Raw genomic sequence first — 230686 nt, 5'->3', positions numbered from 1 at the left:
GGAAACCATGCAGTATTCCCTAAACAACCCGTTCAAAGAATCCAAGGCTCCGGATACCAAAACCGGAATATATGATGATGCACTCAAACTCGGAAAAGAATTAATCGAAAAACCGTTTCTTGGTGGTGGTGAAGACAGAATTCGTGTCCAACACTCCAAAAGTAGGATGACGGTTTGGGAACGTATCAAAGTTCTCACAGACGAAGAACCGAACATCACTTACCAAAACTGGGGCCCCAATTTAGATGGAGCCTCCATCGTTACAGGAATTTTAAACATCAAGGGTCGCGATGTAGCAGTCTACGGACATGATTTTACCCTACGTGCTGGTTCCATGGATGCAACAAACGGTAGTAAACTTGCTCGCCTCATCCAAATGGCTGGAACTCATGGAATCCCACTCATCGGGATGAATGACTCTGCAGGTGCCTATGTGCCAGCGGGTGTGGGTGGTCTCGACGGATACTCCGAAGCTTTCACGGCACTTCGTAAAATCAGTGGTGTAGTTCCTTCTGTCATGCTGATGTTTGGGTTTAACGCTGGTGGTGGTGCTTACCTCCCTCGCCAAGGATCATTTATGATCCAATGTGATGGTACTTTTTTTGGTCTGACTGGACCTGGTGTGGTGAAGTCAGTCCTTGGGGAGGATATCTCTGCAGAAGACTTAGGGGGACCAAAAGTACACGGGCAATCTGGTGTGGTTGACCTTGTCACTGGTGACGAGTTGGGTTCTCTACGCACAGCCATCCGTCTTCTTTCTTATTTGCCAGACAATAACCATAGTTTTGCGCCATTTTATCCAACGTCTGACCCTGTAGACAGATTCATTTATGAGGAAGACATTCTTTTCCGTAAAACATTCAATTCTCCAACAGGAATGAACACTCCGTTTGACATCACTCTGTACTTACAACAGATCTGTGATCATGGTGAGTTCTTTGAATTACAACCACAAAGAGCAAGAAACATCGTCACTGCTTTTGGTCGAATTGGTGGTCACGTAGTTGGTTTTCTTGCCAATAACTCTGCTGTTTCTTCTGGTCAGATTGACATTGGAGCTTCTCGTAAAGGAACTCGTTTTGTTCGATTCTGTAACTTGTACAATATCCCAATGGTGTTTGTAGAAGACACAACTGGATTTTTACCAGGTCGCGACCAAGAACATAATGGTATCGTTCTCGAAGGAAGAAAACTCCTCGATTCCATCATTGACCTTCGTACACCAAGACTCACACTCATCATTCGTAATGCGTTTGGTGGTGCTTATGCTACATTTAACTCCTATTTTACGGGAGCATCGATGGTATTTGCTCTCCCTACTGCAAGGATTGCCGTTATGGGTCCTGCTGGAAAAGAGTATGTATACAAAGATGAAATCACTGGGGTTCAAAAAGAATACCTTGCCAACGTAAAAAAGGGAATGAGTGAAAAAGAAGCAATTTCCATTCGCGATGGAAAACTTTTTGAAATTGGCCAACGATACGAAAAAGAACTCATGAATCCAAAAGAAGCACTTTCTCTTGGTTCAGTTTCTTCTATCATCCTTCCAGGTTACACTCGTAATGTTTTATCCAAAAACTTAAGTTTCCTGATGTCGAAATACAAACCGGCGGAAATGTCCGGACCTCAAAGGGAGTTTGAATAATTTCCATGTTAGATAAGAATTTAAAACGCATTCAGTTCCAAGAATCAGAATCCGCATGGATTCGTTCCTTCAGTGTGGAATCAATCAAATGTCTCATCGTTTGCCGTGGTCCTGTTCGTAAGGAAACGATGGATGTATTTGATGCCATTGGTGTGAAAGAATATGGAATTTTACTTTCTGAAAAAGATTCTATCGTCTATCCAAAAGCATTAGCCCCAGAACTTCGTAACTTCCGTTTCCCAGAAAACATCCACCGTGTTCCCGATTATATGGGAGCAGGTAAGGAAGAAAAAGAAGAACGTATCCACCAAATCATAGGAATCGCCAAAGACAATGGATACACACATATCTTTGCTGGTTATGGATTTATGGCAGAAGATGCTGAGTTCATTGAAGCCATTGAAAAAGCAGGCATCATCTTTATGGGACCAAGTTCCCATGTCGCAAAAGGTGCAGGGGCAAAAGACGAAGCAAAAAAACTCGCACGTAGTCTCAATGTATCGGTAACCCCAGGTGTGGACAATATCACAGCCCTCGCGTTACTTCGCAAAACTGGGAATTCCAAAGATGGTCTCCTAAAAGTTGCCAAAGAAAATAATTTAAACTTCTCCTTTGATGAGAAAAAATCTTTGGAAGACAATGCGGAAAATTTACTCCAATTGTCTTACGAAAAAACAATCGATATCACGTCGATCCCTGACCTACAAAAAGAATCAGAAATTCTATGTGAAGACATTTGGAAGAAGTATCCTGGCAAACGAATCCGATTCAAATACATCGGTGGTGGTGGTGGAAAAGGCCAACGTGTAATCTCTTCTAAAGGAGAAATTGAATCTGCTGTGATGGAAATCTTAGCGGAGTCAAAAGTGACTGCTGTTGGTTCCAACCGAAACTTCCTCATTGAGTTAAACATCGAAAACACTCGTCACAATGAAATCCAGCTCATTGGTAACGGAGAATGGTCCTTGTCTCTTGGAGGACGTGATTGTTCCCTTCAGATGCACGAACAAAAACTCCTAGAGATTTCACAAACTGTAGAACTCTTACAAAAAGAAGCAGAACTTGTTCGTTCTTCCAATCCCAAAAAAGCAGCCATCCTCGACAAAGATGTGCAAACCCTCAAAGATATGGAACACCAAGCAGAAGTGTTTGGAAAGGCAATTCGCCTTAACTCCGTATCTACATTTGAATGTATCGTAGAAGGAAATAGTTTTTTCTTTATGGAAGTTAACACTCGGATCCAGGTGGAACACCGTGTGACTGAGATGGTTTACAAGATGAAGTTTACCAATCCGAACGATCCAAATGACTTCTTCTACATTGATTCCCTAGTGGAAGCGATGGCAGTACTCTCCATCCACGGACCACGAGTTCCAAAACCAGAGCGAATTGTTCGTAATGTTTCTGGAGCAGAAGTTCGTATCAATGCGACTAACCGTGCCTTACAACCACACGCAGGTGGAATCATCCAAAACTGGTCAAATCCACTTCCAGAAGAGATTCGAGATGACCAAGGGATTTGTACACGGAACCCTGATACAGGTGCCTTTGTGCATTACAACTTGGCTGGTGCTTACGACTCCAACGTAGCTCTCATCGTTTCGTATGGAACTAGCCGTTCCGAAAACTTAGAAGTTTTAGGAAATATCCTTCGCAAAACAGAACTTAGAGGCCAAAACCTTGAAACGAACTTACTTGTCCACTATGGTCTCATCCAATGGATTTTAGGTAAGGATGCAATGTTCAAACCATCCACTGCTTTTATGATCTCCTACTTAGCAGGGATAGGTGCGTTACAATCCATCATCAATGATTTGGATTTGGAATACCTTTGGTCAGAAAAAACGAAAGCCGCTGAAGCCGACTTAAAAAAAGTTCTTAGCAAAAAGATGACACTAGTGATCCGACCAATGGAACGACTCCTTGCAAACCCACATTTACTTGGCGGTTTTTTAGGATACTTTGACGGAAAACTATGGTCACGAACAGGAAACCAAGTTTCCTTCAATGAAAATCCAATCCAATTCTTAGATTCATTGTATTACTACTTAAATCTAGATGCGACGGAACAAAAAGCTAGTTCAGAAAAAATTTGGGACCATGACGAAAAGTTACTCATGGAAGCAAAAGAGTTTTATTCTGAATTCTCTAAACGCACAGGTCTCAAAAGTTGGAAAGAAATTGTGGATGTGTTTGCGAAAGGGAAAAACCCATCCAAAGAAATTTCCGATGAACTTTGGGAAAAAGTAAAAGCAAGTCATAACGGTTTCCAAGCGGGACTCGAAACGTTACTCCTTCTTCCTAAAATCGGAATCAAATCGAATTTTTTTGGTTTGGATGTGAATGCTGATTTGGACGGAGTGGTTCCAGATGAATTCAAAAACAAAGACACACGCGATGCGTTTATCAAAACACTAAACCCTCCACCAAAGATGTCTGGTGATGAAATTGTAGCTCCTATGGGTGGAATGTTCTACTCCAAAGAAGCTCCAAACCTTCCTCCGCTCATCAATGAGGGAGACCATTTCCAAGCAGGACAACCTCTCTTTATCATTGAAGTGATGAAAATGTTTAATAAAATCCTCGCACCAGTGAGTGGGACAATCGTGAAAAATTTAATGGTGGATTCTGATGGAAAGATTGTGACAAAAGCACAACCCATCTTCAAAATCAAACCAGATGAAATTTTGAAGGAAGAATCACCCGAAGACATTCGAAAAAGAAAAGTAATGGTAACAAAGGAATTGGGGCTCGGTTGATTTAACCGTAGCCTACAATGGTTTTGTGAATTTCACTTAAAGGGAGGATGTGGTCTACACATCCTCTTTTAATTGCCTCTTTTGGCATCCCAAAAACCACAGAAGTTTCTTCGTTCTGTGCAATTGTTTCCGCTCCAGCCTCTTTCATTTCCACAAGACCTGATGCCCCATCGTCACCCATTCCCGTCATGATGATACCTCTCGCATTTTTCCCTGCAGATTTTGCCACGGAGCGAAATAAAACATCTACAGATGGTTTGTGTCGGTTGACGAGGGGGCCATCCACGACTTCTACAAAGTACTGAGCTCCAGAACGTTTGAGGGTCATATGTTTGTTCCCTGGGGCAATGAGGGCAAGTCCTTTGACGACTCGATCGCCATGTTTTGCTTCCCTAACGACAATTTCACAGATCGAATCCAAACGTTTAGCAAAAGCCTCTGTGAATTTTTCTGGCATATGTTGGACAATGACAATTCCAGGGGTTTTATCTTTTGGTAATTTGGTTAACACGTGTTCCAGTGCGATTGTTCCACCAGTTGATGTTCCAATCGCTACAATTTTTTCTGTAGCTTGTAAGGATGAGAGTTCTTGTTTTTTATCCAATTGGATTTTGAATTCATTTGAATGGCTTGGTTTTGGTAAATGTTTGATGGTGGCAGAGGCAGCAGCAATCACTGCATCTGTGAGTGCAATTGTACTTTCGTTTAAAAAATCTTTGAGTCCAATTTTTGGTTTGGTGATGATATCACAGGCACCTAAGTTCATCGCGAGGATAGCAGTTTCCGAACCTTCTTTTGTTAATGTAGAACAAATGACAACAGGTGTTGGTCTCTCCATCATAATTTTTTTAAGAAAAGATAAACCATCCATTCTTGGCATCTCAATATCGAGAACAATTACGTCAGGCCAATCATTATTCATTTTGTCTAAAGCAAAGATAGGGTCAGAAGCACTGCCTAAAAATTGGAAATTTGAATCTTCTTTGAATATTTCGGTTAACACTTGTCTTACGACAGCAGAGTCATCGATTACAAATACTTTGATCTTTTTCATCATTATTTTTTTTCCACCCAAACTTCTCCGTCCCAAATCGAAAAATAAATTTTTCTCGATAGGTTTCCACCAGTATCTTCTGAGATAATTTTAATTTGGTTTTCCAATAAAATTTTTTTCGCAAACTCCGCATTCCTAGTTCCAATTAAGTTGGTAATATCATTGCGAAAAATTTCCCTTTCTTCTCCGAGAAACATATTCGAACCGCCGAAAATTTTAGCCGAATACTGGTTTGGTTTTGTATGTTTTTTTTTGATCTCAGATAAAAAATACTGAAATGCATCGATTCCGTATTTGTAAGTTTTTTCCAATTTGATGTCAGCAGGGTAGGGAAGTAAAAAATGGCACATCCCTCCAATATGAAGGGTTGGATGCCATAAAACGATCGAAACACAGGAACCAAGAAGAGTACGCACCCGATAGTTGCTATCGCCGAAGAAAATTTCTCCAGGATTTAAAAATCGGTCTATCACTTCAACAGGAGGTTCCATTTAACTCACTTGAGATGATGTTTCTTGGATGGTTTGGATTTCTGTTAAATCAAGGATTTGGTTGATTTTCAAAATGATCACAAATTGATTTTCTAATTTTCCGATTCCCTGTATAAAATCTAAACGAATTTTAGAACCAAAACTGGGTGCATCTTCGATTTGGTTTTCAGGAATGTCTACCACCTCGTTGACTTCATCAACGAGTAGACCCACATCAATTGTTTCTTTTTCTAATTTGATCTCAGTGATGATGATACAGGTTTTCCGATTGGTTTCCGTTTTCTTTTTATAAAACCGCATGTTTAAATCAATCACGGGAACAACATTGCCACGTAAATTGATCACCCCTGGGATGTATTCAGGCATCATGGGTACATGAGTCACCGAATCAAATTCGATGATTTCTTTTATGTACAAAATTCCTAAACCAAATAATTCATTGGAGAGTAAAAAGGTTAGGTATTGAATTTCCTGCATTTTGTTTCTCCCCCTTAGTATTTTTGGAATTTATCATGATCATAGGAAGTATCAATTTTACTGTTTCCAATCTCTTTTTTACCAGTTGGTTGTTTTGAGAGTGAAAGCCTGCTAGATTTGTTCTCCACTTGGCTTGTGACAGTTGATAATTTCCCTAATTTGAAAAAACTAATCGAAGACATGAGTCTTTCCGATTGGGCTTGTAACTCCTCTGCAATTGCCGCTAGTTCTTCCGATGCACTGGCTGATTGTTGTGATACTTGGTCAAGTTGTCCCATGGCTTTGTTCACTTCATTGACACCAGAAGACTGTTCTTGGCTTGCTGCCGTGATTTCCTGCACAAGGTCAGCAGTTTTATTGATCGCAGGGACAATCTCTTCGATCAACTTCCCTGCTGATTCTGCAATTTGAACGGAACTTCCAGCAAGGGTACCAATTTCATTGGCTGACTTTTGTGAACGTTCTGCAAGTTTTCTCACTTCAGAGGCAACTACAGCAAAACCCTTTCCATGTTCTCCAGCCCTTGCTGCTTCAATTGCGGCATTTAACGCGAGTAAGTTTGTTTGGTAGGCAATGTCTTCAATGATGGAAATTTTATCAGCAATTTCTTTCATAGCTTTGACTGTGTTTTTTACTGCTTCACCACCTTGTTTTGCATCTTTAGCAGACTTGGTTGCAATTGTGTCTGTTTGTTTTGCATTCTCTGCATTTTGGTCAATGGAAGCTCCCATCTCTTCTAGAGAGGCAGAAGTTTCTTCGACTGATGCTGCTTGTTCACTTGCACCTTGTGATAACGTGCTTGCTGTGGATGCAACTTCATCTGCAGCCGAAACAAGTGCATCGGTGTTTGTTCGAACATCATTGATGATCTCAACTAGTTTTTTTGCCGTATTATTGAAGGAGTCTCTTAGCTTTGCGAAGCCACCTTCATAATGGTTTGTGATCAGTTGAGTTAAATCTCCATTTTCAAGTGCGGCAAGTCCAACCACCAAATCATCAACAATCCTTGCTGTTTCGATTGCCAATTTTTTTTGTTCCGTGATGTCGGTTGCAAATTTGATGACTTTGTATGGTTTTCCATTCAAATCCAAAATAGGGTTATAAGTTGCTTGTAACCAAACTTCTTTTCCACCTTTCCCAATCCGCTTGTATTCTGCCGTTTGGAATTCCCCACGTGCCAAAGATGCCCAAAAATGTTTGTATTCTTCTGAATTCACATAGGTTGTTTCAACAAAAATTCGATGGTGTTTTCCTTCTATTTCTGACAATGAATAACCCATTGTATTCAAAAAGATTTCGTTTGCAGTTAAAATGGTTCCATCAACTAAGAATTCAATGGTTGCTTGTGCCCGATTGATAGCTTCAATTTGGCTTGTAAATTCTTGTGTACGTTTTTTATTTTCAGTGATATCGGTTGCAAATTTAATTACTTTCGTGGCAACTCCATTTGCATCGAGGATAGGAGTATAAGTTGCTTGTAACCAAACTTCTTTTCCATTTTTTCCAATTCGTTTGTATTCCGCAGTTTGGAACTCTCCTCTGTTTAAAGCAGCCCAAAATTGTTTATAAGCTTCGGAAGTATATTCCTTTGATTCTACAAACATCCTATGGTGTTGTCCTCTGATCTCAGGCAAATTGTAACCCATTAAGTTTAAAAAGTTTTCATTTGCTGTGATGATAGTTCCATCCATTTGGAATTCGATAGTCGCTTGGGACCTGTCAACAGCTCGTGAAGTCGCATTGATTTCTGTGACATCGGCCCATTCTACGACACTTCCCAATCTTTCTCCTGTTTCCGTAAGTATCGGGTTGGCAATTAAACTAAATTCTCGATTTCCAATTTTGATATTTGATTTGTGTTCAGAAGTGAAGGTTCCAAGTAACTTTCTTTGGTGGCTTGGGTCCTTGTGGTAGGTATCAATATTGCTACCCATCAGATTCTTTAGTGAAAAATTTCGAATTTGTTTTTGAATCTCTGATTCTGAATTCGAAAACATTTTTTGAATCGATTTGTTCATATAAACAACATCTAAATTCAAGTCAGCAATCATCACATTCGTAGAAACAGAATCAAGAGCTGTTTTAATTTGTGTTGATTCTTTGAATGGTTTGGTGATTTGTTTGATGAGTAAAAGTAATAAAATAAAAGAGATAACAAGAAACACAATACTTGCGGATGGAATCGAGTAGTCTTGTTTTGATTGGTTCGATAAAGTTGCATTTACTTCTTTTAAATTTGCTTCAAAAAAGAATTTTAGTAACTCTTGTAAACTATTTGAATAATTTTTCCACTTACTAGAGAGTTCTGGATTTAAAATGTCTTTTTGTTTTTTGTTGGATTGTCCTTCCAGTTGGTTTAAACTGAAACGTACTGATTCCGTATAAATGTTTTTCTCATTGATGGAAGATTGAAATTTTTTCTTCTCATCTTCTTTTGTGAAAAGTTTTGTTACTAACTCGAACGTTTTGTCTAATTTATCAATATCATATTTAATTTTTGCAATCTGTGATTCTTGTGGTTCTGACGACAGAATTAAGTTTGTGACTTCTTCCTGAATGGACATACTCAGTTGGATTAAATGAGTGATGGAGTCAGATTTTTGGATTTTTTCTTCTGTATTAATGCTTGGAATATCTTGTTTTGAAAACAATCCAAATTGGTACAAATTGATCAAGATGGTAAACAAGAATCCGATTAAAAAATAACCGACTAACTTTGTGTTTGTGCTAATTGACTTCATATTAACCCCTGTGGCTATAAAATTTCTGGTTTTCTACTGTGATTGTTCTTTCAAATAAGGAAGGAACATCGATAATTAATGCAACATTTCCATCACCAAGGATACTTGATCCACTGACACCTTTGACATGGCGAAAAACAGAACCCATTGGTTTAATCACTGTTTGGTATTCACCTAATAATTTTTCGACTACTATGCCTGCTTTTTTGTCACCGTTTCTAACGATCACAATATTTTCCCTTGGTTGTTCTGAATCAACATCACATGGATAATAGTCTCTCAGTCGGAGGAATGGAATTAAATTTCCACGTAAGGCGAAAAATTGATTCGAGTCTGTTTTGTGGTCATCTGAAAAGTGTAAACATTCCAAAACCATTTCCATCGGTATGATAAAGTGACTTTTTCCTACTGCTACCAAAAATCCTTCAATGATAGCAAGTGTAAGAGGTAATCTCAAGATAAAACGGCTTCCTTGGTTTGGAGTCGATTTAATGGATATGGATCCTCGTAATGATTCTATATTTTTATACACTACATCTAGACCAACACCTCGACCTGAAACATTAGTGATTTGAGATGCAGTCGAAAATCCTGGATGGAATAGTAGTTTGTAAACTTCTTCGTCGGAGTCAGGCATCTCACCAAAAACAATCCCTTTTTCTATTCCTTTTTTCCAGACCTTTTCTTTTGAGATTCCGTTCCCATCATCACTGACTTCTATGATGACATTCCCTGCTTCATGATATGCAGTGAGTTTTACAGTTCCTTGTTGGTCCTTGCCGTTTCTTTTTCTTTCCTCAGGTAACTCTAATCCATGATCACATGCATTGCGAACCAAATGGGTGAGGGGATCACTTAATTTTTCTACTATATTGCGATCAAGTTCTGTTTCGTCACCTTCTGTAATGAGGCGAATGTCTTTTTTCAATTCTTTGCCTAAGTCACGAACAATTCGAGAATACTTTTGAAAACTCTCCCCAATGGGAACCATTCTGAGTTTTAATGAAATTTCCCTGACTTCGTTTAATAATCTCATTACAATGAGAGATGATTCTTGTAAATTTGAGTCGTCTGAGTCTCCAATGAGTTGGTTCATATTGGCGCAAGATACTACAAGTTCACCAACTCGATTGATTAAATTATCAATTCGTTTAGAATCAACTTTGATTGTGGAAGATTTATGTGATTCTTTGCTTTGGTCTGAATTTTGATTTTTTTCTATCGAGCTTGGTTCCTCTTTGTGAATGCCTTGGGAAACTACGGAAGAGTTGGAAGGAATACCTGTTTTTCTTGATTTGATCTCTTCCAGATACGTTAGAAAATTGTTGTCATCGAGGATTTGGATTTCTTTCCAAACATTGCCTAAATATATTTCTTCTTCTGGGAGTTGGTTTGATAAATCAACTAAATCCTCAACGGAAAACCCGGGTGGGTAAATGTGCAAAAAGCAATCAGATTCAATGAAGTTAAAAACTTTTTGAACTGTTTCCAAATTTTCTTTGGAACTAAAATTGATTTCAAATCCTAAATAACAATTTTCAGGATCAAATTCGATAGGTTTAGGCAAAAATTGGTCAATGGTTTTCAAAGAAATAATGGTACCAATTTTTTTTAAGTATCCAATAAAGGAAATCGGATCAAGACCTTGTGAAAATACATTTTGATTGGGACGAAAGGAAATGAGGTAACTTGTTGTATTTTCTGATTTTATGCTCTCAATGTTAGTAGAAGGTTCATTCTGCCGTTCGTTTGAGTTCGAATCATGATGAGTAACCATTTGAATTCCATCATTTTGATGAGACGTTTTTGGTGGTGCAGCAGACGACTGAAGGTATGGTTTCATCTCATCCAAAATCAATTGGCCAAATGATATTTTTTCATTTGAAATTTTACCTTTTGTTTCTTCAGAAACTAAAAAGGATAAATGGTCTTTTGCTTTGAGTAATATTTCCGTCAGAGTGGGTTGGAATGGAATCAGATGGGAACGAAGTTCATCCAATAAATTTTCGACAACATGTGTAAAAGAAACAGTAGATTCATACCCAAACATACCGGCAGTACCTTTGATGGTATGGACTGCTCTAAAGATAGCATTGAGGTCTTCGTCATTTGGTAATGATGATTCCGTTCGGAGTAAGATTGCCTCCATCTCTCGTAAAAGTTCATCGGATTCAACTAAATAAGCGTCTATGACTTCCGATAAGTCCATCAGGATACTTTCCTTGTTCCATAACGAAATTCGACTTCATTTGCATGTTCTTTTTTCACTTTGATACGATCTCCGAAAAAAGAAACCAAACCAAGTAAATCCATGACCTTTAACACCGGTAAGGAGTGGTTTGTTAATGATAAGATCTGTTGGTTGGACTGGCATCGTTTTTTTAAATACACCAATAATTGAATGCCAGAAGAATCGATTCTTTCAATTCCATTCAAATGTAAAATGATCTTTTTCCCTTTTATGTTTTCCCATTGGATTGAGTAAGTAGACCATTCTTTGATAAAAGGTACGGTGAGGTATCCGTTCCAATGGATCTCCATTCCCTCCTTCGTATGTTGAATGGTTTGATTTGGTTCCATCGTTAAGGTAATAATTTCGTAATGGTATCTAACAATTCTTCAGGGGAAAAAGGTTTTGTTAACCAAGCTTTTGCACCAGCATCGATACCTTGTTGTTTTTTTTCAGGTTGTGATTCTGTAGTCAACATGATGATAGGAGTAAATTTAAACTTAGAATTCTCTTTTACTTTTTTGATAAAAGAAATCCCATCCATGTTTGGCATATTCATATCAGAGACAATTAAATCGACAGGATTTGACTCTAATTGTTTTAGACCTTCTAATCCATCTCCAGCTTCAATAAGATCAAAATTTGCATTTTTTAAGTGCACAGAGATGATCTTTCGAAACACTGCTGAGTCATCAATAATTAAGATTTTTCTATTCATTTTGTTTTCCTTTTAAGATTGGATAGGGAGAAAAATTTCTGCGATCACACAGGATGCTTTTGTTTCAGTCGTGTGATCAATTGCATTTCGTATAAAAAACATTCCATTATGTTTATGTAATAAAAAATCTACCATCGTTAAACCAAGGCCTAGGCTAAATTTTTCTTTGTGGTGAAAGCTTTCAACTGGTGGATGAATTCTGTAAAAAGGTTCCACCAATTTTTTTTCTGAAACTGTAAGTTGTTTTGCATAATCATCTTCGATTAGGTTGTTTTTTGCTGATAAACAAAAATAACCATCAACGAAAGTGACAAAGATATCAAAATTTGACTTGGGTTTGGAATACTTTAATCCATTTGTAAAAATTTCATGGATGATGGTTCGAATTGCATTCAAATTGACTTCTAATTTTACTGTTTGTTTGACAACAGGAAGATTGATTTTGATTTCTTTGGATTCAGTTTCCTTTTGAAACTCTTTTACAATCTCAGGAAGGATCTGTAACAACTCATCACTTGTAATTTTAGACAATTGTAAGTGGGTTTGAATTGTTTCAACGGCCATATCAAGGCCTTTTAACATTGTTTTGTTATGTTCTTGGTTTTCAGAAAGTAAATCCCAAAAATCCTTTGGAATGATATAGTTTCCATTCTCAACTGTTTTCATTTTTTCGATTGAATCGATAATGGTAGTCATCGCGCCGAGTCCAGAACCTTGCATGAGAGTGGTTTTTAAATTCAAGATAGAATTTAGTTCCGAATTTACTTCATTGGTTTTGCGATGAGACTCCTTATAATTGAGCCATTCCAATTGGCTTTTTAATTCTTTGGATTCTTCATCAATGAGAACTGCTTCCATCCGTTTTAAGTAGACGTATTCTAATGCTTTTTCCAGACGATCGGCAACAATTTCTACATGGAGAGGTTTGATTAGGTAGTCATAAACTCCCATTTTCATAATTTCGATGATTTCTTCCGTTTGGTCGATAGCAGTTTGTACCATAAAAACTGATCTCGGATCGAATTTTCTTTGTTCTGCGATAAATGTTTTTCCATCCATCACAGGCATCATCAAATCCACCAAATAGAGGCTATACGACTTGTTTTTTGCCATTTCCAAGGCAATTTTACCGTTTTCAGCAACTTCGTATGATACACCAATTCGTTTACAGATCCCTTCGAGGAGAACCTGATTTTCTTTTTTATCTTCAATGATCAGGATAGGTTCTTTTGGCCTACGTTGGTGTTCTGTTTTAGAAACAGAAGTATATGTCGTATCGATTAGTTCCACCATATAGAATATCGGAAATTCTATTCGAGTTTCCTAATTCGTTCAATACCTTTATTTAATATTTTCGGGTATATTGAGTATAAAAGTGGAACCTTCTTCTGGGTTGGATAAGAGGGTGATATTCCCACCCAATTTTTCTGCTAGTCCTTGGGAAATGGAAAGACCAAGTCCTGTGCCTTCAATTTTTCCATCGTCGTTAAGTCTTGTGAAACTATGAAAGATCCGTTTTTGGTCTTCTTGTGAAATGCCTGGTCCAAAATCGCGAATTGAAAAATTCACCCCAAAATCGGACCATTCACAATGTAATTCGACATAAGAATGATCACCATACTTAATCGCATTCGAAAGTAAATTTAAGAGGATTTGTTGGATTTTTCCACTATCCGATCGAACCAGTTTCGACTGGATGGGAGGGAAAAAACGGATTTCAATGCCTTTGGCATTTGCTTGTGGTTGGATTAATTCTAAACTTTGTCTGCAGATTTCTTCTGGTTTGAATTCAGAGTACACAATGTTAAGTTGACCTGATTCAATTTTCATCAAACTGAGAATTTCATTGATCATCTTGAGAAGTCTCGTTCCACCTGAGTAAATGTACTGTAGGTATTCTTTCCCCGTTACATCTTCTTCTGGTAACTGGATCAATTTTGAAAATCCTATGATGGAATTGAGAGGGGTACGAAGTTCATGGCTGACATGGGCTAAAAATTCTGTTTTTGCTTTGTATGCTCGTTCTAATTCTTCTTTGGTTCTCGATAAATCCAAAGTTCTTTCTAAAATTAAAGATTCTAATGTGGATTTGTAACGGTTGAGTTCGGTTAAATCGGAATCTCTTTGTACAAATAAACCCATCCACCGACTCACAGTTTGGTAAATGAGTAAATTCTCGTGGTGGATCACGAAATTGGGAACATATTTTTGGAATCCCATAATACCCAAGAATTTGTTTTCGAATTTGACTGGAATGAATAAAATCGATTTTGCTTTTGATTCTTCAAAATACCATTGTTCTTTTGGTAATGCTTTTTCTTTTGTTAAGTAAATAATCTTTCCATTTTTTAATTTGTGCAGCCACCTGTTTATCCCTTCTTTTTTCCAATCTAACGTTTGAAATTTATTAGGTAGTAACGGGTATTCGGTGGACTTTCTTTCGTTTACCCAAATTTCAAATTTTTGTGTTTCATCAGTACTGGTATTTTTCAAAAAGAATATCGAATCCATCTCCGTGAAATACAAAAGTTGGTAAAGAGCTTGAGGTAAACTTTCACGGATGGAAGGTTTTTGGATGAGGATTTGGATGGAGGAAGCAACTCCCAATTCAAACCGAAGCCTCCAAGCAATTTCCTCTTCTTGCTTTTGTTTGATTGTGATATCTCGGATCACAAACTTTGTAAATTGGATTTCTTTTGAGGCAGACGGATAATCAAAATGCCCAAAGGATGTTTCTAATACTTTTCCATCTGTTTTATAAATGATTTCTGTATTAAAATCATAATGAGAGATTTTGTTTTTTAAAAAATTAGGTAAGTCGAACTCTTTCTCTAATTGTGAGAAGATAGAGTTTTTTAACAAAACATCATAGTTTTTTTCTTCTAAATTGATCTGTAAAATGGCAGTTCCCCAATCATTTCCCTCTAAAGAGGCTTTAAATAATGATAAGGGATCTTGGATCATTTTTAAAATTGTTTTAGGAGTTCCTTTGGAAGTTTGAAACTCATAGTATCTTCACGACTTTCAGGGTATAAAGAAACTTTTGCATTGGGAAAATGTTTTAGTATTTCTTCTACAATTTCATCAACCAACACTTGTGGGCTTGAAGCACCGGCCGTGATTCCTAATGTTTTGATTCCTTGGTTTATGATGTAATTTGGATTTACGTCTTCTTTTTTCGAAATTTGAAAACTAGATGGTCGAGTTTTTTTTGCCAACTGGCAAAGCCGAACTGAATTAGAAGAGTTTTCGGCACCGATCACTAACATGGCATCAACGGACTCTAACATTTTTTGTACGGCATCTTGTCTTTCCGTTGTCGCATAACAAATATCATCTTTTTGTGGGTGTTCCACAAAAGGGAAAACTTCTTCAATTTTTTTGACAATGTTTTTTGTGTCTGCTACGGAAAGGGTAGTTTGCATCAAGTAGGTAAGCGGTTTGTCTAAAGAGATTTTTTCTTTTAAACTCTCCACATCTTCTGGAGATTCCACAAGGAACATCTTTGCTTCTCCCATGGTGCCAATGGCTTCGTCATGGCCTCTGTGTCCGATATAAATGATTTGGTGGCTGTCTTTGATATTTCGTGCTTTTTTATGAACCCTTGTAACGAGAGGGCAGGTGGCATCGCCAATTTTCATTTTTCGATCAGTGGCTTCTTTTACGACTTCGGGGGAAACTCCATGTGCAGAGAATACCACAGTTGCACCATCAGGAACTTCGCTTAGTTCGCTAATGAATTGGATTCCTTTTTTTTTCATTTCTTCCACAACTCGTTGGTTGTGAACGATTTCTTTTCTCACATAGAGAGGTTCACCTGAATTTTCTTCAAAAGCCTGTTCCACATAAGAAATTGCATATTTGACACCTGCACAAAAACCTCGTGGGTTTGCTAAATAAACCGTTTCTAACACGAAAAACCTACCTTTTCACTCAAGTCCATTTCCATAGAATTCCTAGGACATATTTTCGAAAAGGGGAAGTTCTGTTTTTATTCAAATTTTATTTCATTTTCCCTATTATCCTCCCTCCCAGAATGACCGATCCTTATCTTGAAAAGGCCAAGGATGGCCATTTCGAAAATTCATCAATTTCTTGGGTTCAAGGTGAAAACCTTGAGCGGTGAGAGAACGGATTCAAGGAGGAACCCGGATGATTATCAACCACAACGTAAGTGCGATCTTTGCACACAGAACTTTGAAGTCTAACGACGCGAACCTGAGCAAAGATATCGAAAAGTTGTCTTCTGGTATGCGTATTAACAAAGCCGGAGATGACGCATCTGGACTTGCAGTGTCTGAGAAAATGAGAACTCAGATTGCTGGTCTTCGACGTGCAGAACAGAATACTGAAGATGGTATGTCCCTCATTCAAACGGCGGAAGGATATCTTCAAGAAACACACGAAATCGTTCAACGTGTTCGTGTACTCGCGGTGCAAGCTGCGAACGGTATCTACTCGGAAGAAGATAGACAACAGATCCAAGTCGAGGTTTCACAGCTAGTGGACGAGATCGATCGTATTGCTTCTCAAGCAGAATTCAACAAAATGAAACTGCTTACAGGAGCTTTTGCTCGACTCAACCCAACTGCTAGTATGTGGTTCCATATTGGAGCTAACATGCACCAAAGAGAGCGCGTGTACATTGAAACAATGAACACTGCGGCATTGGGATTAAGAAACCCTACGGTTCTTACTTTCATCTCTCTTTCGACTGCAGGTAAAGCTAACTCCGTAATCGGACTTTGTGATGATGCCCTAAGAGTGATCTCTAAACAAAGAGCTGACCTTGGTGCTTATTACAACCGTATGGAGCATGCTGCGAAAGGACTTATGAATGCTTATGAAAACACACAAGCTTCTGAGTCTCGTATCCGTGATACTGACATGGCTGAACAAATGACCAGCTTCACGAGATACCAAATCTTAACTCAGGCTGCTACATCAATGCTTGCGCAAGCAAACATGAAGTCTCAGTCAGTGATGAGATTGCTCCAGTAATAGGATAAGAGAAACTAAAGTCCCGGGCAGGGTGGTTGGGGCCCCGGCTTTGGTTTCTCGATTTTCTTTTTTAATGTTTTAATTCTACACCAAATTCTTTCACCAATTTCTAATTTTCCACCTCGACTCTTTCCATTCCTTTTTGATTTGACAAAATCGAAATTAATCTATTTTTTATCATATGAAAAAAGAGTGGTTTCTATTTTTACTTCTACTTTCCGTTAGTTGCAAAACAATTCCAAAATTTCAAGTCATCGATAACGCCAAACCAAATCCGAATTGTAAGATAACTTGGCTTACTGTTGTCGAACCAGATTTTTTTATTACGAATGGAACGACTACTTTAGCTGGTTGTATTGAAAAAATTGATTCAAATGATGCTGTAATTGCATTTTCTTTTGGTCGCACAATACATAGAATCAATGCAAGTGTTAACCTAAAAACGGGTGAATCACGAAGGTCGGATTCATATTCGAGTGAAAACGCGAGTGCCAAAGCAACTGTTCATAAAGATAAAAAAGCATCTTTAGAAATTCCCACTAGTGACAAAAAGGGATCTTTTATGTATAGTATCTTATATACATTAAAAAACAAACAACCTTCGATTGAAATTTATGATGTAACTCGTGAGGAATCATACGGGCCAAGACTCGCTTTTATAGCAATTACCAAAAATGACTTACCAAAATTGAGAGAACTTTTTTCAAACAGTAGTATCCAAAATGATACCCACATCATTTTGGTTGATGAGAATAGTGCCTATGAATTGAATCTTTTCCAACATGCATTAAATGTGCGCGCGAATTGGGAGATATATGAGTATTTGTTAGAAAAAAAAGTAGATTATCAATTTAAAGATAAAAATGGATTTAATGCACTTATTCAAGCAGTTTATTTGAATGACTCGGGATTGGTAAAATACATAGACTCTCTTAAAAAATGGAATTTGAATGAGAAAACAAACCATGGTGATACTGCTCTCCATTGGGCTGCTGCAAATCAAAATAAAGAAATTGTTGAGTATTTATTAAAAAAAGGCACGGATAAGAATATAAAAAACAACCAAGGACTTACAGCATTCGATATCGCAAAAACAAAGTCATCAAGTGAAATATTAGAGATCTTACAATAACCGATGGCATTAGAAATTGACTCCGCATATCAGATATTAAAACCCATCATCAATCACACTCCCTTACAATTTCATTCTCGATTGTCGGAGTTGTATGGTGCCCAGGTGTATATCAAACGGGAAGATTTACAAGTTGTTCGTTCCTATAAAATTAGAGGGGCTTACAATATGATCCAAAGTTTAACTTTGGAGGAACGAAAAAATGGAGTTGTCTGTGCAAGTGCTGGCAATCATGCACAAGGAGTAGCATATTCGTGTAAATTACTTCAAATTTTTGGAGTCATTTATATGCCAGAAGTTACTCCTAAACAAAAAATAAACCAAGTACGTATGTTTGGTGGTGATTTTATTGAGATCAAACTTATAGGTGATACATTTGATGAATGCCAAAAGGAAGCAATTGGATTTGCAAATGAAAGGAAAATGTCGTTTATCCCGCCGTTTGATCATACGAAAATCATGGAAGGGCAAGGTACTGTCGGAATAGAAATTTTAGCTGAGCTTTCAAATATAGATTATTTGTTTTTGCCAATCGGTGGAGGAGGATTATGTGCTGGTGTCGGTTCTTATTTTAAAAATCATTCACCACTCACAAAGATAATTGGAACAGAACCAAAGGGTGCACCATCAATGAAAGAAGCATTGAAAGTGGGAAAACCAATCTCTTTGGAGAAAATTGATAAATTTGTCGATGGAGCAGCTGTTAAAAAAGTAGGGGAACTTACGTTTCCAATTTGCCAATCTGTTTTGAGTGATTTGGTCTTAATACCGGAAGGAAAAGTTTGTACGACAATTTTAAATCTTTATAATTTAGATGCCATTGTGAGTGAACCTGCCGGTGCTCTTAGTATTGCTGCTTTAGATGAATACAAAGAAGTCATTAATGGGAAAACAATCGTTTGCATCTTAAGTGGTGGAAACAATGATATAGATCGGATGCAAGAAATCAAAGAAAGGTCCTTACTCTTTGAGGGTTTGAAACAGTATTTCATAGTTCGATTTGCACAGAAACCAGGAGCACTCAAACAATTCGTAAATGAAATTTTAGGACCGAATGATGATATTGTACGTTTTGAGTTTATCCAAAAAAACAATAAAGAGTCAGGTCCGGCACTCATTGGTATTGAGTTAAAATCAAAAGATGATTTCCAGAGTTTATTAATGCGGATGAAAGAATACAAATTGAATTTTACTGTTATCAACGAAGATGAAAATCTGTTTGAATATTTAATTTAATCTAGAAAATCGATGTTTTTAAATTTTGGAATCGTGAATCTTACCAAATCATTTTTCCTATTTCGAATGAATTTCCTAAAGGAATTTCCGAAAAGATCGATATATGAAATGATCCTTTGATCGCCGTACAGCTAAGAAACCCGGAGTGATTGCCGGGTTTTTTTGTATAAACATGAACTTTTCTTCTAGAAAATTTCAGTGAACCAAGTTGTTGTTTTATTTTTTGTGAATGATGATAGGTAGGTCGTATTGGGTGGCGGGTGGATAACCCCACCCAGTTCGAATAGGGCGGGGATGGTATACCTACCGAGTCAAGGAAGCTATTTCCCTAAGCAACGAATCCTGTTTTACTATTTTGTTCGATTGTAAATTACTTTCGATTAAGCTCGAATGACAAATAGAGCAAGCGTCGCAAATAGGTTGGGAAATAACTTAATCTGACGAGTGCGATTGAAAAATGCCTTGTGTAAGATTTTGATACGTTCGAATTCACAAAAGTCTTCAAAGTCCTTTCCTGAAAGATAATGTAAGTTTGGGGTGTCATACCAATGGAATGGCATTAAATCTGTTACGGGTGTTTTTCCACTTAGCAAAATCGAAGTTCTGATTTGCCAATGCGAAAAATTGGGAAACACAATGATCACTTGTTTACCGATACGCAAACATTCTTTAATGATGTCTCCTGGATTTAATGTTTGTTGTATGGTTTGGTTTAAGATGACAAAATCAAAACTATGGTCTAAGTGATGTTTTAATCCATCATCAATGTCGCCGTGGTGGACATATAAACTTTTTTTTACACATTGGATGATACACTTATCATCTTTTTCAATGCCTTGTACCCGAACTCCTTTGGTTTTTAAAATCAACATGAGTTCACCATACCCACATCCTAAATCTAAAACTCTTTCACCAGGTTTGATGAGATTTGCAATGTAGGATATATCGGGTCTATTTTTTAAATCTAAACCAAGTGCTTCATTTGTATGGATATTCAAAAGAATCCTCCTTCATCTGTTGCACTTAAAAAATCTCTCAAAATAGAATCTTGTTCTTCACTAGGCAGTAAAAAACTATCATGCCCAGCAGGATTATTTAGCTCAATGAAACTCACAGGCACTGCATTCACTTCTAAAGATTTTACAATTTCTTCTGATTGGTAAGGAGGATACAACCAATCAGAAGTATAGGCAATGACTAGAAAACGGCATCTAACTTTCGATAGAACCTTCGTGAGTTCTTTTCCTGTACCTAAACTGAAATGGTCCAATGCTTTGGTTACATAAATATAAGAATTTGCATCAAATCGATCAACGAAGGATTCCCCTTGGTAAATCAAATAACTTCCAACTGCAAAATCAGTAGATTGGATATTGCCTTTCGGAGGTTTACGACCAAATTTTTCGCGCATCATCTCATCACTGAGGTAAGTGATATGACCCATCATACGAGCTAGGGCGAGTCCTTTGGCTGGGCGTTTTTCTTGCGTATACAAACCTTGGTTCCAATTAGGATCAGATAAGATAGCTTGTCTTCCTACTTCATTAAACGCAATTTGTTGGGCAGAGTGTTCGGAAGAAGAGGCCATGACGATACAGTTTTTTAAACGATCTGGATAAGCAACTGACCATTGTAAGGCTTGCATGCCACCCATTGATCCACCTGCGACTGCAAATAATTTATGAATTCCAAAATGGCGGACTAATTTTTCCTGTGCATTGACCATATCACCTATGGAAACAAAAGGAAATGTGGATTGAAATGGTTTGCCTGTTTTGCCATTGAGACTAAGTGGTCCACTGGATCCTTTACAGCCACCTATGACATTAGAAGAGATAATAAAATAACGATTGGTATCAAAGGCTTTGCCAGGTCCGATATAATAATCCCACCAACCAGGTCGTTTGTCACCTTCGTGAAAGCCTGCCGCGTGTGCATCCCCAGAAAGAGCATGGCATACTAAAATTGCATTGTCTTTTTTTTCATTGAGAGTGCCGTAAGTTTCATAAGCAATCTCAAGAGGAGTGATGGTTTCACCCCCCTCAAGAGTTAGTGACTCAAATGTGACAATGTTTGTCTGTACGACACCTACGGATCCGTGAAAAAATTCATTTGTTTCGGAGGTAGGCATAGTATTATCAGATATTTTTTAATGCCTCTTCTAAGTCTACTAGAATGTCATCCAAGTTTTCTAATCCAACACTGAGTCGGACAAAACCTGGAGTCACACCGGCAGAAATTTGTTCTTCACTGGTTAACTGTTGGTGTGTTGTTGAGGCTGGGTGAATCGCTAATGATTTCGCATCACCGATGTTAGCAAGTAAACTAAAGAGTTCGAGTCCATCAATGAATTTTTTAGCTTTTTCCACACCACCTTTGATTTCAAATCCTACAATTGCTCCAAATAATCCACGTTCATGGTACTTTTTCGCAGTCGCGTAGTTTTTGTCAGAAGGAAGGCCTGGATAATTCACCCACTCAACTTTTGGATGTTTTTGTAAAAATTCAGCCACTTTGAGTGCATTATGGGAATGACGTTCCATTCGAAGTGGGAGAGTTTCCACCCCTTGTAAAATTTGCCAAGCATTGAATGGAGAAATGGCAGGACCTAAGTCACGTAAACCTTGGACACGTGCTTTTAAGATAAATGCAATGTTGACACCACCGAACGGTTCAAATTTTCCAAACACATCCCAAAATTTCAATCCATGGTAAGATGGATCTGGCTCAGTGAAATTTTTAAATTTTCCATTTCCCCAGTTAAAACTTCCACCATCAATGATGATACCACCAATGGATGTTCCATGGCCACCTAAGAATTTTGTTAGGGAGTGAACTACGATATCTGCACCATGTTTCAGTGGGTTCACCAGATATGGTGAAGGCATTGTGTTATCAATGACAAGTGGAACTCCCACTTCTTTTGCTACTTTACTAACAGCTGCAATATCAAGTGTATCTAATTTTGGATTTCCTAAAGTTTCCGCATAAAAAGCACGAGTTTTGTCATTGGATGCTTTTTTGAAATTTTCAGGATTGGAAGGATCTACAAAATGAACTTTGATTCCCAATTTTGGAAAAGTATAATGGAGTAGGTTATAGGTTCCGCCATATAACGAAGAAGAGGCGACAATTTCTTGTCCAGCTTCCACAATATTAAGAAGCGCTAACATCTCAGCACTTTGACCAGAAGCGGTTGCAAGAGCAGCAACACCACCTTCCAATGCAGCAACACGTTTTTCCAACACATCAGTTGTTGGATTCATGAGTCGTGTGTAAATATTTCCAAACTCTTGGAGACCAAATAATCTCGCTGCATGGTCAGTGTCTTTGAAAACATAGGATGTTGTTTGGTATAAAGGCACAGCACGAGACGTTGTGGTTGGGTCCGGCTCTTGGCCTCCGTGGAGTGCGATAGTTTCTGGTTTGTATTGGCGTGGCATAGATTCCCCCGATGGTATCGCCTAGTTTTCTCGTGCATTCTCATTTGTCAATAAAATCTCCAATAAAATAGAATTTATTTCTGTTTTATTGGATTCTGCCAGCAGAGATTATTTCTTATTTTCGATAGGAGATCATACGATAATGAACGTATCGTGGGTAAGTTGTGTCGTTATCTTTGTTTAGGACTGGTTACGCAAATTCTTGTAACACAGACTCTCATCGCCCAAGTGTGGGTTCCCACTGGTACAGAGGGAAGAAGAGCCTCTGCTGTCCAATTTGATGCTGGTGGATCTAGTTTTCAGAAAGATTATTACGGATACATCTCTCCTAATTTTACATTCAATCATGGTAGCCAATTTGGTTATTCCTTTTCACTTCCCATCAATGTTCTCGCAGTTGATAAAGAACCTCTTCAGTTAGAGAGTAAAACTGGTAAAATTCGTGAAATGGATTACAATAGCCGTAACGATTATGCTAGGGTTCTCAATTATATATCGTATGGAACATATAACCAACAAGTTCCAGGAAAGGTAACATATTCTGCTTATACGGGAAAGATGGTAGATGGTTATATCGGACATGGAACGATTGTTAACAAATACCAAAGTTCTTCTCGTTTTGATTCCTATAACCCTGGTGTGATGGCAGATTTGAATACTGATTATGGTGGTGTTCAATATTTCGCAAATTCCGTTGTAAATTTTGAAGTGAATGCCGCAAGGGTATATATCAAACCACTTGCGATTGGAAGATCACTCTATTCTTTATTTGATAAATCAGCAGATCTAGTTTATCTAATGGACTTAAGAGGAAATGTTCTGGATGAATCGGGGCGACTCAGTGTAGAAGAAGAAGCTGGTGCTGAAGAAATTCAAAAGAAAAAGGCAGAAGAACTTCGCAAAAAAGAAATCCGTCCAGTCAGTAAAGATTCACGTATGGAACTTGTAGACAATGACCCATGGTATAACCGATTGACTATCGGTTATACACAAGCTTGGGATAGGCAAGCACCTGTTCAAATGGCTTACAACACAAATGGTTCGCCTGTTACGGAAAAAAAATTAGACAACCCAAAAACAACAGAAGTTACGAGAGCTTCCATTGAGGGAATGGACATTGAATATAGATTGCTGAATCTACCGTTCGTTGAATTTACACCTTATGTAGATTTTAATAAAATCAAAGGATTGGATGGTGCACAAGGTGCCCATTATGGTTCTATCTTTCGATTGGGGACAAAGGATCTGAATGTCATTTTGAAACCTGAGTTTCGCCAAATGACTGCCAATTATGCTCCCATGTACTTTGATAGTTTTTATGAAGTGGAACGATTTCAAAAATTTCCAGTATCTGCTCCTATCCGACCTAAATATGAATATTTAGAAAACCAATCCAATGCAAAGGTTACTGGTTATTATCATACAATTTATGTAAATTTTTATCATCTTGGATTTGAATTTGCTGTGGAAGATTATGGAATCAAAGGAAACAAACGTGTGTTTGCTGCAGCCTATATACCACTAGGTTCTTCCTTTCTCATGTCTTTTTACTATACAAAGAAGGGGTTTGATTCGCAAGGGAAAGCGTTTGAAATGGATAATAATACACAAGCTGCAGCTGAAATCTCTAAAGCATTTGGTCCCATTGTCCTAAGGCTTCAAAATTATCGTAAGTATTATCTGGACTCGAGTGAGAAAACTTTCCTGAGTATCGATGAGATTCGTTTTCTTGTATCTGGTGGAATTAGTTTCTAAACAAAAGATACAATAAAGAAGAGAATGCAAATTCTGTTCGTAGATTGATATTCCCTAAAGTGATTGTTTTAAATGTTAACTGGTCAAAATATTTCATATCGTTTTCATTCCAACCCGATTCTGGACCAAAAACAAAGAGAGTGTTTTGCCTTTGATCTAATGGTTCCTTGTAGGTTTTGAGATCAAATTCACCCATTCGATCCAACACAATGACGTTTCCTTCCCAAGTTTCTAGAAACTCTTTCCAATTTTTCTTTTGTCCAAACTGAACCATTGGGAAATGTACATTGCCAGTTTGGCTCATACCTGTATGAACCCACTGGTTCCAATCCTTTGTGTAAACAGGCGAAGTCCAATATTCTTTGTTTTTTGTTTCCGTTGCAAAAAAATGAAGTGAGTTAATTCCGTATGCGCCCGCTAGGTGAAGGATTTTTTTCGCGGTCTGTGGTCTAGGTAACGAAAAAAAACAGTGAATCGGTAAAGGGTTTAATATTAGCGAAAGGGATTCTTTTTTGATAAGGATTGATTCGGTTTCCGTGATTTGAAGGACTCGGAACATAAAATTCCCTTCATTTTGAATCACAACCTGTACCTCATCATCAGGCCTTTTTTTTAAGATAGTTCTGATATGGATATGGCGATCGTCTGTTAGGGTGACTGATTCATCAAAATGTATTTCTCCCTTTTGAATCAGTATCCAATTCAAAATTTAAATCTCGATACTTGGTTTTTTGGGTTCTGAAGGTAATATTTCTTCTTCCTCAGATTCGACAGGTGGTCCTTCAAAATCAGGAGAGAAATCTTTTGGTGATTCTTCTTGGAAAAATGGTTCTTGTTGATTGCTTTTTCTTTCCAGATTAGCTTCTGAATTGGACCATTTCCATACATACAAAAACAGAATGGAAAAAAGGAGAATTGGTATCCATGGAAATTCTTTTTTCTGATTCCCACGTTTTGATTTTAGATAATCAATCGGTGCATATAGTAAATCAAAAATCAGATCTTTATAATTCTGGAATGTTGGTTTAAATTGAAAAGAGGGAATTTCGACTTCACTTACGCTGAAACTATCTTCTAATTCGATTTCAGGATCAAATGTAAATCGGTGAGAGCAGACGGGACATTGAACCAAAATGGTTCCCTGCGTAACAGGGAACCGTAACATCGTGGAACAATTCGGACATTGTTTTACGCGATTCAATTAAGAACCTGTATGTTCTTAGTATTTCAAAGAACTTTTCAATGCTTCCACGTTTTTCTTATAATGTTTGTTTGAATCACGATCATTATAATCAAAGATTTTTGTGAATAGTTTATCAAAATAATCTAGGTTTTTGAAATAAAATTGTTTTTTAAAGTTATTTCGGATTGGGTTTGATTTTGTGTTTTCCACGTTAGAAAGAATGTATTTACCAACTCCTTTTTCAGAAGGTGTTTCTGGAGTTCCCCAAACTGGATAATCATCGTGTTGGTAAAACAATTCAATTTTATCATTATGTGCTGGATCACCATTAGGAGCAACGTCAGCAATCACAGAAATTATCTTATCTTCTAAAACAAAATTGTTTTGGTAAATGTAAGTTCTCACCTTTGTAAGGTTACGTGGTTGTTCTTTTCTTGGATCTGGATCTGCGTTGTTAGATCCTTCAAAAAAGAGTTCCATTTTTTTGAATTTTGCACCTAAGTTTTTAGAAGATTTTCCATCTTCACTTCCAACAAAATCAAATACTTCAAGGTGCAAACAAGTGTTATCTTGAGCTTCTTGTTTATCAGCTACTTCACAACGTTCTCCGTCTGCACTTGGTTTTCCTTTGTACAATACAGTTTTGTGTGGAAGAGTTCTTACTTTCATTTTGAAAAGAACAGTATGAAGGCGAAGGCGTTTGTTCACTTCAGAGATATTATCATCGAGTTCTTTTTCTGTATCAGCCATCGATTTCCCTGATTGAGAAGGATCGATTCCTGCAGAAGTAGAGCCTGTTTCTGAGCTACCAGTTTGAGCGAAAACCCCAATGCTAAGTAGTAAAATGGGGAGAATTAATTTTATTTTCATGTCCGAATCTTCCTAAAAGGTTAATTTGAGGATACCAAGGAACGTCCCATGGGCGTAAACAAATATCCTGTAAATAGTATCGGTAAAATCCTGAATAAGATTGAAGCCGAATCTCTCTCTTTTTAGAGTTTCCATCCAAAATCTGGAAAGGATTCCAAATAAAATGGCAAACCTGGGGCGGTCAACTGTTCCAATTGTTTCCAATTTTTGGTGATCCAACGCCTTTCCACATAATCGCAGAAGTCTTTCAAATTCCTCCCGGAAGCACCTGTTAACAAATCTGCAATCTGTTCCCTTTCCTTTTTGTCCAATTGTTTGGCATATCCTTCGAGGATTTTGGTCCTTTCCTCCCGGTTGGGTAGGGGAAATTTGATTTTTCTGTCAAATCGGGACAAAAGGGCAGAATCAAGGTCTTCTTTTCGATTGGTTGCCCCAATGGTGATGGTGCCTGTTTTTTCTGCGAAACCGTCCAGTTTTCTAAGTAATACACTCAGTAAATTCCTAGTGGCTTCAAAAAGTCCGTCTTCTCGAGAAGTCGCAAGGGAATCAATTTCATCTAAGAACAAAATACATTTTGGAAACAAAGCGGATGCATCAAATACCATCGCTAAGTTTTGAGAGGATTCTCCATAGTACTTACTCAATATGGATTCGATGGGAACATAGACCATGGGCACACCACAAAGATGGGAAACTATTTTTGCCATACTGGTTTTACCGACTCCAGGTTCCCCTTCAAATAAAACCGCTCTCGGTAGGTTTCCTGTAGGTTTCATTCGTGTGAGTTTTGTGATTTCAAGGAAAGGTTCTGGTTGCCTGAGCGGGAAAACCAAACTTTCCAAGATTTGTTCTTTTACAGAATCATACCCAAAAACTGAATCAAAACCTAAATCATTCCCTTTTGCTTTTTCTAATATAGGGTCATACACTTCCACACCGAGAGGTTCCAAAATAGACCTAGGATCTTTTGTTGTACCTCCTTCCAATTTCAAAAATTGAAATAGATGGATGATGGTTTGTATTTCTTTTGTGGATAAATCACCTAACTTCGAACATTCCACTTTGAGATCCGATTTAAACGAAAAACGAATGCGAAATCTCGCCGATAAATTTTTTTGTGGTTCGAATAAGTTGTCACCTAATGTCTGTAAACTTAAGTATCCTTCTTCAAAATTATAAATGCGGAAATTTTCAATGTAGTTCCTAACGATTCCTAGGCAATCTAGGATTTTTTCCTTTCCCACTGCATTTTGGCGAAACCGAAAGATGGTTTCTTCTTTTTCTTGTACAAATTGGTAATTTGCCTGTTTTAGCTCAGTGGCAAATAGGTCTTTGGCCTTAAAAAAATCCAAGGCAGGGGTGGAATTGGACATAAGGAACAAAATAGGGAAGATTGGCTTTTTTTTCAAGGAAGGATTTTGATTTCCTCCGACGAATACATTGTAGAGGTTGTAGGATTATGGGTGAAGGTTCACTATCACAAGAAGACATAGACGCGCTACTCGGTGGATTTAGCGGCGGAAGCACACCTGCGGGTGGTGGTTCTGGCGGAGGTGGAGGTGGACTCGACGACCTGGATGCATTGGTGGGAGGTGGCGGAGGGGATGACAATGGACCTTCTTTTGCCGACATTGCAGCTGCCCTTGGACCAAGCGCAACTCCAGCACCTACAAGGGCCCAGTCAAAAGCCCAATCCAGCTCAGGTAATAATACTGCAAACCTCAACCTTCTTCTGGATGTAACCTTACAACTGACCATTGAGCTTGGTAGAACCACAATGTTCATCAAAGATGTATTACAACTCACAGAAGGAACTGTTGTTGAACTCGACAAAAACATTGGAGAAGAACTCGATATCCTTGCCAATGGAAAACTTGTAGGGCGAGGGAAACTCATCGTGCTTGATGATTATTATGGAATCCAAATTACCCAAATTGTGGATCCAATGGAACGATTGGGTGGTCCTGCCTTTTTATAAACCTATTGGCTTGATTTTAGATTAAGAAGGATGTTTCAAACTTGGAAACAAATAAGTTCGAATACAAAATCGAAAGGATTACCAATCCTTCTGAATCTTTACAGGAAGACCTTTGGAAACGTTTGCATGATTACAGCATCTCCAAGTTAGGGGATGAGTCACTTGCTTCAAAAGAATTTTTTGCCATTTTAGTCAAAGAAGGGGACACACTCATCGCAGCTTCTCTTTGTTATCTCTTTTTCAAAGGATTAAATCTACAATTACTTTGGGTTGCTGAAGAAAAACGGGGACAGGATTTAGGAACTAAACTCCTGCAAGAGATTGAATCGGAAGCCATACGATTGGGAGCAAATTTAGTATTCGGATATTCCTTTGGGTTCCAAGCTCCCAAATTTTATACCAAACTCGGTTATGAAGAAGTAGGCATGATTCCCAATTACCCAGAAGGCCAGAATTGTTATTTCCTTTGTAAAAAATTGACAAAGGATTCTCCTTGACGAAAATTCTAAAACATAACAGTTTGTAAATCTATGTTAACTCTAGCCATTGTGTAGACCGCCAAAACGGTGATCTTGTTATGGATACCCCGCCTAAATTACATTAGGAGGCGGCTATCTTTGCGCAGGCGGTTTATTCCCTCTCATCCACTGTTTTGGTGTCCCTTTTTGTTTTGCCGCAAAAACTGGGTATGTCACGTAATATTGACCAAACGAATTTCCAAAAAATTTCTAAGAAAAAACGTTTTGAAGACGAAGACGAGGAAACCTCATTTTCTCATGTCAAAAAAAAATCTCACCGGTTTCGTTCGGATACGGAAGAATTCAGATGTGTGGAATGCAAACAAATGGTATTCCCTCCAGGGTTTGGAACCGAGCAGCGAAACCATTGTCCCAATTGCCTAACTAGCCTTCACTTGGACAACACACCTGGTGACAGAGCGGCAATCTGTGGGAGTAAAATGGAAGCAATTTCCATTTGGGTAAGAAAGGGAGAATGGGTGATTTTACACCGTTGTAAAGGGTGTGGAGTGATCCATGCGAATCGAATTGGACCTGATGACAATGAAGCTTTACTTGTGTCACTTGCCGCACAGGCCATGGCCAAACCAAGTTTTCGATTGTTTTCTGAAAGTCCGGTGGATGACCCACCGGATTTCTTAAGTTAGGCGCTATAATTATGCCTTTGGTTTTTTGGCTTCTGTTAAGTTGGCAATGAGAGTTGGTAAATTCATCACATCTGCTGGGATGAGAATTTCCGTACTTTCTTTTGCAACGTGTAAGAAGTTTTGGATAAAGGCTTTGGTGATTTGCAGTTTGATTGCCGAAGCACCACCTTGGTCGGAAATGGCACCGGCAATGGCTTCAATCCCTTTCGCTGTAGCGACAGCAAGAGCCTCAATCTCAGTTGCCTTTCCTTCAGCTGAGTTGATCCTTCTTTGTTTTTCCCCTTCCGATTTGTTCACTGCTTCCTCTTTAAATCCAAGGGAACGGTTGATACGAGCATCTCTTTCCCCTTCTGACAAAAGCACTTGGGAACGTTTTGCAATTTGTGCTTTTTTCTCTTTCTCCATGGCATCTAACACAGATTTAGGTGGAACAATGTTTAAGATTTCGTATCGATTCACTTTGATCCCCCAAGGTTCTGATGCTTGGTCAATCGCTGCAACTATGGTCGAGTTAATTAAATCTTTTTCCCCGATGGTTTTATCAAGTTCCATGGTTCCAATCACAGAACGCATTGTTGTTTGTGCGAGTTGGATGGCAGCAAATTGAAAGTCTTCAATTCCATAAGACGCACGCACTGGATCGATGATTTTTAAATAAATCACACCATCTACTTTTACTTGTACGTTATCATGTGTGATACAAATCTGTGGTTGGACATCAATCGATTGTTCTTTCAGAGTGTGGTAATACGCATCTCTGTCAATGAACGGGATGAGGATATGAAACCCTGCTCGTAAGGAACGAGAATACTTTCCAAGCCTTTCCACGATGAGAACATCTTGTGCAGGAATGATACGAATGCATCGGAAGATTTTATAAATCAGATAGATGGCAACAACGGCCCAAAATGCTAAATAAACGAATTCCATCTTATTCTCCTACCTGTGGGATTTTGGTTGTGATTTTGGAAAGCCCTTCAAAGACTCCACCGATATTGGCCAAGGTTTCGGGAACCACAGTTGTTTTGGATGTTTTTAAGATATGACCGAGGGCATCCAAATACTCTTGTGTGATTTGCAAACTCACTGCTTCTTTTCCACCTTTTTTACTAATGGCTTCTGAGATGAGTTGAAGTCCTTTTGCAGTTGCATTGGAGATGAGAGTGATTTCCTGTGCACGTCCGTCAGCTTCATTCACCAATCGAATTTTTTCCCCTTCGGAGATATTGATGGATTCCTGTCTTTCTCCAACGGAATGATTGACTCGGGATTCTTTTTCTCCTTGTGAAATGGTAATCTCAGCTCGGCGTTCCCGTTCTGATTTCATTTGGTTTTCCATCTCAATCAAAATTTGTTTTGGTGGAGTGATATTTCGGATCTCATAACGAGTGACTTTGATACCCCAAGGGTCTGTGGCTCTATCAATATTAGAAACAACACGACCATTGATTTCATCTCTTTCGGAAAGTAAGTTATCAAAAATTAACTTACCAATTTCAGAGCGAAGTGTGGTTTGTGCAAGTTGGGTGGTTGCTAACATAAAGTTATCAATTCCGTAAGAAGCCTTTTCACCATCGATGACTTTTAAATACAAAACTCCATCCACTTCTACGGAGACGTTGTCTTTTGTGATACAAACTTGTGGATCGATATCAATGGTTTGTTCTTTCAGGTTTTGTCTGTACCGAATTTGGTCGACAAATGGGATCATAAAATAAAACCCCGATTTTAAAACTCCATTCAAAACACCTAATCTTTCTTTAATAAAAACACTTTGTTCTGGTACGATGATGATTGTTTTTTTGATGATATAAACTACTACCAAAAAGACAACGATGACGGTTGCGCCCATTGTTTCCTCCTTTGTGACTTGGAGACGGTACATGGACTTTCGAAAGAGAAAAGGGTTTTTTTGAATACCCTTAAAAAAAATGAACGGTAGGCTTTATGATTCTACTTTTTCGACAGTGAAAGTCAAATTTTCACGGGAGAGAATCTTTACATATTCGCCCTTTGGAATTTTTGAATCTTTCGAAATTGCATCCCAAACAGTTCCTTGGAAACGGATTTTTCCGCCATGGCGGTTCACTAAAATATCAGTTTCAACAGGTACAATTTGGTTTAGATAATCATCTTGGATAAATGGATCCGCACTTGATTCTGATTTAAAAAACTTTTTAATGAGGGATCCTCCAAGCAGGATCGAAATCAAACTAGAAACCACCCAAATAATGACTTCGGTATAAAACTCCATGGGAACCAAACGGGAAAGGATCCCGGTAAAAATGGCACCAACTCCTAAAAACATCACAAAGGTTCCAGGCAAAAGGAATTCAGAAAAGAGGAGAACGATTCCCATTAAAATCCATAAGTAAGCTGTGTTTGCCAAAATCAAATCCAATGTGTGATCCTCTAAGGAAGTAGACAGTTCCAATCAGTTCATGGCAAGAAAAATAATACTTTGATTCATGAGATAGGGCAAAGAACCTGTCTAGTGTGAAACGAATATTGTACCTTCTTTTATCTGTTTTCCTATTTTTCCAACTGTTTCCTGTACCCAGAGAAAATCCACCAGTGACATCTGAAATTGTTGTTTCTGATGAAGTGAAACAAATTCTAAAACGAAGTTGTTATGATTGCCATTCGAATGAAACCACTTGGCCTTTTTATTCCTATGTGTTTCCAGTTTCCTATTTGGTCTCAAACCATGTGACCGAAGGTAGAGAAGAATTGAATTTTTCTGAATTTGGGAAATTGCCAGAACGAAAACAAAACAAAAAAATATATGAAGTTTGGGAACAAGTGGATGAGGGTGAAATGCCACCTATCGATTACCGATTGATGCACCCAAGTGCCAAATTATCCGAGAAAGACAAAGAGGTTTTAAAAAACTGGGCAAACCAATTCAGTGAGGAATCCGAATGAAGGAAAAAAAATTATGGGGTGGTCGATTTGATGCCCCACCTTCTTCTCTTATGATTCGAATTGGTGAATCTATTAGTTTTGATAAAGAACTCTACCAACATGATATTGTTGGTTCCATATCCCATTCTCGTATGTTAAAACGAATCGGAATCCTTACCGAGTCGGAACAAAGAAAGATCGAAACTGGACTCAATCAAATCTTGAAGGAAATTGATTCAGGTAAATTTGAATTTAAAATGGAAAATGAAGACATTCATATGTCCATTGAGTCTCGCCTAACGGAACTTCTTGGAGACTTGGGGAAAAAACTCCATACAGGTAGAAGTCGTAATGACCAAGTGTCACAAGATGTTCGTTTGTATATCAAATCAGAAATTCAATCCATTTTGGTTCTCGTATTCGATTTGTTACAAGTTTGGGTGAAAAAAGCAGAATCTCATGTAAAAACAATTATCCCTGGGTACACTCATTTACAGATTGCACAACCCATCCGAGCCTCTCATTATTTTTTAGCTCATTTTTGGGCCAACGTACGAGACTTCGAAGATTTTTTATCAGCTTACGAAAGAGCAGATGAACTCGTGTTAGGCTCAGGTGCTTTGGCGGGAGTCAATTATGAAACCGATCGAGAATTTTTAAGAAAAGATTTACATTTGAACCGATTGTCTGAGAACTCAATGGATGCAGTAAGCCAAAGAGACCATATTTTTAAATTTTTATTTGCCTCTTCCCAATTTATGATCCATGTTTCCCGGTTCTGTGAAGAAATCATTTTATACACTTCACAAGAATTTAGTTATTTTAAATTGCCTGACCACCTAACGACAGGTTCATCGATTATGCCTCAGAAAAAGAATCCAGATGTGGCAGAACTCATTCGCGGGAAAGCAGGGCGAGTGATCGGTAATCTAAACCACCTATTGGTTATGTTAAAGGGAACTCCCTTATCCTATAACCGAGACTTCCAAGAAGATAAACTCCCTCTTTTTGACACCGTTAAACAAATCAAAATTTGTACGGAAGGGATTCGGGATATGGTGGAAGGGATTCAAATTTTCCCTGAGAATGCCACTCGGAGTTTGCGGAATGGATTTGCCACTGCCACAGACCTAGCTGATTGGCTTGTGAGTAGCAAGGGAATTCCTTTCCGTTCTGCCCATGAGATTGTGGGAGAACTTGTGAAACATTGTTCTGCAAAAGGAGTGGATTTATTCACAATCCCTAGTGGGGAAAGGGGGCAAATCCATGCAGTCCTCACTGACCCTGGTTATGAAGCTGCCATTTCACTTGAGACCTCTTGTGATAAAAAAGATGTTTATGGAGGCACAGCTCTCCCTCGTCAAAAAGAACAGATCAAAAAGGCCAAAGCCAAGTTAAACGAATTGACCAAAAAATTAAAGGCGATAGAATCCAAAGGTAAAAAATAATTATGAATCGAGTTTCCATTTCTCATCTAAAATCCCTTTCCGTTTTATTCCTACTTATGAGCCAAACTGCTTTTTGTAGTGACCAGACGTTTAAAAAAATCACATACGAACCTTTGGCATACTCACCAACCAAAGTTTTAGTCAAACGAGCCGACCAAACTACCGTTAAACTTCCAGAAAAACCTGCCATTTACGCCGTGGTCCAAACAACACAAGGTGACTTAGTCATTGAGCTTTACGACCAAGCGGCTCCTAAAACAGTTCAAAATTTCATCGATCTTGCCCAAGGGGAAAAAGATTTTAAAACGGAAAAAGGTTCCGAAAGACGCCCGTTTTACGATGGTTTAAAGTTCCACCGAGTGATCGAAAATTTTATGGCCCAAGGGGGATGCCCGAGAGGGGATGGAACGGGTGGACCTGGATTTCAATTTGAAGATGAAATCAATGGGAAGGCTCTCGGGTTAGACAAACTCAAAATCAAAGATGCACCTGAATACCAATCACAATTACAAAGGGTAGTGTTGTCCGAATTTAATATCAAATCACGCCAAGAATTCGAAGAAAAAAGAACTGAGGTTGAAAAAGCATACCAGGAAGCAATGGAACTCCCTGTGTTAGAAGTTTTATACCGAGTTGGCTATCGATTCAATGAAGTGTTACCGAGTAAAAAAGCAACTCGGGGAGCACTTGCTATGGCCAATGCGGGACCCAATACAAACGGTTCTCAGTTTTTTATCAACCAAGTAGATACTCCTCACCTAAATGGACTCCATACGGTGTTTGGATTTTTGGTCACTGGTTATGATGTCCTGGATCGAATCATTGAAAAAGGGAATCTCCAAACCACAATTCGTAAGGTTCTCGTCATAGACAAAAGACAATGAACTACTTAGAAGGCATAGAGGTAATCCAAAAGTATACATCAGGTTCTTCCGTGGAACCTGTGTTAAAATTTATTATGACTGTTCCTCATAATGAGGAAGCCTTTGCCAATGCCTTGGACGAAATAGGTGGGATCAATAAATACCCAGATACGTTTGTTGGTTTGCTTAGTTTTATCAGTTTCATTTTAGGACAAAAGTCCAAGATGAACCATTTATATGAAACGGCTCTTGAAAAATACGAATCCCTAAACCAGATCACTTCAAAAAAAAGACCAACAGAAGAAGAAGCAAAAATCAAACGAACACTTACTGATTTTATTTTAAAAATCGAAAAGGTTTTTGAAATACAAGACTTAACGGATGAAAGTTTGGTGAAAGAACTCAATCGATTTGTTTCGGAAGCAAATCTTTATGGAGTGACTGATAATGAAATCAAAAACTTAAAATTGGCCTCAAAGACGGTTGCCCTTGTCGAACCTCATTTGGATAAACAAAGGGAAAACTATTACCAATACAAAAAACTGGGTTCCGTCATGGTCCGTCTGATTCGAATCGCAGATTATATCCTAGATGAAGCAAAAATGGGAACCAGTTAAGCACTCCTTGGGGGTTGAAAATCCACTAAATTTTCTTTCGGAAAATTCCTCCTTTGCCGAAATTGAATAGTGAATGCGCTCTTTCCAAACCTTCATTTTATTAGGATTCTTGGTTTCCGAGACCCTTTTTGCATTCCCTGACAGAGATGCGAGGGGGGAAAGGGTTGATAATTTTGTCGCTCTCCAATCCAAGATAAGCTTGACTCTCACCAAAAGAAGTTATGAAGCAGGGGAGAGAATTCCACTTACCTTTACGGTTACAAATACAGGTAAGGAAGTTGTAAGGATTTTCCCATCCTTTGATTTTCGTTATTCCTTCCAAATCATCGTGAAGGATGAAAACGATCGAATCCTCACACCGATTGAGGACCCTGATTTTCCAGACCCAATTTTAAAAAGACGAACTACGATTGTAAACTTGGTTGGTGATGAAAATAAAGAGATTAGTCTCCACAGAAATGAGTCCTTTTCCAAAACCATTTATCTGGATGAGTACTACCAATTTTTGCCTGACCAAAAATTCTACATCACCGGGTATTTTTATCCCAATTATACGGAAGATAAATCCGCATTTTTAAGGTCACAAAATACAGTTGGATTTTTGTTCCAAAATTCCAAACAAATCAAAAAGGAATCGGTAAACCGTCAAATCACAGAAAACGGTGGCCTTTCTCCTGAAGAAATTATATTTTTATTCCTCGGTGCTGAGATGAAAAAACGTTGGGAATACCATTTTAAATGGATCGATTTTTCGGAATACATCTTAGCGTATGACAGGTATAGCAGTGCATATGCAGAAGCGAGTGTTGGCGAGAGAGAAACGATCATTGAAGATTTTAAAGAATATTTGACGGAATCACCATCAGGTGTGTTAAAATACTTTAAAGTCATGAGTGTTGACTTCCCTTCCAAACGAGATGCTCGTGTGCAAGTGTATGTAGAGAGAATGATGGGTCGGTTCAAAACAAGGTACGAATATATATACACCTTGCGACAAGAAGAAGGAAACCGTGTTGGATTTTGGCAGATTAAAAACTTACTCGTAAAGGTAAAAAAATGACGGAAATCCTTTCCCAAGATGAAATTGATGCCCTGTTAAATGCCATCTCCTCCGGCGAAGTTTCGGAAGATGAATACTCATCTGTTGGGGAACAAAAAAAAGTCAAAATTTACGACTTCAAACGTCCGGATAAATTTTCAAAAGACCAGATTCGTACATTACAGATGATGCATGAGACCTTTGCCCGTTTGGCAACCACAGGTCTTTCTGCACAGTTACGTGCCTTAGTTGTTGTCCACGTAGCTTCGGTTGACCAGTTAACATACGAAGAATTCATTCGTTCCATTCCGAATCCCACTACACTTGCTGTGATCAATATGGATCCACTCCGAGGGTCTGCCATCCTAGAAATTGACCCTTCGATTTCCTTTACAATCATTGATCGTCTGTTTGGTGGTAAGGGTGAGTCTTCTAAAGTCAATCGGGAACTTTCTGATATCGAGTTATCGGTTATGGAAGGTATTATTGTTAGGATCCTTGGAAACTTACGAGAGTCTTGGTCAACGGTAATTGACTTACGCCCAAGGCTTGGAAACATCGAAACAAACCCACAGTTCGCACAGGTAGTTCCTCCTAATGACATGGTGGTATTAATTACTCTCGAAACAAAAGTAGGGGAAGTAGAAGGGATGACAAACCTTTGTATTCCTTATATCACGATTGAACCCATCATCAATAAACTTTCAGCCCAGTACTGGTATTCCTCAATTCGTAAAGGGGAAGTAGACGAAAACCGCGCTGTCATCCAAGAGCGACTCGACCAAGTGAAAATCCCTCTGATTTCGGAAGTAGGGAGTGTTGACATTTCATTAAATGATCTCATGAACCTACATGTGGGTGATGTGATCAAACTCGAAAACACACCTATCAAAACTGATTTAATGGTAAAAGTTGGGGATCGGAGTAAATTCAAAGCAACTCCCGGACGAGTTGGAAATCGCCTCGCGATCCAAATTGGAGACAGCATCGAGGACATTCCAGATGAACTTCTCGGTTCCACTCGTTCAGAACAAGAATATTAATCATTTTCGCTAAACACGTATCATGCGAATTACTAAACTTTTGAATCACAACAATGGATTGTATTCATTGGTTTGGAAGTTCGTGTTGAGACATTCGTTTAGGAATAGTTTGATTTTAGTTTTTTTGATTCTTCTACTTTTCAGTATAGGTGAAGTTAATTCTTTAGATGCAAGGCCGAAAAAACATCAGAAAATAGATTCAAATGCCAGACAAATCCGTTCCGTTCGCCAAACGATTGTGATTTCAATCGATGGGTTTCCTTCTTATTATTTGACAAATCCAAAATACCATTCCTATTTTCCCCATTTAGTCGAACTTTTCCAAAAGTACGGAGTTTCGGAAATAGAAACAGTCAATCCTTCTGTCACGTATCCCGCGCATACCTCAATGGTGACAGGGAAGGATCCAGGGGAACATGGAATTTTGAACAATACATTGTCTGATCCTTTTGAAAAAAATGATGGGGGATGGATGTGGTATGCAGAGGACATTGTAGTTCCAACTCTTTGGGATCTGGCAAAACAAAATCAAAAAACAACTGCGAATGTATTCTGGCCTGTTACCGTTGGGGCAAAGATCAATTGGAACCTTCCCCAGTATTGGAGGAAAAAAATACCTGAGGATGATAAACTTCTCCGTGTAATTTCTACATCGGGGTTACATAAGGAAGCCGAGGTTGCCGTTGGTTCTCCGTTAAACGATGTAGCAAAAGATGAAGTGAAGTTAAAAACAGCTACTTGGCTTTTCCAATCCAAAAAACCACATTTAATGTTTGTGTATACGACTGATTTGGATACCATGCACCATGGTTTTGGACCCGGTTCCGAAAGAGCCTTGGCACGATTGGCAGAACTTGACACAGCCATTTTTACTTTCTTAGAAAGTGTAGGTGTTTTTACCAAAAACGGTCCGAGTATTGTGATTGTATCTGACCATGGGTTTCATTCCGCTGAGTCAGTCTGTGCACCCAATGTTCTCTTAAAACAAAAAGGATACATCAATGAGGAAACTGGCACCTACACTCTGACGTTTAAAAGTTCCGGTGGAATCTCGATTCTTTTGCCAGGAGCAGATATAAATCTTCCAAATGAAACCATCACAAATCTTGTGACGGAAATTACGAACTCTTGTCCAGGTGCCGAATGGTTGGATTTTGCAAGTTTGCCTAAGAGCGAAACATTTCCTATCAGCGAAAGTACCATGCAAAGAATGAGGTCACAAATCCATCCACGTGCTTTGGGAATCCTCCGAACCAAACAAAACTTGTTTTTTAGTGGGACAAGAAAAGGGGATCTGTTCCAATCATCAACTAGTAAAATCCATGGACATGGGTATTGGAATGAGAATCCAGAAATGAAAACCATTGGATTTGTCTATGATCCAACGGGAAAAAAACACCAGTTTCACTCTGTAAAAGATGTATTTTTTATCGTAAAAGAAATGTTAGGTTTAAAAGAAAGGAAATCCAAAGGGCCAAGTGTTCCCACAAAACCCTAATTTAAAAATGGTTACGTGATTTGGTTAGTGTTTTTTCCAGTGGATACATTCCCCTGGGCATTCATCCATTTCCTTTTGGACTTTTTTTTCGTCTTCATCAGGGATCATCGCATCGTTGATCGTTTCTCCACCAATATGGGTTTGGGACAAATCATCATCATCCATCATAAAATACTTAGGTAAATTATCTGCACATTGGTTACAGGAAGTACAATTGTCCTTGTCTACATAAGCCTTTCTCATGTTTCTTTCCCTTCATTGATTTTATAGTATAGAATGATTGTTACAAAAAATAAAGTGACAACATTTGCGAGGATAATCGGAAAATCTGATTTTAAAATTCCATAAACAAACCATAACACCACACCGAAAAAGAACATGATGTACATATTCCGGCTAATGTCCCTAGTTTGTTTGGTCATGACAACACGAAGCACTTGTGGTAAAAAAGAGACCGTAGTCAAAAAAGCAGCTACATACCCAATTAAGTTTTCCATTTATGCTTTGTACTCTCGTTTTACGACGGTTTTTACACCACCTCGAACATTATAATCGCCTATCACTTTGACATAAATGGGGTCCACAGCCTTCACAAAATCTTCCAAGATTTTATTCACCACATTTTCATGAAAAATGCCTACATTCCGGTAGGACATCATGTATTCCTTGAGGGATTTTAGTTCGGCACATTTTTCTCTGGGGATGTATTCGATGAAAATGGTTCCAAAATCAGGAAGTCCTGTTTTTGGGCAAACGGCCGTAAATTCAGGGATCGTAAATTCGATATTGTATTCTCTGCCTGCATAAACATTGGCAAACCACTCAATGGGAGGGGTGGTCCAAGACGGGATATGGTCCTGTTTGTCCTCGTAAGAAGATTCTGATTTTTTTTCCGACATTTGTTTACCCCGACATTAACAAAAATATTTTGGAACCATCCCATGAAAAGTGATAAAAAAATCGCAGTCGTCGATTTCGGCGGCCAGTATGCTCACCTCATTGCTTCCCGTATTCGCAGGCTTGGAGCTTATACAGAAATCCTTTCCAACGAAGAACCCTTGTCTGTTTACGAATCCTATGCCGGGATCATTCTTTCTGGCGGACCCAGTAGTGTGTATGAAGCAGGTGCACCCCAATTACCCTCTGGTTTTTTTAACACCTCTGTTCCAGTTTTAGGAATTTGTTATGGCCATCAACTTATGATGCGTGTGCTTGGAGGAGAGGTTGTTTCCGCCAACACGAAAGAATATGGACCTGCCATTCTAGAGATCGAAAATGCCAATTCAGAATTATCAAAATCGTTATCGTTAAAGACTAAAGTATGGATGAGCCATGGAGATGAGGTAATTCGGCTTCCAAATGATTTCCAAGTGATCGCACAATCGGATCACTGCCGTTATGCGTTTGTTTCCCATACTTCCAAAAAATTGTATGGGATCCAATTCCACCCAGAAGTTACCCATTCAGAAGAAGGGGAAATTTTACTCAAAAACTTTGTAGAGTTATGCGGTGTTTCTGCTACCTGGAGTATATCGCAGTTCTTAGAAGAACAAATCCAAACCTTACAAAAAAAAGTCCCATCTGGGAAAAATGTATTTTTACTCGTTTCTGGGGGAGTGGATTCTTCTGTTGCCTATTTACTCCTTGCCAAAGCTCTAGGAAAAGACCGTGTTAAGGGACTCCTTGTTGATACCGGGTTTATGCGGAAAAATGAAGTTAAAGATCTGATGGACAATTTACACCAAGTGGGTTTTGACCTTACCATTTGGGATGAAAGTGCCGTTTTTTACAAACACTTACAAAACGAATTTGAACCTGAGAAAAAACGAAGGATCGTTGGAGATTTATTCTTAGAAGCACAAGGTAAGGCGACAACCTCTCTTGGACTCGATGCCGAACATTGGTTACTTGGCCAAGGGACAATCTACCCAGATACGATCGAGTCTGGCGGAACCAAACATTCTCATAAAATCAAAACCCACCACAACCGTGTTCCCCAAATCGAAGCTCTGATCCGCGAGGGAAAAATTGTAGAACCAATTGCGGACCTTTATAAAGACGAAGTTAGGGATTTAGGTAGAAAACTTGGCCTACCAGAACGATGGATCGAACGCCACCCTTTCCCAGGGCCTGGCCTTGTGGTACGTATGATCGCAAGTCCGAAAACAAATCCGCCCCAAATCGATTTTGGTGCCTGGATGGATAAATTTCCAAAAGCAGAGATTCAAATTTTACCGATTCTATCTGTTGGTGTTCAGGGAGACCAAAGGAGTTATGCTCACTGTGCGGTCCTCAATGATTTTACTTCCGATTGGAAGGAACTCGACCAATTGTCTGTTGAAATCACCAATACCAAAAAAGAAATCAATCGTGTGGTATTTGCCCCAGGTATCACTCATTTTGATAGAGAATTCTTTTACACAAAACTTTCGTTAGACAAAGATCATGCAGATATTTTGCGAGAAGCAGATGCGATTGTGAACCAAATCCTTTATGAAGAATCGATCCACAACGAAATTTGGCAGATGCCAGTTGTGCTTGTTCCTGTTGGATTAAGTGAAAATTCCTATGGAGTGGTTTTACGACCTGTTGAATCTACAGAAGCGATGACTGCCAATTTTTACCAAATGAACCGAAACATTTTGTCTCAGATCACAAACAAATTGTTAAACCTACCCAGTATCTCTCTTGTGATGTATGATCTTACCCACAAACCTCCAGGTACCATTGAATGGGAATAGGAAGTTTGTCTTAAAATTTTGGTTTGACGTTGAGTTTTAGCAGAAAGGAATTTTCTACTTTCGTTTAAGGGAGTAGGATCCAAAGTAAAGCCATCCCACCCATTGCGAGCTCAGGAAGACGTTTGGAGAAGATACTTTCGTTTTCTTTCCCTTCTTTGGATGTTTCTTGGTTTCCTTCTGCTTTTTGCTCCGCTGATTTTTGTTCTTCTGAATTCCCTTTGGAGGCAAATAATCCTGAAAAAAATCCAGGTTTTTCTTCATCCTTTGGTTGTTCCCAAACAACAGGAAGTGCTGTGACTTCAACTGCATTTTTCTTAAACGCTTGTTTGGTGCCATCTTGCGATTCCACTAAAACATAATTAGCAGTTGGAGAAGAAGTCTTTACATTTTCTAATACTTCTTTAGTCGCTTTTACTTTTACTGTGTCTGCAAGAAGTGGGTGAAGGAAAAATGATAAAATGGTTACAAAAACAAATCTTTGGAGCTTCATATTTGCATTGCACCTCGCAAAAATTGGGGGAGCAATTTGAATTTTGGAAGAAATGTTACAATCCGATGAAAAGTGAATTCAGTTTCCATTTGACACCTAGGTCTCCTATTTTAGCCTATCCAAAGTCACGATTGGCGTCGTGGCCAAGTGGTAAGGCATGGCTCTGCAAAAGCTTGACCGCCGGTTCGAATCCGGCCGACGCCTAGTCTTACAACAAACGCCTGGATGGTGGAACTGGTAGACACACAGGACTTAAAATCCTGTGGGAGTAATCCCGTGCGGGTTCGATTCCCGCTCCAGGTATGATTCGAACGACTACATGCAAATAAAATGGTAGCCAACCCGCGTAGGGAGCGTGGAACCATTTTTCTTTAGGACAGGATGTTCGAAGTCGCGAGTCGGACGGGCTGAAAACGAAAGGCCAGGATGGCCGAAGTTTGAAGTGATACCCTCAAATTAATTCAACCTAACTATCGACAATTATGATTTACTCACAATTCCCTGTGATTTGGATCCTCGGCAAATAAGGTTCGTTTCCCTCCCACTCATACCAAAACCCAAAATCCACAAACTCTGGTGTTCCCTGTAGCATATCACTTGGATCTACGGAGACCAGATGATCATTTCCTGTGATTGGAAGTGAGCTCGTTTTGAGTATGCGCTCTCCTTGAACTCTATATTCCTTGTCTTGGTCAAAACTCTCTCGTTTTCGAATTTCAACAAGAATGGAATTGGGTAAGTGTTTCTCAAATTCCTTGTCCCAGAGAATTTTCACTTGGATTGGCTTTTTTCTAACGACTGGTTCGGTTCTAAAATTCAATTCTTTGTCCAAACAGCCTGAAAGTTTGAAATACCATTCTTTGGGAGAACCTGGTAACGGAATTGGAGTTTCTGCACCGATTGACATTTGTGAGAATGGACTTGGAAAGTTATCTTTGGTCCTTGTTCGGTGAATAACCAAATCCTTATCTTCCGTTTGGCTCCACAGATAGGTGACAGTCAGAGAGGAAAAGAGCCAAAGTAAAATCATTCCGAAGGAAACGGGAATGAAATTTCGATTAAGAAAAAAAGTTTTAGAACTTTTCTCAAGTTGATCCTTAATTGTGGATTGGAAATCAAATTTGTTTTTTCTCAATTGTGGGAGAATCGATAATAAACCCATAAAAGGTAATAAAACTTCATCATCTAACAAATAACACTGAAAACTTCCCGCTAAGAGAACTACAAAAATTCCGATCGAAAACAGAAATTGATTTTGAGTGGATTCGATTTGTTTACAAATCACCCACAAAAAACTCAAAAAGAAAATAAAGGCAAAACTTCCTCCAAGTAGGATGTCATGGAAAAAATCAAAATGTGCATGTGATTTGGGCGTTATGAACAAATCATAATAGAGTTCTGGAAATTGATCGATGATGGGAATGGCAGAATCAATAAATCGTTCTCCATAGTTCCCTGCACCAATTCCAAAAAGAAAATTTTCTCTAACCAAAATGAAATTGATCTTATGGATCCAAATCCTTTGATTCTCTAGCGAACGTTTGGTGAAGATGTCATCAATGGCCCTTTGGAATATCCAATTGGTATGATAAAAGCTGATAAAGATTGCCAGAATCAAAAATATTCCAAATACGAGCCAAGGTAGGATTTTTTTTAAAGATGGTTTTTTATTTTGATACAGAAGGATGGAACTAAACAAAAAACCAATCCAAATTGACCGGCTTTGGTTTAAAAATAGAAGTAAAATCCCTAACAAAGAGAAACTAAAAAACAACAAAGAAACTTTCCACAAATGGATTCGGATTTTTTTCTTTTGGAAGAGAACAAATGTTTTTTCCAAAACCGAAGGAAGGTATAAAGCAAGTAGGCCACCATAGGTTAAATGGGTGCTTTGGAAACCGATTGGTAAATAAATTGAAATTCCATGTAGAATTGCGAGTAAATGAGGAAGTCGTTTTCCCTCGATATAACGAAAACCATCCATTACATAGGGAGCAAGTCTGTAGTGGAAAAAACAAGATACAAGTCCTGAAAGGATCAGGAAAATCGCTCCCAAAAGAACCGCTTTTTGTAATTTTTTTTTCTGTAAGTTTGTAAGTGATGTTTGGTGGAGGAGTAAAAAAGCCATCCATAGATCACCAAATTCAGATTTTACGATGTCTTTTTTCCAATGGATCTCTTGGAATTCGATGAGGGGAAAAATTAAGAAACTAACATAGAGTCCGATCCAAAAAAGAAGTGCATTGGGGAACTTGGGCAGTTCTTTGTTTTTGATTTGGTGTAAGAATAAAAAGAATAGGGATAGCCCCGCGAAGATTTGGCTAAGGCTAATGGAAAAAGGGGAGAAAGCCAAAAAAAGCCAGAGAAAAACATAGGAAACTTTATGAAATGTTTCTTTCCCAATCATATTTGGTTCTAAGAATAGGTTTTAACTCCTATGGATGGCAAGAGAAAAAGAAAATTGTCAGTGGCAATCATCACCTTCAATGAAGAAAAAAATATTGGTGATTGCATTCGATCCGTAATCACCTTTGCAGACGAAATCATCGTACTTGATTCATTAAGCACAGACAAAACAAAAGAAATCGCAACATCGTTCCCCACCGTTCGATTTTTTGAAGCTCCCTTTCCGGGCCATGTCGAACAAAAAAACAAAGCCATTTCCTATTGTCAAAATGATTGGATCCTATCTTTAGATGCAGATGAAAGAGTAAACGAAACACTCCAAAAATCAATCATCACGTTCCTAGAAGCGGATGAAATCCATTGTGAAGGATTTAAAATCGCAAGGCTTACGTTCCATTTAGGTAAGTGGATCCGTTACAGTGGATGGTATCCCCAACGCCGTTACCGATTGTTTCAGAAAGAAAGTGCAAATTGGGTAGGTGAAAACCCTCACGACTATATAGAATTAAAAATGGGATCTCGAGGAAAGGTAATGAAAGGTGATATCTTACATTATAGTTTTACCGATTTTAGCCACCAAATCAATACGATCAATCAATTCTCAAGTATTGTTGCTTACACTCGTTATGCGAAAGGAGAAAGGTTTTCTCTTCTAAAAACAATTTTTAAACCCTTTGGAAAATTCTTTGAAATTTATGTATTTAAATTTGGTTTTTTAGATGGAATCCCAGGACTTTGGATTGCTCTTGCATCTTCCTTTTCTACCTTTCTGAAATATGCGAAATTATATGAATTGGACAATTTGAAGTTGGAACGACCTTCTAATGTAAGAAAAGACTATGGCAAAAAATAGTTCACCAAAGAAAAGGGGATTTTGGAAAAAATTCCTCTCCCTATTCCAATCAGACCAAAGTTCCAAAGGAAAGGATTCTGAAAAACGGAAAAAAGAGCCAAAATCGTTTCTTATGGAATGGGTTACAGCAAGTGAATCTTGGAAAAAGAAACTCCCCACAAAACAGGTAAGCTCAGGCCTCGTTACCGAAACAAAAAAGTTTCGCTTAACAAAAACAAATGAAAAACTATTTCGAATCGAAGGTGAAGATTATTCGATCATCTTAGTTACCGATAACCATTTGTATAAAAATAAGGATGGGAAATGGGCAGGTGTGTTATTTGTTGATGAGGGTGATTTGAACCAAAATCTAACCAAAGAGATTGGGAATTTAGATGACTTTCTGAATCAATTTGCCATACCAAAAGCAGATCTATTTTTAGAGACCGATGCTCCCAAAGATGATTGGCGGGTTGTTCTTGGTTGGGAAAGATTTTGGCAGGAACAATTGTTGTTACAAATGTCACCGAATTCAATGGCACTTGTTATGTTGGCCATCGGAGAAGAGTGTAAAGATTTTTTTGTTAAAATCGCAACGGAAAGGCAAAAACGCCTCGTTAGGGACGAGTTATTCTATTTGAATTTAGGTGTTAGTAACCAAAACAATCCACACTCCAAAACAAAAAATCTTTATGGTTTTGGTTCTGCATTAAAAGAATTTGGTAATAAAATCAATCTGATACAAGAAAGAAGAGAAAAGGAATTAGAACATGGAGCATAGTACAATCATCCAATCCCAAATTGAAGAATCCATACGAGTCAAAGAACAACTCCTTCCTTCTTTATTACCAAATATATCCGCTGCAGGAAAACTGTTAGTGGACTCATTACGAAATGATGGAACTTTGTTTTTTTGTGGTAACGGTGGATCTAGTTGTGATGCATCTCATATTGCAGCAGAATTGGTTGTACGTTATAAATCAGGGAATGAAAGGAAAGCAATTCCTGCCATTGCTCTGAACAGTGACCAAGCAGTGTTAACAGCTTGTTCCAATGATTATGGATATGAATTTTTGTTCCAAAGACAAATCCAAGCGTTTGGAAAACCGAAAGATGTATTTGTTGGCTTAACAACTTCCGGAAATTCGCAAAACATCATTTTGGCGGTAGAAGAAGCTAAAAAAATTGGAATGAAAGTTGTATTACTACTTGGTGGAGACGGTGGAAAGTTAAAAGGAAAAGCAGATGCGGAAATGATAGTTCCTTCTAAAGTCACTGCAAGGATTCAAGAATCCCACATTTTAATTGGACATATACTTTGTAGTATCATAGAGAAGGAATTGTTTGGACTCGACTAATCGTAACGTCATCCAAATTAAAAATGCCTCGTTAATCACTAAAGAAGGCCATTCCATTTGGAGATCCATTGGAATGGAAATCAAAGCCGGAACCATCCATGGAATTATCGGCGAATCTGGATCCGGAAAATCGACTCTTGCACTAGCTTTATTTTCCATTTTACCTGACGACAGCAAAATCAGTTATGATTTATTTTCTGTGTTAGGTTGTGATGTTTTCTCCAATGAGTTTCCAGAGAAAAAGAATGTTTTCCTCGTCCCTCAGAATCCCAATTTAGCCTTCCATCCCTACCGAACGATTGGGAGCCAAGTTTTAGATTTTTTAAAACTCTCTAAAGTAAACCATGTCACTGAAGAAATCGTTTTATCTTATTTTGATCAATTGTCCATCCCTCGTGGGCATTGGAATCGAGTGGCAAAAAACCTTTCAGGAGGTGAAAAACAACGGATCTTACTCACGTTAGCCTTCCTTCGTTTTCCAAAAATTCTAGTTTTGGATGAGCCAACAACGGGGCTTGATGCTTTTTCTGAAAAAATTGTATTGGAAACTGTTCAAAATTTTGCAAAATCAGGGATGACAGTTGTTTTTATTACACATGAACTTAGGATCATCGAAAGTCTAGCATCCCAAGTTACGATAATGAAAGAAGGGGAAGTGATTGAGACTCTTCCCATAAACAACCACCAATTGGAGCCAAATTCGGAATATGGGAAACAACTCAAGGAAGCATCTGTTTTATTTCAATAGGATTGTTTTCCTTTTCTTTTTTCTTTTGCCCTTGTCTCTATTTCCGGAGGGCCAAGTCTCCTTTCGTTCCATTGACCTTAGATCCTATCCAGATGTAAAACTCCGTTTGCATGTAAATGGAAATTTAAATACTGGTGGTTATACCCTCCAAGAACAATTGGGGAATACGGTAAGGCTCACTGAAGACATCCACTTATCCCAACTTGAAACTAAAAACCCAATCTATCTGAATATTTCCATTCCCAGTTACACAAATGCGGAAGACAGAAGGTGGTTACTCCACCTTGTCCAACAACTTGTCAAATTATCGGAACAAAGTGGTGGCCATTCTAAACTCCATATCCAGTCGGACCAAACATTTCATGTGTTTGAACGGATTCGTTCCCAAGTTTTGGATGTATCATTTCCCTTCCCAAAGGAAAATAACTTACAGTTTCCGATTCGTAATTGGGAACGATTTGTTGATTCGATTCCAACGAATGAAACCAAAGAAGATCATATCTTATTGCTCGTGAGTTTTGCAAAGGAATGGCCTGATCGTTTTGAAATTCCAGAGTTTGCAAGGCGTATCAATGACAAGGACTTACGTTTGATTGTGCTCTCCCCCAATTCATTGGAAGCCAATAAACTTGTGAGTTATACAAAGGGAAATTTTTATCCAATTTCAAAGTCGGAGAGTTTTGAATTTTTATTTTCTGATCTTAAAGCAACGATGAGTCCTGATTGGTTGATTTCTTATCCTTCTCCATGGAATTTATCTTTGTGGAAAGAAAATGAAATTTATGGGACTCTAACATCTGTTACAAATGGTGTCAGGTTTGAATACCAATATGAAATTTCTCCATTCCAAACTTTATATCTCAAAATTTCAGATCCTTTTGTTTTTTTCCCCGTGAGTCTATTTCTCATTTTACTATGCATTGCATCCCTTTATTATTTAAGAGGATTTGAACCCATTCAGAATGAACGAAGGAATGGAATCGAAAAAACTGCTATCCTCGTCCCTGAAGGTGAGAACTTGGAACGAAAAGAGGAACTTGCCGTTTATGATCGTATGTATGGAGAAACCTTAGAGAAGGCGGCAAAGGATAGAGAAATCGCTCTTGTGACCAAAGAAAAGGAGATTTTGCCAGGAGTTTCCTATACCTATGCTGTCATCCAAGTACGACAAGGGAGCCAAATGTATGAACCTATTCCTTTACAGTGGGATGAGATGACAATTGGCAATTTTGAATCCAACCATATTGTCTTACATGATCCAAATGTTTCTGGTTTCCATGCAAAGATAAAAAACCGAAGGGGAAAATATATATTGTTTGATTGTCTTTCCCATTCGGGTGTATACTTAAACGGCAAAAAATTATTACGTCCAAAAGTTTTGCACAATTTGGATGAAATTCAATTGGGTAAAACCATCCTTACGTTTCGAGGGAGATACTAAAATGGAAGCAGTTGGAAAATTGAGAAAGGTAACGCGTTTCGCTGTTTGTTCTGTTTCCCTATTTGTATTTTTATTTTGTTCTGGCGAAACGAACAAAAATGATACGGCTACTTCTCTTTATCTCGCGAAAGAATCGGGAGCCAGCGGTTGCACTGTGGCCGGACTTGGTTCTCAACTAAAAGCAGGTTATACAGGGATCACAACGAGTTCCCAGTCGGTTTCTTTTTTACTTGCTGGGGATACCTATTATTCCGTGATGCAAATCAAAGGTGCTCAAATTGGGACAAGGGTAGTTTTGTCTAGGGTGACAAAAGTGGCAGTGTATTCGTCCACAAGTTGCCCTTTGGAATTGAATGTTGCTCCACTTGCCAAAGAAGGTACAGAATACACCAAAACAGACTCGACCCAAACCATCATTAGTTTCACAAAATCAGGAAGTTACCTCCTTTACGTGTACCAAAAAGAAAGTGGCACTGCCAATCCCTTGTCCGTGTTAACGGATGGGACTGCGGTACAAACTGTTTCCGATTCAGACCTCACTGATTTATTGAATGGTGGTTCCACCAAAACCTACAAATTTGCTTGTGCCATAGGTGGTGGGGTTTGCCAAAATTATTATGGGTATTTGACAAGTTGCCTCTCGGGTACAAAACAAACAGCTAAGTGCACAGAGACAGGTGTGGTCGGATCCTGCAAGGTGACCCAATCCAGTGTCGGGTACATCATCAGTGTGTACACAGCGCCTCTTACTGGTGGGGCTGGCACGGCAGCCGCCCATTGTTCCAGTATCTCAGGGACGTATGTAGACGGCTCTACTGTCCAAACACCTTAAGAATCAATCTATTTTTTCAAATTCCCTGGACACAGACCCCCATGTCCGAGTTATGACTGGAAGTGAGGGAGTCTAGTTATGAAAACCATGTTTGAGAAGATTTGGAATGACCATTTGGTTCACGAGGAAGATGGGACCTGCCTAATCTATATTGATAGACACCTGGTGCATGAGGTAACAAGCCCACAGGCCTTCGAAAGTTTAAAATTGACCAACCGAAGGGTGAGACGTCCCGATGCAACTTTTGCAACGATGGACCACAACGTATCCACAAGGACTAGAGATTGGAAATCCGTGGATCCCATTTCTGTTTTGCAAATGCAAACATTGATGGATAATTGTAAAGAAAACGGCATTACTTTATTTGATATCAACCATCCTGATAATGGAATTGTTCACGTAGTCGCACCAGAACTTGGTCTTACCCATCCTGGTATGACAATTGTTTGTGGGGATTCTCACACAGCAACACACGGAGCTTTTGGAGCTCTTGCTTTTGGGATTGGTACATCAGAAGTGGAACATGTGTTAGCAACACAAACCCTTGTCCAAAAAAAACCTAAAACCTTAGAAATCAGAGTGGATGGAAAACTTTCTCCACTTGTATCCGCAAAAGACATCGTACTTGCGATCATTGGAAAAATTGGTACAGATGGTGCGACTGGCTATGTGATTGAATTTACGGGTGAGGCCATTCGTTCCCTCAGTATGGAAGGCCGTATGACCATTTGTAATATGGCAATTGAAGCTGGTGCAAGAGCAGGTCTCATCTCACCAGATGAAACTACCATCAACTACATCAAAGGTCGGGACTTTGCTCCAAAAGGAGAACAGTTTGAAATTGCGGTTGCTAAGTGGAAAGCCTATGCCACAGACCCTGGGGCTAAATTTGATAAAACTGTCATCCTCAATGCAAATGAAATTGCACCTATGGTGTCTTGGGGAACATCCCCTGGCCAAGTGATTCCAGTCACGGCAACAGTACCAAGTCCGAATGATTTTACTGACCCAGTCCAACGTAAATCCGCAGAATCAGCACTTGCGTATATGGATTTAAAACCAGGGCAAAAACTTTCCGATGTGAAAGTGAATAAAGTATTCATTGGATCTTGTACCAATTCAAGGATTGAAGACCTGCGTGTTGTTGCAAACACGGTCAAAGGGAAAAAAGTAAGTAAAGACGTGGAGGCCATCATTGTTCCAGGTTCTGGCCGAGTGAAACGCCAAGCAGAAAGTGAAGGTCTTGATAAGATCTTTTTAGAAGCTGGTTTCCAATGGCGTAACCCAGGTTGTTCGATGTGCCTTGCTATGAATGACGATGTATTGTCTCCAGGAGATCGTTGTGCTTCCACTTCCAACAGGAACTTTGAAGGAAGACAAGGAAAAGGTGGAAGGACACATTTAGTGGGACCCGCAATGGCAGCAGCAGTTGCTGTAGAAGGTCATTTTGTAGACATTCGGGAGTGGAAATAAGATGAAAGCATTTACGAAATTAAAAGGGATCGCAGCCTTACTTGACAAAGCAAACGTAGACACAGACCAAATCATCCCCAAACAATTCCTTCGTAAAATCGAAAGATCAGGGTTTGGACAACATTTATTCCATGATTGGAGATTTCTGGATGATGCAGGACAAAAACCAAATCCTGATTTTGTTCTCAATGCACCTAGATACCAAGGGGCAACCATTCTTGTCACTCGTGACAATTTTGGATGTGGTTCTTCTCGTGAACACGCACCTTGGGCATTAGAAGATTACGGGTTTCGTGCCATCCTTTCTCCATCCTACGCGGATATTTTTTACAATAACTGCTTTAAGAACGGAATGTTACCGATCGTTTTACCAGAAGGACAAATCGAAGAAATATTCCAAACGATCGATAAAAAACCTGGTGCCAATTTGGAAATTGATTTGGAAAACCAAGTTGTGATCACAGAAGAAGGGAAAAAATACCCTTTTGAAGTCGATGCCTTCCGTAAACATTGCTTACTCAATGGTTTGGACGACATTGGTCTTACCCTCCAAAAAGCAGATTTTATTCAAAAATTTGAAGAAAAGAACCAAAAAGATGTTCCCTGGTTGTACAGAAAGAGTGTATAATTAGCCACATGAAACAGTTATTTTTAACTCTCAGTTTATTTCTATTTGTGACAGGACTTTCTGCAGACGAACTTCTCATCCAAGACACCAAACAAGGGTTAGGGAAAGAAGCGATCCGTGGAACGACAGTTGTGGTTCATTATACGGGAAAACTTACCAATGGAAAGGTATTTGATTCATCTGTCGACAGAGGGGAACCGTTTAGTTTCCAATTGGGACAAGGCCAAGTGATCCAAGGTTGGGAACGAGGGATTGTCGGTATGAAGGAAGGTGGAAAACGCAAACTAACCATTCCACCAAAGTTTGGATATGGTGACAGAGCTGTGGGTCCAATTCCTGCTAACTCTACACTTGTGTTTGATGTTGAGTTAATCAAAGTTAAATAAATGATAGATCCAATTTCCAAAGGGATTGATGACTTTGGCAACAGTTTGTTGCAAGCGCTTAACAATGTACAAGGTATCTTTGGAAAGGAACTTTCCGTTGCCAAACCGATCAAAGACAATGTCTTACAATTGATTGGCAACACCCCGCTGATCCGATTGAATCGAATTGGTTCCGAGTATTCGGGAGTTCAATTTTATTTAAAAGCAGAGTTTTTAAATCCCACTGGTTCTGCGAAGGATCGGACTGCCATTGCGATGGTATTAGATGCCGAAAAACGTGGAAAATTAAAAAAAGGAATGCCCATTATCCTTTCAGGTGCTGGTTCTTCCTCTGTTAGTTTCACATGGATTGGAAAGGTAAAAGGTTACCCTGTTTATTGCCTTGTTCCACTCACAACTTCCCCAGAACGAGTCCAACTCCTCAGGAGTTATGGTGCAGAAGTGACCGTGACAAATGAATCTGATCCTTTGAAGTTATTGGAACTTGCGGAAGAAAAATCCAAAAAAATGGGTGGTTACTTGCCTGATGAATTAGAAAATCCAGCCAATCCCAATTTCCATTTTAAGACGACGGGTCCTGAAATTTGGCGCGATTTACAAGGGAAGGTAGGTGCTGTGATCTCAGCACCAGGTTCAGGTGGGGCTATTACAGGAATTGGTCGTTACCTAAAGTCACAAGACAGAAGGGTTAAGGTCATCATCGCTGGAAAACAAAACTCTCCTTTTATGGAGTATGGAAAAACAGACAATCCAAAAGAAAGAGAAAGGATCCGTCTTCCTGCAGTGTATGATCCAAAACTCATTGATCATTATTTCCATGTGACAAAAGACGAAGCCTTACACCTGCAAGCTGACTTATATGAAAAAGAAGGTATTTTTGCTGGTCTTACTACTGGTACTGTGATTACAGGTGCCCTTCGATTTTCTGAAACACTTTCGGAATCAGAAAAAAATGAAAGAAACCCTTTTAACATTGTGATTTTATCCCCTGATCGGGATTAATTTTTTTCGCTAAACAGTTGTTTGATTTCTTCGAGTGAACTTTTTGTCACTGTTTCTCCTAGTTCAATAAACTCCTTACTCCTCCAAAATTCAAACCAATTTGAATTGGGGAGGATTGGATTTAAATACACATCTGCTTCCTGAGCGCTATATTTACCGATTCGATATTGTAACGAATACAAACTGTTCACAATGATATCGAGTACATTTAAGTTGAGGAGTTTGTTTGTTTTCATTTCATCTTTGGAACTCGGCATGGAGTTAATCGCGATGATTTTTTGGATTCCTTCTTGGGTGAGTGCAGAAACAGGGAGTGGGTTTACAATTCCCCCATCTACATAGGTTTTTCCATTTTCTTGTGGTTGGGGTACAAAGACTCCAGGGATGGAGATACTTGCCATGACAGCATCCAATACCTTTCCTTCCGATAGAACAATCTCTTGTCGAGTTGAAATATCACAACTAATGAGCCTTAGTTTGATCGGCAAATCATCAAAGTACAAATCACCTAAGTATTTTTCGAGGAGTGTTCGAACATGTTTTCCATGGAGTAAACCTTGTCCTGGAAAGGATAAGTCTACCAGTTTGAACATTTTAAATAGACTATCAATTTCACCGAGTAAGGGAAGGATTCCTTTGTAACCCAGGCCACTCGCCCAAAATGCGCCGATGATCGCACCAATACTGGTTCCAGCGATCATGTCTGGAATGATGCCTTCTTCTTCCATCACCTTCATGATCCCAACTTGTGCAAGGCCAAGAGCAGCTCCTCCACCGAGGGCAACTCCCATTTCAACCCCTGAAAGTTCTCTTGCTTTCCTACGAATGAAAATTTCCCACTTACCGTGGTCTAGGATATCCCTGATATTGGTTTCGTGGTAGAGGATTTGATTTTCCTTTGCATCTTTTGTGATCGAATCACAAAGATTTGATTCTACATCTTTGGAAACAAAATTTTCAATATGGTCAGCTTCATCGAGTAACAGTTGTTTGAGCTCTGATTCTGTGTCAGGAAATACTTCTAAAAAAATAAAAGAATGGCTCGCATAATGTTTGCCTAAGGTTTCTTTGATGCGGTCTGCATCTTTGAATTTGTAAGATTTCGCATGAGGAATGGGCAGATTGCTATTTTGGCCAAAATGCAGGATGACTGCTTTTTTACCAGATTCTCTTTCAATACTCGTTACCAGTTCTTCGGAAAACTTTTCTTTTGCGATCGGATCGGAATGGACAAGGCAAACAACAGAATTTCGAAAGTATTCCTTTCCACCTAACAGTTCCCCACGTAAGGATTTTGTCAGCATTTTGGAAAATGTGATGGAAAGGTACGGGATTTTTTGAATTAATTTTTGGAATTCTGACTGCGACAAAACCAAAAATCTTGATTCAGTGACGGTAACAGCCGTATGGTTGTGTTTTTCGCCCGTTAATAGAGCTTGGATTCCAAAATATTCTCCTTTTTTTAAGTATTGAACTTCTTCTTCTCGTTTGCCTTCTCCTTTTTTGGGGAGAAACAATTTAATCCCACCAGAAAGAATTAAAAATAAACTCCGATCACTATCACCAGCAGTGAAAAGGATTTCGTCTCTTTCTCTTTCTACAATGTGAACTGACTCAGCCACCCAAGTTTTTTCTTTTTTCGAAAGACTGCGGAATAGGGGTAAACTTGAAACGAGGTGGATTTTGCCTTCAAGATCTTTCATAGGGTGCCTTTTCCACCAGAGTTTCAAAAAGGAAGGGAAGAGAAATTGAGAATTTTTAAGTTTTTCAAAAAATTTCGTTGACTACTTATATGTTAAGTAGTAACTGTTTGTATAGCAAACAGGAGTCTATATGATCACACATTTGAAAATTAAGGATTTTGCCCTTTTTGAATCTCTTGAACTTTCCCTCTCGGATGGTTTGTCCGTCTTCACTGGAGAATCTGGTGCTGGAAAATCTTTAATTTTCGATGCATTGGCTTCGCTTTTTGGTGGAAGGTGTTCCACTGCCAATATTCGGCAAGGAAAGGATCGTTATTCCTTACAAGCCGTTTTATCCCTCACTGGCCAAAACCAAACAAAAGATTATCTGATGGAACAAGGGTTTCGTTATACGGGTGATGAAATTGTCATCACAAAGGAACTAATGAAAGATGGAAAGGCAAGAGTGAAAATCGGTGAGAGTCTTGCTTCCACCACTCATTTACGAGAACTCGGCAAAACAATGGCGGAGATCCATTGCCAGAACGAACAACTTTTTCTTTTAGAAAAATCTAACCAATTGGAATTCCTTGATCGGTTTGGAAATTTGGAGTCACTAAAATTTAAATTCAAATCTGCCTTACAACAATACCGTCATTGGAAACAAAAACTTTCTGACTTTGAAGAAACTCGGAAAACCATGTTAAAACGAAAGGAAATTTTGGAATATGAGGTGGAAGAAATCGAAACAATTGCACCGAAAGATGGAGAAGAAGAGAGTTTAAGTTCCGAAGAAAGTTTACTCGCCAATGGAGAAAAATTAGCAGAAAACTACCGTTTGGTGTTAGAAGAACTTTCGGAAAAAGAAAATTCCATCCTCAAAGTATTCCCAAGCCTCATCCATGCCATCCAAAAAGTTACCATTCTTATCCCTGAAAAAAGAGACATGTTAGAAGAATGGGAAGAGGTGTATGACAGGCTTAAGTCATTGAAGTCAGTCATCCGTGAAGAAGAGGAAGAATTATTTTTCAGTCCGGAACGTTTGGACATGGTGCAGGCAAGGCTCCAAGACCTTAAAAAATTGAAGAAAAAATACAATGGAAGCATCGGAGAAATCAACCAACTCTTAGAAGAGAAAAAATCGGAACTCGAACGTTGGAAGGAACAAGCTGGTGATGAAGATTTTTTACGCATCAAAAAGGACCAATGTTTGTCGGAACTCAAAGAATTAGGATTCCAACTTTCAAAGTTAAGAAGGAATGCCATTTCCCAATTCGAAGAAGAGGTACAAAAAGAAATGGTGGATTTAGGTCTCGAGGGAGGGAAACTCCAAGTGGTACTTCGATGGGAGGAAAATCCTGAAGGTGAAGTTGAGGAAGGATCCAAGTCCTATTTTCTTTCAGAATCAGGGCTTGACCAAATCGAATTCTATTTTAGCGCCAACCCGGGGGAAAAACCTCGACCTCTCCGCAAAGTAGCTTCTGGAGGGGAACTGTCTCGGGTGATGCTTGCACTTCGAAGTGTCCTTGGCAAACAAGCACCTTCGCCCCAAATGTTGGTTCTGGACGAAGTGGATACGGGACTTGGTGGTGAAGCGGCAGAGGCCATGGCCATAAAGCTTAAAAAACTAGCACGAAATTCACAAATCCTGCTCATCACTCACACCCAACAAGTGGCAGCGGCGGGAGACCACCAAATTAAGATCGAAAAACGGCAAGAAGGTGGTCGAACTGTCTCGGAAGCATCAGTTTTGGATTTTGAAGAGAGGAAACGGGAGCTGGCACGGATGATCGGAGGAAAACAGGTGACTTCTGCTGTCCTCAAAGCGGCAACTGACCTTTTGATGAAAAAAGCTGGTTAGTCCTTTAAAAATAGTATTTGGCGAAAAAGGGAAGACTGAAAACTCTATTCGTAATCCTTCAATGGGGTCTCATTCATGTCTTTTCCTTTCGCTAAATCAGATTCAATCATTTCATCGGTTCCTCCACAAACCATTCCCATCTTGATCATTTTTGTATCCATCGTTGGTTTTACCATCATCGTGGAACGACTTGTATATTATTGGAGATTAAAAAGTATCCCACAAGATCACTTTCGTCGGGTAAGAGAACTTGCCAGAGAAGGTAAGTGGGACGATGCAAAAGATGTCCTCACTCAAGACGTACAATCCCCAGCGGCAATCTTACTTCGAATGGCCTTTGACTTAAAACGCCGTGGTGTTTCGTTTTGGGAAGAAGATATCAAACAAGAAGGATTCCGACAAATTTATTTGATGGAACGTTACCTCACTGGACTTGGGACCATTGCAACCATTGCACCATTGTTAGGAGTTCTTGGAACTGTGATTGGTATCGTAAGATCCTTTGCCGAAGGTGCGGGAACACAAGGTGCCGAAGTGGGTATTTCGGAAGCACTCATCACAACAGCGATGGGACTTGGAATAGCGATTCCAGCTTATATTTTTTATAATGTTTTTTCTAGAATGAAGGAAGAGAAAATTACGGAAATGGAAAACGTAACAGATTTAGTTCTTCCTCATTTGAACAAACGATAACAAAAAATGAAATTTCGTAAAACAACAAAGTCATTTAACAATATCGAACTTGCACCGCTTATCGATGTAATTTCTTTTATTGTAATTTACTTTCTAATGAATGCAACATTGGAAAAAAATACCGCTTTAAAAGTGGAATTGCCAAGATCTTCAAGTGTTGCAAAAGAAAAACAAAAAGATGAACTAGTCATCACTGTTGATAAACAGGGTAAAATTTATTTGGATCAAAATTCCGAACCAGTTCCTTTAGAAGGACTAACAGAAAAAATCAATGGTTTTTTAGGACCTGAAAAAGAGAGAGATCCAAAGAAAAACAAAGTGATCATTCGCGGAGATGGTGGTGCGTCCTACCAAGTTGTTGTTAAAGTGATTGATGCAGTGAATGCTGCAGGTGTTAGTCGCTTTAATCTTGCAATGGTAAAAGGCACTACTAAGTAATTTTTGAAACTTCGTAAAAATTTAAAATACCTTAGCCTATTTGTATTGTCTTTGCTTTTGATTACATCTGCAGAGTGGGTATCCTTATGGTCTAACCGCTCTGTATTCATCGATAAAGTCATAACGAAAATAGAATTTAAGGGAAACATAAATACATCTTCGGATGATATTTTGGAATTAATGGATATGAGACCCGGGATCCAACTTTCCCAAGGTTTACTCAATGCTGACATGCGCGCATTGTTTGTTTCAGGTTTTTTCTACCACATCGACATCCAAGGGGAAGCAGATGGTGATGGAGTTAAAATCTTAGTCCTAGTAAAAGAACGACCTAGGGTTAAAGATATTGATTTTATCGGCGCTGATGAAGTTTTCCCTTCTGACCTAAGAGATAAAATTCCATTGAAGGAAAATGAAGTCATAACTCCAAAGAAAGTGACTCTTTCAAAAGAAGTGATTTTGAAAAAATACCGAGACGAAGGATTTTTTCTAGCCTATGTTCGTTTTGAAACGGAACCAGTGAATCCGGAAACAAACACAGTTAAGGTGAAGTTTATTATTGATGAGGGAGAAGAAATTCCAGTCAGTAAAATCAATATCTTTGGTAATAATGAAATCGATACATACGATATCCAAGGAATCATGGATTTAAAGGAAAGTGGTATCATTGAATCAGGAGTATTCAAAGAGTCTGCTTTTGAATCAGATAAACAAAAAGTTGCTGCGTATTTAAAATCTAGGGGATATGTAGACGCAGAAATAAGTAATGAAGGCACAAATTGGGAAATCCGTTGGGAAAATCCCAAGAAAAAAGACAAAAGGGTTGTTATCGTTAATTTTAAAATTATTGAAGGTGAACAATACTTTTATAACGGTTATACAACGAATCATGACCTAACCATTGCTCCCAATGGGATGCCACAGTTTTTAAATAAAGAAAACAATCCTATTGGAACTCCAAAAGAGGAATGGTCTCCTGTTTACCCAGTCAAGTTTTTAGAAGATCAGTTTGAGTTTGCACCTGCCGACGTGGGAGAAGTTTTTGATGAGACAAAATTTCAAAAGGATAGATCTTCAATTAACGAAGCTTATTCGGCAAAAGGATACTTGTTTGCTCAGGTAATTCCAAGAAGAAAAGTTATCGAACTTAGCGATGGATCATTGTCACGTTACGAGAATTGTGATAAAAGAGGAAATCCGGATGCAATCGCTGATTGTAATGAAGAATACAATCGATTGAATGTGGCAAGGCTCAGAAAAATATATGAAGAAGATCCTAAGTTACGTGGTAAAAAATTCATCCATGTCGATTTTACGATCCGTGAAAATAACTTAGCATTCATTGAAAATATCATCATTAAGGGAAATAAAAAAACCCAAGACCGAGTCATTCGGCGCGAATTATTATTTAAGCCTGGTGATTTATTTAACTCAACTCTCGTGAACCGATCTAGGGAAAGGATCTTTAACTTAGGTTATTTCAAAGAAGTAAACTTCAACATGAGACCAGGTTCAGATGAGACAAAGATGAACCTAATCATCGAACTTGTAGAACAACCAACCGGAACTGTTTCGATGGGGGGTGGATACGGAACTATTACTGGATTTTCCATCTTTACACAGTTAGGTGAGAATAACTTAAATGGATCAGGGCAACAAATTACCGGAAGGGTGGAATTTGGTCCCATTCGTAGATACTTACAAATCTCTTGGACAGAACCATGGTTTATGGACAAACCTTGGTCCTTAACTCTTTCTGCCTTTTATTCTTCACGTACTTTGTTTGTGGGAGCTACTTCCATTACAGAAAACAACAACCAAGGGATCAAAGAAGTTGCTTCTTATGAAAGATCGGGAGTGGGTGTCAGTGCAGGTATTGGACACAGGTTTCTCATTAACTGGACACATTTCCATCGTTATTCCCCATCCTTTTTTGCCTCAACTAGGCCTACGTCTCTTGTATCTGACCAGGTACTTGCCGAAGTGGATCGTGGGTGGCAATTTCGGTCACAGTTAACGAATGGTCTTGCTTACGATAGCCGTGATAACATTTTTAACTCAACACAAGGATTTCACTTAATTTTTTCAGTTGATAATGTGGGTCAATTTTTAGGTGGAGAAAGCCATTTTGATCAATTTAGCCCTATATTAGAATATTATCATACATGGTTCGATTATACTTTTTTTGGTTTAATCCGAAAAAATGCTCTGAGAAGATGGAGAGTTGTCCAACAATTTAGAACGTCTTCTGTCTTTACGTTTGAAAGGACTCCTAAATATAGAAACCAGGACAAAGAAAGGATACCATATATCCAAGTACAAGACCGGCTATTTTTAGGTGGTTATGAGTCCTTACGTGGATGGTTTTTTGACGATAAATACTATCCTGATGAATGGAAAGATGGTGCTTCTAGTCGGGTTTTGTTTACGTCTGAATTAAGGTTTCCAATTGAACCAACCTTATTGTGGTTTGTTATCTTTTTTGATGCAGGTTCGATGTATGAGCAGATCAATCGTGCTGTCGGGGAACGAAAGGAATTTTTTAAGAACTATGATAGTTTGGTTGCATCTCAAAGGTCAACGGAACCGGTCGAAACATACTTATTCGAAAACTATAATTCTTTTGGTAAAAAAATCTACGATTCTCCACTTGTTGTGAATGATCCAGGAAATTTGGTGCTTTCGAGTAAAAACCTATCCATGTCTAATTTTCGATTTTCTTGGGGTTTTGGTCTAAGGATCCAAATTCCTGTACTTCCACTTCGCTTGTATTTTGCACAAAAGATACGTTATACTGGAGTGGAGGATAGGCCATTTGGATTGTATCCTGATAATAATAGTTTCCAGTTTGTATTTGGAATTGGGGACATGCGATTCTAAGTGGAGTTAGTTGGTCTAAATGCAGAACAAAAACTAGCTGTTGAAACTGTCGATGGACCACTTTTGATTTTGGCTGGTGCGGGTTCTGGCAAAACAAGAGTTATCACCTACAGAATTGCAAATTTAATCCTCAATCACAAAATTTATCCAAACCAGATTTTAGCTGTTACATTTACCAATAAAGCTGCAGAGGAAATGCGATCCAGATGCAGAAGTTTATTACCAGATGGAACCTATGAACCTTTTGTTCGTACCTTCCATTCCCTTTGTTTGTATCTATTGAGGAGAGAAGGTAAGGTATTAGGACTTGGGAGTAATTTCACTGTGTATGACAGTGATATGCAAGAGTCACTGATCAAAGAAATTTTAAAGTCAAAGGAAATGGATACAAAGGAATTTCGTCCATCAAGTCTTGCGAATCAATTTTCCCAAGCCAAAGATTCCTTTTTAACAGCCGAAGAATTTGCTAAAAAAAAGGCAGATGATGCTTATACAAAATCAATTGCTTCCGTATTTTTGGAATATGAAAAAAGGAAATCATTACGTAACGCATTGGATTTTGGTGATTTAATTCTAAAGACTGTGATTCTATTTCGTGATTTTCCAGTCATTTTGGAGAAATACCAGAGATTATGGAAATACATCATGGTAGACGAATACCAAGATACGAATAAAATACAATACCATTTGGTTCAGTCACTTTCTTCCTTTCATAAAAACTTATGTGTGGTTGGTGATGATGATCAGTCCATTTATTCTTGGCGCGGTGCTGATATATCGAATATATTAAATTTTAAAAAAGATTATCCTGATGCAGTTGTTGTCAAATTAGAAGAAAATTACCGGTCCACAAAAACCATCATCGAATCTGCGGCTGCCTTAATTGCGAATAACAAACAAAGAACCAATAAAACCTTACGCACTGAAAATCCGTTAGGTGATAAAATCAAACTCACTGCATACCAGAACGAGATGGAAGAGTCGGAAGGAATTGTTCAAAAAATAGTAACCGGATTCCGAAGAGGAAAAAAATATTCAAACTTTGCTATCTTTTATAGAACCAATTCACAATCCAGATACTTTGAAGAAGCACTTCGGAAAAAAGCAATCCCATATAAAATTTTTGGCGGGTTTCGTTTTTTTGACAGAAAAGAAGTAAAAGATCTAATTGCCTATTTGTCAGTTGTAGTGAATCCAGTGGATTCAACATCTTTACTTCGTATCATCAACTCTCCTCCCAGAGGAATTGGAGATACTACCGTCAATCGGCTTCTGACCCATTCTGTAAAAGAAGGATTATCTTTATTTGAGTGTTTAGGCCAACCAATTCCTGAAATCAAAAAAGGAACCTCACAAAAATTACATTCGTTGTATCGTATGTTTGAATCAGCAATGGAAGATTTAAGAAAAAAAACTCCTTCCGAAATTGCTTACGATGTTTTAGAACATTCTGGTTATCGTGAATTTTTAGAAAATGAAGCGACTGAGGATTCGTTTTCGAGACTATCAAATTTAAATGAATTTGTGAATGCACTGAAAGAATTTGAAGAAACTAACTCTGAAGCAACCTTAGAAGAATATTTAAGTAATATTTCGTTGATTACAAGTGAAGAAAATTCAAAAGATCTTCCAGATTACGTAATCCTTATGACAGTTCACAATGCGAAGGGATTAGAATTCCCTCATGTATTTATGGCTGGTATGGAAGAGGGAACGTTTCCTCATTTTCTTTCGATTGATTCACCAGAGGGAATCGAAGAAGAAAGAAGGCTTGCATACGTTGCGATCACTCGAGCACGCGAACATTTAGAGATTAGTTTTAGTCGGTTTACTCGAAAATTTGGAGAAGTAGATGCTCGTTTACCATCCCAATTTTTGGAGGAGATTCCAAAAGAATTTTTGGAAGGGGAATTTACAGAAAATCGATATGGTGTTAGAAGGCCAGATGTTGCTCCGCGTGCGGAAAGGTTTCAAAAATCAGAAGAAAAATTTGAATCAGTTCTTGCGAAAACAGGAGACAGTGATTTCCAAATCGGAATGAAAGTTAGACATAAAGTATACGGAGAAGGACGTATTTTGAGTTTGTCTGGTTCTGGGGACAACCGAAAGGTAGAAGTGAGATTTGGATCCCATTTGGATAAAAAATTCTTATTGGCATATACACCATTAGAGATAATATCATGAGGAATCAGGGGTAAACTTATGAAGTTTTTGATGAAAGTATTGGTAATTGTGAGTTGCAGTGTAACAGTTTTATATTCACAACAAAGCACTGGTTTGGCGGAAGAGTTTACCAAATTAGAGGACCATCTAAGAAACCCAAAACTCACTGAAGAACAAAAGAAAAAAAACTTTGAAGCCAATATGGTAAGTTCCGTTCGCAGTACATTATCAAAACGGTTTGCAAATCCTAAAAAAGAATTAAAAGATTTAAAATTCCAAGACCTACAAACGGAACGTCCAGAAGGGACAAATACTTTTTATGTAAAGTATAAGAACTATTATTTTCAATACCAGTTCCCAGTGGATCCAGAAACATATGTGACTTCACCTGTAGAAGAAATTGTATTAGAGAAACCAGAAGGATTGGATTTAAGTTCTGGTGCACATAAAGAAGAAAAAAAGAATTAATTAGGTCCAGAAAAAAGGACGGAATGGAAGAACAAGAGTTTCAGGAAGTATGGAAGTGGGTTCTATCAGTTGGGGATTCCATTTTAAGCATTTATAAAACTGATTTTCAGATTCGTGATAAAGGTGGTAATGATCCTGTTACCGAAGCGGATTTGTATGCGAGTGAATTTTTGTATGAAAAAATTTCCAATCGATTCCCTGGACATGGATTTTTGTCTGAGGAAAGAGCAGATACCGTTTCTCGTTTGGATAAAGAATGGGTATGGATTTTAGATCCCATCGACGGTACACGTGAATTTGTCAAAAAAAATGACCAATTTGCACTCAGTTTGGGACTTGTTCGGAACGGTGAGGCAATTTGGGGGATCATCTTTAACCCTGCCACAGGTGAATTTTTCTCGAAAGGAAAAAATAGTTTTTTTGCAAAACTGCAAGCGCCGTACGCTACGGAAGATAATTTTAGAACCTTACTTGTTGAAAGTGGCTCCGTATTACATCCGTTACAAGAATTAAAGGGACAAAACAAAAAACCGGTATTAATTGTTTCGGCTTCAGAAATGCGAGAGGGACTTTTTGATGATACTTTTTGGCATGAAGATTTTGAAATTCGATCCATGGGAAGTATTGCTTATAAACTTGGTTTATTATCCGCAGGATTTATCGATTTAATTGTGTCCTTAAAACCAAAAAATGAATGGGATATCTGTGGTGGGATTGCTTTATTAGATGAGGAAAATTTTACATTTTTTCCTTTAAAAGATAAACCTTATTCCTTTAACCAAAAAACAACATTATCTTTTGGGCTGGTTGCCGGAAAAAGAAAAGCTGTAGAATATTTGGAAAGCAAAATTGATTTCCACCAACTTTCACTTAAGGTGAAGGAACGATGGTGAAAACTTTTAAAATCGGTTTGGATGCACGTCCTTTATCCACTAGAGTTTCTGGTGTAGGACGTCTCATTGCAGAAACCTTAAAAGCTTTTCCCAATCAAGAAAAATATGAGTTTTTGCTATTTTCACATTTGCCGATTCATCCTGATCATAAAGCTGTCCTTGAATTAAAAAATGTTAGGTGGGTAGAGGGTGGAGGTTTTCTAAAATGGAAAGGTGGCTTGTATTATAATCTCTACATCCCTTTTTATTTAATGACCCATCGATTGGATTTGTTTTGGGGTTCACAACAGGTGTTACCACCTTTTTTGCCAAGAGAACTTAAGGCAGTACTCACGTATTGTGATTTGGTTTTGTATTTATATCCAAATACAATGCGTTGGATTGCGAGATTACAACAAAGATTATTCCAAAGTTATTCCGTTAGGCGATCGAGTTTTATACTATCCATATCCAAACAAACAAGTGATGATATGTGTAAAAAATTTGATTATCCAGTTGAAAAAACTGGAGTTGCTTATCCTGGAGTGAATCCAGTGGAAATGACAAAGTTATTAGACACACCCATGTCAAACCGAGTGAAAGACTTGGGGAATGGTTATCTATTGTCTGTTTCCACTATCGAACCAAGGAAAAATTACCCCTTTTTATTAGAAGTATATCGAGAATACAGAAAAAAAAATCCCCACCACTACAGACCATGGGTGATTGTTGGAAAAATCGGATGGGAATCTCCCGAATTCATTGAAGAGTTAATCCAGGAACGAACACTCTACAAAGATATTTTTATTTTGGATTCAGTTTCCGATTCAGAATTACAACATGTGTACAAACGAGCAGGACTTTTTGTTTTTGCGAGTAAATATGAAGGATTTGGAATTCCGATGGTGGAAGCTTTATTCCATAAGGTTCCGTGTATCGTATCTGATATTCCTACCTTCCATGAAATTGGGAAAGAAGAAGTATGTTATTTACCAATTAGTTCCAATGAAGATGCTAAACATTGGGCAGAAGCCATTGATTCATTCTTTCAGAATCCAACTCCTGTGAATGTTTCCATAGATGAATTTCGTTGGGAAAATGCTGCCAAAATCACAGAATCTGTGTTTCGATCTGTTTTAGAAGAAGGATAAAAACCCTTTCTTTTTTGTCACGACACCAGAAAATAAAATTTTAGTTTTATCTTGTTTGGGAACCACATGTAAATGGAATCGTTCCTTTGTCATGGCTTGGATTTCGCATTCCCAATCTTCAGCATTGGCGAATAGTTTGATCCGGTCACAGAGAATGGAACCTTCCACTGACCAATTGAGGTGGTATTTTGTTTTCCCGCGAGAAAAAACGGATTTGATTTGGTTTTCTTGAAACTTCCACATAACGAGGGTTTCATCACCAGATTCATAAGGTTCTGTGAAGGAAGGAATCATCGAAATTCCTTTTCCTTTCCAGTTTCCCTTTACGTAATCATTCCATTCGTCTAAGTTGGAGAAGTAGTTATAAATCAATGATTCCAAAAAGTAAAACCGTATTCTCCCAATTGATATCTTCCAGATTTTATCTTCTCGTTTTCCTTACTTTCTTTTTTTGTAAACCAGAAGCAGGAAAAGTAGATTTTTATCCAGATCCTTTGCCAACCATCACGGGAACCACAGAGGCATTGTCAGATTGGAAAGGCAAAGTGATTGTATTGGATTTTTGGGCAACATGGTGTGAACCATGTGCAAAGGCAGTACCTACGATCAATGAATGGAAACATTCTGTGTCCGAGTCAGATTTTGTTTTTCGAGGGATCAATACAGACACAACGGAACCGCTAGAAAAAATTAAAGAAGATATGATTCGATTGAAGATGAGTTATCCCACCTTACTTGATAAAGACTGGAAAATGACAGATTTTTTCAAAGTGGAAGGGATACCATGTGTTCTTGTTTTTGATCGCTCCGGAAAGATTGTGTACCGACAGTACGGCTTGGAAAAAGAAGACCTAACAGGGCTTGTCATCCGTTCTCATGTTTGGTCCAAGTCTGATCTGCCATAATTGTGCAATGCCAAACAAATATTTGCAGGTTCCTTGATTTCAATGGCAAGAATGAAAATGTCTTGACTCATGTTCGTTAAAAAAGTCCCTTAAAGATACCTTTTACCGTTTTCTTTTCAGAAAGGAGTCAGAATCATGCCAGCCAATTTGCCCGAACTCTTCCAGCAGAGTGCTGAAAAATTTGGGAACCGCCCCGCGTTCGTTAGTAAAGACGAATCGAAGTCCTATAAACCAGTCACCTTCAAAGAAGTGTATGATCTTGGTATCAACTTAGCAGAAGCTCTTATTGATTTAGGTGTGAATGCGAAAGAAAATGTAGCATTGCTTGCCGATAACCGATTGGAATGGATTGTTTCCGATTATGGAATCCTCATGGCAGGTGCTGCCGATGTTCCACGCGGAACCGATATTACCGATTCCGAAATTGTTTATATTCTCAATCACTGTGAAGCAAAAGTTGTTTTCTTAGAAAATGATAAAATGTTGGAAAAGTTCCAAAAGAACCGTTCCCAACTCGAATTTGCAAAAACACTCATTGTGATGGATAAAAAATCCACAGCAACTGGTGTCTTAAAAATGTATGACCTCATTGAGAAAGGGAAAGAACTGAGAGCCAAAGGTTCCAAAAAAGCAGAAGAAAGAATGAAATCCATTCTTCCGGATGACCTTTTCACAATCATTTATACTTCAGGAACAACAGGAATGCCTAAAGGAGTTATGTTAAAACACAGTAACATGCTCCACCAAACAAGAGTCATTCTTGGTAGTATGATCGAAATCAAAGCCGACGAACGAATGTTATCCATTCTACCAGTATGGCACGTATTTGAACGAGTTTTCGAATACCTTGCGATTGCTGCAGGTTGTGCAACCTATTATACGAATGTTCGCGATCTACGGGATGATATGAAAAAAGCAAAACCAACGTTTATGGCATCTGCGCCTAGACTTTGGGAAAGTATCTATAATGGTATTTATACCAGAATCAATGATCCAAAACAAACTCCTGCAATCCGCAGAGGTTTATTCAATTTGGCATATTTTTTCTCAAAACACTTCAATGCAGCGACTCGTTTTTTGAAAGGAAACCAAGTTGATTACGTTGGACGAAATCCAATTGTTTCTCTTTTTAAAGGTGTTTATTACCTAACAGTTGCTATCGTTTTGGCGATTCCATACTTTTTACTCGATTTAGTGGTCCTTTCGAAAATCCGTGAGGCAACTGGTGGTGAGTTAAAAGCATCTGTTTCTGGTGGTGGTGCTTTACAAAGGCACGTCGATGCATTCTTCAATGATATTGGAATCAACGTATTGGAAGGATATGGAATGACGGAAACTTCTCCAGTGATTTCAGTTCGTACATTCAAACGATTGGTACAAGGTTCCGTGGGGGTGATCACTCCTGAAACGGAATTACAAATCCGCGATGATTTGGGTAAAGTTCTCACTCACATTGATGCCAACCAAAAATTGGTTTCTGGATCTTATGGCAAACGTGGTGTCATCCACATCCGTGGACCACAAGTGATGAAAGGTTACTACAAAAACCCAGAAACCACAGCAAAAGTTCTCAAAGATGGTTGGATGGACACAGGTGACATTGGGATGTTCAATTTCAAAAAAACCCTTACCATTACAGGCCGTGCAAAAGACACAGTGGTTCTTCTTGGTGGTGAAAACGTTGAGCCAGTTCCGATTGAAGACAAACTCACGGAGTCTCCTTTTATCTCGCAGTGTATGGTGATTGGCCAAGACCAAAAGAATTTGGGTGCCATCGTGGTTCCTGATTTTGAACAGTTGACTGCATGGGCAAAGGAAAATGGAATCGGTGAAACTGATAAACAGAAACTCATTGAAAACCCAAAAGTCCTCGATTTCTACAAAAAAGAAATCAAAGCTCTGAACAATACCAAAACTGGATTTAAGTCCTTTGAACAAGTGACTCCATTCATCCTCATCACAAAACCATTTGAAGTGGGTGATGAATTGACAAACCTGTTCAAAATGAAACGCCACTTGATCACAGAGAAATACAAAGACAAAATCACTGCCCTTTACGCAGGAGATTAATTTCTCGTTTTCTAAGTAATGAGTTCCGCCTCGATGAAGGGGCGGAATTTACTCTTCTCTTTTCCAAAGTCCGTCGATACTTTTTATGTGAATCGTTTAGATGGATCAGTCTTTTCTTCCCAATCAGGGGTATTTTACCCTTACCAACACCAAGATTTTTATGCTATGGATTCCTTGTTTTTATCTCCTTTCAAAGAAGAAGAAATTTGGGATTTCCAATCCATTCCGCAAGTTCAGATGGGATTTCTTGGATTTTTAACCCTTCGTGGTTTCATTCGAGAAGATCTAGAATTACCAAAACTCCAAGTACGAGGTCTTTCGAAACACTGGCGTTCTTTCCTTGCAAAGGAAAATTTTTTAGGGAAACAAATACCTTGGGAAACTTCTGATTTTATTCCGAATTTGGTTGGAGAAAATCCAACACCTGAATCTGGTTTTGGAAAAAAAGGACATTGGTCAAACGAGTTCCATTTTGAGAAACAAGAAGGAAATTCCACTTCTTTGTTTTTCATCGCAACGAACAAACAAAGTGAAACTGATGTTGCCATCAGTGATTTAATGAAAGATTTTTTATTGTATTCCCAAACCAATCATTATTTGGAAAGAGCTTACATCCGCAAAGAAAACTCTAGTTATTTGTATCTAAACGCAAAAGAAACAAATCCAAGAGTATTTTACCGAGAAAATATTTCAGAATTTCCATCCTTTTTGTTTTTGGTGGCAGAGTTAAAAAATAAAACAGTTATTCTCCCAAATTAAGACCCATTAACACTTGTTTTAGTAAATTTGCCTTAGTGTCTAAATTGGTTGTTTCCAGAATGGTTTGTTTTGTTTTAAAATCAAAATAAATCAGTGAAGCAATAAAATCCACAGGAAATGGGTGAACTAAAATTTGGTTCATTTTTAAAATTAGGTCTTCCTCAGCACCTTCAGCAAGTAAGATTCGTTTGGTGAGCACTAACAATTCTTCTATTTTTTCTTTTAGTTCTTCGGAGACATTTTTATTCCGTTGGTGTTCTCGTTTGGATACTTGTGCGATATAAAATGGTTCGGTGGAAGTTAAACTGATAATCTCTGCCGTTCCTAATCCCTCTAAAATAATATTGGATCTTCCATCAGGCAAAGATTCCTTTTGGATGATATGTCCAAACCCTACAACCTCAGGAATGGGAGGTAATCCATTTCCCAAATACCCTTTCGGATAAGGTGCCATTCCCATTTCTCCTCCATTTTCTAAACAAAAATCCAGTAACTTTCTATACCTTGGCTCAAAGATATGTAAGGGTAAAAACATCCCAGGAAACAGAAATACATCTGGTAAGGGAAATAGAGGTAAGGGGAAGGTTGACACAGAGAAAGGTTTTAGATTCCATGTTTAGTTGTAAACCAATTCAAGGATTCGGCTTTGTTGAAAATCAAAAAATCTTTGCTACACCAAACCTTTGCCAAACTTTCCCAAATCAAAGTTCTCGTCATAGGAGATTTGATTTTAGATGAATACTTAATTGGATCAGTGGAAAGAATCTCTCCCGAAGCGCCTGTTCCCGTTGTTTGGGTTAGAAGCGAAAAACAAACTTTAGGTGGATCTGGAAATGTTGTTCAAAACTTATCATCCATTGGAGTCAGAGGGATTGTTTTTGGAAGGATCGGGGAAGACAAAGCAGGTGAAAATTTAGAATCAATTTTACTTTCGAATTCAGTAGCAAAGGAAGACTTAGCCTTACTAAAATCCAAACAAATTCCTACGATTCTAAAAACGAGAATCATTGCCTCCCACCAACAAGTTTGCCGTGTGGACAGAGAAGAAATTGTCCCACTTACAAATGAAGAAGAAAAACAAATTCTAGAGCGATTAAAAGATAAAATCAAAGAGGCTTCTGCTGTGATCCTCTCAGATTACGATAAGGGTTACTTAACACCTTCTTTGATCCAATCTGTGATTTCTCTTTGTAATGCAGAAAATAAAATTGTGACTGTAGATCCGCAAGTTAGTCATTTTTTCTTATACAAAAACATTCATATCATGACACCAAACCATCATGAGGCGGGTAAGGCATTGGGTAAAAAACTATCCAGTGATTCTGAAATTGAACTCGCTTGTCGTGAGATTTCAGAACGTATTACACCCGATGCGATGATGATTACCAGAGGGGAAAAGGGAATGTCAATTTATGAAAGAACATCCAATCGTTTTTACCATATCCCAACTGTCGCCAAAGAAGTATTTGATGTAACAGGGGCAGGGGATACGGTAATCACCACCTACACTGCATTTGTAGCAAGTGGGATGAGTATTGGAGAAGCAGCCCTAGTCTCCAATGTAAGTGCGGGGATTGTCGTTGGAAAATTGGGTGCGGCAACGGTGACACAATCTGAGATTGAAGAGGCTCTTCGGACTTTAGGTTATCTTGAGGAATCAAAATGAGTTTTTACGAGTCACTACAAAGTAAAATCATCGCACAAGACACGATCGAAACAAAACGTAAGTCCCTCGAAGGCAAAAAAATCGTATTTACGAATGGTTGTTTTGATATTTTACACCCAGGTCATGTGAGTTACTTAGCACAGGCTCGTGATTTAGGAGATTACCTTTGGATAGGTGTGAATTCAGATGAGAGTGTGAGAAGGTTAAAAGGGGAATCTAGGCCTATCAATTCCTGTGAAGACCGAATGATGGTACTTGCGGCTTTATCTTCCGTTGATTTTGTTTCTAGTTTTCCTGAAGACACTCCCTTAGAAATTTTAAAAAAAGTAAGACCTTCCATCCATTCTAAAGGTGGGGATTACCAAATTGAGACCCTCCCAGAATACAAAATTTTAAAGGAGATGGGTGCGGATATTCAAATTTTACCATTTGTTTCCGGAAAATCCACTACCAAGATTTTAGAAAAAGCCAAATCACCTTCCTAAACGTATTGATTTTGGACCCAAATCCCAACAGTCTGTAAAAAACATTCTTTTTTGAGGTCCAGTTTGTCCAAGACCAGATATATATTCATTACCGGTGGTGTTTCCTCTTCTTTGGGAAAAGGGGTCACTGTCGCCGCTCTCGGTTGTTTGTTAGAAGCCAGAGGTTATACCGTCTCTTTACAAAAAATGGATCCTTATATCAATATTGACCCAGGCACAATGAGTCCCTACCAACATGGGGAAGTGTATGTGACCGAAGATGGAGCCGAGACGGATTTAGATTTAGGTTATTATGAACGGTTCACCAAGTCAAAATTTTCCCGTAAAAATTCTGTATCAACCGGGCAAATTTACCATGCTGTCATCGAACGGGAACGGAAAGGGGATTACCTTGGAAGAACCGTACAAGTTGTACCACATATTACAAATGAGATTCGAAATCGTATATATAACCTAACACGTGACCAAGAAACAGATTTTGTAATTGTGGAAATTGGAGGGACAGTTGGAGATATTGAATCCATTCCATTTTTGGAAGCAATTCGCCAAATGCGATATGAACATGGTAGTAACCAGGTATTATTCCTCCACCTAACGCTTGTCCCAACAATTACAGCAGCTGGTGAAGCCAAGACAAAACCAACCCAACACTCAGTAAAAGAGTTATTAGCACTAGGGATCCAACCAGATGTATTAATCTGCAGGATCAATAAACCAATGTCAAAGGAGATGAAAAATAAGATCTCTCTCTTTTGTAATGTGAAAGAACAAAATGTAATTTCAGCTGTCGATATCACAACATCCATTTATGAAATTCCTCTGATGTATCGAGAAGATAAATTGGATGAGGTTGTACTGAATGCACTTGGTATGGATTTAAGAAAACTGAATTTTTCCCAGTGGGAAAACATGGTTAAGAAAATTCGTAATACAAAAAAGACCGTAAAAGTGGCGTTAATTGGAAAATACATTTCCTTACAAGATGCGTATCGATCTGTTTACGAATCCTTGGCTCATGGTGGAATTGCCAATGATGTAGAAGTAGAAGTTGTCAAAATTAATCCTGAAGATATTGATTCTAAGAATACTAAAGAACTCTTAAAAGGTGTTCATGGAATTCTCGTTCCAGGTGGGTTTGGAGAACGTGGGATCGAAGGAAAAATTGCTGCCATTCAATATGCGAGAACCAAACAGATTCCATTTTTTGGAATTTGTTTAGGAATGCAATGTGCAGTGATTGAATTTGCGCGCCATGTTTTAGGATTCAAAGATGCCAATTCAACTGAATTCAAACCAAATGTTGAATACCCTGTGATTTCAATGATAGAAGAACAAAAAGAAATCGAACGTATGGGTGGAACTATGCGCCTTGGTGCTTATCCATGTGTTGTCAAAAAGGGAACACTTGCTTATAGTGAATACAAAGCTGATCGAATTTCAGAACGTCACAGACACCGCTTTGAATTTACACTTCGATTTAAGGATGATTTTGAGAAAAAAGGAATGAATTTATCTGGTTTTTCACCTGATGGTAGTTTGGTGGAAATTGTCGAAATTCCAAATCATCCTTGGTTCATTGGAGTTCAATTCCATCCAGAATTCCAATCGAAACCAACAGATCCACATCCACTCTTTGCAGGTTTTATTAAGGCTGCATCGAAATTAGCGAAAAAATCGGAGGATTAAGATGTACGATTTAATTGAAGAAAGAGAATTTTTTGGAAAAAAAATCGGAGGACGTCAGCCGTTTTTTTTAATCTCCGGGCCTTGTGTGATGGAGAACAAAGACTTACTTGATCGTGTTTGTGGTGAAATGAAAGCCATCTGTGATGAGTTAGGGATTGTTTATATTTTTAAATCTTCTTTTGACAAAGCCAATCGTTCTTCCATCAATTCCTATCGAGGTCCAGGATTGGAAGAAGGACGCAAACTCCTCGAGTTCATCAAACATAAATACAATGTACCTGTATTAACAGACATCCATGAAACCATACAAGTAGATCCTTTAAAGGACACAGTGGATATCTTTCAAATTCCGGCTTTTCTTAGCCGCCAAACAGACCTTATTGCCAAAGCTGCCGAAACTGGAAAGTGGGTGAATGTGAAAAAAGGTCAGTTTATGGCACCTGATGACACAAGGCATATCAAAACCAAAATCCAAGAGTCTGGATCTGAAAAGTACATGGTCACCGAACGTGGTGCGAGTTTCGGGTATGGAAACCTAGTGTTTGATTTACGAGGCATTCCCATGATGCATAAACATGGAATTCCCATTGTATTTGATGGTACCCATTCCGCACAGTTACCTGGTGCTGCTGGAAACATAACAGGTGGTTTACGAGAGTTCATCCCTCATATGATGCGTGGTGCGGTTTCTGTTGGTGTGGAGGGACTTTTTATGGAAGTACACCCTGATCCTGAAAAAGCTTTATCGGATGCAACAACCCAATTTCCTTTGGCAAAAGCAAAGGTTTTACTCACTCAATTGTTAGAATTGGATCGTTTGGTAAAAACGAAATTCTTAGAGGTCTAGTCTCTTTCCAATGAAAACGAAGGTATGGACATTGTGTTTCCTCTTGGTTTTTACAACATGTAAAGACAAGGAATACCTTCGCATCGAAGTTGAAAAGGAATCTGGATCCATGGTTTCGATGAGAAACTTTAGCCGTGCTTCCTACAAAGAATCTGGCGAATTGGAATGGAAACTAAAGGGAGCGGAATCGTATATTTTTCCTAAAGAAAACAAAACCATCGTGTATGGATTTGAATTCAATCAGTTTGAAAAAGGAAAAGTTACGTCTCTGATGACTGGGAATCGAGGTGAGATCAACCACCAAACTAAAACTGTTGTTTTAGAAGGAAAGGTTCGCCTAAGAACGAATGATGGAAAATTTATCGAATCAGAATCTCTTACCTATAATTTAGAAGAAAAAACTCTCGCTTCTGAAGCGGATGTCCTTGTTTATTCTGACGGAACAACCATTCGTGGAAAAGGATTACGGGCTGATAAAAGTTTAAATAAATTCACAATCATCCAACCAAAGGCAGTTACTGTCGGTGGATCCAATCCACTGAAGGAAAAACCATGAGGCAATTGGTTGTCCTATCTATATTCTTTGGATTTGTTTTACAATTAAAAACATCACCGATTCCTATTTTGTATGGGAACGATGATTTTTTTAAAGCAGATGAGACAATTCTAAAGAACGAAGATAAAAAATCGAAAAAAGACAAAATCCCGATCATTTGGGGAGGAAGTAGTCTCACTCAAGAAGAAAGGGTTTTGAATGGGTTTCCAGTCAAAGTATTTATCTTAGGTGGTGGTGCTTATATCATGCATAAGTCCATCAAACTCAGTGCCAAGGAAATTGAAATCATTGGAGAAGAGGCGCTCATAGGAAACCTAAAAGGCCAAGTGATCGTAGAAGACTTTCAGAATGGAGTGACACTTACTGCAACTAAAGGTGTTTATGATAAAGTTGCAGGTACTGTTAGTTTAGAAAACCATCCAATTTTAACTCAGAAAAAAGATGGAAAAGTAGTTAGGATTAAATGCCAATCCATCCTTCGCAATTTGGAAGAAGCAAAAACAACTCTCGCAGGGAAAGTAGTCGTTACCTCGGAAGAATTCCAAGTGTTCGGCGAGGATGCAGTTTTTTCTGAAAAGGAAGATCGTATCGATTTAAAAGGGGAGCCGTTTTTGTTCTCAGAAAATCGTTTTCTCATTGGACAAACTCTTTCTTATTTTGTGAAAGAGGGAAGTATCCAATTAGATGGTGATGCAACCATCTACCAAGTGAGTTATGAAAATAAAAAAGACAAAGAAACAGATACTGTCACAAAAGAGAGAGTCCTGACTTTGTTTTCAGGCAAAACTTTGACTCACTTAAATAAAGGCAAAGAAACCGTTACCTCTATGAACGGTGATGCATTTATGTACAGAAAAAATTCTGAATTTAAAGCTGATTTATTAGAGAGTAAAAAAAGTAATAAGGAAATTAAAGCTACAGGTAACGTAAGTTATTTGGATAAAGAAAATGGTTATCGAATGGAAGGGGGAATCCTTTTTTATGATAAAGAAAAGAGTTATTCTTATTTAACCGAAACTCCCAAAATTGTTTTTTTAAATAAAAAAGATTTAGTAGAACGTGGACAATTAACATCTGTCTTTATTGAAAGATTTGATGATAAAAATGAAACTGTTGCCAGAGGTGATGTGCAAGTAGAAACACAATCCGCAAAAGCCACTGGTGAGTTTGCCACATATTATGAAAAAAAAGATGAGCTAGTATTGGAAGGAAATCCAACCCTTGTAAGAGACTCAACCAAGGTATCTGCTGGGAAAATCATCTTGTTTCCAAAATCGGACAAAGCCCTGTTAACTGATGGGCTAAAGGTAATCCCGAATGGTGAAAAAAAGTAAAGTAGCGGATAAAAAGAAAGAAATCGATCCAAATGTAAAAACATTTAGGATGGAAAATCTGGTAAAGATCTATAACAAACGTAAGGTTGTAGATGGAGTCAGCTTTTATATCCGAAAAGGTGAAATTGTAGGACTTCTTGGACCAAATGGGGCTGGAAAAACTACAAGTTTTTATATGAGTGTCGGTTTTGTTACTCCTGATGAAGGTCATGTATTTATCGATAACGAAGACTTAACGAAAGCACCAATGCACATCCGTGCTCGTATGGGTGTTGGTTATCTTGCCCAAGAAGCAAGTATTTTTCGTAAACTGACAGTTGCTGAAAATTTGGAAGCAATTTTGGAAACGATGAATTTACCTGGTGATGAAATTATCCGTCGTCGGGACGAACTTCTCATGGAACTTCAAATCATGCGAGTAGCAAATCAAAAAGGATATACACTTTCTGGTGGAGAACGAAGGAGATGTGAAATTGCCAGGGCATTAGTCACTAATCCCGACTTTATTTTGTTAGATGAACCTTTTGCAGGTGTTGACCCGATCGCAGTGAAAGATATTCAAAATGTAATCCAATCCTTAAAAGAAAGAGGGCTTGGGATTTTAATTACAGACCATAACGTTAGGGAAACTTTAAAGATTACTGATAGAGCTTATATTATGTATAGTGGAAGGATTCTGATATCTGGAACTGCGGATGATCTCATCAACGATCCTGAAACACGTCGAATTTATTTAGGTGAGGATTTTAAACTTTAGATGAAACTCGGGGCTTCACTTTCACAACGCCAAACGCAAAAACTGGTGATGACCCAGGACTTACGTCAGTCCATTGAACTATTATCTTTATCAACTCTAGAATTATCAGACAAAATTCAAAACGAATTATTGGAAAACCCACTCCTTGACGAAGTGGGAGTAGACGAAAAATCGAAAATGCCGGAGCTTTTTTCCATTGATGAAGTAAAACGATTGGAAAAACTCAATCACGAAAAAAGTACAGATGTTAATTGGCAAGATAGTTATTCGTTAGAAGGCCCACGAACCTATGATACCGAAGCAAGTGATCGAAATCAGAAATACATCGAATCTTCCACACGTGGAGAAACATTAGAAGAACATTTGCTGAACCAACTGCGACTCATCAAACTCACAAAATTGGAATTTGAAATTGGTGAAGTGTTAATCAGTATGATAGATGAAAAAGGTTTCATCACTGATGATTTGACACTTGTATCCAAGGAAATGGGTTATCCTGAGGCCAAAGTTCGTAGGGTATTGCAAGTGATCAATGAGTTGGACCCAATTGGAATTGGAGCCAAGGATATGCAAGAAACCCTTCTCATCCAAGGAAGGATTTTGTTTCCTGATAATATCGTATTGCACCAACTGATAGGGGAATTTCTTTCTGATTTAGAAAAGGTTGATTATAAAAAAATTGCAAAAAATTTAAAAATCACTGAAGAAGATATTCTAAGTTTGGCTAGGTTGATTAAAAAATTAGAACCATACCCTGCTACAACTTACCAAGGAAGAAAAATTGATTATGTAGTTGCCGATGTTGTTGTGAAACAAGTGGGAAACGAGTTTAATATTTTTATCAATGACGAATGGTTACCAAAACTCACAATCCAAGAAGAATACAAAGAATTATTAAACCATAAGCTCCCTCCAAAAGAGAAAGAATACTTTCAGACAAAGTATAGTTCCGCGCAGTGGCTCATCAGGTCCATCCAACAAAGAAGGCAAACCTTACAGAGAGTTGTTAGTTGTATTATCGATTTCCAGGTTGATTTTTTTAGAGGTGGAATTGGTTTTATCAAACCTCTCACACTCAAAGAAGTTGCTGAAAAATTAAATTTACATGAATCAACAATCTCTCGTATCACCACCAATAAATACATCCAAACCACTTGGGGAATTTTTGAATTAAAGTGGTTTTTTTCCTCTGGTGTAAAATCAGCGGAAGGTGGAAAAGAGAGTTCTAAAAAAATACATGAAATCATTCGGAATTTGGTCAAAGAAGAAGATGAAAACAATCCTCTTTCCGACCAAGATATCGTGGAACTGATGGAGAAAAAAGGTATTGAAATTGCGCGTAGGACTGTGGCAAAATACCGTAAGGTCTTACGCATCCTTCCATCCAACGAAAGAAAGCGAATCAGTTCACTCAAGGGGTAATCGATGCCAGTTCCAGGAATTACAGTGGAAACCATTCTTCGAGACCATGAAGACTTACAACTTGTATTGGTTACTGGAGAGGTTGGACTATCGAATCGAATTAATAGTGCAGAAATCAATCGACCTGGTCTTTCCCTTACAGGTTTTTTTGATTTTTTTGCCAATGACAGAATCCAAATTTTAGGTAAAGGGGAATGGGCATATCTCAATTCATTATCACAAGAGAAACTAAACGAAATCACTGATAAGTTTTTTGAGTTCCATCTCAATTGCATCATCTACACACATGGGAATGAACCACAAATTCCTTTTGTGGAAAGAGCAAAAGAAAAAGGAATTCCGTTATTCAAAACAGAAATTGCCACCCATCGATTCATTACCTTGATTTCGCAAATTTTAGATCGAGCCCTCGCACCAAGGACCATGCGCCATGGAGTACTCATTGAAGTGTTTGGGATTGGAACCTTACTGACTGGTCGATCGGGTGTGGGAAAAAGTGAAACAGCACTTGAACTCATTGAAAGAGGCCACCGTTTGGTTGCTGACGATATGGTTGAGATTAGACGTCTCAGTGAAAGTTATTTGATAGGTTCGTGTTCCGATTTACTCCGCCACCATATGGAAATTAGGGGACTTGGTATCCTTAACATCAAAGATTTGTTTGGTGTTGGATCTGTTAGGGATCATAAACTCATAGAACTTATCATCAATTTAAAAGAATGGGAAGAACAAACATCTGGAGATTACGAAAGAACAGGTATTGAACAGAGTATGGAAGAAATACTTGGTGTATCAGTTCCTTATATCGAAATCCCAGTTAAACCTGGTAGAAATATTCCTATTATTGTGGAAACCGCAGCTATGAACCAAAGGTTACGTAAGATGGGGAAAAATAGCGCAAAAGAATTTTCTAATAAACTCAATACCTATATCCAGCAGAGCACCATTGAAACAAATCCAATTAAAGATTAGAGAAGATAGTACAGGACTCCATGCAAGACCAGCATCTTTATTTGTAAAAGTAGCTGCTAGTTTTCCTTGTGAAATTTTTGTTATGAAAGATGACATCGAAGTAAATGGGAAATCAATCATGGGTCTTATGATGCTCGCGTTAGGACCAGGAACTGTGTTTTCCGTAAAAGCTGATGGAAACAAGGAAGAGGAGGCATTACAAGCTTTAGAAACTCTTGTGACTCAAAATTTTGAAACAAATGCCAAGTAAATTCTCTCGTTTCTTGCCATCTCTTTCTGACGAAAATCGTTATTATGTCCGTGATATTTTTATCTTTTTTTTGACGTTAGCCATCTCCGTTGGTTTTTCCGAACTTGTATTCTTTCGGGAAGAAGAAGATATATCTTTCTACTCAAAATTAGATACTTACGTATTCATCCTCATTCCGTTTTTTATCCTTTCTTTAATTTTGAGTTATATCTATAGGAACCGTAGGAATCGTGAAACTGGTAAAATTCGAAGTTCCATTCGGTACAGGCTCACACTTGCTTTTTTATTTGTAGCTCTTGTGCCTTCTTTACCTATCTTTATATTGTCATCGAACCTGACGGGAAGGCTCATTGAAGGTTTTTATCGAGTTGATATATCGAATGCGTTACGTTCCGCAAATTTACTTGTCCACCAAGTAGAGAGAGAAAATCAAAATTCTTTTTTGGAACTAGTCTCTAAGTTTCGTTCGGCACTACTCCGTGAAAAATCCGAAGGATTTACGATTTTTCAGAATGGAATCAAAGATGGACTGATTGAAAAAAATGAATACTATTTAGGTTACCGTGAAAAAAATAAAGTTCAGTTTGAGTCCAAAAATTTATTCCGCCAATTTTCTGCTTTGGAGTTTGTAGAATCTGAAAAAAGTGGAATCTACTTAAGTCGTTATTATGATCATGAAAAATCCTATTTAGTTGCAAAATTTGATTTAGACAATGACCGAACTGTCATGATAGCAGAGCGAATCCATAAAGGAATGGAGTCAGATGTATTAAATATCATCAATGCAACTTCAACCTATGAAAAGGTAAGTTTGTGGAAAGAAAAAATTCCGTTCAGTGTTCGCATTACAATCGCTAGTTTTTCTTTTTCCATGTTTTTAATTGCAATCTTGTTTTCTTTTTTATTTGCGAGGCGAATTTCAAAACCCATTATCAATTTGGCAAATGCTACAAAAAAAGTTTCTCTTGGTGAATCTGATGTCAGATTAGAAAAAACCGAGGAAGGAGAAATGGGTATTTTGATTGATAGTTTCAATCAAATGGTTAGTGATTTAAAAGCAAAATCCGATGAGCTCATGCACACACAACGGATAGCCGCCTGGAAAGAAGTGGCACAACGGATGGCACACGAAATCAAAAATCCACTCACTCCCATTCAACTCTCGGCACAAAGGATCCAACGAAAATTCCAAAATCCGAAGAAGGAAAATTTAGAATCAGTGATCTTTGATGCAACGGAAACTATCATTGGACAAGTACGTGTTCTGGAACATTTGGTGAAGGAATTTAGCGAATTTGCTAGAATGCCAGTTCCTGTCCTCATCAACCAACACATCAATCCTATCTTGGAAGAAGCAGTAGCCCTTTTTCGAGATACATCTGATATAGAATTTGAACTAAAGCTTGCGGAAAATTTACCAGAAATATTCCTCGATAAACGATTGTTTCTTGGTGTGATCAATAATCTTATCAAAAATGCTGTGGAAGCAATATTGTCGCATGACAATTCAAAAGAAGAGATGGACATATTAGAAACAAAACGTAAAAAAATTCGTGTCATGTCTAAATTGCAAAAAAAAGCACTTAGGAAAAGTGTCATCGTTGAAATTGACGATTCTGGTCCTGGTCTTAAGGAAGAATGGAGGGAAAAAATATTTGAACCCTATTTTTCAACGAAGGAAAAACATGGATCAGGAATTGGACTAACCATTGTCCAAAAAACAATCATAGATCACCATGGTCACATCTCGGTTGAAAACTCAAAGTTAGGTGGGTGTAAGTTTCGAATCGAACTTCCCTTGGAACTTTCCTGATGCAGAAATTGATTTATATATTAGATGATGAGAAAGAAATTCGTAAATCATTACGAGTCATTTTAGAAGACGAAGATTATGTAGTTGAAGATTTTTCAAATGGAAAAACTTTAATGAAAGCTTTGTCCAAGGAAAGACCTTCCCTATTATTATTGGATGTTTGGGTTGGAAAGGAAGATGGTTTAGTCATATTAGATGAATGCAAAAAACTTTTCCCCAGTCTTCCCGTCGTGATGATTTCCGGTCATGGAACGATTGAACTTGCCGTAAATGCTACAAAAAAAGGCGCAATCGATTTTTTGGAAAAACCATTGTCCATTGAAAAGGTGATCCAAACAATCGAAACTTCAATTGAAAAAACAAAAGATTCTGGACTGCCAGATTTTCAGCTTGAGGTAGATCAAATTTTAGGTGAATCACCTTCCATCACTCGTGTTAAGTTTTCTGTTTTCCAAGCTGCAGAAACAAATGCCCGTGTTTTTATTTTTGGTGAAAATGGAACAGGAAAAGAATTAACAGCTAGGTCAATCCATCAAAATTCAAAACGGAAAAATGAACCTTACATTGAATTTAATTGTGCTTCCTTACCGGAAGATACAACTGAACAGGAGTTATTTGGATCTGAATTTGTCCAAGGGGAACCAAACGAGATAAAAATTGGGAAATGGGAACTTGCCCAACATGGCACTCTTTTTTTGGATGAAGTATGTGATTTGAGTTTATCCTTACAATCGAAAGTATTAAAAGTCATTCTTGACCAAAAATTGGAAAGAGTCGGTGGTAAGGAAACCATCCCTGTAGATGTCCGTATCATTGCGGCTACCAATTCAAATGTAGAGGAAGCAATCCGTGAAGGTAAATTTCGAGAAGATTTGTATTATGCACTCAATGTAATACCTATCGAATTACCGCCGTTACGTGAAAGAAACCAAGATATTCCTCTCCTTGCAGAATTTTATTTAAAAAAATCCATATCAAAAAACAATTTATCTGCTAAAACCATTGATCGAGAAGGTCTCGATGCTCTTTCTTCCCATTTCTGGCCAGGAAATGTAAGGGAACTTGCTAATATCATTGAACGATTGAGCATCTTAGTTCCAGGTGAAACCATCCGAGCTAAAGATGTCAAAGAAGCTTTACACGGATTCAAAAAAGCAAATGAAATGGTGGCAAGGGGAGACTTAAAACATGCAAAAGAAGAGTTTGAGCGCCAATACATCATCAAAACCTTACAAATTTGTGAAGGGAATGTGACCCGCACTTCAAAGGCACTTGGGATCGAACGAACACATTTATACAGAAAATTACGTTCCCTCAATATTTCCGTGGAACAATTGATAGAGGGATAATATGAACCAAAAAACAATTTTAGAAACATTTTCCGATATTTTAAAAGAATCAAAATTCCTGATCCAAAACCAATCTGTTTCCGTGTTTCGTTTCCAAAATGAAAAAGATCCTAATGATTTTGTATTTCCCTGGAAATCAAAGGTTCCAGAATCTTTGGAAATTCAGAAAAAACAACAGAAGGAAAGCCAAAGGAAAAATAGAGAACTTATCAATTTCTCTTGTACATTATGCCAAGGAAAACTAAGTGGAGTTAGGCAGTTTTTACACAAAGGAAGAAAACCAATTTTAGTATTACATTATTCAGGTGCTACCACAGCAAAAGAGAAACCTTTTACAAAAACAAGGCCCAATCAGATCTTTAAAGACAAACTAACGGAAATCAGTTGGGATGGAATTGTTAAAAAAGTATTTGGATTTTCGTATGAAGAATTTTATTATGAAGAGTATCCAGCTTGTACATTTTCTCATACAGATTCAAAAGATTCGGATTGGAACACTCGTTTGGATAACTGTAAGTTTCATGTAAAAGAAACCGTTGAGGAATTTGGAATCAAAGCAATCGTAATCTTAGGATCTTCTGCTAGGTTACTTTTTGGTGCAGAAAAAGCAAAGGAACAATTGGGGAAAGTGATGGAATGGGAGTTAGGTGGAATGAAAATTCCATTATTAACAACTAGGTCACCAGAAGCACTTGTTTTCCTTGGAGAAAAAGCGAAAAAAGCAGATTCTGAAACCAATCTTTTCCAGTATGGTAAAGAAAAACAAGACTTGGAAGATAGTTTTATCTCTCACTTATCCATTTTAATACCTTATTTATAAAATGATCCAATATGCGGAAATTGCTCTTAATTTATCTTGGGAAAGTAAAACTTTAACTTATATAGTCCCAATTGAGATGACAGGTCTTAAACCAGGGATGAGAGTCCTTGTTCCACTCAATGGAAAGGAATGGGATGGAGTTGTCATTGAACTCCACAAGAACGAACCAAATTACGAAACCTTAACCATTCTCAAACAAATTGACAATGAACCCGTTCTTACTAGCGAACAATTAGATTTAGCCACTTGGATGGCTGACCATTACCTTTCTTCCCTTGGAGAAGCATTGTTTTTAATGGTACCGAAAGGCAAAAAAAGGAAAATTGAGAAAGGAACAGATTTTGTCATCCAATCTGATCTTTTACATCCGTTAAATGACTCACAACAATTAGCATTCCAAGAGATTAAAACTAATAAGGCTTCCAACACACATTTGTTATATGGAATTACGGGGAGTGGAAAAACAGAAGTATACCTTCATTTGATATTGGAGATATTGAAAGAACCTAAAGGGACAGTCATTTTCCTTGTACCTGAAATTTCACTCACCTTTCCAACCATATCTAGGATCGAAACCATTTTTCCTGGCCAAGTGGCTGTTTTACATTCTCACTTACGGATCTCCGAAAAATTTCAAAATTATTTGGATTTAAAGGAAGGGAAAAAACGAATTTGTATTGGTACAAGATCCGCCATTTTTGCCCCTGTTTCTGACCTGAGGCTTGTCATTATGGATGAGGAACATGATGGTTCCTATAAAGAAAACGGATCCCCTCGTTACCATGCCCGCCAAGTCGCATTACAACGAATCCAAAAATCAGGTGGCAAACTTTTACTCGGATCGGCAACACCAAGTGTTGAATTGTATTACCTTGCTAAGTCAGGGCAAATTGGGTTTTCGAAATTGGAAAAACGTGCGAATCCTTTGGCAAAACTTCCACAGGTAGAAATGGCGGAAAAACATGAGGACAAAAATCTCATCGTAGGTGATTTACAATTTAAGATCGCAGACAGACTGAAAAAAAAAGAACAAATCATCTTACTTCTGAATCGGCGTGGTTATAATCCGTTTATATTTTCACCTAACACAAAAGAGTTTGTCCATTGTCCCAAATGTACAGCAACTCTTTGTTACCACTCCGACCAAACAGTACGTTGCCATTTGTGTGGGTATAAATCTAGTTTTCGTAATTTAAAACAAATGATGGGTGAAGATTTGGAACTTTTTGGTGCTGGGACACAGAAATTAGAAGAGTATTTACTTTCTTTATACCCACAAGCAAGGATTGAACGCCTTGATCAGGACAGTTCCAAAAACAAAGATGTGACTCGTTCCGTATTAGAAAAATTAGGAGAAGGGGAACTTGATATTTTGACAGGAACCCAAATGATTGCCAAGGGTTTAGATTATGCGAATGTGACCTTGGTTGGAATTCTTAACGCCAATCATGGATTAGGTGTCCCTGATTTTCGTAGTAGCGAAAGAACGTATGCTCTTGTCTCTCAGGTGGCTGGTCGTGCCGGACGAGGGGAAAAACCAGGAGAGGTCATCATCCAATCGAACGATCCCGAACACCCTGTACTCAAGATGGCAATGGAACAAAATTACCCTGCTTTTTTTGAATGGGAATTACAATTTAGAAAAGATTTATTTTACCCACCATTTGCTAGGCTTGCAAGACTAGTCTTTCGTTCCAAATACGAAGAGGTAGCAAACAAACAATCTGTGCTTTATAGCGAATTGATCAAAGAGATGAAAGACGATTCCGTTATCATGTTAGGACCAAGCCAATGCCCATTTTATAAAATTGATAATAACTTCCGATATCATATTTTGCTAAAAAGCAAATCAATTTCAACACTCCGCAATTTATTAAAAGAAACAAAACAAAACTTCAAAATGGATTCTAAATGTTATATTGAATATGACTTGGATCCGTTGGAACTTGTATAAGGAAAACACATGAAACTCTCCATTGGATATTTTGGTTCCCCAGAACACTCTAAAGAATTACTTCGGATGATTCTCGATGCGGGGATACAGGTGGATTTTGTAGTAACCAATGTGGATAAACCTGTAGGCAGAAAACAAATCATCACTCCCACGCCAGTGAAAATGTTTGCAGAAGAAAAAGGAATTCCTGTGATCCAATCACCTCGCCTTCGCACTGATGAAGAAGCACAGAAACAAATTCTTTCTTACCAGTCTCCCGTGCATGTGGTCTATGCCTATGGATCCATTGTGCCTGACCTTGTGTTTTTAGATCCCAAATGGGGGAGTATCAATTTACATGGAAGTCTCCTTCCCAAATACAGAGGTGCCTCTCCTGTACAAAGTGCTCTTCTAAACGGGGATGAGGTTACTGGGTTTACGATCCAATACCTTGCAAAAGCTGTGGATTCAGGGGATATCATTTCCCAAAAGTCTTGGAAGATCCCGATGGAAGAGACAACAGGATCTCTTTTGCAAACCATCACAAAACTGGGGGGAGAAGAAATCATCCAGCTCTTAAAAACTGTAGAATCGACTGGAGAACGATTGATCGGTACTCCGCAAAAGGAAGAAGAAGCCACTCATTGCCAAAAGATTACGGCAAACCATAGGCCAGTTCTCTGGACAAAATCGGCAAAGGAGATCCACAACCAAATCCGAGCGTTATCCCCAGACCCGCTCGCTACGACGGAATTCCGAGAGAAAAAACTAATCCTTATCTCTTCTTATTTACCTCTGGAACAAGCTGAACAGATCCCGATCCCGGAGGGAACAAAACCGGGTTCCTTTTTTCTCTACCAGAAAAAAAGGCTTTTCTGTCTCTGTGGAGACGGAAACCTGCTTGGTATAGATACCTTACAACCCGAAGGGAAAAAACCCATGAAAGGTTTTGAATTTTTTAATGGGGCGCGGGTTTTGGCCGGAGAATCATTTACGTGAAAGAAAAGTTTCTTAAAATTTTACCTTACAGTGGTTATGTTCTATTTGTTTCCTTAGGACTTTTAGTATTTTTTGTCGCTGCCTTCCTTGTTGTTGTGGTTCGTACCAAAGAAGAACAAAAGGTGATGATGCCTTATGTGATTGGGAAAAACTACATTGAAGTGCATAACGAATTGCAACGTTTGCAACTCAAAGTACGATTGGAATCGGAACGGATTCCGGAAAAAACAGATGGGATCATTTTAAGCCAATCCATTGATGCGGGAAAAGAAGTAGAGGCCGGATCTAAATTGTACTTAACAGTCAACATTGGGTTTGACCGAGTGACAATCCCCGATGTGAAAGGACAAGATCTCAAACGGGCAAAAGCCATTTTGGAAAAAGTATTATCTGGTGAAGTTTATGTTCCCTTACAAATTGGTGGGATCACTTATGTTCCTGCCGTGGGAGATGAACCAGCTGATACCATCATCGACCAAATCCCTGCACCAGGAAAAGAAACCCATTCTGGTGAAAAAATTTACCTGCTTGTGACGGAAGCGAATCCAGATAAAAAAACCAACCAAACTTTAAAAGATGGTTCCGATGAATCCAAGTTAGTTGGCATTCCAGTGCCTTTTGCCGTGGATTATTTACAAAGGAAAAAAATTCCCTACCGCATCAAAGAAGCCACAAAACCTGAGTTTCGTGAAGGGCATGGACTTGTTTCTTCCTTAGATTTAAAACCAACAGGTGCCGAAATTGGAGCATTTTATCTAAAACCTTCTACCTCGCTTGTACAAGATTACGAATTTTTAGAATACGAAATTGATGATGATGATATTTATTCTGCTAAGGTAAGTTACACGAAACCTGGTGAAGACGTAGAAATCGAAAAAGAAATTCTAACAAGCCAAAGCCTAAAAGAAGATGAAATTGTACGTTTGGTTGTCCATCGTTTCGCCAATACAAAAGTCACCCTTTTGGGAAAAGAAACGGGTGTTGCCAAAGTTTGGAAATTAAAAGGAAAATACTAAGATGAAAATATCTGCATCCATTCTTGCCGCAAAACTCACTGGTCTTTCCCAGGAACTTCCTACATACAAACAGGAAAATATTGATCTCATCCACATTGATGTGATGGATGGGAATTTTGTACCACAAATTTCTTTTGGGGAAGCTTTCACAAAGGAAGTGAAGTCTCACACAGACATTCCCCTCGACGTTCACCTCATGGTGAGTAATCCAGAACTCCATGTTCCGAAATACTTTGACCTAAAACCGTATTGTATTACTTTCCATATTGAAACGACAAACTTCTCGGTTCGTCTTGCGGAAGAGATCAAAAAACAAGGGATCAAAGTAGGTGTTTCCTTAAACCCACAAACCCCTCCTGATTCCATCTCACAAATTTTACCGTATTTGGACCTGGTACTTCTCATGACAGTGGACCCTGGGTTTTATGGACAATCCTTTGTGAAATCGGGTTTTGAAAAAATCGCCGCGGTTCGCAAACTCACAAAACCATACAATATTGAATTGGAAGTGGATGGGGGAGTGAACGAATCCAATATGGAAGAACTTGCAAAACTGGGTGTGGACATCACTGTTGTGGGCTCTGGGCTCTACAAAACAGGTGATCCTAACGCTCAGGGTAAAAAATTAAAGGAACTTGCTGCAAGTGCCAGAACTCGCTCTTGACAGAACGTCCCTATTTAAAAAACTCGCTAGAAAAGGGGTATTTTTCCTTGGTTAAATTAAGATTACAAAGAACGGGAACAAAAGCAGACCCGCATTATCGCATTGTTGCAGCAGACATTCGTGCACCACGAGATGGAAAATTCATCGAAGCGATTGGTCACTTTCACCCAACTGCTTCTGCTGTTAAAAAAGCGACTTTCAACGAAGAAAAAACTCTTTCTTGGTTAAAAAAAGGCGCACAACCAACTGAGACTGTACTCGCTCTTTTGAAAAAAGACGACGTTTGGTCAAAATTCAAAGGTTAGTCTGTACATGGATTCCTTAGTTCGTTATATCGTGACATCTCTCGTTGACCAACCAGACCAGGTAGCGGTCAACCAAGTACCCGGAGAGGAAGAAACTGTGATCGAACTTCGGGTGGCTCCAAAAGACCTCGGGAAGGTGATCGGAAAAAACGGACGGATTGCAAAATCTCTTCGTACGGTGTTACAAGCCGCGGGAACCAAACAAGGCAAAAACTATACTTTAGAAATTGTCGACTAAACCAAGTTTAGTGAAAGTGGGGGTCTTTGGATCCTCACATGGAATCAAAGGGTCCATCAAAGTTTTCACAGAAGGGGAAACACTGAGTTCTCTGAAAGCTCCTACCACCTGCACTGTCCAAGACACTCTAGGCAAAACTTCAACGATTGAAATTGAATTGATCAAACCCAATGGGAATCATTATCTCGTAAAGATCAAAGGGTATGACACTCCAGAAACGGTGGTGAAGTATCGAGGATTCTCCTTGCTTTGGAAAAAGGAAGACCTTCCGAAACCAAACGATGGGGAAATTTATACAGAAGACTTAATTGGTCTCGAAACCATCTCCAAAGATACCAAAACACCACTCGGTTACAAAGTCACTGACGTCATCGATAACCCAGCTCATCCTATCTTAGAATGTAAACCCATCTCAGGCGAAGGGGAAACCATCCTAGTTCCCTTTCTCAATCGATTTGTGGGGGATTGGAATTTAGATACAAAAACACTTGAAATGATCCAATGGGAGCAGTGGTTTGAGGTTTAATTTCATCACCCTTTTCCCAGAAAAAATCACTTCTTATTTTGATACAGGGATCCCTGGTAAAGCCGTCAAACAAGGGGTTGTGGAAATCAACACCGTGCACTTACGAGACTTTGCCGACAACAAACACCAGAAGGTAGACGATACCATTTACGGTGGTGGTCCAGGCATGTTATTGCAGGTGGGACCCATTTACCGCGCTCTCGAATCATTGGGTGAGAAAAAAGGGAAGGTCATTTTGCTTAGCCCTTCGGGGGAACTATTCAACCAAACCTTGGCTCGTGAAATTTTTGAATCATCTGATACCTTTACCTTGATTTCGGGGTATTATGAAGGGGTCGACCATCGTGTCACGGAGCATTTAATTGACAGGGAAGTGGCCATTGGAAACTATGTTATTTCATCGGGGGATTTAGCTGCTCTCGTTGTGGCAGATTGCCTGTCTCGGTTTGTACCGGGGTTTTTGGGGAAGGAAGAAAGCCTTCTCGAAGAATCACACAACGAAACGGAAGAATTAGAATACCCCCAGTATACAAAACCCTATGATTTTATGGGTTGGACTGTTCCTGACGTGCTCCTCGGTGGACATCATGAAGAGATCCGGAAATGGCGGCAAAAAAACCGCAAAACAAGAAATCATTCTTAGAGGAAGCCATGAATCAGATTCTAGAAACAGCACTCGCAGGCGAAGCAAAGAACGAACTTAATTTCGAAATTGGTGATACTGTAAAAGTTCACTACAAAATCGTTGAATCTGGAAAAGAACGTGTTCAGGTTTACGAAGGTGTTGTGATCTCCATTGCGAACAAATCGCAAAGCAAAACTTTCACTGTAAGACGTGTTTCTTACGATATCGGAGTGGAACGAATTTTCCCACTCCATAGCCCAAGAATTGCAAAAATTGAACTCGTTCGGAAAGGATCTGTTCGTCGTGCAAAACTCTTTTATCTCCGTGATAAAAAAGGAAAAGCAGGACGTATCAAAGAAAGAAAAGGCGGACAAGCAATTGTTGCCAAAGACAAAAAGAGACAGGACGAAGCTTCTAAGGCAGCGAAAGCAGCCACAGCAGAAGCACCTAGCGCATAATTTCTTTCGATCTAACGGCCATCAAACGGCCGTTTTTTCCTGAATTCCAAATCCCCGAATTAGTCACTTTTTCTTTTGATGAAGCTGGCCGTGGCACACTTGCAGGTCCAGTATCTGTTGGTTGTGTTTCCTTCGAAATTGATACGCTAAAAAAAATTCAGTCAGGTGAGATCTTAAAAGGCCTCCGCGACTCCAAAAAAATCCCCGAACCCAAACGACTCGAACTCCGAAAGGATATCTTACAATACGTCCGATATTGGCATGTTTCCTTTGTCAGTGCGAAATTCATCGATAAGTTTAATATCAACCAAGCCATCTTTTACGGGATAGGCCGTGCATTGCCGAAGGATAATTCACTGAAGAGGCAGACGTATCCCAATGGAATTCTAAGTCTTCCTTCCCAAAACCTAAATGAAGGAAATCTATCCTCATCCGATCTCAAGTCCCCAGCCGAACAAAAAGATCCCAATTCAAATCCGGAACGAAGCCCCTTTCTTTTTTTGGATGGGAATTACAAACTAAAACTCTCAAGCCCCATCGAAGGGTATCTCTCCATTCCTAAGGGAGATGATTTAGTACCATCGATTTCTGCGGCTTCTATCCTTGCGAAAACCTACCGAGATGAATACATGGAACAGATGGATCGGAAATACCCTGGGTATGGTTTTGCCAAACACAAAGGGTATGGCACAGAAGAGCATAGGGAGGCACTCAGGAAACTCGGAATTTCTCCCATCCATCGGTTGAGTTTTTGTGATTTTCTCCGAAGGGAAGGGAGTGAGCCCTCTCTTTTCTCCCGTTAATGTTTCTGGTACTGCCCTTTCCCAACTCCTACGTTCGATCGGAAAACCACTCCCACAAGATTTAGAAACAAACGGAAGTTTGGTCAAAAAACCAATCCACCCAATCCAAAAACAGACAAGGAATCCTGCCCTTGGGAAGATTCTTGGAAATGAAAAACCCATACCAAAAGAGAAACTTACTGTTTCCCATCATTATACAAATAGCAAGGCCAAGGAATTATCGCGTTGGGAAACCTTTACAAAATATAGCGGAAGTGACTCTCGGACCAGTGAACCCACTTCCTTAAAAGGCATTTGGAATTTTTTCCTCGGAGAATCGAAGGGAACAGATTTTCTATCCGTTCATAAACGTGAAAGAAAAGAAAACCTAGAGATGGTCGTGGAACCCAATGAAAAAGGATGTACACTCTATGTGTTTTGGAAGGCGGAGGGGTTTGGTCCATTGGGGATTCTTTTTTATTATGAACCAGAAAACCAAAATCCTGTGAACATCGAGTTTGTGAGTCATGGAATGGAAAATGATGAAACTCAGTCGGTTTCACCAGACCTCAAACAGAAGTTACAGGATTTAATACGGGACTTCCCTCAAATTGGAAGTATCAGTTTTGAGGAATGGAACCAATCTTCCTTTAACGGGGATTATAGATGAAAAAGAAAATGGTAGCCCTTGCCTACAACCCTAAAGAACAGATGGCACCAAAAGTTGTCGCCAAAGCAGAAGGGAATTTGGCAAATCATTTAGTTCGAATTGCAGAAGAGGCAGGCGTCTTCATTGTGAGGGATGAAGTGATGGTAAGTACACTAGAACATCTCCCCAATGGGAAAGAAATTCCGAGAGAATTGTATGAAGTGGTCGCAACTGTCTTTCGAATCCTGGTTTTAGAAAGAGAAAAGAAAAACAATTGATGTTTCTACGCTTCCTACTAAGATTTACGCAATTATGCGGAAAATCTCCATACGTGACTTAGAAGCTGGTTCTAAGTTTACCAAGTCTCTTTACCTGGATAAGGATACTGTTTTTGTTGGAGCCGACCAACCTATCACACAACAAGACTTAGACCGCCTCGTGCAATTTGGAATCACGTTTATCCTAACTGATGGAGAAAAAGTCACAGCGGATCAAAATGACAAATCCTCTGCTACGAGTGGGCCTGGTTATTTTGATACCAACCTTCCATTTTACCAAGATGATGAAAACTCCACTCGGTATAAATACCTTTTAGAAAAGGCTAATTCATCCAAGGTTGAATTTAATGCAGTATTCAAAGATTGTTTTGACTTAGTTCAAAAAACTTATAAATCAGCATCGGAAGGTCGTTATACGGAAATCCGAGAGTTCAGAGAAATTGCAGAACGAATAGCCGATCACACTAAAACTAACGCACAGATTCCGATTTTACTTTTATCGCATTCCCACTCGGGGTATTACCTGTATACTCATATTTGTTATGCGACGTTTTTTTCAGTGATGTTAGGAAACTTCTTAGAGTTCTCAAGACCCAAACTCATTGATTTGGCCCTTGCTTCTCTTTTTGCTGACATCGGAATGGTCACTGTCCCTGAAGAAGTTTCTGAAAAAAAAGGCAATCTTACAGAACTAGATTTAAAGACCATCAAACGCCACCCAGTCACAGGATACCAAATCCTTACCCAAAGGTTAAAATTAAAGAACTCACTGGCGATTGTTGCTTTGCAACACCATGAAGCACTGGATGGATCAGGTTACCCACAACGGATCCTTGCCAACCAAATTGAAGAACTCACAAAGGTTTTTATGATTGCCGACCAATTTGCGGCTATGATCCACCCAAGGCCCTACCGTGCCGCCATCCTTCCTTATGAAGCGATGAAGATCATGATCAGTGAAAATGTGAACCGTTTTGATTTAAAAATGGTAAGGCTCTTTTTAAATAAACTTTCTATGTTCCCAGTGGGTTCCGGGGTTGTACTTTCTGACCTCAGAATGGGTATGGTGATTGAATCCAATAAAGACAAACCGCTAAGACCTGTTATCCGAGTCACAAAGGATGCAGATGGCAAACGACTCAAACATCTGGAATTTGTAGATTTAATGAAAGATTTAAATTTATACATCCAACAAGCCATTCCATTCTCTCAGATCTATTAGAGATTCGTGAATCGATCATTTTTCCTTTTCAAGAAAATGAGAAGGAGATAAGATGAAAAGGTTTTTAATTTGAATAAAACAACGATTGGAAAACTCGGGGAAACGTTTGCTCGTGATTTTTTAGAATCCCAAGGCCATACGATTCTCTTCCTAAATTACCGAAAACGGATCGGTGAAATTGACATAATTAGTCTTACGAACGAAACCCTTCATTGTTCGGAAGTCAAAACTTGGAATGAAAAAAATGGGTTTCATCCAAAGGAATGCCTTCATGTGACAAAACGTGATCGAATGCGGAAGGTGTATTTTCATTTATTACAGGAAATTCCTGCTTTTTACCACCTAACACCTAGTTTTAATTTGCTCCATATCACCGAAAAAAAGGAAGTGCGTTTTTATTCGTCAATCTTCTAAATACTTCATCAAGGGAATTTTGTACCGAACCGATTGGTTTTGTATCCCACAAGGGAAACGCTCTCAAGGATGAGAGTTTGATTGTTACAAGGAAGTAACCACATGAGTCAATTTAGTGTATTTGGGAATTTAGCAGAAACCGATGAATTTGGACCAGATCCTGTACTCCTTCGCAAAAGGGGAATGGCATCTACGATCCAAAAAAAATTTGATACCTATAAGAAAAAAATCGATGATCCTGCCTATATGGATTATGCAATCAACAAGATTGCAATGGAAATATCACATTTTATTTCCAAATAATCATCCTAGGCTATAAATCCACTGGTATCCCAAAGTATAATCCAAAGCCTCTTGAATATGTACTTCCTTTGTTCTAGGGGAGAGGTTCCAATCTGCAATCGTCCTTGCGAGAGAAACAATTTGTTTTTTCTTTCGTAAGGATAAATGTTTTGTATCTTTACCTATTTCCAATTGTTTCAATATAGAAAGTGGTTCTTCGGAAGGAATGGATTTTTCCTTTTGAAAACTGAATTTTTCTTTTACGATTTGTTTTAATCGAATTTCTTCCAATCGTATATTACGTTCATCAGAAGTTTCAAAGAGTGTTTGGAATATAGTGATACGATCGATAAAAGCTCCGCTAATTTTTTGAAGGTACAATCGAATTTTTTGTAAGGAACAATGGCAATGGTTTTGGCTTTGGTAATTTCCACAAGGGCAAGGATTCGAAGAAAGTAGGAGAGTGAAATCTGTTTTGATTTTTGTCACTTCATTCATCCTCGTGATTTCAAGATAAGAATCTTCCATGGGCATTCGTAAACTCTCTAAGATTCGGTCTTTAAATTCGAGAGCTTCATCTAAGAATAATATTCCTCCTTCTGCTTTTGTGATTTCGCCAGGTTGGTAGGGAAGTCCACCACCAATTAACCCCACTTCGGTGGTAGAATGGTGAGGTGAACGAAAGGAAGGTTTGTTTGTGGGAACCTCAAATTCACCTTTTGATGTCCAACTTCCAGTGTTCTTGTAGAAAGAAGGGATCCGAGGTGGAAGGAGCGGTTCGAGTAACCTGTGTAACATGGTTTTGCCCACACCAGGACTACCAAGTAAAATGCTATGGTGGTTACCGAGAATGGCATATAACAAACCTTGGAAGACTTTCATCTGATAAGGATTTAAGAGTACTTCCTCCCAATCTAGTGTGTGATTTGTATCGAATGTTTGGTTTCGAATTTCCGGTTTTTGGTTTCCGATCGATTCTAAATCTTGTAAGTGGGAAAGGAAATAATACTCACCTTCTGGTAACGGAAAGAGTTGTAAACTCGTCGGAATACAAAGGATTTTTTTTTCTTCTTTTGCCCTTTGCCAAAGGAATGGGAGAAGTTCTTTTCCTCCGACGAGGCTACCATCAAGGCCCAAGTTTCCCAAATAGAGGATGTTTGGGTCTGGAATTGGGATTTGGCCAGTTGCTTGTAAGATTCCAACCGCAACTGCCAAATCCAGGGAAATCTTCCTCTTTTGGATGTGTGTGGGTTTTACATTGATGATGATGGTTTCGATAGGAAAATCATAGGAAGAGGCCTCTATGGCCAAACGGATGCGGTCTCTGGCTTCCTTTGCCTCTTGTGGGACATTGCCCAAGATTTGAAACTGGGGGAAACCCCTCCTAATCCCGACTTCGACTTGGATTTCTTTTGTTCCATTCCATTCATATAACAAACTTCCAACTTCTGCTCGTTTGGGGCTCACATGGAAAAGAGGTGGAATGAATCGCTTTTGGTCCAAAAAATAAAAAAGACTTTTCATAATTAAGGCATCATGGTGACTTTTCCTGAGAGTTTGCTTTGGTTTGTAGTATCATTCGTGTATTTCCCCTCGTTCTTGTCCTTGTGTTCAGCCACTGTTCACAACGACTGATCAAAAAAGAAAAGTTAAGGGAGATCAATGAATTCTATGATGGAAAAACATACGCGCTGCGTGATGAGATCAAATTTTCCCAAACGGAAGTTTGGAAAAAAGGTACCCTCGTTAAGATCTACATCGAATCAACTCCCTCTCTTTTAAAACTTAAGGTCTACCCAATCCAAGAGTCTCGTGAGTCTTCGGTGGGAAAACTTGCAGACTATATCATCAATGATGATGTGAAAAAAAGAGAATATGACTTGGCGGATGTGGAAGAGTGGGTGAACCAGAAATTCACACTCGTAGAACAAAACGCCAAAAAAACAAAGAAATAAAGGTTTGGGATGCTCTCATTGTTCGATTATTTTGATTTTCCAGCTTTCTTTCTTTCTCATTCAAGAATCTTCGGTTTAGTTCCCGATAGGATATCTGTGAAGGTTCTTCGGTTGGTAACATTCGTTTTGTTGTTCGTAGGGGGGACTGGTCTTTCTGCCAATCCATTCCAAAAAATCCACCAAGAAATTAATGATAGCCTTCCTTCTGGGGATGGAACTGTATTTCGCCTTTTTAGTAACCAATCCCAAGAATCGGAAGTTCACAAATTATTCGCAGTTGGTGTGAACCAAACATCGGAAGAAGAAGAAGTGGAACTTGCTTCTCTTGACCTTCCCAAATACATTGATGTTTCCCCTGTTGTCAGTAACACAGTCGTTCATGAATCAGGGATTGTTGTGAAAAAATACACCGTCCAAAAAAAGGACAATCTTTCGAAAATTGCCCGTTCCTTTTCCATCGATGTTGCGAAATTGAAGAAAGCAAATTCCCTTACGAATGACCAACTAAAAGTAGGGCAAGTACTAGAAGTGCCTGTCCAAGTCAAAAATGCTTCTTCTTCCAGAGTTGTTTTAAAAAAGATTTTCATTTTACCTGTGCCACAAAGCCGAGTTACATCTCGTTTTGGACGCCGTGTGGACCCGTTTAACAAATACAACCGGGTGTACCACTCTGGACTTGATCTTGCTGCGAAAGTGGGGGCACCCGTCCTTTCAGCTGCCGATGGTGAAGTTGTATTTACGGGCCGAAATGGTGGGTATGGAAATTCCGTGACCATCCAACACAAAAATGGGTATAAAACAGTTTACGCCCATTGTTCTCAGATTTTAGTTGAGGTTGGGGAAACGGTGAAGATGGGCAGGGTAGTAGCACTTGTCGGTAGGACAGGAACAGCTACTGGGGCACATTTGCATTTTGAAGTGTTCCGAAACGGGAAAATTATGAATCCTGAATCAGCTCTTGGCATGACAGAAAAACATGTCACAAAACTTCCCAAATCTGAAGTAGCTGGAATGTAATCGGAGTATTCCTCCGATTTGTGGGGAGCATGAATTTAATCCTTCAAAGAATCCAATCGAGTCAGTTTTTAACATTGATTCCGGTGGTTTTGTTATTTTCGTTTTCCCTTGCGTACTTATTAAAACTTGTCCTTCTCCTTTTATTTTCTACTGAAACTGGGATGAATGTAGGAAGCCAAGTCCGTCCCAAACAAACAAGACAAGAAGTGATCCTTGCTGTTAGTACCTATGAAGATATGGTGACTGGGAACCTCATACGAGGTCAGGTGTTTGATCCAAACGATGCCACAAAACGGGGTGCGGACGGAAGTCCCCTTGACCCTGAAATCGCCCAAGACAATGGAGATGATGACCAGATGCTTGTCACAGGTACTTTGTCTGGCCACTGGTCCTTTGCACGGGTCACCATTCGGGAAAAACAAAACAACGATTCGGAAGAATATGGTGTAGGTGAAATGGTAGGTGGTTACAAAGTCCAAACCATTGAACAACACTACGTGGTGCTTAAAAAAGGAGGCCTTAGTCTTCGAGTCAATATCGGGGAAACTCCAGCGCAAGCTAAAGAGAGAATCCGGCCAAAAGATGCGGCGGCTGTCTCCAATTTGGGTCCTTCGAGCCAAACCATTCAAAAAGTTCTATCCAGAGAAGATGTCAATCGTAAGCTAAAAGACCCGAACACTATTTACAAAAATGCAAGGTTTGGTCCTCATTTGGTAGACGGAAAGATCGAGGGTTACAAAATCTATCAGGTGGCAAAAGACCATGTCTTTTATTCACTTGGCGCGCGTGGTGGTGATATCATCAAACGAGTTAATGGAATGCCACTCAATGAAACAGAGAAAATGTTGGAAATTTGGGGTTCAATCAAACAGGCTCCGAAAATTACAGTGGATTTAGAACGACAAGGCAAAATTATCACATATGAATTTATCATTCGGAATTAAAATGAGAAATCGTCTCCCAATCGTTATACTATGCATTTGCCTTTATTTAATCGTGACACCCAATTTCTCACAGGAGAAAGGGAAACCAAAAGCAAAAACTTCCCAAGAACCAGCAAGTTTTACAGCAGATTGGCGAGACACGGAACTCAAAGACTTCCTTATGGGAATGAGTGCCATCATCAAAAAGAACATCTTAATTGATGATGCAGTGAAAGGTAAAAAAATCACAATCATCTCTCAGAAACGTGTGCGAATTGAAGATGCGTTTGGATTTATGAAGTCCGTTTTAGAAACACAGGGTTTTGGTCTCATAGAAGAAAACGATTTGATCAAAGTTGTTAAAATTAAAGATGCACTTGCGAAATCTCAAATTGTTAGGATTGGAAAAGAACCTGTTTCTGAATCAGAAGTTGCATTAAACAAAACTATTACTCAAATTGTTCCATTAGAATTTTCAAATGCGATCGAACTTGAGCCCATTCTCAAACGAGTGACAAGCCCTGATACTGATATTATCATTCCTAAAAACCAAAACACTCTTATCTTTTCTGGATCAACTGCTGACATTAACAAGTTACTAAAGTTAGTTGATAATTTAGATGTAAGAGCTGATGGACCAGGGTCCATTTCTTCTGCGGGTGACATCCATATTTATACATTGGAATACAATGAAGCAGAAAAACTTGCAGCCATTCTTGTCAAATTGGATATGCCAGATGCACCTGTGGCTCCAACACAAGGGCCACCTGGAGAAGCGGGTCAAGAAGCAAAACAAACTCCTCCTCCACAACAAAATCCCCAAGCACAAAGAGTGCCTGGTAAACAAGATAAAATCAAAGCGGTTGCCCATAAAGAATCAAACTCTCTCATAGTAACGGCAACCCCACAAGAATGGGAAGAAATCAAAAAGATCATAAAAATATTAGATACCCCAAGAAAACAGGTGTTACTCGAGGTACTCATTGTGGAACTCAGTTCCACAGATCTAAATGATTTTGGTATCGATTGGCGTTACCAAGAACTTGCCTATGGACAGTTTAACACTGGTCTTGCGGCACAAGGTGGTGTGATCGATAAAAACGGTAGACCAACAAACGTAAACACTCTTTCTGGATTTTCACTTGGGTTTATCAGACGGGGTGGACAACAAATCATTGGTATCTTAAACGCAAACTCAACGAATGAAAACTTCAATGTATTGTCTGCTCCGCAAATTTTGACCTTGGACAACCAAGAAGCAGAAATTAATGTGGGTCAGGACGTTCCAGTACGAACCCAAAATAGAAATGCGGGACTTGGGGGTGACAACGCGGTTACAGTGGCAAACTTTGAATACCGCCCAACAGGGATTAAACTCAAATTCACTCCTCACATCAATAAAAACAACCGAATCACTCTTGATTTGTACCAAGAAATCAAAAACGTAGCAGGGATTTCTTCAGAAGCAACTGGAGGAAACCCAACCTTCAATAAACGTGATATCAAAACTACCATTGTTGTGGACAATATCCAAACCATTGTGATTGGAGGACTTCTTTCCAATGACAAACAGAAAAAAGTACAAAAAATCCCAATTTTAGGTGAGATCCCACTCCTTGGAACTTTGTTTCGCCGCACTACCAATCAAAATCGAAAAACCAATTTGATGGTATTTTTAACTCCGCATATTCTAGATGATCGAGATAAATCGGATCGTATGACCATCCAAAAGAAAAATGAACAAGAAAGGATGGTGGATGAACGAGAAAAGAAACTGAGATGAGAAAAAGTTTAGGTCAGATTCTTTTAGAAGATGGAATCCTTACGATTAAGGATTTAGAAGACATTTCCAAACAACAGGAAAAAACAAATCTTCCCATCACTCACATCATCCAAAAAAAAGGTCTCGCTTCTGAAACCGATATTCTAAAGGCACTCGCAAAACTCCATAAAATGGAGTTCTACGACAAACTTGAGTTTGTTGCCAGTGACGAAATTTTTAGCAAAATTCCTCTCAAACTTGTGCAACGTTCCAAAATTGTTCCCTTCCTTGTGAAAGGAAAGAAAGTTTTTGTTGCGACAAGTGATCCAACAGATCTCCACCCAATGGATGATATGCGTTCTTTCTTAAAAGGATACGAAATCCAATTCGTTCTCGCCACAGAAAACGAAATCATGCGCATCGTCCATTCTCAGTTTGACAAAACAACTGCAGAAGCAAAAGAGATGATGGATGAGATGGACGGAAGTTTCGGAGATCTTTCCGATGCCTTTGAATCCGATGCCCTAGATTTATCCAATGAAGCACCTATCATAAAAATGGTGAACGTGATTTTATCACAAGCTGTTTCTGAAAGGGCCTCGGACATTCACGTTGAACCTTTTGAAAAGTCTGTTGTGGTTAGATACCGTGTAGATGGTGTTTTGCAAAAAGTCTTAAATCCACCAAAGTCATATTTGGCGGGGATTTCCACTCGTATCAAAATTATGTCGAACCTAAACATTGCGGAAAACAGGCTTCCTCAAGATGGTAGGATCAAACTTAGATTAGCCGGCAAAGATGTGGATGTGCGGGTATCGATCATTCCTTGCCAATTCGGAGAACGAATTGTAATGAGGATATTGAATAAAACAGACCAAAAATATTCGATAGAAACCATGGGATTTAATCCTCAAATCCTAAAAGAATTTAAAGAACTCATATATAAACCGTATGGAATTATTTTAGTAACTGGTCCAACTGGATCGGGAAAATCAACTACCCTTTATTCCGCACTTTCGGAAATCAATACGGAAGAACGAAACATCATTACTTGTGAAGACCCAGTGGAATACCAAATGGATGGAATTTCCCAAATGCAAATGAATGATAAAATTGGTCTCACATTTGCTGCAGGACTTCGTTCGATATTACGTCAAGACCCTGATGTTGTGATGGTAGGGGAGATCCGTGATGAAGAAACAGCTAGGATCGCCATCCAAGCATCGCTTACAGGTCACTTGGTGTTTTCCACCTTACACACGAATGATGCTTCTTCTGCTGTCACAAGGCTTGTGGATATGGGGATTGAACCTTATCTCATCACAAGTTCTGTACTTGGATTTATGGCGCAACGACTTGTACGTGTCATCTGCAAAGATTGTAAAACTTCATACAAACCAACTGACAAGGATTTGGCGGGCCTTGGGATCCAAAGAAAAGAACTGAAAAATGGTGTTTTGTATCGTGGAAAGGGTTGTAGTTCTTGTCTCAATTCTGGATACAAAGGACGAACTGGTTTGTATGAACTTCTCACCATGAATGATGAAATCAAACGTGCGATTTTACAGGGTGCAGATGCCAATCGGATCAAAGAACTTGCTGTGAAAAATGGTCTTTCCACCTTACAAGAGTATGGAAAGTATAAGGTCATAGAAGGAGTTACCACTCCGGAAGAAGTCCTTCGGGTATCGTAAGTTTTATGCCACTTTATACATACGTTGCCTTTAATAAAAAGGGAAAAGAAGAAAAGAACATCATTGATGCTGTCAATTTACAAGCAGCACGTAATAAACTAAAAGCAAAAGGCCTGTATGTTCGTTCCATCCAAGAAGACCGCGAAAAGGAAGAACGAGAATTATTTCCTTTTTTATCCAAACTACTTTATCGAATTCCAAGAAAAGAGGTGGGACTTTTTTGTAAACAATTGGGAACTCTGATTGGAGCAGGAATTCCACTCGATAAGTGTTTGTTATCCATCATTGACCAAGTTGAAAATATCTATTTCAAAAAAGTTTTGATTGAGATGCGGGCGGATATCACGGAAGGGTCAAGCCTTTCAGAGTCGATGAAAAAACACAAAACTGTGTTTCCCGACCAATATCCCAGTTTGATTTCTGTTGGTGAGTCCACTGGAAATTACGAAAACACCTTGCACCGGTTAGCGGAATTGGAAGAAAAATCTTCTGAATTAAAATCGAAAGTGCAAGTGGCAATGATTTATCCGATGATTATGGGTCTACTATCACTTGGTGTATCGATCTTTTTACTTGTTGTTGTGATTCCCCAAATCGAACAATTATTTGCATCCTTTGATGCAAAACTTCCACTTCTCACACGAGCTGTGATCTTTTTATCCTATGTCTTAACCAATTATTGGTATTTTATTTTGGGTCTGATTTCGTTTAGTTTTCTTGGATTTTTGAAGTGGAAAAGTTCTCCAGAGGGAAAAAAAGTTTGGGATAAGTTTTTACTGGGACTACCTGTAATTGGAACCTTACTCCGGAAAATCTTAGTATCCAATTTTGCTCGAAATCTGTCTATTTTACTCCTAAATCGAGTTCCCTTAATTGTTTCACTGAATATTGTATCGGATGTGGTTGGGCATACGGTTTTTAAAGAAGAGATTGATGCAGCGATCATCAAAATCAAAGAAGGTGGAAAATTATCTGATTCCTTACAAGGTTCACAAGTGCTTCCGCAAATGGTTCTCGGGATGCTCAGTGCTGGGGAGGCTTCTGATAAGGTTCCGGAAATGATGAACAAACTCTCAGAAATCTACGAATCTGAGGTTGATACAGCAATAAAATCTTTGACCCAATCCTTAGAACCCATGATGATCATTGTAATGGGTGGAATTATTTTTACCATTATGGCGGCGATTATGACGCCAATGTATAAACTAACTCAAGAAATCCAGGGGATGTAGAGTTTATGAAAATGAAAGGAAAAAACAGAAAGATCCGTGAGGGACTCACTCTAATCGAAATCACAGTGGTGATGCTGATTTTAGGTTCCCTGATGGCGATTCTTTACTCAAGTATCGGTAACCGAGGTGAAGGGGAAAAAAAACTAAAACTGAAAAATGACAGTGCTGTTTTAAAAACTGCATTAGAACGTTATTTGGAAGTTTATGATAAATACCCTTCGGAAGAACAAGGTTTACAAGCGTTAATCGAAAAACCAGATGATGACAAAATTGGTGATGATTATGAACCAATCATTCGGGAAAAGGCAGTCTTAAAAGACCCTTGGAAAACTCCGTATGTATTAAAATTTGAAGGAGCAGTTCCACAAATTTATACATTAGGTGAAGATAAAAAAGAAGGTGGAGATGGAAAAAATAAAGATTTTAATATCCTATCTCCTGATGATTATCCAGCCGCATTCCGATAAAAAACATTTTCCGAAATGGAAAAGACAAATCCGCGACGGTCTCACACTCATTGAGATCGTCGTTGTCATTTCTATATTAGGGCTTCTCATGGTGATTGTGGGTGGTTCCTTACGAAACCTCATCATCCCGTCTACTGAGGACATTTCAGTCAAATTACAAGAATCTTTTAAATTTGGTTATAACAAAGCGCAACTCACAAACCAAGCTGTGCTCTTTGAATATGATTTTGAAAAAAGGGAATACCAGTTCTTTTTACTCAAACGAGAAGAAAGTGGCTTAGAAGAAGAACCCATTTTAAAAAAAACAACTCTCCCTTTTTATTCCAAAATTGTCAGCGTACGCGACTTAGGTGGTAAACCTAGAAACGAAGGCAAAATTCGAATAGTCTTCACTCCACAAGGAACCACAACAGATTTATTCTTATATATTGGTTCTGATACAGAAATCAAACGTACGATTCAAATTTATCGATATGGTGGAAAAATCAAAATCCATAAAATGGAATTTTTCCCAGAATCTGATACAAATTCCATCCAAAAAGTATCTTATGGTTTGGATGAACGTGACGAACAAGTAGATTCCAATGCAAAAACACAACCTCGTTAAACAATCCCGTAATGCATTTACCCTATTTGAAGTCACAATCGCCATGGCGATGGCAGCCATGGTGATGACCTATACCTATTCTATGATAGCGGAAGGAATTTCGTACCAAAAAAAAGCTGTCTTACTTGCCAACGCAGTTCATTTGGCAAAAATTAAAATGGCGCAAGTGGATTCCTCCACCACCATGCAAACGGACACTTCCCGAGGTTCCATCGATGCATTCCCTGGTTATACCTTTGAAACAGAAATCAAAGAAGAAGAAATGGACTTACTCAAACTTGCTGGTGGTCCCAATGCAGAGGAACTTCGGAAAAAAGCACCAAAAGATATGTTAGGTGATAAAGACGTAGGTCTTAGTGACCTAATGAAAAAAAGAGGACAGAAAAAAAGTTTTGAAACTGGGGGAGTTTTAAAAGTTTTCCGAGTGAAGGTTTCCATATTTTATATGGATGGAAACAAAAAAGAAACCTATAGCGTTGAAACGTTCAGGAGTGCAAAATACTAATGAATGTTTTATGGAAAAAGCTTTCTTTGAATCAATGCAAACAAAAACGTAAAGGGTTCACACTCGTTGAAATTTCCATTGTTGTGATGATCATGGCTGTTATTTTTACTGGGATCTTTTCCGTTTTTTATACTGCCAATAAAATCTCCAAAAAAGGAGCTTCAAATAAAGGAGCCAATCGAAAGGATATTTTGTATGCTATGGAAAATATCCGAGGAACTTTAGCTCGTACCTATTTTATCGATAACCAAAAACGAATTTTATTTGTGGGAAAACAAGAAGGAGTGACTGGAGCAAGGAACGATCGGATAGTTTTTGCGACTTCCAATCCTAATTCGGAAGAAGAGGGCCAAGCATCTGTCAGGGAAGTATCCTTTTATTTACGAAAGATGCCCAATCCAAAAATGGAAGGTTTGTCCTATCTCATTCGGAGAGAAGACGAAATGGTAGATACCTTTCCCACACAAGGTGGAGTTGAACATGTGTTACTTGAAAATGTCAAAAGTTTCCAAATGAAATTTTCGGAACGTGGTGACAAATGGGTAGATGATTGGAATTCTCGTACAACTAAAAAAATTCCAAGGCTCATTCGATTTGAAATTATATCATTAGTGGGGAGTGCCTTTGTTAAATATGAATCACTTGCGCATCCGGTTATTCTCTACAAATAAAAACGCTAAAAAAGGATTTATGGTCTATCTCCTTGTGATGGCCATCGGAACCGCGTCTTTGTTTACGGCTTCCAAATTTTTTGAAGATGCTGCCACAGAATACCGAGTGGCTAGGGCACAGGCAGACGGGTTTCGTGCACATATGTTGGCAAAGGCTGGGTTTATGGGAGCTGTTGGGGCATTAAAAAAAATCCCAGAAGAGGTTTTGTACCAGTCAGGACTTGCCATGGATCCTCCTCCCATTCCACTCGGGGGAGGTGTGATCTATTACACAATGAGCCCCGAAGATGGCAAAATCAACATCAACTCCCTTGTTAAAATTTATGATGACCAACCCAACCAAAGGACAATTGAAATGGTCACTCGGTTGTTCTACCAGTTTGGCCTCAAACGCGAGATGATTTTTCCTATTTTGGATTGGATTGATGAAAACCACCAAGAAACAGGGGGTGGAGCGGAACAGTATTATTACAGTCGTTTGAGCCCTCCAAGAAAGATCAAAAATGCTCCTTTTTATTCCCTTTCTGAACTTTTAAATGTGAAGGGCTATGACCGCTCCGTGGTGTATGAAAGTTTAAAACCTAAGGATTACGACAAAAATAATTCCAAAGACTTTATGACAGAAGAGGAAAGGGCACTTCGTTCCGATAAAGACTATGTGCTCTCGAATAATATCACTGCCTATTTGCCTGCGGGAGATTCGTATGATGACAGGATCAATATCAATACGGCACCCTATTTTGTGCTCATTTCCCTTTCCGATTTTATGACCAAACAAGCCGCCATGAAAATTTTGAAACTCAAGTTGCAGAAAGGAGGCTATATTAAAGAATTGAAAGATCTGGAGACAGAACCTGAGTTCCAAGTTAAAACCACTGGTGATCTTACTTTGTATAAGGAACTAGCAGGGGAAGGAACCGATGTATCGGGTGGCCGGATTAAAACAAAAGGTGAAGTTTACAAAATTACAGGGGTCGGGATTATAAAGGATAAAGTGGTTCGTAAGGTAACTGGATTATTTGATCTTACCAACAACCAGATGTTATACTATACTGAAGATTAATTATGTTATCATTTGACCAATACCTTGCTATCGATTACGGATCTACCTTCCTGAAGGGTGTTTTATTCAAAAAAGTTTTAGGAAAGGTGGTTATCCTCAGAACGGAAAGTTTACCTGTTGTGGAACTAGATGAAAATGAAGGGGATCCATTCGAATACAATATCATCCGATTTATCCAAAGTTTTTTTCCAGAGGAAAATCGTTTTTTACTCAATTTAGGGATTCATAATTTATTTGTAAGGGACCTCACAGTTCCTTTGGTTTCAGAAAAAGCCATCCAAGAAGTTTTACCATTTGAAGTGGAAAATTTAGTTCCTTATCCTATGGAAGAACTGGAAGTTATTGGGAAAACTTGGAGAACAGGAAAAGAAAATTCTGATGTAATCACTTTCAATGTTCATCATTCCGAATTATTTCGAGCTCTAAAACCTTTTGCAAAAGGTGATTTGACATTAAGTTGTTTATCGTTAGATTCCTTTGTACTTTCGGCTCTTATTACTAAAAATTATCCTTTGTTAGTTGCCGAAAAATCAATCTTACAATTAGATTTAGGTGGACGTTATTGTATTTTAAATGTTCTCCATGAAGGAAAATTAAGGCACACTCGGCAAATTTATATCGGTGGGGAAGAAATTACCGCAGAGTTTGCGAGTATTCTCAAAATTGACTTAGAAGAAGCAAGACTTATCAAAGAATCACTTCCAATTGGATTTTTATTTGATTCTATGGATAAGGTTGAAGAAACAAAATTTTTAAATCAGTTTCACATCACTGCCATCCAATTTAAGTCATTACGTAAATTCATTTTAGCAAAACTTGACCAAGTAGTTCATGAAGTTGAGAACAGTATTTTTTCCCTTCCAGAACAAGAGAGACCAACCCTCATTTTATTATCTGGTGGGGCAAGTCTCTATCCGAATCTTACTGGTTATTTGGAAGAAAAATTAGGAATCAAAACAGGTAGGTATGAATTCTTAGGGATCAATGATCCAAGTTTTGTAACGTCTGTTGCAACTGGCGTTCACTTTGAATCCCGAAATCGTGTGAATTTTTTAGAAACGGGTTTTGCTAAAAAAATTCATACCAATCGGTTCAAACTCGCTGCATTCAAACCACATATTATTTTGGTGAGTATATCTCTTATTTTACTCTTCGGTGTATTTTTGATTGGGATCATTTTGGATAAACGGAAAATCGCTGCCAACAAACAAATATTAATCGAAAAATATAAAAATGGAATTGGCGGAGAGTTAGGTGAAGAGGAAGACCCTCTTGATACCGCCAATAAGAAACTAAAGGCAGAACGTAAAAAAACTGAAATTTACAGATTGTTTTTGTCCCAAGAAAGTGTTCTTGATGTATTGAATGAAGCAACCGAACAATTTCCTTCGCCCGAGGTTCTACCTTTTATTTTGGATCAGTTTAACTTTGAAGAAAAGGAGATCCAAATTTACGGAAGGGTAAACGAATTTGGTGAAATTGGAACCATCCAATCTGCTTTAGAAAAATCAGAAAAGTTCACGAATATCCAAATCCAAAACAAACGTCTCATCACGGGTGTGAATAAATTCAAAGTTAGTTTTAAAATCAAAATGGATGTTGTGACACCAAAGGATGAACCCTAATGTTTGATCGTTTGAATGATAGAGAACGAGTCCTTGTGATTGGACTCATTAGTTTTGTTTCGCTACTTGGTGTTTATACGATTGTGACTTTATTATCTGATTTAAGAAATCGATTATCAGATGAGATTTTCGAAACTAGATCACAAGCTGGTGAACTCGACCGAGTGATCCGAGAATACAATTATTTACGTGGATTACAATCTGGTGGCAGTGAAGAAGACGTAAGTGTTATGTATTCCAAATTGGATCAAATTTTGGTTCGTTATAATTTGAAAGACAAAGTCCAAACCATGAAGGATACTAGTAATGTCATCCAAAAGGACTATAACAAAATTACAATCGATGTATCCTTTCGTTCTGTTTTATTGCAAGATATCATCAAATTAGTTTACGACATCGAAAAAAACAAACAAATCCAAGCAAAAGTAGACCTACTTAGTTTTCGTAAACCATTTGCAGAAAAAGAGATATACGATGTCAATTTGAAAGTATCATCTTATAGTCGTTTGTCGAAAGGGAAATAAAATGGCAAAAGAAAACGAATTTGAAGAAGACTTTGATTTAGATGATGATGATGTTGCCGTTCAAGAGTCAGTCTTGGAAGAAGATAGTGAACTTTTTGATGAAGATTCCGATGAAGAGCACTCGAAAGTAAATCAGAAACAAATTCTAACTCTCATTGCGATTTCATTTGTTTCTTTTCTATTGTTTACGATTTTTATTTTCCCTCTCAATGAAATTGTTAGGTCTGTCCTCATTAAAACAGGCAAAGAAACAGGGATCTTAATGGATGCAAAAGAAATCCATTTCCCCATGATTGGAAGGAAATCTTTTGATAGTTTTGTTGTTAGTTTTCCCACTGGAACATCATTAAAAGCAGAAGAAGTAAGCCTTGGTGTTTCTGTATTTGGAATTTTACAATCCCGTTTGGAAGGGGATATCAATATAGGTTATTTTAGTTATGAAGGAAGTGATCTTTCGATAGGGATTCAAACCTTAGATTTACCGATTCGTTTGTCACCCTTAGACGATAAAATTACCAAATGGAATGGAGAAGGGGAAATTACTCTTTCTGGTGGGAAAATCAAGGAATCGATGGACATTCCTTTCTTAGGAACTTTAAAAGGAACTGATATCAAAAGAGCAAATTTACTCTTTAAAATTCGTTCGGGGAAACTTCTCATCGAAAGAGGAAGTCTTGATTCCAATCTAGCAAAATTCCAATTCCAAGGTGTTGTTCGATTGTCAGATACCATTTCGTTTTCTCAATTGGATTTAAAGGTTTGTTTTTCCTTAACTGAGAAATTTGCCCAAGAAAGGCAAGATTTGGTAGGCATGGTGGCCTTATTACCACAAGAAGGTGGGAAAACCTGTATCCCAGTTCGTGGAACTTTATCGTCTCCTAAAGTAGACCTTCCCAACTTAAACCAATTAGGTGGCGGGGCTCCAAAACCAGAAGAAGGTTCGATTGAACCGGCTCCCACTCCTTAAACTTCTTCACCTAAAGTCTGTTTGAATACTTGAAATCGTTCATTTACACACGTATCAAATTTTGCTTTCAAATGGAAACACCTGCTAGCAAAAAAAAAGACCGAATGTTCGGTCCCTTTTTTAATATTTCCTCATCCGTTATGTGACCTTCTCAGGTCTTATTTGGATTCACCATCTAGTTTTTTGCAAACTTAGATGGTGATTGGTTTTGTTTTTTATGAACAACCTGTTGTGGATCCACAAGAGATACACTTGAGACAAGCTCCGTTTCGTACCATTTGGAAGGAACCACATTCGGTACAGGAATCTCCTGTATAACCTTTGGTTCTCGCTTCCGCAATGATCTTCAGTGTTGCCGCAGCGGATTGTGCTTGGGTTGGTTGTTGTGGAGTTTGGCCTGCCACAGCTACAACTTCAGCTTTGTCTTCGAGAACCGATTTCATAGAAATTGCATTTACTTGTAGCGGAGTACGAGGACCGCTACTTTCCTGCTTTCCCACAGTATCTCGAGTCGGTTCTGCCTTTCTTCCCACTTCGTCAGTTCTTAAGTCTTCCGGTGATACTTGTGCCAAGTCGTATCGACCAAGATAAGTGATCGCAAGTTCTCTAAAGATGTAATCGATTACTGAAGTAGACATTTTGATATGAGGGTTACCAGACACCATACCGTTTGGTTCAAATTTAAAGAAGGTAAATGCTTCCACAAATTCTTCCAAAGGAACGCCATGTTGTAATCCAAGGGAAACCGCAATCGCAAACGCATTCATAAGGGAACGGAATGCCGCTCCTTCTTTATGCATATCGATAAAGATCTCACCGAGTTGGCCATCTTCGTATTCTCCTGTTCGGAGGTATACTTTGTGACCACCCACCATCGCTTTTTGCGTGTATCCTGCACGTCGGTGTGGAAGTTTCCTTCTTTCCGAGATGTATTTATACACCAATTTTTCTGCCACTTCAGTTACCGTTTTTGGAGCGGAAGTAGTGTTTAGTTCTTCTTCCTCTTCTCCCACTGCACTTAACAACTGAAATACGGAGTTAAGTGGTTGTGAAAGTTTTGATCCGTCTCGGTAGAGAGCGTTTGCTTTGATCATCACTTTCCAGGACATGAGGTATGCATTTTTTACATCCTCGATGGTTGCCTCTTCTGGAAGGTTGATCGTTTTGGAAATCGCACCCGAAATGAATGGCTGAGCCGCTGCCATGATTCGGATGTGTGATTGATAAGACAAAAAGCGTTTTCCGTATTTACCACATTTGTTTGCACAATCAAAAACAGGAAGATCCTTCTCTTTGATAAAAGGTGCGTTTTCGATGGTCATCGTTCCGCAAACATAATCATTTGCTTGTGCGATTTCATCTGCAGTAAATCCCAATGTTTCAAGTAAATTGAAACCCATGGAATTGTAAAGGGAAGGGTCAATGCCCAATGTTTTTGCAAGAAAATCTTCACCTAGCGTGAATTTGTTGAAAGCAAATTGGATATCAAATACAAACGGAAGTTGTTTTTCCAATTTCTCTAACACATCTTCAGTGAATCCTTTTTCTTTCAAACGAGCGGTGTTAACACCCGGTGCACCATTGAATGTAGCATGGCCTTTACAGTAGTTCACAATCGCATCTTGTTCTGCTTGGCTATAACCCAATTTTTTCAGTGCTGCAGGCACTGATTGGTTGATGATTTTGAAGTAACCACCACCTGCCAATTTTTTGTATTTCACAAGTGCAAAGTCAGGTTCGATTCCAGTTGTATCACAATCCATGACAAGACCGATGGTTCCTGTTGGAGCAATCACTGTAACTTGTGCATTGCGGTATCCGAATTGTTCTCCGAGTGCCAATGCTCTGTCAGAATCTTCTTTTGCTGCTTCGAGTAAATAAGAAGGTAAGAAAGAAGGGTTAATTCCCACTGGTGTGATGGTTAATCCTTCGTATTCTTCTTTTGGTGCATTGTATGCAGCACGTCTATGGTTACGGATCACACGTAACATATGGTCTTTGTTTTTTTCATAACCAGCAAATGGTCCAAGTTCCTTTGCCATCTCTGCTGATGTTGCATAAGCTGTCATATGCATGATGGACGATATTGCACCTGTCACAGCCATTGCTTCTTGCGAATCATAAGGGATTCCCATGATCATAAGTAGGGAACCAAGGTTTGCATACCCGAGCCCCAATGTTCTAAATTTGTAAGACAATTCCGCAATTTCTTTCGATGGGAACTGTGCCATGAGAACCGAAATTTCTAGGATGATGGTCCAGATTTTGTTCAAGTAACGGTATCCTTCTACATCAAAGGATCCATCTTCTTTTAGGAATTTGACAAGGTTCGCAGAAGCTAAGTTACATGCTGTGTTGTCGAGGAACATGTATTCAGAACATGGATTGGATGCGTTGATCGCTCCATCTTCTGGACAAGTATGCCATTCGTTGATTGTACTATGATACTGAGTTCCTGGGTCAGCTGAGTTCCAAGCTGCATTTGCAATTCTTTCCCAAAGGTCACGAGCACGTAAGGTTTTTGCTGCTTTAGGTTCACGACCTTCTTTGCGAGCTTTTTCCTTTTCTGTGCGATTGATGAGGTGGAACGGGAGATCTTTTTCTACCGCTTCCATAAACTCATTTGTGATTCGTACGGAGTTATTGGAGTTTTGTCCAGAAACTGTATTGTATGCTTCTGATTGCCAATCAGTTGTGAGTTCTTCAAAGAGTAGGTCTTTGTATCCTTGTCTCGACAAATCAATCACTCGTTTGATGTAGTTGTCAGGAACAAAGGCTTTTCTTGCTTTTTGGATGGCTTTCTTAAGTTCTACGTTTGCAGTTGGGTCATATGCTTTTTCTTCACCAAGTGTTTGTTTGGCGGAAGCACATGCCGTCATAATTTCATTTAAGAGTCGGTTGTTTAAAATGGAACCTGTGACAAGGGATGCCACTTTTTTCTCTTCTTGGACTTTCCAATCGATAAATTCTTCGATATCAGGGTGGTCCATATCAAGACAAACCATCTTCGCTGCACGACGAGTGGTTCCACCAGACTTAATGGCACCAGCAGCACGGTCCCCAATTTTTAGGAAAGACATAAGACCAGAACTTTTGCCACCACCAGAAAGGGATTCATTGGCTGCACGTAAGTTGGAAAAATTGGTTCCTGTTCCAGAACCGTATTTAAAGAGGCGAGCTTCGCGAACCCAAAGGTCCATGATTCCGCCTTCATTCACTAAATCATCATCCACAGATTGGATGAAACATGCATGTGGTTGTGGGTGTTCGTAAGAAGAGGCTGATCTTACTAATTTTCCCGATTTTGGATCTACGTAATAATGACCTTGTGACTTTCCATCGATTCCATACGCCCAGTGGAGACCAGTGTTGAACCATTGTGGAGAGTTCGGAGCCGACATTTGGCTTGCGAGCATAAAGATCACTTCTTCATAGAAAACACGGGCACTATCTTCATCTGAAAAATACCCATATTTATAACCCCAATACGTCCAACATCCCGCCAATCGGTGGAATACTTGTTTGGAATCTGATTCTCCTACGTAACGGTCTTCAGGGTTCAGAGCGATGAGTTTTTCATCATCAGGAACCGAACGTTGTAACCATTCAGGGATTCCTTTTTCTGCGACTTTTTTCAGGTACTTCGGAACACCTTTGCGGCGGAAGTACTTCTGCGCGAGGATATCGGTAGCCACTTGCGACCAAAAATCGGGAACTTCGACGCCGTTTGCTTCAAACACAACCGACCCGTCCGTATTTGTAATTTTTGAGTCCTTACGAACCCATGTCAAATTCGGGTATAAACCCTTGTTCCCTTTGGTAAAATGCCTCTCAATCTTCATGCAAGAACCCCATCTCAAACAACATATAAAATTTCTATTTTTTCCTCAAACCAGGAGCGGAGAGGATTATGTCACAATGAAGGAATCTTAAGTTGGAAACATCTATTTTTTCAAGACTTGGGATCGGATTTTTTAGAATTTTTGCAAATTTTCTCGTCGCTATGACATAATTTTTTCGTTGACCTAGCGGGCTTTCTCCGTAGCATGGTCACAGATTCGAGATTCCCCTTTAGCTCAGTCGGTAGAGCAAATGACTGTTAATCATTGGGTCGCTGGTTCGAGCCCAGCAGGGGGAGCGGTCTTTTCCACTTCGCACATTGGTTTCCAATCGAATTCCTCAATTTTCCGGCGTATCCCTAAAAATTTCCACCGATTTTCTCAAATTTCACCGTTCCTTCCCTCAAATTAGGTCATTTTGCGCTCTCTTTTCCGTTCTCATTTTCGTATTTCTCGCAAACGAAGTTGGTTCTGAACCCCAAACATCTTTCCATTCCGGTCTTTACCAATCCGAACAAATACTTCTCATCCTAGGAGAACCTGGAGAAACCCAAGGTGAACTTCATTTGTATGGAGTAGAAGAGGGAGAATGGAAACTATTGACTCCAGTTGTAACCGTATGGTTCGGCAGGAGTGGACTCATCCCAGCGGATGAAAAACGAGAAGGTGATGGATTTACACCTTACGGAAGTTATCCGATTCGGAGAGTCCTAGGTAAAGAAAAAAATTCTATTCCAAATTTAGAATACACTCAAATACAAAAAAATGACTATTGGAGTGATGTTCCTAGCTCAAAACATTACAACCAATTGATTCGCAAAAAAGAGAAAGGTGCCACACCTTTATGGAATTCTTCCATTTACCAACTGTTTATCGTCATAGAGCATAATACGAATCCAAGTATCCCAGGCCATGGAAGTATGATTTTTATCCACCCTTGGGAAGAAACCAAACCCACGTCAGGTTGTGTCGGAATTAAATTAGTTGATTTGCAGACAATTTTGCAACAGTTAGATGGGAATAAAAATCCTTATCTTCTCATCATTGCCTCTGATGAAAACAATTAGATAAAAAAAATAAAATCAGTTTTTTTCACATAACAAGAAAATGTCGTGTAATGTGTTTGACGATCGGATCTGGTTGTCTACTCTCTAGACGAAATGAAACAAAAAATTAAAAATTTAATCTACGTTAGTTTTATTGTGGTTACTTTTGGGTGTGTAACTGCTGTTAAAAAGCCAAGTAATAACGTAATCCAAAACAAATCAGGTGCAATGAGTTTAAAAATTGGATTTCCAATTTATTTACCACTCGTACCGGACCGATTTGCTACTAAGGTTTATATTCTCAAAGTATCAAAGGACAAAAAATCTTTTGCAGATATGGAATTGATTGAATCAACATTTGAAAATAGAGATCAAGTAACATTTCTCAATTTGGAACCAGGTGAATATGCAATCGCAGGATTCTATAGACGAAATGAAACTTCGAATCAAACTGCAGACTTGTATATCGTTTTAGATGACACTTCGATAGAAAAATCAAAGTTCCGTGTGAAAGAAAAAGAAGTTACGATACCTGGAATTGTTTATTGTATGATAGCTGAGGATTCTTTAAACTTACAAGGAAATCAACTTTTACTATCTAAAAAGATTGCTCCTGGCATTGAAAATAATACTGCTGAAGTGGTGTTAACTACGCTTGTTGGTGGTCACACGAGACAAGTACGAATTGAGAAAATTACAAAAGTAAAAAACTCACAAGAAGAAATAGACTCTTTTAAACCAACGTTAAGGGAAATCTTTGAAGGAACTTCCTGGCACCAATATTTTACGAATCTCTGATTACTCTTTTGTTCAAAAAAGCCGGTAATTCATAAAAATTACCGGCAAAAATGTTGTTTAGGATTTTATAAAAAGTTTAAGTTGTGGTTAAGTTAAAATCTTGGTAATCGGGAGATTTCATTTCTTTTTCCCAACGACTCCAAGTATAAGGCCACATCGCAGGATCTCCATCTGGATCCAAATACCAACTTTGGCAACCACCGAGCCATACTGTGCCAACCATTCCTTTTTTGAGATAAGCGGCAAATCGTTGTAAGGCTTCTTCCTTTGCATCAATGGCATTAAATTTTCCTTTTCTCCAATCTTCGATGATTTTGATGATGTACTTTGTTTGGACTTCACTCATGGCGATCACGGAAAAGTTTCCAATCGGCGTGTTTGGTCCTAACATCAAAACAAAATTAGGGAAGTGAGGGATAAAGAGGGAGCGGTATGCTTGTACTTTCTTTTTCCAAACAGACTCGATTGAGACTCCATTTTCTCCCGTTAAGTTCATCGGGCGCATAAAATTAAATGGATGGAATCCCGTTGCCAATATCAATACATCCAATTCGTGTAATGTCCCATCCTTTGTGACGACACCCTTTTCTGTAATTTTTTCAATTCCCTCTGTCACCAAATCTGCATTTGGTTTTTGGATGGCATCATAGAATGTGGAATTTACAATCACACGTTTGCAACCAACTCGGTAATTTGGAGTTAGTTTTTTTCTTAGAACTGGGTCTTTGATGGAAGTTCGTAAATTCCTTTTGCACAAAAAACTCATGAGTAAATGGGGGATTTTTTTACCAATCACTGCTTTTGAAAATGTTTGTTCCACTGCAAACGTATACCATTTATGGAATCGTTTGAGAATATTAGGTTCCTTTCTCCATTTTATTTTGTCAGCTTCCGTATAGGTTGTATCAGGAACTTTGACAATCCACTGTGGTGTCCTTTGGAAAACCGAAACTTTTTTTCCAACTTTGATCATCTCAGGAATGACTTGTGCTGCAGTGGATCCAGTTCCAATGATCCCAATTCGTTTTCCTTCTAAATTGACCGAATGATCCCATTCTGCAGTGTGAAAACATTTTCCGTTAAAACTTTCGAGTCCCGGGATGTTTGGTTTTGCTGGGTGGTGTAAGATACCAGTGGCTGAGATGAGGAAATCAGAAACATATGTATTTCCTTTGGAAGTTTTTGTAGTCCACTTTCCATTTTGGTAAGATGCTTCTGTGACCGCTTCGTTAAAGTGAATTTTGGGTGTGATTTTATATTCATCACTCACACGTTTGAAATAGGCATGGATTTCATCTCCATGTGCAAACCGATGGCTCCATTCAGGATTGGGTGCAAAACTATAAGTATACATATGCGCAGGGATATCACAAGCCACGCCTGGGTAAGTGTTTTCCCTCCAAGTTCCTCCCAAATCATGTTTTTTTTCTAAAATTGTAATGTCTTTCACACCGATCCGATTGAATTCAATTGCGAGTAGGATACCTGTCATTCCAGCGCCTATGATGACAACTTTTGGATCCCTGATTGTTTGATTGGCCATTTGCTTTCCTCATTCCTAAAACACCGAATTCATTGGGTTGAACAATGTTCCGTTTTTAATCTTTGGAAGAAAATTCAATCAATTCTACTTACATTTGCAATCAAAAAAACATAAAGAAGATGAAAAAGGTAATTTGGTTTCAAGATTCATAATCAGATTCATTCTAAAACCAGAGTTCCATTAGGGAACATAGGTGGTATATGTTCAAAGAAGATCTGATTTTGGAAAATTTGATGGAAGAGAAACATAGAGAATTCGATTTATTATTTTGCATTTATTTTATGAAGTAATTACTTAATTAAAGATTGACTTAATTAAGTTCAATTTACATAACTATTTAGTATGAATAGTTTTTTAGCTCTGGGTGATGATACGAGACGTGAAATCATACTCCTTGTCGCAAAAAATGGTGAGATGACTTCCACTGCCATTTCGCATCATTTCTCCATCAGTGCTCCGGCGATCTCACAACACTTACAGTTGTTAAGAGAATTAAAATTATTGAATGTAAAAAAAGAAGCTCAAAAAAGAATCTATTCTGTCAATTTGGATGGTTTCTCTGAAATGGAAGAATTGATTATGAAAGTGAGAGCCGATTGGAGTAAACGTTTAAACCGGTTAGAACGTTATGCATTAAAACTAAAAAAAGGAAAAACAATATGACCTCAACAGAATTAAAAACAGAAATTACAGAGAACCAAGTGATCTATCGAAAGTATTTTGAAGTTTCAAACGAATTATTATTTGATGTTTGGTCAGATCCAATCCACTTAAAAGAATGGTGGGGACCAGATGGTTTTACTCTGACAGTCATATCATTTGATTTTAGGAATGGAGGATTTTTTGAATTTGTGATGCATGGACCAGATGGTCGCGATTATAAAAACAAAATCCAATTCTTAAAAATTGAAAAACCTCGTTTGATCTCTTACCAACACATTGGTGATGGAGAGGGAGACGAAGATGTCAATTTTCAGTCTGAAATTGTATTTGAGCCTACGAATCATGGAAAGTGCACAAATCTTACTATGGTGCAAGTGTTTTCCACAAAACAAGAATTAGAGCGTGTGAACCAAAAATATGGAGCGATTGAAGGTGGAAAACAACATGTTGGAAATCTGACAAAGTATTTGGAAACCCTCTCAAAGGTAGTTTGAATTCACACCTGTTTCCAAGAAAATTAGATCAGATAGGAAACATGAAACATGGAAACCTTTCTGATTGGATGGAATGATCCTAGGTATATGTGAGAATCGTTTCCTTATCTAATTTGGAGTCGATTTTAAGATGATGCAACGACTAGTGTTTCGAGTAGATTATTACGTGATGCAGTGAGTTGCTTCCCATAATTAGTATTATGTCGCATTAGATACGGGCGATTGATGTATAGAAAGGCACATCGGTAAAACACTTTTGTCTTGGTACATACTTTACAAAAAGGATTACAAAAAACCTGGTTCAGACGGTAATGAGGATGGCATTGGGTTTTTCTTAATTTCCATTTCCTTGTTGGAACATCATTTGGCGACCATCCCATTTCCAATCTTCCCTGGGTTGGATGATTTTTTTCAGGCCAATTTCAATGGCTGACTGGATGGTACTCGCAATTTTTTCTTCTGAATCTTTATCATTTGCTGAGAATGGAATGGTATCGGTTTGGATTGGATCTGATTGTCCGAGGATTCTGTATGTTTCACCTGATTCTTTTACAAACAAAAATTCAACAATGGAGGCAAAGGTTGCATGTTGGAATTTTGTCGTTCCTTCTTCAAATACCATGGATCGATTGACTTGGACTTTTCGGAGAATGATGGTACCTGGCTCGATTGGATCATTCTCTTTTCTTGCCTTATAGGAGCTAACATTGAATATCTGAGAAGCCAAGCGATTGAAGGAATGTAACGCAAATTTACCGATTGAAATTTCTAGATTTGGTCCTACCTTCAAAACCGTTGTTGGTAAGTCCATTTCGTATTGGAGTGTGAAAGAAGATTTTGATTCTTTGGACTGAAAGCGCTCTGGATCGTTTGTTTGGATCGTTTGGCAAACATTTAAGGAGAAAACCAGTAGATAAAGTGGGAAACTTCGGATTTTCATTGAGAATTCCTAAAGTATCAATGCCGAAAAGGAGGAATTATATTGCCAACTCTTCCAAAAAAATGAGTAAAATTAGAATAAATCCAAAAATTGTGACTGGAAATGAGAACCCTATTCCATTAGATTTGGTAGATATTTTCTAATGGGCAGTCTTTTTCTGAAAGTGAATCACATTTCCCATTGTGAAAGTATTAAAGGAGTAATTTATGAAGGTTTTGTATCTAGTCGTTCGCCTATTGTTAGGTGCCTTGTTTTTATTTTCTTCAGTTGTTGTATTATTCGATTTAGTTCAACAACCTGAAGTGACTGGAAACATCAAGATATTCAATGATGGCATGAAGGCCACTGGTTATTTATTAACATTGATTAAAGTAACGGAACTTGTTTGTGCCCTAGCTTTTTTATCGGGAAGATTTGTACCTTTAGCTTCTGTTGTAATTGCACCAGTGGTGATCAATATCTTTTTTGTTCACTTGATGATTGCTCATGATGGATTACCGGTTGGAATTTTTGTCGTTATTGCAAATGCATTTTTAGCGTATTACAATCGTTCTGCTTACAAACCGTTGTTTGTACCAGTTCATAAAGTTTAATCTTTAAAAGATTGATTCACTTTTTGGTGAAGTTTGGACAGAATGAAAAAACTGAACTTCGCCAGAAGATGTATCATAAAATGCTGGTACAATCTTATATTCACCTTCATCTACCTTTCGTTTTAGAAATTCACTCGAACCTAAGATTTCATCAATCGAATTTAACACATTGGTTTTTACGACATGATTAAATATATGTTCGTTTCCTAGATTTGATCGTTTTGAGCTTGGATCGGATGTCCCAATGGCTTTGTCAATTTTGTTAGTGATACTTGCTATGTTACCATCTTTTAACGCATAAATTGCACTGGATACAGCACCACAATTGGAATGTCCAAGTACGACAATGAGTTTGGTTCCAATTTTGGCACATGACAATTCTAAACTTCCAAGGATTTCTTGGTTTACGATATTTCCTGCAATCCGAATAGAAATGATATCACCAAGCCCTGCATCAAAGATAATTTCTGGACTTGTTCTTGAATCAATGCAAGAAAGGACAACTGCAATTGGATTTTGACCAAAGGCAGTCGCGTTTACTTGGTGTTTAAAATACTTTTCGGACCATTTACCTTTTACGAAACGTTCGTTTCCCCGTTGTAAGAATTCAAGAATTTCATCAGGTGTTAACTTTTGTTGTGCTTCTTTATCTAAGATGTTTACAAATTGCACTTGGTCACTCAGTTCATAGTGGTCTTTCACACCAACTAAATTCAATTGGATGTTTTTTTCTAAAGCCACTACTGATTTAAATTCCTCTAATACCTCTAAAATATCGTGATCAATAAAATTACAATTGGAGGCATCTACTATGAGTTTTGCATGATCAGGCAATGACCAAAGTGTGTCTTTGATGGAGGCCTTGTTTAAAAAGGAAACTTGATTTGGTAATTCAATCCGGATTGTTTCGCCGATATTTAAGTTTTCGGTTTCAACAGAAAATGGATTTTTATAATTATTTTTTAAGATAAAAATGAAACTAATACAAAGTCCAATTAGCACACCCGTTAATAAGTCTGTAAAAATAATGGCAAGAATGGTTGTGATAAAAGGTAAAAATTGGTAAAGGCCCTTTTTATATAATGATTTATACACTGAAAAGTTTGTGAGTTTGAAGCCAGTGACAACAAGTACCACTGCTAAAGAACAAAGTGGAATCAGATTCAATGAGGAACTTAGAAATAGAATACTCATGGCGAGTAAAACCCCATGAACCATTGTGGATAATTTTGTTTCTGCTCCTGCATAAATATTCACAGAACTTCTGACAATGACGGAAGTGATGGGAAGTCCGCCAATGAGCCCAGATAAACTATTCCCTACTCCTTGTGCCATTAGTTCACGGTTAGGTGATGAGAGTCTTTTGTGTGGGTCAATTCGTTCGACAGCATCTAGGTTCAGTAATGTTTCCAAGGTAGTGAATGTCGCAATGGTAAAGGCAAAATACCAAACTTCGGATTGGCCAATCATCGAAAAATTGGGAAAAACAAAAATACTCTCCCAGTTACTCACATTGGGAATTGTAACTAAATGTTTTTCTGTCAGATAAAATTCTGGTAAAAACTTTTTAAAAATCTGGTTCCAGATAATTCCGATGAGAATCACTAAAATCGGAGAAGGAATGTATCTAAGTTGTTCCCATTTTAATTTATCATACACAAACATCAGTGACAAAGAGATCGTAGAGATGGTCACTGCTCCCCAGGAAAAATATTTGTGTATGTTCAATAATTCTGAAAATGTATTTTCTCCATCCCTTTGGAAAAAAATAAAATCTTCTTCTGGATTGATATCAAATCCGACAGAGTGAGGAATTTGTTTGAGTATCAGGATGATCCCGATGGATGCAAGTAATCCTTGGATAACATTGGAAGGTACGTAATTTGCGATAAAACCAAGTCTTAAAATTCCAAGTCCTATCTGAATAAAACCTGCCAAAAATACAGACAATAAAAATGTTTGGTAATCGCCTAATGCAGTCGTTGCGGCAAGAACCAACGTAACAAGGCCAGCAGCAGGACCACTCACACTTGTTCTAGAATGACTAAGGAAACCAACAACAATTCCTCCAATGATACCAGAGATCACTCCTGATAATAATGGTGCACCACATGCAAGTGCGACACCTAAACAAAGAGGAAGAGCTACTAAAAATACAACGAGTCCAGAGGGAATGTCTTGTTTTAAATGGGAAAACATAACGGTCTAGAAACGGTATTTTCACTCGTATCCGTTGTCAAGGCGAATGGATGAAACCATTCAATTCTTGTGTAACAATTTGTTCGCCTGTACTGTAATTATTTTATGATCAAAGCCATATTACAACATCATCGATGTCATCTTCACTGATCACATGGCGAACTTTGTCTTCTGTAGTGAATGAGATCGAATGGATTGCAATTGAATCCCATAACTGGCTATAAACAAAGGGTCCAACATGGCATTTATAGATTGTATCAGGCATGATTGTTTTGGGAATCAAACAAATGAGTTCAGGAGTTTTCTGCTCATCTGGAATCAAAAATTGACGGTTTTGGTCACTGGCAAAAAATAGAATCTGAAATTTGTTAATCTTAATCTTTGTTAGGTTTTCGGTTTTGATAAAAAGCTGAAGTTCTTTTTTTTCCTTATTATGCCTGGGTTGGATGGAAACAAGGATGGGCAAACCTACCTCCCTTAGATACTCTTTTCTTGTATCTAAGTTGGTTTTAACACGAGTGGGACCACAACTAATGAAGACAAGGCATGTTACAAATAAGGGCAAATACAAGCGGTTTTGGATGAAAATTGTGGGAATGGGTTTTTTCCCTTGGCGAGTAAACAAACTTTGTTTATCCTATTTTGCCGAAGAAGGAACTCAATCCCTTTTCGTACTCCATTCCGTTTCTCTTCTGTATTGAGAAACAAACTCAATATCTCATTTTGACCCTGCCAAGATTTATGAATTTACGGAAAGTGGAATCTGTCTAAATCTGGACGTAATAGAAAAATTTACACCTATACTCTAACAGGAGCTCTTCAATGACGTTGAGTCTAGACTTCTTTCGATCCTCAATTGGAAAGAAGATCATAATGGCCATTACCGGATTTATCTGGTTTGGATTCGTGATCCTTCACATGGTCGGAAACCTTCAAGTTTTCCAAGGACCAGAAAAATTAAACACCTACGCAAAGTTTCTCAAAGATTTAGGACCCCTTCTTTGGGTAGCACGGATTGGACTCATCGTGGCTTTTTTTGGACACGTATGCACTGCCATTCTCCTGAAGTTTGAAAACAGTTCTGCGAGACCCGTCTCTTACGCAAAGAATACAACCATCCAGGCATCGTTCGCATCTCGTACGATGGCTTACAGTGGATTATTACTTTTAACCTTTCTTGTTTACCATTTAGCTCACTTTACATTGGGTTATACCAACCCTGAGCACTACACTCACGAATACATTCTAAAGAATGGTGATGTAGTGCATGATGTGTATGCAATGGTAATCCTTGGTTTCCAAGACCCAACAATTGCAATTAGTTATATTGTTTTTATGGTTTTCCTTGCGTTACATTTTTCCCATGCATTGGGTTCCATGTTACAAACACTTGGGATTCTTGCCCCAAAACACAATCCCACAATTCAAAAAATATCCACAGGACTTGGGCTCCTCGTTTTTGTTGGAAATTGTTCCATGCCACTCTCGATTTTACTCGGGTATGTTCGCTAAGGGGTTTTAGGAGAGAATATGAAATTAGATTCAAAAATACCATCAGGCCCATTAGAACAAAAATGGGACAAACACAAACAAGATATTAAATTAGTCAATCCAGCTAACAAACGTAAATACAAAGTAATTATTGTAGGAACAGGTCTTGCTGGTGCATCCGCTGCAGCAACTCTTTCCGAACTTGGTTACCAAGTATCCGTATTTTGTTTCCAAGATAGCCCAAGACGAGCTCACTCCATTGCGGCACAAGGTGGAATCAATGCTGCAAAGAACTACCAAAACGACGGTGACTCTGTTTACAGATTGTTTTATGACACTGTAAAAGGTGGGGACTTCCGTGCTAGAGAAGCTAACGTATATCGTTTGGCACAAGTATCTACAAACATCATTGACCAATGTGTGGCACAAGGTGTTCCGTTTGCCCGTGAATATGGTGGAACTCTCTCCAACCGTTCGTTTGGTGGAGCCCAAGTTTCTCGTACGTTTTATGCAAAAGGCCAAACTGGCCAACAGTTACTCCTTGGTGCTTACTCTGCTCTAGAAAAACAAATCTCTCGTGGTGCGGTGAAAATGTACGCAAGAACAGAGATGTTAGAGTTAGTGCTTGTTGATGGCCATGCCAAAGGGATTGTCGTTCGTGATTTAGTAACGGGTGAAATTTCTTCTCATGCTGGGGATGCGGTGATTTTGGCTTCCGGTGGTTACGGAAACGTTTTTTACCTTTCTACCAATGCAAAAGGTTCCAACGTAACAGCAACTTACCGTGCATATAAAAAAGGGGCAGCGTTTGCAAACCCTTGTTACACTCAAATCCACCCAACTTGTATCCCACAATCGGGAGACTACCAATCGAAGCTCACTCTGATGTCGGAATCCCTTCGAAATGACGGACGTGTTTGGGTTCCAAAGAAAAAGGATGACCTTCGCCCTCCTCACGAAATCCCAGAGGAAGAAAGAGATTATTACCTAGAAAGAAAATACCCTTCTTACGGTAACCTTGCTCCTCGTGATATTTCATCGCGTTCTGCAAAAGAAGCGTGTGACAATGGTCTTGGTGTAGGCCCAAAAGTTGGGGACAAACGCCTTGGTGTGTATTTGGATTTTTCTGATTCCATCAAACGATTGGGAGAAAATGTCGTTGCTGACCGTTACGACAACCTCTTCCAAATGTATGAGCGCATCACGGGAGAGAACCCATACAAAGTGCCAATGCGAATTTACCCTGCGGTTCACTACACGATGGGTGGCCTTTGGGTGGATTATAACCTCATGTCCAATATCCCTGGCCTTCATGTTCTTGGAGAAGCAAACTTCTCTGACCATGGTGCGAACCGTTTAGGAGCATCCGCTCTGATGCAAGGTCTTGCCGATGGATACTTTGTGATTCCTTATACAATTGGTGATTATTTTGCCAAAGAAGGAGCCAAAAACATTTCCACAGACCGCCCTGAATTCAAAGAAGCGGAAGCTCGTGTTCGTGAAATGACAAACAAATTCCTCTCTATCAATGGTAATAAAACACCAGATGATTTCCATAGAGCACTTGGAAAGATCATGTGGGACCAATGTGGTATGGCAAGAAACGAAAAAGGCCTAAAAGATGCTTTGAAAAAAATCCCTGAACTCCGTGAGGAATTCTGGAAAAATGTAAAAGTTGCAGGTTCTGGTTCGGAACTCAACCAAGAGTTAGAAAAAGCAGGTCGTGTTGCTGACTTCTTAGAATTTGGTGAATTGATGTGTCTTGATGCACTCACTAGAGAAGAATCTTGTGGTGGTCACTTCCGCGAAGAACACCAAACGGAAGATGGCGAAGCAAAACGTAACGATGATAAATTCTGCCACGTATCGGCTTGGGAATACCAAGGAGAAGGAAAAACTCCAGTAGAACACCGAGAAAAACTCGAATACGAAAACATCCACTTAGCCGTAAGGAGCTACAAATAATGGATTCAATGAAGTTACACCTTAAAGTTTGGAGACAAAAAGACAAAAACGACAAAGGTCGTATGGTCAGTTACGAGGCAAACAACGTAAATGAACATATGTCTTTTTTGGAAATGCTTGATGTTGTGAACGACGGCCTCATCAAAAAAGGAGAAGACCCTATTGCTTTCGACCATGACTGTCGCGAAGGAATTTGTGGGTCTTGTTCTATGGTGATCAACGGTGTTCCTCATGGTCCAGAAAAAGGAACCACCACTTGCCAATTGCACATGCGTAAGTTCAAAGATGGTGATACTGTTGTGATAGAACCTTGGCGTGCAAAAGCTTTCCCTGTGACAAAAGACTTAGTTGTGGACAGATCTGCTTTTGATCGTATCATCCAAGCGGGTGGTTATGTGAATGTAAACACAGGTGGAGCTCCAGACGGAAACGCACTTCCGATTCCAAAAGTGGATGCGGACCTTGCGATGGACGCGGCTACTTGTATCGGATGCGGTGCTTGTGTTGCTGCTTGTAAAAATGCATCGGCAATGTTATTTGTTTCGGCAAAGGTTTCTCACCTAGCTCTTTTACCACAAGGTGTTGTGGAGAAAAAAGAAAGAGTTCGTAAAATGGTAAGTGCAATGGACAAAGAAGGATTTGGAAATTGTACAAACCAATACGAGTGTGAGGCTGCATGCCCGAAAGAAATTTCGGTTAATTTTATCACACGTCTGAACAGAGAATACATTTCCAGCTAAACCACTGGAATTGTTCTCTTGAAAGAAAAAACCCGGAAATCAATCTCCGGGTTTTTTTATGCCAAAATTTACACCTTGAAGAGTTTGTTATTTGTTTTTTGGAATACTTTCATCGTTTCCAATTCTTTCGAAAACAATTTAAGGATATATTCTGCACGTTCTTTGTCTTCTCCTTTGAGAGAAGTGAGATATGTTGATGACTTTGTTTTGATGTCTTCAGCTACCACAAAATTTCGTTGGATCAATGCCTGTTGTCCTTTTGTTAAAAATGCATAAAATTTTTCTAACGGATGTATTGTTTCATCTTTCAGGATTTTATCGAGTAAAGGTTCAACCAGTTGGTCGTTATTTGGATCTTCGTCCATTAAATACAAATTTGCTAAACTAAGTAGTTTTCCCTCTTCCTTGTATTCAGTTTCCTTTTTAACCGAATATAAATCCTCAAAATATACAAAGCGATTGGATTTAACCTGACAAATGGTCGCCAATTGTTTTTGGAAATCACTCGTATCAATCTTATTCGTCTCTACATTAAAATTGGTAACAACAAGGAAGAGTAAATCTCCCTCTTTTTCGATATAACGAAATCCAATGATGAGATCTGCATCTTTCTCAAACCCAGGTAAATAAATTTGATTCGGGTGTTCTTTGGAAGCATGAGTGATCATAAAATCCACCATGGATTCAATTTCACTTGGTGAAAAATCCAACTTCAAATGTCGGAAAATTCGCATTTCCAATATATGACTTAGGTAATATGGATTCGTTTCAGTAGGAAAAGGAACATTATTGACTGATACCCGAAACCGAATGTCATAAGGAGGATTTGATTCGGAATGGATCGGAACAATCAGCGTGAAGGTGAAAAAAATAACTAATAATACCAGACGTTGTTTCATAGAGGCCTCAATTCGTATCGATTAGAATAAGGAGTCATCTAACAAAGTCAACAAATCCTTTTTTGGAATGGGTTCGTCCTTCGAAAAGAGTGATTGGAAATGGGTTAAAAATTGCACCTCTTTCCCTCGTTTTTTCCTTCCTTGGACCAAGGTTTCCATTCGTTCCAAGATTGCGTCTCTGAGTAAACTTCGTGAATTTCTCTGAAAACTTTGATCCTCCTCCGAAAGATGTTTTTCGTCTTGGATGGATTCCCCATTTGAGATTTGTTCGTTTCTTATGGATAACAAAGAATACAGCCGAAATCGTTCGATGGCTTGGAACTGATTGGAAAGTTGGTCTTCGTGGCCACCATACCGAACGAGAAGGTTTTCTTCTAATAGGCCAATTTTGAATTGTTTTAGGAGGATTCGATTCCATAAATCATAGTCCTCACAGATTTTCATCTCCTCTCGAAAGGTTCCCACCATCTCCCAAGTTTTTTGATGAGCCATAAAACTGGAACAAGTGACCATACAAATTTCTAAGGATTCTTTTAAAAAATGACCCGAAAGTTTTTGGTATTTTCCCTTTGGTTCGAGGAGATTTCCCTTTTTATTCCACACTTCCTTGGTTTGGGAAAACAGAATTTCTGGATGCTCATTATGGAATTGGATTTGTTTGGTTAGTTTTTCTGGATACCACTCGTCATCAGAATCTAACAACGAGATCCACTCTCCCACCGATTTCCCAATCCCAAAATTACGTGCATGGCTCACTCCCCTATGTTCTGTTTGGTGGATTTGGATCGACTTACTGTAGCGACCAAAGGATTGGATGTTTCGTTTCCAACTGGGAAGATTCGCCAAAAGAAAGGACCAAGTATTGTCCGTTGAACCATCATCGATGATATGGAGTTCCCAATGGGGGTATGTTTGAGCTAAAACAGATTGGATGGCACGTTCTACCAGATGTTGTCTGTTATGCGTCGGTAATACGATTGATATGAGTGGAGTTTTTGTGCTCATGATGGTTTCTGCCGCGAATGTACTAAATCTAAGTGTTGGATTTGTCCTCCTTGGTGGAGGTAATACAAAGGAAGTTTCGGATCAACTTCGTTTGATCGTTTTTCCTTTGTTAGGATGTGGTGAACGGATTTCGCACTATAAATGGGTTCCAATAGGACTTGGTTTTTTTGGTAATACTCCACGATCCAATTTTCTAAAAAAGGATTTTGTTTCCCAAACCGAATTGTTTGTTTCCTTTGTCGTTTCGAGTTTTCGTTTAATCCATAGGTGGTTTCAGGTATCGAAGGATCATTACCTGCGATTTCAATCAGATTCCCATCACAGATGGGGATTTGTTTTAATCCAAGTTTTGTTTGTAATTCACTTGTTTTGTCTAACCATGTTGTTTTGGATTCACCAACCAACACAGCTTGGACATAAATGGAAGATTCGTGAAAATGATCATAAGCAGATAAAAAACTCACTCCAGATCCGATTTCCATCTGCAGGATGGCTTTTGTTGTTTGTGATGAGTTTGTTTTATTTCTTTCACCAAGGTCCAACAGGATATCTTCCTCCAGATCCTGCCAAAATCGGGAGAGACCAAGAATTTGGCCTGGATGGACTCCAAATTCGGGTAAAGAAATTCCATCGAAGGTTTGACTCCTTACATTAAATGCCTCCAAGGCAAGGGAGCGATTCGCATAACATTGGAACCTGTGAGAATGATTTCTCACCAAACGTTCGTTGTAAGTTTTTAGATTTGGATTTTTTGTGTAAGTGATGGTTTCGACAAAAAAACCAGAGAATCTCAAGATAGAAGTAAAACTTGCAAGGTAATTTCCATGAATCGTACCCCAAAGGAGAATCCGTTTAGTTCCCTTTTTTTTGGCATCACTGATAATGCCAAAAACCTTTCGCCATTTAGTCCCAAACCCAAAAGGAAGTAGGTCATCGCGGATCATTGTAAAATCGGCGAGTTTGGTCATTCGAATCGGAAGATCTGGATAACCATGGGGAAACATCAATTTTGAATGGTACTCTACTTCCATATAAAAATCAAAAAAGGTTCGTTAGGCGATAAAAAAAAGTTTTACAAGTTCTTTCTTTGGAAGGAATCAAAAACTCAGACTGTGCCTTAAAACGATATAGGCACAATGGAACGTTTAGTCTCCTGTTTTGAGAATGGATAAAAAGGCTTCTTGTGGGATTTCCACATTTCCAATTTGTTTCATTCTCTTCTTCCCTTCTTTTTGTTTTTCGAGGAGTTTTTTCTTACGAGAAATATCACCACCGTAACATTTTGCGGTTACGTTTTTACGAAGAGCAGAGATACTTTCACGAGCTACTACTTTTGACCCAATCGCCGCTTGGAGTGGAATCATAAATTGGTGGCGAGGGATGAGGTCTTTTAGTTTTTCAATGATGACCCTGCCTCTTTCTTCTGCCTTGGATTTATGCACAATGGAAGATAGTGCATCCACTGGTTCCCCATTCACAAGGATGTCCATTCGTACAAGTTTTGAATCACGGTAACCCACTTCTTCATAATCAAGTGAGGCATAACCTTTAGTGTAGGATTTTAACTTGTCATAAAATTCGAAGATCAATTCCGCTAAGGGAAGTTCGTAGGTTAACTGCAATTTGTCTTTGGATAAATACACAGTATCCATGTGGATCCCACGTTTTTCGATCACGAGGGACATGATATTTCCTACATAGGATTCTGGGGCAATGATTGTCGCTTTGACAAAAGGTTCTTCTGATTTTCCAATGAGAATGGGGTCTGGCCATTTACTTGGGTTGTCCACTTCAATCACATCGTCTTTGGTTGTTGTGATGCGAAATTTTACCGATGGTGCCGTTGTGATGAGGGCAAGGTTAAATTCCCTTTCCAAACGTTCTTGTACGATCTCCATATGAAGGAGTCCAAGATACCCTACACGGAAACCAAATCCTAGGGCTGCAGAATTTTCCCTTTCAAAGGTAAGAGCAGAGTCATTTAACTTTAGTTTTTCGATCGCATCTACAAGTGCATCAAAGTCTTCCCCATTGATGGGAAATAGTCCCGCAAAAACCATTGGTTTTGCGTCCTTAAACCCTTTTACGTCTTCTGCGGTTTGGCGATTAGCATGAGTGATGGTATCTCCCGTTTTCGCATCTCCCATTTTTTTCATACCGGCGACGACATACCCTACATCCCCTGCTTGGAGTTCTTCGCAAGCCACCATGGAAAGCCTATTGATCCCCACTTCCGTCACTGTAAACTGGCGACCAATGTTCATCATGTGGATCATCTCTCCTTTACGAAGTTTTCCATCATATAACCGAACTTTGGCGACAACACCCATATAGGTATCAAAAAAAGAATCGTAAATGAGTGCTTTCAGTGGAGCATCCACATCCCCAACCGGTGGTGGAAGTAGGTAACAAATGGCTTCGAGTACTTCCTGGACATTTAGGCCCGTTTTTGCTGAAATCGGAATTGCCTCTTCTGGGTTCAAGCCAAGTGACTCTTCGATCATGAGTTTGCATTTATCAATGTCTGCAGAAGGAAGATCAATTTTATTGATGACAGGGATGATGCGAAGGTCTAGGTCCATCGCAAGGTATAGGTTCGCAAGTGTTTGGGCTTCGACTCCTTGGCTTGCATCTACAATGAGGAGAACCCCTTCGCAAGCAGCAAGAGAACGTGACACTTCGTACGTAAAGTCGACGTGGCCCGGAGTATCAATTAAATTCAGATGGTAGACGTTTCCGTCTTTAGCATGGTAGTCGAAAGAAGCATTGTTTGCTTTGATCGTGATCCCACGTTCCCTTTCGATGTCCATGGAATCGAGGATTTGGTCTTTTTTCGTACGTTGGTCCGTGACAAGACCAATCTCAAGCAAACGATCCGCCAGAGTGGACTTTCCATGGTCGACATGGGCGATGATGGAAAAATTGCGGGTGAATTTTTGGCGTTCGTTCACGGTTCCCTCTTCTTTTTAAGTCATTTTCCTGGAACGAGGCTCTTTGTCGAAAAAGTTTATTGTCAGAGGCTTAAAATTCCTAAGACTGGAAGGAAATTATCCCTTAGGAGAAACAATTCCCGATGTCCCAAAAAGATAGCATACGTTCCGTCAAAGCCCGTGAAATTATGGATTCCAGAGGAAATCCAACCGTTGAAGTGGATGTCACTTTGGAAGACGGTTCGTTTGGTCGTGCGGCGGTTCCCTCTGGGGCATCCACTGGTGAACACGAAGCTGTAGAACTTCGTGACGGTGACAAAAAAAGATACTCTGGAAAAGGAGTATTAAAAGCAGTCGATAACGTTAATTCTAAAATTTCAAAATCCATTCTTGGTCTCTCTGCGACAAACCAACTCCTCGTTGATGGAACGATGATCTCTCTCGATGGAACTTCCAATAAATCGAAGTTAGGTGCCAATGCAATCTTAGGTGTGTCAATGGCAGTCGCAAAAGCGGCGGCAGCACATTCTGGTCTTCCTCTTTACCGTTATATCGGCGGAACATTCGCTCGTGAACTTCCCGTACCTATGATGAACATCATCAATGGTGGAGCCCATGCAGACAACAACATCGACTTCCAAGAATTTATGATCCTTCCCGTATCCGCTCCTAACTTTCGTGAGGCACTTCGTATGGGTGCGGAAGTGTTCCATAGCCTAAAAACAGTGTTAAAAGGCAAAGGACTCAACACTGCAGTTGGTGATGAAGGTGGATTTGCTCCGAACCTGACTAGCAACAGCGAAGCCATCGAAGTGATCCTCACTGCGATTGAAAAAGCCGGGTACAAACCAGACCTCGATATCAAAATTGGTCTCGATTGTGCTGCTTCTGAGTTTTATGATGAGAAAAAGAAAAAGTATGTTCTCAAAGCCGAAAAAAAACCAGAGAAGACTGCCGAAGAACTCGTAGAATACTACTCAAATTTAGTGTCCAAGTATCCGATCATTACCATGGAAGACGGTCTGGATGAAAACGATTGGACAGGCTGGAAAAAACTTTCCGAAAAACTGGGGAAAAAGATCCAACTTGTGGGGGATGATTTGTTCGTAACCAATATCACAAAACTCTCAAAAGGGATCGAAAAAGGGATTGGTAACTCCATTCTCATCAAAGTGAACCAAATTGGAACTCTCACAGAAACTCTCAGTGCGATCGAAATGGCAAAAAAAGCCCAATACACTGCTGTTGTGTCTCATAGATCGGGAGAAACCGAAGATGCAACGATATCCCATATTGCCGTGGCGACCAACTCAGGTCAGATCAAAACGGGTTCCTTAAGCAGAACGGACAGAATTGCAAAGTACAACGAACTCCTTCGTATCGAAGAAGAACTCGGGAAAAATGCAACATACAGCGGAGTAGGTACGTTTTACAACCTAAGATAAAATGACAGCAACCAAAGCCTCTCTTCTCTTAACCTATGTTTGTGCTTGTCTCTACCTCGGACTTTTGTCCGAGTCGGGGGTTGCGGAACGTATGCGTTTAGAAAAAGAACTCACGAATCTCAATGCAGAGGTGGAGAGGCTTGTGGTTGAAAACCAAGGGCTTGAAGAAAAGGAAAGGTTACTCAAAAATGATGCCTATGCCTTGGAACAAGAAGCCCGAAAGTACTACTTACTTTCAGAAACAGCACATGTGCTAAAATTTGAAGAATTTCCAGAGAAAACTGGTGCGAAACCAAAGGCTCTTCCTACTTCCATCCGTGAAGCGGGTTTAGGTGGCGAATGGAAAGAACCACCTCTCTTTTTGTTACGATTCTTTTTTATTTCTTTTAGTGTTTTCCTGATTCTAGGTGTGTACTACAAGCTGAAACGCTTGCCTCATACGTCTAACCAGAAAAGACTGAACTAATATGCCAGAAGAAGAAACACCAGAAAAAGAAATCACCGAAACCATCCAAGACCTCATTAGCGACAAAAACATGGGAAAGAAGTTCCTGGAAAAACGGAAAATCTTTCTCTGGGGTCCTGTCACTGACGAATCCTCCAAGGAACTAACAGCCAAACTCATGTATTTAGAGATGGTTGATCCTGGAAAACCAATTACATTTTATATCAATAGCCCTGGTGGTGTTGTCACCTCAGGACTTGTCGTGTATGACACGATGCAAATGATTTCCTCTCCCGTACACACAGTTTGTATGGGTATGGCAGCTTCAATGGGATCCATTCTCCTCATTGGTGGCAAAAAAGGAAATCGTTACATATGGCCTAATGGTCGTGTGATGATCCACCAACCATCGATTGGTGGGCAAATCCAAGCTCCTGCAACGGATTTACTCATCCATGCACAGGACATAGTCAAAACCAAAGAAAAACTCAATCAGATGTTAGCGGAAGCTTGTGGAAAATCCTACGAACAATTGGTGGAAGACACTGATCGCGATTATTATATGGATGCAGAACAAGCACTTGCTTATGGCATCGTTGATAAGATCGTAAACACAATTGACGTCGTCTAACAAAGAGTTTAAACCTAGAAGATTTTTAGAAGGTCGTCACCTTCAAACTGTCTACAATGTACTGTTTCCTCCAGACAATGCACTGGAGGATGAGTATTATTCAGAAAGTATCCTCATTCCCACAAACGATGGGTCTGGGGATATACTTTGGCTTGAACACAACCCCCCTCTTTCCCAAATCCGAAAACACGCTTCTGCTTGGAATGGATCCTACATCATGCTCGTACATGGTATGGAAGGAAGTTCCGAATCCCATTATATGGTAAGTGTGGGAAAGGAAGCTCTTAACCGAGGTTATGGGGTGATTCGTATGAACCTTCGGAATTGTGGTAGAGGTTTAGGCCTTGCAAGAAAGCCATATAATGCTGGTCAGTCGGAAGATATCGAAGCAGTATTGAAATACATATATAAACATTTTTCGAGATCCATTTTGGTTTCAGGGTTTTCCTTATCCGCCAATATGGTCTTAAAGTTTTTTGGAGAAAAGAGGGAACATTATGCGAAAGCCTTTACGGCAACTTCCCCTCCCTTGGATTTAAAACGGAGTTGTGATTTTATTGATTCTCGTGCTGGGAATTTTTACAGAGACCATTTTTTGGAGACAATGAAGGAAAAGGTCTCCGCAGGGATCTATGATTTGACTGAAAAACAGAAGGAACAGGTCCTTCGTAGTAAGTCGTTTTTTGATTTTGATGATTTTTTTACGGCACCAATCTCTGGTTATACGAATGTTTTGGAATATTACAATATTTGTTCCAGTTTAAAATATTTACCGGGGATCAAACTCCCTGGACTCATTGTCCATGCGGATGATGATCCCGTTGTACCTTCCGAAGTATGGCATGAAATTCGTTGGAAGTCCTTTCCGATGTTACAGACAGTACTAACGGAAAAAGGTGGGCATGTGGGTTTTATCAGCGATCCATCTCCTGATAATCCAGAAGGTCGCTGGTTACCCAAGATACTTCTCGATTTTTTTGATTCCAAAATCTAATCTCATTAATGAAATACAATAGAACGTAGGATGGTTTGTGATGCGTGACCTTTTAAAAGAATGTTTATCGGAAGAATCTGGGTTTGTTGAGTTACGTTACCACCACAAAGAAAGTCGTTCCTTTTTTGCAGAACGAGGGCGTGTGGAATCCACTGCTTTACGGAAACGCACTGGCGTTGGAGTTCGAGTATTAGAATCAGGAACTTGGGGATTTGCTTCTACAAGTGAAGTCACAAAAGCCGCTATCCAAAACGCGATCCAAATCGCAAAAAAAGCAGCTAGGCTGTCCTCTGCCCTTCGCAAAGATAAAATCCCAAATTTACCAAAGGCTAATTTTGCAGTTGGCGACTTTATTGGAAAAGGGATTGAAGACTTTCGTTCTCGTTCTGTGGAAGAAAAATTAAAAATGGTCCTGGATATCCAAAACGAAGCGACGCGAAATTCCACCAAACTGCAGTCAGTTGGTTGTGGGTATTCTGAAATTTATGAAGAAAAATCCATTGTCACTACAGATGGAGCAGATAGTTTTTTTAGTTTGGTAAGACCAGAGTTTCGTGTGTCTGCTGTTGCCAAAGAAGATGGAAAATTGGAATCAGGTTCTCATTCGATCGGTGTCACTGGTGGTTGGGATTGTTTGTTTCGAAGCCAATCCCCTTCTCAAATTTCGGAAGAAGCCTGTAAAACCGCTGTGGATTTACTTTCCAGTGAACTCCCACTTGGCGGTTTATCCACTGTTATCCTGAGTCCTTCCATTGTGGGACTACTTGTCCATGAAGCAATTGGACACACCGTAGAGGCTGATTTTGTTCTCTCAGGTTCTGTTGCCCAAGGGAAAATTGGGCACCGAGTTGGATCCGACTTAGTGACGTTATGTGATTCTGGTTCCTCAGAATTTTATGAAGGAGCTGGTGGAACCATCCCTGTGGATGATGAAGGTGTGATTCCAACCAATACTGTCATAATCAAAAATGGAATTCTTTCCTCCTATCTTCATAACCGTGAAACTGCAGAACGTTTTGGTGTGTCACCAACTGGTTCGGCAAGAGCTTGGGAATATGGAGATGTTCCTCTCATTCGTATGCGGAATACATTTTTACTCCCTGGAGATTCTAGTTTAGAAGAGATGATTGCAAACACCAAAGATGGGTATTACCTAGATGGAGCTAAAAACGGCCAAGCAGATGCGACTGGTGAGTTTATGTTTGCCGTACAAAAAGCATATCGAATCCAAAACGGAAAAATCACGAGTTTATTAAAAGGGGTAACTGTTTCGGGTCTTGCCTTTGATGTTTTGCAAAATGTGGACATGGTTTCCAAAGAATTTAAATGGGATTTGGGATCGGGCCACTGCGGGAAAGGACAACCAGCAAAAGTGGATGCCGGTGGACCTTATGTTCGCACAAAAGTTTTATTAGGTGGTAAATAATGGATCGTGGTGCGATAGAAAAACGTTTAAACGACCAAAAAGATTTACTTACCAATTTAATTTCGAAAGCTAAATCCAATGGAATCGAACAAGTAGAGATTTATTCCAGTTATGGGTATTCAGAGGATGTGAGTTTAGAAAAAAACGATCTTAATAACTGTACAGCAACGGAAGAAAATATGTTTGGGATCCGTGTGATCCACGAAGGAAACCAAGGGTTTCTCATTTCCAATCACATCCCTAGTTTGTATACATCGATCGAAGAAGCCTATCAATTGGCAAAAAGCCAGTCCACTCCTGATCCTGATTTAGTTTTACCAGAACCACGACCACTCACAAACCAATTTGATTCCTATGATAGTTCCCTTGATACAATGGGAATAGAAGACCTCGTTTCCTATGCAAAAGAAGCACTTGGTTGGCGAAGTGATTTGTATGATAAAATCAATATTGATTCTGGTGATTTTTCGCTTAGCAAAGGTTATAAGTTAATTGTATCTTCTAAGGGTGTGATGGCCCATGAACTTGGGGCAGAACTTTCTGCATCTGTTATGGGGATGGGTGTGGATGGAGATCTCGTTGGAAGTTTTGACTATGATTCTGCAAGTGGTTTTACTAAAGACCAATTCCAGTCACTTTGGAAAAAAGCATTCCATAATTTCGGAGATAAATGTATGGGAGCCTTGTATGCAAAACCTACAACTGGGTTCCAAGGTAAAGTTTTACTCCCTCCAGATGCCGTGTATTCTTTTTTCCTAGGGCTATTTATTGGTTCCTTGAATGGGACTAGTTTACGAAAAGGGAAATCAAAAATGGCTGGAAAAATGGGCGAAAAAGTTGCTTCTTCGTTACTTTCCATTTGGGATGACCCAACAAACAAAGGTTTTATGGGATCGACTGGTTTTGACAGAGAAGGAATGCCAACCACTTTCAAAAAAGTTTTAACAGAAGGAGTTCTCGAGTCTTATTTTTATAATACATATGAAGCTAAAAAAGCCAATCTTTCGATTTCCAATGGATGTGCGACCGGTGGTGCCCAAAGCCTCCCTGGGTGTGGACCAAAACAATTACAAATCGCTCCAGGAAATGCAAACAAAGATGAGTTTTTTAAACTGCCAGGCAAAACACTTTTTGTGAATCGAATCTCAGGCACAAAAGATGGAGCATCGGGAGATTTTTCTGGTGTTGTCAAAGGTGGTTACCTCTTAGAGGGAGGTGAAAAAATTCCCGTACGCGAAGTTCAAATTGTAGGAAATGCATTTGATGCTTTAAATCAAATTGAAGCGATTGCAAAAGAAGGAGAACTCATTGGCGAATCCTCATTTGTTCCTTATATGTTACTCGATGGATTTACAATTACAGGTGTGATGGAAAACTAAACATGCCTCAAGAGATTTTAGAAAGACCTGCTGGTGCATCATTTTTTCTCATCGTATCTTACGAGAATGAAGATACCCTGTTTGAATTAAAAAATTTAAGCGAAAAACGTTTTTCTAAAATTCTCTATGAGTCATTAGTATTGCCAAGATGGATTCCCGATGAATCGGAACGAGAGTTCGCTTACCCTGGTCGTTTTACAAAAGTTTTGTCTTTCAAACAACGGATCCATAGAGAAGAAATTGTTGAGAAAAAAAAAGACTGTTTGGAATTCCAAACCCTCCTACAAAAAAAAGATTTAAGTACTTTATTGGTTCCTGGATATGTTACTTCACATAACATTGTGATTGCGAAGTCTAAAGATGATTTCCACCGTATGTATTTATTCCAAGGAGTTTATGCGGAAACAGTGTATCATTTTTCTAGAGGGATATTACAACCCCTACCTTCTACTCAGAATTATTTCAAAGAAAAAGAGGTAGTTTATTTTTTTAATACTCTTAGGGAATCGTATGAGTTTAATAAATTTAAATCTTAACCAAACAAATTCGATTTGGAACAAATCACATTTTTTCTCTGTTCTGATTCTATCTATTTTGTTTTTATCCCAATGCATTTTGTCAGAAGACAAGGGATTTCAGTTTTGCGATAATTTTAATGATGAATTGAAATGTATAGAACCAAAAACAGAAAACGATATCGTTTTTTTGGATCAAACTAAATTCAAAAAAGAAAATCCAACGTATGAAGATTTTGGCAATTTTCTCTATTTTACAGCCAGAGAAACACCAGGGTTTCGAATGGTTTTAGATTCACCATGGAATGGTAAAACGTCAGAAGAGTTTCGTAGTGAATACAATGCTTATTTAGTTTATGGCAATGCAAAAGAAAGAATGGAAGGGAATTCTTTCCAACCAAAAACCGTGGTGTCCTTTCATTATTTAGGTGCTCTGTTAAAAGAAGAGTTTCGCCATATTGGGATCGCCAAAAATCCATTCCAAATCGAAGCCTTAGGTCCTATTGTTTTGACTTATATTGTGGAAGTTCCTGGCAAAGAACCAATTTCTAAAGTAAGAACCATCCAACTCCGCTGGAAACCATAACATCTTACCTTTTATTTCTGAATGTACAATCCATTTGGATCAAAGAAAAAATCCATTGGTGTATAATCTAAATACAATAACGATAATACGGATAGGGAAATCGCACCTACTACCGGAATGAGTAGGTTGTCATCAACTAATCCTTTGGCTGTTGTGTTGGAAAAAAACTCTGTAACACAAGATAGAAGAACTGATACAAAAACGATCACGATGGGAGTCCAAGTAAATCCATGGTGGTCATACAAAGAGATAAAACTTTCAGGATGAGATTTTGTAATGAGATACAAAACAAAAACTGAAAAGATAAATGCAGGAATCAAAAATCCAAATACACCTTCAATGGATTTTCCATTGTAAAAACGATGTTTGCCATATTTACTACCCACATAAGCAGCAAATGGATCTCCAATGACTAAAAATAGAATTGCAAGGATTGCTATTTCCGCTGGAAAAAAGCAAACAACGATTAGGTTGGCAAGAAAATAAGGAACTGTTCCATTGAATCGTTTCCTTTCAGATTCCTTCATAAGAAATCCAAAATACTGATAAAAAAAGGCTTCAAATCCGCTATGGCTCAAACGAAACAATTCCAATAAAAAAAGTGCTAACAGGAAAATTCCAAGCGAAGTTACAAGGATGGCTCGAGTGGCATAAACAAGTCCAAAGGCATCACGGAATGGATCCAAATATAAAGTAACGGGAATGATGAGTCCCAATACATGCCAAATTTTGCGAAAAAAATTAAATCCTGAACTCATTGTATTTTACCTACTGGGTCTTGAAGCCATTTTGAATGCAGCTTCTTCATTATTTGCGATGGGGAATAAATTGCGAACACCTGCCATCAGAAATGCTTGTCTTACGCTTAACGGAAGGTTGATGAGAATGATTTTGTGTTTTTGTAAAAATGCTTCTTCATTTAATGTTTTGAAGGCTATAATGCCTTGGGTTGTGACCATGTTCAATTCCTCTAAATCGAGAATGACTGACCCATGTTTTAAGGAATTGGTGACTGATTTGATGCACTTTTCCGCTGTGAAGTTGTTTAGATTTCCCTGTAATTTGGTTACATAAACGGTATCAATTTTTTCAGTGGAAACTACTAAATCGTCTAAACTCATAAATTTTTCTAATTTTCTTATTTCATTCTTGCACTCTATTGCAAGTAAATAAAAGTTTTGGAAGGAAGTGTGTTTTGAAGGTAACTGTTGCTCATCTCTACAAAAAACTGGAAGAACTCGACCGTGATGTTGTGGAATTAAAAAAACTCACAGACAGGCTTGCTACTGACAGAGAATATTCTCCTATCTTAAAAGAAACATTTTTATCGGAAATGTCGAAATTAGAAGACCAAAAGGCAGAGATTTTAGGCCTAAATATTGAAAAACAAGGAACATCGGTCCATTCCTTAAAGGCAAAAACAACTGACACTCGCGTTACAGAAATCACTAAAAAAGAAATCAGTGCTGTCCTTCCCCCTGAACCGAAAAAACCAGACCGACCTGTTCGCAAATATTAATTTATTTAAAGACTGTAAAAGACAAGGAACCCCAATGATTCGAAACAAACTAATACATCGAGTGATGTTACTCGGTTTAATTCTCCTGCCCCTGATCAATTGTGCTAAGGATTCTGAAATCCTAGCTACGTTCGATGGTGGGACTGTAACTCGAAGAGAGATGAATTTTGTAATTGAAGCTTCAAAACGTGGAAACACGGAACCACAACCCATTAGTGCTGACATCCAAGCCAAAATATTAGAAAGTATCGCTTTGGAAAAAATTTTACTAAAAGATGCAATCAAAGCAAATAAAGTTTCTGAAGCAGATGTGACTAAAATTGAATCCTTAGTAAAAGATTTTTTAAAGCTCAATGTATATATGCGTGAGTATGTTAAAAATGGATTAAAATCGAAACCATTAGAATTTATCAATTTACAACTTGCTTTAGTACGTGGCGAAGATGAAGCAGAAAATTTGAAAAAAGCCCAAGATCTTGCCAATCGTTTGAACACTCTGTCAGACAAAGAAGTTGCCATCGAAATCGCAAAAGTTACTGATGATATGACTAGAAAACCAATCGGTGGAAAATTAGAACCATTTTGTACCAATTGTGCAGAGACTCCACTCGAAGACATTTTAAGTGAAGTTAGAGGTGTAAAACAAGGTAAATTCATCGCATACGCAAAACAAGGTGAAGGAAGAATTGCTTATGTAGTACGTTCTCTTGGAACAGAAAAAGTACACCCAGAAAGACTTCGTAAGTACTTTACATCAGTATTTGATGCTTTCAAAGAAGAAGCAATCGAATATGGTAAAACCCATGAAGATGCAGAAACCAAAGCAAGTATTGCCTACTTTACAGAAGGTGAATCTGCTGATAAAGCCAACCAATTTGCATCCCATACAATGAAAGAGTATGAGCAAGGTTTATACCAAAAAGAACTTAAAAAAATCACAGAAGAAAGTGGTATCACTGTCGCAAACCTTCCACGGTTTACTGGTCCAGATGATGTGGATCCTAAAGTATTCACTCCAGAATACAGCCTATACTCGAACAAAGAGGGAAAAAGTTATACTTGGAAAGATTTAACTGCTGATTTTGATGCAATCCCTTCCCAACTCAAACAAGAATACAAAACGGAAAAAGCAAAAACATGGGATATGCTGAACCTTTTCCAATCTACGATCCTCCAAGGAAAAATTGCTGAAACTTCCAAAAGAGTGCAAAACGTAGATAGCGAAATTGGTTACCTCATGCAATTGGATAAAATGAAAGTGAGTTTGGCATTAAAATCGCTACAAGATGAGATCAAAGCCATCCCAGTAACGGTAACAGAAGCTCAAATGCGTGATGCGTATGAAGCTGGAAAGTTATATGCTTATTCTGACCAAGATCCTAAAAATCCACAAAATCGAATTCCTAAGCCATATACAGCAGTAAGAGAACGAATTAAATCAGAAATGGAAGGTTCTCAACGAAATTCGTTCATTGAACAAAAAGTTTCTGGTTTAAAAACTACTTATAATTTAGTGATCGCAAACGATCGTCTAAAAGAAGTTACATTATAGTTCCCACCAAGTTTTGGAATATGGCAAAATTTTTTTATTGAATTTTGCCATATTTGACATATTTTGACTGTTAGGGGGGATAAATGAACAATCACATTTACATGCTTCGAAAGAAGAGAGGCATTAAACAGTACGATATGGCAAGGGCTCTGGGGGTATCTCCGAGTTATCTTTCCAAAATTGAGACTGGTGCCCAAGATCCGACTGAAAAATTTAAGTCATCTTGTGCCAAGTATCTCAAAACGTCCGTTGATAAACTCTTTAACGAAAGCGCTGTGGAAGACATCTACCCTGAGTTTTCCAATGGATTGAAAAACAAACTTTGGGCAGTCCGACGTGAGTTAGGAATCAAACAATATGATTTCGCAAAGAAACTAAAAGTTTCGACTCCGTTCCTGTCAAAAGTGGAACTTGGACTTTTAGAACCACCAGAAGATTTTAAGAACCTGGTTTCTAAAGTTCTCAAAATGGAAAAAAACGAGCTTTTTTTAGGCTAAATTGAAAATCACCAAAGCAAGGCTTCCAAAAGCCTTGCTTTTTCTCCCACCAAACCAAAAAGATTTTGTCACATAATTCCTAAACCATTCAATAGTCCCTGATGAAAGAGAGACAAGCGGAACACCAAGATGGTTGGGCCAGTCGAGTCGGTTTAATTTTAGCAGTTGCCAGTGGAGCCATAGGGCTAGGAAATTTTTTACGTTTCCCAGGGCAAGCAGCACAAAACGGTGGTGGTGCCTTTATGGTCCCATACATCATCAGTTTTCTGTTACTGGGGATCCCTGTTTGTTTGGCAGAATGGACGATGGGAAGGATGGGTGGAAAACATGGCCATAGTACACCTTTTATCTTTCGAGAATACTTAAAAGGATTTCCTCTCAAACTTTCAGGTACCATTGGAGTCATGATTCCCGTCATGATTTATGTGTATTATGTATTCATCGAATCTTGGTGTTTAGCATACGCTTATTATTTCTTAACAGGCCAAATGTCATTATCTGCAACCACAAGGGATGGTATGACAAAAGAAGCCTCTTCCTTTTTTATGAATCTGACGGGTGCTGGCGAAAATGGTTCCAGTTTCCAATCACCCATCCTCATTTTCTTTTTGATCTGTGTCTTATTTAATTTTTTACTCGTTTACCGTGGCCTTTCAAAAGGCCTAGAGGCGTTTGCAAAAATTGCAATGCCACTCATGGGAATCTGCGCCACGATCATCCTTGTCAGAGTTCTCACAATCCCTGGTATTGAACAGGGACTTGCAGTGATGTGGAATCCCGATTGGTCTAAACTTACCGAACCAAAAGTTTGGATCAGTGCTGCCGGGCAAATTTTCTTTTCCTTATCAACTGGATTTGGGATTGCACTTGTATTCTCTAGTTTTCTTAAGAAAAAAGACGATGTTGTTTTATCGAGTTTGTCTTCTGCTTCGCTCAATGAGTTCGCAGAAGTTGTGTTTGGTGGAATGATTACAATTCCAGTGGCATTTTTATTTTTAGGCATCCAGGCAACTTCTTTTGGTACCTTTGGAATGGGATTTATTGCATTACCATCTGTTTTTGGGATGATGCCTGGAGGGAATTTTTTTGGAGGGCTTTGGTTTTTAGTCCTTTTCCTTGCAGCCATTACTTCTTCGGTTACGATGTTACAACCTGGTATCTTATTTTTAGAAGAAGGATACCGAATCGGAAGGCGCAAGTCTTCCCTACTCCTTTTCCTTTTTACCTTTGTATTGTGTTTACCCATCGTATACTTCAATAAAGATTTTGCCGCATTGGATATTGCTGATTTTTATATTGGAACCATTATGATTTATATTTTGGCATCCATTCAAATCTTCATCTTTGTCTTTAAGATTGGTGTGGACAGAGGAGAGGCGGATGCCAATGAAGGAAGTCTCATTCCATTTCCCAAACTCATCAAATTTGTTCTGAAATACATCACCCCATGGTTTTTACTTTTTATCTTTGTTTCCTTTTGTTATATGAACTTACCTGAATATTTGGATAAGATGAATCCTGAGGTCATGGGTCTCCTCGCTGAAAACAAAGGTCAAAATGTAGAGGATGCAAAAACAAAAGCAATTGTGGCAAGGTCAGTTGTGATTGGTCTGATACTCATATATGGTTTTATTTATTTATTGGTTTCAAAAGCACTCGATTCTAGACATGAGAAGGTCACAAAATGAATACTGCAGTTGAGCTCAATTGGCAAGGGATGATGATCATGGCAGTATCTTTAATTTCTGTGACAAGTTTAACGATTGTTTGTGTCGTACTTTTGTTTCGGAATAGGAATTAACATTTGGACGTAAATTCGGTTTTTACAAAACAACTTCCAAAACTATGGAAGGATTATGAAGTTCGGAAAGAACAGATGGAAATGTCCGAAGCCATTGAGTCTGCTTTCAACCAAGGAACCAATTGGGTGATCGAAGCAGGTACGGGTGTTGGAAAATCTTTGGCGTATCTCATCCCAAGTGCTTTGTTTTCCTTAGAAAATGAATGTACAGTCGTTGTATCAACCGAAACAAAATCCTTACAAGACCAATTATTATACAAAGACATTCCTCTTGTTTCTGAAGCACTTGGTGTTCCGATCAATGCAATGGTTGCTTTGGGTTCCAATAATTATTTATGCAAACGTAAATACAATCGAGTGATGGATCGTGGGGATTTTGGACCAGAAATGGAATCGTCAATTTCATACTTCGTCAATTGGGAGAAACAAACGGAAAGTGGAATTCGAGCTGAATATGATGGGTATTTATCGAATTCCTTCTGGTCATCGGTTGCAAGAGAGTCTGACAATTGTTTGGGGAGAAATTGTCCCAATTTTAGTTCCTCCTATTATTTTTTAGAAAAAGAAAAATGGAAAAAAGCAAATATCTTAATTGTAAACCACCATTTACTCGCAAGTCACTTGGCTGGAGATTTTAAATTATTACCTCCGTTTTCCCAATTGGTGATTGATGAAGCCCATGTGTTTCCTGAAATTGTAGGAAAAGCATTTGGTTCAGAAATTCGATACGAACTGATTCTAAACCTCCTCCATTATTTATATTATCCAGAAAAAAGAACAGGCCTTGTCTTAAAAATTAAATCGAATGAAAAAATCATAAAACAAGTTGAAGCAAGTATTGGTTATGCGAATGATTTTTTTCGTATGTTACTGTCTGCGATTCCCTTACAGTTTAATCAATTTGCCACTCGCCATACGGAGCGAATCAAACTTGATAATGGTGCTTTGGAAGATACATTGGCAGATCTTTCCTCAAGTTTAGAATCCCTGTTATCTAAATACAAAAAAGATAGTGATGATATGGAAGAAAAGGAACTTGCTCTAGGCCTTGAGATGGTTTCAGGAAATTTAAAAAAAGCTTCTTCCTTTCTTACAGATTTCCGTTTGAAAACAAATCCAAACTTAGTGTTTTGGATCGAACCTCCTTCACAAGTGACAAAAGATCCATTTTACTATTTGTTTTCCCAACCTAAAAATACTGATGAGATACTTGCTAATACTTTGTTTCCCAATATGGATTCCGTCGTATTAACCTCGGCAACTCTTTCTCCTACTGCTGGTAATTTTCAGTATTTTTTGAAAGAAGTGGGAACAAGTGATGTGAAAACAAAAACCCTAAGTTCTCCATTTCAATATAATACTCATTCCCTCTTATTTGTTCCCAAACAAATTGCAGATCCAGTTTCAGATCCCAAACGAAATAAAACAGATTTATCGTATTGGATCACTCGATTGCTAAAACTTTCGGAAGGAGATGCATTTGTACTATTTACTTCCAATAAACTCCTTTCGGAACTTTACGAGGAAATTCGAAACTTAGTTCCCTATCCCATTTTTGCCCAAACGGAAATGGGTCCAATCGCCGCCAAACGTGAGTTTCTTGCCAACCAGAATAGTGTTTTATTTGGGGTGTCGAGTTTTTGGCAAGGTGTGGATATCAAAGGAGATAAACTCAGGAATGTAATTGTCACAAAACTTCCTTTCCAAGTACCCACAGAACCAGTTTTACAGGCAAAAATGGAAGATATGGAAAAAAAAGGGAAAAGCCCCTTTTGGGAAATGCAAGTTCCTAAAACATGTTTATTACTCCGCCAGGGGTTTGGAAGGCTCATCCGTTCCCAATCCGACACGGGAATGGTGAGTATCCTCGATCCAAGGATTCATACAAAATCATATGGAAAAAACGTCTTGCAAAGTTTACCGAAAGGAGTTCCTCTCATAACGGAATTTAACGAATTGGAAAGAAAATTCCATTTATTGCCGAAGTGATTTGTATGAAACGAATTGTAACAATCTTCATTTCTCTTGTGATCTTCTCTCTCACTCTTCTTTCGAAACCAATTGTGGATAAAGATATTTATGCCTCAGTTGTCAATTGGACTGACCAGATCATTGTTTCAAATGTCAAAGAAACCATACCCAAAATTGTTTTTGATGAGGATGATCCAGAATTTTCTGGCAAAAATACTGCAACAAGCCAGGGCAAAGCACATTCCATGGCTCGTAAAAAAGCCAAAGAAAAACTAAAAGTGAGACTGAGCCAACGTTTAGAATCTATTTTGTTTAACGCTGACTATACAATTTTTGAATATACCCAAGTGAACCAACAAGCTAGGTTACGTCTCAATTCTTACATTGGTGCAGAAAAAGAAGAATATGATTTCCAATTTGTCAAAAATGTTTTGGAAGCAAAAGCAAGCCTCCCGATCAAAGGGAAAGATGGGATCCTCGCCCACATTCCAATCGAATATGGAACTGAAAAAGTCCCTGAATTTAGTGAAGAGATGATCCCTGTGGAGTTTTCTGGGCTTGTTGTGGATGCTAGGCATTTAGCAGTCAAACGAGCGTTATTTCCAAAAATCCAAACGGATCGTGGGTTAGATGTGTATTCACCCTTGTATGTAAAAGATGCATACGCAATTGAAACTGGCTATATAGTATATAGAGAAGACCAAAATGGAAAAGCGTATGAGATGAAGGTGGGAAAAAATCCGTATTTTGTACTCGCTCTTTCCACAGCTGGGAAAAACCAAACTGATTTGATCATCCCCACTGACGAGGCGGCAAAACTGCTGAGCCACCCCGAAACTCGAAAGAATATTACACGTTGCAGAGTTTTGATTTTAGTTTCTCAGTGAGAGACAAAAACATTTTTTCTGCTTTTCCATATTCACCGTTAAACAAATAAGCAAAACCCATATCCTCTAAGTCTTTATGAGCTAGAGAACCTGATTTTTTTTCTAATTCAGTGATGTTTCGATAAACTGAATCATACATCTTTCTTTTTTCTTCAAAACTAGGTAGGTTTAGTTTGTTAGGAATGTTTTCAAAGATGAGATTGGCTTCTTTGTGTCTGTCCAAAAAGAGTAATGCCATTCCAACTAGTTTATGAATATCTGAATCATTTAAGAGTTTCATGTTGTCACGAAACACTTTGATCACTTCGTCATATCGTTTTAAGTAATAACTACAAATTAATTCTTCTTTGATAAAGGATAAATCGTTCCATTGTTTTTTATAACGAACGATTATGCTTTTTGCATCTTCATACGCTTCTGCTCGGAAGTAAATTTTAATCGCAGTTTGAATGATAGAAAAACAAAGAGGATTGGTTTGTGTTTGGAAGTATAAATTTAAGTTTTTACAAGCTTCCCCATTTTTCCCCAATTCAAAATTTTGAATGGCATCTACGAGAGGTGCTAAATTGGAAATCCCTTTGGGTGCCTGAACCATTGCTCGTCCAGTGAGCTCGTAAAGTGCTAAATAACTTAGATGTTGCACATAAAAATTGTCAGGATGGCGTTTTGCAAGCACCACAACATCTTCGTTGGAACCTACCTCATATAAATCCCAAGCTTCTTTTTCGACTGATGTAGTTAAAACTTGGGTTGCTTGTTGTGCCATAAGGTACCTCTCTTTCTATAAAAGGATCGGTCTTATGGCATTTTTTCCGTTAAAAAAAATTATGGTGTTAATCGGTAAATCATTCTAGGGAAAGGAATACACTCTCGGATATGTGGTAATCCACAAACCCAAGCAATCACCCGTTCTAGACCCATCCCAAAACCTGCGTGTGGTACCGATCCATACTTCCTTAGGTCCAAATACCAGGAATAATCTTCCGGTGGTAGGCCTTCTTCTTTGAGCCGTTCCACAATTTTATCGTAGGACTCTTCCCTTTCTGACCCCCCTATGATTTCACCAATTCCGTCTGGTGCAATTAAGTCAGCAGAGAGAACTGTCCTTGGGTCACTAGGGTTTTGTTTCATATAAAAAGCTTTGATGGCTCTTGGGAAATTTTGGATGAAGATGGCTGTACCAAAATGAGTGGTTAAGATTTGTTCCCTTTCGGCATTGATGTCTTCCCCCCATTCGATATTTTCTCCTGCCTCTTTTAGGATTTGGATGGCATCTCCATATTCCACTCGGGGGAAAGGTTTATCTAGGGTTTGGAGGAGAGGCAGAGGGTCTCGTTCGAGAGTCTTTAAATCTTCTTTTGTGCGTTCAATGGTGGTTTTTAATACTGATTTTACAAATCGCTCTTGTAAGTCCAGGTTCCCTTGATGCCCAAGGAAGGCAGTTTCTGCTTCCAACATCCAAAATTCGGTTAAGTGGCGTTTGGTTTTACTTTTTTCAGCACGGAATGTGGGACCAAAACAATACACTTTCGAGTGAGCAAACGCTGCGGTTTCCAAATACAATTGGCCTGTTTGTGCTAAATACGCTTGGCCTAAATCGAAATATTCGGTGGAAAATAAGGTTCCTGCAGATTCACCGATGGATCCAGTCAAAATGGGTGTGTCAATGAGCGTATAGCCATCGTTACGGAAAAATTCGCGGATCGCAAATGACAATTCAGACCTGACCCTTTGGATAGCAAGTTGCCGTTTGGATCGTAACCACAAATGCCTATGGTTATGTAAAAAATCGGGTCCATGATCTTTCGGAGTGATAGGATAATCGGAAGATGCACCTACAACAGTAAAAGAGGAAAGAGTGAGCTCTCGACCACCAGGTGCTTTTTCATTCTCCTGCCAGTTCCCATGGACGATAAGCGAAGTTTCTTGGGGTAAACTTTTGATTTGTTTGAAGAGATCCTCCCCCAGGGATTCCTTTTCACAGACCACTTGTAGGATTTTTCCATTGGTCCTGAGTTGTAAAAATTGTACGTGGTTATTGCCTCGAAGGCCTTGTACCCAACCTTGTAAAGGAAGGGATTCGTCAGACATGGTAGGATGGGATGAATTTGGATCTAAACTTGGAATCATGGATGGTTTTTTCTGTTTGCCAGTTCAATTTTCTCTGAAATTTTGAACTTACAGAATGAAATCTAGCATCCTATTAGACGGTAAAGCGATTTCCGAAAAAATCCGAAATCGAATCCAAGAAACATTAGCAAAAGCGAAAGCAGAAGGTAAGGGAATTCCTACCCTTGCCACCATCCTTGTTGGGAATAACCCTGCATCCGAAACCTATGTCAATATGAAGGTGAAAGCCTGTGAAAAAGTAGGAATGAATTCGCGTTACATTCGTTTGAAAGAAGAAACTACCACCGAAGAGCTCTTAGACGAAATTCGTAAATTAAATTCTGATCCATCGATCAATGGGATTTTATTACAACACCCAGTTCCCCATCAAATTGATGAACGTAAGGCTTTTGATGCAATTGCATTAGAAAAAGATGTAGATGGTGTGACAACGGTTTCCTTTGGAAATTTATCTATGAATAGTGAGGCTTACTATCCGTGCACTCCGTACGGTATGGTTCTACTTTTGCAAGAATATGGAATTGATGTTACAGGGAAACATGCAGTGGTTGTAGGAAGATCACCAATTTTAGGGAAACCTATGGCGATTATGTTAACCAATTTGAATGCTACTGTCACCCTTTGCCATTCCAAAACGAAAGATCTTCCTGAACTAGTCAAACAAGCTGATATCATTGTAGGTGCTGTAGGAAAACCAGAATTCATTAAAGCGGATTGGATAAAAGATGGTGCAGTGATTTTGGATGCTGGCTATAACGTTGGTAATGTGGGGGATATCGAAGTTTCAAAAGCAAAAGATAAATCTTCCTACTACACTCCAGTTCCTGGTGGTGTGGGCCCAATGACAATTTCCGTTCTTCTTTTACAAACCATGTATAGTTTTTTAGGTCAATTTTCTCCTAAGTTGGATTCTCATGCCACAAACCGTTAGTTTTGACGAATGTTTTCAAACAATTCCAAAACTAGATCCACCAAGTGATTTGGATAGTTTTTGGAAATCAGGGATTGGGGAACTTAAAAAAGTTCCGATCAAAGCTACATATAAAACAGTCTTAAAAGGTTCTTTCATTTGGGAATCTTTGAATGATATTAGTTTCCAAAGCATCGACAATCATGTGTTACATGGAAAATTAGCAATTCCAAGAAAACGTGGAGATCGTCCTGTAGTTGTTTATTTTCACGATTACCTTGCAATTCCTGAGGAAATCCAAAAAGGATATTCTGATTTGGGTGTCGCCCAACTTCATATCACATTACGTGGACATGGCGAAGAAATGATCCAGATTCCAGTGGATCCGGCAACTGGTAAATCCCCGATTGGTTGGACTCCCAATTATTTTGCCCATGGCCTTGACCAAAAAGAAGAGTTTTATATGAGAAAACTCTATTTAGATGTGATACGTACGATAGAATTTCTAAGACTTTCTGATGGAATCGATGGTGATCAAATCATTCTCCATGGTAAATCACTGGGATCCGCCTTGGCTGTGTTTGGTGCGGCTTATTCGGATCGAATCAAAGGACTCATTTTAGAAACACCTTCATTTTGTTATATTGATAAGGAACAAATGTCCTTAAAAGGAAATCCTTGGGTGCGAGAACTCACTCCATTTTTTGAGAAACGAGCCACGAAAAAAATCGATTACAAAAAAGAATTATCTTATTTTGATGCGATGAATTTTGCAAAAAAAATAAAAATTCCTGCTCTATTTTCTTGTGGAATGGAAGACCAAATCTCCCATCCAAAATCAACATTTGCACTTTTTAATCATATGAACTGTGATAAACGAATGCAGTTATATCCAACAGAAGGAAACGAAGCTGGAAAAGAAAAACAACCACAAGCGAATTTAGAATTCGTAAAAGAAATTTTTGCCTTATGAGTTTGATTCCTTTTGTCTTTTTAAATACAAAATCTGGAAAAAAAGAACCTTTTGTACCCAAGGATCCTAACTCTGTTTCCATCTATTCTTGTGGTCCAACTGTTTATAATTTTGCACATATTGGGAATATAAGATCATTTTTATTCGTAGATATTTTGCGTCGTTCCCTTCTGTTAGGTGGCTATAAGTTAAATCAGTCAATGAATATCACTGACATTGATGATAAAATCATTAATGAATCTATAAAACGTAACATCAGTGTGGAAGAGTTTACAAAACCTTGGACAGAAGCGTTTTTTAAGGATTTATCAACATTACAAGTTCAAACTCTGGAACATTATCCCAAAGCGACTGAATCGATTGAAGATATGGTGTCTCTTGTCGAAACTTTACAATCGAATGGATTAGTTTATGAACGAGAAGGGAATGTCTATTTTTCCATTCAGAAGTTCAATCGATATGGTGAGTTGTCAAAAATCGATGTATCTGGAATGAAATCTGGTGTTCGTTATGATGCGGATGAATACGAGAAAGACGATGTTAGAGATTTCGTATTGTGGAAAAACCAGAAAACAAAAGACGAAAAATGTTGGCATACTCGTTTAGGTACGGGCAGGCCTGGTTGGCACCTAGAATGTTCTGCCATGATTCGCAAAATTTATGGTTCCGGGATAGACATTCATACTGGTGGAATTGATTTACTCTTCCCTCACCATGAAAATGAATTCGCACAAACTACAGGGGCCTATCCAAATGAAGAGTTTGTAGGAACATGGCTTCACTGCGAACACTTATTAGTTGATGGAGAGAAGATGTCAAAAAGTAAGGGAAATTTTTATACCTTACGAGATATTCTAGAAAAAGGATACGAACCAAGAGTCATTCGTTTTCATTTAATATCAGCTCATTATAGAAGTAAGTTGAATTTTTCTTTGGCGAAATTGGAAGAATCCAAAGTTTCTTTAGACAGAATACAAAATACAATATTTCGATTATTGGATACTGGCAACTTATGGAATTTAATTCCAAAAGCTGGAGAAAATTTGATTTTTTCCCTTCCTGAAATCGCAAAACTCAATGATGACTTTTTAAATGCTTTAGCAGATGATCTCAATATCCCTAAGGCGCTTGCGATTCTTCATGAACTCGTGCGAATTGTAAACCAAACTCTAGATCAAACTAAAAAAGAAAGTACGGATCTTTTTACTAAAGAGACCCTTCGTTTGTTTTTGAAAATGAATGATCTATTCGCGGTATTCTCATTTGAAAAACCAAAGGCAGATTTAGATGGAATTTCTGAAGACTGGATTTTGGAACAAATTGAAAATCGAAAATTGGCAAAACAGAATAAAGATTTTGTTACTGCTGACAATATACGAAAAGAGTTGGAAAACAAAGGCATCCTTCTCGCTGACACAAAAGAAGGAATCACAACATGGAAAAAAGCCCCGTAGAAATACTTTTTGGGAAACGGAATTTTTTTGAATTTTTAGAATCACTGGAACAAATGGCTCCCGAACGAGGCATAAAAACCATTCGTGAAGTCATTGTCAAAGATGGAATTGGAAATGAAGAAAAACATAGGATTAAGTCTTATTTACCAAATTCTGTAAAGTTCACAACAGTCTCTAGCAGGGAACTGGATCGAATTGCCCAAGATAAAAATCACCAAGGTTATGTGATCATCCGTACAAAACAAAAATCGTTTGCTTCACTTGGTTTTGAACAATTTAAACAAAACATTCACCCAAACGAAGGACCAATTTTGATTTTGGATCGAATCCAAGACCCCGGTAATTTAGGGAACTTACTACGTACGGCAGAATGTATGGGCGTAAAACATGTGTTAATGTCTGATAGAGATACTTCCCCTATTACTCCTGTAGTTGAAAAAGTATCTGCAGGTGCCATTCATCATATTCAAATTTATAGAGTGGCGAATTTAAAACACGGAATAGAATTCCTCAAAAAAAATGAATATTGGATTCTTGCCACTGATGAAGAAGGTGAAGAAGAGATTTGGGAAAATTTACCTGATGTTTCCCAAATGGCAGTGATCATGGGGAATGAAGGAGAGGGAGTTAAAAGAATTTTACTTGAAGATGCAGATTATGTAGCTAGGATTCCATTATATGGCGCAGTTACTTCGCTCAATGTGGTAGTTGCTTGTGGAATTACCTTGGATAGACTACACAATGTCTCGCAATAAGCGAATCATTGGCATTTTTTTATTTTTCATATTCTCGATCATGACATTTCAATCTTGTTTGTACGATTTTTATAGGAAAGAATTTGTTTCCGAAAAAGACAAAAACGAAGAAGCGTTGTTACTTGCTTTTCTTGGACTTTTACCCAATCCCAATCAGAAATTATTTGGTTTTATTCCAGGAAATTCCAGAAATTTAGCAAATTCCCAATTTGTATCCATTGACTGGTTTCCAAAGGCGAATGCCAAAAAAATTATATTTGTCCATGGTTGGAATCCAGCAGAAAGAGATTCTGATCCGATTACAAACGATGAAAAAAAAATTCAAAATATAAAGAATACATTTTCTAATGGACTCATTCATTACCAAGAAGGAAGGGATTCTGCAAAATCAGAATTTGATTTGTATGTATATACCTATAGAACTTCTAACAGTATTTTAGTAAATGGCAGACAGTTTTATGCAACTTTGCGTGCAAGTTTTGTTGATACAGATTCTGTTTATATCGTTGCACATTCCATGGGTGGACTTGTGACTCGTGTTGCCCTTGCAAAGGAAACAGGAGATTTACCATTTGTACGTTTGGTCGTAACCCTTGCCAGCCCGCAATACGGTTCACCATTTGCGACTAATAATTTTTTGGGTTCAAATCCCTTTGTCAATGAACTTGGAAATTATTTAGTTAATACACAAGGAGGTCAGGAACTTGCGTATACCAATCAGGGCAATTTACAACCAGTTTTGAATGGAGCCACAAATCTCGTGTTAGATGCTTTAAATGATTCGTACCTTAAATCAGGTTTTAATAGTAAGTTCATTAGTTTTGCAGGGGTCTTAAGTAGCTGTAGTGTTGGCGAAACGTTTTACTATAACACAGGATGTACCCTACTATCCAATGCTGGATTTACTCAATCAGACGGTATCGTTCCTGTCAATAGCGCAAGGATTGGTAACCTCAGTAGCAAACAAATCAATGTTAGTGATTGTGATCATTCTATGATGGCATTCCAGACAATCAATGTTGATGACACAAAAAGCCGAAATTTATTTTCTCAAGTGATCACGGAAATTCGAAATCACCCTTAAAAAAGAATTTAAGGTCTGGATTTAGACTGAATTTTTTGAACGGAAAAAATGAGTCCAAGTAATCCAATCAGAAAAAACAAGATTCCAAATTTGATTTCTCCTTCTTTCCAAAAAAGACACTGAATCGTATAGAGTCCACCAAATACAAAACACAATCCAAATACTGTTCCAATAAGAGACATGATAATATGGTTATGATAAAAACTTTGTTTGTATTCTGGATTTTCACTGAAAAATCCCCTCCAAAAAAAATGTGGAGGTTTTGTTGTTTCGTAAAATGAATACAAGATTTCCTTTTTTGTATTGGGTAATACATAAGTGGAAAGAAGTAAGATCATCGCGGAACTTATGGAAGTGTATAGGATAGAATAAGGGAATGGAAATTGTAGTAAATGTGAATAAACAATATATAAAATGGGAGAAAGTATCAGTGCTAAAATTTCAGTCCAAGCTGAAATTCGCCAAAAATACCATCTAACAATCAATACAAATCCAATACCTGAAGAAGCTTCAAGTAAAAATACCCAAGCACCTTTAATGGTTTCCATTCCATATACCGCGAGAAAAAACGAAAATACTGCCGTTAGGAGTTGTATGAGATAAGAAATTTTTACAAAATAAGAATCGGACTTTTTTCCATTCGTAAATGGTTTCCACAAATCATTCACTAAATAAGAAGCACCCCAATTCAAATGAGTTGCTAAAGTGGATAAATAAGCAGCCAAAAAGGCACTTAGCATTAATCCTTTCATTCCATTTGGCATTCCTTCTTGTAAAACCATGAGGAAACCTTTACCACTTTCTATCTCTGATAAATTTGGGTATAAGACAATGGAAACAAGTGCTACTAAAATCCATGGCCAAGGTCTAACAAAATAATGAGCAATCACAAACCATAAACTACCCTTTAGCGCTGCTGATTCATTTTTGGTAGCAAGGATTCTTTGTGCAATGTAACCTCCACCTCCCGGTTCAGATCCAGGATACCAGCTTGACCACCAAAGTACTGTTAGTAGGATCAAAAAATGATCCCAAGGGAGTGATCCATGATCCCCGTTGGGGAAAAATAGGATTTTGTCCTTCGGTAATTGTGATTTTAAATTTTCCAAACCACCTATCGAAGGAAGTTGGAGTGCAAAATAGGCAAACAGGATACATCCAATCCACGCTAGAAAAAATTGAAAAACATCAATATAGGAAATTCCGCGTAATCCAGCAATGGCGGTATAAATGACACCGAATAACAATAAAAATACTAATACAAGTGACGAATTGATACTTGGAAAAAAAACAGGTATGATTTTTAACATGGCTAGGTTTACCCAACCAAGGATCACTAAATTTAGAAGTAAACCAATGACAAATGCTTTAAATCCTCTTAAAAATTCAGCTTCCTTACCACTATAACGAATTTGAATGAGTTCTAAGTCAGTGCTTGCTCCTGAACGTTTCCAAAGTTTGGAAAAGAAAAATACAGTAACAAACCCACCAACAGCCATATACCACCAAATCCAATTTCCTGATATTCCTTGGGTTCGAATAATCTCTGTTACGGCAAGAGGTGTGTCAGCCGCAAAGGTTGTTGCAACCATGGCAGTTCCCGCAACAAACCAATTTAAACTTCCTTCGGCTTGGAAATATTCTTTTGTGGAATTGTTTTTAGCTCGGAAACGATACAGAATGAAAAATATAATGAAAAAAGGAAAAAGGAAAAAGAGATAATCTAAGATATGAAATGAATTCATAATCTTACTTTGATACCCATTTCTTTCATTGTTTGTTTTGTTTCTTGGATGGAAAATTCTCCAAAATGAAAGATAGAAGCAGCAAGTACAGCATCAGCACCTCCACGTAAAATCACTTCCGCCATGTGCTCTGGATTACCAGCTCCACCTGAAGCAATAATCGGAATGGATAGATTATTTGTGAAAGTTTTCATCAAAGTAATATCAAACCCATCTTTTGTGCCATCTTTGTCCATGGATGTGAGTAAAATTTCACCTGCACCCATTTCAGATGCTTCACGTCCCCAATCTAATGCTTCACGACCGGTTTCAGCTCTACCACCATTCAGATACACTTCATATCGTTTTCTTTCTGGATGGAATTTCACATCAATTGCACAAACGATACATTGTGAACCATAAATCTCACTTGCATCTTTTAAAAGTTTTGGGTTTTGAAAGGCACTTGTATTGATTGATACTTTGTCTGCACCTTTATTGAGGACAGCTTTTACATCATCTATGGTACGAATTCCTCCACCAACTGTGAAAGGGATAAATAATTTGTTAGCTACCTCTTCTACTAAATGCAAAAGAATGTCTCGTTTGTCAGAGGAAGCAGTGATGTCTAAAAAACACAATTCATCTGCTTTGTTTTCTTCATATGCAATCGCACATGAAACAGGATCTCCCGCATCGATCAAGTTGACGAACTGGACCCCTTTTACCACTCTTCCTCCCTTGATGTCCAAACAAGGAATCACTCTTTTGGTTAATTCATCCATTTTATTTGATCTCTTTCGGCAATGTTATCTTACAAAGATCCAATTTGGAGAGTGAATTTGCATAACTAAGTAGTTTAACTTCATCAAAATGCGAAGATGTTAATTGGATTCCAATTGGAAGTCCATTTTGATCAACACCGGCAGGGCAACTGATCGCTGGAACGCCTGCTAAATTAACAGAAGTTGTCAGAATGTCAGCTTGGTACATTTGAATGGGATCTTTTGTTTTTTCTCCCACTTTGAATGCTGTTGTTGGAGATGTAGGTTGTAAAATGATATCTACTGATTTAAAAAAATCTGCATATTGTTTTCGGATGAGAACTCTAGCTTTTTGAGCCTTACCATAATAAGCGTCATAGTAACCTGAACTCAATGAGAAAGTTCCTAGTAATATCCTTCTTTTGACTTCTTTTCCAAATCCAGCACTTCTTGATTCTGAATATAAATCCTCTAATTTTCCAGTGGTTTCCTTTCGTAATCCGTATCGTATTCCATCAAAACGACTTAAATTAGAAGAACATTCTGCAGTTGCGATTAAGTAATATACTGGAATTGCATATTTCAAAAGGGAAAAATCTAATGCGACTAACTCTGCACCTTTTTCTTGCAATGATTTCAAAATTTCTAAATACCTTGCATTCACATCAGGTGAAAAATTAAAATCTTCAGTTTTCATGATCCCAATTTTTTTACCTTTCCAATCAATTGTATTCACGGATTTGGAATCAAAATGATCTACTTTAGCGGTTGTTTGGTCTTTTGTATCAAGTCCTGATAAAATTTCTAATAGGTCACTAATCCCTTCCATGTCATTGGAAAAAGGTCCAATTTGGTCTAAACTGGATGCATAAGCAACAAGTCCATAACGCGATACTCTTCCATAAGTAGGTTTTAAGCCCCAAATTCCACAAAGTGCAGCTGGTTGCCGAATCGATCCACCTGTGTCTGAACCGAGTGAAATTGGTAACATGGAAGCTGCTACTGCTGCCGCCGAACCACCACTTGATCCACCAGGAATCCGATCTGTATCAAATGGGTTTTTAGATGTTTGGAATGCACTGTTTTCTGTAGAAGAACCCATTGCAAATTCGTCCATATTCAGTCTCGGGAAAAAAACAAAACCTTTCTCTTTTAATTTTGTGATGACTGTTGCATCATACGGAGATTCAAAATTTTCCAAAATCTTAGAAGAACATGAAGTGATTTCCCCTCTGATACAGATATTGTCTTTGATTCCGATTGGGATTCCATCGAATTCAGAGAAAGGTTTACCGACTTTTCTTCTTTCATCACTTGCTTTCGCTTCGGTAAGTATCTTGTCAGCATTTAGATTCAAAAATGCTTTCACTTTTGAATCACTAGCTTTAATTCGCTCTAAATATGCGGAGACTAACTCTTGTGAGGTTAAACTCCCATCATTCAGCTTTTTTTTGATCTCGGAATAAGTTAGAAATATAATATCTTTCATGTTTCAATCACCTTTGGAACAACGACATACCCATTTTCGTATGAAGGAGCAATTTTTGATAAATCATCTCGTTTTAGCGAGTTTTCACTTAAATCTTTTCTCAGTTCATAGAAAATTTGTTCATAAATCTCATCATCACCAACTTTCGATGTATCAAGATTTTTGATTTCATCTACATACTGTACAATTCTCGAGAAATCACTGAGCATACCTGCAATTTCACTGTCTTCAATGTTGAGTTTTGCTAAGTTAGCAATGTTCTTTAATTCTTTTTCATCCATAAGGTTTCCTCAGTATGCATTCCTATCTATAATCGCTTTTAAAGGTGTGAGTAAAATGATTTTTATATCCAAAAGTAAAGACCAGTTTTCGATGTAAAAAATATCTGCTTCGATTCTTTTTTCAATAGAGGTGTCTCCTCTATATCCTTGTACTTGTGCCCAACCCGTGATCCCAGCTTTTGCCGCATGACGACGCATATATTGGTGGTGTTCGTTTCTGAACTTTTCCACATAAAACGGTCTTTCTGGTCTAGGTCCAACAACTGACATATCACCAAGTAATACATTGAAAAATTGTGGTGTTTCATCCAAAGATAATTTACGTAGGATAGATCCAACTGGTGTTACCCTTGGATCATCTTTAACAGTCCATAATGTATCAGATTTTTCTTTGGCTTGGACAACCATGGAACGAAATTTGATCATTCCAAAAACTTTGTTGTCAAGACCAACTCTTTCTTGCTTATAAAAGATAGGACCTTTGCTTGTCAATTTCACAAGTAATGCAATTAAGAGATAGAATGGACTAAACAAAAGGATAAAAAATAGCGAAAACAGGATATCAAAGCTTCTCTTTAAAACCAAATTATATCCTAATCGTAGTGGAATGTTACGAATGGAAATAATGGGAATCCCATCTAACACTTCCACTCTACCTTTGGCAGTGACAATCTCTTCGTAACTGGGAATTACCTTTAAATCGATACCATGAAAATCAGCAATATCGATCACTTCCTTTAAGGAATCCCCTTCTTCGTGTGAAAGTGCATAAACAATTAAATCAATTTGGTTTTGCTCTACAAAATTTTCTAACTTGGTTGTCGATGTGACAGTTTGAATTTGTTTTGGGGAAAGATTTTTTTTACCAGCCACAAACCCTTTGACAGTATATCCATAAATAGAATGTTTTTGTAATGTTTTAGAAAAGTTAATGGCTGATTTACCAGTTCCAATGATGAGAACTGACTTTAAATTATAACCCTTGCTCCTTAGATACTGCATGAGTGATCTGAGAACAAAATGAGAAAAGGAAGTGAGGATTACCGTACAAATTGCAAAGTAACCGATCACCAATCGAGAAAAACTTTCTCCACGAAAGAAAAAGAGAAGAGATAATACAACTAGAAGATTGAGGATCACTCCTGAGATGATGGCAAAAAGTTCATCTGAAAAAGATAAACCTCTTCTTGGGTGGTATAAATCGATGGATAAAAAGGAAACGACTTGGGAAAATCCAAGCACTATTCCCAGGATCAAATAATTGACAGGATCAATTGTTTGGATTTGAAAACTAGAATCTGGAGATAAATAATACCTAACTACATAAGCTGTTAAAAAACTAGCTAAGCCTATAAAAAAATCAGTAACTAAAAATAGTAATTTGAATGATTGGCTTCTTTCTTTTAGCATTTGGTTACCATCTTTAATCTGTTAAATCTGTCGAAGTCCCATCTAATGGACGTTTTCTGAATCGATACAATCTTACCCTTGTTGCTTGGGCAGATGCTGAATCTCCAAAACTGAAATTTGTTAAATTTACAGATAAATATACGGATTGATCGTAAAAAGTTAATTGGTTGTTGAGAGCAAGACCTCCCGGTAAAGCACGAAGGTTCATACTATATCCCAATCGATACTCCCAATTATGAAGGTCCATCTTAAACGTCATCATAAACCTGTTGATATTAAAAACAGTTTTTTGTCTCTCCGTTTGTCCTTTAGCTCCGGTTCCTGATGCCAAATCTTCCCAGATAGTCGTTTGGTCATAATTGGTTCCAGTTTGTGCAGTATACAGTTCAGGACTTGTATTTAATGCATAAAACTGACCTTGTGCAAGTGCAGTTAGGCGCCAAGGTTCAGTTACTCTGGAATCTAATTCCAATTCGAGTCCTGTGTAACGAGTTACTTTCACATCTGTTTTGAAAAAGAATCGGTAACTATCTAAAAAACTATCTTTGTAAACATGGTACCAAGTTGAACCAATTTCCAAACTGCGGAATGCTCGAATGATGGGCCAAGAAAATCCTCCCATTTTATACGATACAGTTAGGTTGTTAGATAGAGATCGATTTTGTGGAGTATGATGAACATAATCATTATTGATAAAAATACCGGAATAAAAGTTTCGTTTTCGCTCTAACAAACTTGGTCTTCTCGTTGTGAACCCATCCACAAAATCAAAAAAACCACCAATCCTAACAACTGTATAGTACCAACGTTGCATATTGGTAAGACCAGGGTTATAAGAAGATGAAAACTGACGTAAGTCCCTGATGGTCCGAACTGAAATATCCCAATCATTTAAGGCATAACTTTCTAATGAAAATTCAGCCTCGTGTTGGCGTAAATTACCCAAAATTGGATCTTTTGCTTCTGCTTTATCTGCATCTAATCTGCGATAAGTGGTTGAAAGGAAAATTTCTGGAATTCCCATACGAACTGTATGAGATTGTCTTACATATTGATACGATTGTTGTTTGAGTAAAGTTGCGTATGCTTTGTTTACATCGCGGTCTGGTCCGTTTAACTCACTTCCTGTTCCAGGGAATTCAACAGATTGTTTTGTGGCTCCCATATAAACGGATGGAGTAAACGACATGTATGCTCCCATCGCAATTGGGGAACGAAACCCTGTTTCTCCTACCACATTCGTTTGTGACCTTAATACATAATCTTGGTATTGGCTTCTTGGATCCACTACACCTGTGGTTGGATTTAACTTTTGTTGTGGTGGCCCGTAAATTCGATTGATGTTTGTTTGGAACAACAAATCCCAATAAACAGGGCTAGCAGTTCCTGGGATTAATCCAATATTACTGGAATTCCGAATGGTGACAGCTGGTAATGTATCTTGTGCTGCAAAGAATTGATTTGCTTGGATTTGGTAAATGAGGGTTCGACTCATGGAAATACCAACACTCAAATCCCCTCTATTTTCTGTATAATTGAAGTTCCAGTTTAGAAGGTTTCTGATAAGTCCAAAACGTACATCACGGTATGTATACAATGATTGTAAAGAATTAGAAGGTTGGTATCGATTTCCAAATTCATAATCAAACAATCTGTTACTATAATTTTCGTATTGTAATTGAAAGTTTCTAGTGTAATCTTTTGAAAAATCATTAAATTTAGCATTTAACCGTAAATCAGCTTTCCACCAAGGGTCATAGTTAACACCCGTATTACGATAAGGAAGACTTGTATTCGGAAATAATTCTCCCCGATCTACGTTATTGGTTACTGCAACTGATCCAATTCCACCATTTTTGAAACGATCTTCATAAACAGGAGTGATAGCTGTGTTTTTATAATTAGCATAACCTAAGTTGATATTATAATTGAGAATGGGTGAAACTTTCCACATCTCTAACTGAGCAGCTTGGCCCGTTTTTTCATACATATCAAAACGAAATTTATATCCGTTTGCTAAGAATAAACTATTTGGATAAGAATCTGACCATTGGTAAGAGTTTTGCCAAAACCAACCTTGTGTGTTATTTTTACCAAACTGTGTGGTAACACCATTACCAGATTCTGAATTGTACAAAAACGGTAACATAAAAAGAGTTGTGCCACCAACTTTATAAGAAACCCACTGCGCTACTACCGTTCGATCATCATGGATGACAATGCGTTTGGCTTGGAAAGATTCGTGTGGGAGTTCCGCATTACATGCAGTAAAGTAACCCATTTCTAATAGGTATCGTTTTTCATCCAATCGTTTGATCTTTTGACCAATGAAGTGGGAAGGAAACATACTTAACTTAGAATTGTATACAACACCTTGGTTTAATTTTAGATCATAGATCATACGATCTCCAATCACCTTGGCATTTCCGTCTTTGTATTCCACTCCCCCTTCTGCATAAATTTCTTGTCGATTTGCGTCGATGGAAACAGAATCAGCAATCAATTCCCCTGCTTTGATTTTAACACGCACCTTCCCTCTTAAAACAAGGACTCCACCTTTTGTTTTGTCGATGTTCATGAGTTGACCCTCAGCAGCATTCTGGATTTGAATGGGTGGGCCTTTTTTGGGTTGTGAGGCAAGTAAAGATTCGGGTGTGAGTGGAACCTCTTCAGGAGGCACAAGTGCTTCCCGTAATCGTTCCCGTTTGGTATAAATTGTTCCTGTAGGATTCAAACCTAAATTTCTTAAGTTATCGTCAACTTCTCGGTCCGTCATGCCATCAACAGATTTGCGAACAATGCCTCTTTGGATTTGAGTTGTTGTCTGTTTTCTTTCTTCTTCTTGTTGGTTTTTCGTTGGTAAGGATTGGTCAGGGAATAGCAGTTTTAAGCCATTAGTATCCTGTGCCAGAATTTCCATTCCGATAAGAAAACAACAAAATAGTATGAGAAAATGAATGGATTTTTGCACAGCGGGCTTTGGAAGTATAGAACGAGAGTTTTACCCCTATCGAAAAAATCAATGGAAAACCAGGTAGAAATTCGAGTCTGAATCTTGTAAATTCTATGAAAAAGAGGTTGCGTAAGTTTCCGAGGAATGGACATAATCAAAAGGCTCGAGACTTGGGCATAGGTGAGTTTTGAATGGCTAAAACCTACTCTGGAGAACGCATTCCAGGTACCTTACGGTACAACCTCAAAATAAGAGACGGACAAGAAGAACACATTGTCCAAGTTCCAGAACCTTCGATCCAAATCCTAACCGATGGTTTTGGTCCAGAGGAAAGTGCCAACCGATTAGCCCTCGCTTTGCTCCTTGACTTTACGAAAAACCCTCAACTTTCCTTTGCCTATTACAAAGATTTTAATTTTTTCTTAGCGGGTCTTTTGTCAGAAGACAATTGGTTATTACATTCCAATCGTATCGAATTATTTTTTAAATTATTAGAAACACCCCATTTGGACAAAAAACCTATCCTATCAGGGAATCCTTCTTAGTCATTTTTTAGTTCAAACAGGTTTTACAATGGGTAAGGTAAACACCCAAGAAGAGTACTCTTCATCACGTGTTAGGTTACCTTTGTGTTCGGCAATAATGCTACGTGTGACATCTAAAGAATTCATTTGAGATATTCCCATCATCAAATCTTCCGCACCATTGTCTTTGATTTGAATTTTGACAAATTCTTTTCCTTCCTCACCGATCACTGACAGCGAAACAGAAATTTTCCTGCCTATGGAATCTTCTCTAGTATTCACTCGTAACCTTGCGTCTTGGATTAAGTTGAGAAGGACTTGTTTGATTTTTTGAGGTTGGCAATACACATGAGGGACGTCTCCCATTTCCAACTCACATTGGATTCCTTCTTTTAAAAAGTATTGGTGGAGGAAGGAACGTGTATCATTTAAAATGCTAACTAAATTGGAATACGTCCATTGGGAGCTAGTTGATTGTGAATACGAAACTAAGTTTTTCACAATCTTAGCGATTCGTTCTGATTCTTCTGTAATTTTTTCAGCTTTTTCCTTTAAGCTTGGATTAGATGTTTTTTTTGCCTCTAAAAGGATAAGGTCCGCTAAATTGAGTATGGATGTAAGAGGATTATTAATTTCGTGCGAAATGCCGGAAGCAACAAGTGCGATGGTTTCCCATTTTTGGTTTTCAGCCAATCGACTTTCCACAATTCGGATGTGCTTTTGTACTTGTGATTTATAAATTGCCATTTCCACAGAAATATATAAATCCCGACTATTAAATGGTTTGATCAAATAACCAAATGGTTCAGTGGTTTTAGCACGATTGATTGTGGCTTCATCAGAATAAGCAGTGAGGTAAATGACTGGAATTTCCTTACTTCTTTTGATTTTACCGGCAATTTCAATTCCATCCATCGGGCCATTCAACATAATGTCCATGAGAACTAGGTCAAAGTGTTCGGATTCAATTTGTTCAATCGCATCATTTGCTTCCGATACATAAGTAGCATTGTAACCGTATTGTTTTAAGGTTGAACAAATATTGATCGCAATGATCCTTTCGTCTTCGACAACTAGGATTTTTTTTACATCAGTTTCTTTTTGATTTTCCACAATAGATGTCATTGTTTTATACAACCAGTCTCCACTATCAAATAGAATAATTTCCGTTTGTCAACAGAATCCAGACAACAAATCTCTGTATTGTGGACCAGGAACTGAATGATGCCCAAAGACAAGTGGTTTTGGCCAAGAAAGGCCCGATTTTAGTGGTTGCTGGGGCAGGGACCGGAAAAACCAATACCCTCGTCCATAAATTGGCCCATTTGGTAAAAAATGGTACAAATCCTGAATCTATCCTTTTGCTTACCTTCACAAGGCGTGCTGCAAAAGAAATGTTGGGTCGTGCTTCTAGTATTTTGGACAACCGTATGATGTCTGTTCGAGGGGGAACCTTTCATTCCTTCTGCCATCATTTTTTACGTAAGTTTGCAAACGTTATCTCATTAGATTCGAATTTTACGATATTGGATGAGGAAGACACAATTGGATTTGTCGGTATGGCGAGAGAACAGGTTGTCTCAACAGGAACAAAAGTTCGGTTTCCCAAAAAAGAAACACTCGCTGAAATTTTTTCTGCTTGTTTCAATTTGCAAATTTCATTAGAAAAATACCTGCAAAGAGAATATCCTATGTTTCTTGGTATCACAAAAGAAATCCAAGAAATCAAAACTAAATTTGCCGATCTCAAAGCTAAACATAACTCACTCGATTTTGACGATTTATTAGAATTCACTCGCAAAATTCTTGTCTCGGATGAAAGAATTCGACAAAAAATGTCCTCCACTTATGAATATATACTGGTAGATGAATACCAAGATACAAACAAAATACAAGCGCATATCGCTTGTTTACTGGCAAGTATCCACCAAAATATCTTAGTTGTAGGTGATGATGCACAGTGTATTTACGGATTTCGTGGAGCAAGTGTTCATAACATGTTGGACTTTCCAAAAATTTTTCCAAATACGCAAATCATCCAACTCACAAAAAACTACCGAAGTGTCCAAACTGTTCTCAACCTTGCGAATGCAGTATTAGAAAAAAGTTCTGAAAATTATAAAAAGAATTTAATTGCAGCCACACAAAAACATGCATTACTACCATTTTTGGTAACAATAGAGTCATTTGAGGAAGAAGCTGAATGGATGGCAGGAAAAATTTTGGAACTTTATGAAGAATGTGTCCCCTTTTCACAAATAGCTGTCCTATTTCGTTCTGGATATTCCTCCCATTTATTAGAAGTGCAATTAAATGCGAAAAAAATCCCCTATCGTAAGTTTGGTGGGAAACGATTTTTGGATTTGGCACATGTAAAAGATGTAATTGCGTATTTAAAAGTTGTTGAGAATCCAAGAGACATTCTTTCATGGAATCGAATATTATTATTAGAGGAACAAATTGGTAAAAAATATTCCCAAATCCTTTATAAACGATTGGAATCGAACCAATTCCAATGGAAAAACGATGCTAATTTTTTCCTTGGATTACCAGAAAATACAAAACAATCTTTTTCAAAACTCATGGACTGTTTAGACAAACTTTCCCCTTACCAACAATCCACTAATCAGATATTAGAATCCATTTTATCTCATTATATAAAAGTGTTAGAAGATAACTATGATGATTCCGAAAAAAGGAAACAAGATTTGGATTCTCTTTTACTTCTATCAAAAAATGAAACTAAGTTGTCAGATTATCTTTCCAATCTAATCCTAAATCCTGTGGAAGGGAAAGAAATTGGAAACTCTGATGAATTAAAAGATGAATATTTGACATTATCTACAATCCATTCTGCCAAAGGATTAGAATGGAAAGTTGTATTTACAATGCAGGTGGTTGAAGGTAATTTACCTAACCATCGCATCCGTACAATAGAAGAACTCGAAGAAGAAAGGCGTTTGTTTTATGTGGCAGTTACGAGAGCAAAAGACCTACTTTTTCTAACACATCCGGCATTTAATGACAAAAACCGTTTTACTTCGGTTAGTCGATTTATTTCAGATTTGGACAAAGAATTGAAATTGTATGAAACTTTAGAACCAAAAAACAATAACAATTCTGAAAATAATGGAAATGACCAGGAAAACAATCCACCTAGTTCTTCCTTTCAGAATATCCAAAATTACTTTTTGAATTGATTTTTCTACTGCCTTCCTGGATCATTTAAGCCATTGGGGGATTTATGAAGAATCACTGGAAAACCATTTTTTTGACTTCATTTTTATTATTATTTGTATCATGTGCATCCAATGATCCAAAAGAAACAACAGATTCCAAAAACCAGGATACAAAATCAAACTCACGTAATGTGAATATGGAAGACCCCGAAAAAGGTGGAAAAAAATTTGGATGTATCGAAGGAAATTGTGTCAATGGAGTTGGTAAATATGTTTATGATAATGGAGACATTTATACTGGTTCCTTCAAAAACGATTTAAGAGATGGTGCAGGTAACTTTCTCTATGCGGATGGTGAAAAATTCAATGGGACTTATGTAGAAGATAAAAAACAAGGCCCAGGTGAGTACAATTTCAAAAACGGTGATAAGTATGTTGGAGAATTCCAAAATGGCCAAATCAATGGAAAAGGAACTTATAGTTTCAAAGATGGGAAATCCGTTTCTGGTGATTTTTCCTCCGATGGCCAAGAAGGTATCGGAGTTTTAATCGATGATGGTAAATCTAGAAATTGTAAAATTACAGGAAGGAAGTTACTCTGTGAGTAACTCCTTCACATAACACAATTTGGTTTTTTACCAGATTGTAATGCAGATTCATACAATGCCATTGCCTTCGGCATGGCTTGGTTTAATTGTTTCATCCTAGTTTCATCAGAAGGGTGAGTTGATAAAAGTTCTGTTGGTTTCCCTCCACCCAGTGCACTCATATTTTTCCATAGGTTTACACTTTCTCTTGGATCAAATCCTGATTTTGCCATAATTTCTAAACCAATTAAATCTGCTTCCGACTCATGTTGTCTAGAAAATGGCAATAAAACACCAAGTTTTGCTCCCATACCAAGTGCACCTGCCACTGTTGGTTTCCCCAGAGTTTCAAGTAGTTTTACGGAACCAGAAGCCAATTGATTTTGGGAAACCCTTTCGTTTCCATGCCTTGCGATCACATGTCCAATTTCATGCCCTATTACTGCTGCTAGTTGGTCTTTATTCTTTGCAACAGAGAACATTCCTGTAAATACACCTATTTTTCCACCAGGTAAGGCAAACGCATTGGGTGTATTGTCCTTAAACACAATCACTTCCCAAGAATCTACACCTGTTGTATCTGTCGTAACACCTAATTCTGAATCTACAATACACCTTACATAAGCATTGGTGTTATTTCTTGTATCAATTGGAGTTTTGGATTTTAAATCATCAAAAGCTTGAGTTCCCATTTCATTCATTTCGCCATCACTGACTAAAATGATTTGTTTTCTACCAGTTGGTGATGTATTACAGTGTAATACAAAAAGAACTAAACTTATCAATTGTAAGTGTTTCATTACTTTTCCTTTTTATAAAATGAATCTAAGAATGGCATGATTTCTGGGAATGGGATAGGTTTGGATAACCAATACCCTTGGATTTCATCACATTTATATGACTTCAACAATTCTAGTTGTTCTAACTCTTCGACACCTTCTGCGACTACCGAATAACCCAAATCATGAGCCATATTGATAATGGAGATCAGTAAAAAACTTTCTTTTGATCCAACGTGAACATTATTTAAAAACGATTTATCAATTTTTAAAATAGATAAAGGGAGTTTTTCTAAGTAAGATAATGAAGAAAACCCGGTTCCGAAATCATCTAGAGCCACTTTCACACCAATATCAATTAGGTTTGATAAAATAGGTACAGTCTCTGATAAATTTTTCATAGCCAAACTTTCAGTGATTTCCACTTGGAGTGAAGTGTATGGTATCTTTCGTTGTTTGTGTAAGTCGACTATCCAATGAAAGATGTTTTGATCAAAAAAAACTTGTGGGCTTAAATTTACAGCAATTGAAATGGGATATCCTTTTTTAGTTTGTACCTCTTCGATCACATTTGCGGTTTGTTCTAAAACAAATCGTGTAATGGGTACTATCAAACCTGAATCTTCTGCAAGTGGGATAAATTCTGCAGGGGAAACCATTCCCCTTTGGGGATGACGCCACCTAACGAGTGCCTCCCAATGCCCAATTTTGTTGGTATTTAGATCTAAAATGGGTTGGTAAAAAACAGAAATTTCATTTTGAGTGAGGGCTTTTTTTAAATCATTTTGGATCTCTAGTTGGAAGTGAATTTTTTCCTGCATTGCTTGGTTAAATACAGCTACCGTGCCCACTTTTTGTGATTTTGCATGGAACATTGCAATTTCAGCATTTCGCAGCAATACATCAGCTTCTTTTCCACCAAGTCCAAAGGCTGAAATACCACAGGAAGCGGTTAAATAAATTTCATATCCACCAATTGGAATTGGATCGCCAATGTATTCAAGCAAACGGTATGCATAATCAAAAGCTTCCTCAATTGAAAGTAAATGATTGAGTAAAATGGAAAAATTATCGGCACCTAATCTGGTGATAACAGCTTCTTTATCAGAGAACTGTTTTAGTCTCTGAGAAAATATAATCAAAATTTTATCACCAGCTTCATTTCCAAGGGAATGGTTGATGCGTTTGAAATTGTCTATATTGATACAAAATAAGATTGGATATCCGTCTTTTTTGATATTATAAGTGAATATTTTTTGTTCAATCCTTGCAAGATACAATGCTCGATTGGGTAATCCTGTAAGATTATCATAAAATGCATCATGTGTCAGTTGTTCTTCTGCTAATTTTCGATCCGTAATGTCATGATGGATTGCAATGTATTGGAACACCGAACCATCCGTTCCGATAAAAGGAACAATTGTTGTATCAACCCAAAATCCACTTCCATCCTTTTTAGTATTGAGTATCTCACCACGCCAAACGTGACCTTTATGAATGGTTTCCCAAATTTTTTCCCACTCGTCTTTTGTTTTGTTTTGGCTTTTTAAAATTCTATGATTTTGTCCAAGTAATTCTGTCACTAAATAACCTGTACATTTTGAAAATGCTTCATTCACATATGTGATGATTCCATTTGCATCCGTGATCGAAACAATGTTGGCTTGGTCTAATGCAAATTTTTGTAATTGAATTTCTTTTAAAGATTGGAATAAAAAACTTTCAGTGGTGTTTTTTTCCTTCCGATAGACCAATTCCCTTCTTTCTCTTTCTAAAACTTCTGCTAACCTAAGTAATGTTTTACGATCTATGATATCATTGACACCAGACTTCATATACTGTAAGTTTTTTTGGAAGTCCTCTGGGTCAGATAAAAGGATAACTGGAATATCGATTTTTTTTTCGTTTAAGTATTTTAGATAAAGTGAAATTTCTAAATAAAAAGGTTTTCGTGTGCTACATATGATCGCATCCCAATCTTCTTCCATTACAGTTGATTCAAAAGAACCAAAGGATTCGACAACTTTGTAAAGTGGACTTAGTCCATTGGATTTCATTTCACGAATAATATCAAAAACGCTATTGGAATCGTTTTCTAGAATTAAAACACTGATTGGACTTCCCATTATGGTTGTGGTGAGGCGGATCTCCCTCGTTCAGCATAGGGAAAATTCTAAAAATCTCAACCTAAAAATGATTCGAAATTTCAATGATTTCTCGTCAAATGGACGTGTGCATCCTAAGGTTTTTGAGACGAGTTATATCCGAAAAGAGTATTTAGAACACGAGTTACGAAAGTTACTGCTAGATATGAATGATTTGGAATACAAAGATTTGAATGACTATGACAAAGGTGGTTATGATGGATTCAACCAAGCGATCACTTTGGTCTTAAAAAAATTGCAAAACTAGGGTTTTTTCTAGTAGAATGGTAAGTCGATCTCTGTCGGGAACCAAATCTACAAAAATTCTTTACAAAATTTGTGTAAAAACAGATAGTATACGTGCCAGTAGGAAGTTCAATGAATTTCACAACAAAACAAGTTAAAAATCATACAGTTGTTACTCTAGAGGGTTCCCTCGACATTTATTCTGCACCCGCACTCAAAAAAGAGCTCCATAAGATCATTGATGATGGAGCAGAATCGGTAGCAATTGATATGATTAATATCAAATTATTAGATTCCTCTGGGATTGCTCTGCTTGCCAATTTACAAAAGAAACTCAAATCAGAAGAAGGGCAGTTTTTCCTTCTCAATGTGAGCCAAGATGTGATGGTGATTTTAAAATTATCCAGTTTGGACAAATTTTTTACAATTTTAGGTGGAGAGGCGGAACTTCCGTAATCCACCTTTCCCGTCTTTAGAGCCGAAAGGACCTTACATCGGCTCTAGTTACCGAATTTTCTGCATCCTTAGACAACACCCAATCACCATTATGGTTCTGGATCCATTTTGACGCCTCACCAGCCACTCCATTGTTCGTTCCTATTTTGATTTTCCCTTTTTTAGGTTGGCTTGATTGGACAGACACAATTAAATCATAGGGCAAATTCAATCCAAAACTCTCTAACTTCAGACTTGCTAAATTTCCTTCAATGAGGACTTCATCACAGACAACTTCTCTTCCATCTCTTAACTTCACTTTTAATTTAAGAGGGACATTTGCCTCCTTATTTTGAGAAACATTCTTTGGCGGCTCTTCCGCATTTTTTTCCGTTGTGGGACTCGTTTCTGGAACGAGTGGTATTTTTTCCTCTGATACAACTAAGGCTAAATTTTTAGTTTCTTGTTTGGAATCTTCTAACGAAAGTTTGATTTCATCTTTAATTTGGTTCAGTTCATTTGTTTCCTCTTTTGACAAATTGGAGGAACTTTCTGTTTTTAATATCTTTTCGATGATGACTGGTTTAAGGACTAAACTTTTCCCTTCTTCAATATTTTCAGCAGCCTTACTATCACCTAACTTAGTTGCTTCTTCTTTAGAAAAGGCAACTAATGATTTGTTCTCTTGGTAAAAATTTCCAATGAGAAGTAACCTTCGATTTGCACGAATTGCCACTTCTTTATTTTCTTTTTGTTTTACCAACTGGATGTATTCTTTTACTGCATTGGAAGTTTTACCTAGTTCTTCCATGGAACGTGCTTTGATATATGATTGGTCATTGGTGAGTGTAGGTAAACTTTCTAATGTTTTGAGTGTTTCTTCATAATCTCCACTTTGGAAAAGTGAATAAGCCAATTCTTCAGGCGATTTCTTTTTGGATTTAAGTTCTTCTTTTTTCTTTTGTCCGTCTTCAAGGAAACTGATGAGAAGCGCTGCGTTTTCGGAGTAATGAGAACCTGGAAACAAATCAATTGCTTTATTGAGTTTTACAAACGCTTTATCACGGTCTCCCATCATCACCAAACAATAACCATGGTGTAGCAAAGTAAAAGCCATCTCATCTGATAAAGTAGCAGTAATGGATTCTTCTAGTTCTTGGTATTTTTTAGAAGCAATTGGGTATTTCCTAGTTCTCTCCATATAAAAAGCAAATTGTAATCGAATGATGGTTTTTTGTTGTTCTTCTAGTTCTAATGGAGATTTTAAATTCAGAAATCGAACGGAATTGATGACATACAAACCAAATTTATCCTTCCAGCTCATCTTCAGATCCAATCCTTCTGTTTCTGAGTTCATGATCCCAGACTCAAGGATATTCACTTTGACTTCCGTCATATAATCATCTTTTGATAAAAACATTTGTTTTAAACGTTCACGCAAAGTTTGTGATGAAAGTTCATAATTCATCAATTGGTCTCTTAAGATTCCAAATCTTAATTCTTGTAGTTTGACACTAACAATGGCTTCTGATGCCATCGCAAAGAATAAGAATAAAAAACCAAATAACGAGAAAAAGAAAAACTTTTTCATTCTGGTACATCAAGGACTAACATGGTAACATCATCCTTATACTCTTCATGTTTTTCATCAAGAAGTGCCATCGCCTTCTCTACGATCTCGGCATTGGATAAATGAATGTTTTCTAAAACTACTTCAGTAAAACGATCTAAACCGAACAAACCACCCTCTTTGATTGGTGTTTCCACAACCCCATCTGTATAAAGTATGATTTTATCTCCTGGTTCTACTGGAAAGGACTCAAGGGAATATTGAATGTCATCTCCCATTCCAAGCGGTGGACCAGAACTATCGATAAACCTCACTTCCTTTGTGGAAGGTCGTATGATAAAGGGTGCATTGTGTCCGGCGTTTACAAACTTAACAACACCTGGTTCATCAAAAACAACAAAAACACCTGTGGCAAAAAAGGAAGCTTGGAGTCGATTTGCTATCACTTCACCTAACGAGTTAATAGCGTGGATAGGCGCTGGATTTTCTTTCATAATGGATTGAATTGACATTGCCATTACAACTGTTACTAGAGCTGCGGAAACTCCATGTCCCGATGCATCTGCCAAAAAAAATCCATAAAAGTTTTGTTCTGGAATTTGAAAGTATTGGTATAAATCTCCAGAAACCTCTCGCATAGGACGGTATATTTTTCCGATATTGAATTTTTTGAATTTTTTAACTGAAGGTAAAAAGAGTTCCTGAACTTCTTTTCCAATTTGGAGTTCTTGGTTAATTTCCTGGTTTAAGCGAGTAATCGTTGTTACCTTATTTTGAATCTCTTCTGCCATTTGGTTAAATGACTTACCTAAACTATCGAGTTCGTCATCACTTTTGAATTTCCAATTGACTCTTGATTCCAAATTTCCAGTTGCCATATCTTTCGATGCAATTTCCAAATCACCAACACGTTTGAAGATCGCTCGATACACAAGGATTGCAAAAATGATATGAAACAGAACTCCCCAAATGACAGCATAACCCACTTGGATATAGAGTTGTTTCAATCTGTCTTGAATACTTGATATATTAAAATGAGTGTATAAGAATACTTCCCTTCCATCTGAGAGACGAATTGGTAAAAGAAAATCCACAGTAAAATCAGATTCGTTTAGATCCAAACTGTATCTTGCTTTGAATAAATTCCCTTCTTTATCAGCGGAAACTTCCTTTGTTTTTTTGAGTACGGAATCAGGGATGGTTAGATTTGTGGTGTTTGACTCAGGTTCAGCTTGTAGGATTTTTCCATCGGCATCAAAGATCGAAAAATTGTTAATTTCGTAAAGTTTGAGAGTTTTTCGGAAAACTTCAAAACTTTCATCCCTTTCACTTGAGAGTCCAATGGTCTGGATGTCAGTCAGTATGGTATTGGCCAAATTCTCCGATTGGAATTGGAAGTTTTTTAGGAGTAAATCTGACTGGTTTTCGAAGATCATCACCGTAAAAAAGATGATATTCAGGAAGGCTAAGAGAGAATAAAAGAGTCCAATCTTAAAGCGTAAGGAATTCGTCGTTTTGATTTTGCTTTTGTTCACGGCAATTACTAGTATTGTCGATAATTAAGTGATAGAAATCTATCACAAAATTGAGAATTTCCATTGGTTTTAATGTTCCACATAGCAAAGATTCGTAAGATTGGACCTACCCTTTTTTTCCTTGGGTTGGTGCTGTTTGGTTCAGATCTGTTTTCAGACAAAATCCGCTTAAAATCGGGGGAAGTACTGAATGGAAAAGTCCAGAATGTAACCCCTACTCATGTGGAATGGGTGGACCAAGGCAAACGATATAAGTTCCCCAATGAAGATGTGTTAGGAATTGATGTTGGGTATGATGGCCTTCCCGCTTGTGCCGATTACAAAACGTTCGGCGTGGAAGATTGCGATCTAATCCTGACTAGGCTCACAAAAACAAGTGCTAGTTTTTCCAAAAAAAGTAGTCCCTTAGAATTGGAAACAATTCCCATTCGAAAAATCACAACACTTAAAATTAAAAAAGAATCTGGTCTCCCAGTCGATCGATACATCCAATTTGGTGCTAAAGGAAGATGGGTATTTAGCAACAAAGAAATTTTCGGAACTTACAAATCCCTCGATAGAGGAAAGATGAACTTTGAAATAGAGGATAAAAAAATAGAATCTGCGGAAGCACTCGATTTTGAATCCTATGAATACCAAAACAAATCGGTTATTGCAAAAGTTATCAAAGAAGAAACTCCGAAAGTGATCCCAGGATATGCATCTATTTCTGAAAAAAAATATGGCAAAGCCGCAATTTTGTTTGGTACTGCTTTTCTTTCCGGTATAGGAATGGCTTATGAATACAATATGTCTGTCAAAGCAATCAACCAAGACCTTGAATACATCCCTACTGGAGATGGACGTGTATTCTTATTTGCCAATACCATCGGTAATGATCGTTATGATTATCATAGGCAAAGGTTTACCATATATGGGGTTGTGTTTGCCTCTATTTTGACATATAGTTTTATTGATAGTTTTTATTTAGGACAAAGAGATTCAAATAAAGAAAGTTCACAAGCGGTGTATTTGAAACCGATGTTAGATTACAAACCAAACTCAATTTACAACCAATTGAATGTGTATTCACAAAAACCAAATGAGTTTTTACAATATGGTTTTAGTTTTGAATCTAAATTTTGAGACCAATTTCGATTATACTTGTACTTTCCTAAGAAATAGATTTTTTAAATTCTGTTTGAAACGAAAATAGTTCCATTTGATTAAAAATGCAAATGGAATGGAATCAAGTTGGCACATCACTCCACAATTCCCTTCTTCATTTTCACGGCTCCAAAGGACTTTTCCTTTTAATCCCGAAAAACAATTGAGCCCTAACCATAAATCAAAACTAGCTTTTGTTTCCTTTTCATAGTTTTGTGAGGTGGGCAAATAAAACAAATTGGCTTTGATGTGGAAAATTGCTGAATTTTCTTCTTTGTTTCCAACATGCATATCAACAGAACTAAATAATGGTACAGCAAGCATTCGATCCCTAAAAAAATAAGGATTTAGAATTCCTGCAAAGAAAAACATCAAAGCAAGGACGATAGGGTACATCACAAATAGAGCAAAATAATCCTGAAGAGCTAAGTCTGGAAATTTTCTACTAATCCATTCAGGTGCATCGTATAACAAATAAATAGAAAGAATTCCAGGCACTAAAAAGAAAATGGTTAAAATGGTATGTCGTAAATTTGGGTATTGGAATAAACGAATGCCTGATGTGGAAATGTGTTTTTGAACATTTTGGATCCATCCCTCATGACGATTGTGTCTACTTAAGATTTCATACTCTTCCATACTCATATCCATTAATTTTAAAATATGGCCTGGAACTAGGATTCTAGATTTTGCAATCGTTACCTCTAGTAAAAAAAATAAAGCCAAGATACAAATGGGTAATATGAGTAAGAGGTCAATTTCTTGGAAAAGCGAAAGATTGTACAACCCATGGAAAAAAACACAGATCAAAAATCCGCTGAACAAATTTCCCCATTTAAAAACTGGATTTTTATGAAAGAGGAACATCATGGTAAAGGCACCAACAAGTCCTCCGTTCATCATATGGATGGGAAGTGCAGTGATGGATCGTAACACTTGGGACCAAAGTCCAGTGTTGATAAAATAGAGAATGTTTTCAACTAACCCAAATCCTCCACCCAAAACCAATCCATAAAAAATTCCATCGGTCACTGTGAACTCATCTTGGTTTTTGCTAAAAAAGAGATAAATTCCTAATAACTTTGCAAACTCTTCCACAAAGGAGGAAAGGAAAAAAGAATTCCAAACGGGTCCACCACTCGGTACCAATTGCAATAACATTGCTTGTAACCCAATGGCTATCCCTGCGCTAAATAAGGAAAAAGCCAGGGCTGTGTATTGTAAAAATCCTTCTGTAAAACGATAAAAATGGAAACGATAAAACGAATAATAAAACGCAAGTGTACAGAGGTTAATGAGACAAATGACCAGACTAGGAATGGAGATTTGAATGGACATTTACTCTAATTAACGACAAATTCAAAGGAGAAAATGAATCAAATCTGAAGGATTCTTTTCTTCAAACCAGATGTTTTACGGCTTTTCTGAGACCTTCAATCGTCAGTGGAAACATAGGTACAACATCTTCAATGGCCTCTATGGTAGGTGCCCCCCAAAAACGTTTTGGTTCTGGGTTTAACCAAACAGAATCAGGGAAATAACCAACTAATTCTTTCAAACACTCCAAACCACTCTTCGCTTTTTTTTCCTTTTCTTCTTTTGAGTGGGAATGATACGCATAGACATTGTAAGGTGTTCCCATCAGTTCGTAAGGTGCCATGTAAGCATCCCCAACAAAAATTAGTTTTGTATTTTTCCTATACTTTTCTTCAAAATGTTTTAAAGAAATTCGTGATTGGAATTCGTGATTTGCATAAAGGTATTCGTGAAAGATATTATGGAAAAAATAATTATGTACTTCTTTAAAGTGATACAAACCTCTGCTTGCACTGAATAATTTACTGACCCTGTCTGAATGTGGAGTCATACTCCCACCAATGTCCATAATGAGGACAAGCCTCAGAGAATTTTTTCTCTCTCGTTCTTCTACAAGTTCAATCTCACCGCCATTTTCGCAGGTTTTGTCAATGGTTTTGTCAACGTGGAGTTCTCGTTTTCCTTCCTTTTTCAAAAAACGAAGTTCCTTCAGAGCTAATTGGATGGAACGAGTGTCTAAAATTTCATCTTCCCGATAGGCTTTGTACTTTCGTTCATTCCAAAGGCTAACACCAGACCTATTCCCCTGTCCTTCCGTATTGCCACCAATTGATAACCCGTTGGGGTTAAATCCGGAATTTCCAAAAGGACTGGTGCCAGAGGTTCCAACCCACTTACTTCCGCCATCATGTCGTTCTTTTTGTTCGGCGAGTCGTTTTTTTAATTCTTCAATGACCTCTTCCATGCTGAGGTTAGGTGCTTTTTGTTTTTGTTCGTCCGAAAGATCTTTTGGAAGATTTTCTTCTAACCATTCCATAAGGAGATCACGAAACTGAATCCTTTGTTCCTTCCAACTTCCAAATGTTTTTCCAAAGGCTAAGTCATAAGAATCGTAGTGTTTTAAATCTTTTGCAAAATTAAGCCTTCCTACCCTATACAACTGCTCGAGGGAAATATAACCTGTGGGGTCAGTGAGTTTACGAATACTTTCTAAAAACGCAATGAGTTCTCCCGTAGAACAAGGGACTGTTTCTTTTCGCAGGTTATAGAAAAAATCGAGGAACATATTAGTTTAAGTACACCCTGTAATCGTCTTCTGATTTAAATAAAGTACCGGCGAAAGGAATTTTATTCGATTCTAATTTCTCTCCCGAAATCAGTAATACTTGGATCCAATCCAATAATTCACTAGTGGATGGTTTTTTTCGAAGGCTTTCTATTTTGCGTATAGAATAAAACATGGCGAGTGCTTTTTCCATGAATTCCGTTTCTATGGAAGGGTAATGGGCTTTGATGATTTCTTTCATCGATTCACGTTTGGGAAATTCGATGTAATGGAAAATACAACGACGTAAAAACGCATCTGGAAGTTCCTTTTCATTATTGGAAGTGATGATTACAATCGGACGTTCTTTCGCTACAATGTGTTCTTTGGTTTCAGGGATAAAAAATTCCATTTTATCAAGTTCGAGTAACAAATCATTGGGGAATTCAATGTCCGCTTTATCGATTTCATCAATGAGGACAACAGACTTTTTTGGATGTAGGAACGCTTCTCCAAGAGCACCAAGTCGAATGTAGTTTTTGACATCACGTACCCGGTTCATAGCTTCTTCTTCAGGGAAACGAGAGTCATTCAGCCTGGAGACCGCATCGTAAAAATACAAACCTTCTTTGGCTAGGCTCGTTGATTTGATGTGCCAACGGTAAAAAGGGAGATTTTTGGTTTCTGCAAGGAAACTTGCAAGAAGGGTTTTACCAGTTCCAGGTTCTCCTTTCAAAAGGAGCGGACGTTTTGTGATCTCTGCCACTTGTACTGCTTCTTTTAAATCATCTGATAGGATATAATCTGCCATAGTCTTACCTTTTGGACTCCAATCTTTTTCGAAAAACGGGGGAATCTACTAAAAATTGCTTTTTGAAAGAAATTGGGTTCCCATATTGAGAAATTGGAACGATAGTAAATATATGGGCGATTTCGATAATACCAAGCGGGCCATTGGCGTAGGAAAACTGGACGATTCCCAACGAAAGGATATGTTCAATAAGTTTAAAAGCGCTGGTGGAGAAGTCATCAAAGAGAAAACTCCTCCAAAAGATGATGACAATAAAAAAACTCGTCCAGAACCAAAACTGAGACAAAGTACTGTATCTCGAGGAAATGAGGACAGTCGCCAAGGAAACCGCGGTGGAAGTGGCGGAGGCAGTCCTTCTAAACAAGATACTTCTAATTCCAAATCACAACTTGATTCCAAAGCACAATACGAAAAAGAAATCAGTAGTTTTTCCGCAAGGTTTTCGGTCAAATTAAAATGTTGGTTAGCAAGAGTCACTTCCTTTGGATCAAGTGACCTAACACCTAAATTCATGCATGATTTTTCAATCCGTGGAAAACAAGCACTGATCGAACTCCAATACAGTGGAAATGAGTTACTCGCAAACCAACAATTTTCACCACAACTTAGTAAAGCCCTTGATCGGATAAACCCATTACTTATTGAACTTTTAGCTATGGGGCAAAAATTATACAATGGCCCAGAACTGACAGATATCACTGAACCCATCATGACAGCACCTGAATCACCAGTTGCGATTGAACGTGTCAAAAACCAAATTTACTCTTTGTTTAAAAGAATGTACATTCTTTATCCATACCAAGAAACTTTAAAAAAATCGTTTTCGCAAGCCTATGACGAATTACAAAAGTTAGAAGGGAAACCTGCCCTAATTTATGCGAACAAAAAACGAAAAGTTTTGCAAGAAATAGATACTTTGTTTGATGGATTTTTTGATCGGTTATATCTAGTTGTGATTCGTGCAGAAAACAAAAATATCCCGCTTATTTCTCGTTATATGGAAAATCTTTTAGGCATTACACCTGAAGACAAACCTGGCCAAAGAAAATCCGGAGAGAATGTTCCAGGTGGAAAACCGGTAGAAACAAAAGAAGATAAAGAAGCAGAAAACGCAAACAAGGAAGAGGATAAAAAGGAAGAAGAAGTTCCATTATCCAAAGAACAAGCCTATGGATTACGTTTGATGCAAATGTATTCTATACCAAAGTTGCGTAAAAAATTTGATCCAAAAAATGAATACGCTAACATTCCCGATGCGGATAAAGCACTTCTTGCCCTATTCTATTTTTACGAATTTGATGATGAATATTCCTTTGTGATGACTACCAAAAAAATCGATATCAAACCTGGATCGATAAATGGAGTAAAAGTTGATTACCGTCAGAAGATGTTGGACATTTATGAAAGTACACGCACCATCATTGACCAATTTCGAATTTACCACGATATATTAAGAGAATTAGAAAAACACAAAGCAAATCCTGGTGCAAATTACATTGAAGCTTCTAAAAAACTAACTGGAATCGAACAAAAACGCACAGGACAGTCCAGAACAGTGCGAATGGCGATTAAAGACTTTAGTTTAAAGTCAAGAGACTCACTTCTCACCCTCATCAAAGACATGAAGGGGAAAAAGGAAATTGTAGCGAATATGAATGATATTTTGACATTGGATTCAATGGAGTCACGTAAACGACTCAATAAAAAACCCGTCAAACAATGTATCATGGAAGCTTATTGTTACTTACTTGCTTTGCATGATCGTATTGAAACGGGAGATTTATTCGGTGGCCTTGTTGAACTAACTCCTGAACAAATGAAATCTTCGTTTGGAGTGGAGTCAGAAACTGCGAAAGAAAACAATTCTCCCGATGCAAGTGATTTGGAAAATGATTCCGAATCTGGAACTCCAGAAGTTCAAAATGCGGGTGCAGATATTACTTCGAATGAGACTACTGACCTCGAAGAAACAAATGAAGACAGTATTGATGACCTTTCCGATGATGACATTTTACCAAAAGGAAACCCTTTTTAATGGCAGTCATAAAAATCGCAATTTACCAAAAGAATCTGCACAAACGAATTACCCATGATGAAATTGTAAAAATCCAACAAAGTAAGGCACATTTTTTATTATTACCAGAAGGTTACCCACACTTGTTTCAAAGTGTATCTCCCAATGAAGGAACAAAACACGAAAAAGAATACCAAGATCATATCTTAGAAATTTCTGAGAAATTTTCAGGTGTGATCCTTGGTGGTAGCCATTACCGAAATAATGAAAATGGAAAACTGGTGGCTGCCTTACCAATTGTCCAATCACTGGTGTTAGTTGATTTTTATGAGAAAAAAACTCCAAACCAAACGAATGACCAAGGCGTGACTGAAGGTGTAACGGAATCTATTTTCATTATGGGTGGACTTCGGTTCGGATTATTACTTGGTGAAGATATCCAAAACAAATCCATTTGGGATGAATTCAAAAAGGAAAATATTGAAATCATTTTCCATTTAGATTCGGCAAGTTCGAATCGAACTTATGAAGAAGATTTAAGTGATTACGAAAACCTTGCAAAAGAGAGAAACATCCATTTAATCCGAGTTTGTGGTCCTACCGATGGAAAACCTGCTAGAAGTTTGTATGCATCACCCTCAGGAATCAATTGGAAAGTGGGAAAAATTGAAGAGGATAAGGATGTTTTTAAAACCTTATCCGTCAATGTGATGAGAAGTTATTTATTATAAGTTACCAATCGGTAATACTCACACGAAAAAATTAAGACCAATTGAAAAGCTGTTTCCCATTTAAGAAGGAGTTTTGATTTCAACTTTCTTAAATGGAATCGTTTGTTTCCTTTCGGGAATTGGATTATTTTTTATCCAATTCCTTCCAATCCATTGTAAATAACAAAATTACAATACCGATGGATACACAAGAATCTGCCACATTAAATGCAGGCCATCTGTCAAAGAGTAAGAAGTCTGGCCATTCAAAATCCAAAAAGTCGACAACACCGATGAATTCAATCCCAGGTTTTTCAGGGCTAAATCCAAATCGAAATCCAGTTCCAGGAATTTTGACAAAAAATTTATCTAAAAAATTGCCAAAGGCACCTGCCATAACAAAATTCCAACCCCAAACATTTCCAAGGTCAGAATTTTGCCACCGATAAAAGATTAAAAAAACAATCGCAAATCCAGTTGCGAATAACGAAGGCAAAGCATTGTCTTGGAATAATCCAAACACAAATCCTGTATTAAAAGTAAGTGATAATCTAAAAAAATCACCTAACACAGGAATACTTTCATGTGCATACATCTTTGTAATGATGATATATTTAGTGAGTAAATCTAAAAAAAGTCCAAAGGCCACAAATGCCAAGTAACCAGGTTTAAAAACAGAAAAAAATGGTGTGTTAGGTAATTTCATACGGAGGTTCGTTCTTTTTTACGTTTATTTTAGTTTCCAGAAACTTAGACTGGATTTTGCAAGTGACCAGAAACTAAGTCCTGATAGTATATAAAATATTATGCTTGGTTCTTTCCATAATTTTTCCGCATAATGCATTCCAAAATAGAAAAATAGTGTACCTAATATTCCAAAAGTGAGAATTTCTCTAAGTTTTAGTTCTGCCCATTTATGATCTTCCTTAGGCTGAAATTCGCCACGATTCCACTTATATAAAAAATCGTTTAGTTCTTTGGGTAAAGAAAACAAACTCGTTATAAACTCTTCTCCTTCATCCCGCCAAAGTTTCTTAAAACTACTTCCTTTGAGAACAATTTGTGAAAATGGTTTTTCCGCATATTCAATCATGGAACGAGTTGGATCTAAATAGGAAAAATTTCCGAGCAGTAATGCTAAAACTCTATGTAAACTTAGGAAATTTGGTGGGAGTTTTAAACTGGCTAACAATTGTTTTAAGCTAACTTGGATTTCTTTTAAAAAACGAAGATCATCCCCTGGACGTAATGTATCTAAACTTAGGTTTCTAAAATGGTTTGTATCCGCTAAAATTCGATTTAGTTTTTCCAATGAATATTTTACAATTTTTGTGAGTTCTTCTTTCGATAAGGATTCTGTTACAGCACCTAATTCATACATAGATTCGGCAACGAGATGGTAATCTTTCCGCATGGCTCCAACCAAAATTCGTTCGAGGATTTGGGTTTCTTCTTCGGAGATTGACTGAACGGCACCAAAATCAATTAAGCATAATTCTCCCGTTTCCATAAAAATCAAGTTCCCTGGATGAGGATCTGCATGAAAAAAACGATACTCAAACACCATTAAGATATAAGCTTTGATTAATTTTTCTAGATTTGGGTTTCGTTTGGAATAAAGAGGTTCTCCTTCTAATTCAGTAATCTTTTTTCCTTCTACAAATTCTGTGACTAAGGTATGCCGACCGCAGAGTTCCTCTATGGGATTTGGAATGTAAAAATCTTTTTCTAGAGCAAACATTTGTTTGAGGATTTTTAAATTCTTTAATTCGGTTCGAAGATCCAATTCAGCATGGATCATGGATTGTAATTGTTCAATCACCTCTTTCCCTGAGATTTTAATGACAAATCGATCAATGATCCATACAACTTTAGAAATTGTCTTTATATCAGACTTGGCAGTCTCTTCTATCCCTGGGTATAAAGTTTTAATTGCTACTTTTTTGTTTTGGTAAGTTCCGATATGGACTTGTGCAGTGGACGCACTTGCATAAGATTCTTTGTCCAATGTTTCAAAGATCTCCGACATTGATTTTCCAAAGTCTAATTCCCAACGCTTATTGATTTCAAGGAAGTCTCTTGGCGGAATTTTATCCTGTAGGTCTTGTAATTCCCAAAGGAATTCTTCAGGGAGGATATGGAACAAGTTACTGACAAATTGGCCAATTTTGATGTAAACGCCACCCAATTGAAAAAATAAGTTTTTAGTTTCGATCCCTTTCTTTTTTAAAAACAGAATTCGTTTTGTATCATATTTTTCTTTAGAGGAAATTTTTTTAAACCATTTGGTAAGGTAAAGATACTGAAGGTATGTTTTGAAAACAAATGAATATACTGATACCGATCGATTCTTGTTTGGTTTCATGATTTAGTGCCTATAAATAGATTCGATACTTTCTAAGATTTGTATATTTTCAGACAATGTCCCTTCCATATGGTTTGATTCACCTTGAATGACAGATTGAATTTCATTATAAATTCCCAAAAACGCATTTGAAGATTCAGGTTTTGGAAATTGTTTGGGTATGTATGATTGGAGACTTTGGAATCCTTTATACAATTTAGAAGGTGTTGACTGGAAAAACTGAAATCCATCATTTGAACAAATAATACGATGTGAACTTGTATGGATATCGATTTCAAATTGGAAATAATCCCTTCCTCCAGAAACATCTAAAACGATTTCAACATTTGATTTCGACTCAAAACATGCATACGCCCTTGTTTCGACCATTCCTTTTTTTGGTCTTTCTACCTTTGCAAAAATAAGTTTTGGTTTTCCGACTAACCAATGGATAAGGTCCATCGCATGTGTTCCATCGTGGAGCAATGGTCCACCACCAAACTTCGAAAATGCGATTCCTGGATTTTTTGCTGACGTGAAGACGGAGGCCCGAATCGATTTTAATATTCCAAAATTGCCTTTTTCTAATTCATCCCTTACAAAACGATAACTTGGATGGTATCTCCTTTCATGGTTGATCCATACCCTTGCTTTTTTTGCCTTTGCCAATGTTGCAATCGATTTTGCTCCACTTTTTGACATGGCAACTGGTTTTTCAACGAGGAGGTTCCTGATACCAAGTTTTAAACATTCTTTCGCATAAAATTCATGAGTATGGCTCGGTGTCGCAATGATGGCTAAATCAATGGGTAAAGTTTTGTTTTCTAAAAGGAAACCTGGAAATCCTGTTTCTGTGGGAGATTTCCATTGGTTTTGGAATTCTAAACACACCTCTGGATTTGAATCAAAACCAGAGACAAATTCAAATTGGCTTTTTCCCCAAGCGGACATGAGGACACCCATATGAGTGCATGGTTTTTTCCGAAAGGGGTCCTTTTCTAATTTGGAAGCGATTCGTCCAAGACCAATGAGAATCGTTTTGATTTTAGTTGGTTTCATGTAAGTTTTTCTTTAAAATCTTTCTTTCTTGGAGAATCTGGCTTAGAAGCTATGATCGCACCATTTGAATATTCCCTGTCAACTATTCTAAGTTTGTTTTCGATGAAACCAGATTGGGAGAATCCAAAGAATCCAAAATTCCGATGGATTTCCACCTCATCTCGGGAAATCAAAAAGGATTCACTTTTTGTCCCTCTTCGTGCCGAACGGGATGGTCATCAGTTTATTTCTGATGCATTAAAAGCTGGTGCATCTGGATTTTTATGTGAGATAAATCATCCCATTCTCAAAACACTTACAAAGGAAGACCAAAAGAAAGCAATATTTGTTAAAGATACCTTAGTTGCGCTAGGGAAACTCTCTAATTACCATCGAAATCGTTTTAACCCAATTATCCTTGCCATCACTGGTTCCTCAGGAAAAACAACCACAAAAGATCTATTAGGTGGTCTTTTTTCCTATTTGGATTCTAAATCCATTGTGATGACAGAAAAAAATTACAATAATGAAATTGGTGTTCCCTTTACACTCTTTCGAATCACAGAACTGACTAGAGTTGTTATTTGTGAAATGGGCATGAACCACAGAGGTGAGATAGAAAGATTATCAAAAATTGCAGAACCTACTCATGCGTTAATTACGAATATTGGTTCGGCACATATTGAAAACCTAAAATCCAGAGAAAATATAGCAGAGGAAAAATCAGATATTATTTTAGGGTTACGGGCTTCGGGAGCACTCTTTGTACCAGATGATTTGGATTTTTTAGATCGTATCAAACAAAAGTCAAAACAACTAAATGCAAAATTGATTGTTTGGAAACACACAAAAAATCCGGAACTAAAAATCAAATCCATTGAAAAGAATGGATTCCATTTACAATGGAAAAATGAATCCATACATTGGAAAATTCCTGGTTCCAAACTTCTCAGTAATGTACGTGGGATGATCGCCGTTGGTTCTTATTTTGGAATCTCCGACGTTCAAATGAAACGGGCGATCCAGACTTACAAAAGTCCCAACAAACGACTGAACATCAAAAAAGGGTATTATACCATCATCGATGACAGTTATAATGCAAATCCAGAGTCTGTTTTATCAAGTATAGATGCAAGTGTGCAGTATGCTCAAGGAAAGGAAATTGTTTGGGTTTTGGGCACAATGAAGGAACTTGGAAAGTTCTCTAAATATTACCATGAAAAAGTTGGTAAAGAATTGGAAAAAATCGGGAAAGGAACCTTACTAGCATTAGGTGAAGATACTATTCCAATGGTAAAACAATTTTCGCGGGGAAAGTATTTTCAGGATAAACAAGGAATCATTTCTTATATAAAAAATGAGATCCCGAAAGGGGCTGTGATTTTAATCAAAGGATCAAGGTCCATGAAAATGGAAGAAATTACAGCAGAACTTGAATCATTTAAGGGTTGATAACGAAATAGGTTTTTTTAGATTCAACGTATGACAAACCTCTTACCAAAAGTTGCAGTGATAATGGGATCCTATTCTGATTGGGATACTATGAAGGAAACCTGTGAAATCCTCACTGAATTTGGTATTCCATTTGAGAAGGAAATTGTTTCTGCTCACCGTTCGCCAGACAGAATGTTTGAATTTGCGAAAAATGCAAAGTCAAATGGATTTGGAGTCATCATTGCAGGAGCTGGTGGTGCTGCTCACCTTCCAGGAATGACAGCCTCACTTACCACCTTGCCTGTATTAGGTGTGCCGATTTTATCAAAAGCCTTAAATGGAATGGATAGTTTACTTTCAATCGTTCAAATGCCGAAGGGAGTTCCAGTAGGAACACTTGCCATTGGAACCAGTGGGGCAGCCAATGCAGGTTTACTTGCAGTACGAATCCTTTCTCTACTCGATCCAAAACTTTCTAAAAAACTTGAAGACTATGCGAATACAAATCGTGTCTCTGCTCTTTCAAAAAATGACCAATTGGTTTAGGGAATAAAAATGAAAATTGGTGTGTTGGGATCCGGTCAATTAGGGCAAATGATGTGTTTGGAAACAATTCCATTAGGTCACGAGTTTTATTGTTATTCGCCAGATCAAAATTCACCTTCACTAAAGGTAGGTGCAAAGGAGACAGTTGCTTCCTATGAATCTTTTGATGATTTAAAAAAATTTCTGAAAACAATTGATGTATTAAGTTTTGAATTTGAAAATATTCCTAAACCAACATTAGAGTTTCTAAAAGAACAATCGGATACTACTGTTTTTCCGCCTGCCCAAGCTCTCATCATTGCGCAGGATCGATTTTTAGAAAAATCACATTTCCGAAAACTTGGATTTAGAACTGCTGAATTTTTTCACTTAACAAAAGAGACTTCACAATTTGAAGTATCAATTCCATTTCCGTGGATCATTAAAACTTTGCGTTTTGGTTATGATGGTAAAGGGCAAATCAAAATTCAGAACCTAACTGATTACAAAGGTTTTTTAGAAAAAGCCTTCCAAAATGATGGTTCCGAGTACCTGATTGAAGAAGTAATTCCGTTTCAAAAGGAAATCAGTATCATTTTAACTCGTTTCCAAAATGGAGACATTGTTTGTTATGGTGCCGTTGAAAATGAACACAAACATCATATCTTAGATTTATCAATTTTCCCTGCAAGGATCCCAATTGGTCTTAATTTAGAATCGATTGAACTTGCTTCTAAACTTGCTCTGTCATTACAATATGTAGGAACGATGGGTGTCGAATTTTTTGTAAAAGACAATTTATTATATTTAAATGAATTTGCTCCTAGACCACATAACACTGGTCATTATACGCAAGATTGCCAAAGTTTTTCTCAGTTTTATCTACATGTGCAAGCAATTTCTGGAAACACTCCTCCCACAGATGTAAGACCAAAACCCACTTTAATGAAAAATATATTGGGTAATCAGTATGATGAAAGTTTAAAAATCACGAAGGAACTTTTAAAAGACGATCGGTACCGATTGCATTTGTACGGAAAAGAAGAAGCAAAACAAGGTAGGAAAATGGGTCATATGAATTTTAAGGGAACACTTGAAGAAGTAAATCCCCTATTCCATGAGTTATAATCTAAAATTTTAGTTTTTAGCGTTTAATAGATAAGTTCCCCAATCTCTCACGTTTCCGGCTCCCAAACAAAGAAGGAAATCACCTTTCTGCAATTTAGATTGGATTTCCATTAAATCTTCTTCTATGAGACCAGGCAAAAAAACTGTTTTGTTTTTGTCTAATAATGGAAAAAAACTCATCGAAGAAATCCCTTCAATTGGAGTTTCACCAGCAGAATAAATGGGTAATAGGTATACAAAATCTGCACCCGTTAGTGAATTGGCAAGATCATTTAACAATAATTTGGTTCTAGTATACCGATGTGGTTGAAATATAACATGGAGTTTTCCAATTGCCTTATTTTTATCTTTTAAGGATCGGATCACCATTTGAATCTCTGTCGGATGATGGCCATAATCATCTATGACAGTGACACCATTCCAATTTCCTAGAATTTCTTGTCTTCTTTTGACTCCAATGTATCGAGAAAGGATTTCAATCGACTTTGATGGAGTAATTCCTAGTTTTAACGCACAAGTGAGAGCAACAAGTCCATTGGTTAAATAATGGACTCCTGGATAAGGTAAGGTAAGTGAATATTTTTCATTTTCAAAAACAAAGTGCAAACAATCAGCTTTGATTTCATATTCAATCACAGTGGTTTGAGATTTGTAGTTTGATACAAAATATTGAAACCATTCTTCATGAGTTTGTTCTTTTGTTACGAGGAGATTGAGACGAAATTCTGAATCAAATAGAATCGATTTATAATTTGATCTCAAAACAGATGTGATACCAGGGTCACGAGCAAATAAAACAACTTCTCCAGCAACATCAAATCCCATATAAGTTAGGAATGCTTGTTCCAGTTTTTCTCGAGTATGATAGTAATCCAAGTGATCATTATCGATATTGGTAAGCAGACGGAAATTGGCTTTGTGTTTTAAAAAAGTACCATCTGATTCATCTGATTCATAAACTGCGTATTCACCAGTTCCAATTTTCCCACCTCTTTTTTGTAACAAACTAGTATCACCACCAATCATGATTGTTGGATTTAGTCCCATTTCTGTCAAAATTTGAGATACCATGGTTGTTGTGGAAGTTTTGCCATGGCTACCGGCGACGGAGATGGATTTTTGTTTGGACACAAGTAAGTGCATAAACTCAGATCGATGTTTCAAAGGAATGTTCTGTTCTTTGATACGATTGAATACTTCTTTGTGTTTATCATTGATGGCAGAACTATAGGCAACCATCTGAATTCCATTCAATGGAATTTCTTCAATCGAATGATATAAAACCACCCCGCGTTCTTTTAAATAATCAGTAATTTCAGAATTTTTTTGATCGTATCCTATGACTGGGATATTTAAATCAAGTGCCATATGGGCTAAACTCGACATTCCACTTCCACCAATTCCTAAAAATAAGATAGGTCCCTTCATCATTTCCAAGGCCTACTTAGTTTCCGAAAAAAAATACGAAACAGTTTGGTAAGCAGCATTCACATTGGAAAGTGCTAAACTAACATGACCCATTTCGCGTAACACTTCAGAATGATCCTTCCAGGATAATAGAAATTTTACCAATTGAGTTGGATCATCACTTGTTGAATGAATGGTGACAGCTGCACCTTCCTTCTCAAGATAGTTTGCATTTGCCTTCTGGTGGTTATCCGCCGCAAAAGGATATGGGATTAAAATCATAGGCAAACCAAAAACCAAACACTCGGCAACAACACCTGCACCAGACCTTGCGACAACCAAATTTGCCCATTCATAATTTGGTTTCATGTCATTGGCATAGGATATAATCTCTGCGTCATCATTTGCTTTTTTCTTTGTTTCGTCATAAAGGTTTGTACCTGTTAACAAACGAAATTTATACTTTGTGGAAATTTCAGAATTTTCCATCGCCTTAAGGATCATTTGGTTAAGTTGTCTTGCACCTTGTGATCCACCTAACACGAGAACATTGATTGTGTTTTTTTTGCCTTCATGTAGGTTTTCATTTTGACGGATGTTTAAATGTTCAGGAACAACTCGTTTTCGAATCGGATTTCCAATGATTTTTCCTGGGATATTAAATTCTTCTACGATTGGAAAACTAAAGGCAATTTTTTTGGCAAATTTTGAAAAGACACGAGTGATTTTTCCTGGTACACAATTTTGTTCACAAAGGTACAAAGGTTTTCGAAACAGAATGGCATAAAGAATTGCAGGTAAACTGGAATAACCACCCATTCCGATGACTGCATTTATATGTAACCTTCTGAATACAAAAATCGTTTTGATAAATGGTAAAATGAATAAAATAGGATAAAGAATCGTTTTGATTCCTCCCAATTGGGGGATATTATGCCAAATCACTTCACAAGGAGGGTTTAAAAGATCTGGATTGTTTTGGTTTCGCACGAGTGAATGGATGAATACAGAATCAAAACCAAACACATTAACTTTTTCACTTAGTATCTCTGCGAGTGCTACTCCAGGTGAGATATGCCCACCTGTTCCACCCGCTGCAATCAATATCGATCCACTCATACGACCAAATTCTCTTTACACGTAATGTTGGCAAGAATTCCGAAAAGGATAAAAATTGTAAGTAAGGAAGAACCACCATAACTTAAGAAAGGAAGAGAAATTCCCGTTACAGGCACAATTCCTGTGATCACAAATAAGTTTAAAATGGTTTGGAATCCGAATAAAATCAGAATTCCCGCACCTAAAAAGTATCCCAGTTTATCCTTGGTCCTTTGTAAGAGTAAAAAAATTCGAACCATCAAAAACAAAACAACTAAAAGAAAAAAACAAAATCCAACAAAACCAAAATCTTCCACATAGGAAGACAATACAAAATCTGTATGGCTGTATGCTAAATACCTGTGAGCATAACCTGTACCAATCGCTTTTCCGCTGGTACCACCATCAAAAAAAGCCCGAAAACTTGTCACCAATTGGTGTCCTTCATCAAACCGAAACTTATAAGGGTCGAGCCATATCTCGAGTCGTTTTTTACGATAACCCACTTGTGTCACAAGTACAACTAAAAGTGGAATCACTGATGCACCTAAAATAAACAAACGTTTCATGGGGAAACCAGCTAACAAGACAAAGAAAAATAGAACAAGTAACAATTCAACTGTGGTACCAAATGCAGGTTCAATGACAATGAGCAGTAAAGTTAAAAAGATAACAACTAGGGAGATGATCTTCTTTTGATCCCATTTGATCTTTTTAAAATCAAAGTTATAGAAGAAGTAAGATGCAAAGAGTAAAATACTAATCTTCGAAAATTCAGAAGGTTGGATTTGAAATCCTGCAATTTGGATCCAACGGTTAAAACTACGTCCATAGCTGGTTCCTACAGACTTACCCAATCCAGGTATGAAAACTGCTATTAGTAATAATAGACTAAGGAGAGAAAAAACAAAAGACCATTTAACCAAAAATTGGTATGGTATTTGGCAAAAAATTAGAAATAAAACTACTCCTACTGCACCCCATAACAATTGTTTTCTTAAGTAATAATAGGAATCAGAAAACTCTCTTTCAGCTGGGATCACAGAAGCACTGAACATCACAATGATTCCCATTCCAAATAGTAAAAACATGAAAAATAACATTGGTCCATCAAAACGAGACGAACCAAAACGTAATAAATTTCGTATGGAACGAAATATTTCCATTATTGGATTTTTAAAGTTGAGAGAGTGATGATCGCAAGAATGATCCCTATGATCCAAAATCGGATCACCACTTTTTCTTCTGACCAACCTGAGAGTTCAAAATGATGGTGGAGAGGAGCCATTTTAAAAATTCGTTTTCCCGTTAATTTAAATGATCCTACTTGCAGAATCACACTGACCGCTTCAGCCACAAAAATTCCGCCAAGAATCACGAGTAAAATTTCCTTCTTTAACATAATGGCGACAAGCCCAAGGGTTGAACCTAAAAACAAAGATCCTGTATCTCCCATAAACACCTGTGCGGGATGGCAATTGAACCATAAAAAACCAAGTAAAGCACCAGAAAGTCCAGCAAGAAAAACAGAGTATTCGTGAGAACCTGGTAGATAAGGAATGTGCAAATAATTGGCAGCAGAAGGAGTGCCTGATACGTATGAAATCAAGGCAAAAGTGGCAGTTGAAATCACAACTGTTCCAGATGCCAACCCATCTAGACCATCCGTTAAATTTACTGCATGAGAACTACCGATTAACACTAGTATTGCGAAAGGAACAGCGAAAATACCCAAATTCCAAACTGGACCCTTCACAAAAGGTAAAAATAAATCAGTGATTGTGAAAATGATTCCTTTTTGTGGATTTGTATTGGATTTACCAGTATAATAGAAGTATAAGGTAGTGATTGTCACTGCAAAGAGGATAGTCACAACAAATTTGGTTCTTGCTCTCATTCCTCCTTTAATTTTTTTAACAGACTTCATATAATCATCTGTAAAACCAAGTCCAGCAAATAGTATGGCAGAGATTAAAAGTAAAATGACGTTTAAGTTGGACAAATTACCCCATAACAATGTTGAGATGGTTAATGATAAAATCATAATCAATCCACCCATTGTAGGTGTTCCCGATTTGGTTGCATGGGACTGTGGCCCATCATTTCTCACTGATTCACGGAATTTTAAGGATAATAAAAAGGAAATGAGTGATTTTCCAAAAATAAAAGTGATAAACATAGACGTAAGCCCAGCCATCATCGCACGTAGAGTCACATAACTAAAAACTCTTAAAAAACCATAATCATTGCCAAATGTTTCATAAATCCATTGGAACATACTGTATCCTCTATCGTTAGGTGTTTAAATTTAAAAATGCATTTTCTATTTCTTCAAAATCAACGAACTTAATTTTCTCTTTTCCGAGAATTTGATAGGTCTCGTGACCTTTACCTGCGACAACCAAAATTCCATCCTTTTCTAACAAGGAAACTGCTCGCCTAATTGCAGTGCTTCGGTCTGTAATTTTTTCATACCGTTTGAAACCACGTGAAAAACCTGCTTCAATCTCATCGAGAATTGTTTCGGGATTTTCGGTTCTTGGGTTGTCTGATGTTAAAATGACAAAATCAGCTAAGGTTTCGGCAATTTTTGCCATTTGTGGACGTTTTGTTCGGTCACGATTACCACCACAACCAAACAAACAAATGATTTGTTTCGGTCGAATTTCTACACAACTCTTTAAGATATTCTCCAATGCATCTGGTGTATGGGCATAATCTACTACTGCTATGCGAGATTTGTCTGGATAAGGAACTACATGGAAACGTCCAGGAACTGTAGGGATTGTATCGACAGCTTTGACCACATCATCCCATGGAAATCCAAGTTCGTATGCAATGGACATTGCAAATGCTGTATTAAAAACATTAAAATTACCGAGTAAGTTTGTGTGAACCGTTCTCACCTCGATAAAAGGGAGATTTTTTTCCTTTTTATGGAATCTGTATTCACTTCCAAGTAACGAAAGTTTTGTGTTACTATAATGAAATTCTCCAGATTTTCCTAGGATATAGATGGGTGATTTTAAATTAGCTTCTCTTATCCTTTGGATCATTTTGTCACCAAAGGATACATCGCCAGCGACAAGACCAAATTTATTTTTTACCGATGACTGTTCGAGTAATTGAAAGATTTTAAACTTACTTTCAAAATAATCATCCATACTTTCATGAAAGTCTAAATGGTCCTGGGTTAAATTCGTAAATCCTGCACAAGTAATTTCAATACCTGAAACCCTTCCCAGTTTTAATCCATGGCTACTCATCTCCATGAAAACATATTCTACACCTTCTTCTACCATCTCTTTGAGTAATAAGTTAAGAGAAGAAGCATCTGGTGTTGTATAACCCGATTCTAAAATACGATCTAAAATTTGAATTTGGACAGTACCAATGAGAGCAACTTTTTTACCTAATTTTTTAGCGATATGGAACAAAATAAAGGTTAAGGAAGTTTTTCCATTTGTACCAGTGATACCTATGATTTTCAATTTTTTGGAAGGATAACCCAGAAGTAAGGATGCTAATTTTCCATGTAAATCACCTAACGGTTCTTCTGATTCCAATACTGTGGTAAATAAACTGAGTCCATTTAGTTTTAAATTTCGTTTGGAGACCAGAACGACTTGGCAACCTAACTTGTGAGCCATTTGTAAATATGATTCTAATACATCATCATTACCCAAAGGAAGGACAAAAATATCCTTGGAGGTTAGTTTGCGACTGTCAGCCCAAACATAGTGAACTTCAAAGTCACCTTCTCCTCTTATGAGTTTAATCTCTGGAATTTTTTTTAGGATATCAATGAGTTTCATGGATTTGACTTAGCGGGTGATTCAGGAATTGGTGGTAGTTCGATTGTAACAGTTCGATTGCCAAGACTGATGGGTAAAAATTGATATGTCCTTCTATACAATGTTTCAATTCGTTCTGCTGATGTATATGATACAATTCCAATTTTTAATTCGTCATTCTTTCGCTTTAACTCTTCTTTGGTGGTTGTCCTTTCATGGATAAACCTTTGTAATTTGGCCTTTTCCAATCCTTGCCAAACATGGAAGAAAAAAAATCCTAAAAATGGGAACAACAAAACGAGTCCTTGGAGAGGTTCCAAAAATTCGAAAACCATTTTGGGGAATGTTTTGAATGATAAAGTTATTTTTCCCATCTACTTTCTTTTATCGGTTCAATTTTTCGAAGACCTCTTAATTTTGCTGACCGCGAGGCTCTGTTTTCTTTGATTTCCTGGTCCGTTGGTAAGATCGGTTTTTTGGTAAGGATTTCAAATTCGTCTGTTGCTTTTAAGTCCCGGAATGTCCATTTCACAATTCTGTCTTCCAAAGAATGGAATGAAATACAAGATAGAACTCCCCCCAATTGTAGGCAGTTTGCAAGTGTACGAATTCCCTTTTCTGCATGGACTAATTCTTCGTTCACTTCAATTCGTAACGCTTGGAAAATACGAGTCGCAGGATGTGATTCCTTTGGCCAAAATTTTCTAGGGATAGATGCTTCCACGAGTTTCACAAGATCAGTGTTGGTTTCGAATTTTTTTTTGTGTCTCGACTGTACGATGTTATTTGCGATTTTTAGGGCCCAACGTTCTTCTCCGTATTCCCAAAATACCTTTTTTAAATGTAGAACAGAACTATAATTCACAACATCGGCAGCTGTTTTTTGGCCTACTTGTGGTTCGAGACGCATATCCAAAGGTTCTTCGTTTTTAAAGGTAAACCCTCTCCCTGAATGTAGAAAATGGAAAAGTGAAACTCCTAAATCTACGAGAGCTCCGTCAAGTCCTGAACACCCCACTTCTTCCAGTAAGGTCCTGTCCACTTCTGAAAAGTTCATCTGAAAGGCGTGTACCCGATCTAAAGAGCCAATTTCCTTTTGGATTTCTTTTTTTGCCCGTTCTAACATGACGGCATCACGGTCAATGAGGATGAGTTTTGCTTCAGGGAAGGTTTTTAAGATCAGTTTGGAATGACCACCCTCTCCAGCTGTCCCATCCAAAAACCACATTGGTTTTGGATTTTGTGCCAGTTGTAATAAGGAAATGACTTCGTTCGGAAGGACCGGTATGTGGGGAGATTCTAACACTGTTACTTTCTTACTGTATAGCTGTCAAAATCCTTGCAATCCTTTAATCCTTCTCTGAGATTGAAAGTATCCATGAGTTCCTATGAAGAACATTCCCTACGAAAAAACCTCTTTAGTGTTGGCAAATTAGGTTATGCCAAAGGGGACAGACCCAATGTGGAATGTATCCTTTGTGGTGTCAGAGACAAAAACGAAATCGTCCCCAACTTAACCATTGCGGAAACGGATCTCTCCATCGTATCCATCAATTTATTTCCGTACAATCCTGGACATATCATCATATTCCCAAAACGCCATATCATCAGTTATTTGGAACTAACGAATGAAGAGGCTTTGGACATCCACGTTCTCACCCAAAAAACCATGAGGATTTTAGAAAAACAATGGAAGGTACAAGGTTTTAACACTGGATACAACCTTGGAAAAAACAGCGGAGGATCCATCCCTCATATCCATGAGCACATTGTTCCTAGGTTTCCCAATGAAGCAGGATTTTTAGATGTTCTCTCCAATACAAGGATCGTCATCTATGAACCCTATCAAATGTGGGAAGACCTAAAAACTCTTTGGTCGAAGGAAGAAACGTAAACCCCTTACACTTTTTTCTGGTAAATCGTATGACCCAAAAATTTGAATTGGTCAGAGATTCCAAACATTGTCTCGGAATGTCCTAAAATCAAATACCCTTTTGGTTTTAAACTGACTTCAAAATTCTGGAACAATGTTTTTTGAGTTGGTTTGTCAAAATAAATCACAACATTCCTGCAAAAGATTAAGTCGAGTTTGTCCGTAATGGGAAAAGGAAAATGCAATAGGTTAATTTGACGAAAGTCAACCAGTGCCTTTAAGTGAGGTTTTACTTCATAAAAGACATGGTCTTTTTCAGTGAATTGGTTGAAGTGTTTTTTCTTCAATGTTTCGGAAACTGGTTCCAATCGATCATCCCGGTACACACCTTTTTTGGCAGTGTTGAGTACTTGGGTATCAATGTCTGATGCATAAATTTTACAATTCCAACCTGGTTTGTTTTGAAAATAATCATACACAGTGATTGCAATCGAATAAGGTTCCTCTCCTGTGGAGGATGCAGAACACCAGATCCGTAAGGTTTTTGCTGACCCCGATTCGGCGGCTTCTTTTTCCAGCTGAGGGAAATAATCATTTTTTAAAAATTCAAAATGGTGGTTCTCACGAAAAAAATCAGTTTTATTCGTTGTTATGCGATTGATGAGTTCTTGCATCTCTTGGGTCGCAAAATTTTGATCCATTTTGAGTTTAGCCACGTAATCCTCAAAACTTTGGATTCCGAGTGTACGTAACCTCGCGTTAAGTCTGGACTGCACCATGATTTTTTTGTGCGGAGCAAGGAAAATTCCTGCTTGTTTGTACACTAAATTTTTGATGAATTCAAACTCGGCATCACCGATTGTGTTTAAAGATGTTCGAAAGTCCAATTTGCCCTCACGAAGATTCAACAGAGTTTTTTGATTCTGACAAGTTGTTTTTTCCAATGGAGGTAGCTTCTTGAAGATTGGTATCGTAAAACACCTAAATGCGCGTCCACTTACCCTTTATTTTGAAAAGTCTCCTGAATTTACCCCTGTGTACGAGAACCCAAGTGTCCTCATTGAACTACTCAAACAGGGAGAACTCGACTGTGCCCTTGTTTCTTCCATTGAATGTGAACGAAACAAGGACCAATTTGATTACACAAAGATTGTAGGAGTTTGTGCTCGTGATGTTGTTCGTTCTGTTTTGTTCTTTCAAAATCAAATGGAACCCGGGATTCCCAATGTAGTGTATACAGACAAAGGTTCCAGATCCAGTGTATGTCTATTACAATGTTTATTCCATTTGGAATATGGGAAAAAAATAGAAGTGATCCCAACCGATGCAAAGGAAATTTCCAAAATGATGGATTCTGGGATTGGTTCCCACTTATTGTTTGGTGACCATGCCCTTTTGCAAACACCTATCGATGGATACCGCGCCATTGACCTTGCCGAATGGTGGAATCGAATCACAGGACTTTATTTTTGTTTTGCGTTTTGGGCTTATCCAAAGCGAAAAGAATGGGACAACCAAATCTTTTTAAAAGCACTCGAGTATGGACTGAAAGAACTTCCAACCATCATCAGTGAAGAAAAACGCCTTCCCATCGCCATAACAGAGCGTTATCTCAAACAAGAGTTACATTATATCCCTGAGAAAAAAAATTTAGATGGGTTTGCCTTATTCATTGAAACCGCAAAAGGATTAGGCCTACTCTAATTCAAAAAAAACGGATTTTGTATTCCCAGGTTTTTGTATCTGGATTTTCTAACGTTTCTTGTAAAGGGATTTGGTAGACCAAATTACCAAGTCCAATAAAACCACGATTGGAACTACATTCAGAATCTTTAGGGAATAAAACTTTAAATTGGATTTTTCCTTCCCTTAACAACCGTGATGTTTCCGATATGATTTTTTTCTCTCCAGCACTGGAATCAAGAATTGCATTGTCCGTGAGATTCGGGAAGTCACGTTTGACAGTCAAAGATCTTGGTTTTTGTTTGATCGAAAATGTACCAATAAGAACACCTTCAAGATGAACGGGATCTTCAAAGTCCAATTTATAAGAAACTTTTCCTTTTCGTTTGAAATACATATCCGTTGTTTCTGATTTTTCTAATTCTCGAAACGTAAAATCTCTTACTTGTAAATTGTTATTCGATTTCTTTTTAACAGATATTAGGATTTCTTCTTTCGAAGTGGGTAAAAATTTAATTAGGGATTCGTTAGAATCCTTTTTAAGTGGAACCGTGTAAGTAATTTCAACCGTTCCAGAACTCATTTTACGAAAGAGAATGGTCTCTTCGTATTCAAAACAACCATAACAGAAAAGGAGTAAAAATGGAAAAAAACGAAACACACCCTAGACTTCCCCATAGAGAAAATCTAGGGTCAAGGACTATTTCGAAACGGGGTAAGCTTCGTTCCCGTGTTCCAAAATATCCAATCCTAACAATTCTTCTTCTTCCGAAACCCGAAGGCCAACCGTCTTTTTGATCAAATAAAATACCAAAAGGCTCACGGGAAATGCCCAGAAAAATGCAGTTACAACTCCAATCGCCTGTGCAGCAAATTGGGCAAAACCGGCTCCATAAAATAAGCCTGTATCGAGACTAAAAAGTCCATAGGCCAAAGTCCCCCAGGCACCACATACACCATGAACAGAAACTGCACCTACGGGGTCATCAATCCTTTGTTTGTCTAAAAAGAGAACGGAAATGATGACAAGGACTCCTGCCACAAGTCCAATGAGAACGGCACCGAAGATACTGACATTATCACAAGGTGCAGTGATCGCAACAAGTCCTGCTAGACCACCATTTAAGGTGAGTCCAATTTCTGGTTTTTTGAATAAATACCATGTAAGAACCATAGCACTGATAGCACCGGCACAAGCTGCCATATGTGTCACAACAGCAATTTTGGCAAAACTTCCCCCTTCGATCGATGTCGTCGAACCAGGGTTAAAGCCAAACCATCCAAACCATAAAATAAAAACACCAAGTGCTGCCATCGACATATTGTGACCAAGAATCGGATACACACGACCATCGGATTGGAACTTACCCATACGTGGTCCAACTACGATTGCACCTGCAAGCCCTGCCCATGCTCCGATGCTATGAACAACTGTTGACCCAGCAAAATCATGAAACCCAACTCCTTCTCCACCACCAAGTCCTAATGTTTCGAGAAAACCTGTTGAGATCCCTAGTAAACTCCCCCAAGCAAAAGAACCAAACACGGGATAAATGAAAGCAGTGATCACCACAGAGAAAATCAGATATGCTGAAAATTTTGTACGTTCTGCCATTGCTCCGGAAACAATCGTTGCGGCTGTGGCAGCAAATACAATCTGGAAGATAAAAAATGTATACTTGGATGGATCCATACTTCCATCCTCTGCATTGATGAGAGATTCTGCAAATGATGGCAGACCAATTCCAAATCCACTCACAATTTGTGGACCAAACATAATTGAAAAACCAATGAGCCAATACGCTATGGCTCCCACTGTTAAATCGGAAAAGTTTTTCATGAGAATGTTCACTGCATTTTTAGCACGTGTGAATCCCGCTTCCACATAGGCAAAACCAGCTTGCATAAAAAATACAAGGAAAGCAGCAATACACGTCCACACCCAATTTGCTTCTTGTTTTGTGGTTTCCAATGCCAGTTTTGTCTCTGCCAGTGAGGTTTTGATCTCTGCCATTTCCTTGGCAAGTGATTCCAAACTATCTTTGTCAGGGGTAACGACTGTTTCCGCAAATACATTACTTACTAACAGTAATCCTATCAAACTAAAATAAACTCCGAAATATCTCATATAACGTTCCTTAACTGACCTTTTGGGTATGTGATTCTAATCTCAAAAGCGAAGTTTTTAATTCCAGATTTTGAGGTGTGTTTTTTACGCCTTGTTGTAATACCTTAATCGCTTTTGGTTTCGCATTTTCTTTTAAATAACACTGCGCAAGTAAAATACTCGCTTTGGCAAAACTATGGTCACTGGAGAGTGCCATCTTTAACGCCCGTTTTGCTTCTGAAATCATCCCAGCTTTGTAATAAGCTCTGCCCATCATAAAATGAGAAGCAGCTGTATTATCACCGGAAGTTCTTATATACTCTTCTAAATAACGAATTGCCTCAGTATACTTTCCATCTCGGTAATACATTTTTCCAAGAAATACCAAGATCTCTTTTAAGGAAGAATCGATACTAAATGCTTTGAGAGCTTGGGCGTAGGCTTCCTCCATTTTCATCTTGGAATTGGATTGTTTTGCCAATTGGATGTAATGAGATGCTTCAGGAATGGAATCACCACAATATAGAAAGAGAAAACTTAAGTCGTCTCCATTCGGAACTTCTCCTTGGTAAGTACGGAAACGTTTGATAAAAGAGGATGCTAATTTTTTTAAATCCACTTTTCCTCTTCCTTCAATGACTAGTTTTTCTCTCTCATCATGTAACCAAGTTTGGATTCTCTCAACTCCTACCTCATCTTTTAAATGGTTTCTTTGTTCACTGAATCCATCTGAAATCAAAAGTAAAAAGTCACCAGGCTCGAGTTTCCCTTGTTTTTCCTCATAATCGATTTTGCGAACTGGCAAAATTCCAAGAGGAACTCCTTTGGTGTCATATTGGATGAAGGTATCATCGGAAGCTTTGTAATGTAACATCCGTTGGTGGCCTGCATTCACATAACCAAAAGTATAATCGCTAAAAATTCGTACCATAAAGGCAGTGAAGTAGGTAGATTCCGGGAGTTGTTCCCGTAATTTTTCGCCTAACTCTTCCATGATTTCTGTGAGACCAAGTCCTGCCATGACAGAACGACGGAACTGATGGTGGATTGCCATTGTCACTAGAGCTGCTGGAATTCCATGACCCGATACATCAATGTTAATGGCAGTTAACGAATGTCCTTGCCTTACGATGTCGACTAAATCTCCACTGACTTCTGCCATAGGTTCGTAATGGCTTGCAAAATAGATTCCATTCCAAGCACTTAAGTCTTGGGGTAGGATTTGGCTTTGGACATTTCGACCCATTTTCAAATCCCACTCTAATTGGTTTAGGATGGCAGCTTCTCTTGCCCTTGCAGTGACAAGTCCTTCAATCAAGCGCACTCCATACAAGGCAAGTGCCAGTTGGGAAGTTAAAGCTTCTAGAATTTCCAAGTCATCGATGATATAAAAATTTTCCCTTTCACTTTCAACAGCGAGAGTTCCAAGGATTTCTTCCTTTTGCATGATAGGGACACACATCACCGATTTTGTTTTTTCCCCTTCATCAAAGTAATGAGCAGAACGGGACAAATCGTTTACAAGGATTGGTTCTTTGGTTTCAAATACTGTCCCAGAGTAACCCTCACCCATTTTTAAATTCCTGCGAGGTGGTTCTGTTTCTTTGACAAATTTGACTGGGACTAAGAACTCTCCATCCCATAACCTAAGTGTCGTGTTGTCCGACTCAAATATTTCCTGGCATATCAGGATGACTTTTGAAAAGAGTTGGTCTTCTCTATCTAAATTGGCAAATTCTTTGGAGATATAAAGGAGGATTGCAATTTTATCTTTATCTGTTAATCCTCCCACAACTTTGTTCTGTCCGCGGAAGTTGACGAGCATTCGTTTGGAAACTTTGAAATCAACCATATTGGATACCTTTCCCATTGAGATGCAAGTATCGTACCGACGATGCATCTCGCCTAAAGAAGTAAAAATATCCTATAATTCTCTACAAACTGGACGAAATTTGCACAAAACGTTAAAACTGTGTTTATGGAAAACTACCAAAACGCCTATTTTGTAAGCAAATGATGTTCTTGATTAGAACTGTGTCTGTACTTGTAGGGCCATCCTGGATTCTCCTCCATCCCTTTCTTTTATATTGATGCCAGACCTTTGGAGAGAAACTGCATAAAACAATCCTTCACCAAACCAACTGGGGAATAATGAACCCGCAACTCCGATTGATCCTGTCGTAAAACCTCGTAAACTTTGTTCCATACGAATTTCTCGACCAACACCTGTTAAAACCTGAAATGAATCCATTTTTCCAATCGCCAAACTGATATTACCCGAATACATAGTCTTGACGGGATATGGTATAAATTGTGATTTATGATTTAAATCAACTGATGTGCTTTCATAAAATTTCCTGGAACCTTCCAATTGTAATTCCAACCAATCGTTCCATTTATAGCCAAATCCTAACATTAACCTTTCTGGTAATTTTTCCTTCAAACGTTCTGACCCTAAGTATTCATCAAATCGATAAGTGCCTGGTGATTCCAATAAAATCCCAATTCTAAAATTTTCATATTGAATGGCTGTGGAAAAAGAAACATTCCATGAATAGGAACTATAACCTCCAAGTCTCCCAGATACTCCAGGACCGACTTGGATGGCAAAAGAAACATAAGGATTGAACTTCCAATTGACAAATGCTTGGAATGCATAATTAGAAAACCTTTCATCTGCTGGAAACGAACGTAAGTAAACAGGTTTTCCACGTACTCCGAATCCTAGTGATTCAGAAAAAGAAAGATACCCCGCACCAGATAAATACAAAGGAGAAAAGTTTGGATTCGCATAACTGGAATTTGTAGAAACATCTAACATATGTTTAGATTGGTATGATAAAAAAGCAGTATTCCCATACAAACTTGCCATTGGATTGGAACTTACTACACCTTGAGATGAAAGTCCAAGTAAATAAGCAGAAGGATAGGCAACATCATACCCAGAGATTTGGGCATGTAAGGGAAAAAGGGAAAAACTACCAAAACATAAAACCGAAACCAACCATTGCCATTTTGATTTGAAAATCATTTACTGCCATTCCTCCATAGATTTACTGGAAAGAAAAGGGAATTCTTATGACAAAACCGATGTACAAACAATTTCGCTCTCCACAAGGGTGGTATTCTTTTTTATTTCCAGTCACCTGGGAACATATGGTTGTAGAAGAAATTCCAGCATTTTTCCATCCAGAAGGTGGTGGAGCCTTACAAGTATATGCTTTTGAATCAAAACTCGAATATTTTGATGTTGATAAAGAATTAGAAAATTATCTCAAAATTCACGAAATTGATTACGACCCAGAGAAAGTTGCGGTTTTTGAAAATAACGAAGGATCAAGTATTCGGGCTTGCGAATTCCAAAGAGAAGACCGTGTTTGGATGGTTTATCTAGTGGCAAATAAAGAAAGAATGATCCTCTTAACTTACAATTCTGATGAAGAAGTGGGAGATGAATTATTCCAACAATTAACCAATATCATAAGTTCTGTAAGGTTTTTGAATTAATTTCTTTCCTTTTTTACTTTACAGTTTCCTAAATCGATATAGTCTCTAGTCCACCGTTTTAGATGGAATCAGGAGTAACTATGAAAAAAATAGGTTATGGAATTGTTGGGTTTATTGCCTCAATTCTTTTAATCATTATCATCGCATTTGTCTTTGCAGGAAGTATCATCACTCCGAGCTTTCTAGTCAAACAAATTGAATCTTCCTTAAATGTCAGAGCACATGTTGAAACAGTAAATATCAATCTCTTCAATGTTCTTTCAGGCATTGAAATTGAAGGGATCATCCTTGCACCAAGAGATGAGATTGCGAATAAAGGAATCCCTCTCGAAGAAAGGAAGTCCAAACCAAAAGGTACGATCCAACTTGGTAAAGTCGATGTCAAAATTTCTTTCTTAGCTCTCTTAACAAAAACCGTTAAGGTCAACAAACTCGTCTTAAAACAACCTAATATCGCGCTTACTATGTATGAAGATGGTGGTAATAATTTAACTTCACTATTCAAAACTCCCAAAATTGTGAATGGTGAAAAAAACCCTGCACTTTCTCCTGAGGCATTAGCTGAGAAAAAAGCAGAAGCAGAAAAGGAGGCTAAAGAAAAAGCAAGTGAACCACCTTCTGGTCCATTTTCGATCAAGGACATTCCGATTGCGATTCAAATGAGTCTTGTTGGAATCCAAGAAGGAAATATCCAAGTGAATATGCGAAAAACTGGCCAACAAATCCTCGTCCAAAAATTGGATTTGGAATTAAAGGACATTGATATTGATGGAAGTAATTTAGCTTCGCATAACAGCCTAAAGGTAAATTTTGATACTGATGTAACGATCATCGGGAAAAACAAAAAAGAGGCTGCAAAGTTTTTACTGGAAACCGGTGGAAAGGTAACTCCGTTTGTGGAAAAAACAGGTTTAGTGAATCCGAAGGTAATTTACGAAGTCACCATGAAAGAAGATTCGTTCCTTTCTGGTTTTGCGGCCTTTGATGCCATTGCAGGTGAACTTCCGGCTCTCAACCAAGCTGGACTCAAACTAGACAAATTAAAGGAAAAAGCGGAACTTAAAAAAGATGTAAGTTTCCAAGTTGAGTATAGCAACGGAAAGGTAACTTTCCTTGACGAACCTACTTTCCCTACTAAAAATTATGACCTACAAATCACAAAAGGATCCTACATCGTAACCACTACCAACTACCATGAAATGAGAATGGGAATGTTATACGATGAAGCGGAATCTAAAAAATCACTGGCTTCGGTAGATGAAAAAATCAAACAAGCCACCAAAGGCCAAGGGGATCCAAAAGAACTTCGGAATAAAATCGTAGGGAATTTGGTAAAGGATGAACGTTTGTTTATTCCTTTTAGAACCTATGGTGATATTCGAAATCCAAATGTAGAACTTGGTGTTGGAATAGGAACGTTAACAGACCTCATAGGTGGGGCTGTCAAAGAAGTGATCAAAGGAAAAGCAGGAGACGCCTTAAAAAAGATTCCTGGTGCAGGGAATGCGTTAAAAGGATTGGGATTTTAGTTAGAAACCAATATCCGCAAATTTTCTCAGTACAAAAAAAAGGGACTAATGACTTAGTCCCTTTTTTATTAGATTGGATGATCCGTAAAACTTTAGATTTTTACTTATCTTCCACCACTGGATCTTTTTCTCATACTAGCATCCAAAACTTTTTTGCGAAGACGCAAACTTGCAGGTGTTACTTCCAAAAGTTCATCATCATCTAAAAATTCAATGGATTGTTCCAAAGTGAGTTTCTTAGGTGGAACAAGGCGGATGGCTTCATCCGATCCCGAAGCACGAACGTTAGTGAGTTTTTTCTCACGCACTGGGTTCACTTCTAAATCTGTATCCCTACTATTCATCCCAAGGATCATACCAGGATAGACAGCTACTTGTGGTTCAATGAAAAGGTCCCCACGTTCTTGCACTTTCCATAAAGCATACGCAGTAGATTCCCCTGAGTCCATAGAAATGAGGGCTCCGTTTTTACGGCCAGGGATTTCACCCTTGTATTTGTCAAAACGTAAGAAGCGGCTAGACATCACTCCTTCTCCACGTGTTTCCGAAATAAAATGCCCTCTAAATCCAATGAGACCTCTTGTTGGAATTGTGTATTCCACGCGAGTGATACCAGAAGTATGAGCATCCATTCCTGTTAACTCACCCTTACGGCGGTTTAGTTCTTGGATCACAGCTCCTGTGTATTGGTCTGGAAGGTCCATTACGAGTGTTTCGTAAGGTTCAATCTTTTCACCAGCTTCATTGTGTTTGATGATTACTTCGGGACGAGATACTTGGAGTTCGTATCCTTCTCTTCTCATGTTTTCAATGAGGATGGATAAGTGGAGTTCCCCACGTCCTAAAATTTTGAAACGATCTTTGTCTTCAGTTTCTTCCAAACGAAGAGCTACGTTGGTTTCGAGTTCGCGGTCTAGGCGTTCACGAAGGTTTCTTGTAGTGACAAACTTACCTTCTTTCCCAGCAAACGGTGAATTGTTTACCATAAAGAACATCGATACAGTTGGTTCCTCTACTTGTATCGCAGGAAGAGGGAGTGGATTTCCTAAATCACAAACTGTATCTCCAATGAACACATCCGGAATCCCTGCCATGGCAACGATGTCTCCAGATCCAGCTTCGTCGATTTCGTAACGAGTGAGTCCTTCGTAACCATACAGTTTTGTGATTTTATAATTAGCTGTAGTTCCGTTTGTTTTGGCAAGAGTGACATCAGCACCCTTTTTCATCGTTCCTTGGTAAATTTTACCAATGGCAATACGACCCACATACTCATTATAATCCAGTGCTGTGACTTGGAATTGGAGTGGTTTGTCACTTTCGTTCTTCACTGCAGGCACATGTGCCAAAACCTTATCTAGAAGTGGTTCAATATTGGATCCTGGAACTTCTGAAAGTTGGTTTACTGCCCAACCTTGTTTGGCAGAAGCATAGATGATAGGAAAGTCTAACTGTTCTTCGGTGGCACCTAGGTCACTAAACAAATCAAATACTTTGTCTACGGAAAAACCTGGTCTTGCCCCTTCACGGTCTACTTTGTTCACAACCACGATGGGTTTGTGTCCGAGTTGGAGTGATTTTCCAAGCACAAACCGAGTTTGTGGCATTGGTCCGTCGAATGCATCCACGAGTAATAGTGTACAGTCTGTCATGGACAGAACTCGTTCCACTTCTCCTCCGAAGTCAGCGTGACCTGGAGTATCTACGATATTAATGCGAGTTCCTTTGTACTTTACCGAAGTGTTCTTGGCAAGGATCGTAATCCCTTTTTCCTGTTCCAAAGTGTTGGAATCCATGATTCTTTCTCGGTCTTCTTTTGCGGTTACGGCGCCCGTATGGCGAAGGATACAATCTGTTAGTGTCGTCTTACCGTGGTCGACGTGTGCGATGATGGCGATGTTGCGAATTTCCATTGTTTTTACCAGAAATTCCAATCCGCTTAGGCTGTAAATGGGGATTTCAGTTTGACAAGAGGTGCCTGTCAGAAATCCTGGTAAGAACTACATTCGAGAAAGAGATTAGGATAGTTATATGTTCGCCATCATTGAACTTGGAGCCAAACAATTTAAAGTGTCTCCTGACCAGGTATTCGTCGCAGAAAAAACAGGAAACACGGTTGGAAGCACAGTAGAAACGAAAGTCCTACTCCTTTCCGATAATAACAAAGTGAACATTGGTTCCCCAGCATTGTCTGGAGCAAAAGTCACTTTAAAGGTATTAGAAGACTGTAAGGGTGAAAAAATCCACGGTTTCAAATACAAAAAAAGAAAGAACTACAAGAAGTCTTGGGGTCACAGACAACAACTCCAAAAACTCCAAGTAGTTTCGATCAGCGGTTAATTGATTTATAGTACAATTTTTAAAGATATAGGAGGGAAAATCGCAGGAATCCAACTGGAAGGACATTCTCCAAAGAACCTAGGTTCGAAAGGCGAAAATCTTTTGTGTGCCGGAGTCTCCACTCTCGTGCAGAGTGCTCACTCGTATTTGGCATCACAAGGCAGTTTGGAAAGAGAAGAAAAACGAGACGGGTATCTTATGTTTCTCGTCAAACAAAACCAAAAAGATGGCTACCAAAGCCTACTTGCCATGGTTGAGTTTGGTTTGAGAAGTTTAGAACATTCCCACTCAGATGCGATTTCCATCCACAACGAACTAATAAAGGGGTAAACAATGGCTACAAAAAAAGGTGGTGGTTCCACAAAGAACGGTCGTGATTCGGTATCGAAAAGACTTGGTGTAAAAGTATACGGTGGCCAACAAGCAATTGCTGGAAACATTATCGTACGCCAAAGAGGAACTGAATACAAACCTGGTAAAAACGTAGGGATTGGTCGTGATCATACCCTTTATGCACTCGTTGACGGGATTGTGACTTTCGAACACGTAACAAAAGAAAGACAACAAATTTCCGTTTACCCGAAAGCTTAATCCTCTCAATTATAAGAGAGGACAAAACCCGTTTTAGGTCATCCTTTAACGGGTTTTTTTTTGACCAAAGGATATTATGAGCGGATTTATTGACGAAGTACCCATCCAAATTCGAGCCGGACACGGAGGGGCAGGTTCTGTCCACTTCCATAAAGAGAAGTTTGTCGAATTTGGAGGACCTGACGGAGGTGATGGAGGCAAAGGTGGAGATGTGATCTTTGTTGCCGAAGGTCGTATGATGACCTTGGAAAATTACCTACCCGACCGCCTGTATGCCGCAGAGGACGGAGGTCCAGGGCTTGGCCAGAACCGAAATGGAAAAAATGGAGAAGATTTACTCCTAAAAGTTCCCATTGGTACCCAAATCATCGATGCGGTCACCATGGAACTCATTTACGACTTTAGCCATGATGGGGAAACATTTACCATAGCTAAGGGAGGGCGCGGTGGCAAAGGGAATACTTTTTTTAAAACCTCAGTCCAACAAGCACCTCGTTATAGCCAACCAGGTGAAGATGGTGATACCTTCTCTTTACGTTTAGAATTAAAACTCCTCGCTGACATTGGAATTGTTGGATTACCCAACGCAGGTAAGTCGACACTACTTGCCAAAATCACTCATGCACATCCTAAAATTGCAGGATATGCATTTACCACACTATCACCGAACCTAGGTGTGGTGCATAGACATGAAGATTTGTTTCGTTATACAGTAGCAGACATTCCAGGGATCATCGAAGGTGCTTCCAAAGGTGTGGGCCTAGGGATTAGTTTTCTCAAACACATTGAACGTGTACAAGGGATTTTGTTTTTATTTGATGGTGGGAATTTACAATTAGAAGAAGAATTGGAAATGTTACGGAGTGAACTTGGGAATTATAACGAGTCTCTTCTACACAAAAAATACCTGATTGTCATCAACAAAATGGACATTTGGGACAACGACCCTAGTTTTACCGAAGAAATCCAAAAAAACTATTCTTCTCTTGGTGAGATTGTTTGTATCTCTGCTGATAAAGAATCCAATTTGGAATACCTACTGGAACGAATTGATAAAGTATTTTTTCCAGAAAAAGCAAAGTTAGTTTATGAAAACACGTAAGGAATTTTTAGATTCACTCGAAGCCGCAAAACTCATCGTCATTAAAATTGGTAGTGCACGTGTTTCTGGCGAAGAAACCAAAATTAATGATTTTCTATATGATTTAGTGGGAGACATTCGAACCCTACGCGACCAAGGGAAAGAAGTCATCCTTGTTTCTTCTGGTGCGATTGCCCAAGGGAAAAAACTGCTCGTTGATAAAAGTGGAACTGGTGTTTTACCGAATGGCAAAACGTCTCTCGCAGAAAAACAAGCATTTGCTGCTATGGGTCAAAACAAACTTCTCAATTTATATGAAAGTTTCTTTAGCCGAGTGAACATTCCGATTGCGCAAATTTTATTTGGACGCAAAGACTTAAATGAAGATAGCAGTTTCACAAATCTCAAACAAACATTTCGCCAACTTTTGGATTGGGGAATTTTGCCGATCGTCAATGAAAACGATTCTGTATCCACCGAAGAACTTAATTTAGGTGATAATGATATTTTATCAGCCATAGTAGCCTCAATTGTGGGTGCTGACCTGCTTTTAATCCTGACTGGTGTTGATGGATTTTTAGAGGGAAACAGTAAAGTTGATTTGTTTACTGAAATCTCTAAAAAGACGGAATCATTGGCAACAGGGCCATCAGGACCAGGTACAGGTGGGATGTTTACAAAAATCAATGCCGCAAAACTCTTGTTACCATTTGGTATCAAAACTGGAATTGTCAATGGCGAAAAAAAACATGCAATAGGCCAATTTTTCACAAATCAATCGTTTGGAACACTCATCGCCAATGATGGATTCCCTCACCGTATCCCTACTGCTTCCGAAATCCAATCTCACTTTTTTTCTTTTCCTACGGAGTAATTTATGGCTGAAGACTATACCACTTATGCAAAGACCATTGCTACAAAAACAAAGGAAGCAAGTCGGAGTTTAAAACGACTTACCACTAACCAGAAAAATGTGGTATTACTTCGGTTTGAAAAACTGTTATTAGAAAATGAAACCGAGATCATAACAAAAAACCAAATTGATTTAAAAAATGGGAAAGATAAGGGATTAAGTTCCTCTATGATGGATCGTTTACTCCTTGATTCGAAACGAATCCATGGGATGGCAAAGAGCATTGAAGAAATTAGGAACCTACCAGATCCTGTTGGGGAAGTAGTCAGAGGGACCATCCTTCCCAATGGGCTCGAACTTTTGACAAAACGAGTTCCCATTGGTGTAGTGATGACAATTTTTGAATCAAGACCAAATGTCATTGTAGACATTGCATCGTTATCCTTTAAGTCAGGTAATGCTTGTATTTTACGTGGTGGTAGCGAAGCGTATCATTCAAATCTCATTTTAACCTCCCTCTTCCATAAAGCCATCGAAGATTCGAATTTACCTGGTGTGAGTAAGGAAGTTGTCAGTTTTATTGACAATACAAACAGAGAAGCGATGCTTCCCTTTTTCCAATTAGATGATTTAATTGATGTCATTGTCCCAAGAGGTGGAGAGGCTCTCATTCGATTTGTATCAGAAAATAGCAAAATCCCTGTCATCAAACACGATAAAGGTGTAACTAACTTATATTTGTCTGACAAAGCCAACGAAAAAATTGTATTACCGATCCTAGTGAATTCTAAAATCCAAAGACCTGGTGTTTGTAACGCATTAGAAAATTTATTCATCCATAAAAATTACCCAAACACAAAAGTTTTATTACAGGAATTAAAACAAAAAGGGGTTCAAATCCTTGGCGATGAATCCATCCAGTCAATCGATCCTACGATACCTCTTGCATCAGAAGATGATTTTTCAACAGAGTTTTTAGACACAAGACTCAGCGTAAAAATTGTTGGTTCCATTGAAGATGCTATGGAAAATATCAAAAAATATAGCTCAGGTCACACGGAATGCATTTTATCAGAAGACATTACGGAAATCCAAACCTTCCAACAAGGATTGGATAGTGCTGCCATTTTTGTGAATTGTTCCACGAGGTTTCATGATGGTGGTGAGTATGGACTTGGAGCGGAAGTGGGAATTTCAACAGGGAAATTACATGTCAGGGGACCAATGGGACTCATCCACCTAACAACAACTACAACATATGTTACAGGAAAAGGACAAGTCCGAGGGTAAAATGGATGTGGTATTGTTTGGTGGAAGTTTTAATCCCCCACACATTGGTCATAGACATGTGATCTCTTCCCTAATAAAACAGTTCCCCGAATCCAAAATTTATATCTGTCCGAATTTTTTATCTCCGTTTAAATTGAATGAAATAAAATTTTCTAAGGGAGAAATTTGGTCCTTATGCTTATCAGAATTCCAGGAATTTTTATCAGATAATGTAATCTTATGGGATGAAGAGATCAAAAAAGATACTACGAGTTTCACAATCGATACCTTAACGAGTTTACAATCCTTAGAAAAGGATGGTTCCATTTCCCTTGTTATCGGTGAAGACAATTTACAAAATTTTAACCAATGGAAATCGTACGAACAAATACTAAAGAAAATACAAAAACTAATCATCGTAAGACGAAATACAGAATATCCAAATTCAATTTTGATCCCAAACTTCATAGATGAGGAACAATTATTGGTTTTAAATAACCCAATTGTCAAAATGAGTAGTACTGAAATCAGAAACCAACCAAAACATGAGTGGCAAATAAATTCGATTTTACCCCAAACAAAATCCTTACTGGATTCTTATCTTCAAAAAAGGAAATCTTTCGGAGGAGATAAAAAATGAATCTCACTCCCACAGAAGTAAAGGAATGGATACAATTTTTCCAAAAAGAAATTCCAAATCATGTTACCGAGACTAGATGGCAACATATTTTACGAGTGGCATTCTATGCAAAAGAATTAGCTTTGATTCATGGATATGAAGATCCGGATAAAGCCTATTTGGCAGGATTATGCCATGATACCACCAAACAAAAAAAAATGGATGTCCATCAAAGTTTGTTCTCTGAATTTAATTTAGAAACAGACGGAATTCCCTTCCAAGCCTTACATGCTTATTCGGCTCCCCTATTCCTTAAAAAAAATTACGATTTTTATGACAAGGAAATCCAATCCGCCATCCAAAATCATACCTTAGGAAATCCTAACCCCTCGCTATTGGATCAGATCCTTTATGCCGCAGATTTTTTAGGATCAGATTATTGCCATAGGAAAACAGAGTTAGATGATTGGTTTCAAAAAACAAAAGAAAACTTGGATTTTGGCATTTTTATGAAAGCATTCCAAACGATCACATTTCTAATGGAAAAAAAAGAAATCATTCATACACATACTTTTTTAACTTATAACCAATCATTGTTATCATTAAAGGAAATTTTATAAATGTTACGTGAAACAAAAGAAAAACAAACGATACCAGCAAAAACACTTCTCATCATAGCAGGTACCTTTTTTATATTTGCGATTTTGTTTTTAATTTTAAGGTCAAAAACTGGGTTTTCCTTAGATCAAAAATTTTCACAAAGCAAACGAATGCCCATTTTATTTTCAGTTCTGGGTGATAAAGACGAATACCTGTTTTCCTTGTATGCTGAATTTTATCCTAACGAAAGAAAGGCTGCTCTATTTTTTGTGAATCCTAAAACTAGTTTTGATGATGGAGAAAAGTCATTAAAAGAAAAAGGTAGTTCTGCTCCCTCTTATGTTGAATCTGTATTAGAGGATACTTTGGATTCCAACATTCCGTTTAAGATTGTATGGACCAAGGAACAGTTTCAAAATTGGGTGAACTTGCTTGGTGGATTACAATTATTTTTTGAACCAAAGTCGTTACATATCACTAAAAATTATAATCGAAACAAAGAATCATATGTTTTAGACGGTGAAGATTGTTTTGATTGGATGAGTTCACTTTCTGATGATTCAATGATCTCATACTTTCGAAGATTAGAAATCCAAGAGACTGTGATGTTAACTCTTTTCGAAACCATCCATGAAAAACGAGATACCTTGAGTAAACAAAAACTCACCTATTTACATGGCCAAATGACAACAAACCTATCTTCAAAAGAATGGGAAACTTTGGTAGATTTTTTAAAAAAGGAAAAAATCCAATTTGGAGTATCTGAAGTTCCAGGAGAACCAGTGTTACGTCCCAAATACAAAGACCAAATCTTAAAAGCTAACGAAGAAACCATAAAGGTAGCATTTTATAAATTTTCCGGAGAACTTAGGTCTCCAAGTTTTGGCGAAGGGGAAAGAGCAAGAATTGAAGTACTCAATGGAACTGCAAAAAATGGACTTGCCAGATATGGAAAAGTATTACTCAATGATAAAGGTCTGAAAGTTCTCACCGTTGACAATGCTTGGGATTCGAATTTTAAATCCACAGTGATTTTAAATCGTTCTGGAAACACACAATATACAGATTTAATTTCTGAAACATTTCAGGGTAGAAAGGTATTCTTTTCGTTACGAAAAGACTTAGGCCTTGATGCCACTGTTATACTCGGAGAAGACTTTCAAAATTCCAAGGATTAAAATGCCAAATATCAGTTCAGAAACTTTAGAACATCTTAAAAAAATCAAACAAACGTTAATTGATAAAAAATGCGAAAATATTCAATTTCTTGATCTCAAAGACGTTCATTCTTATTTATCATTATTTGTCATCGCCACTGTGAAAACAGAAACACAAGGAAGATCTTGTGCGAAAGATATCGATAAGTATATGAAACCCTTAAAACTAGCAGTCAAACGGCAAAATTTGACTGATTTACCGAAGGATGCTACTGGTTGGATCCTTCTCGATTATGGCGAAATTTGTGTACACATCATGACAGATGAAATGAGAACTTATTATTCACTGGATAGACTTTGGGGAGATGCTTCTCTTATTGCGATATAAGTTGTAAGGTTTCTTCCCAATTGTCTTTTGGCAATTCACAATGGAAATTTTGACAAACGTAATAACGAATTCCATTACCCGCATCTCTTCCTTGTAACAGACCCAATCTGTTTTCCAAAGAACGACATTCTTCCTCACTGAGGACACACCAAACAAGAGCCGGATCTTTGATTTGGCTTAATTGCATTCGAATGTTTTTGACAATGTCTTCTGATTGGTTTTTGTAAACCACGAGAACTTCTTTCGATGGAGTTTGGAATTTTAGAAATGCGGAAACCATGGAAGGATAACTGAGTGAGTTTTGAGTGAGTTCTGGTAAAAAATAAGAGAAGATAGAATTTGCTTTGGTTTCCAATTTTCCATTTAAATAACCCAAAGAATTTAAAAAATAGAAACAATGTAAGATTGTAGAATTTCCGGAAGGTTCCACACCGTCGTAACCTTCAATCGTACGTACAATTAAGTCTTCATTCCCCTCATAGGATTCGTAATATGGTCCCACATTTGATAAAAAATATTTCTCTAAGTATTCCCAAATTTGAATTCCTTTATCGAAGTAATGGATGCCACCATCTAACTGAAATAAACGAAGACATACCCAAATCAACTCAGAATAATCGGATAAAGTTCCGAAGTATTTGGTTTCCCCATCTCGAAATCTTCGTAAAACGGAGCCATCTTCTTTGACCAAATACGTAAGAATGAATTGGTAAATTTCTTTTGCTTGGTTTAGGTATTTGGTTTCACCAGTCACTTCGTAACTTGCAAGTAAGGCACGGATCCACAAACAATTCCATGATGTTAAAATTTTATCATCACGTAACGGACGAATTCTTGTGTTCCTACTTTCTAATAAAACCTCTTTTGTTTTCTGTATCCGTTCTTTAAAATCGTTTTTGAATTGGATTCCGTCAAGGAAGGGGTTTTTTCCTTTAAAATAAACATGGAGTATATTTTGATTGTGTTCGAAATTTCCTTCTTCCGTTACATTCCAGAAATTCAGGATTTCTTCATCGGAAACTAAGGATTTGATTTCATTTTCTTTCCAAACATAAAATTTACCTTCTTCTCCTTCAGAGTCTGCATCCTCTGCACTAGCGATTCCACCTACATTCAGGCGCATATCCCTCTCGATATAAGAGATGATCTCTTGTATCGTTTCTAAAAAGAAAGTTTCGTTTGTGATTCGGTATAGTTTTGCCAAACTTTCGACAAACAAAGAGTTGTCGTACAACATTTTTTCAAAATGCGGAACCAACCATTCGTTGTCTGTCGCATAACGACAAATTCCTCCGCCAACTTGATCGTAAATTCCACCCGATTTCATGGCATACGATGTATTAAATGCCATTTCCAAAGCACGATTGTCTTTTTCAATCATGTAATAATCGAGTAAAAAACTAAGTGCCATACTCGGCGGAAATTTATTAACAGAATTTGTTTTGAAACCAAAATAATCCTTATCGTATACTTGGATGTATCGATTGAAATTTTGTGTGAGAATTTGTTTTTCAGGAACTTGTCCAGCATTGGTTCGTGTTTCATTCTCTTTTAAGTAAATCGTAAGGTCCTTCGCTGCTTGTAAAAGTTCCCCTTTCTGGTGGGTCCAAGCCTGGATTACAAGTTTTAGGACTTCTTTAAAACTTCGTTTCCCATACTTGTTTTCAGGTGGGAAGTAAGTTCCCCCAAGGATGGGTTCTTTTTCTGGAGTCAAAAACATATTGAGAGGCCATCCGCCTTGGGTACCCATCGCATGTAATGCATCCATATAAATTTTATCTATGTCGGGACGTTCTTCTCTGTCTAACTTGATGCATACAAAATCTCGGTTTAAAACTTCTGCTGTGGATTCATCTTCGAAGGATTCGCGTTCCATCACATGGCACCAGTGGCAAGTGGAATAACCAATGGATAATAGGATGACTTTGTCTTCCTTAACTGCTTTTTCGAAGGCTTCCGGACCCCATGGAAACCAATCTACTGGGTTGTGTGCATGTTGTAACAAATAAGGACTTTTTTCATGAACCAAACGATTCGGTTTTTTAGACAAATTTGCCACAATGTTCTCCCAGAAAAGAAGCTTTCCAGACCAAGCTTTTTACATTTTCGGTTGATTGACAACATTGATTTTTTCATCTTGTCTCTGTAAGGGGTTTAAAAAGTTTCCATTGAAAAGACAAAATTTTATCCCCAAACGTTTTCTCACAAAATCTCAAAAGTTGACCAGCTGGTTAATATCTTTGAGTCTTCTAACTTTCCCAGTTTTAGCAGATTCCGACTTTGATGACGACATCAAACGGATGCAACTAGCCCAGTGGGAAAATGGTGATGTAGTTCCGGAACCTCTGCAAGGGCCAGGTCCAAAAAAACTAAGATTGTCGATTTCCCAAGCAATTGAACAAGTCATTGAAAACAATACAATTGTACAAAATGCAAAATTAGAAATTGTCAAGGCGGACAGCCCAGAATGGAAAAATGAATCCAAGTATTCTTGGAGGGCACTAGCCAGTATCCAATCTGCAAAACAATTATTCCCAAGTAACAGAAATAACATCTTTGCAGGAACAATTCGTTCACAAGATAAAATCTCTGCGGGGATTGAAAAACAATTCAAAACTGGAACTTATTTTAAAACAGAAATCAGCACCATTCGTTTTGACGTAAACGCATTTGAAAACCCAGATTCTTCTACGTCGGGATTTGCAAGTTTACTTGCTGCCCCTCCAATGTATACAGGCGCAATTTCTGCGACTCTTTCACAAGAACTTCTAAAGTATAGTTTTGGTAAAAACGAAGAAGAAAAAGAGAAGTTATTAAAAAATCAAACCCTCCTTGTCAGGGAAAATTACATTAATATCTTAACTCAACTTGTCGTCAAAATCCTTGTTGATTATTGGTCTTTGAGTATCGTTGATTCCCGCATTGCAACGTATGAAAAAGTTTCAAAAAATACTGAGGAAATACGGAAATTAACACTTCGAAAAACTGGACTAGGACTTTCTGAAGGTTTCGAAGTAAACCAATGGAACCAAGCTTACCTCAAAACACAGTCATTACTTGAAAAAGCAAAAGTGGATCGGATTGAAGCAGAAAGAAATTTGATTCGCATTCTAAATGTTGATACATCTTCTTCTATTGAAGGTGTTACCGATTTAAGTGAAACTTTACCAACAAATATTAATATAAAAGCTGATGTTGAGTATGCATTAGCACATAGAACTGATTATTTAATCCTAAAAAGAGAAAGAGAAATCGCAAAACTGGCATTAAATACTGCATTGGCTGAAGATGATCCTTCTCTTTTGGCAACTGTTTCTTATAGTTCGATTGGACAAAACTTTTTATCTCCACAAGAAAACTTCATAGCAAGACAACGTGGAGTTACTTCCTTTATGTATCCTCAAGTGACAGCAGAATTAAAAATGTCATATCCATTATGGGATTTGGGAATCAAAGCAGCCATTCGAGATGCCGAAACTAATTTAAAAATCAATGAACTCAAGATTCAAAACTTAGAACAAGAAATTGAACAAGAAATGGCAATTCGACATGAAGCATTGATTGCAAGTCATGCTCTGCTCAAAGACTTACAAAAAACAAAAAAGGAAACCGAAACATTTTATAACGGACTCATGGAACGTTTTAGACAAGGCCGATATACAGCTGTAAATGTCAAAAATGCTCTTGATAGTTTGGCCAATACGGAACTTGCTGTCACCCAAGCCAAAATTAATTTTAATATCAACTTAGTTCGTTACGAATTAGCTAAAAATTCTCTATTTGAAAAGTATGGTTTAGATTTGTATTCCATTTTGGAAGAAGTAGAAAAACGAGCTAAAATCGAAACAGATAAATTATGAAATCGTTTCCAACACATAGAAAAGATGAAATGGTATTGTACCGCCGTACCTTCCATCAAAATCCAGAACTCAAATATGAAGAAAAAGAGACTGCAAGTTTTGCAAAAAAACATTTAGAATCCTTAGGTTTTACTGTCGAAGAAGGAATTGCGGAAACTGGTCTTGTTGCATTGTTTGATTCTGGAAAACCAGGAAAAACCATTTTGGTACGTGCAGACATGGATGCCCTACCTATCCATGAAGAAAATGTTCACAATTATAAAAGTAAAAATGAAGGGAAAATGCATGCCTGTGGACATGATGGGCATACAAGTATCTTACTCGCGTTAGCTTCTGATCTAAAAAAAGATTTTTCAAGTTTTGTACCGAAAGGCAGAGTTCTACTCTGTTTCCAACCAGCAGAAGAAGGTGGATCTGGTGCTGATAGAATGATTGAATCCGGCATCTTAGAAAGATACAATGTTGATTCTGTTTTTGCACTCCATGTTTGGAACCATATTGATTTAGGAAAAGTGGGAGTTGTGAATGGAACCATGATGGCTTCCGTTGACGAATTCAAAATTACCGTTGAAGGTACCTCTGGACACGGAGCGATGCCACAACACACTGTAGATCCAATTCTTGTTGGTAGTCATTTAGTTACCGCCTTACAAACTTTAGTTTCAAGGAATGTAGATCCTTTGGAACCTTGTGTTGTGACAGTGGGATCCTTCCATTCTGGGAATGCATTTAATGTAATTCCCGAAACTGCAGTTTTACACGGAACGGTTCGTACCTATTCAAAATCTGTTTACGACATGATCCCGGAACGAATGAAACAATTGGTAGAACAAGTAGGTTCTGGTTTTGGAGCCAAAATTCGTTTGGATTACAAACGAATTGACAAACCAACGATCAATGACCCAGTGATGGCTGATGTCGTCCGAAAAGCTGCCAAGTCAGTTCTGGGTGATAATTGTCTAACGGAAGAAAATACTCGTACCATGGGTGGAGAGGATTTTTCTGCTTTTTTGATGCAAAAACCTGGCTGTTATTTTTTCATCGGGTCTAGAAATGAGAAAAAAGGTTTTATCCATCCTCATCATAGTTCCTTTTTCGATTTTGACGAAGATGCACTTCCCATTGGCCTTGCCGTTATGAAGGAAGTCATTCACACTTACCTCCAAGATTTTTCATAAATTTCTCCTTGCTTTTATATCCCATTTCGTTATTAGTTAGATATCTAACCAATTCGAGGGAAATATGATAAGTTTTGAACTGAATGATGGAATCGGAATCATTCAACTTGGGATTAATGACAAGAACAGCTTTTCCAATGAGTCTTTTTTGGCATTAAAACAATCAATCCAACAAGCAAAAGATTCAAAAGCAAAGGTTGTAGTTTTAAGAAGTACTTCTGCAGGATCTTTTTCATTAGGTCTAGACTTGACAACTGTTAGTTCAATGGATATGTCAAAAGATCTTGCTCCATTTTTAGAACTATTTTATCACAACCTCACTGAAATTTACCAATTACCGATGCCTACCATTGCGGAAGTTTCAGGGCATGCGTTAGGGTATGGTGCGATGCTTGCTCTAGTTTGTGATTATCGTTTTGCCACTTCAGACATTCGTTTTGGATTACCTGAAGTGAAAATTGGAATCCAAGTACCTTCTTTTGTATATGCACTGATGGGGGAAGCCGTTGGTTATGATTTAGCAAAACGTCATGTGTTACTCGGTGATGCTTTTAAAGCAAAGGAGTATCCTACCTTATTTGAAGAAATTTCAGAAACAGAAGATGATTTGAAAAAGAAGTCGAAGTCTTTACAAACCAAACTGAAAAAAAATTCCTTCTCAGCAATGAGAGATACAAAAAAAGGAATTTTAAGTGTTCACAAACCTTTACTTGATCTGGTAAAAGAAGATGTAAAAAATACGATTGCAAGTATCCAATCACCTGACGCAAAAGAAGGCATCTCAGCCTCAGTTGAAGTCAGAAGGCCTGTGTTTACATCCTAAACATTCAAACGATTCCCTTTCGGTCTCGGATGTGTTTATAAATTTCATCGAGGATAGGGTATAAAATATCCTCGTTTTCTTTTGAAATCCCCCAAGTTTGAAGGGATAATAATTTTGCGGAAATGGTTACGATTTTTTTCCGAATTTTTTTTCCATCCCTTGAAAGTAAAATTGCCCATTCCCTTCCATCACTAGGAGACGGATTTCGATCCACAAGGCCTTCTTTCACCAATCGATTCACGAGGACCGTACACGTTGGTTTTGTCTTTTCAATTGTTTTGGCGATTTGGGTCATATTGATAGGTTTCGATGTTCGAATCAAAAACGTTAATATTTCAAAATGAGAGGTAGTGAGACCTGGATAACCTAACTTCTCCATTTCGATGCGAACAATATCAGCAATTTCTGAACTAATACGATCAAAATAACGAACGGAGCGAAACCGTTTTGGAAGTTCTCTTGGCATGATCCGAAATAAAATCGTTACGCTTTCAGAGCTTCGATTTCTGAAATTTCCTTTGGAATGGATTCCGTTAAGTTGATAGGAGTTTTGCCATTGATGAGAATGTCATCTTCAATACGGATCCCGATCCCACGAAACTCTTTTGGAATCGATTCATCCTTTGGATCAAAATACAATCCTGGTTCTACAGTGACAACTTGACCGTCTTTTAAAGGCCTTGATTTACCTTCTAAAAAGTACCTTCCCACATCATGTACATCCATTCCCAAATAATGTCCCGTGCGATGCATATAAAACTTCTTGTAGGTTTCTTTTTCTAAAATTTCATCCAGGTTCCCTGTTAAAAATCCCATTTCCCTAAGGCAGTCTGATAAAAATCGAACTGTTTTTTCATGGACTTCATTGAATGGAATACCTGCAACTGAATGTTGGATTGCATTTTTTTGTGCATACAAAACTACTTCATATATCATCTTTTGTGATTCGGAAAATTTTTTACCGACAGGGAAAACGCGAGTTACGTCAGCCGTATAATAATTCCATTCAGCACCAGAATCAACGAGAACCAAATCTCCATCCAAGAGTTTGTCATCATTGTTTACATAATGTAAAATACATGCATTTTTACCAGATGCTACAATATGTCCATACCCTCCTCCAATGGAGCCATACTTTAAGTATTCTTGTTCGAGTAAGGCTTCCAGTTCATATTCGTACATACCAGGTTTACTTTCTCGCATGATTCGCATATGCCCAAGTTTGGTAATTTCGGCTGCATTTTTTAAAATTTGAATTTCTTCTTTTGATTTGGTGAGACGTTCTTCATGTAAAAAATTGGGATGTTCAATTCGATGTGGTCCAAATTTTCCTTCCCTTGCCCTTTCCGATAAATTTTTACATTCTAATAATAGTTCGCGGTCTCTCTCGGGGTTTTCACCAAAAAAATAATATAAAGTATGATTTCCTAATAAAATTGCAGATTTTTGTTTGTCCCAATCATTTAAGTCATAAACAAAATTCAAACCTAACATGGATTTGATTTTGTCTTTTCCCAAGCGAATCCCTGTCCAAATCTCTCTCTCTTTGTCCTTTGGCAAACAAAACATTCCAACAGTTTCGGATGTTAATATCAATATTGAATCTTCTTCTTTAATCCCTGTTAGATAATAAAAATCTGAGTTTTGTCTAAACTTATATTCAACATCACGGTTACGAATTTTATGATTTGCCGCAAAAAGAATCAGGATTTCTCCATTTTTTAATTTTTTTTGAACTTTAGAGATTCTTTTTTGATACGTAACAGCATCATATTCTTTGGATTTTAATTGCGGTTGTTTCATGTTTTAATCACTTCCTCAAGTGCTTCAAATATGCGAACGGGGTTTTGGTCTAACATACAACGGAAATGACCTTCAGGACAAATCCTTCCACCATGAATTCCACAAGGTCTACAGTTTAGACCATTCACTTGCAAAATTCGGTGTTTGTCTGACAAACTTCCATAACCAAATTCTGGGATTGTTGCACCGTAGATCATAACCGTTGGTGTATTGAATGCAGAAGCAAAATGAATGGGACTTGAATCATTGGAAATGATGGCTGTTGCATTTTGAATCCATACCATAAGTTCTTTTAAACTTGTTTGGCCTACTAAAGAAAGTAACCTCTCTCTTTCTTTGATTTCCAAAGGTTCTGTTTTCATCATACGAAAAATATGATCTTGGATCTCTACATCTGCCTTACTTCCTACGAGAATGACTGATTCATTTCTTTTTCTCAAAATTTGTGTGATGACACTCACAAATTTTTCTTCAGGCATTCGTTTGGTTTCCCATAAAGAAGAGGGAGCAATTAAAATGTAACCGGTTTCGTTTTTGAGAAGTTTTGTCCGTTTGGAAAGATAGGAAGATTCGTCTTCCTCGCTAGGATATAAATAGGGCCTTCTTTCTCTTCCAGTTGGGAAATCATACGGTTCAAATAAAAGTGAAAATAATTTTTCCACCTCATGTGGTCCTTGTTTTGGTCTTTGGACCAACTTGGTATGCAAAAAAGAAAATCCAGATTCTTTGTAACCAATCCGAATGGGAGCCTTTGTGAAAAAAGAAATCAAACTAGAACGATAGGAAAAATGGGGAGAATATACTTTATCAAACTTTTCTTTTCTTAATTTTTGGATGAACTTTAAGAAAAAAAATGGATTCTTTTTGATCTTCTTTTTATCTAGACACCAAACATGCGTTATATCAGGATTATGATCTAATACAGATTCCGTTCCTAAATTCACTAACACATGGATTTCACTTTCCTTGTGTTCCATTTTCACCGCGTGAAAAAAGGAGGTGGAGAGGATTAAATCGCCAAGGAAAGCGGTTTGGATGATGAGGATTTTTTCAGGCATCAGACTCTTTCTAATATCGACACAAAGTTGTTTGTAGCTAGTCCACCTATACTTTGTGCTACTGCCAACCGCTTTTCAGGCCATTCAGAAAAGAACCTACAAAGTTCCACAATTTGAGCAAGTCCCGATGCTCCGACGGGGTGACCCCGGGATTTAAGCCCACCGGAAGCATTGATCGGTAATTTGCCCTTTGGGTGAGTGAGACCAGCTTTTACCTGGAATAAGGCCTCTCCCCGTTTGAAAAATCCTGCATCTTCGGCACCTACAAGCTCAAATGGAGTAAATGCATCGTGTAACTCCGCAAAATGGATGTCATTTGGCCCCACTCCTGCCTCTTCATAGGCCTTGGCAAAGGCAATCCGATTGGCTAAAAAACTGGGCTCAGCACTAGATAGGAAAGGAGACAAACCAGAACCCATTCCTCTGACAGAAACCGAACTAGGATCCTTGGATAAGATGAGAGCTGCTGATCCATCAGATAAGGGAGAGATATCATAAAGCCCAAGTGGGCTTGAAATCTTAGGTTGGTTTTTGTATTCTTCCAGGGTTAGATTTTTTTTGATATGTGCCTTTGGATTTTGTAACCCATTGTCATGTAGTTTTTTCGCGATGGCAAACAAATCCTCGGCCTCGTACCCATACTGATGTAGGTATTGGTTTGTGATCATGGCACCACCTTGTGCCATTGACATTCCTAGTTTCCGTTGTGAATCGGAGAGGACAGAACCTAACAATAAATTACTTTCTTCTCGGTTCAGTTGTGACATGAGTTCTGTTGCGATCACAAGACCATGATCAAACCGACCACTGAGAATCAAATTCACTCCCAACTGGAAGGCTGCCGCACCGGAAGAAGATGCAGTTTCCATTCGAATGGAATAAAGATCTTTTAGTCCTAACCTGGCAGCAATTTTTGCTGAAAGGTGAAATTCCTGGTTATAAGAATCAGGTGAAAAACTTGCATAAATGATGAATTGAATTTTGTGAGATTGAAACTCATGTACAGATTGTTTTGCGGTAACAGAGGACAAATCGAGTTGTGATCCTTTGTGTTTACCAAATACACTCATTGATGGATTGTGAATGTAAACTTTCTTCATTCGAATATAGTTTCCGCTTGCCTATTCTATGAAAACCAATTATCTTTCCAATTGAACCGAGAATTTGAGGTTACCCATATGAAGGGAAAAAAAGAAGTAATCGACATATTAGCAGAAGTTCTATCTGCGGAACTCACAGCCATCAATCAGTATTTCATACACGCAAAATTATGCAAAAACTGGGGATACATGGAACTTGCCGAGTATCTCAGAAAAGAATCCATCGAAGAAATGAAACATGCTGACGAAATCATGGAGCGTATTCTCTATTTTGATGGTATCCCTGACTTACAAAAATACATGAAAATCAATGTAGGCCAAACAGTTCCCGAGATGTTACAACATGACTTACAATTGGAATACAATGCTGTAGAACGATTGAACCGTGGGATTGATATATGTGTGGCAAGTAAAGACAATGGAACAAGAGAACTTTTGGAGAAAATTCTTGTCTCGGAAGAAGAACACATTGATTGGATTGAGACTCAAGTATCGCTCATAGAATCCATTGGTTTACAAAACTATTTGGCTCAAAAATTAGGAGATTCGGAATAAAACCTACACATCCCACCTATCATGCCATTTGCGGAGAAGGACTTTCTCCGCTTTTGGAAACGGAAATCCAATCCTTTCATCTTAAAATCAGCAATCAGAATCGTGGTGGAATTTTTTTCTCAGGCAAAAAAGAGGATGTGATCCAATTTGCCATCCATACCAAATTTGCCTCTCGTGTGAATTTGCAACTCCTTCATGAAAATGCACAAAACTACGACGAATTTTATACCAAAACATCCGAGATCCCATGGGAAAAATACATTGGACCCAATGTGAGTTTTCGTATTGATGCGGAAACCAAAGATAAATTAAAAAATTCTGAATTCACGATGCATCGTACAAAAGATGCAATCCTTGACAGACTCCGTGCCAAAAAAGTCCCTCTACCCGAAATTGAAAAACGTTTAGCCGACATTACCATTGTTGTCAGGTCACATACGGATCGATTTAGCGTCGAACTTTCATTATCTGGCGATCCTGTCGGACGACGAGGTTACAGACTCCATGCAGGAAATGCCCCTGTGAGAGAACCCATTGCTCAAGCAATGCTTGAAATGTCCGATTGGAAGGAAGGGGAAACTTTAGTTGACCCAATGTGCGGATCAGGTACAGTTCTTATTGAAGCTGCACTCAGAGAACGCCTGTTTGGTGAAATTAATCGATTTCTTTTTGCAGAATCCCCTATTTTCCAAACCTTATTTCCTACCTATGTATTCTCAGAACGAAAAAAGGAAAGTCCAACCTCTCCACATTTGTTTGGATTTGACATAGACCCTGAGGCAATTCGCATCGCTAAAGAAAATGCCTATGAAGCAGGAGTGGAAGATTTTATCAAGTTTGAAGTTGCAGACTGTTTAACATTAAAAAATACATTTGGTTCCCAAGGTCATTTGGTCACAAACCCTCCTTATGGTGACCGTATCGGAAAACCCATGGAAGATCTACGTGAGATGTACTTTCAATTTGGCCGAGTTTTAAAAAATGAATTTGGTGGCTGGAAGTTTACAGTGTTATGTGCTGATTTTTCCCTCCTTGGAAAATTTGGTTTAAAGGAAAACAAACACATCACACTCAAACATGCAAATTTAAAGGCAAAAATCGTAGATTATGAATTAAGAGGGGGGAAATGAAGTCAAAGGACATTTTAAGTCGTGTTTTTGAAATCACAAGAGATCCAAGAGATGGCCTACTTTTCATAAAAGAATTCCAATCCCTTTCTCCCGAATCTTTTGCCATTCTATATGCTGATTCCGAAACCATCTTTGAAAGTTCCGAAGCTTTATTTTCAGACTTAAAACTCCTCTACCAATTGGATTTGTTTCCTTTTGTTGTTCTAGAAGAAGATAGTTTTCAATACTTAAAAGTTTTTTTCCCACTCGAACAAATGGGCTCCAACCCTAACGATGAAAAGACATTAGGATTTTCTTATGAAATCATCGCAAGAGATGAACCTCTTCGTGAATCGGTTAAAACTTCTATTCAAAAGAAAAAAATCCCCATCCTACTTTGGAACGATGAAATTGAAAAACTTGAATCCGTCTTAGATCGATGTAGGGCAATTTTACATTCCTCAAAGGTGATCTATGTATCCATCGATGGTCCATTCAAAGATCCAAACTCTGGAAAAGTGAAATCAATTTTACAAATGGAAAATACCTTTCCTCTTCCCAGTGGAGTGACTATTACCGAAAGCCAAAAAGAATTCATCCAACTTTCAGAGGCATTGCTTTCCAAAATAGAAGATCCAAAATTCAGTATTGTTCTCACATCACCTTTCACACTTTTAACAGAACTTTTTACAGTCAAAGGAAGTGGAACACTAGTTAAACGAAAAAACAAAATCAATAAGTTTGAATCCACTGATGGAGTGGATATGGTGCGTCTCTTTCGTTTGATTGAAGAATCATTTGGGAAAAAACTAAAACCGGATTTTTTTCAAAGTAAGTTTGATGTCTTATTTTTGGAAGAATCCTATCGTGCCTGTGCCTGGATGCAAAAAACTGAATATGGTTATTTACTTTCAAAATTTGCTGTGAATGGCGTGGCACGTGGTGCAGGTGTTGGCCGAGACATTTGGGACCAAATTTTAGAACATTGTAGTCCTCTTTTTTGGCGGAGTAAACCAGATAATACAATCAATAAATGGTATATGTCAATCGCACAAGGAATTGAAAAAGACAATTCTTGGTATTATTATTGGCTCGGTGTGGACCAAACACTTATCCCTGGAATCATATCTCTTTTGAAATCCCAACCAGAAGACTTTGGTCTACCAAATCCACCATCAGAACCATAAAATGAAATTAATTTATGATGGAGAATGTTCCTTTTGTACTCGATTAGCCCATTCTTTGCAAAATCGATCCATCCAACCAATTGAAATCCTTTCTTACCATTCTTTGTCTGAAGAGTGGTTAAAGAAAATCCATCCGCAACTAACAAGGGATAAATGCAAAGGAGAAGTACAAATCATCCAGGATGGAAACCGTTTTCCAGGTTTTTTTGGAGTTCGAGTTTTGTTATGGAATGTACGAATCGTTCGGTATTTTGTTTGGATTCTATATTTGCCACTCATTCCTTTCTTAGGAATGTTTGTGATGTTCCTTCTAAAAAAATTCAAAAAATCACTTGGTTAATGTTTTCCTTCATCCAAACGAGACAAACCTAAATAAAAATCTTCTCTTGCATCCAAAGCCAATCGGTTCCCTTCCATCACTTGTTTTTTAGATTCATCTGTTAAACAAACAGTTTCAATCAAATCAAACAAACGTTTGCTATGACCTTCGTCGGCATCTAAATTCACTTGAAAAAACTTTCCTTCTGGCAAATTGAATTCTTTTTTCAATTGTTGGTATGAGTTCGCAATCTGTGAATACTCCAATTTGAGTAAGTATTCGTTGGCAGGTCCAAGAGCACCTAATCCATAATAAAATCCTAAATCAATTACCGATTTCATTTTCTCTAAATAGGTTTTGGTTTCAGGTAAAATTTGATGCTTTGAAAAATCGAAACCAAGTTGTTCTAAAAAATTTGTTAGTATCGATACATGTGTCTCGGAAATTTTACCTTCTCCCAACTCTTCCCAAATATTTTCTACAAGGACTATTTTGGCTTTTTGGTCTCGTGTATTGGCAGCAACTAACAAAAACCAATCGACAAAACCAATCGATACAAAGTATTCTTGGCTCAGCCAAAGTAATAAATCATCAAAACTCATTTTAATATTTCTTTCTTTTAGCCACTTCGCTTGTAAAACAGAATGTGTTTCCACTTCCCTTTTTAACATTCCTATGAGATTCATACGTTTTGGTCCTTTCCATACTGGTAACGCGGATGAGTTTGGTATTCCTCAAAACCCAAATTGATACATAATTCTAATAATTCCGAATATGATTTCCCAGCTTTTTCCCATAACATTGGCAAGGTGGAATAAATCTTAGAAAAACCAGGTGTAGCATTCACTTCCAAACAATAAGGTATTTCTCGTTCCAACTTAAAATCGATTCTGATATAACCTGAACTTCCGAGTAATTTTGCAATCTTCAAAGAAGTGGATTCTAATTCTTTTTGGAGGGTAATGGGAACTTCAAAATCCAAAGATTCCAAAAATTCAGATTTTGATTTGATTCCTTCATGGTATATCCCTGTAGGAGTATCCACATAGGCCATGGGTAAAACTTGGTAGTGATTCAAATTTCCAATCACACCAACCGTCAGTTCCCTTCCTGATAAAAATGGTTCCACTAAAAGCGGAAAATGTTCCTTTAGAAACATGGGAATCTGAATCTCCCATTCTCTCAGGTCACGGATCGTATTCGCTTCCGAAATTCCCAAACTCGATCCTTCTCCATTGGGTTTCACAAATACAGGAAATTGGAGTTTTGGTTTTGTTTGAAATTCTGTCAGTAGTTCTGAATCTGTGACTTGGATTCCCATCGAACGCAAAAAAACTTTGGTTTTGTATTTATCCAAAGTAATAGATTGCACTGCCGCAGAACTCCCAGTATGCGCAATTCCTAAATATTCGCATAACGCAGGTATATATGCTTCTCTTGAGGCAGAAGTATAACCTTCCACAAGATTCCACACGATCCAATTTTCCCTGTTACCCTTTGGAATATTGGAAAGAACAGATGTAATTTCTTTTGCATCCGAAAGTGACACAACATCATACCCTAAGGAAACAATTGTTTTTTCCATATACGATATGGTTTCTTCCGATTCCCATTCTTGGGAACGTTTCGGATGGTCCGGATTGTAAATATCACATGCAAGAATGACGGTTTTCATTCGGCTTGGAATTTCTCCCAATCGACTTCTGAAAGTATTGGATAGTAAGATTCTTTGTCTGAACCAACTGGCTCAAATGAAAAATGTATTTTTTTAGTCACTGCTGAACGGAAGGCATGTTGTCTAGTTTTTGGATAATAACCTAAATACCAATTGGCACCTATTGTAATTTTGCCACCACCACCTGGAAGATCATTCACAAAATGAGGAATACCCATTCCGCCAATTTTTCCACGCATATATTCAACGATTTCGATCCCACGAGCAAGTGGAGTACGAAACCCCCGCGAACCAGGAATGAGTTCTGGGTCATATAGATAATACGCACGAACACGCATTTCCAATAACTTTTTATGAAGTGTGAGCATTATTTCTTCATCATCATTGATGCCTTTGAGTAAAACTGCCTGATTCCCAACTGACACTCCAACTTTTAACAGACGTAATATGGCATCCTTAGATTCCTTTGTACATTCCTTTGGATGATTGAATTGCGTATGACAGAATATTGATAAATTGTCGTCATTATACCTTTCAATGATTTTACACAATTCATCTGTTATGCGAAATGGCAAAGTAACCGGATTTCTTGTCCCGAGTCTACAAATTCGTACATGTGGAATTTGATTCAGCTCATGTAAGATCCACTCAAGCCTTGCATCTGCAAGATTCAATGGGTCTCCCCCACTAATCACTACATCTTCGATTTCAGGATGGTTTCGTATGTATTCAAATGCCTTTTCTAAATCTGCCTTTTCCATCCTTTCCCCATTGGAAGATACCTTTCTACCTCGCATACAATGGCGACAGTACACACTGCACGAATGGTTTGAGAACAGAAGGACTCGATTCGGATACATATGAGTGAGCCCACGAACAGGGCTTAGCCGTTCCTCATCCAATGGATCGGAACTTTCTTCTAAAGAAAATACTGCTTCATCCGCAGTGGGAACAATCATCCTTCGAATGGGACAGTTTGGGTCAGAGGGATCAGATAAAGATAGATAATAAGGAGTGGTTGAAACAAGTAATCGGATGGTTTGTTGGATCCCAATCCGTTCTGATTCAGTGAGTAAAAAATAACGAGAAAGTTCCTCCCCTTTCACTCGGTTTTGCAACTGTGATGTGGGATCAGTCCAAATTGTCCTGGAAAACAATTCTTCTCTGGCCCGAAGAACTTCTGATAAACTGTTTTGCACGAGCATAAGATTTTATTCCTTACTTGCCAACAGACCACCAAATTCTTTTCTGGTGGTAATGCAAGAAAACCGCTTGGGGGAAATCCGTATGGTCGCCTTCGATGTCGACGGGACCTTATTTTCCTCAGAATCCATAATCTTTAAGACGTATGTGCAGGCAATCGAAGAGTTTGCAAAGAAAACGGGAAAAATTACGTCCCTGCCCACACACGATCAGATCATCAATGAAATTGGAAAACCAGTGCGGACTATTTTTGCAAACCTTCTCCCTTCCTTACCAGAATCCGAACGAGATTCAATTTCAGCCAGGGTTTTAGATTTACTATGTGATTCCATCCGCAGTGGTGGTGGGGATTTTTACGCTGGTGTAGGTTCTACCATTCATTATCTCAAAGAAAAAGGCTATACCATCACTTGCGCATCTAATGGTCGAAAACCTTATATCGAAACCGTTCTCGATACAGCAGGCGTATTACAATACTTCGAACCGATTGTTGTGATCAACCAAGAGACCATCCACACCAAAGGTGAAATTTTAGCAGAGTATGTACGCAAATACAGTTTAGAACCAAATTCCATTGCAATGATTGGAGATCGGTTCAGTGACTGGGAGGCGGCAAGGCAAAATGGATGCCCTTTTGGTTTTTGCACCTATGGTCATGGAGTTCCAGGCGAAATCCCAGATTTTGATTGGAAATTCGACGATTTAACGAATTTAAAACAATTTTTTTAAATTCGAAAATCAATAGAATTCCGACATTGATAGTGTGGCGGTACATCCCCAAATCCAAGAAGACAAATGGAAATCATTACGCTATTTCCTTGGCGGGATCTTCTTTGTACTCGTTCTCATTGAAAAGTCTATGGGCTTTGATCCGAAAGTTTCAGGAAATTTTTTTCCGAAACAAGGTTTTCGTAATATCGGAAAACAAACAGAAAAAACAAAATTTGCCGAACCAGTGGACCCTTTCCAAAGTGAAACCTTTGAAGATGATTTAAATTGGGAAGAAGAAGTCTTCAACCATTCCTACCCCACAAATACAAAGTCTACCAAACCAACAAAGGTAGTCGATGAAACCATTCCCGAAATCACTCTGCCAGAAGACAGGTTCCCTGGTGCAGGAAAAAGAATCAGTGCTGAACCTGGTTACCTTCCTGTGTACTTTCTCAAGTTTTATGGTTCTGGTAAAAATAGCCAATCCCAACTTGTAAAACTCACCCGCGAATTTCCTGGCGGGGATCCAATTGTATTTTTATTCCAAGAACTCACTAAAGGCCCCACAGCAACAGAAAAATCGAAAGGTGTGCTTTCTGCACTTACCAAAAAAATCCGAATGGAACCAAACTATCGTTTGGAGAATGGGATTTTACACATTTCCATTTCGGAAGAATTGAGTTCTGGTGGCAGTATGGAAATCTTAAAAGACCGATTGGACCAAATTACTTTTACCTATGTAGGGAATTTCGGAATCCAAGGAGTTGTACTATATTCAAATGGAGAGAGGATCCGCAGTTTGGGTAGTGATGGTATGTCCTTACCTGATGTTTTAGCAAAAACACAACGAAAAGTGATTTTGTTCTAACCCACTAAATGGTTTACAACGAAACGACAAACTGTATTCTCAAGATTGGTTTCCACCATGCGTAGGTATACATTCAAACGATACGGTTTTGTTTTGCGTAAATTATTTTTACGCCCCTACCACCCAGACTTTATCTCCACAAATTTAGATGATATTGCTTCTTCCTTACAAATATTCAGTGTGATGACTGCGGTCACATCCATCATCTCATTACTCTTTGTGGACTCACTTGTGAGAACAAAGGAAGCTAGTTTTTGGATCGCATTTTTTAGAATTTCATCCCTTGCAATTTGTTTTTCCGTTTACCTCTTAGCAAAAAGAGGAATCAAACGATACCAAAAACAAATCCTAGGAATCACAAGTCTTGTTCTCATTGGACTTGTAACTCTTTATATCCCGATGATGGTTTTTGATAATCCTAACCATGCTTATTATTTATTCGGTTCAGCAATCGTGATTGCCGGAGCTTCAATATTACTCTGGTTAGAACCAATTCGAATCTGTATCCTCTCTTTGATTTATATTTCCATTTTTATCCCTCTTCATTTAAATTTTTCCCGCATCCAAGGATTTGATAGGTATTTTTTCTACCAAGATGTTCTCATTGTTTCCTTTTTGTTAGCCTTCGGGATTGTTGCAAACTTTCTCATCAATTACTGGAGATTTGAAGAGTATCGGGTCAAAGAAAAACTCCACATAACAGTGGGTAAACTCCTTCGTATCAACCAGAAAATTGAAGATTTGTCTCGTGTAGATTCGATGACAGAACTTTTTAACAGAAGGCATCTATTAGAACAATTTGATCTGTATAAAAAAAGATCACACCGTGAAGGATTTGTGATTGGTCTTGTGATATTGGATTTGGACAAACTTAAAACCATTAACGATCGTTATGGACACAAACAAGGTGACATTGCTATCCAAGCTTTTGCCAAAACGTTAAAATCCAGAACTCGTATTAC

General features: G+C 38.1%; 222 protein-coding genes, 3 tRNA genes and 2 pseudogenes (2 of these 227 cut by a window edge). 146 read left to right on the top strand and 81 right to left on the bottom strand.

The window, feature by feature from the left end:
* Together ND855_RS08805 and ND855_RS08800 are read left to right on the top strand one after the other, a co-directional pair.
* Nucleotides 1-1645, top strand: the 3' portion of a protein-coding gene (locus ND855_RS08805; RefSeq protein ID WP_265358036.1) for an acyl-CoA carboxylase subunit beta. 2 nt of this gene lie to the left of the window's left edge; the window shows 1645 of its 1647 coding nt (coding positions 3-1647); its start codon straddles the left edge of the window (only 1 of its three bases is visible, at nucleotide 1); the stop codon is at nucleotides 1643-1645.
* Nucleotides 1646-1650: 5 nt separating this feature from the next.
* Nucleotides 1651-4404 (top strand): ATP-binding protein, encoded by a 2754-nt coding sequence (locus ND855_RS08800; protein WP_265358035.1) that lies wholly within the window; start codon nucleotides 1651-1653, stop codon nucleotides 4402-4404.
* A 1-nt stretch (nucleotide 4405) separates the two neighbouring features.
* Here the strand turns inward: ND855_RS08800 and ND855_RS08795 are convergent, their stop codons facing one another.
* The 11 genes and pseudogenes from ND855_RS08795 to ispH form a co-directional block, all read right to left on the bottom strand.
* The gene (locus tag ND855_RS08795) at nucleotides 4406-5458 is read right to left on the bottom strand and encodes a protein-glutamate methylesterase/protein-glutamine glutaminase (protein WP_265359367.1); all 1053 of its coding nucleotides are present in this window, start codon (nucleotides 5456-5458) and stop codon (nucleotides 4406-4408) included.
* Nucleotides 5459-5460: 2 nt separating this feature from the next.
* Nucleotides 5461-5949, bottom strand: a complete 489-nt coding sequence (locus tag ND855_RS08790; RefSeq protein ID WP_265358034.1) for a chemotaxis protein CheD — start codon at nucleotides 5947-5949, stop codon at nucleotides 5461-5463.
* Entirely contained in the window at nucleotides 5950-6426 is a 477-nt protein-coding gene (locus ND855_RS08785; RefSeq protein ID WP_265358033.1) for a chemotaxis protein CheW, read from the bottom strand.
* Between the two features lie 14 nt (nucleotides 6427-6440).
* Nucleotides 6441-7835, bottom strand: coding sequence for a methyl-accepting chemotaxis protein (locus tag ND855_RS18855; protein ID WP_407658746.1), 1395 nt, complete (start codon nucleotides 7833-7835; stop codon nucleotides 6441-6443).
* A pseudogene (locus tag ND855_RS18850) lies at nucleotides 7818-8360 on the bottom strand (PAS domain-containing protein); the annotation flags it as partial. The gene ND855_RS18855 and the pseudogene ND855_RS18850, both read right to left, overlap by 18 nt.
* A gap of 808 nt (nucleotides 8361-9168) precedes the next feature.
* Nucleotides 9169-11376: a chemotaxis protein CheA gene (locus ND855_RS08775; RefSeq protein ID WP_265358031.1), complete on the bottom strand. Its 2208-nt coding sequence runs from the start codon at nucleotides 11374-11376 to the stop codon at nucleotides 9169-9171.
* Nucleotides 11376-11747: an STAS domain-containing protein gene (locus tag ND855_RS08770; RefSeq protein WP_265358030.1), complete on the bottom strand. Its 372-nt coding sequence runs from the start codon at nucleotides 11745-11747 to the stop codon at nucleotides 11376-11378. Before ND855_RS08770 ends, ND855_RS08775 begins: the two co-directional genes overlap by 1 nt.
* Before the next feature lie 2 nt (nucleotides 11748-11749).
* Entirely contained in the window at nucleotides 11750-12115 is a 366-nt protein-coding gene (locus ND855_RS08765; RefSeq protein WP_265358029.1) for a response regulator, read from the bottom strand.
* Between the two features lie 12 nt (nucleotides 12116-12127).
* Nucleotides 12128-13408, bottom strand: a complete 1281-nt coding sequence (locus ND855_RS08760) for an ATP-binding response regulator (protein ID WP_265358028.1) — start codon at nucleotides 13406-13408, stop codon at nucleotides 12128-12130.
* Between the two features lie 48 nt (nucleotides 13409-13456).
* Nucleotides 13457-15079, bottom strand: a complete 1623-nt coding sequence (locus ND855_RS08755; protein WP_265358027.1) for a sensor histidine kinase — start codon at nucleotides 15077-15079, stop codon at nucleotides 13457-13459.
* A 2-nt stretch (nucleotides 15080-15081) separates the two neighbouring features.
* Nucleotides 15082-16029, bottom strand: a complete 948-nt coding sequence (gene ispH, locus ND855_RS08750) for a 4-hydroxy-3-methylbut-2-enyl diphosphate reductase (protein ID WP_265358026.1) — start codon at nucleotides 16027-16029, stop codon at nucleotides 15082-15084.
* A gap of 238 nt (nucleotides 16030-16267) precedes the next feature.
* On the opposite strand from ispH, the gene ND855_RS08745 reads away from it, so the two are divergent.
* The 3 genes from ND855_RS08745 (at nucleotide 16268) to ilvA (ending at nucleotide 19484) form a co-directional block, all read left to right on the top strand.
* Nucleotides 16268-17116: a flagellin N-terminal helical domain-containing protein gene (locus tag ND855_RS08745; RefSeq protein ID WP_002974229.1), complete on the top strand. Its 849-nt coding sequence runs from the start codon at nucleotides 16268-16270 to the stop codon at nucleotides 17114-17116.
* Between the two features lie 181 nt (nucleotides 17117-17297).
* Nucleotides 17298-18248, top strand: a complete 951-nt coding sequence (locus tag ND855_RS08740; RefSeq protein WP_265358025.1) for an ankyrin repeat domain-containing protein — start codon at nucleotides 17298-17300, stop codon at nucleotides 18246-18248.
* 3 nt (nucleotides 18249-18251) lie between these two features.
* Complete coding sequence (gene ilvA / locus ND855_RS08735; protein WP_265358024.1) at nucleotides 18252-19484, top strand: threonine ammonia-lyase; 1233 nt, start codon at nucleotides 18252-18254, stop codon at nucleotides 19482-19484.
* Between the two features lie 380 nt (nucleotides 19485-19864).
* On the opposite strand, the gene metW is transcribed toward ilvA, so the two are convergent.
* Genes metW through ND855_RS08720 form a run of 3 tightly spaced genes read right to left on the bottom strand, consistent with a single transcriptional unit; the run spans nucleotide 19865 to nucleotide 22927 of the window.
* A complete protein-coding gene (gene metW / locus ND855_RS08730) occupies nucleotides 19865-20482 on the bottom strand; it encodes a methionine biosynthesis protein MetW (protein WP_100717109.1) in 618 nt (205 codons plus the stop codon).
* The gene (metX, locus tag ND855_RS08725; RefSeq protein WP_100717108.1) at nucleotides 20479-21615 is read right to left on the bottom strand and encodes a homoserine O-acetyltransferase MetX; all 1137 of its coding nucleotides are present in this window, start codon (nucleotides 21613-21615) and stop codon (nucleotides 20479-20481) included. Before metX ends, metW begins: the two co-directional genes overlap by 4 nt.
* A 7-nt stretch (nucleotides 21616-21622) precedes the next feature.
* Nucleotides 21623-22927, bottom strand: coding sequence for an O-acetylhomoserine aminocarboxypropyltransferase/cysteine synthase family protein (locus ND855_RS08720; protein WP_265358023.1), 1305 nt, complete (start codon nucleotides 22925-22927; stop codon nucleotides 21623-21625).
* 186 nt (nucleotides 22928-23113) lie between these two features.
* Between ND855_RS08720 and ND855_RS08715 the strand changes: the two genes are divergently transcribed.
* Nucleotides 23114-24682: a hypothetical protein gene (locus ND855_RS08715; protein ID WP_407658745.1), complete on the top strand. Its 1569-nt coding sequence runs from the start codon at nucleotides 23114-23116 to the stop codon at nucleotides 24680-24682.
* Here the strand turns inward: ND855_RS08715 and ND855_RS08710 are convergent.
* The 4 genes from ND855_RS08710 to ND855_RS08695 all read right to left on the bottom strand — a co-directional run bounded on the left by ND855_RS08710 (nucleotide 24672) and on the right by ND855_RS08695 (nucleotide 28108).
* Nucleotides 24672-25388 carry an RsmE family RNA methyltransferase gene (locus tag ND855_RS08710; RefSeq protein ID WP_265358021.1) on the bottom strand — a complete coding sequence of 239 codons (717 nt, stop codon included), beginning with the start codon at nucleotides 25386-25388 and terminating at the stop codon, nucleotides 24672-24674. The two genes, ND855_RS08715 and ND855_RS08710, sit on opposite strands and share 11 nt — an antisense overlap.
* A 3-nt stretch (nucleotides 25389-25391) precedes the next feature.
* The gene (locus ND855_RS08705; protein ID WP_265358020.1) at nucleotides 25392-25814 is read right to left on the bottom strand and encodes a hypothetical protein; all 423 of its coding nucleotides are present in this window, start codon (nucleotides 25812-25814) and stop codon (nucleotides 25392-25394) included.
* A gap of 87 nt (nucleotides 25815-25901) precedes the next feature.
* Nucleotides 25902-26735 (bottom strand): flagellar-coiling protein FcpB, encoded by an 834-nt coding sequence (gene fcpB, locus ND855_RS08700; protein ID WP_265358019.1) that lies wholly within the window; start codon nucleotides 26733-26735, stop codon nucleotides 25902-25904.
* 122 nt (nucleotides 26736-26857) lie between these two features.
* Nucleotides 26858-28108, bottom strand: a complete 1251-nt coding sequence (locus ND855_RS08695; RefSeq protein WP_407658744.1) for an AAA family ATPase — start codon at nucleotides 28106-28108, stop codon at nucleotides 26858-26860.
* 86 nt (nucleotides 28109-28194) lie between these two features.
* Between ND855_RS08695 and fliN the strand changes: the two genes are divergently transcribed.
* The 3 genes from fliN (at nucleotide 28195) to ND855_RS08680 (ending at nucleotide 29878) form a co-directional block, all read left to right on the top strand.
* Nucleotides 28195-28713 carry a flagellar motor switch protein FliN gene (gene fliN, locus ND855_RS08690; protein WP_265358017.1) on the top strand — a complete coding sequence of 173 codons (519 nt, stop codon included), beginning with the start codon at nucleotides 28195-28197 and terminating at the stop codon, nucleotides 28711-28713.
* A 41-nt stretch (nucleotides 28714-28754) separates the two neighbouring features.
* Nucleotides 28755-29210 carry a GNAT family N-acetyltransferase gene (locus ND855_RS08685; protein ID WP_265358016.1) on the top strand — a complete coding sequence of 152 codons (456 nt, stop codon included), beginning with the start codon at nucleotides 28755-28757 and terminating at the stop codon, nucleotides 29208-29210.
* Between the two features lie 191 nt (nucleotides 29211-29401).
* Nucleotides 29402-29878 (top strand): RNHCP domain-containing protein, encoded by a 477-nt coding sequence (locus ND855_RS08680; protein WP_265358015.1) that lies wholly within the window; start codon nucleotides 29402-29404, stop codon nucleotides 29876-29878.
* 9 nt (nucleotides 29879-29887) lie between these two features.
* Here ND855_RS08680 and ND855_RS08675 read toward each other — a convergent pair whose 3' ends face one another.
* The 3 genes from ND855_RS08675 to ND855_RS08665 all read right to left on the bottom strand — a co-directional run bounded on the left by ND855_RS08675 (nucleotide 29888) and on the right by ND855_RS08665 (nucleotide 32279).
* Complete coding sequence (locus tag ND855_RS08675; RefSeq protein ID WP_100726697.1) at nucleotides 29888-30808, bottom strand: SPFH domain-containing protein; 921 nt, start codon at nucleotides 30806-30808, stop codon at nucleotides 29888-29890.
* Nucleotide 30809: 1 nt separating this feature from the next.
* Nucleotides 30810-31730, bottom strand: a complete 921-nt coding sequence (locus ND855_RS08670) for an SPFH domain-containing protein (RefSeq protein ID WP_100726922.1) — start codon at nucleotides 31728-31730, stop codon at nucleotides 30810-30812.
* 93 nt (nucleotides 31731-31823) lie between these two features.
* Entirely contained in the window at nucleotides 31824-32279 is a 456-nt protein-coding gene (locus ND855_RS08665; protein WP_265358014.1) for an NfeD family protein, read from the bottom strand.
* 95 nt (nucleotides 32280-32374) lie between these two features.
* Between ND855_RS08665 and ND855_RS08660 the strand changes: the two genes are divergently transcribed.
* The 7 genes from ND855_RS08660 to ND855_RS08630 all read left to right on the top strand — a co-directional run bounded on the left by ND855_RS08660 (nucleotide 32375) and on the right by ND855_RS08630 (nucleotide 39290).
* Nucleotides 32375-32803, top strand: coding sequence for a heme-binding domain-containing protein (locus ND855_RS08660; protein WP_265358013.1), 429 nt, complete (start codon nucleotides 32375-32377; stop codon nucleotides 32801-32803).
* Nucleotides 32800-34230, top strand: coding sequence for an argininosuccinate lyase (gene argH / locus ND855_RS08655; protein WP_265358012.1), 1431 nt, complete (start codon nucleotides 32800-32802; stop codon nucleotides 34228-34230). The genes ND855_RS08660 and argH overlap by 4 nt, the downstream gene beginning before the upstream one ends.
* Nucleotides 34231-34286: 56 nt before the next feature.
* Nucleotides 34287-35114 carry a peptidylprolyl isomerase gene (locus tag ND855_RS08650; protein ID WP_265359366.1) on the top strand — a complete coding sequence of 276 codons (828 nt, stop codon included), beginning with the start codon at nucleotides 34287-34289 and terminating at the stop codon, nucleotides 35112-35114.
* A complete protein-coding gene (locus tag ND855_RS08645) occupies nucleotides 35111-35710 on the top strand; it encodes a hypothetical protein (RefSeq protein ID WP_265358011.1) in 600 nt (199 codons plus the stop codon). Before ND855_RS08650 ends, ND855_RS08645 begins: the two co-directional genes overlap by 4 nt.
* 73 nt (nucleotides 35711-35783) lie before the next feature.
* On the top strand, nucleotides 35784-36770 hold the full coding sequence (locus ND855_RS08640) for a hypothetical protein (protein WP_322113532.1): 987 nt from the start codon (nucleotides 35784-35786) through the stop codon (nucleotides 36768-36770).
* Nucleotides 36767-37792: a flagellar motor switch protein FliM gene (gene fliM / locus ND855_RS08635; protein WP_002974265.1), complete on the top strand. Its 1026-nt coding sequence runs from the start codon at nucleotides 36767-36769 to the stop codon at nucleotides 37790-37792. The genes ND855_RS08640 and fliM overlap by 4 nt, the downstream gene beginning before the upstream one ends.
* A gap of 109 nt (nucleotides 37793-37901) precedes the next feature.
* Nucleotides 37902-39290 carry an alkaline phosphatase family protein gene (locus tag ND855_RS08630; RefSeq protein WP_265358009.1) on the top strand — a complete coding sequence of 463 codons (1389 nt, stop codon included), beginning with the start codon at nucleotides 37902-37904 and terminating at the stop codon, nucleotides 39288-39290.
* A gap of 24 nt (nucleotides 39291-39314) precedes the next feature.
* On the opposite strand, the gene ND855_RS08625 is transcribed toward ND855_RS08630, so the two are convergent.
* Genes ND855_RS08625 through queF form a run of 3 tightly spaced genes read right to left on the bottom strand, consistent with a single transcriptional unit; the run spans nucleotide 39315 to nucleotide 40189 of the window.
* Nucleotides 39315-39533: a ferredoxin gene (locus ND855_RS08625; protein ID WP_100717092.1), complete on the bottom strand. Its 219-nt coding sequence runs from the start codon at nucleotides 39531-39533 to the stop codon at nucleotides 39315-39317.
* Nucleotides 39530-39787, bottom strand: coding sequence for a SemiSWEET transporter (locus ND855_RS08620; protein WP_135682713.1), 258 nt, complete (start codon nucleotides 39785-39787; stop codon nucleotides 39530-39532). The genes ND855_RS08625 and ND855_RS08620 overlap by 4 nt, the downstream gene beginning before the upstream one ends.
* On the bottom strand, nucleotides 39788-40189 hold the full coding sequence (queF, locus tag ND855_RS08615; protein ID WP_265358008.1) for a preQ(1) synthase: 402 nt from the start codon (nucleotides 40187-40189) through the stop codon (nucleotides 39788-39790).
* 42 nt (nucleotides 40190-40231) lie between these two features.
* Here queF and guaA point away from each other — a divergent pair, with 42 nt between their 5' ends.
* Nucleotides 40232-42031 (top strand): glutamine-hydrolyzing GMP synthase, encoded by a 1800-nt coding sequence (gene guaA, locus ND855_RS08610; protein ID WP_265358007.1) that lies wholly within the window; start codon nucleotides 40232-40234, stop codon nucleotides 42029-42031.
* Between the two features lie 64 nt (nucleotides 42032-42095).
* Here guaA and ND855_RS08605 read toward each other — a convergent pair whose 3' ends face one another.
* The gene (locus ND855_RS08605; RefSeq protein ID WP_265358006.1) at nucleotides 42096-42521 is read right to left on the bottom strand and encodes an LIMLP_04285 family protein; all 426 of its coding nucleotides are present in this window, start codon (nucleotides 42519-42521) and stop codon (nucleotides 42096-42098) included.
* A 133-nt stretch (nucleotides 42522-42654) separates the two neighbouring features.
* On the opposite strand from ND855_RS08605, the gene ND855_RS08600 reads away from it, so the two are divergent.
* A tRNA-Cys gene (locus ND855_RS08600) sits at nucleotides 42655-42725 on the top strand.
* A 15-nt stretch (nucleotides 42726-42740) separates the two neighbouring features.
* A tRNA-Leu gene (locus ND855_RS08595) sits at nucleotides 42741-42824 on the top strand.
* 184 nt (nucleotides 42825-43008) lie between these two features.
* On the opposite strand, the gene ND855_RS08590 is transcribed toward ND855_RS08595, so the two are convergent.
* A complete protein-coding gene (locus tag ND855_RS08590) occupies nucleotides 43009-44928 on the bottom strand; it encodes an O-antigen ligase family protein (protein ID WP_265358005.1) in 1920 nt (639 codons plus the stop codon).
* 30 nt (nucleotides 44929-44958) lie between these two features.
* Here ND855_RS08590 and ND855_RS08585 point away from each other — a divergent pair, with 30 nt between their 5' ends.
* The 10 genes from ND855_RS08585 (at nucleotide 44959) to ND855_RS08540 (ending at nucleotide 53627) form a co-directional block, all read left to right on the top strand.
* Nucleotides 44959-45780, top strand: a complete 822-nt coding sequence (locus ND855_RS08585; RefSeq protein WP_265358004.1) for a glycosyltransferase family 2 protein — start codon at nucleotides 44959-44961, stop codon at nucleotides 45778-45780.
* Entirely contained in the window at nucleotides 45767-46540 is a 774-nt protein-coding gene (locus ND855_RS08580) for an LBBP_01157 family protein (protein WP_265358003.1), read from the top strand. Before ND855_RS08585 ends, ND855_RS08580 begins: the two co-directional genes overlap by 14 nt.
* A complete protein-coding gene (locus ND855_RS08575) occupies nucleotides 46530-47117 on the top strand; it encodes a D-sedoheptulose 7-phosphate isomerase (RefSeq protein WP_265358002.1) in 588 nt (195 codons plus the stop codon). The genes ND855_RS08580 and ND855_RS08575 overlap by 11 nt, the downstream gene beginning before the upstream one ends.
* Complete coding sequence (locus tag ND855_RS08570) at nucleotides 47104-47865, top strand: ATP-binding cassette domain-containing protein (RefSeq protein ID WP_265358001.1); 762 nt, start codon at nucleotides 47104-47106, stop codon at nucleotides 47863-47865. Before ND855_RS08575 ends, ND855_RS08570 begins: the two co-directional genes overlap by 14 nt.
* Nucleotides 47825-49306 (top strand): FHA domain-containing protein, encoded by a 1482-nt coding sequence (locus ND855_RS08565; RefSeq protein WP_265358000.1) that lies wholly within the window; start codon nucleotides 47825-47827, stop codon nucleotides 49304-49306. Before ND855_RS08570 ends, ND855_RS08565 begins: the two co-directional genes overlap by 41 nt.
* Nucleotides 49257-50138 carry a hypothetical protein gene (locus ND855_RS08560; RefSeq protein WP_407658709.1) on the top strand — a complete coding sequence of 294 codons (882 nt, stop codon included), beginning with the start codon at nucleotides 49257-49259 and terminating at the stop codon, nucleotides 50136-50138. Before ND855_RS08565 ends, ND855_RS08560 begins: the two co-directional genes overlap by 50 nt.
* Before the next feature lie 78 nt (nucleotides 50139-50216).
* A complete protein-coding gene (leuC, locus tag ND855_RS08555) occupies nucleotides 50217-51611 on the top strand; it encodes a 3-isopropylmalate dehydratase large subunit (RefSeq protein WP_265357998.1) in 1395 nt (464 codons plus the stop codon).
* A 1-nt stretch (nucleotide 51612) separates the two neighbouring features.
* Nucleotides 51613-52239, top strand: a complete 627-nt coding sequence (leuD, locus tag ND855_RS08550; protein WP_265357997.1) for a 3-isopropylmalate dehydratase small subunit — start codon at nucleotides 51613-51615, stop codon at nucleotides 52237-52239.
* Between the two features lie 8 nt (nucleotides 52240-52247).
* Nucleotides 52248-52625, top strand: coding sequence for an FKBP-type peptidyl-prolyl cis-trans isomerase (locus tag ND855_RS08545; RefSeq protein ID WP_135662990.1), 378 nt, complete (start codon nucleotides 52248-52250; stop codon nucleotides 52623-52625).
* Entirely contained in the window at nucleotides 52626-53627 is a 1002-nt protein-coding gene (locus ND855_RS08540) for a PLP-dependent cysteine synthase family protein (RefSeq protein ID WP_265357996.1), read from the top strand.
* Here the strand turns inward: ND855_RS08540 and ND855_RS08535 are convergent.
* Nucleotides 53624-55330, bottom strand: coding sequence for a patatin-like phospholipase family protein (locus ND855_RS08535; RefSeq protein WP_265357995.1), 1707 nt, complete (start codon nucleotides 55328-55330; stop codon nucleotides 53624-53626). The two genes, ND855_RS08540 and ND855_RS08535, sit on opposite strands and share 4 nt — an antisense overlap.
* 130 nt (nucleotides 55331-55460) lie before the next feature.
* Here ND855_RS08535 and recN point away from each other — a divergent pair, with 130 nt between their 5' ends.
* The 8 genes from recN (at nucleotide 55461) to ND855_RS08495 (ending at nucleotide 65835) form a co-directional block, all read left to right on the top strand.
* Nucleotides 55461-57170, top strand: coding sequence for a DNA repair protein RecN (recN, locus tag ND855_RS08530; RefSeq protein ID WP_265357994.1), 1710 nt, complete (start codon nucleotides 55461-55463; stop codon nucleotides 57168-57170).
* 75 nt (nucleotides 57171-57245) lie between these two features.
* Complete coding sequence (locus ND855_RS08525) at nucleotides 57246-57863, top strand: MotA/TolQ/ExbB proton channel family protein (protein WP_100717075.1); 618 nt, start codon at nucleotides 57246-57248, stop codon at nucleotides 57861-57863.
* A gap of 6 nt (nucleotides 57864-57869) precedes the next feature.
* Entirely contained in the window at nucleotides 57870-58301 is a 432-nt protein-coding gene (locus tag ND855_RS08520; RefSeq protein WP_100717074.1) for an ExbD/TolR family protein, read from the top strand.
* Between the two features lie 3 nt (nucleotides 58302-58304).
* Nucleotides 58305-61181, top strand: a complete 2877-nt coding sequence (locus ND855_RS08515; protein WP_265357993.1) for a BamA/OMP85 family outer membrane protein — start codon at nucleotides 58305-58307, stop codon at nucleotides 61179-61181.
* Nucleotides 61182-63365, top strand: coding sequence for an ATP-dependent helicase (locus ND855_RS08510; protein ID WP_265357992.1), 2184 nt, complete (start codon nucleotides 61182-61184; stop codon nucleotides 63363-63365). It abuts the gene before it with no gap.
* An 18-nt stretch (nucleotides 63366-63383) separates the two neighbouring features.
* The gene (locus tag ND855_RS08505) at nucleotides 63384-63812 is read left to right on the top strand and encodes an LIC11625 family surface-exposed protein (RefSeq protein ID WP_265357991.1); all 429 of its coding nucleotides are present in this window, start codon (nucleotides 63384-63386) and stop codon (nucleotides 63810-63812) included.
* Nucleotides 63813-63835: 23 nt separating this feature from the next.
* Nucleotides 63836-64705 carry a 3'(2'),5'-bisphosphate nucleotidase CysQ gene (locus tag ND855_RS08500; protein WP_265357990.1) on the top strand — a complete coding sequence of 290 codons (870 nt, stop codon included), beginning with the start codon at nucleotides 63836-63838 and terminating at the stop codon, nucleotides 64703-64705.
* Complete coding sequence (locus ND855_RS08495; RefSeq protein WP_265357989.1) at nucleotides 64699-65835, top strand: glycosyltransferase family 4 protein; 1137 nt, start codon at nucleotides 64699-64701, stop codon at nucleotides 65833-65835. The genes ND855_RS08500 and ND855_RS08495 overlap by 7 nt, the downstream gene beginning before the upstream one ends.
* Here the strand turns inward: ND855_RS08495 and ND855_RS08490 are convergent.
* Nucleotides 65821-66216, bottom strand: coding sequence for a hypothetical protein (locus tag ND855_RS08490; RefSeq protein WP_265357988.1), 396 nt, complete (start codon nucleotides 66214-66216; stop codon nucleotides 65821-65823). The genes ND855_RS08495 and ND855_RS08490 overlap by 15 nt on opposite strands.
* Between ND855_RS08490 and ND855_RS08485 the strand changes: the two genes are divergently transcribed.
* The 3 genes from ND855_RS08485 to ND855_RS08475 all read left to right on the top strand — a co-directional run bounded on the left by ND855_RS08485 (nucleotide 66207) and on the right by ND855_RS08475 (nucleotide 69569).
* The gene (locus tag ND855_RS08485; RefSeq protein ID WP_265357987.1) at nucleotides 66207-66740 is read left to right on the top strand and encodes a TlpA family protein disulfide reductase; all 534 of its coding nucleotides are present in this window, start codon (nucleotides 66207-66209) and stop codon (nucleotides 66738-66740) included. The two genes, ND855_RS08490 and ND855_RS08485, sit on opposite strands and share 10 nt — an antisense overlap.
* A gap of 135 nt (nucleotides 66741-66875) precedes the next feature.
* Nucleotides 66876-68810 carry an AMP-dependent synthetase/ligase gene (locus ND855_RS08480; protein WP_265357986.1) on the top strand — a complete coding sequence of 645 codons (1935 nt, stop codon included), beginning with the start codon at nucleotides 66876-66878 and terminating at the stop codon, nucleotides 68808-68810.
* A gap of 33 nt (nucleotides 68811-68843) precedes the next feature.
* Nucleotides 68844-69569 carry an LIC11631 family protein gene (locus ND855_RS08475; RefSeq protein ID WP_265357985.1) on the top strand — a complete coding sequence of 242 codons (726 nt, stop codon included), beginning with the start codon at nucleotides 68844-68846 and terminating at the stop codon, nucleotides 69567-69569.
* Here the strand turns inward: ND855_RS08475 and ND855_RS08470 are convergent.
* Nucleotides 69553-70104 (bottom strand): LON peptidase substrate-binding domain-containing protein, encoded by a 552-nt coding sequence (locus tag ND855_RS08470; RefSeq protein ID WP_322113563.1) that lies wholly within the window; start codon nucleotides 70102-70104, stop codon nucleotides 69553-69555. The two genes, ND855_RS08475 and ND855_RS08470, sit on opposite strands and share 17 nt — an antisense overlap.
* A 111-nt stretch (nucleotides 70105-70215) precedes the next feature.
* On the opposite strand from ND855_RS08470, the gene rfaE1 reads away from it, so the two are divergent.
* The 29 genes and pseudogenes from rfaE1 (at nucleotide 70216) to ND855_RS08330 (ending at nucleotide 93938) form a co-directional block, all read left to right on the top strand.
* A complete protein-coding gene (rfaE1, locus tag ND855_RS08465; RefSeq protein ID WP_407658708.1) occupies nucleotides 70216-71235 on the top strand; it encodes a D-glycero-beta-D-manno-heptose-7-phosphate kinase in 1020 nt (339 codons plus the stop codon).
* A complete protein-coding gene (gene rfaE2 / locus ND855_RS08460) occupies nucleotides 71232-71720 on the top strand; it encodes a D-glycero-beta-D-manno-heptose 1-phosphate adenylyltransferase (protein ID WP_265357983.1) in 489 nt (162 codons plus the stop codon). Before rfaE1 ends, rfaE2 begins: the two co-directional genes overlap by 4 nt.
* Nucleotides 71721-71783: 63 nt before the next feature.
* Entirely contained in the window at nucleotides 71784-73406 is a 1623-nt protein-coding gene (locus ND855_RS08455; RefSeq protein ID WP_108959054.1) for a CTP synthase, read from the top strand.
* A gap of 1 nt (nucleotide 73407) precedes the next feature.
* Nucleotides 73408-74253, top strand: a complete 846-nt coding sequence (gene kdsA / locus ND855_RS08450; protein WP_265357982.1) for a 3-deoxy-8-phosphooctulonate synthase — start codon at nucleotides 73408-73410, stop codon at nucleotides 74251-74253.
* 10 nt (nucleotides 74254-74263) lie between these two features.
* Nucleotides 74264-74809 (top strand): LPS export ABC transporter periplasmic protein LptC, encoded by a 546-nt coding sequence (gene lptC, locus ND855_RS08445; RefSeq protein WP_100717062.1) that lies wholly within the window; start codon nucleotides 74264-74266, stop codon nucleotides 74807-74809.
* Entirely contained in the window at nucleotides 74806-76143 is a 1338-nt protein-coding gene (locus tag ND855_RS08440; RefSeq protein WP_265357981.1) for an LptA/OstA family protein, read from the top strand. Before lptC ends, ND855_RS08440 begins: the two co-directional genes overlap by 4 nt.
* 49 nt (nucleotides 76144-76192) lie before the next feature.
* Nucleotides 76193-76900: an LPS export ABC transporter ATP-binding protein gene (gene lptB, locus ND855_RS08435; RefSeq protein ID WP_135592366.1), complete on the top strand. Its 708-nt coding sequence runs from the start codon at nucleotides 76193-76195 to the stop codon at nucleotides 76898-76900.
* Nucleotides 76901-78322 (top strand): RNA polymerase factor sigma-54, encoded by a 1422-nt coding sequence (gene rpoN, locus ND855_RS08430; protein ID WP_265357980.1) that lies wholly within the window; start codon nucleotides 76901-76903, stop codon nucleotides 78320-78322.
* 3 nt (nucleotides 78323-78325) lie between these two features.
* Nucleotides 78326-79294 (top strand): HPr(Ser) kinase/phosphatase, encoded by a 969-nt coding sequence (gene hprK, locus ND855_RS08425; protein WP_265357979.1) that lies wholly within the window; start codon nucleotides 78326-78328, stop codon nucleotides 79292-79294.
* Complete coding sequence (locus tag ND855_RS08420) at nucleotides 79269-79544, top strand: HPr family phosphocarrier protein (RefSeq protein ID WP_100717058.1); 276 nt, start codon at nucleotides 79269-79271, stop codon at nucleotides 79542-79544. Before hprK ends, ND855_RS08420 begins: the two co-directional genes overlap by 26 nt.
* Nucleotides 79534-81357 carry an LIC_11548 family sensor histidine kinase gene (locus ND855_RS08415; RefSeq protein ID WP_265357978.1) on the top strand — a complete coding sequence of 608 codons (1824 nt, stop codon included), beginning with the start codon at nucleotides 79534-79536 and terminating at the stop codon, nucleotides 81355-81357. Before ND855_RS08420 ends, ND855_RS08415 begins: the two co-directional genes overlap by 11 nt.
* Nucleotides 81357-82706, top strand: a complete 1350-nt coding sequence (locus tag ND855_RS08410) for a sigma-54-dependent transcriptional regulator (protein ID WP_265357977.1) — start codon at nucleotides 81357-81359, stop codon at nucleotides 82704-82706. The genes ND855_RS08415 and ND855_RS08410 overlap by 1 nt, the downstream gene beginning before the upstream one ends.
* A 1-nt stretch (nucleotide 82707) precedes the next feature.
* Entirely contained in the window at nucleotides 82708-83526 is an 819-nt protein-coding gene (locus ND855_RS08405; protein ID WP_265357976.1) for a hypothetical protein, read from the top strand.
* 1 nt (nucleotide 83527) lies between these two features.
* Nucleotides 83528-85480: a replication restart helicase PriA gene (gene priA, locus ND855_RS08400; RefSeq protein ID WP_265357975.1), complete on the top strand. Its 1953-nt coding sequence runs from the start codon at nucleotides 83528-83530 to the stop codon at nucleotides 85478-85480.
* A gap of 9 nt (nucleotides 85481-85489) precedes the next feature.
* Complete coding sequence (gene fmt / locus ND855_RS08395) at nucleotides 85490-86458, top strand: methionyl-tRNA formyltransferase (RefSeq protein WP_265357974.1); 969 nt, start codon at nucleotides 85490-85492, stop codon at nucleotides 86456-86458.
* A complete protein-coding gene (locus tag ND855_RS08390) occupies nucleotides 86455-87474 on the top strand; it encodes a PASTA domain-containing protein (RefSeq protein WP_265357973.1) in 1020 nt (339 codons plus the stop codon). The genes fmt and ND855_RS08390 overlap by 4 nt, the downstream gene beginning before the upstream one ends.
* Nucleotide 87475: 1 nt before the next feature.
* A complete protein-coding gene (rpe, locus tag ND855_RS08385) occupies nucleotides 87476-88138 on the top strand; it encodes a ribulose-phosphate 3-epimerase (protein WP_265357972.1) in 663 nt (220 codons plus the stop codon).
* Nucleotides 88139-88185: 47 nt separating this feature from the next.
* Nucleotides 88186-88443: a 30S ribosomal protein S16 gene (gene rpsP, locus ND855_RS08380; RefSeq protein WP_100717122.1), complete on the top strand. Its 258-nt coding sequence runs from the start codon at nucleotides 88186-88188 to the stop codon at nucleotides 88441-88443.
* 7 nt (nucleotides 88444-88450) lie between these two features.
* Complete coding sequence (locus ND855_RS08375) at nucleotides 88451-88681, top strand: KH domain-containing protein (protein WP_012388646.1); 231 nt, start codon at nucleotides 88451-88453, stop codon at nucleotides 88679-88681.
* Nucleotides 88671-89207 carry a ribosome maturation factor RimM gene (rimM, locus tag ND855_RS08370; protein ID WP_265357971.1) on the top strand — a complete coding sequence of 179 codons (537 nt, stop codon included), beginning with the start codon at nucleotides 88671-88673 and terminating at the stop codon, nucleotides 89205-89207. The genes ND855_RS08375 and rimM overlap by 11 nt, the downstream gene beginning before the upstream one ends.
* Nucleotides 89197-89850 (top strand): tRNA (guanosine(37)-N1)-methyltransferase TrmD, encoded by a 654-nt coding sequence (gene trmD, locus ND855_RS08365; RefSeq protein WP_135618339.1) that lies wholly within the window; start codon nucleotides 89197-89199, stop codon nucleotides 89848-89850. Before rimM ends, trmD begins: the two co-directional genes overlap by 11 nt.
* Nucleotides 89851-89858: 8 nt before the next feature.
* Entirely contained in the window at nucleotides 89859-90290 is a 432-nt protein-coding gene (rplS, locus tag ND855_RS08360; protein WP_100728732.1) for a 50S ribosomal protein L19, read from the top strand.
* Nucleotides 90287-90589, top strand: a pseudogene (locus ND855_RS18845) (ribonuclease HII); the annotation flags it as partial. The gene rplS and the pseudogene ND855_RS18845, both read left to right, overlap by 4 nt.
* A gap of 39 nt (nucleotides 90590-90628) precedes the next feature.
* On the top strand, nucleotides 90629-91093 hold the full coding sequence (locus ND855_RS18840) for a ribonuclease HII (protein WP_407658707.1): 465 nt from the start codon (nucleotides 90629-90631) through the stop codon (nucleotides 91091-91093).
* Nucleotides 91068-91742 (top strand): hypothetical protein, encoded by a 675-nt coding sequence (locus ND855_RS08350; RefSeq protein WP_265357970.1) that lies wholly within the window; start codon nucleotides 91068-91070, stop codon nucleotides 91740-91742. The genes ND855_RS18840 and ND855_RS08350 overlap by 26 nt, the downstream gene beginning before the upstream one ends.
* Entirely contained in the window at nucleotides 91739-91999 is a 261-nt protein-coding gene (locus ND855_RS08345; protein WP_265357969.1) for an EscU/YscU/HrcU family type III secretion system export apparatus switch protein, read from the top strand. The genes ND855_RS08350 and ND855_RS08345 overlap by 4 nt, the downstream gene beginning before the upstream one ends.
* A 34-nt stretch (nucleotides 92000-92033) precedes the next feature.
* Complete coding sequence (locus ND855_RS08340; RefSeq protein WP_265357968.1) at nucleotides 92034-93221, top strand: HD-GYP domain-containing protein; 1188 nt, start codon at nucleotides 92034-92036, stop codon at nucleotides 93219-93221.
* A 69-nt stretch (nucleotides 93222-93290) separates the two neighbouring features.
* Entirely contained in the window at nucleotides 93291-93635 is a 345-nt protein-coding gene (locus tag ND855_RS08335) for a YraN family protein (protein WP_265357967.1), read from the top strand.
* Nucleotides 93636-93737: 102 nt separating this feature from the next.
* Nucleotides 93738-93938, top strand: a complete 201-nt coding sequence (locus ND855_RS08330; protein WP_012476271.1) for a hypothetical protein — start codon at nucleotides 93738-93740, stop codon at nucleotides 93936-93938.
* On the opposite strand, the gene ND855_RS08325 is transcribed toward ND855_RS08330, so the two are convergent.
* A complete protein-coding gene (locus ND855_RS08325) occupies nucleotides 93939-95420 on the bottom strand; it encodes an ATP-binding protein (protein WP_265357966.1) in 1482 nt (493 codons plus the stop codon).
* 74 nt (nucleotides 95421-95494) lie between these two features.
* On the opposite strand from ND855_RS08325, the gene ND855_RS08320 reads away from it, so the two are divergent.
* The 14 genes from ND855_RS08320 (at nucleotide 95495) to gspN (ending at nucleotide 108929) form a co-directional block, all read left to right on the top strand.
* Nucleotides 95495-95872 carry a type II secretion system-associated lipoprotein gene (locus ND855_RS08320; RefSeq protein WP_322113561.1) on the top strand — a complete coding sequence of 126 codons (378 nt, stop codon included), beginning with the start codon at nucleotides 95495-95497 and terminating at the stop codon, nucleotides 95870-95872.
* 96 nt (nucleotides 95873-95968) lie between these two features.
* A complete protein-coding gene (locus ND855_RS08315; protein ID WP_265357964.1) occupies nucleotides 95969-96889 on the top strand; it encodes a peptidoglycan DD-metalloendopeptidase family protein in 921 nt (306 codons plus the stop codon).
* 29 nt (nucleotides 96890-96918) lie between these two features.
* Complete coding sequence (locus tag ND855_RS08310; RefSeq protein ID WP_135604360.1) at nucleotides 96919-97833, top strand: general secretion pathway protein GspC; 915 nt, start codon at nucleotides 96919-96921, stop codon at nucleotides 97831-97833.
* Between the two features lies 1 nt (nucleotide 97834).
* Nucleotides 97835-99595, top strand: a complete 1761-nt coding sequence (gene gspD, locus ND855_RS08305) for a type II secretion system secretin GspD (RefSeq protein WP_265357963.1) — start codon at nucleotides 97835-97837, stop codon at nucleotides 99593-99595.
* Nucleotides 99592-101268: a type II secretion system ATPase GspE gene (gene gspE, locus ND855_RS08300; protein ID WP_265357962.1), complete on the top strand. Its 1677-nt coding sequence runs from the start codon at nucleotides 99592-99594 to the stop codon at nucleotides 101266-101268. Before gspD ends, gspE begins: the two co-directional genes overlap by 4 nt.
* A gap of 5 nt (nucleotides 101269-101273) precedes the next feature.
* A complete protein-coding gene (locus ND855_RS08295; protein ID WP_265357961.1) occupies nucleotides 101274-102500 on the top strand; it encodes a type II secretion system F family protein in 1227 nt (408 codons plus the stop codon).
* 5 nt (nucleotides 102501-102505) lie between these two features.
* Nucleotides 102506-102967, top strand: coding sequence for a type II secretion system protein GspG (locus ND855_RS08290; protein ID WP_135618313.1), 462 nt, complete (start codon nucleotides 102506-102508; stop codon nucleotides 102965-102967).
* Complete coding sequence (locus tag ND855_RS08285) at nucleotides 102942-103574, top strand: prepilin-type N-terminal cleavage/methylation domain-containing protein (RefSeq protein ID WP_265357960.1); 633 nt, start codon at nucleotides 102942-102944, stop codon at nucleotides 103572-103574. Before ND855_RS08290 ends, ND855_RS08285 begins: the two co-directional genes overlap by 26 nt.
* Entirely contained in the window at nucleotides 103552-104079 is a 528-nt protein-coding gene (locus ND855_RS08280) for a prepilin-type N-terminal cleavage/methylation domain-containing protein (RefSeq protein WP_265357959.1), read from the top strand. The genes ND855_RS08285 and ND855_RS08280 overlap by 23 nt, the downstream gene beginning before the upstream one ends.
* Nucleotides 104079-104750, top strand: a complete 672-nt coding sequence (locus tag ND855_RS08275; RefSeq protein ID WP_265357958.1) for a type II secretion system protein GspJ — start codon at nucleotides 104079-104081, stop codon at nucleotides 104748-104750. Before ND855_RS08280 ends, ND855_RS08275 begins: the two co-directional genes overlap by 1 nt.
* Entirely contained in the window at nucleotides 104713-105813 is a 1101-nt protein-coding gene (locus ND855_RS08270; protein ID WP_265357957.1) for a type II secretion system minor pseudopilin, read from the top strand. Before ND855_RS08275 ends, ND855_RS08270 begins: the two co-directional genes overlap by 38 nt.
* A gap of 2 nt (nucleotides 105814-105815) precedes the next feature.
* Nucleotides 105816-107438, top strand: a complete 1623-nt coding sequence (pilM, locus tag ND855_RS08265; RefSeq protein ID WP_265357956.1) for a cell division protein FtsA — start codon at nucleotides 105816-105818, stop codon at nucleotides 107436-107438.
* Nucleotides 107438-107962, top strand: a complete 525-nt coding sequence (locus tag ND855_RS08260; protein ID WP_100717035.1) for a hypothetical protein — start codon at nucleotides 107438-107440, stop codon at nucleotides 107960-107962. Before pilM ends, ND855_RS08260 begins: the two co-directional genes overlap by 1 nt.
* 1 nt (nucleotide 107963) lies before the next feature.
* A complete protein-coding gene (gspN, locus tag ND855_RS08255) occupies nucleotides 107964-108929 on the top strand; it encodes a type II secretion system protein GspN (protein ID WP_265357955.1) in 966 nt (321 codons plus the stop codon).
* Between the two features lie 215 nt (nucleotides 108930-109144).
* Here gspN and ND855_RS08250 read toward each other — a convergent pair whose 3' ends face one another.
* On the bottom strand, nucleotides 109145-112771 hold the full coding sequence (locus tag ND855_RS08250; RefSeq protein WP_265357954.1) for a vitamin B12-dependent ribonucleotide reductase: 3627 nt from the start codon (nucleotides 112769-112771) through the stop codon (nucleotides 109145-109147).
* A gap of 223 nt (nucleotides 112772-112994) precedes the next feature.
* Between ND855_RS08250 and ND855_RS08245 the strand changes: the two genes are divergently transcribed.
* The 3 genes from ND855_RS08245 to ND855_RS08235 all read left to right on the top strand — a co-directional run bounded on the left by ND855_RS08245 (nucleotide 112995) and on the right by ND855_RS08235 (nucleotide 114612).
* A tRNA-Asn gene (locus ND855_RS08245) sits at nucleotides 112995-113067 on the top strand.
* Between the two features lie 21 nt (nucleotides 113068-113088).
* Nucleotides 113089-113835, top strand: coding sequence for a L,D-transpeptidase family protein (locus ND855_RS08240; RefSeq protein ID WP_265357953.1), 747 nt, complete (start codon nucleotides 113089-113091; stop codon nucleotides 113833-113835).
* Between the two features lie 93 nt (nucleotides 113836-113928).
* A complete protein-coding gene (locus ND855_RS08235) occupies nucleotides 113929-114612 on the top strand; it encodes a hypothetical protein (RefSeq protein WP_265357952.1) in 684 nt (227 codons plus the stop codon).
* A 76-nt stretch (nucleotides 114613-114688) separates the two neighbouring features.
* Here ND855_RS08235 and ND855_RS08230 read toward each other — a convergent pair whose 3' ends face one another.
* On the bottom strand, nucleotides 114689-116155 hold the full coding sequence (locus ND855_RS08230) for a flavin-containing monooxygenase (RefSeq protein ID WP_265357951.1): 1467 nt from the start codon (nucleotides 116153-116155) through the stop codon (nucleotides 114689-114691).
* A gap of 342 nt (nucleotides 116156-116497) precedes the next feature.
* On the opposite strand from ND855_RS08230, the gene ND855_RS08225 reads away from it, so the two are divergent.
* Both ND855_RS08225 and ND855_RS08220 read left to right on the top strand, forming a co-directional pair.
* Nucleotides 116498-116818: an ArsR/SmtB family transcription factor gene (locus ND855_RS08225; protein WP_265357950.1), complete on the top strand. Its 321-nt coding sequence runs from the start codon at nucleotides 116498-116500 to the stop codon at nucleotides 116816-116818.
* Nucleotides 116815-117312, top strand: a complete 498-nt coding sequence (locus ND855_RS08220; protein WP_265357949.1) for an SRPBCC domain-containing protein — start codon at nucleotides 116815-116817, stop codon at nucleotides 117310-117312. Before ND855_RS08225 ends, ND855_RS08220 begins: the two co-directional genes overlap by 4 nt.
* 334 nt (nucleotides 117313-117646) lie before the next feature.
* Here the strand turns inward: ND855_RS08220 and ND855_RS08215 are convergent, their stop codons facing one another.
* A complete protein-coding gene (locus ND855_RS08215; protein WP_265357948.1) occupies nucleotides 117647-118252 on the bottom strand; it encodes a hypothetical protein in 606 nt (201 codons plus the stop codon).
* Nucleotides 118253-118458: 206 nt separating this feature from the next.
* On the opposite strand from ND855_RS08215, the gene ND855_RS08210 reads away from it, so the two are divergent.
* Nucleotides 118459-118845 carry a DoxX family membrane protein gene (locus tag ND855_RS08210; RefSeq protein ID WP_265357947.1) on the top strand — a complete coding sequence of 129 codons (387 nt, stop codon included), beginning with the start codon at nucleotides 118459-118461 and terminating at the stop codon, nucleotides 118843-118845.
* A 3-nt stretch (nucleotides 118846-118848) separates the two neighbouring features.
* On the opposite strand, the gene ND855_RS08205 is transcribed toward ND855_RS08210, so the two are convergent.
* Both ND855_RS08205 and ND855_RS08200 read right to left on the bottom strand, forming a co-directional pair.
* Nucleotides 118849-121044 (bottom strand): bifunctional SulP family inorganic anion transporter/carbonic anhydrase, encoded by a 2196-nt coding sequence (locus ND855_RS08205; protein WP_265357946.1) that lies wholly within the window; start codon nucleotides 121042-121044, stop codon nucleotides 118849-118851.
* Nucleotides 121045-121153: 109 nt separating this feature from the next.
* Nucleotides 121154-121669 carry a hypothetical protein gene (locus ND855_RS08200; protein WP_265357945.1) on the bottom strand — a complete coding sequence of 172 codons (516 nt, stop codon included), beginning with the start codon at nucleotides 121667-121669 and terminating at the stop codon, nucleotides 121154-121156.
* A 197-nt stretch (nucleotides 121670-121866) separates the two neighbouring features.
* On the opposite strand from ND855_RS08200, the gene ND855_RS08195 reads away from it, so the two are divergent.
* The 3 genes from ND855_RS08195 to ND855_RS08185 are packed head-to-tail and all read left to right on the top strand — an operon-like array spanning nucleotide 121867 to nucleotide 125240.
* Nucleotides 121867-122556 (top strand): succinate dehydrogenase cytochrome b subunit, encoded by a 690-nt coding sequence (locus tag ND855_RS08195; protein ID WP_265357944.1) that lies wholly within the window; start codon nucleotides 121867-121869, stop codon nucleotides 122554-122556.
* Between the two features lie 18 nt (nucleotides 122557-122574).
* Nucleotides 122575-124500 carry a fumarate reductase/succinate dehydrogenase flavoprotein subunit gene (locus ND855_RS08190; protein WP_265356119.1) on the top strand — a complete coding sequence of 642 codons (1926 nt, stop codon included), beginning with the start codon at nucleotides 122575-122577 and terminating at the stop codon, nucleotides 124498-124500.
* An 8-nt stretch (nucleotides 124501-124508) separates the two neighbouring features.
* On the top strand, nucleotides 124509-125240 hold the full coding sequence (locus tag ND855_RS08185) for a succinate dehydrogenase/fumarate reductase iron-sulfur subunit (RefSeq protein WP_265357943.1): 732 nt from the start codon (nucleotides 124509-124511) through the stop codon (nucleotides 125238-125240).
* Between the two features lie 68 nt (nucleotides 125241-125308).
* On the opposite strand, the gene ND855_RS08180 is transcribed toward ND855_RS08185, so the two are convergent.
* The 4 genes from ND855_RS08180 to lepA all read right to left on the bottom strand — a co-directional run bounded on the left by ND855_RS08180 (nucleotide 125309) and on the right by lepA (nucleotide 130095).
* Complete coding sequence (locus ND855_RS08180; RefSeq protein WP_265357942.1) at nucleotides 125309-126139, bottom strand: hypothetical protein; 831 nt, start codon at nucleotides 126137-126139, stop codon at nucleotides 125309-125311.
* Between the two features lie 21 nt (nucleotides 126140-126160).
* Nucleotides 126161-127144 (bottom strand): glycosyltransferase family 2 protein, encoded by a 984-nt coding sequence (locus ND855_RS08175; protein WP_265357941.1) that lies wholly within the window; start codon nucleotides 127142-127144, stop codon nucleotides 126161-126163.
* The gene (locus tag ND855_RS08170; RefSeq protein ID WP_265357940.1) at nucleotides 127141-128175 is read right to left on the bottom strand and encodes a 1-aminocyclopropane-1-carboxylate deaminase; all 1035 of its coding nucleotides are present in this window, start codon (nucleotides 128173-128175) and stop codon (nucleotides 127141-127143) included. The genes ND855_RS08175 and ND855_RS08170 overlap by 4 nt, the downstream gene beginning before the upstream one ends.
* Before the next feature lie 114 nt (nucleotides 128176-128289).
* Complete coding sequence (gene lepA / locus ND855_RS08165) at nucleotides 128290-130095, bottom strand: translation elongation factor 4 (RefSeq protein WP_108959099.1); 1806 nt, start codon at nucleotides 130093-130095, stop codon at nucleotides 128290-128292.
* A gap of 122 nt (nucleotides 130096-130217) precedes the next feature.
* On the opposite strand from lepA, the gene eno reads away from it, so the two are divergent.
* Genes eno through ND855_RS08125 form a run of 8 tightly spaced genes read left to right on the top strand, consistent with a single transcriptional unit; the run spans nucleotide 130218 to nucleotide 137495 of the window.
* Entirely contained in the window at nucleotides 130218-131519 is a 1302-nt protein-coding gene (gene eno, locus ND855_RS08160) for a phosphopyruvate hydratase (protein WP_108959100.1), read from the top strand.
* Between the two features lies 1 nt (nucleotide 131520).
* A complete protein-coding gene (locus ND855_RS08155) occupies nucleotides 131521-131985 on the top strand; it encodes an FtsB family cell division protein (RefSeq protein ID WP_265357939.1) in 465 nt (154 codons plus the stop codon).
* 1 nt (nucleotide 131986) lies between these two features.
* Nucleotides 131987-132595 (top strand): ClpP family protease, encoded by a 609-nt coding sequence (locus ND855_RS08150; protein WP_100717015.1) that lies wholly within the window; start codon nucleotides 131987-131989, stop codon nucleotides 132593-132595.
* Complete coding sequence (locus ND855_RS08145; protein ID WP_265357938.1) at nucleotides 132582-133589, top strand: YheT family hydrolase; 1008 nt, start codon at nucleotides 132582-132584, stop codon at nucleotides 133587-133589. The genes ND855_RS08150 and ND855_RS08145 overlap by 14 nt, the downstream gene beginning before the upstream one ends.
* Before the next feature lie 40 nt (nucleotides 133590-133629).
* A complete protein-coding gene (locus ND855_RS08140; RefSeq protein WP_265357937.1) occupies nucleotides 133630-135015 on the top strand; it encodes a TldD/PmbA family protein in 1386 nt (461 codons plus the stop codon).
* Nucleotides 135015-136394 (top strand): TldD/PmbA family protein, encoded by a 1380-nt coding sequence (locus ND855_RS08135; RefSeq protein ID WP_265357936.1) that lies wholly within the window; start codon nucleotides 135015-135017, stop codon nucleotides 136392-136394. Before ND855_RS08140 ends, ND855_RS08135 begins: the two co-directional genes overlap by 1 nt.
* A 2-nt stretch (nucleotides 136395-136396) precedes the next feature.
* The gene (locus tag ND855_RS08130) at nucleotides 136397-136930 is read left to right on the top strand and encodes a DUF4416 family protein (protein WP_265357935.1); all 534 of its coding nucleotides are present in this window, start codon (nucleotides 136397-136399) and stop codon (nucleotides 136928-136930) included.
* Nucleotides 136905-137495 carry a hypothetical protein gene (locus ND855_RS08125; RefSeq protein ID WP_265357934.1) on the top strand — a complete coding sequence of 197 codons (591 nt, stop codon included), beginning with the start codon at nucleotides 136905-136907 and terminating at the stop codon, nucleotides 137493-137495. Before ND855_RS08130 ends, ND855_RS08125 begins: the two co-directional genes overlap by 26 nt.
* Nucleotides 137496-137506: 11 nt before the next feature.
* Here the strand turns inward: ND855_RS08125 and ND855_RS08120 are convergent, their stop codons facing one another.
* Both ND855_RS08120 and ND855_RS08115 read right to left on the bottom strand, forming a co-directional pair.
* Nucleotides 137507-138253 carry a diacylglycerol/polyprenol kinase family protein gene (locus ND855_RS08120; RefSeq protein WP_265357933.1) on the bottom strand — a complete coding sequence of 249 codons (747 nt, stop codon included), beginning with the start codon at nucleotides 138251-138253 and terminating at the stop codon, nucleotides 137507-137509.
* Nucleotides 138254-138259: 6 nt separating this feature from the next.
* The gene (locus tag ND855_RS08115; RefSeq protein ID WP_012388697.1) at nucleotides 138260-138616 is read right to left on the bottom strand and encodes an STAS domain-containing protein; all 357 of its coding nucleotides are present in this window, start codon (nucleotides 138614-138616) and stop codon (nucleotides 138260-138262) included.
* A 74-nt stretch (nucleotides 138617-138690) separates the two neighbouring features.
* Here ND855_RS08115 and ND855_RS08110 point away from each other — a divergent pair, with 74 nt between their 5' ends.
* The 6 genes from ND855_RS08110 to ND855_RS08085 all read left to right on the top strand — a co-directional run bounded on the left by ND855_RS08110 (nucleotide 138691) and on the right by ND855_RS08085 (nucleotide 145722).
* Entirely contained in the window at nucleotides 138691-139014 is a 324-nt protein-coding gene (locus ND855_RS08110; protein ID WP_265357932.1) for a hypothetical protein, read from the top strand.
* Nucleotides 139015-139048: 34 nt separating this feature from the next.
* A complete protein-coding gene (locus ND855_RS08105; protein ID WP_265357931.1) occupies nucleotides 139049-140566 on the top strand; it encodes an LIC12015 family putative lipoprotein in 1518 nt (505 codons plus the stop codon).
* Nucleotides 140567-140667: 101 nt separating this feature from the next.
* A complete protein-coding gene (locus ND855_RS08100) occupies nucleotides 140668-141063 on the top strand; it encodes a helix-turn-helix domain-containing protein (protein WP_015678327.1) in 396 nt (131 codons plus the stop codon).
* A 101-nt stretch (nucleotides 141064-141164) separates the two neighbouring features.
* Complete coding sequence (locus tag ND855_RS08095; protein ID WP_265357930.1) at nucleotides 141165-142751, top strand: sodium-dependent transporter; 1587 nt, start codon at nucleotides 141165-141167, stop codon at nucleotides 142749-142751.
* Between the two features lie 116 nt (nucleotides 142752-142867).
* Nucleotides 142868-144853, top strand: coding sequence for an ATP-dependent DNA helicase (locus ND855_RS08090; protein ID WP_265357929.1), 1986 nt, complete (start codon nucleotides 142868-142870; stop codon nucleotides 144851-144853).
* A 5-nt stretch (nucleotides 144854-144858) separates the two neighbouring features.
* Entirely contained in the window at nucleotides 144859-145722 is an 864-nt protein-coding gene (locus ND855_RS08085) for a hypothetical protein (RefSeq protein WP_265357928.1), read from the top strand.
* Here the strand turns inward: ND855_RS08085 and ND855_RS08080 are convergent.
* Nucleotides 145685-146488, bottom strand: a complete 804-nt coding sequence (locus ND855_RS08080; protein WP_265357927.1) for a hypothetical protein — start codon at nucleotides 146486-146488, stop codon at nucleotides 145685-145687. The two genes, ND855_RS08085 and ND855_RS08080, sit on opposite strands and share 38 nt — an antisense overlap.
* Nucleotides 146489-146547: 59 nt before the next feature.
* Nucleotides 146548-147852, bottom strand: coding sequence for an asparagine--tRNA ligase (gene asnS / locus ND855_RS08075; protein ID WP_265357926.1), 1305 nt, complete (start codon nucleotides 147850-147852; stop codon nucleotides 146548-146550).
* Between the two features lie 55 nt (nucleotides 147853-147907).
* Here asnS and folD point away from each other — a divergent pair, with 55 nt between their 5' ends.
* From folD to ND855_RS08050, 5 genes are read left to right on the top strand one after another with little or no spacing between them, the layout of a single operon-like run.
* Entirely contained in the window at nucleotides 147908-148783 is an 876-nt protein-coding gene (gene folD / locus ND855_RS08070; RefSeq protein ID WP_265357925.1) for a bifunctional methylenetetrahydrofolate dehydrogenase/methenyltetrahydrofolate cyclohydrolase FolD, read from the top strand.
* Nucleotides 148767-149735 carry an acetylxylan esterase gene (locus ND855_RS08065; RefSeq protein ID WP_265357924.1) on the top strand — a complete coding sequence of 323 codons (969 nt, stop codon included), beginning with the start codon at nucleotides 148767-148769 and terminating at the stop codon, nucleotides 149733-149735. The genes folD and ND855_RS08065 overlap by 17 nt, the downstream gene beginning before the upstream one ends.
* A 2-nt stretch (nucleotides 149736-149737) precedes the next feature.
* The gene (cysS, locus tag ND855_RS08060) at nucleotides 149738-151189 is read left to right on the top strand and encodes a cysteine--tRNA ligase (RefSeq protein ID WP_265359363.1); all 1452 of its coding nucleotides are present in this window, start codon (nucleotides 149738-149740) and stop codon (nucleotides 151187-151189) included.
* A complete protein-coding gene (rlmB, locus tag ND855_RS08055; RefSeq protein WP_265357923.1) occupies nucleotides 151171-151944 on the top strand; it encodes a 23S rRNA (guanosine(2251)-2'-O)-methyltransferase RlmB in 774 nt (257 codons plus the stop codon). Before cysS ends, rlmB begins: the two co-directional genes overlap by 19 nt.
* Entirely contained in the window at nucleotides 151931-153028 is a 1098-nt protein-coding gene (locus ND855_RS08050) for an esterase/lipase family protein (RefSeq protein ID WP_265357922.1), read from the top strand. Before rlmB ends, ND855_RS08050 begins: the two co-directional genes overlap by 14 nt.
* Nucleotides 153029-153036: 8 nt before the next feature.
* Here the strand turns inward: ND855_RS08050 and ND855_RS08045 are convergent, their stop codons facing one another.
* The 6 genes from ND855_RS08045 to ND855_RS08020 are packed head-to-tail and all read right to left on the bottom strand — an operon-like array spanning nucleotide 153037 to nucleotide 161616.
* Entirely contained in the window at nucleotides 153037-154773 is a 1737-nt protein-coding gene (locus tag ND855_RS08045; protein ID WP_265357921.1) for a sodium:solute symporter family protein, read from the bottom strand.
* Complete coding sequence (hisF, locus tag ND855_RS08040) at nucleotides 154770-155537, bottom strand: imidazole glycerol phosphate synthase subunit HisF (RefSeq protein WP_265357920.1); 768 nt, start codon at nucleotides 155535-155537, stop codon at nucleotides 154770-154772. Before hisF ends, ND855_RS08045 begins: the two co-directional genes overlap by 4 nt.
* A 1-nt stretch (nucleotide 155538) precedes the next feature.
* Nucleotides 155539-157005: an Asp-tRNA(Asn)/Glu-tRNA(Gln) amidotransferase subunit GatA gene (gatA, locus tag ND855_RS08035; RefSeq protein ID WP_265357919.1), complete on the bottom strand. Its 1467-nt coding sequence runs from the start codon at nucleotides 157003-157005 to the stop codon at nucleotides 155539-155541.
* Complete coding sequence (gatC, locus tag ND855_RS08030; protein ID WP_100726816.1) at nucleotides 157002-157286, bottom strand: Asp-tRNA(Asn)/Glu-tRNA(Gln) amidotransferase subunit GatC; 285 nt, start codon at nucleotides 157284-157286, stop codon at nucleotides 157002-157004. Before gatC ends, gatA begins: the two co-directional genes overlap by 4 nt.
* 9 nt (nucleotides 157287-157295) lie before the next feature.
* On the bottom strand, nucleotides 157296-158696 hold the full coding sequence (locus tag ND855_RS08025) for an undecaprenyl-phosphate glucose phosphotransferase (RefSeq protein WP_265357918.1): 1401 nt from the start codon (nucleotides 158694-158696) through the stop codon (nucleotides 157296-157298).
* A 13-nt stretch (nucleotides 158697-158709) separates the two neighbouring features.
* A complete protein-coding gene (locus ND855_RS08020) occupies nucleotides 158710-161616 on the bottom strand; it encodes an LPS-assembly protein LptD (RefSeq protein WP_265357917.1) in 2907 nt (968 codons plus the stop codon).
* Nucleotides 161617-161840: 224 nt separating this feature from the next.
* Here ND855_RS08020 and ND855_RS08015 point away from each other — a divergent pair, with 224 nt between their 5' ends.
* The gene (locus tag ND855_RS08015; RefSeq protein ID WP_265357916.1) at nucleotides 161841-162194 is read left to right on the top strand and encodes a hypothetical protein; all 354 of its coding nucleotides are present in this window, start codon (nucleotides 161841-161843) and stop codon (nucleotides 162192-162194) included.
* Nucleotides 162195-162206: 12 nt separating this feature from the next.
* Here ND855_RS08015 and ND855_RS08010 read toward each other — a convergent pair whose 3' ends face one another.
* Nucleotides 162207-163298 (bottom strand): response regulator, encoded by a 1092-nt coding sequence (locus ND855_RS08010; RefSeq protein WP_265357915.1) that lies wholly within the window; start codon nucleotides 163296-163298, stop codon nucleotides 162207-162209.
* An 80-nt stretch (nucleotides 163299-163378) separates the two neighbouring features.
* Between ND855_RS08010 and ND855_RS08005 the strand changes: the two genes are divergently transcribed.
* A complete protein-coding gene (locus tag ND855_RS08005; protein WP_265357914.1) occupies nucleotides 163379-165373 on the top strand; it encodes an ATP-dependent helicase in 1995 nt (664 codons plus the stop codon).
* 44 nt (nucleotides 165374-165417) lie between these two features.
* Nucleotides 165418-165960 carry an MORN repeat-containing protein gene (locus ND855_RS08000; RefSeq protein WP_265357913.1) on the top strand — a complete coding sequence of 181 codons (543 nt, stop codon included), beginning with the start codon at nucleotides 165418-165420 and terminating at the stop codon, nucleotides 165958-165960.
* 5 nt (nucleotides 165961-165965) lie between these two features.
* Here the strand turns inward: ND855_RS08000 and ND855_RS07995 are convergent, their stop codons facing one another.
* Nucleotides 165966-166739 (bottom strand): M48 family metallopeptidase, encoded by a 774-nt coding sequence (locus ND855_RS07995; RefSeq protein WP_265357912.1) that lies wholly within the window; start codon nucleotides 166737-166739, stop codon nucleotides 165966-165968.
* The gene (locus ND855_RS07990; protein WP_265357911.1) at nucleotides 166739-168844 is read right to left on the bottom strand and encodes a GGDEF domain-containing phosphodiesterase; all 2106 of its coding nucleotides are present in this window, start codon (nucleotides 168842-168844) and stop codon (nucleotides 166739-166741) included. Before ND855_RS07990 ends, ND855_RS07995 begins: the two co-directional genes overlap by 1 nt.
* A 106-nt stretch (nucleotides 168845-168950) precedes the next feature.
* On the opposite strand from ND855_RS07990, the gene ND855_RS07985 reads away from it, so the two are divergent.
* The gene (locus ND855_RS07985) at nucleotides 168951-169130 is read left to right on the top strand and encodes a hypothetical protein (protein ID WP_108959128.1); all 180 of its coding nucleotides are present in this window, start codon (nucleotides 168951-168953) and stop codon (nucleotides 169128-169130) included.
* 110 nt (nucleotides 169131-169240) lie between these two features.
* Nucleotides 169241-169564, top strand: a complete 324-nt coding sequence (locus ND855_RS07980) for an STAS domain-containing protein (RefSeq protein WP_100726824.1) — start codon at nucleotides 169241-169243, stop codon at nucleotides 169562-169564.
* Between the two features lie 16 nt (nucleotides 169565-169580).
* Here ND855_RS07980 and ND855_RS07975 read toward each other — a convergent pair whose 3' ends face one another.
* On the bottom strand, nucleotides 169581-171134 hold the full coding sequence (locus tag ND855_RS07975; RefSeq protein WP_265357910.1) for a tetratricopeptide repeat protein: 1554 nt from the start codon (nucleotides 171132-171134) through the stop codon (nucleotides 169581-169583).
* Nucleotides 171131-172648: a PP2C family protein-serine/threonine phosphatase gene (locus tag ND855_RS07970; RefSeq protein WP_265357909.1), complete on the bottom strand. Its 1518-nt coding sequence runs from the start codon at nucleotides 172646-172648 to the stop codon at nucleotides 171131-171133. The genes ND855_RS07975 and ND855_RS07970 overlap by 4 nt, the downstream gene beginning before the upstream one ends.
* 72 nt (nucleotides 172649-172720) lie before the next feature.
* Between ND855_RS07970 and ND855_RS07965 the strand changes: the two genes are divergently transcribed.
* The gene (locus tag ND855_RS07965; protein WP_407658705.1) at nucleotides 172721-173773 is read left to right on the top strand and encodes an LB_137 family protein; all 1053 of its coding nucleotides are present in this window, start codon (nucleotides 172721-172723) and stop codon (nucleotides 173771-173773) included.
* 12 nt (nucleotides 173774-173785) lie between these two features.
* Here ND855_RS07965 and ND855_RS07960 read toward each other — a convergent pair whose 3' ends face one another.
* The 3 genes from ND855_RS07960 to ND855_RS07950 all read right to left on the bottom strand — a co-directional run bounded on the left by ND855_RS07960 (nucleotide 173786) and on the right by ND855_RS07950 (nucleotide 177186).
* On the bottom strand, nucleotides 173786-175132 hold the full coding sequence (locus ND855_RS07960) for a PrsW family glutamic-type intramembrane protease (RefSeq protein ID WP_265357907.1): 1347 nt from the start codon (nucleotides 175130-175132) through the stop codon (nucleotides 173786-173788).
* A 61-nt stretch (nucleotides 175133-175193) separates the two neighbouring features.
* Nucleotides 175194-176396 (bottom strand): vWA domain-containing protein, encoded by a 1203-nt coding sequence (locus ND855_RS07955; RefSeq protein WP_265357906.1) that lies wholly within the window; start codon nucleotides 176394-176396, stop codon nucleotides 175194-175196.
* Between the two features lies 1 nt (nucleotide 176397).
* Nucleotides 176398-177186, bottom strand: coding sequence for an AAA family ATPase (locus ND855_RS07950; RefSeq protein WP_265357905.1), 789 nt, complete (start codon nucleotides 177184-177186; stop codon nucleotides 176398-176400).
* Between the two features lie 112 nt (nucleotides 177187-177298).
* Between ND855_RS07950 and ND855_RS07945 the strand changes: the two genes are divergently transcribed.
* Together ND855_RS07945 and ND855_RS07940 are read left to right on the top strand one after the other, a co-directional pair.
* Entirely contained in the window at nucleotides 177299-179221 is a 1923-nt protein-coding gene (locus ND855_RS07945) for a hypothetical protein (RefSeq protein ID WP_322113530.1), read from the top strand.
* Nucleotides 179221-179931 (top strand): amidohydrolase, encoded by a 711-nt coding sequence (locus tag ND855_RS07940; protein ID WP_265357903.1) that lies wholly within the window; start codon nucleotides 179221-179223, stop codon nucleotides 179929-179931. The genes ND855_RS07945 and ND855_RS07940 overlap by 1 nt, the downstream gene beginning before the upstream one ends.
* Nucleotides 179932-180055: 124 nt before the next feature.
* On the opposite strand, the gene ND855_RS07935 is transcribed toward ND855_RS07940, so the two are convergent.
* The 3 genes from ND855_RS07935 to ND855_RS07925 are packed head-to-tail and all read right to left on the bottom strand — an operon-like array spanning nucleotide 180056 to nucleotide 183313.
* Nucleotides 180056-180616 carry a lipoprotein signal peptidase gene (locus tag ND855_RS07935; RefSeq protein ID WP_108959137.1) on the bottom strand — a complete coding sequence of 187 codons (561 nt, stop codon included), beginning with the start codon at nucleotides 180614-180616 and terminating at the stop codon, nucleotides 180056-180058.
* 24 nt (nucleotides 180617-180640) lie between these two features.
* Complete coding sequence (locus tag ND855_RS07930) at nucleotides 180641-182275, bottom strand: ABC1 kinase family protein (protein ID WP_265357902.1); 1635 nt, start codon at nucleotides 182273-182275, stop codon at nucleotides 180641-180643.
* A 3-nt stretch (nucleotides 182276-182278) separates the two neighbouring features.
* Nucleotides 182279-183313, bottom strand: coding sequence for a Gfo/Idh/MocA family protein (locus ND855_RS07925; RefSeq protein ID WP_265357901.1), 1035 nt, complete (start codon nucleotides 183311-183313; stop codon nucleotides 182279-182281).
* Nucleotides 183314-183364: 51 nt separating this feature from the next.
* Here ND855_RS07925 and ND855_RS07920 point away from each other — a divergent pair, with 51 nt between their 5' ends.
* Genes ND855_RS07920 through ND855_RS07910 form a run of 3 tightly spaced genes read left to right on the top strand, consistent with a single transcriptional unit; the run spans nucleotide 183365 to nucleotide 186379 of the window.
* Nucleotides 183365-184744: a UDP-N-acetylmuramoyl-tripeptide--D-alanyl-D-alanine ligase gene (locus ND855_RS07920; protein WP_265357900.1), complete on the top strand. Its 1380-nt coding sequence runs from the start codon at nucleotides 183365-183367 to the stop codon at nucleotides 184742-184744.
* A 30-nt stretch (nucleotides 184745-184774) separates the two neighbouring features.
* A complete protein-coding gene (gene purE / locus ND855_RS07915) occupies nucleotides 184775-185272 on the top strand; it encodes a 5-(carboxyamino)imidazole ribonucleotide mutase (protein ID WP_265357899.1) in 498 nt (165 codons plus the stop codon).
* 9 nt (nucleotides 185273-185281) lie between these two features.
* On the top strand, nucleotides 185282-186379 hold the full coding sequence (locus ND855_RS07910) for a 5-(carboxyamino)imidazole ribonucleotide synthase (RefSeq protein WP_265357898.1): 1098 nt from the start codon (nucleotides 185282-185284) through the stop codon (nucleotides 186377-186379).
* 9 nt (nucleotides 186380-186388) lie between these two features.
* On the opposite strand, the gene murC is transcribed toward ND855_RS07910, so the two are convergent.
* Genes murC through rsmH form a run of 7 tightly spaced genes read right to left on the bottom strand, consistent with a single transcriptional unit; the run spans nucleotide 186389 to nucleotide 193984 of the window.
* The gene (gene murC, locus ND855_RS07905) at nucleotides 186389-187810 is read right to left on the bottom strand and encodes a UDP-N-acetylmuramate--L-alanine ligase (RefSeq protein WP_265357897.1); all 1422 of its coding nucleotides are present in this window, start codon (nucleotides 187808-187810) and stop codon (nucleotides 186389-186391) included.
* 9 nt (nucleotides 187811-187819) lie between these two features.
* Nucleotides 187820-188905, bottom strand: a complete 1086-nt coding sequence (locus ND855_RS07900; RefSeq protein WP_265357896.1) for a UDP-N-acetylglucosamine--N-acetylmuramyl-(pentapeptide) pyrophosphoryl-undecaprenol N-acetylglucosamine transferase — start codon at nucleotides 188903-188905, stop codon at nucleotides 187820-187822.
* On the bottom strand, nucleotides 188902-190050 hold the full coding sequence (locus ND855_RS07895; RefSeq protein ID WP_265357895.1) for an FtsW/RodA/SpoVE family cell cycle protein: 1149 nt from the start codon (nucleotides 190048-190050) through the stop codon (nucleotides 188902-188904). Before ND855_RS07895 ends, ND855_RS07900 begins: the two co-directional genes overlap by 4 nt.
* Nucleotides 190050-191162, bottom strand: coding sequence for a phospho-N-acetylmuramoyl-pentapeptide-transferase (gene mraY / locus ND855_RS07890; protein ID WP_265357894.1), 1113 nt, complete (start codon nucleotides 191160-191162; stop codon nucleotides 190050-190052). Before mraY ends, ND855_RS07895 begins: the two co-directional genes overlap by 1 nt.
* A gap of 16 nt (nucleotides 191163-191178) precedes the next feature.
* Nucleotides 191179-192699 carry a UDP-N-acetylmuramoyl-L-alanyl-D-glutamate--2,6-diaminopimelate ligase gene (locus ND855_RS07885; RefSeq protein ID WP_265357893.1) on the bottom strand — a complete coding sequence of 507 codons (1521 nt, stop codon included), beginning with the start codon at nucleotides 192697-192699 and terminating at the stop codon, nucleotides 191179-191181.
* Nucleotides 192696-193052 (bottom strand): hypothetical protein, encoded by a 357-nt coding sequence (locus ND855_RS07880; protein ID WP_407658704.1) that lies wholly within the window; start codon nucleotides 193050-193052, stop codon nucleotides 192696-192698. Before ND855_RS07880 ends, ND855_RS07885 begins: the two co-directional genes overlap by 4 nt.
* A complete protein-coding gene (gene rsmH, locus ND855_RS07875; RefSeq protein ID WP_265357892.1) occupies nucleotides 193040-193984 on the bottom strand; it encodes a 16S rRNA (cytosine(1402)-N(4))-methyltransferase RsmH in 945 nt (314 codons plus the stop codon). Before rsmH ends, ND855_RS07880 begins: the two co-directional genes overlap by 13 nt.
* Nucleotides 193985-194056: 72 nt before the next feature.
* Between rsmH and ND855_RS07870 the strand changes: the two genes are divergently transcribed.
* Entirely contained in the window at nucleotides 194057-194572 is a 516-nt protein-coding gene (locus ND855_RS07870; RefSeq protein WP_265357891.1) for an HIT family protein, read from the top strand.
* Nucleotides 194573-194577: 5 nt separating this feature from the next.
* On the opposite strand, the gene ND855_RS07865 is transcribed toward ND855_RS07870, so the two are convergent.
* Nucleotides 194578-195438: a CheR family methyltransferase gene (locus tag ND855_RS07865; RefSeq protein WP_265357890.1), complete on the bottom strand. Its 861-nt coding sequence runs from the start codon at nucleotides 195436-195438 to the stop codon at nucleotides 194578-194580.
* A gap of 70 nt (nucleotides 195439-195508) precedes the next feature.
* Between ND855_RS07865 and ND855_RS07860 the strand changes: the two genes are divergently transcribed.
* On the top strand, nucleotides 195509-196255 hold the full coding sequence (locus ND855_RS07860; protein WP_265357889.1) for a menaquinone biosynthetic enzyme MqnA/MqnD family protein: 747 nt from the start codon (nucleotides 195509-195511) through the stop codon (nucleotides 196253-196255).
* Nucleotide 196256: 1 nt separating this feature from the next.
* Here the strand turns inward: ND855_RS07860 and ND855_RS07855 are convergent, their stop codons facing one another.
* The 4 genes from ND855_RS07855 to ND855_RS07840 all read right to left on the bottom strand — a co-directional run bounded on the left by ND855_RS07855 (nucleotide 196257) and on the right by ND855_RS07840 (nucleotide 201372).
* Entirely contained in the window at nucleotides 196257-196895 is a 639-nt protein-coding gene (locus ND855_RS07855) for an LIC11874 family lipoprotein (RefSeq protein ID WP_265357888.1), read from the bottom strand.
* Between the two features lie 39 nt (nucleotides 196896-196934).
* Nucleotides 196935-198362 carry an ammonium transporter gene (locus ND855_RS07850; protein WP_265357887.1) on the bottom strand — a complete coding sequence of 476 codons (1428 nt, stop codon included), beginning with the start codon at nucleotides 198360-198362 and terminating at the stop codon, nucleotides 196935-196937.
* 10 nt (nucleotides 198363-198372) lie between these two features.
* Complete coding sequence (locus ND855_RS07845) at nucleotides 198373-200193, bottom strand: SpoIIE family protein phosphatase (RefSeq protein WP_265357886.1); 1821 nt, start codon at nucleotides 200191-200193, stop codon at nucleotides 198373-198375.
* A 174-nt stretch (nucleotides 200194-200367) separates the two neighbouring features.
* Nucleotides 200368-201372 carry a hypothetical protein gene (locus ND855_RS07840; protein WP_265357885.1) on the bottom strand — a complete coding sequence of 335 codons (1005 nt, stop codon included), beginning with the start codon at nucleotides 201370-201372 and terminating at the stop codon, nucleotides 200368-200370.
* A gap of 47 nt (nucleotides 201373-201419) precedes the next feature.
* Here ND855_RS07840 and ND855_RS07835 point away from each other — a divergent pair, with 47 nt between their 5' ends.
* Together ND855_RS07835 and ND855_RS07830 are read left to right on the top strand one after the other, a co-directional pair.
* The gene (locus ND855_RS07835; protein WP_265357884.1) at nucleotides 201420-201848 is read left to right on the top strand and encodes a hypothetical protein; all 429 of its coding nucleotides are present in this window, start codon (nucleotides 201420-201422) and stop codon (nucleotides 201846-201848) included.
* An 80-nt stretch (nucleotides 201849-201928) separates the two neighbouring features.
* Nucleotides 201929-203377 (top strand): AsmA family protein, encoded by a 1449-nt coding sequence (locus tag ND855_RS07830; RefSeq protein WP_265357883.1) that lies wholly within the window; start codon nucleotides 201929-201931, stop codon nucleotides 203375-203377.
* A gap of 104 nt (nucleotides 203378-203481) precedes the next feature.
* Here the strand turns inward: ND855_RS07830 and typA are convergent, their stop codons facing one another.
* Complete coding sequence (typA, locus tag ND855_RS07825) at nucleotides 203482-205290, bottom strand: translational GTPase TypA (RefSeq protein ID WP_265357882.1); 1809 nt, start codon at nucleotides 205288-205290, stop codon at nucleotides 203482-203484.
* 118 nt (nucleotides 205291-205408) lie between these two features.
* Here typA and rplU point away from each other — a divergent pair, with 118 nt between their 5' ends.
* From rplU to rsfS, 10 genes are all read left to right on the top strand, one after another.
* Entirely contained in the window at nucleotides 205409-205717 is a 309-nt protein-coding gene (gene rplU / locus ND855_RS07820; RefSeq protein ID WP_012388757.1) for a 50S ribosomal protein L21, read from the top strand.
* Entirely contained in the window at nucleotides 205718-206047 is a 330-nt protein-coding gene (locus tag ND855_RS07815; protein ID WP_265357881.1) for a ribosomal-processing cysteine protease Prp, read from the top strand.
* A gap of 3 nt (nucleotides 206048-206050) precedes the next feature.
* Nucleotides 206051-206308 (top strand): 50S ribosomal protein L27, encoded by a 258-nt coding sequence (rpmA, locus tag ND855_RS07810; protein WP_108959159.1) that lies wholly within the window; start codon nucleotides 206051-206053, stop codon nucleotides 206306-206308.
* Nucleotides 206309-206384: 76 nt separating this feature from the next.
* On the top strand, nucleotides 206385-207410 hold the full coding sequence (obgE, locus tag ND855_RS07805) for a GTPase ObgE (protein WP_265357880.1): 1026 nt from the start codon (nucleotides 206385-206387) through the stop codon (nucleotides 207408-207410).
* Nucleotides 207397-208263 (top strand): glutamate 5-kinase, encoded by an 867-nt coding sequence (gene proB, locus ND855_RS07800; RefSeq protein WP_265357879.1) that lies wholly within the window; start codon nucleotides 207397-207399, stop codon nucleotides 208261-208263. The genes obgE and proB overlap by 14 nt, the downstream gene beginning before the upstream one ends.
* 3 nt (nucleotides 208264-208266) lie before the next feature.
* Nucleotides 208267-209532, top strand: a complete 1266-nt coding sequence (locus ND855_RS07795; RefSeq protein WP_265357878.1) for a glutamate-5-semialdehyde dehydrogenase — start codon at nucleotides 208267-208269, stop codon at nucleotides 209530-209532.
* Between the two features lies 1 nt (nucleotide 209533).
* Complete coding sequence (locus tag ND855_RS07790; RefSeq protein ID WP_265357877.1) at nucleotides 209534-210151, top strand: nicotinate-nicotinamide nucleotide adenylyltransferase; 618 nt, start codon at nucleotides 209534-209536, stop codon at nucleotides 210149-210151.
* Nucleotides 210148-210750 (top strand): bis(5'-nucleosyl)-tetraphosphatase (symmetrical) YqeK, encoded by a 603-nt coding sequence (yqeK, locus tag ND855_RS07785; protein ID WP_265357876.1) that lies wholly within the window; start codon nucleotides 210148-210150, stop codon nucleotides 210748-210750. The genes ND855_RS07790 and yqeK overlap by 4 nt, the downstream gene beginning before the upstream one ends.
* Nucleotides 210751-211908 (top strand): LytR C-terminal domain-containing protein, encoded by a 1158-nt coding sequence (locus ND855_RS07780; protein ID WP_265357875.1) that lies wholly within the window; start codon nucleotides 210751-210753, stop codon nucleotides 211906-211908.
* A 1-nt stretch (nucleotide 211909) separates the two neighbouring features.
* Nucleotides 211910-212275 carry a ribosome silencing factor gene (gene rsfS / locus ND855_RS07775; protein ID WP_265357874.1) on the top strand — a complete coding sequence of 122 codons (366 nt, stop codon included), beginning with the start codon at nucleotides 211910-211912 and terminating at the stop codon, nucleotides 212273-212275.
* Here rsfS and ND855_RS07770 read toward each other — a convergent pair.
* Nucleotides 212262-214334 carry a thioredoxin domain-containing protein gene (locus ND855_RS07770; protein ID WP_265357873.1) on the bottom strand — a complete coding sequence of 691 codons (2073 nt, stop codon included), beginning with the start codon at nucleotides 214332-214334 and terminating at the stop codon, nucleotides 212262-212264. The genes rsfS and ND855_RS07770 overlap by 14 nt on opposite strands.
* Before the next feature lie 241 nt (nucleotides 214335-214575).
* On the opposite strand from ND855_RS07770, the gene ND855_RS07765 reads away from it, so the two are divergent.
* From ND855_RS07765 to ND855_RS07755, 3 genes are all read left to right on the top strand, one after another.
* On the top strand, nucleotides 214576-216135 hold the full coding sequence (locus tag ND855_RS07765; protein ID WP_265359361.1) for a TolC family protein: 1560 nt from the start codon (nucleotides 214576-214578) through the stop codon (nucleotides 216133-216135).
* A complete protein-coding gene (locus ND855_RS07760; RefSeq protein WP_265357872.1) occupies nucleotides 216132-217313 on the top strand; it encodes a M20 metallopeptidase family protein in 1182 nt (393 codons plus the stop codon). The genes ND855_RS07765 and ND855_RS07760 overlap by 4 nt, the downstream gene beginning before the upstream one ends.
* Before the next feature lie 64 nt (nucleotides 217314-217377).
* The gene (locus ND855_RS07755; RefSeq protein ID WP_265357871.1) at nucleotides 217378-218136 is read left to right on the top strand and encodes an enoyl-CoA hydratase/isomerase family protein; all 759 of its coding nucleotides are present in this window, start codon (nucleotides 217378-217380) and stop codon (nucleotides 218134-218136) included.
* Nucleotides 218137-218140: 4 nt separating this feature from the next.
* On the opposite strand, the gene ND855_RS07750 is transcribed toward ND855_RS07755, so the two are convergent.
* The 4 genes from ND855_RS07750 to ND855_RS07735 are packed head-to-tail and all read right to left on the bottom strand — an operon-like array spanning nucleotide 218141 to nucleotide 222097.
* Entirely contained in the window at nucleotides 218141-218602 is a 462-nt protein-coding gene (locus ND855_RS07750) for a MarR family winged helix-turn-helix transcriptional regulator (RefSeq protein WP_265357870.1), read from the bottom strand.
* A 17-nt stretch (nucleotides 218603-218619) separates the two neighbouring features.
* Entirely contained in the window at nucleotides 218620-219939 is a 1320-nt protein-coding gene (locus tag ND855_RS07745; RefSeq protein ID WP_265357869.1) for an aminopeptidase P N-terminal domain-containing protein, read from the bottom strand.
* Nucleotides 219936-220997, bottom strand: a complete 1062-nt coding sequence (gene waaF, locus ND855_RS07740) for a lipopolysaccharide heptosyltransferase II (protein WP_265357868.1) — start codon at nucleotides 220995-220997, stop codon at nucleotides 219936-219938. Before waaF ends, ND855_RS07745 begins: the two co-directional genes overlap by 4 nt.
* Complete coding sequence (locus ND855_RS07735) at nucleotides 220997-222097, bottom strand: thiolase family protein (protein WP_265357867.1); 1101 nt, start codon at nucleotides 222095-222097, stop codon at nucleotides 220997-220999. The genes waaF and ND855_RS07735 overlap by 1 nt, the downstream gene beginning before the upstream one ends.
* Before the next feature lie 78 nt (nucleotides 222098-222175).
* Here ND855_RS07735 and bfr point away from each other — a divergent pair, with 78 nt between their 5' ends.
* The 4 genes from bfr to ND855_RS07715 are packed head-to-tail and all read left to right on the top strand — an operon-like array spanning nucleotide 222176 to nucleotide 225288.
* Entirely contained in the window at nucleotides 222176-222652 is a 477-nt protein-coding gene (gene bfr / locus ND855_RS07730) for a bacterioferritin (RefSeq protein WP_108959277.1), read from the top strand.
* Entirely contained in the window at nucleotides 222589-223782 is a 1194-nt protein-coding gene (locus ND855_RS07725) for a THUMP domain-containing class I SAM-dependent RNA methyltransferase (protein WP_407658742.1), read from the top strand. The genes bfr and ND855_RS07725 overlap by 64 nt, the downstream gene beginning before the upstream one ends.
* Nucleotides 223779-224948 carry an acetylglutamate kinase gene (locus ND855_RS07720; protein ID WP_265357865.1) on the top strand — a complete coding sequence of 390 codons (1170 nt, stop codon included), beginning with the start codon at nucleotides 223779-223781 and terminating at the stop codon, nucleotides 224946-224948. Before ND855_RS07725 ends, ND855_RS07720 begins: the two co-directional genes overlap by 4 nt.
* Before the next feature lies 1 nt (nucleotide 224949).
* A complete protein-coding gene (locus ND855_RS07715) occupies nucleotides 224950-225288 on the top strand; it encodes a DCC1-like thiol-disulfide oxidoreductase family protein (RefSeq protein ID WP_265357864.1) in 339 nt (112 codons plus the stop codon).
* Here the strand turns inward: ND855_RS07715 and ND855_RS07710 are convergent.
* Genes ND855_RS07710 through ND855_RS07700 form a run of 3 tightly spaced genes read right to left on the bottom strand, consistent with a single transcriptional unit; the run spans nucleotide 225285 to nucleotide 228147 of the window.
* Entirely contained in the window at nucleotides 225285-225953 is a 669-nt protein-coding gene (locus tag ND855_RS07710; protein WP_265357863.1) for an iron-containing redox enzyme family protein, read from the bottom strand. The two genes, ND855_RS07715 and ND855_RS07710, sit on opposite strands and share 4 nt — an antisense overlap.
* On the bottom strand, nucleotides 225950-226942 hold the full coding sequence (locus ND855_RS07705; protein ID WP_265357862.1) for a D-alanine--D-alanine ligase family protein: 993 nt from the start codon (nucleotides 226940-226942) through the stop codon (nucleotides 225950-225952). Before ND855_RS07705 ends, ND855_RS07710 begins: the two co-directional genes overlap by 4 nt.
* Complete coding sequence (locus ND855_RS07700) at nucleotides 226939-228147, bottom strand: KamA family radical SAM protein (protein WP_265357861.1); 1209 nt, start codon at nucleotides 228145-228147, stop codon at nucleotides 226939-226941. The genes ND855_RS07705 and ND855_RS07700 overlap by 4 nt, the downstream gene beginning before the upstream one ends.
* An 82-nt stretch (nucleotides 228148-228229) precedes the next feature.
* On the opposite strand from ND855_RS07700, the gene ND855_RS07695 reads away from it, so the two are divergent.
* The 3 genes in view from ND855_RS07695 to ND855_RS07685 are tightly spaced (at most 57 nt apart) and all read left to right on the top strand, a layout consistent with a single transcriptional unit that may run on beyond the window.
* The gene (locus tag ND855_RS07695; protein ID WP_265357860.1) at nucleotides 228230-228874 is read left to right on the top strand and encodes an HAD family hydrolase; all 645 of its coding nucleotides are present in this window, start codon (nucleotides 228230-228232) and stop codon (nucleotides 228872-228874) included.
* A 34-nt stretch (nucleotides 228875-228908) separates the two neighbouring features.
* Complete coding sequence (locus ND855_RS07690) at nucleotides 228909-229724, top strand: GerMN domain-containing protein (RefSeq protein ID WP_265357859.1); 816 nt, start codon at nucleotides 228909-228911, stop codon at nucleotides 229722-229724.
* 57 nt (nucleotides 229725-229781) lie between these two features.
* A protein-coding gene (locus tag ND855_RS07685) for a GGDEF domain-containing protein (RefSeq protein ID WP_265357858.1) crosses the window boundary here: on the top strand, nucleotides 229782-230686 show its 5' portion. It continues 289 nt past the right edge of the window; the window shows 905 of its 1194 coding nt (coding positions 1-905); its start codon is at nucleotides 229782-229784; the stop codon falls past the right edge of the window.

This window comes from Leptospira paudalimensis, assembly GCF_026151345.1.
Taxonomy (GTDB): domain Bacteria; phylum Spirochaetota; class Leptospiria; order Leptospirales; family Leptospiraceae; genus Leptospira_A; species Leptospira_A paudalimensis.
Note: the sequence above shows the minus strand (reverse complement) of the source record. Positions and strands in the feature narration are given on the sequence as shown.

What these genes read in the sequence shown, in the direction of transcription:
- ND855_RS08800 (WP_265358035.1), top strand. Translation starts at nt 1,651, where the DNA reads ATGTTAGATAAGAATTTAAAACGCATTCAGTTCCAAGAATCAGAATCC.
- ND855_RS08795 (WP_265359367.1), bottom strand. Translation starts at nt 5,458, where the DNA reads ATGAAAAAGATCAAAGTATTTGTAATCGATGACTCTGCTGTCGTAAGA.
- ND855_RS08790 (WP_265358034.1), bottom strand. Translation starts at nt 5,949, where the DNA reads ATGGAACCTCCTGTTGAAGTGATAGACCGATTTTTAAATCCTGGAGAA.
- ND855_RS08785 (WP_265358033.1), bottom strand. Translation starts at nt 6,426, where the DNA reads ATGCAGGAAATTCAATACCTAACCTTTTTACTCTCCAATGAATTATTT.
- ND855_RS08775 (WP_265358031.1), bottom strand. Translation starts at nt 11,376, where the DNA reads ATGGACTTATCGGAAGTCATAGACGCTTATTTAGTTGAATCCGATGAA.
- ND855_RS08770 (WP_265358030.1), bottom strand. Translation starts at nt 11,747, where the DNA reads ATGGAACCAAATCAAACCATTCAACATACGAAGGAGGGAATGGAGATC.
- ND855_RS08765 (WP_265358029.1), bottom strand. Translation starts at nt 12,115, where the DNA reads ATGAATAGAAAAATCTTAATTATTGATGACTCAGCAGTGTTTCGAAAG.
- ND855_RS08760 (WP_265358028.1), bottom strand. Translation starts at nt 13,408, where the DNA reads ATGGTGGAACTAATCGATACGACATATACTTCTGTTTCTAAAACAGAA.
- ND855_RS08755 (WP_265358027.1), bottom strand. Translation starts at nt 15,079, where the DNA reads ATGATCCAAGATCCCTTATCATTATTTAAAGCCTCTTTAGAGGGAAAT.
- ND855_RS08745 (WP_002974229.1), top strand. Translation starts at nt 16,268, where the DNA reads ATGATTATCAACCACAACGTAAGTGCGATCTTTGCACACAGAACTTTG.
- ND855_RS08740 (WP_265358025.1), top strand. Translation starts at nt 17,298, where the DNA reads ATGAAAAAAGAGTGGTTTCTATTTTTACTTCTACTTTCCGTTAGTTGC.
- ilvA (WP_265358024.1), top strand. Translation starts at nt 18,252, where the DNA reads ATGGCATTAGAAATTGACTCCGCATATCAGATATTAAAACCCATCATC.
- metX (WP_100717108.1), bottom strand. Translation starts at nt 21,615, where the DNA reads ATGCCTACCTCCGAAACAAATGAATTTTTTCACGGATCCGTAGGTGTC.
- ND855_RS08720 (WP_265358023.1), bottom strand. Translation starts at nt 22,927, where the DNA reads ATGCCACGCCAATACAAACCAGAAACTATCGCACTCCACGGAGGCCAA.
- fcpB (WP_265358019.1), bottom strand. Translation starts at nt 26,735, where the DNA reads ATGAAAATAAAATTAATTCTCCCCATTTTACTACTTAGCATTGGGGTT.
- ND855_RS08695 (WP_407658744.1), bottom strand. Translation starts at nt 28,108, where the DNA reads ATGTCCAATTCCACCCCTGCCTTGGATTTTTTTAAGGCCAAAGACCTA.
- fliN (WP_265358017.1), top strand. Translation starts at nt 28,195, where the DNA reads ATGGGTGAAGGTTCACTATCACAAGAAGACATAGACGCGCTACTCGGT.
- ND855_RS08680 (WP_265358015.1), top strand. Translation starts at nt 29,402, where the DNA reads ATGTCACGTAATATTGACCAAACGAATTTCCAAAAAATTTCTAAGAAA.
- ND855_RS08675 (WP_100726697.1), bottom strand. Translation starts at nt 30,808, where the DNA reads ATGGAATTCGTTTATTTAGCATTTTGGGCCGTTGTTGCCATCTATCTG.
- ND855_RS08670 (WP_100726922.1), bottom strand. Translation starts at nt 31,730, where the DNA reads ATGGGCGCAACCGTCATCGTTGTCTTTTTGGTAGTAGTTTATATCATC.
- argH (WP_265358012.1), top strand. Translation starts at nt 32,800, where the DNA reads ATGAAGGAAAAAAAATTATGGGGTGGTCGATTTGATGCCCCACCTTCT.
- ND855_RS08650 (WP_265359366.1), top strand. Translation starts at nt 34,287, where the DNA reads ATGAGCCAAACTGCTTTTTGTAGTGACCAGACGTTTAAAAAAATCACA.
- ND855_RS08645 (WP_265358011.1), top strand. Translation starts at nt 35,111, where the DNA reads ATGAACTACTTAGAAGGCATAGAGGTAATCCAAAAGTATACATCAGGT.
- ND855_RS08640 (WP_322113532.1), top strand. Translation starts at nt 35,784, where the DNA reads ATGCGCTCTTTCCAAACCTTCATTTTATTAGGATTCTTGGTTTCCGAG.
- fliM (WP_002974265.1), top strand. Translation starts at nt 36,767, where the DNA reads ATGACGGAAATCCTTTCCCAAGATGAAATTGATGCCCTGTTAAATGCC.
- ND855_RS08625 (WP_100717092.1), bottom strand. Translation starts at nt 39,533, where the DNA reads ATGAGAAAGGCTTATGTAGACAAGGACAATTGTACTTCCTGTAACCAA.
- ND855_RS08620 (WP_135682713.1), bottom strand. Translation starts at nt 39,787, where the DNA reads ATGGAAAACTTAATTGGGTATGTAGCTGCTTTTTTGACTACGGTCTCT.
- queF (WP_265358008.1), bottom strand. Translation starts at nt 40,189, where the DNA reads ATGTCGGAAAAAAAATCAGAATCTTCTTACGAGGACAAACAGGACCAT.
- guaA (WP_265358007.1), top strand. Translation starts at nt 40,232, where the DNA reads ATGAAAAGTGATAAAAAAATCGCAGTCGTCGATTTCGGCGGCCAGTAT.
- ND855_RS08605 (WP_265358006.1), bottom strand. Translation starts at nt 42,521, where the DNA reads ATGAAGCTCCAAAGATTTGTTTTTGTAACCATTTTATCATTTTTCCTT.
- ND855_RS08590 (WP_265358005.1), bottom strand. Translation starts at nt 44,928, where the DNA reads ATGATTGGGAAAGAAACATTTCATAAAGTTTCCTATGTTTTTCTCTGG.
- ND855_RS08585 (WP_265358004.1), top strand. Translation starts at nt 44,959, where the DNA reads ATGGATGGCAAGAGAAAAAGAAAATTGTCAGTGGCAATCATCACCTTC.
- ND855_RS08580 (WP_265358003.1), top strand. Translation starts at nt 45,767, where the DNA reads ATGGCAAAAAATAGTTCACCAAAGAAAAGGGGATTTTGGAAAAAATTC.
- ND855_RS08575 (WP_265358002.1), top strand. Translation starts at nt 46,530, where the DNA reads ATGGAGCATAGTACAATCATCCAATCCCAAATTGAAGAATCCATACGA.
- ND855_RS08565 (WP_265358000.1), top strand. Translation starts at nt 47,825, where the DNA reads ATGGGAAACAACTCAAGGAAGCATCTGTTTTATTTCAATAGGATTGTT.
- ND855_RS08560 (WP_407658709.1), top strand. Translation starts at nt 49,257, where the DNA reads ATGAAATTCAATTGGGTAAAACCATCCTTACGTTTCGAGGGAGATACT.
- leuC (WP_265357998.1), top strand. Translation starts at nt 50,217, where the DNA reads ATGAAAACCATGTTTGAGAAGATTTGGAATGACCATTTGGTTCACGAG.
- leuD (WP_265357997.1), top strand. Translation starts at nt 51,613, where the DNA reads ATGAAAGCATTTACGAAATTAAAAGGGATCGCAGCCTTACTTGACAAA.
- ND855_RS08545 (WP_135662990.1), top strand. Translation starts at nt 52,248, where the DNA reads ATGAAACAGTTATTTTTAACTCTCAGTTTATTTCTATTTGTGACAGGA.
- ND855_RS08540 (WP_265357996.1), top strand. Translation starts at nt 52,626, where the DNA reads ATGATAGATCCAATTTCCAAAGGGATTGATGACTTTGGCAACAGTTTG.
- ND855_RS08535 (WP_265357995.1), bottom strand. Translation starts at nt 55,330, where the DNA reads ATGAAAGATCTTGAAGGCAAAATCCACCTCGTTTCAAGTTTACCCCTA.
- recN (WP_265357994.1), top strand. Translation starts at nt 55,461, where the DNA reads ATGATCACACATTTGAAAATTAAGGATTTTGCCCTTTTTGAATCTCTT.
- ND855_RS08525 (WP_100717075.1), top strand. Translation starts at nt 57,246, where the DNA reads ATGTCTTTTCCTTTCGCTAAATCAGATTCAATCATTTCATCGGTTCCT.
- ND855_RS08520 (WP_100717074.1), top strand. Translation starts at nt 57,870, where the DNA reads ATGAAATTTCGTAAAACAACAAAGTCATTTAACAATATCGAACTTGCA.
- ND855_RS08505 (WP_265357991.1), top strand. Translation starts at nt 63,384, where the DNA reads ATGAAGTTTTTGATGAAAGTATTGGTAATTGTGAGTTGCAGTGTAACA.
- ND855_RS08500 (WP_265357990.1), top strand. Translation starts at nt 63,836, where the DNA reads ATGGAAGAACAAGAGTTTCAGGAAGTATGGAAGTGGGTTCTATCAGTT.
- ND855_RS08495 (WP_265357989.1), top strand. Translation starts at nt 64,699, where the DNA reads ATGGTGAAAACTTTTAAAATCGGTTTGGATGCACGTCCTTTATCCACT.
- ND855_RS08485 (WP_265357987.1), top strand. Translation starts at nt 66,207, where the DNA reads ATGATTCCAAAAAGTAAAACCGTATTCTCCCAATTGATATCTTCCAGA.
- ND855_RS08480 (WP_265357986.1), top strand. Translation starts at nt 66,876, where the DNA reads ATGCCAGCCAATTTGCCCGAACTCTTCCAGCAGAGTGCTGAAAAATTT.
- ND855_RS08475 (WP_265357985.1), top strand. Translation starts at nt 68,844, where the DNA reads ATGAAGGGGCGGAATTTACTCTTCTCTTTTCCAAAGTCCGTCGATACT.
- ND855_RS08470 (WP_322113563.1), bottom strand. Translation starts at nt 70,104, where the DNA reads ATGTTTTTACCCTTACATATCTTTGAGCCAAGGTATAGAAAGTTACTG.
- rfaE2 (WP_265357983.1), top strand. Translation starts at nt 71,232, where the DNA reads ATGAGTTTTTACGAGTCACTACAAAGTAAAATCATCGCACAAGACACG.
- kdsA (WP_265357982.1), top strand. Translation starts at nt 73,408, where the DNA reads ATGTACGATTTAATTGAAGAAAGAGAATTTTTTGGAAAAAAAATCGGA.
- lptC (WP_100717062.1), top strand. Translation starts at nt 74,264, where the DNA reads ATGAAAACGAAGGTATGGACATTGTGTTTCCTCTTGGTTTTTACAACA.
- ND855_RS08440 (WP_265357981.1), top strand. Translation starts at nt 74,806, where the DNA reads ATGAGGCAATTGGTTGTCCTATCTATATTCTTTGGATTTGTTTTACAA.
- lptB (WP_135592366.1), top strand. Translation starts at nt 76,193, where the DNA reads ATGGAAAATCTGGTAAAGATCTATAACAAACGTAAGGTTGTAGATGGA.
- rpoN (WP_265357980.1), top strand. Translation starts at nt 76,901, where the DNA reads ATGAAACTCGGGGCTTCACTTTCACAACGCCAAACGCAAAAACTGGTG.
- hprK (WP_265357979.1), top strand. Translation starts at nt 78,326, where the DNA reads ATGCCAGTTCCAGGAATTACAGTGGAAACCATTCTTCGAGACCATGAA.
- ND855_RS08415 (WP_265357978.1), top strand. Translation starts at nt 79,534, where the DNA reads ATGCCAAGTAAATTCTCTCGTTTCTTGCCATCTCTTTCTGACGAAAAT.
- ND855_RS08410 (WP_265357977.1), top strand. Translation starts at nt 81,357, where the DNA reads ATGCAGAAATTGATTTATATATTAGATGATGAGAAAGAAATTCGTAAA.
- ND855_RS08405 (WP_265357976.1), top strand. Translation starts at nt 82,708, where the DNA reads ATGAACCAAAAAACAATTTTAGAAACATTTTCCGATATTTTAAAAGAA.
- priA (WP_265357975.1), top strand. Translation starts at nt 83,528, where the DNA reads ATGATCCAATATGCGGAAATTGCTCTTAATTTATCTTGGGAAAGTAAA.
- fmt (WP_265357974.1), top strand. Translation starts at nt 85,490, where the DNA reads ATGAAACTCTCCATTGGATATTTTGGTTCCCCAGAACACTCTAAAGAA.
- rpe (WP_265357972.1), top strand. Translation starts at nt 87,476, where the DNA reads ATGAAAATATCTGCATCCATTCTTGCCGCAAAACTCACTGGTCTTTCC.
- ND855_RS08375 (WP_012388646.1), top strand. Translation starts at nt 88,451, where the DNA reads ATGGATTCCTTAGTTCGTTATATCGTGACATCTCTCGTTGACCAACCA.
- rplS (WP_100728732.1), top strand. Translation starts at nt 89,859, where the DNA reads ATGAATCAGATTCTAGAAACAGCACTCGCAGGCGAAGCAAAGAACGAA.
- ND855_RS08345 (WP_265357969.1), top strand. Translation starts at nt 91,739, where the DNA reads ATGAAAAAGAAAATGGTAGCCCTTGCCTACAACCCTAAAGAACAGATG.
- ND855_RS08340 (WP_265357968.1), top strand. Translation starts at nt 92,034, where the DNA reads ATGCGGAAAATCTCCATACGTGACTTAGAAGCTGGTTCTAAGTTTACC.
- ND855_RS08330 (WP_012476271.1), top strand. Translation starts at nt 93,738, where the DNA reads ATGAGTCAATTTAGTGTATTTGGGAATTTAGCAGAAACCGATGAATTT.
- ND855_RS08310 (WP_135604360.1), top strand. Translation starts at nt 96,919, where the DNA reads ATGAATTTAATCCTTCAAAGAATCCAATCGAGTCAGTTTTTAACATTG.
- gspD (WP_265357963.1), top strand. Translation starts at nt 97,835, where the DNA reads ATGAGAAATCGTCTCCCAATCGTTATACTATGCATTTGCCTTTATTTA.
- gspE (WP_265357962.1), top strand. Translation starts at nt 99,592, where the DNA reads ATGAGAAAAAGTTTAGGTCAGATTCTTTTAGAAGATGGAATCCTTACG.
- ND855_RS08295 (WP_265357961.1), top strand. Translation starts at nt 101,274, where the DNA reads ATGCCACTTTATACATACGTTGCCTTTAATAAAAAGGGAAAAGAAGAA.
- ND855_RS08290 (WP_135618313.1), top strand. Translation starts at nt 102,506, where the DNA reads ATGAAAATGAAAGGAAAAAACAGAAAGATCCGTGAGGGACTCACTCTA.
- ND855_RS08285 (WP_265357960.1), top strand. Translation starts at nt 102,942, where the DNA reads ATGATTATCCAGCCGCATTCCGATAAAAAACATTTTCCGAAATGGAAA.
- ND855_RS08280 (WP_265357959.1), top strand. Translation starts at nt 103,552, where the DNA reads ATGCAAAAACACAACCTCGTTAAACAATCCCGTAATGCATTTACCCTA.
- ND855_RS08275 (WP_265357958.1), top strand. Translation starts at nt 104,079, where the DNA reads ATGAATGTTTTATGGAAAAAGCTTTCTTTGAATCAATGCAAACAAAAA.
- ND855_RS08270 (WP_265357957.1), top strand. Translation starts at nt 104,713, where the DNA reads ATGAATCACTTGCGCATCCGGTTATTCTCTACAAATAAAAACGCTAAA.
- pilM (WP_265357956.1), top strand. Translation starts at nt 105,816, where the DNA reads ATGTTATCATTTGACCAATACCTTGCTATCGATTACGGATCTACCTTC.
- ND855_RS08260 (WP_100717035.1), top strand. Translation starts at nt 107,438, where the DNA reads ATGTTTGATCGTTTGAATGATAGAGAACGAGTCCTTGTGATTGGACTC.
- gspN (WP_265357955.1), top strand. Translation starts at nt 107,964, where the DNA reads ATGGCAAAAGAAAACGAATTTGAAGAAGACTTTGATTTAGATGATGAT.
- ND855_RS08250 (WP_265357954.1), bottom strand. Translation starts at nt 112,771, where the DNA reads ATGAAGATTGAGAGGCATTTTACCAAAGGGAACAAGGGTTTATACCCG.
- ND855_RS08235 (WP_265357952.1), top strand. Translation starts at nt 113,929, where the DNA reads ATGAAACAAAAAATTAAAAATTTAATCTACGTTAGTTTTATTGTGGTT.
- ND855_RS08230 (WP_265357951.1), bottom strand. Translation starts at nt 116,155, where the DNA reads ATGGCCAATCAAACAATCAGGGATCCAAAAGTTGTCATCATAGGCGCT.
- ND855_RS08225 (WP_265357950.1), top strand. Translation starts at nt 116,498, where the DNA reads ATGAATAGTTTTTTAGCTCTGGGTGATGATACGAGACGTGAAATCATA.
- ND855_RS08220 (WP_265357949.1), top strand. Translation starts at nt 116,815, where the DNA reads ATGACCTCAACAGAATTAAAAACAGAAATTACAGAGAACCAAGTGATC.
- ND855_RS08215 (WP_265357948.1), bottom strand. Translation starts at nt 118,252, where the DNA reads ATGAAAATCCGAAGTTTCCCACTTTATCTACTGGTTTTCTCCTTAAAT.
- ND855_RS08210 (WP_265357947.1), top strand. Translation starts at nt 118,459, where the DNA reads ATGAAGGTTTTGTATCTAGTCGTTCGCCTATTGTTAGGTGCCTTGTTT.
- ND855_RS08205 (WP_265357946.1), bottom strand. Translation starts at nt 121,044, where the DNA reads ATGTTTTCCCATTTAAAACAAGACATTCCCTCTGGACTCGTTGTATTT.
- ND855_RS08195 (WP_265357944.1), top strand. Translation starts at nt 121,867, where the DNA reads ATGACGTTGAGTCTAGACTTCTTTCGATCCTCAATTGGAAAGAAGATC.
- ND855_RS08190 (WP_265356119.1), top strand. Translation starts at nt 122,575, where the DNA reads ATGAAATTAGATTCAAAAATACCATCAGGCCCATTAGAACAAAAATGG.
- ND855_RS08185 (WP_265357943.1), top strand. Translation starts at nt 124,509, where the DNA reads ATGAAGTTACACCTTAAAGTTTGGAGACAAAAAGACAAAAACGACAAA.
- ND855_RS08180 (WP_265357942.1), bottom strand. Translation starts at nt 126,139, where the DNA reads ATGAAACAACGTCTGGTATTATTAGTTATTTTTTTCACCTTCACGCTG.
- ND855_RS08175 (WP_265357941.1), bottom strand. Translation starts at nt 127,144, where the DNA reads ATGAGCACAAAAACTCCACTCATATCAATCGTATTACCGACGCATAAC.
- ND855_RS08170 (WP_265357940.1), bottom strand. Translation starts at nt 128,175, where the DNA reads ATGGAAGTAGAGTACCATTCAAAATTGATGTTTCCCCATGGTTATCCA.
- eno (WP_108959100.1), top strand. Translation starts at nt 130,218, where the DNA reads ATGTCCCAAAAAGATAGCATACGTTCCGTCAAAGCCCGTGAAATTATG.
- ND855_RS08155 (WP_265357939.1), top strand. Translation starts at nt 131,521, where the DNA reads ATGACAGCAACCAAAGCCTCTCTTCTCTTAACCTATGTTTGTGCTTGT.
- ND855_RS08150 (WP_100717015.1), top strand. Translation starts at nt 131,987, where the DNA reads ATGCCAGAAGAAGAAACACCAGAAAAAGAAATCACCGAAACCATCCAA.
- ND855_RS08140 (WP_265357937.1), top strand. Translation starts at nt 133,630, where the DNA reads ATGCGTGACCTTTTAAAAGAATGTTTATCGGAAGAATCTGGGTTTGTT.
- ND855_RS08135 (WP_265357936.1), top strand. Translation starts at nt 135,015, where the DNA reads ATGGATCGTGGTGCGATAGAAAAACGTTTAAACGACCAAAAAGATTTA.
- ND855_RS08130 (WP_265357935.1), top strand. Translation starts at nt 136,397, where the DNA reads ATGCCTCAAGAGATTTTAGAAAGACCTGCTGGTGCATCATTTTTTCTC.
- ND855_RS08125 (WP_265357934.1), top strand. Translation starts at nt 136,905, where the DNA reads ATGAGTTTAATAAATTTAAATCTTAACCAAACAAATTCGATTTGGAAC.
- ND855_RS08120 (WP_265357933.1), bottom strand. Translation starts at nt 138,253, where the DNA reads ATGAGTTCAGGATTTAATTTTTTTCGCAAAATTTGGCATGTATTGGGA.
- ND855_RS08115 (WP_012388697.1), bottom strand. Translation starts at nt 138,616, where the DNA reads ATGAGTTTAGACGATTTAGTAGTTTCCACTGAAAAAATTGATACCGTT.
- ND855_RS08105 (WP_265357931.1), top strand. Translation starts at nt 139,049, where the DNA reads ATGATTCGAAACAAACTAATACATCGAGTGATGTTACTCGGTTTAATT.
- ND855_RS08100 (WP_015678327.1), top strand. Translation starts at nt 140,668, where the DNA reads ATGCTTCGAAAGAAGAGAGGCATTAAACAGTACGATATGGCAAGGGCT.
- ND855_RS08095 (WP_265357930.1), top strand. Translation starts at nt 141,165, where the DNA reads ATGAAAGAGAGACAAGCGGAACACCAAGATGGTTGGGCCAGTCGAGTC.
- ND855_RS08085 (WP_265357928.1), top strand. Translation starts at nt 144,859, where the DNA reads ATGAAACGAATTGTAACAATCTTCATTTCTCTTGTGATCTTCTCTCTC.
- ND855_RS08080 (WP_265357927.1), bottom strand. Translation starts at nt 146,488, where the DNA reads ATGGCACAACAAGCAACCCAAGTTTTAACTACATCAGTCGAAAAAGAA.
- asnS (WP_265357926.1), bottom strand. Translation starts at nt 147,852, where the DNA reads ATGATTCCAAGTTTAGATCCAAATTCATCCCATCCTACCATGTCTGAC.
- folD (WP_265357925.1), top strand. Translation starts at nt 147,908, where the DNA reads ATGAAATCTAGCATCCTATTAGACGGTAAAGCGATTTCCGAAAAAATC.
- ND855_RS08065 (WP_265357924.1), top strand. Translation starts at nt 148,767, where the DNA reads ATGCCACAAACCGTTAGTTTTGACGAATGTTTTCAAACAATTCCAAAA.
- rlmB (WP_265357923.1), top strand. Translation starts at nt 151,171, where the DNA reads ATGGAAAAAAGCCCCGTAGAAATACTTTTTGGGAAACGGAATTTTTTT.
- ND855_RS08050 (WP_265357922.1), top strand. Translation starts at nt 151,931, where the DNA reads ATGTCTCGCAATAAGCGAATCATTGGCATTTTTTTATTTTTCATATTC.
- ND855_RS08045 (WP_265357921.1), bottom strand. Translation starts at nt 154,773, where the DNA reads ATGAATTCATTTCATATCTTAGATTATCTCTTTTTCCTTTTTCCTTTT.
- hisF (WP_265357920.1), bottom strand. Translation starts at nt 155,537, where the DNA reads ATGGATGAATTAACCAAAAGAGTGATTCCTTGTTTGGACATCAAGGGA.
- gatA (WP_265357919.1), bottom strand. Translation starts at nt 157,005, where the DNA reads ATGAAAGATATTATATTTCTAACTTATTCCGAGATCAAAAAAAAGCTG.
- gatC (WP_100726816.1), bottom strand. Translation starts at nt 157,286, where the DNA reads ATGGATGAAAAAGAATTAAAGAACATTGCTAACTTAGCAAAACTCAAC.
- ND855_RS08025 (WP_265357918.1), bottom strand. Translation starts at nt 158,696, where the DNA reads ATGCTAAAAGAAAGAAGCCAATCATTCAAATTACTATTTTTAGTTACT.
- ND855_RS08020 (WP_265357917.1), bottom strand. Translation starts at nt 161,616, where the DNA reads ATGGAAATTCTGGCACAGGATACTAATGGCTTAAAACTGCTATTCCCT.
- ND855_RS08015 (WP_265357916.1), top strand. Translation starts at nt 161,841, where the DNA reads ATGGCTAAAACCTACTCTGGAGAACGCATTCCAGGTACCTTACGGTAC.
- ND855_RS08010 (WP_265357915.1), bottom strand. Translation starts at nt 163,298, where the DNA reads ATGACATCTATTGTGGAAAATCAAAAAGAAACTGATGTAAAAAAAATC.
- ND855_RS08000 (WP_265357913.1), top strand. Translation starts at nt 165,418, where the DNA reads ATGAAGAATCACTGGAAAACCATTTTTTTGACTTCATTTTTATTATTA.
- ND855_RS07995 (WP_265357912.1), bottom strand. Translation starts at nt 166,739, where the DNA reads ATGAAACACTTACAATTGATAAGTTTAGTTCTTTTTGTATTACACTGT.
- ND855_RS07990 (WP_265357911.1), bottom strand. Translation starts at nt 168,844, where the DNA reads ATGGGAAGTCCAATCAGTGTTTTAATTCTAGAAAACGATTCCAATAGC.
- ND855_RS07980 (WP_100726824.1), top strand. Translation starts at nt 169,241, where the DNA reads ATGAATTTCACAACAAAACAAGTTAAAAATCATACAGTTGTTACTCTA.
- ND855_RS07975 (WP_265357910.1), bottom strand. Translation starts at nt 171,134, where the DNA reads ATGAAAAAGTTTTTCTTTTTCTCGTTATTTGGTTTTTTATTCTTATTC.
- ND855_RS07965 (WP_407658705.1), top strand. Translation starts at nt 172,721, where the DNA reads ATGTTCCACATAGCAAAGATTCGTAAGATTGGACCTACCCTTTTTTTC.
- ND855_RS07960 (WP_265357907.1), bottom strand. Translation starts at nt 175,132, where the DNA reads ATGTCCATTCAAATCTCCATTCCTAGTCTGGTCATTTGTCTCATTAAC.
- ND855_RS07955 (WP_265357906.1), bottom strand. Translation starts at nt 176,396, where the DNA reads ATGTTCCTCGATTTTTTCTATAACCTGCGAAAAGAAACAGTCCCTTGT.
- ND855_RS07950 (WP_265357905.1), bottom strand. Translation starts at nt 177,186, where the DNA reads ATGGCAGATTATATCCTATCAGATGATTTAAAAGAAGCAGTACAAGTG.
- ND855_RS07945 (WP_322113530.1), top strand. Translation starts at nt 177,299, where the DNA reads ATGGGCGATTTCGATAATACCAAGCGGGCCATTGGCGTAGGAAAACTG.
- ND855_RS07940 (WP_265357903.1), top strand. Translation starts at nt 179,221, where the DNA reads ATGGCAGTCATAAAAATCGCAATTTACCAAAAGAATCTGCACAAACGA.
- ND855_RS07935 (WP_108959137.1), bottom strand. Translation starts at nt 180,616, where the DNA reads ATGAAATTACCTAACACACCATTTTTTTCTGTTTTTAAACCTGGTTAC.
- ND855_RS07930 (WP_265357902.1), bottom strand. Translation starts at nt 182,275, where the DNA reads ATGAAACCAAACAAGAATCGATCGGTATCAGTATATTCATTTGTTTTC.
- ND855_RS07925 (WP_265357901.1), bottom strand. Translation starts at nt 183,313, where the DNA reads ATGAAACCAACTAAAATCAAAACGATTCTCATTGGTCTTGGACGAATC.
- ND855_RS07920 (WP_265357900.1), top strand. Translation starts at nt 183,365, where the DNA reads ATGATCGCACCATTTGAATATTCCCTGTCAACTATTCTAAGTTTGTTT.
- purE (WP_265357899.1), top strand. Translation starts at nt 184,775, where the DNA reads ATGACAAACCTCTTACCAAAAGTTGCAGTGATAATGGGATCCTATTCT.
- ND855_RS07910 (WP_265357898.1), top strand. Translation starts at nt 185,282, where the DNA reads ATGAAAATTGGTGTGTTGGGATCCGGTCAATTAGGGCAAATGATGTGT.
- murC (WP_265357897.1), bottom strand. Translation starts at nt 187,810, where the DNA reads ATGATGAAGGGACCTATCTTATTTTTAGGAATTGGTGGAAGTGGAATG.
- ND855_RS07900 (WP_265357896.1), bottom strand. Translation starts at nt 188,905, where the DNA reads ATGAGTGGATCGATATTGATTGCAGCGGGTGGAACAGGTGGGCATATC.
- ND855_RS07895 (WP_265357895.1), bottom strand. Translation starts at nt 190,050, where the DNA reads ATGGAAATATTTCGTTCCATACGAAATTTATTACGTTTTGGTTCGTCT.
- mraY (WP_265357894.1), bottom strand. Translation starts at nt 191,162, where the DNA reads ATGTTCCAATGGATTTATGAAACATTTGGCAATGATTATGGTTTTTTA.
- ND855_RS07885 (WP_265357893.1), bottom strand. Translation starts at nt 192,699, where the DNA reads ATGAAACTCATTGATATCCTAAAAAAAATTCCAGAGATTAAACTCATA.
- ND855_RS07880 (WP_407658704.1), bottom strand. Translation starts at nt 193,052, where the DNA reads ATGGGAAAAATAACTTTATCATTCAAAACATTCCCCAAAATGGTTTTC.
- ND855_RS07870 (WP_265357891.1), top strand. Translation starts at nt 194,057, where the DNA reads ATGAGTTCCTATGAAGAACATTCCCTACGAAAAAACCTCTTTAGTGTT.
- ND855_RS07850 (WP_265357887.1), bottom strand. Translation starts at nt 198,362, where the DNA reads ATGAGATATTTCGGAGTTTATTTTAGTTTGATAGGATTACTGTTAGTA.
- ND855_RS07845 (WP_265357886.1), bottom strand. Translation starts at nt 200,193, where the DNA reads ATGGTTGATTTCAAAGTTTCCAAACGAATGCTCGTCAACTTCCGCGGA.
- ND855_RS07840 (WP_265357885.1), bottom strand. Translation starts at nt 201,372, where the DNA reads ATGATTTTCAAATCAAAATGGCAATGGTTGGTTTCGGTTTTATGTTTT.
- ND855_RS07835 (WP_265357884.1), top strand. Translation starts at nt 201,420, where the DNA reads ATGACAAAACCGATGTACAAACAATTTCGCTCTCCACAAGGGTGGTAT.
- ND855_RS07830 (WP_265357883.1), top strand. Translation starts at nt 201,929, where the DNA reads ATGAAAAAAATAGGTTATGGAATTGTTGGGTTTATTGCCTCAATTCTT.
- typA (WP_265357882.1), bottom strand. Translation starts at nt 205,290, where the DNA reads ATGGAAATTCGCAACATCGCCATCATCGCACACGTCGACCACGGTAAG.
- rplU (WP_012388757.1), top strand. Translation starts at nt 205,409, where the DNA reads ATGTTCGCCATCATTGAACTTGGAGCCAAACAATTTAAAGTGTCTCCT.
- rpmA (WP_108959159.1), top strand. Translation starts at nt 206,051, where the DNA reads ATGGCTACAAAAAAAGGTGGTGGTTCCACAAAGAACGGTCGTGATTCG.
- obgE (WP_265357880.1), top strand. Translation starts at nt 206,385, where the DNA reads ATGAGCGGATTTATTGACGAAGTACCCATCCAAATTCGAGCCGGACAC.
- proB (WP_265357879.1), top strand. Translation starts at nt 207,397, where the DNA reads ATGAAAACACGTAAGGAATTTTTAGATTCACTCGAAGCCGCAAAACTC.
- ND855_RS07795 (WP_265357878.1), top strand. Translation starts at nt 208,267, where the DNA reads ATGGCTGAAGACTATACCACTTATGCAAAGACCATTGCTACAAAAACA.
- ND855_RS07790 (WP_265357877.1), top strand. Translation starts at nt 209,534, where the DNA reads ATGGATGTGGTATTGTTTGGTGGAAGTTTTAATCCCCCACACATTGGT.
- yqeK (WP_265357876.1), top strand. Translation starts at nt 210,148, where the DNA reads ATGAATCTCACTCCCACAGAAGTAAAGGAATGGATACAATTTTTCCAA.
- ND855_RS07780 (WP_265357875.1), top strand. Translation starts at nt 210,751, where the DNA reads ATGTTACGTGAAACAAAAGAAAAACAAACGATACCAGCAAAAACACTT.
- rsfS (WP_265357874.1), top strand. Translation starts at nt 211,910, where the DNA reads ATGCCAAATATCAGTTCAGAAACTTTAGAACATCTTAAAAAAATCAAA.
- ND855_RS07765 (WP_265359361.1), top strand. Translation starts at nt 214,576, where the DNA reads ATGCAACTAGCCCAGTGGGAAAATGGTGATGTAGTTCCGGAACCTCTG.
- ND855_RS07760 (WP_265357872.1), top strand. Translation starts at nt 216,132, where the DNA reads ATGAAATCGTTTCCAACACATAGAAAAGATGAAATGGTATTGTACCGC.
- ND855_RS07755 (WP_265357871.1), top strand. Translation starts at nt 217,378, where the DNA reads ATGATAAGTTTTGAACTGAATGATGGAATCGGAATCATTCAACTTGGG.
- ND855_RS07750 (WP_265357870.1), bottom strand. Translation starts at nt 218,602, where the DNA reads ATGCCAAGAGAACTTCCAAAACGGTTTCGCTCCGTTCGTTATTTTGAT.
- ND855_RS07745 (WP_265357869.1), bottom strand. Translation starts at nt 219,939, where the DNA reads ATGAAACAACCGCAATTAAAATCCAAAGAATATGATGCTGTTACGTAT.
- waaF (WP_265357868.1), bottom strand. Translation starts at nt 220,997, where the DNA reads ATGCCTGAAAAAATCCTCATCATCCAAACCGCTTTCCTTGGCGATTTA.
- ND855_RS07735 (WP_265357867.1), bottom strand. Translation starts at nt 222,097, where the DNA reads ATGAAGAAAGTTTACATTCACAATCCATCAATGAGTGTATTTGGTAAA.
- bfr (WP_108959277.1), top strand. Translation starts at nt 222,176, where the DNA reads ATGAAGGGAAAAAAAGAAGTAATCGACATATTAGCAGAAGTTCTATCT.
- ND855_RS07720 (WP_265357865.1), top strand. Translation starts at nt 223,779, where the DNA reads ATGAAGTCAAAGGACATTTTAAGTCGTGTTTTTGAAATCACAAGAGAT.
- ND855_RS07715 (WP_265357864.1), top strand. Translation starts at nt 224,950, where the DNA reads ATGAAATTAATTTATGATGGAGAATGTTCCTTTTGTACTCGATTAGCC.
- ND855_RS07710 (WP_265357863.1), bottom strand. Translation starts at nt 225,953, where the DNA reads ATGAATCTCATAGGAATGTTAAAAAGGGAAGTGGAAACACATTCTGTT.
- ND855_RS07705 (WP_265357862.1), bottom strand. Translation starts at nt 226,942, where the DNA reads ATGAAAACCGTCATTCTTGCATGTGATATTTACAATCCGGACCATCCG.
- ND855_RS07700 (WP_265357861.1), bottom strand. Translation starts at nt 228,147, where the DNA reads ATGCTCGTGCAAAACAGTTTATCAGAAGTTCTTCGGGCCAGAGAAGAA.
- ND855_RS07695 (WP_265357860.1), top strand. Translation starts at nt 228,230, where the DNA reads ATGGTCGCCTTCGATGTCGACGGGACCTTATTTTCCTCAGAATCCATA.